Source organism: Flectobacillus roseus, assembly GCF_030056595.1.
GTDB lineage: Bacteria > Bacteroidota > Bacteroidia > Cytophagales > Spirosomataceae > Flectobacillus > Flectobacillus roseus.
Genome location: NZ_JASHIF010000004.1, coordinates 1 through 230,686 on the forward strand (window position 1 = coordinate 1; position 230,686 = coordinate 230,686).

167 protein-coding genes, 5 tRNA genes and 1 rRNA gene (1 of these 173 cut by a window edge) are annotated in these 230,686 nt (G+C 37.5%); 80 read left to right on the plus strand and 93 right to left on the minus strand.

Annotation, left to right across the window (positions count from 1 at the left end):
* The first annotated feature begins 2 nt into the window (after positions 1-2).
* Positions 3-114, plus strand: a 5S ribosomal RNA gene (gene rrf / locus QM524_RS04845).
* A 361-nt stretch (positions 115-475) separates the two neighbouring features.
* Here rrf and QM524_RS04850 read toward each other — a convergent pair.
* A complete protein-coding gene (locus tag QM524_RS04850) occupies positions 476-1,486 on the minus strand; it encodes a helix-turn-helix transcriptional regulator (protein WP_283343724.1) in 1,011 nt (336 codons plus the stop codon).
* A 129-nt stretch (positions 1,487-1,615) separates the two neighbouring features.
* Here QM524_RS04850 and QM524_RS04855 point away from each other — a divergent pair, with 129 nt between their 5' ends.
* The 3 genes from QM524_RS04855 to QM524_RS04865 all read left to right on the plus strand — a co-directional run bounded on the left by QM524_RS04855 (position 1,616) and on the right by QM524_RS04865 (position 5,991).
* The gene (locus QM524_RS04855) at positions 1,616-3,136 is read left to right on the plus strand and encodes a TROVE domain-containing protein (protein WP_283343725.1); all 1,521 of its coding nucleotides are present in this window, start codon (positions 1,616-1,618) and stop codon (positions 3,134-3,136) included.
* 452 nt (positions 3,137-3,588) lie between these two features.
* Positions 3,589-5,118 (plus strand): RtcB family protein, encoded by a 1,530-nt coding sequence (locus QM524_RS04860; protein WP_283343726.1) that lies wholly within the window; start codon positions 3,589-3,591, stop codon positions 5,116-5,118.
* Positions 5,119-5,223: 105 nt separating this feature from the next.
* Positions 5,224-5,991 (plus strand): Eco47II family restriction endonuclease, encoded by a 768-nt coding sequence (locus QM524_RS04865; protein WP_283343727.1) that lies wholly within the window; start codon positions 5,224-5,226, stop codon positions 5,989-5,991.
* On the opposite strand, the gene dcm is transcribed toward QM524_RS04865, so the two are convergent.
* Positions 5,967-7,202, minus strand: a complete 1,236-nt coding sequence (gene dcm / locus QM524_RS04870) for a DNA (cytosine-5-)-methyltransferase (protein WP_388045223.1) — start codon at positions 7,200-7,202, stop codon at positions 5,967-5,969. The genes QM524_RS04865 and dcm overlap by 25 nt on opposite strands.
* Before the next feature lie 121 nt (positions 7,203-7,323).
* Here dcm and QM524_RS04880 point away from each other — a divergent pair, with 121 nt between their 5' ends.
* On the plus strand, positions 7,324-8,598 hold the full coding sequence (locus QM524_RS04880; protein ID WP_283343728.1) for a replication-associated recombination protein A: 1,275 nt from the start codon (positions 7,324-7,326) through the stop codon (positions 8,596-8,598).
* A 121-nt stretch (positions 8,599-8,719) separates the two neighbouring features.
* On the opposite strand, the gene QM524_RS04885 is transcribed toward QM524_RS04880, so the two are convergent.
* Positions 8,720-9,946, minus strand: coding sequence for an S-adenosylmethionine:tRNA ribosyltransferase-isomerase (locus QM524_RS04885; RefSeq protein ID WP_283343729.1), 1,227 nt, complete (start codon positions 9,944-9,946; stop codon positions 8,720-8,722).
* A 68-nt stretch (positions 9,947-10,014) separates the two neighbouring features.
* On the minus strand, positions 10,015-10,527 hold the full coding sequence (locus QM524_RS04890; protein ID WP_283343730.1) for an SdpI family protein: 513 nt from the start codon (positions 10,525-10,527) through the stop codon (positions 10,015-10,017).
* A 414-nt stretch (positions 10,528-10,941) separates the two neighbouring features.
* On the opposite strand from QM524_RS04890, the gene QM524_RS04895 reads away from it, so the two are divergent.
* Positions 10,942-11,490 (plus strand): cob(I)yrinic acid a,c-diamide adenosyltransferase, encoded by a 549-nt coding sequence (locus QM524_RS04895; RefSeq protein ID WP_095167950.1) that lies wholly within the window; start codon positions 10,942-10,944, stop codon positions 11,488-11,490.
* 29 nt (positions 11,491-11,519) lie between these two features.
* Complete coding sequence (locus QM524_RS04900) at positions 11,520-12,584, plus strand: branched-chain amino acid aminotransferase (RefSeq protein WP_283343731.1); 1,065 nt, start codon at positions 11,520-11,522, stop codon at positions 12,582-12,584.
* A gap of 78 nt (positions 12,585-12,662) precedes the next feature.
* Here QM524_RS04900 and QM524_RS04905 read toward each other — a convergent pair whose 3' ends face one another.
* Positions 12,663-13,244: a hypothetical protein gene (locus QM524_RS04905; protein ID WP_283343732.1), complete on the minus strand. Its 582-nt coding sequence runs from the start codon at positions 13,242-13,244 to the stop codon at positions 12,663-12,665.
* A 370-nt stretch (positions 13,245-13,614) separates the two neighbouring features.
* Here QM524_RS04905 and QM524_RS04910 point away from each other — a divergent pair, with 370 nt between their 5' ends.
* Together QM524_RS04910 and QM524_RS04915 are read left to right on the plus strand one after the other, a co-directional pair.
* Positions 13,615-14,265, plus strand: coding sequence for a response regulator (locus QM524_RS04910; RefSeq protein WP_095167977.1), 651 nt, complete (start codon positions 13,615-13,617; stop codon positions 14,263-14,265).
* Between the two features lie 218 nt (positions 14,266-14,483).
* On the plus strand, positions 14,484-14,954 hold the full coding sequence (locus QM524_RS04915; protein ID WP_095167956.1) for a LytR/AlgR family response regulator transcription factor: 471 nt from the start codon (positions 14,484-14,486) through the stop codon (positions 14,952-14,954).
* A 521-nt stretch (positions 14,955-15,475) separates the two neighbouring features.
* Here the strand turns inward: QM524_RS04915 and QM524_RS04920 are convergent.
* A complete protein-coding gene (locus QM524_RS04920) occupies positions 15,476-16,858 on the minus strand; it encodes a BamA/TamA family outer membrane protein (protein ID WP_283343733.1) in 1,383 nt (460 codons plus the stop codon).
* Positions 16,859-16,988: 130 nt separating this feature from the next.
* On the opposite strand from QM524_RS04920, the gene QM524_RS04925 reads away from it, so the two are divergent.
* Positions 16,989-18,323 carry an MFS transporter gene (locus QM524_RS04925; protein ID WP_283343734.1) on the plus strand — a complete coding sequence of 445 codons (1,335 nt, stop codon included), beginning with the start codon at positions 16,989-16,991 and terminating at the stop codon, positions 18,321-18,323.
* Between the two features lie 87 nt (positions 18,324-18,410).
* On the opposite strand, the gene QM524_RS04930 is transcribed toward QM524_RS04925, so the two are convergent.
* Both QM524_RS04930 and QM524_RS04935 read right to left on the minus strand, forming a co-directional pair.
* Positions 18,411-20,072: an AMP-binding protein gene (locus QM524_RS04930; protein WP_166577937.1), complete on the minus strand. Its 1,662-nt coding sequence runs from the start codon at positions 20,070-20,072 to the stop codon at positions 18,411-18,413.
* A 288-nt stretch (positions 20,073-20,360) separates the two neighbouring features.
* A complete protein-coding gene (locus tag QM524_RS04935; protein ID WP_095167963.1) occupies positions 20,361-21,134 on the minus strand; it encodes a biotin--[acetyl-CoA-carboxylase] ligase in 774 nt (257 codons plus the stop codon).
* 125 nt (positions 21,135-21,259) lie between these two features.
* On the opposite strand from QM524_RS04935, the gene rsfS reads away from it, so the two are divergent.
* The 4 genes from rsfS to QM524_RS04955 all read left to right on the plus strand — a co-directional run bounded on the left by rsfS (position 21,260) and on the right by QM524_RS04955 (position 26,699).
* A complete protein-coding gene (gene rsfS, locus QM524_RS04940; protein ID WP_095167965.1) occupies positions 21,260-21,646 on the plus strand; it encodes a ribosome silencing factor in 387 nt (128 codons plus the stop codon).
* A gap of 210 nt (positions 21,647-21,856) precedes the next feature.
* Positions 21,857-23,953, plus strand: a complete 2,097-nt coding sequence (ftsH, locus tag QM524_RS04945) for an ATP-dependent zinc metalloprotease FtsH (RefSeq protein ID WP_095167967.1) — start codon at positions 21,857-21,859, stop codon at positions 23,951-23,953.
* 137 nt (positions 23,954-24,090) lie between these two features.
* On the plus strand, positions 24,091-24,897 hold the full coding sequence (locus QM524_RS04950; RefSeq protein ID WP_095167969.1) for a UDP-2,3-diacylglucosamine diphosphatase: 807 nt from the start codon (positions 24,091-24,093) through the stop codon (positions 24,895-24,897).
* Positions 24,898-25,154: 257 nt separating this feature from the next.
* Positions 25,155-26,699 (plus strand): glycoside hydrolase family 32 protein, encoded by a 1,545-nt coding sequence (locus QM524_RS04955; RefSeq protein ID WP_283343735.1) that lies wholly within the window; start codon positions 25,155-25,157, stop codon positions 26,697-26,699.
* Between the two features lie 195 nt (positions 26,700-26,894).
* On the opposite strand, the gene QM524_RS04960 is transcribed toward QM524_RS04955, so the two are convergent.
* Together QM524_RS04960 and QM524_RS04965 are read right to left on the minus strand one after the other, a co-directional pair.
* Positions 26,895-26,969 (minus strand) — tRNA-Val (locus QM524_RS04960).
* Positions 26,970-26,985: 16 nt separating this feature from the next.
* Positions 26,986-27,063 (minus strand) — tRNA-Val (locus QM524_RS04965).
* Between the two features lie 482 nt (positions 27,064-27,545).
* Here QM524_RS04965 and QM524_RS04970 point away from each other — a divergent pair.
* On the plus strand, positions 27,546-28,379 hold the full coding sequence (locus tag QM524_RS04970; RefSeq protein WP_388045227.1) for a TerC family protein: 834 nt from the start codon (positions 27,546-27,548) through the stop codon (positions 28,377-28,379).
* Positions 28,380-28,680: 301 nt separating this feature from the next.
* On the opposite strand, the gene QM524_RS04975 is transcribed toward QM524_RS04970, so the two are convergent.
* Positions 28,681-29,130 (minus strand): thioredoxin family protein, encoded by a 450-nt coding sequence (locus QM524_RS04975; protein WP_095162007.1) that lies wholly within the window; start codon positions 29,128-29,130, stop codon positions 28,681-28,683.
* A gap of 274 nt (positions 29,131-29,404) precedes the next feature.
* Here QM524_RS04975 and QM524_RS04980 point away from each other — a divergent pair, with 274 nt between their 5' ends.
* Complete coding sequence (locus tag QM524_RS04980) at positions 29,405-29,866, plus strand: (2Fe-2S)-binding protein (protein WP_095162005.1); 462 nt, start codon at positions 29,405-29,407, stop codon at positions 29,864-29,866.
* 6 nt (positions 29,867-29,872) lie between these two features.
* The gene (locus QM524_RS04985) at positions 29,873-32,032 is read left to right on the plus strand and encodes a xanthine dehydrogenase family protein molybdopterin-binding subunit (protein WP_283343737.1); all 2,160 of its coding nucleotides are present in this window, start codon (positions 29,873-29,875) and stop codon (positions 32,030-32,032) included.
* Positions 32,033-32,286: 254 nt separating this feature from the next.
* Here QM524_RS04985 and dnaN read toward each other — a convergent pair whose 3' ends face one another.
* From dnaN to QM524_RS05000, 3 genes are all read right to left on the minus strand, one after another.
* Positions 32,287-33,411, minus strand: a complete 1,125-nt coding sequence (gene dnaN / locus QM524_RS04990) for a DNA polymerase III subunit beta (protein WP_095162001.1) — start codon at positions 33,409-33,411, stop codon at positions 32,287-32,289.
* Positions 33,412-33,536: 125 nt separating this feature from the next.
* Positions 33,537-35,198 carry a gliding motility-associated ABC transporter substrate-binding protein GldG gene (gldG, locus tag QM524_RS04995; RefSeq protein ID WP_283343738.1) on the minus strand — a complete coding sequence of 554 codons (1,662 nt, stop codon included), beginning with the start codon at positions 35,196-35,198 and terminating at the stop codon, positions 33,537-33,539.
* Positions 35,199-35,303: 105 nt separating this feature from the next.
* The gene (locus QM524_RS05000; protein ID WP_283343739.1) at positions 35,304-37,418 is read right to left on the minus strand and encodes a peptidylprolyl isomerase; all 2,115 of its coding nucleotides are present in this window, start codon (positions 37,416-37,418) and stop codon (positions 35,304-35,306) included.
* Between the two features lie 557 nt (positions 37,419-37,975).
* Between QM524_RS05000 and QM524_RS05005 the strand changes: the two genes are divergently transcribed.
* On the plus strand, positions 37,976-38,233 hold the full coding sequence (locus QM524_RS05005) for a hypothetical protein (protein WP_166577945.1): 258 nt from the start codon (positions 37,976-37,978) through the stop codon (positions 38,231-38,233).
* A gap of 31 nt (positions 38,234-38,264) precedes the next feature.
* On the opposite strand, the gene QM524_RS05010 is transcribed toward QM524_RS05005, so the two are convergent.
* From QM524_RS05010 to QM524_RS05030, 5 genes are all read right to left on the minus strand, one after another.
* Positions 38,265-39,386 (minus strand): aspartate aminotransferase family protein, encoded by a 1,122-nt coding sequence (locus QM524_RS05010; RefSeq protein WP_283343740.1) that lies wholly within the window; start codon positions 39,384-39,386, stop codon positions 38,265-38,267.
* Between the two features lie 72 nt (positions 39,387-39,458).
* Positions 39,459-40,304 carry a hypothetical protein gene (locus tag QM524_RS05015; protein ID WP_166550441.1) on the minus strand — a complete coding sequence of 282 codons (846 nt, stop codon included), beginning with the start codon at positions 40,302-40,304 and terminating at the stop codon, positions 39,459-39,461.
* A 175-nt stretch (positions 40,305-40,479) separates the two neighbouring features.
* A complete protein-coding gene (gene argC, locus QM524_RS05020; protein WP_283343741.1) occupies positions 40,480-41,439 on the minus strand; it encodes an N-acetyl-gamma-glutamyl-phosphate reductase in 960 nt (319 codons plus the stop codon).
* Between the two features lie 90 nt (positions 41,440-41,529).
* Positions 41,530-42,732: an argininosuccinate synthase gene (argG, locus tag QM524_RS05025; protein WP_283343742.1), complete on the minus strand. Its 1,203-nt coding sequence runs from the start codon at positions 42,730-42,732 to the stop codon at positions 41,530-41,532.
* 97 nt (positions 42,733-42,829) lie between these two features.
* Positions 42,830-43,549 (minus strand): GNAT family N-acetyltransferase, encoded by a 720-nt coding sequence (locus tag QM524_RS05030; protein WP_283343743.1) that lies wholly within the window; start codon positions 43,547-43,549, stop codon positions 42,830-42,832.
* Positions 43,550-44,161: 612 nt separating this feature from the next.
* Here QM524_RS05030 and aat point away from each other — a divergent pair.
* The 3 genes from aat to QM524_RS05045 all read left to right on the plus strand — a co-directional run bounded on the left by aat (position 44,162) and on the right by QM524_RS05045 (position 47,482).
* Entirely contained in the window at positions 44,162-44,797 is a 636-nt protein-coding gene (gene aat, locus QM524_RS05035; protein ID WP_283343744.1) for a leucyl/phenylalanyl-tRNA--protein transferase, read from the plus strand.
* A gap of 132 nt (positions 44,798-44,929) precedes the next feature.
* The gene (gene proB / locus QM524_RS05040) at positions 44,930-45,964 is read left to right on the plus strand and encodes a glutamate 5-kinase (RefSeq protein WP_283343745.1); all 1,035 of its coding nucleotides are present in this window, start codon (positions 44,930-44,932) and stop codon (positions 45,962-45,964) included.
* Positions 45,965-46,012: 48 nt separating this feature from the next.
* Entirely contained in the window at positions 46,013-47,482 is a 1,470-nt protein-coding gene (locus tag QM524_RS05045) for a hypothetical protein (protein ID WP_283343746.1), read from the plus strand.
* Here QM524_RS05045 and QM524_RS05050 read toward each other — a convergent pair whose 3' ends face one another.
* From QM524_RS05050 to secA, 5 genes are all read right to left on the minus strand, one after another.
* Positions 47,483-48,244: a class I SAM-dependent methyltransferase gene (locus tag QM524_RS05050; protein ID WP_283343747.1), complete on the minus strand. Its 762-nt coding sequence runs from the start codon at positions 48,242-48,244 to the stop codon at positions 47,483-47,485.
* On the minus strand, positions 48,234-49,139 hold the full coding sequence (locus QM524_RS05055) for a glycosyltransferase family 2 protein (protein ID WP_283343748.1): 906 nt from the start codon (positions 49,137-49,139) through the stop codon (positions 48,234-48,236). The genes QM524_RS05050 and QM524_RS05055 overlap by 11 nt, the downstream gene beginning before the upstream one ends.
* Positions 49,140-49,191: 52 nt before the next feature.
* Positions 49,192-50,286, minus strand: coding sequence for a DegT/DnrJ/EryC1/StrS family aminotransferase (locus QM524_RS05060; RefSeq protein ID WP_310586442.1), 1,095 nt, complete (start codon positions 50,284-50,286; stop codon positions 49,192-49,194).
* A complete protein-coding gene (locus QM524_RS05065) occupies positions 50,283-50,669 on the minus strand; it encodes a sugar 3,4-ketoisomerase (RefSeq protein ID WP_095161972.1) in 387 nt (128 codons plus the stop codon). Before QM524_RS05065 ends, QM524_RS05060 begins: the two co-directional genes overlap by 4 nt.
* Before the next feature lie 399 nt (positions 50,670-51,068).
* On the minus strand, positions 51,069-54,443 hold the full coding sequence (gene secA, locus QM524_RS05070; RefSeq protein WP_283343749.1) for a preprotein translocase subunit SecA: 3,375 nt from the start codon (positions 54,441-54,443) through the stop codon (positions 51,069-51,071).
* Between the two features lie 243 nt (positions 54,444-54,686).
* Between secA and QM524_RS05075 the strand changes: the two genes are divergently transcribed.
* Positions 54,687-55,175, plus strand: coding sequence for a hypothetical protein (locus tag QM524_RS05075; RefSeq protein ID WP_283343750.1), 489 nt, complete (start codon positions 54,687-54,689; stop codon positions 55,173-55,175).
* A 141-nt stretch (positions 55,176-55,316) separates the two neighbouring features.
* Positions 55,317-56,198 carry an energy transducer TonB gene (locus tag QM524_RS05080; protein WP_283343751.1) on the plus strand — a complete coding sequence of 294 codons (882 nt, stop codon included), beginning with the start codon at positions 55,317-55,319 and terminating at the stop codon, positions 56,196-56,198.
* Between the two features lie 241 nt (positions 56,199-56,439).
* Here the strand turns inward: QM524_RS05080 and QM524_RS05085 are convergent, their stop codons facing one another.
* Both QM524_RS05085 and QM524_RS05090 read right to left on the minus strand, forming a co-directional pair.
* Positions 56,440-57,072 (minus strand): NUDIX hydrolase N-terminal domain-containing protein, encoded by a 633-nt coding sequence (locus QM524_RS05085; RefSeq protein WP_283343752.1) that lies wholly within the window; start codon positions 57,070-57,072, stop codon positions 56,440-56,442.
* 167 nt (positions 57,073-57,239) lie between these two features.
* Positions 57,240-59,201 (minus strand): M1 family metallopeptidase, encoded by a 1,962-nt coding sequence (locus tag QM524_RS05090; RefSeq protein ID WP_388045209.1) that lies wholly within the window; start codon positions 59,199-59,201, stop codon positions 57,240-57,242.
* Positions 59,202-59,377: 176 nt separating this feature from the next.
* Here QM524_RS05090 and QM524_RS05095 point away from each other — a divergent pair, with 176 nt between their 5' ends.
* Positions 59,378-59,728 carry a DUF6984 family protein gene (locus QM524_RS05095; protein ID WP_283343753.1) on the plus strand — a complete coding sequence of 117 codons (351 nt, stop codon included), beginning with the start codon at positions 59,378-59,380 and terminating at the stop codon, positions 59,726-59,728.
* A gap of 250 nt (positions 59,729-59,978) precedes the next feature.
* On the opposite strand, the gene QM524_RS05100 is transcribed toward QM524_RS05095, so the two are convergent.
* Positions 59,979-62,924: an FAD-binding and (Fe-S)-binding domain-containing protein gene (locus QM524_RS05100; RefSeq protein ID WP_283343754.1), complete on the minus strand. Its 2,946-nt coding sequence runs from the start codon at positions 62,922-62,924 to the stop codon at positions 59,979-59,981.
* A gap of 1,082 nt (positions 62,925-64,006) precedes the next feature.
* On the opposite strand from QM524_RS05100, the gene QM524_RS05105 reads away from it, so the two are divergent.
* From QM524_RS05105 to QM524_RS05150, 10 genes are all read left to right on the plus strand, one after another.
* Entirely contained in the window at positions 64,007-67,045 is a 3,039-nt protein-coding gene (locus tag QM524_RS05105; RefSeq protein WP_166577963.1) for a SusC/RagA family TonB-linked outer membrane protein, read from the plus strand.
* Positions 67,046-67,115: 70 nt separating this feature from the next.
* A complete protein-coding gene (locus QM524_RS05110) occupies positions 67,116-68,651 on the plus strand; it encodes a RagB/SusD family nutrient uptake outer membrane protein (RefSeq protein ID WP_283343755.1) in 1,536 nt (511 codons plus the stop codon).
* A gap of 218 nt (positions 68,652-68,869) precedes the next feature.
* Positions 68,870-69,433, plus strand: coding sequence for a hypothetical protein (locus tag QM524_RS05115; protein ID WP_283343756.1), 564 nt, complete (start codon positions 68,870-68,872; stop codon positions 69,431-69,433).
* A gap of 29 nt (positions 69,434-69,462) precedes the next feature.
* The gene (locus QM524_RS05120; RefSeq protein WP_283343757.1) at positions 69,463-71,943 is read left to right on the plus strand and encodes a TonB-dependent receptor; all 2,481 of its coding nucleotides are present in this window, start codon (positions 69,463-69,465) and stop codon (positions 71,941-71,943) included.
* 29 nt (positions 71,944-71,972) lie between these two features.
* Positions 71,973-73,115, plus strand: a complete 1,143-nt coding sequence (locus tag QM524_RS05125; RefSeq protein ID WP_283343758.1) for a DUF4249 domain-containing protein — start codon at positions 71,973-71,975, stop codon at positions 73,113-73,115.
* Between the two features lie 18 nt (positions 73,116-73,133).
* Positions 73,134-76,385: a VCBS repeat-containing protein gene (locus QM524_RS05130; protein ID WP_283343759.1), complete on the plus strand. Its 3,252-nt coding sequence runs from the start codon at positions 73,134-73,136 to the stop codon at positions 76,383-76,385.
* A gap of 224 nt (positions 76,386-76,609) precedes the next feature.
* Positions 76,610-78,673, plus strand: a complete 2,064-nt coding sequence (locus QM524_RS05135; protein WP_283343760.1) for a glycoside hydrolase family 97 protein — start codon at positions 76,610-76,612, stop codon at positions 78,671-78,673.
* 75 nt (positions 78,674-78,748) lie between these two features.
* Positions 78,749-82,063 (plus strand): VCBS repeat-containing protein, encoded by a 3,315-nt coding sequence (locus QM524_RS05140; protein WP_283343761.1) that lies wholly within the window; start codon positions 78,749-78,751, stop codon positions 82,061-82,063.
* Between the two features lie 74 nt (positions 82,064-82,137).
* A complete protein-coding gene (locus QM524_RS05145; protein WP_283343762.1) occupies positions 82,138-85,455 on the plus strand; it encodes a VCBS repeat-containing protein in 3,318 nt (1,105 codons plus the stop codon).
* 239 nt (positions 85,456-85,694) lie between these two features.
* A complete protein-coding gene (locus tag QM524_RS05150) occupies positions 85,695-88,997 on the plus strand; it encodes a VCBS repeat-containing protein (protein ID WP_283343763.1) in 3,303 nt (1,100 codons plus the stop codon).
* A 352-nt stretch (positions 88,998-89,349) separates the two neighbouring features.
* Here the strand turns inward: QM524_RS05150 and porT are convergent, their stop codons facing one another.
* Positions 89,350-90,102: a type IX secretion/gliding motility protein PorT/SprT gene (gene porT / locus QM524_RS05155; RefSeq protein WP_283343764.1), complete on the minus strand. Its 753-nt coding sequence runs from the start codon at positions 90,100-90,102 to the stop codon at positions 89,350-89,352.
* The gene (ubiE, locus tag QM524_RS05160; RefSeq protein ID WP_095161934.1) at positions 90,051-90,773 is read right to left on the minus strand and encodes a bifunctional demethylmenaquinone methyltransferase/2-methoxy-6-polyprenyl-1,4-benzoquinol methylase UbiE; all 723 of its coding nucleotides are present in this window, start codon (positions 90,771-90,773) and stop codon (positions 90,051-90,053) included. Before ubiE ends, porT begins: the two co-directional genes overlap by 52 nt.
* Before the next feature lie 319 nt (positions 90,774-91,092).
* Here ubiE and QM524_RS05165 point away from each other — a divergent pair, with 319 nt between their 5' ends.
* Positions 91,093-91,428, plus strand: coding sequence for a DoxX family protein (locus QM524_RS05165; protein WP_283343765.1), 336 nt, complete (start codon positions 91,093-91,095; stop codon positions 91,426-91,428).
* Positions 91,429-91,607: 179 nt separating this feature from the next.
* Positions 91,608-94,403 (plus strand): kinetochore Spc7 family protein, encoded by a 2,796-nt coding sequence (locus tag QM524_RS05170; protein ID WP_283343766.1) that lies wholly within the window; start codon positions 91,608-91,610, stop codon positions 94,401-94,403.
* A gap of 258 nt (positions 94,404-94,661) precedes the next feature.
* Here the strand turns inward: QM524_RS05170 and QM524_RS05175 are convergent, their stop codons facing one another.
* The 7 genes from QM524_RS05175 to QM524_RS05205 form a co-directional block, all read right to left on the minus strand.
* On the minus strand, positions 94,662-95,969 hold the full coding sequence (locus tag QM524_RS05175; protein ID WP_283343767.1) for a TlpA family protein disulfide reductase: 1,308 nt from the start codon (positions 95,967-95,969) through the stop codon (positions 94,662-94,664).
* A 97-nt stretch (positions 95,970-96,066) separates the two neighbouring features.
* A complete protein-coding gene (locus QM524_RS05180) occupies positions 96,067-96,513 on the minus strand; it encodes a hypothetical protein (RefSeq protein ID WP_283343768.1) in 447 nt (148 codons plus the stop codon).
* A 12-nt stretch (positions 96,514-96,525) separates the two neighbouring features.
* Positions 96,526-97,992, minus strand: a complete 1,467-nt coding sequence (locus QM524_RS05185) for a TlpA family protein disulfide reductase (RefSeq protein WP_283343769.1) — start codon at positions 97,990-97,992, stop codon at positions 96,526-96,528.
* A 154-nt stretch (positions 97,993-98,146) separates the two neighbouring features.
* A complete protein-coding gene (locus QM524_RS05190) occupies positions 98,147-99,571 on the minus strand; it encodes a TlpA family protein disulfide reductase (protein ID WP_283343770.1) in 1,425 nt (474 codons plus the stop codon).
* A 95-nt stretch (positions 99,572-99,666) separates the two neighbouring features.
* Positions 99,667-101,256, minus strand: coding sequence for a redoxin family protein (locus QM524_RS05195; protein ID WP_283343771.1), 1,590 nt, complete (start codon positions 101,254-101,256; stop codon positions 99,667-99,669).
* Positions 101,257-101,419: 163 nt separating this feature from the next.
* A complete protein-coding gene (locus QM524_RS05200) occupies positions 101,420-102,562 on the minus strand; it encodes a TlpA family protein disulfide reductase (protein WP_283343772.1) in 1,143 nt (380 codons plus the stop codon).
* Positions 102,563-102,862: 300 nt separating this feature from the next.
* Positions 102,863-103,138, minus strand: a complete 276-nt coding sequence (locus QM524_RS05205) for a hypothetical protein (protein WP_283343773.1) — start codon at positions 103,136-103,138, stop codon at positions 102,863-102,865.
* Positions 103,139-103,419: 281 nt separating this feature from the next.
* Between QM524_RS05205 and QM524_RS05210 the strand changes: the two genes are divergently transcribed.
* Positions 103,420-105,228 (plus strand): acyl-CoA dehydrogenase, encoded by a 1,809-nt coding sequence (locus tag QM524_RS05210; RefSeq protein WP_283343774.1) that lies wholly within the window; start codon positions 103,420-103,422, stop codon positions 105,226-105,228.
* Positions 105,229-105,321: 93 nt separating this feature from the next.
* Here the strand turns inward: QM524_RS05210 and QM524_RS05215 are convergent, their stop codons facing one another.
* On the minus strand, positions 105,322-105,927 hold the full coding sequence (locus QM524_RS05215) for a DUF1684 domain-containing protein (RefSeq protein ID WP_166579748.1): 606 nt from the start codon (positions 105,925-105,927) through the stop codon (positions 105,322-105,324).
* A 181-nt stretch (positions 105,928-106,108) separates the two neighbouring features.
* On the opposite strand from QM524_RS05215, the gene QM524_RS05220 reads away from it, so the two are divergent.
* Positions 106,109-106,696 carry a riboflavin synthase gene (locus tag QM524_RS05220; protein ID WP_283343775.1) on the plus strand — a complete coding sequence of 196 codons (588 nt, stop codon included), beginning with the start codon at positions 106,109-106,111 and terminating at the stop codon, positions 106,694-106,696.
* A gap of 343 nt (positions 106,697-107,039) precedes the next feature.
* Positions 107,040-108,926 (plus strand): beta-N-acetylhexosaminidase, encoded by a 1,887-nt coding sequence (locus QM524_RS05225; RefSeq protein WP_283343776.1) that lies wholly within the window; start codon positions 107,040-107,042, stop codon positions 108,924-108,926.
* Between the two features lie 83 nt (positions 108,927-109,009).
* Here QM524_RS05225 and QM524_RS05230 read toward each other — a convergent pair whose 3' ends face one another.
* The gene (locus QM524_RS05230; protein WP_283343777.1) at positions 109,010-109,978 is read right to left on the minus strand and encodes a YpdA family putative bacillithiol disulfide reductase; all 969 of its coding nucleotides are present in this window, start codon (positions 109,976-109,978) and stop codon (positions 109,010-109,012) included.
* Positions 109,975-111,027, minus strand: a complete 1,053-nt coding sequence (locus QM524_RS05235) for a transglutaminase domain-containing protein (RefSeq protein ID WP_166579744.1) — start codon at positions 111,025-111,027, stop codon at positions 109,975-109,977. Before QM524_RS05235 ends, QM524_RS05230 begins: the two co-directional genes overlap by 4 nt.
* A gap of 356 nt (positions 111,028-111,383) precedes the next feature.
* Between QM524_RS05235 and QM524_RS05240 the strand changes: the two genes are divergently transcribed.
* Entirely contained in the window at positions 111,384-111,848 is a 465-nt protein-coding gene (locus tag QM524_RS05240; protein ID WP_283343778.1) for a VOC family protein, read from the plus strand.
* A 306-nt stretch (positions 111,849-112,154) separates the two neighbouring features.
* On the opposite strand, the gene QM524_RS05245 is transcribed toward QM524_RS05240, so the two are convergent.
* The 5 genes from QM524_RS05245 to QM524_RS05265 all read right to left on the minus strand — a co-directional run bounded on the left by QM524_RS05245 (position 112,155) and on the right by QM524_RS05265 (position 119,584).
* The gene (locus QM524_RS05245) at positions 112,155-112,865 is read right to left on the minus strand and encodes a head GIN domain-containing protein (RefSeq protein ID WP_283343779.1); all 711 of its coding nucleotides are present in this window, start codon (positions 112,863-112,865) and stop codon (positions 112,155-112,157) included.
* A gap of 132 nt (positions 112,866-112,997) precedes the next feature.
* Entirely contained in the window at positions 112,998-115,427 is a 2,430-nt protein-coding gene (locus tag QM524_RS05250) for a PspC domain-containing protein (RefSeq protein WP_283343780.1), read from the minus strand.
* A gap of 51 nt (positions 115,428-115,478) precedes the next feature.
* On the minus strand, positions 115,479-115,856 hold the full coding sequence (locus QM524_RS05255) for a PadR family transcriptional regulator (RefSeq protein WP_283343781.1): 378 nt from the start codon (positions 115,854-115,856) through the stop codon (positions 115,479-115,481).
* A 351-nt stretch (positions 115,857-116,207) separates the two neighbouring features.
* Complete coding sequence (locus tag QM524_RS05260; RefSeq protein ID WP_283343782.1) at positions 116,208-117,131, minus strand: GNAT family N-acetyltransferase; 924 nt, start codon at positions 117,129-117,131, stop codon at positions 116,208-116,210.
* A 107-nt stretch (positions 117,132-117,238) separates the two neighbouring features.
* Complete coding sequence (locus QM524_RS05265; protein ID WP_283343783.1) at positions 117,239-119,584, minus strand: PAS domain-containing sensor histidine kinase; 2,346 nt, start codon at positions 119,582-119,584, stop codon at positions 117,239-117,241.
* 258 nt (positions 119,585-119,842) lie between these two features.
* Between QM524_RS05265 and porU2 the strand changes: the two genes are divergently transcribed.
* From porU2 to QM524_RS05280, 3 genes are all read left to right on the plus strand, one after another.
* The gene (porU2, locus tag QM524_RS05270; protein ID WP_283343784.1) at positions 119,843-124,423 is read left to right on the plus strand and encodes a putative type IX secretion system sortase PorU2; all 4,581 of its coding nucleotides are present in this window, start codon (positions 119,843-119,845) and stop codon (positions 124,421-124,423) included.
* A gap of 82 nt (positions 124,424-124,505) precedes the next feature.
* Complete coding sequence (locus QM524_RS05275) at positions 124,506-125,705, plus strand: sensor histidine kinase (protein ID WP_095162023.1); 1,200 nt, start codon at positions 124,506-124,508, stop codon at positions 125,703-125,705.
* Between the two features lie 175 nt (positions 125,706-125,880).
* Entirely contained in the window at positions 125,881-126,534 is a 654-nt protein-coding gene (locus tag QM524_RS05280; RefSeq protein WP_166579737.1) for a MarR family winged helix-turn-helix transcriptional regulator, read from the plus strand.
* A 68-nt stretch (positions 126,535-126,602) separates the two neighbouring features.
* Here the strand turns inward: QM524_RS05280 and QM524_RS05285 are convergent, their stop codons facing one another.
* The 6 genes from QM524_RS05285 to QM524_RS05310 all read right to left on the minus strand — a co-directional run bounded on the left by QM524_RS05285 (position 126,603) and on the right by QM524_RS05310 (position 134,485).
* Entirely contained in the window at positions 126,603-128,231 is a 1,629-nt protein-coding gene (locus QM524_RS05285; protein ID WP_283343785.1) for a hypothetical protein, read from the minus strand.
* Positions 128,232-128,270: 39 nt separating this feature from the next.
* Positions 128,271-128,978 (minus strand): hypothetical protein, encoded by a 708-nt coding sequence (locus QM524_RS05290; RefSeq protein WP_283343786.1) that lies wholly within the window; start codon positions 128,976-128,978, stop codon positions 128,271-128,273.
* A 319-nt stretch (positions 128,979-129,297) separates the two neighbouring features.
* Complete coding sequence (guaA, locus tag QM524_RS05295; RefSeq protein WP_095161867.1) at positions 129,298-130,824, minus strand: glutamine-hydrolyzing GMP synthase; 1,527 nt, start codon at positions 130,822-130,824, stop codon at positions 129,298-129,300.
* A 252-nt stretch (positions 130,825-131,076) separates the two neighbouring features.
* A complete protein-coding gene (locus QM524_RS05300) occupies positions 131,077-132,552 on the minus strand; it encodes an MBOAT family O-acyltransferase (protein ID WP_283343787.1) in 1,476 nt (491 codons plus the stop codon).
* Positions 132,553-132,581: 29 nt separating this feature from the next.
* On the minus strand, positions 132,582-133,514 hold the full coding sequence (locus QM524_RS05305; protein WP_283343788.1) for an Rpn family recombination-promoting nuclease/putative transposase: 933 nt from the start codon (positions 133,512-133,514) through the stop codon (positions 132,582-132,584).
* Between the two features lie 92 nt (positions 133,515-133,606).
* Positions 133,607-134,485 (minus strand): hypothetical protein, encoded by an 879-nt coding sequence (locus tag QM524_RS05310; RefSeq protein ID WP_283343789.1) that lies wholly within the window; start codon positions 134,483-134,485, stop codon positions 133,607-133,609.
* Between the two features lie 416 nt (positions 134,486-134,901).
* Here QM524_RS05310 and QM524_RS05315 point away from each other — a divergent pair, with 416 nt between their 5' ends.
* Entirely contained in the window at positions 134,902-136,125 is a 1,224-nt protein-coding gene (locus QM524_RS05315) for an ABC transporter permease (protein WP_283343790.1), read from the plus strand.
* Positions 136,126-136,221: 96 nt separating this feature from the next.
* Positions 136,222-136,932, plus strand: coding sequence for a porin family protein (locus QM524_RS05320; protein WP_166579034.1), 711 nt, complete (start codon positions 136,222-136,224; stop codon positions 136,930-136,932).
* A gap of 39 nt (positions 136,933-136,971) precedes the next feature.
* Here the strand turns inward: QM524_RS05320 and QM524_RS05325 are convergent, their stop codons facing one another.
* The 6 genes from QM524_RS05325 to QM524_RS05350 form a co-directional block, all read right to left on the minus strand.
* A complete protein-coding gene (locus QM524_RS05325; RefSeq protein WP_283343791.1) occupies positions 136,972-137,628 on the minus strand; it encodes a pirin family protein in 657 nt (218 codons plus the stop codon).
* A gap of 2 nt (positions 137,629-137,630) precedes the next feature.
* Complete coding sequence (locus tag QM524_RS05330; protein ID WP_283343792.1) at positions 137,631-138,143, minus strand: hypothetical protein; 513 nt, start codon at positions 138,141-138,143, stop codon at positions 137,631-137,633.
* Between the two features lie 190 nt (positions 138,144-138,333).
* A complete protein-coding gene (locus tag QM524_RS05335; protein ID WP_283343793.1) occupies positions 138,334-139,062 on the minus strand; it encodes a dioxygenase family protein in 729 nt (242 codons plus the stop codon).
* A gap of 178 nt (positions 139,063-139,240) precedes the next feature.
* Positions 139,241-139,957, minus strand: coding sequence for a LytR/AlgR family response regulator transcription factor (locus QM524_RS05340; RefSeq protein WP_166579030.1), 717 nt, complete (start codon positions 139,955-139,957; stop codon positions 139,241-139,243).
* Positions 139,958-140,127: 170 nt separating this feature from the next.
* Positions 140,128-141,213: a sensor histidine kinase gene (locus QM524_RS05345; RefSeq protein ID WP_283343794.1), complete on the minus strand. Its 1,086-nt coding sequence runs from the start codon at positions 141,211-141,213 to the stop codon at positions 140,128-140,130.
* Positions 141,214-141,252: 39 nt separating this feature from the next.
* Entirely contained in the window at positions 141,253-142,482 is a 1,230-nt protein-coding gene (locus QM524_RS05350) for an alkaline phosphatase family protein (RefSeq protein ID WP_283343795.1), read from the minus strand.
* A 444-nt stretch (positions 142,483-142,926) separates the two neighbouring features.
* On the opposite strand from QM524_RS05350, the gene upp reads away from it, so the two are divergent.
* Positions 142,927-143,571: a uracil phosphoribosyltransferase gene (gene upp / locus QM524_RS05355; RefSeq protein ID WP_095161848.1), complete on the plus strand. Its 645-nt coding sequence runs from the start codon at positions 142,927-142,929 to the stop codon at positions 143,569-143,571.
* A gap of 98 nt (positions 143,572-143,669) precedes the next feature.
* On the opposite strand, the gene QM524_RS05360 is transcribed toward upp, so the two are convergent.
* The gene (locus QM524_RS05360; RefSeq protein WP_283343796.1) at positions 143,670-144,269 is read right to left on the minus strand and encodes a 3-keto-disaccharide hydrolase; all 600 of its coding nucleotides are present in this window, start codon (positions 144,267-144,269) and stop codon (positions 143,670-143,672) included.
* A 199-nt stretch (positions 144,270-144,468) separates the two neighbouring features.
* Entirely contained in the window at positions 144,469-145,761 is a 1,293-nt protein-coding gene (locus QM524_RS05365; RefSeq protein ID WP_283343797.1) for a M20/M25/M40 family metallo-hydrolase, read from the minus strand.
* A 256-nt stretch (positions 145,762-146,017) separates the two neighbouring features.
* Between QM524_RS05365 and QM524_RS05370 the strand changes: the two genes are divergently transcribed.
* The 4 genes from QM524_RS05370 to QM524_RS05385 all read left to right on the plus strand — a co-directional run bounded on the left by QM524_RS05370 (position 146,018) and on the right by QM524_RS05385 (position 150,800).
* Positions 146,018-146,698: a response regulator gene (locus QM524_RS05370; protein ID WP_166579024.1), complete on the plus strand. Its 681-nt coding sequence runs from the start codon at positions 146,018-146,020 to the stop codon at positions 146,696-146,698.
* A 24-nt stretch (positions 146,699-146,722) separates the two neighbouring features.
* Positions 146,723-148,120 carry a HAMP domain-containing sensor histidine kinase gene (locus QM524_RS05375; RefSeq protein WP_283343798.1) on the plus strand — a complete coding sequence of 466 codons (1,398 nt, stop codon included), beginning with the start codon at positions 146,723-146,725 and terminating at the stop codon, positions 148,118-148,120.
* A 441-nt stretch (positions 148,121-148,561) separates the two neighbouring features.
* On the plus strand, positions 148,562-149,503 hold the full coding sequence (locus tag QM524_RS05380; RefSeq protein WP_166579022.1) for a hypothetical protein: 942 nt from the start codon (positions 148,562-148,564) through the stop codon (positions 149,501-149,503).
* A 112-nt stretch (positions 149,504-149,615) separates the two neighbouring features.
* The gene (locus tag QM524_RS05385) at positions 149,616-150,800 is read left to right on the plus strand and encodes an endonuclease/exonuclease/phosphatase family protein (RefSeq protein WP_283343799.1); all 1,185 of its coding nucleotides are present in this window, start codon (positions 149,616-149,618) and stop codon (positions 150,798-150,800) included.
* Positions 150,801-150,977: 177 nt separating this feature from the next.
* Here the strand turns inward: QM524_RS05385 and QM524_RS05390 are convergent, their stop codons facing one another.
* Both QM524_RS05390 and dinB read right to left on the minus strand, forming a co-directional pair.
* The gene (locus tag QM524_RS05390) at positions 150,978-151,328 is read right to left on the minus strand and encodes a LytR/AlgR family response regulator transcription factor (protein ID WP_095161840.1); all 351 of its coding nucleotides are present in this window, start codon (positions 151,326-151,328) and stop codon (positions 150,978-150,980) included.
* A gap of 553 nt (positions 151,329-151,881) precedes the next feature.
* Complete coding sequence (gene dinB / locus QM524_RS05395; RefSeq protein WP_283343800.1) at positions 151,882-152,952, minus strand: DNA polymerase IV; 1,071 nt, start codon at positions 152,950-152,952, stop codon at positions 151,882-151,884.
* 349 nt (positions 152,953-153,301) lie between these two features.
* Between dinB and arfB the strand changes: the two genes are divergently transcribed.
* The 6 genes from arfB (at position 153,302) to QM524_RS05425 (ending at position 161,235) form a co-directional block, all read left to right on the plus strand.
* Positions 153,302-153,709, plus strand: a complete 408-nt coding sequence (arfB, locus tag QM524_RS05400; RefSeq protein WP_283343801.1) for an alternative ribosome rescue aminoacyl-tRNA hydrolase ArfB — start codon at positions 153,302-153,304, stop codon at positions 153,707-153,709.
* 162 nt (positions 153,710-153,871) lie between these two features.
* Positions 153,872-154,909 carry an agmatine deiminase family protein gene (locus tag QM524_RS05405; protein WP_283343802.1) on the plus strand — a complete coding sequence of 346 codons (1,038 nt, stop codon included), beginning with the start codon at positions 153,872-153,874 and terminating at the stop codon, positions 154,907-154,909.
* Positions 154,910-155,121: 212 nt separating this feature from the next.
* On the plus strand, positions 155,122-155,874 hold the full coding sequence (locus QM524_RS05410; protein ID WP_283343803.1) for a hypothetical protein: 753 nt from the start codon (positions 155,122-155,124) through the stop codon (positions 155,872-155,874).
* A 139-nt stretch (positions 155,875-156,013) separates the two neighbouring features.
* Positions 156,014-158,284, plus strand: coding sequence for a peptidylprolyl isomerase (locus tag QM524_RS05415; RefSeq protein ID WP_283343804.1), 2,271 nt, complete (start codon positions 156,014-156,016; stop codon positions 158,282-158,284).
* A gap of 278 nt (positions 158,285-158,562) precedes the next feature.
* Entirely contained in the window at positions 158,563-159,909 is a 1,347-nt protein-coding gene (locus QM524_RS05420; RefSeq protein ID WP_166579017.1) for a peptidylprolyl isomerase, read from the plus strand.
* Between the two features lie 360 nt (positions 159,910-160,269).
* The gene (locus tag QM524_RS05425) at positions 160,270-161,235 is read left to right on the plus strand and encodes an AAA family ATPase (protein ID WP_095161826.1); all 966 of its coding nucleotides are present in this window, start codon (positions 160,270-160,272) and stop codon (positions 161,233-161,235) included.
* Positions 161,236-161,803: 568 nt separating this feature from the next.
* On the opposite strand, the gene QM524_RS05430 is transcribed toward QM524_RS05425, so the two are convergent.
* From QM524_RS05430 to QM524_RS05455, 6 genes are all read right to left on the minus strand, one after another.
* Positions 161,804-162,550 (minus strand): ABC transporter ATP-binding protein, encoded by a 747-nt coding sequence (locus tag QM524_RS05430; RefSeq protein ID WP_095162019.1) that lies wholly within the window; start codon positions 162,548-162,550, stop codon positions 161,804-161,806.
* Between the two features lie 82 nt (positions 162,551-162,632).
* Complete coding sequence (locus tag QM524_RS05435; RefSeq protein WP_283343805.1) at positions 162,633-164,165, minus strand: cryptochrome/photolyase family protein; 1,533 nt, start codon at positions 164,163-164,165, stop codon at positions 162,633-162,635.
* 390 nt (positions 164,166-164,555) lie between these two features.
* Positions 164,556-165,311, minus strand: a complete 756-nt coding sequence (locus tag QM524_RS05440) for a succinate dehydrogenase/fumarate reductase iron-sulfur subunit (RefSeq protein ID WP_205749659.1) — start codon at positions 165,309-165,311, stop codon at positions 164,556-164,558.
* A 59-nt stretch (positions 165,312-165,370) separates the two neighbouring features.
* Positions 165,371-165,730, minus strand: coding sequence for a four helix bundle protein (locus QM524_RS05445; RefSeq protein WP_166550536.1), 360 nt, complete (start codon positions 165,728-165,730; stop codon positions 165,371-165,373).
* A gap of 84 nt (positions 165,731-165,814) precedes the next feature.
* Positions 165,815-167,803 carry a fumarate reductase/succinate dehydrogenase flavoprotein subunit gene (locus QM524_RS05450; RefSeq protein ID WP_166579013.1) on the minus strand — a complete coding sequence of 663 codons (1,989 nt, stop codon included), beginning with the start codon at positions 167,801-167,803 and terminating at the stop codon, positions 165,815-165,817.
* A gap of 69 nt (positions 167,804-167,872) precedes the next feature.
* A complete protein-coding gene (locus tag QM524_RS05455; protein WP_283343806.1) occupies positions 167,873-168,541 on the minus strand; it encodes a succinate dehydrogenase cytochrome b subunit in 669 nt (222 codons plus the stop codon).
* A 546-nt stretch (positions 168,542-169,087) separates the two neighbouring features.
* On the opposite strand from QM524_RS05455, the gene QM524_RS05460 reads away from it, so the two are divergent.
* The 12 genes from QM524_RS05460 (at position 169,088) to QM524_RS05515 (ending at position 181,839) form a co-directional block, all read left to right on the plus strand.
* Positions 169,088-171,850, plus strand: a complete 2,763-nt coding sequence (locus QM524_RS05460) for a T9SS type B sorting domain-containing protein (RefSeq protein ID WP_283343807.1) — start codon at positions 169,088-169,090, stop codon at positions 171,848-171,850.
* An 86-nt stretch (positions 171,851-171,936) separates the two neighbouring features.
* Positions 171,937-172,359: a thiol-disulfide oxidoreductase DCC family protein gene (locus QM524_RS05465; protein WP_283343808.1), complete on the plus strand. Its 423-nt coding sequence runs from the start codon at positions 171,937-171,939 to the stop codon at positions 172,357-172,359.
* Between the two features lie 215 nt (positions 172,360-172,574).
* Positions 172,575-173,453 carry an ACP S-malonyltransferase gene (fabD, locus tag QM524_RS05470; RefSeq protein WP_283343809.1) on the plus strand — a complete coding sequence of 293 codons (879 nt, stop codon included), beginning with the start codon at positions 172,575-172,577 and terminating at the stop codon, positions 173,451-173,453.
* Positions 173,454-173,614: 161 nt separating this feature from the next.
* Positions 173,615-173,685: transfer RNA gene (locus tag QM524_RS05475), tRNA-Gln, on the plus strand.
* 71 nt (positions 173,686-173,756) lie between these two features.
* Positions 173,757-173,827, plus strand: a tRNA-Gln gene (locus QM524_RS05480).
* A 73-nt stretch (positions 173,828-173,900) separates the two neighbouring features.
* Positions 173,901-173,971: transfer RNA gene (locus QM524_RS05485), tRNA-Gln, on the plus strand.
* Positions 173,972-174,257: 286 nt separating this feature from the next.
* Complete coding sequence (glmM, locus tag QM524_RS05490) at positions 174,258-175,652, plus strand: phosphoglucosamine mutase (RefSeq protein WP_095161808.1); 1,395 nt, start codon at positions 174,258-174,260, stop codon at positions 175,650-175,652.
* A gap of 251 nt (positions 175,653-175,903) precedes the next feature.
* The gene (locus QM524_RS05495; protein WP_095161806.1) at positions 175,904-177,052 is read left to right on the plus strand and encodes a cysteine desulfurase family protein; all 1,149 of its coding nucleotides are present in this window, start codon (positions 175,904-175,906) and stop codon (positions 177,050-177,052) included.
* 145 nt (positions 177,053-177,197) lie between these two features.
* Positions 177,198-178,520 (plus strand): ethanolamine permease, encoded by a 1,323-nt coding sequence (gene eat / locus QM524_RS05500; RefSeq protein WP_283343810.1) that lies wholly within the window; start codon positions 177,198-177,200, stop codon positions 178,518-178,520.
* Between the two features lie 271 nt (positions 178,521-178,791).
* Positions 178,792-179,880, plus strand: coding sequence for a hypothetical protein (locus tag QM524_RS05505; RefSeq protein ID WP_283343811.1), 1,089 nt, complete (start codon positions 178,792-178,794; stop codon positions 179,878-179,880).
* 9 nt (positions 179,881-179,889) lie between these two features.
* Complete coding sequence (locus QM524_RS05510) at positions 179,890-181,287, plus strand: hypothetical protein (RefSeq protein WP_283343812.1); 1,398 nt, start codon at positions 179,890-179,892, stop codon at positions 181,285-181,287.
* A 177-nt stretch (positions 181,288-181,464) separates the two neighbouring features.
* On the plus strand, positions 181,465-181,839 hold the full coding sequence (locus QM524_RS05515) for a PH domain-containing protein (RefSeq protein ID WP_166550546.1): 375 nt from the start codon (positions 181,465-181,467) through the stop codon (positions 181,837-181,839).
* 89 nt (positions 181,840-181,928) lie between these two features.
* On the opposite strand, the gene QM524_RS05520 is transcribed toward QM524_RS05515, so the two are convergent.
* The 10 genes from QM524_RS05520 to dusB form a co-directional block, all read right to left on the minus strand.
* Entirely contained in the window at positions 181,929-182,858 is a 930-nt protein-coding gene (locus QM524_RS05520; RefSeq protein WP_283343813.1) for a carboxypeptidase-like regulatory domain-containing protein, read from the minus strand.
* A gap of 215 nt (positions 182,859-183,073) precedes the next feature.
* Entirely contained in the window at positions 183,074-183,787 is a 714-nt protein-coding gene (locus tag QM524_RS05525) for a GntR family transcriptional regulator (protein ID WP_283343814.1), read from the minus strand.
* 313 nt (positions 183,788-184,100) lie between these two features.
* Entirely contained in the window at positions 184,101-187,691 is a 3,591-nt protein-coding gene (locus QM524_RS05530; protein ID WP_283343815.1) for a M1 family aminopeptidase, read from the minus strand.
* Between the two features lie 12 nt (positions 187,692-187,703).
* Entirely contained in the window at positions 187,704-188,576 is an 873-nt protein-coding gene (locus QM524_RS05535; protein ID WP_283343816.1) for an ABC transporter ATP-binding protein, read from the minus strand.
* 308 nt (positions 188,577-188,884) lie between these two features.
* On the minus strand, positions 188,885-189,445 hold the full coding sequence (frr, locus tag QM524_RS05540; protein ID WP_095161748.1) for a ribosome recycling factor: 561 nt from the start codon (positions 189,443-189,445) through the stop codon (positions 188,885-188,887).
* Between the two features lie 114 nt (positions 189,446-189,559).
* The gene (pyrH, locus tag QM524_RS05545; RefSeq protein WP_095162017.1) at positions 189,560-190,270 is read right to left on the minus strand and encodes a UMP kinase; all 711 of its coding nucleotides are present in this window, start codon (positions 190,268-190,270) and stop codon (positions 189,560-189,562) included.
* Positions 190,271-190,625: 355 nt separating this feature from the next.
* Complete coding sequence (locus QM524_RS05550; RefSeq protein WP_283343817.1) at positions 190,626-191,123, minus strand: acetyl-CoA carboxylase biotin carboxyl carrier protein subunit; 498 nt, start codon at positions 191,121-191,123, stop codon at positions 190,626-190,628.
* A 21-nt stretch (positions 191,124-191,144) separates the two neighbouring features.
* Complete coding sequence (locus QM524_RS05555) at positions 191,145-192,032, minus strand: DMT family transporter (protein ID WP_283343818.1); 888 nt, start codon at positions 192,030-192,032, stop codon at positions 191,145-191,147.
* 186 nt (positions 192,033-192,218) lie between these two features.
* Positions 192,219-192,776: a hypothetical protein gene (locus tag QM524_RS05560; RefSeq protein WP_283343819.1), complete on the minus strand. Its 558-nt coding sequence runs from the start codon at positions 192,774-192,776 to the stop codon at positions 192,219-192,221.
* A 100-nt stretch (positions 192,777-192,876) separates the two neighbouring features.
* Positions 192,877-193,875, minus strand: a complete 999-nt coding sequence (gene dusB / locus QM524_RS05565; RefSeq protein ID WP_283343820.1) for a tRNA dihydrouridine synthase DusB — start codon at positions 193,873-193,875, stop codon at positions 192,877-192,879.
* A gap of 102 nt (positions 193,876-193,977) precedes the next feature.
* On the opposite strand from dusB, the gene QM524_RS05570 reads away from it, so the two are divergent.
* The 4 genes from QM524_RS05570 (at position 193,978) to QM524_RS05585 (ending at position 197,221) form a co-directional block, all read left to right on the plus strand.
* The gene (locus tag QM524_RS05570) at positions 193,978-194,907 is read left to right on the plus strand and encodes a CPBP family intramembrane glutamic endopeptidase (RefSeq protein WP_283343821.1); all 930 of its coding nucleotides are present in this window, start codon (positions 193,978-193,980) and stop codon (positions 194,905-194,907) included.
* Positions 194,908-194,935: 28 nt separating this feature from the next.
* The gene (locus QM524_RS05575) at positions 194,936-195,157 is read left to right on the plus strand and encodes a DUF2007 domain-containing protein (protein ID WP_141234719.1); all 222 of its coding nucleotides are present in this window, start codon (positions 194,936-194,938) and stop codon (positions 195,155-195,157) included.
* 161 nt (positions 195,158-195,318) lie between these two features.
* Positions 195,319-196,155 (plus strand): phosphatidate cytidylyltransferase, encoded by an 837-nt coding sequence (locus QM524_RS05580; RefSeq protein ID WP_095161738.1) that lies wholly within the window; start codon positions 195,319-195,321, stop codon positions 196,153-196,155.
* 334 nt (positions 196,156-196,489) lie between these two features.
* Complete coding sequence (locus QM524_RS05585; protein WP_095161736.1) at positions 196,490-197,221, plus strand: carboxypeptidase-like regulatory domain-containing protein; 732 nt, start codon at positions 196,490-196,492, stop codon at positions 197,219-197,221.
* Positions 197,222-197,599: 378 nt separating this feature from the next.
* On the opposite strand, the gene QM524_RS05590 is transcribed toward QM524_RS05585, so the two are convergent.
* The 3 genes from QM524_RS05590 to QM524_RS05600 form a co-directional block, all read right to left on the minus strand.
* The gene (locus tag QM524_RS05590; RefSeq protein ID WP_283343822.1) at positions 197,600-199,525 is read right to left on the minus strand and encodes an OmpA family protein; all 1,926 of its coding nucleotides are present in this window, start codon (positions 199,523-199,525) and stop codon (positions 197,600-197,602) included.
* Between the two features lie 79 nt (positions 199,526-199,604).
* Positions 199,605-200,234, minus strand: a complete 630-nt coding sequence (locus QM524_RS05595; protein ID WP_283343823.1) for a 7-carboxy-7-deazaguanine synthase QueE — start codon at positions 200,232-200,234, stop codon at positions 199,605-199,607.
* A 62-nt stretch (positions 200,235-200,296) separates the two neighbouring features.
* On the minus strand, positions 200,297-201,316 hold the full coding sequence (locus tag QM524_RS05600) for a glycosyltransferase family 2 protein (protein ID WP_283343824.1): 1,020 nt from the start codon (positions 201,314-201,316) through the stop codon (positions 200,297-200,299).
* Between the two features lie 693 nt (positions 201,317-202,009).
* Between QM524_RS05600 and QM524_RS05605 the strand changes: the two genes are divergently transcribed.
* From QM524_RS05605 to QM524_RS05615, 3 genes are all read left to right on the plus strand, one after another.
* Positions 202,010-204,283: an NADP-dependent malic enzyme gene (locus QM524_RS05605; protein WP_283343825.1), complete on the plus strand. Its 2,274-nt coding sequence runs from the start codon at positions 202,010-202,012 to the stop codon at positions 204,281-204,283.
* 262 nt (positions 204,284-204,545) lie between these two features.
* Positions 204,546-204,905, plus strand: a complete 360-nt coding sequence (locus tag QM524_RS05610; protein WP_283343826.1) for an Hpt domain-containing protein — start codon at positions 204,546-204,548, stop codon at positions 204,903-204,905.
* Between the two features lie 149 nt (positions 204,906-205,054).
* Positions 205,055-206,266: a glycosyltransferase family 2 protein gene (locus QM524_RS05615; protein ID WP_166580317.1), complete on the plus strand. Its 1,212-nt coding sequence runs from the start codon at positions 205,055-205,057 to the stop codon at positions 206,264-206,266.
* A gap of 202 nt (positions 206,267-206,468) precedes the next feature.
* Here the strand turns inward: QM524_RS05615 and QM524_RS05620 are convergent, their stop codons facing one another.
* The 11 genes from QM524_RS05620 to QM524_RS05670 all read right to left on the minus strand — a co-directional run bounded on the left by QM524_RS05620 (position 206,469) and on the right by QM524_RS05670 (position 220,694).
* Positions 206,469-207,365 (minus strand): glycosyltransferase family 8 protein, encoded by an 897-nt coding sequence (locus QM524_RS05620; RefSeq protein ID WP_283343827.1) that lies wholly within the window; start codon positions 207,363-207,365, stop codon positions 206,469-206,471.
* 95 nt (positions 207,366-207,460) lie between these two features.
* A complete protein-coding gene (locus QM524_RS05625) occupies positions 207,461-208,624 on the minus strand; it encodes a glycosyltransferase (protein ID WP_095161718.1) in 1,164 nt (387 codons plus the stop codon).
* A gap of 63 nt (positions 208,625-208,687) precedes the next feature.
* A complete protein-coding gene (locus tag QM524_RS05630) occupies positions 208,688-209,581 on the minus strand; it encodes a glycosyltransferase family 2 protein (protein WP_283343828.1) in 894 nt (297 codons plus the stop codon).
* A 385-nt stretch (positions 209,582-209,966) separates the two neighbouring features.
* Entirely contained in the window at positions 209,967-211,181 is a 1,215-nt protein-coding gene (locus tag QM524_RS05635) for a glycosyltransferase (protein ID WP_283343829.1), read from the minus strand.
* Positions 211,182-211,210: 29 nt separating this feature from the next.
* Positions 211,211-213,841, minus strand: coding sequence for a GumC family protein (locus QM524_RS05640; protein WP_283343830.1), 2,631 nt, complete (start codon positions 213,839-213,841; stop codon positions 211,211-211,213).
* A 5-nt stretch (positions 213,842-213,846) separates the two neighbouring features.
* A complete protein-coding gene (locus tag QM524_RS05645) occupies positions 213,847-214,608 on the minus strand; it encodes a TolC family protein (protein ID WP_283343831.1) in 762 nt (253 codons plus the stop codon).
* Positions 214,601-215,734: a sugar transferase gene (locus QM524_RS05650; RefSeq protein WP_283343832.1), complete on the minus strand. Its 1,134-nt coding sequence runs from the start codon at positions 215,732-215,734 to the stop codon at positions 214,601-214,603. Before QM524_RS05650 ends, QM524_RS05645 begins: the two co-directional genes overlap by 8 nt.
* 113 nt (positions 215,735-215,847) lie before the next feature.
* Positions 215,848-216,234 (minus strand): response regulator transcription factor, encoded by a 387-nt coding sequence (locus QM524_RS05655; RefSeq protein WP_283343833.1) that lies wholly within the window; start codon positions 216,232-216,234, stop codon positions 215,848-215,850.
* Entirely contained in the window at positions 216,203-217,549 is a 1,347-nt protein-coding gene (locus QM524_RS05660) for an O-antigen ligase domain-containing protein (RefSeq protein ID WP_283343834.1), read from the minus strand. The genes QM524_RS05655 and QM524_RS05660 overlap by 32 nt, the downstream gene beginning before the upstream one ends.
* 89 nt (positions 217,550-217,638) lie before the next feature.
* The gene (locus tag QM524_RS05665) at positions 217,639-218,607 is read right to left on the minus strand and encodes a hypothetical protein (RefSeq protein ID WP_166578887.1); all 969 of its coding nucleotides are present in this window, start codon (positions 218,605-218,607) and stop codon (positions 217,639-217,641) included.
* 803 nt (positions 218,608-219,410) lie between these two features.
* Complete coding sequence (locus tag QM524_RS05670) at positions 219,411-220,694, minus strand: cation:dicarboxylate symporter family transporter (RefSeq protein ID WP_283343835.1); 1,284 nt, start codon at positions 220,692-220,694, stop codon at positions 219,411-219,413.
* Between the two features lie 669 nt (positions 220,695-221,363).
* Here QM524_RS05670 and trxB point away from each other — a divergent pair.
* The 4 genes from trxB (at position 221,364) to bshB1 (ending at position 225,740) form a co-directional block, all read left to right on the plus strand.
* Positions 221,364-222,302 (plus strand): thioredoxin-disulfide reductase, encoded by a 939-nt coding sequence (gene trxB, locus QM524_RS05675; protein WP_095161698.1) that lies wholly within the window; start codon positions 221,364-221,366, stop codon positions 222,300-222,302.
* A gap of 85 nt (positions 222,303-222,387) precedes the next feature.
* Positions 222,388-223,506 carry a peptidoglycan DD-metalloendopeptidase family protein gene (locus tag QM524_RS05680; RefSeq protein ID WP_095161696.1) on the plus strand — a complete coding sequence of 373 codons (1,119 nt, stop codon included), beginning with the start codon at positions 222,388-222,390 and terminating at the stop codon, positions 223,504-223,506.
* Between the two features lie 261 nt (positions 223,507-223,767).
* The gene (locus tag QM524_RS05685) at positions 223,768-224,877 is read left to right on the plus strand and encodes a M23 family metallopeptidase (RefSeq protein ID WP_283343836.1); all 1,110 of its coding nucleotides are present in this window, start codon (positions 223,768-223,770) and stop codon (positions 224,875-224,877) included.
* Positions 224,878-225,020: 143 nt separating this feature from the next.
* Positions 225,021-225,740: a bacillithiol biosynthesis deacetylase BshB1 gene (gene bshB1 / locus QM524_RS05690; protein WP_283343837.1), complete on the plus strand. Its 720-nt coding sequence runs from the start codon at positions 225,021-225,023 to the stop codon at positions 225,738-225,740.
* 255 nt (positions 225,741-225,995) lie between these two features.
* On the opposite strand, the gene fabV is transcribed toward bshB1, so the two are convergent.
* From fabV to pdxH, 3 genes are all read right to left on the minus strand, one after another.
* Positions 225,996-227,189, minus strand: coding sequence for an enoyl-ACP reductase FabV (fabV, locus tag QM524_RS05695; protein ID WP_283343838.1), 1,194 nt, complete (start codon positions 227,187-227,189; stop codon positions 225,996-225,998).
* Positions 227,190-227,398: 209 nt separating this feature from the next.
* Entirely contained in the window at positions 227,399-228,253 is an 855-nt protein-coding gene (locus tag QM524_RS05700) for a glycosyltransferase family 2 protein (protein ID WP_283343839.1), read from the minus strand.
* Between the two features lie 522 nt (positions 228,254-228,775).
* Positions 228,776-229,423 carry a pyridoxamine 5'-phosphate oxidase gene (gene pdxH / locus QM524_RS05705; protein WP_283343840.1) on the minus strand — a complete coding sequence of 216 codons (648 nt, stop codon included), beginning with the start codon at positions 229,421-229,423 and terminating at the stop codon, positions 228,776-228,778.
* A gap of 420 nt (positions 229,424-229,843) precedes the next feature.
* On the opposite strand from pdxH, the gene QM524_RS05710 reads away from it, so the two are divergent.
* On the plus strand, positions 229,844-230,686 hold the beginning of the coding sequence (locus QM524_RS05710; RefSeq protein WP_283343841.1) for an amidohydrolase family protein. It continues 2,637 nt past the right edge of the window; 843 of the gene's 3,480 nt are visible here — the first part of the coding sequence; its start codon is at positions 229,844-229,846; its stop codon lies beyond the right edge, outside the window.

The following is a 230,686-nucleotide window of genomic DNA, read 5'->3' on the forward strand; positions in this document are numbered from 1 at the left end:
TTTATGGAGCCGATAGGACTGGTGTTCACCTCTTCCCATCTCGAACAGAGCAGTTAAGCCCAGTACCGTTGATGATACTGCAATCAAATGCGGGAAAGTAAAAAAGCTCCAAAATATTATAACAAACACAAGCCACTCCGAAAGAGTGGCTTTTTTGTTTTTCAAGGCTCAGTCCCGTTGATGATATTGCAGGCTGCGCGCCCCGATCAATGCGGGAAAGTAAAAAAGCTCCAAAATATTACAAAGACAGAAGCCACTCCAAAAGAGTGGCTTTTTTGTTTTACAAGGCTCAGTCCCGTTGAAGATATTGCAGGCTGCGCGCCCCGATCAATACTGAAAAGTAAAAAAGCTCCAAAATATTAACAAATACATAAGCCACTCCGAAAGAGTGGCTTATGTATTTTGCTAGAAATCAGCAGATTATATATTCTTATGCTCTAACAGGTTGGAATAAGGCTAGAAATCATGTTGTTCTTTATGATTGATAATACTTTAAAGCACGATTTAATCTACCTTGAATTACCTTTCTTAGCTTTAGAGGAGCTAAAACTTCAACTCCATCACCGAATCCTAAAATTTCTTTTTCTAACTCAAAATTGATTTGTAATGCTAATTCAATGGTGAGTCCTCTTTCATTTTCCTCGATAACTTTTTGTGAATGATGTAAAGGTTTCGTAATTACATAAGGGGCATGCAAAGGGGTAAACGTTAATACTATTTGTTGTGGACGAAGATTATTTACCGTAACTCCAATGGTATTTTTATAGAATTCTTCTTGAACAATGACATCATTTGGTAGGTAAGGAATGTCTTCAGAGACGTGAACTTCTTGTATTCTGTCCAAAGCAAGGTGTAAAACGCTTTCCTGTTCCTTCCTTTTTCCTACTAGAAACCAACGGTTTTTAAATTCTTTTAACCACCATCCGTGGAATACAAAAACTCCTTCTTGCCGTGCTTTGAATGATTTGTAAGTTATGATAAGTGCTTTTTTGGCTAAAATAGCATGATAAAGATAGTCTAAATAAGAAAGTCCCTTCAGGTTTTCATTTTTTTCAAAATCAATAATTGAACTTCGCTTTTCTTGTGCACTATAAACATGTTCTTCTAACTTATTGACTACCTCGCTCAATTGATCAAAATGCGAAAAACCTTTGAATTGCTTTAATAATGATAACGCCTCATTCATTTGAATAAGGTCTGTTTGGGTAATTGGTGATTTTGTAATACTAAAATTGGGGTCAGCATAGGTATAATATTTTTTATCAACAACGATTATCGGTGCTTCATATCCTAATTTGTCACTGCGCATGACTTGAATATCTGCTTGAATAGTACGCAAGCTGATTCCTTTATCTATTCCTTCATACTCATAGAGTGCATCAGATACCTTTTCTATTAAATCTTCTAAAGTCCATTTTCGCTGACGATTCTGTAAACAAGCATCGATTGTTTTGTAGCGAATGAGAGCATTTCTATTAGTTGGCATATTTAAAGCACACTTTTTATGAGTTTTTGAAATATTTTTTACAAAAAAGTAAAAATAAATAGAACTACGCAAAAAGACTGCGTAGATACACTGCAATTTTGTATTAGAAATTTAAAACAACCTAATGTCATGAAATTCAATTTCTTAAAGAAGCCCAATACTATTCTCAAAAATTATGAAGGAGCACCTTCGTATCAGTTGAGTCCAGAAATGGAATTATATAGTGCTACGGTGACAAGCCTGCTTCATGACAGTTTCTATGAAAAAGCAGAAGAAAGATTAATACGCCTACAGCAATTGATTGAAAAAGTGTCACCAGAATATTGTGCTAAACTGGCAGTGTATGCTCGTCGCTCGATGAACTTGCGTTCTGTGCCAATTGTGCTTTCGGTAGAGTTAGCCAAAAAAGCGGATGCAGGAGCTTGGGTTGGAAAAGCTATTGAGCAAATAGTTTTGCGACCAGATGAGATCACTGAGACTCTGGCTTATTATCAGCAAACCAACAAAAGGACAGGAACAAAGCGACTCAATCGACTTTCAAAACAGATTCAAAAAGGTTTGGCAAAAGCATTTAATCGTTTTGATGAATACCAGTTTGCCAAGTATAATCAAAATACGGAGGTAAAATTAAGAGATGCCTTGTTTTTGGTGCATCCGAAACCTAAGGACTTAGCTCAACAAGTTGTTTTTGATAAAATCACTCAGAATACCTTGTCTACAGCATATACTTGGGAGACAGAACTTTCTGCACTTGGACAGCTTCATTTTGGAAGTGAAAAGGCAAAAAATAAAGCCTTCAGAGCTAAATGGGAAGAGCTGATTCTGAGCAAGAAAGTAGGGTATATGGCTTTGCTGAGAAATCTTAGAAATATGCTGGAAAGTAATATTTCGGATGAATGTTTGGATATGGTTTTATCTTATTTATCTGAAGAAAATGCCGTCAGAACTGCCAAACAGCTACCTTTTCGATATTGGTCTGCCTATCGAGAATTGAGTAATATAACCGATGGTAGAGTGACTAGGGTTATTGATGCTTTAGAAAAAGCGATGCTATTAAGCGCTCAAAACATCAAGGGTTTTGATAACGATACCAAAGTTGTTTTGGCTTGTGATGTGTCAGGCTCGATGCAACAAAAATTATCTGCAAAAAGTAGTCTGATGTATTATGATATAGGTTTGTTATTGGCAATGCTCTTGCAAAACCGTTGTAAAAATGTAGTTATGGGGATGTTTGGAGATACTTGGAAAGTGATTCAAATGCCGAGTAAAAGTATTTTATCGAATGTCGCAGCATTTCATCAACGTGAAGGAGAGGTGGGATATTCAACAAATGCACATTTGGTGATTGAAGATTTGTTAAAGCGTGAATATCAAGCTGATAAAGTGATGATTTTTACGGATACACAGTTATGGAATAGCCAAAATAGAGATGCGAACAGCATTAAAACGGCTTGGCAAAACTATAAAAGGAAATTTCCGAAAGCAAAGTTATATCTTTTTGATTTAGCTGGTTATGGTCAAAGTCCCATGAGAGTAGAATCAGGAGATGTGTATTTGTTGGCGGGCTGGTCAGATAAAATTTTTGAAGTACTCGATGCCCTAGAAAATGGACAAGGTATTGTAGATTTTATTCAAGGAATAGATTTGTAAAGTACCTATGTATTAAGTTCTAAGAATAAGGATATCATACTGAAGATTTTGTAAAATGCCGTAAGGTTGAGATACTTCGCTCCAATATAGGGGAGGAATGGTGTGATTGAGTAATACAATGAGGTCATCTGGTTCGACTCCAGCTTGCAATGCCCCGTTCTCGACCTGCCTATTGCTTTTACAAAAAAAACCAGAGTGCCGTAAAAGAGCGATACTTCGAATGTAATCGACTCCTTTTATCATCGTTCTTTGCTCATTGCCTCTGGTTTTTTAAGATTTTAAAGAGTGTCGTAAAAAAGCGTTACTTCGTTGGCAGTGTGCTGAGGTTCGAATCCTTCATTTCAATAACTTATGTTGAATGATAGCACAAATCGCTTTTTGCTTGTTACCTCTTTATTTCCCTTTAAATAGTTCTACATCTCTTACAAAACAATTATACAAATTCTAAAAAAATGGAAACAGTAATCATTACCCAAGAAGACTTACAACAATTGGGTGTACATCATGAAGAAGCCTACCCAAAATTCTTGAGGGTAGCCAATGGTTTGTTAAATAATGGGGTTTATCCCAAATCTCATATATTGTTATTGTTTGCTCAAATGATAGATTCGCCAAAGAAGTTTAGTTTTTCTAAAAACAAACTGACCAATTTGGCGCTCTACACCAAGCATTTGAAAGAAATAGGTCAAGAGCTTGTTTTATCAGAATACGGACAATCCTTGTTGGAGGCAGAAAAAAACAAACCTAAATATGAATTACCTAAAACGGGTCGTCAGTCAGAAAACTATTTTGACCTAAGAGAAGAAGCATTATCCTACCGAATTTACGGAGGAAATTACATAGAGCAAGGCGCCTTGGACCAAATGCAAACAGCGATGAAATTACCAATTTCAATAGCTGGAGCACTGATGCCCGATGCACATCAAGGATATGGATTGCCTATTGGCGGAGTTTTGGCAACGACAGCAAATACCGTGATTCCGTATGCTGTAGGGGTGGATATTGCCTGCCGTATGTGTATGAGCGTATTTGATTTACCTGTGTCGATGATTCAACGAGAAGATAAATTGTTGAAAAAAATGCTTGAATACCATAGCTTCTTTGGGATGGGTTCAGAGTCGAAGCAAAAATATGATGATACACTTTTTGACCGCTCGGAATGGACTGCAACAAAGTTAATTCGAGACTTAAAAGATAAAGCTTATCGACAATTAGGAACTTCAGGAACGGGTAATCATTTTGTTGAATGGGGTGTTTTAGAGGTTTTAGAGCAAGACGAATTAATGGATTTGCCTGTAGGAAAATACCTTACCTTATTGTCACATTCGGGGTCAAGAGGATTTGGTGGTGCTATTGCCAATCATTATTCAAAAATAGCGATGGAAAAAACTAGACTTCCTAAGGAGGCTAAACATTTGGCATGGTTAGATATGAATAGCGAAGAAGGGCAAGAATATTGGTTATCTATGAATTTAGCGGGAGATTATGCCTCAGCCAATCACCATGAGATTCATCATAAAATTGCTGCTGCCCTCAATCAAAACCCACTGAAGCGAATCGAGAACCACCATAATTTTGCATGGGAAGAGCGTCTTGCTGATGGAACTCCAGTAATTGTGCACCGAAAAGGAGCTACGCCCGCTGGTAGCCAAGATTTAGGGATTATTCCTGCCTCGATGACTCAGCCTGGCTATGTGATTCGAGGAAAAGGTACATCAGAGGGATTAAATTCTGCTTCGCATGGCGCAGGTCGTAAAATGTCAAGAACCAAAGCATTGGGTATGCTGACAAAAGATGATTTGCAGGCAGAATTAAAAAAAGCACAAGTCCAGCTCATTGGTGCCGACTTAGATGAAGCTCCACAAGCGTATAAGGATATTCGAAAAGTAATGGATGCTCAAACTGATTTAGTACAAGTACTAGCGCAGTTTAGTCCCAAAATTGTACGAATGGCCGACGGTCGTGAAAAGGCAGAAGATTAGTATCTTTTGAACAATAAGCCTTCTATTCTCAGGAGTTTTTCTGAAAATAGGAGGCTTTGTTATGAATAAATTCTATTTTTGACCGAAAATTTTAACATAATATCTATGGCAAATACCTATTTATCATTTATTAGCGACGAGCACTTATTGAATTGTGTTGCTAATCTTTATCAATCCTATCAAAAGGCAAAAAATGATATTAATAAAAAGAAATTCTACAGTAATAAAATTGATGCCTTTAAAATGGTTTTTGATGTGAAATTCAATAATATGGATGAGGAAGCATTAATTCAGGCTGAGATTTTACGTCAAGTAGACAAATCAATTAATAATTCAATTGGAACCTTTCATGAGGAAATATTAGGAGGAATAGTAGGCTATGAAAAAGGCAATTTGAGTGGTTTTGATATTAAAGCTATAGACAATACACTATTTGCAGATATTAAAAATAAGCACAATACGATGAATAGTAGTGCTGCTGAAAGTCTATTTCAAAAGTTGAAACGATATGCTGATGACAATAAACAAGCCAAGTGTTATTGGGTACAAATACTAGCTACACAAAGTTTTTGTGAAAAGTGGGTTAGTATCATTAATGGTAAAGAATATAGTCATAGTAGGGTTTATAAAATATCAGGAGACCAATTTTATCGACTACTTACTGGAGTTGATAATGCACTATTTCAATTGTATAGCGTTTTACCAAAAGTGATAGAGGATTATCTGAAAAGTATTCGGGTTGAAGAGTCAGAGAAAAAGCAAAACTCTGCATTAAATGAAATTAAGGATGGTTCAGACAAATCTGGTCGAACCATCCTTAATGAAATTACTTATGAAAATTACCAGTATTATTTAGGTTTTGATAAACTGTAATACTGATTTAAAAACTTCACAATTGAATACCCTACCTCTCGACCAAGATTGACAGGTACAGCGTTACCTATTTGCTTGTACTGTTGAGAGGTAGAACCTGCAAATTTCCAGTCGTCTGGAAATGTCTGGATTCTAGCATATTCACGTACGGTGAATGGACGAGTTTCTTCTGGATGACAGCGCTCTGTTTGTTTTTGAGCAGGAGAGCAAGTCAGTGTGAGACTAGGTTCGTCCCAGCCAATTCTACGAGCCATTCCTGTTTTACCACCACCCAAATAAAAACTTTTACCCATATAACTCTTTTGAACATCCAAAGGCAAATCACGCCAATAGCCTTTAGGAGGCACAAGGTCTAAGACAACTTTTTTAGATTTTGGATATTTTGCACCATCTGATTCAGGTACATCAGTGTCAAAAAGCTCACCCTTTTTTAAAGCATCTGAAAGGTTGTATATTTTTTTATAAGGTTTGGGATATTCAAATGGAATATCTATATCCTTTCTGATTCCAACTAATATAAGTCGCTCACGTTTTTGAGGAACTTTATAATTGACAGCTTTTAATACTTGGATAGGAACGACATTGTAGCCAATTTCATTCAAAATGGAAATCATGCCTTGAAGCGTTTTTCCATTCTCATGGCTTAGCAACCCTCGTACATTTTCACCTACACAAATCAATGGATTGATTTCTTGTACAGCTCTGGCAAACTCGTAGAACAATGTTCCTCTGGCATCATCAAGACCCAGTTTCTTGCCTGCATAACTGAAAGCTTGACAGGGAAATCCTCCTGTGACCAAATCGACTTGGTTGTGATATTCTGAAAAATTAAAGCTTTTTATATCTCCTTCTAGCACGTTCCAGTGCGGTCTGTTACGTCTTAATGTTTCACAAGCCCATTTATCAATTTCATTCAAAGCAGTACACTCTATACCAGCCTGTTCGAGGCCAATAGCTAATCCACCTGCACCCGCAAAAAGCTCTATTACAGAATAGGGATATAAAGGTTTTTCGTAGTTGGAAATTTCTTTATCTTCTTTTGATTTGATAAAATCATTAAAAATATTTAATTGCTCTCGAGAATACACACGATAGTTGCTCATTGGTTCGCGTACGGCTTGAAGTTTACCTTCTCTATCCCATCTTCTCAAAGTTTCTTTACTTTTGCCTAATATTTCAGCCGCCTCATTTAGTGTTAAAAAATCATCCATAACCACCTTGTTTAACCTTATACAATGGTTACAAAATTAGGCTATTTTTTTTGATAAACAATTTGTTTTGGATTTATTTTGAAGCTGAGAATGTTTTATTTGAATAAAAAAGATAGAAATCATGCAACCATTAGCCGAAAGGATGCGTCCGCAGACGCTTGATGATTATGTGGGTCAAGACCATTTGGTTGGAGAAAAAGCTGTTTTGCGCAGAGCTGTTGAGGCTGGTCGTATTCCTTCCTTTATTTTGTGGGGACCTCCTGGGGTTGGCAAAACTACTTTGGCTAGTATCATTGCCAAAACGTTGAAACGCCCTTTTCATACACTTTCTGCCATTAGTGCGGGGGTAAAGGATATTCGCGAAACTATAGATTCTGCCAAAAAACAGAAGTTTTTTGATACGCCTTCGCCAATTTTATTTATCGATGAGATTCACCGTTTTTCAAAATCACAGCAGGATTCCTTACTGGGGGCAGTTGAGCAAGGAGTGGTAACGCTGATTGGTGCTACCACCGAAAATCCATCTTTTGAGGTAATTTCGGCTTTGTTATCTCGTTGTCAGGTATATGTACTAAAATCTTTGGAAAAAGATGATTTGATTTTGATGTTAAATCAGGCTTTGTTGAAAGATAGTTTTTTGAAAAATAGAGATATAGAAATCGTAGAGTATGATGCTATCTTGCAGTTTTCAGGAGGCGATGGTCGAAAGTTATATAATATCCTTGAATTGGTGACAAATTTCCAGCAGGCTGGAGAATCGCTGAAGATTACCAATGAAATGGTAGTAGATAAGTTGCAACAAAACATTGCGATGTATGACAAAGATGGCGAGCAACATTATGATATTATCTCGGCATTTATTAAGTCTATTCGTGGGTCAGACCCTAATGCGGCTGTGTATTGGTTGGCTCGCATGTTGGAGGGAGGCGAAGATATAGAATTCATAGCAAGACGCTTGGTTATTTTGGCTGCTGAAGATATTGGATTAGCTAACCCCAATGCTCTTCTGATGGCTAACACATGCTTTCAGGCGATTCGCGTGGTTGGTATGCCCGAATCTAGGATTATCTTGTCGGAGGCGGTCATTTATTTGGCAACCTCTCCTAAAAGTAATTCGGCTTATTTGGCTATTGGTGAGGCTCAAGAATTGGTTAGACAAACGGGTAATCTTCCGGTACCACTGCATTTGCGAAATGCTCCAACAAAACTCATGAAGTCACTAGATTATGGAAAAGGATACAAATATGCCCATGACTATAAAGGGAATTTTGCTGAGCAAGAGTTTTTTCCTAAAGAAATAGAAAAAACAAAGCTTTTTGAACCTCAGCAGAATTCAGCAGAAGAAAAAATCCGTCAAAAACTGCGGAATGATTGGGGAGAGTGGTATCAGTATTAAAAGGGCTTTGGGATTTCGGCTATCAGCTTTGGGCAAATGAAAAATCTTGTTTCGTTTGCCCAAAGCTGATAGCCGACTGGTAAGCAGTTAGTATAAGATACTATTATTTACAACTTACTATTTACGGCAACAACAGCGATGAGTCGCCGTAACTTAAAAAGCGATAGTCTTTATCCATAGCTTCTTGATATACTTTACGCCAATCTTCGCCGATAAGGGCAGCGATAAGTAATACCAAAGTACTTTCAGGTTGATGATAATTGGTAACAATTCCTCTACAAACCTTGAAATGATAACCAGGGAAAATAAATATTTCGGTTTCTCCTGTAAGCTCTTCAATATCATTGCTTTCCATAAAATTGAGGATTGTGGCAAATGATTCTTGTCGACTAGGAAGTGTTTTAGTATGATGATATGGATAGAGTTTTTCTATCAAAAAATCAGAGTCACCTTTCCCTAATTTTACCCCAAACCAATACAAACTTTCGAGCGCACGCATCGAAGTGGTACCTACTGGAATAATCGGTCCTTCATGTTGGAGTAAATTCTGAAGATTTTTTCTAGAAAAAACAATCTGCTCATTATGCATGCGGTGCTCTACAATATTTTCGACTTTGATAGGTTGGAAAGTTCCCGCACCAACGTGAAGTGTCAAAAAATCTTGTTTAAAACCAGCTTGCTGAAGTTTTTGTAAAACTTGTTCTGTAAAATGCAATCCTGCGGTTGGTGCAGCTACAGCTCCTTTTTTCTCGCTATAAACAGTCTGATAAGTTTCATAATCAGATGATTCTGTTTCGCGATTCAAGTAAGGAGGCAAAGGGATTTCACCCAATGATTGAATCAAATCTACGAATAGAATAGGAGTATCATTACTCAAATTTTGCCAAGAGAGCTCGACATGATTTTGCTCCTCATCGGCTAATTTGGCTGATACAACTACTTCATTACCATTGACTTGTAGAGTACGCTGAAGAATATCGTTTTTCTTAAAACGTTTTTTGTTACCAATCATACATTCCCAAATACAGCTATCACTTACCTCCATTGCCAAGTTAATAACCGCAGTAGGGGCAATGGGATGTAATAAGAAAATTTGAATGGTAGCTCCCGTAGGTTTCTGAAAGTGTATTCTTGCTGGAATAACTTTGGTATTATTAAAAACCAACAGACTACCTTCTGGAAGATAGTCTGCGATTTGATAAAACTGAGTATGCGTGATTTCACCTTGATTATATACCTGTAGCTTAGACTGGTCTCTTTCAGACAAGGGAAATTTAGCAATTCTTTCATCAGGAAGCTCATAAGTATAATCAGATAATTTAATATCTGTTATAGAAAGCTCGTTCATGGTATTGTTAATTAAGTATTTGTACCGATACTTTTAATGTCGGAATTTGAGCGATTAGCTTTGTCAAATTAATCTTCTTCTATTACACTTGGATTGGTATATAACAATTTGATAGGCAAATAAAATAACCAAGCTAATGTAAGTGCTACGCCAACCACTAGCAAATAAGTATAACTAGTATTAAAACTGCGATCGTCGTTGAGAGTCAAAATAGCACGGAGTACTAAAATCAAAAAAGTATTGATAAAAGCAGGTAGAAAGTTCAACCAGTTGCCAATGGCAGCATTCAAGTCTTTACGATTGGCTAACCATTTTTTATTAGGAATCCAAGAAAAAGAAGTATCTGGTAATTTAAGGATCATTTTTGCCAAGGTAATAGGCAAAATATTGACAACCAGTGAAATGGCTAAGAAGAGATAGAAGATTTCGTCTTTGGGTAAGAAGCCATCACCTCTACCATTTGGCCCGAAGTGAACTGCTGTATAATCTGGCAGGCCACGATAGGTAAACAACAATATTAGCGCAAAGGCTAACATAGAGGCATAACGCCACGTTCTCGAGATAAATAATTCTATACTCATTTTTTCAGACTGTCTCTTATCGTTGGTAGGGTTGTGATTTAGTCAGATTTACGTTTTATGAACCAATGACATGAGACTGAGCGACCAAATCCCCATTTTTCAGACCGCAAAATTACTTCAGAAAGCTTAGGTTTTCTAATTTTGTGAAAACAATTCTCGATTGACTTTTTTCAGTTCTTGACTAATCACATTAGGATGTTTGGTGACGAATAGGAATAGGGTAGAGTTTGAAGGATTTATGCCAAATAAAATTTTGTTGTTATAACAATTATTTTTTGCAATTTTATAAGCAAAAATCCTCAAAAAAAACATAGCTTTGTATTATTAAGCATTTGGGCTAATTGATTGGCTATGAATTAGCTTCGAGAGGTAAAAATTTAGGTTAGTTGTAAAACTTTGACGGTTAAGTTCTTCATGAAAATTTATACAAAAAGTGGTGACCGAGGGACAACTTCGTTGGTAGGAGGCACAAGAATTTCGAAAGCTGAATTACGAATAGAAGCTTACGGAACAGTTGATGAACTGAATGCTTACATTGGGTTATTGGGCGATTTTGAAGTAAATACCGACAAAAAAGCTCTTTTAAAGGAAATCCAAGATAGATTATTTACCATTGGTTCGATATTGGCTTCAGAACCAGAGCAAACAAAGAAACAAATTCCTGATTTGCACGAGAGTGATATCGAAGCTTTGGAAAAAGCAATGGATGTCATGAATGAAGACTTAGAACCTATGCGATTCTTTATTTTGCCAGGTGGGCATCAACATGTATCGTTTGGGCATGTTGCCAGAACCGTATGCCGAAGAGCCGAACGTCAAGTAGTACGATTAGCAGAAGAAAACGATACCGATTACTTGGTTATCCGATATTTGAATAGGCTATCCGATTATTTATTTATACTTTGCCGTTTTATGGCCAAACAACTCGGTGTGGCAGAAGTGGCTTGGAAAGCCAGAGTTTAGTTGAGAAAATAGCATAACGCAATATTAATATGACAGATACAGTGCAAATCGAAATTCATCAGATTGAGAAATCGAGAATTGATGCGGTTGATTTCGACAACCTAGTTTTTGGACGCTCGTTTGCTGACCACATGTTGGTGGTTGATTACAAAGATGGTGCTTGGCAAACGCCTCAGATTGTACCTTATGGTCCTATTTCTTATACGCCAGCGATGATGTCGCTACATTATGGTCAAGCAATTTTTGAAGGTATGAAAGCCTACAAAAATGCTGAAGGTGAAATCCTCGTGTTTAGACCGCACGATAACTGGGCTCGTTTGAACAAGTCAGCTGTACGTATGTGCATGCCAGAAATTCCAGAGGATATCTTCATGGAAGGTCTTTCTGCATTGTTGAAACTAGATTCTGCATGGATCCCTGCTAAGCCTGGATGTTCAATGTATATTCGTCCATTTATGTTCTCGACAGACGAATACGTAGGCGTTACTCCTTCAAAAACGTATAAGTTTATGATTTTCAATTGTCCAGTAGGGGCTTATTACAGCAAGCCTTTGCGTGTGAAAGTTGAAACGCAATATATTCGTTCTGCTCACGGTGGTGTTGGTTTCTCGAAAAATGCAGGTAACTACGGTGGCTCATTGTACCCAACTCAGTTGGCAGCACAAGAAGGCTATGACCAAATCATTTGGACCGATGCAGCTACACACCAATATGTAGAAGAAGCAGGAACAATGAATTTATTGTTTGTGATTGATAACAAATTAGTTACAGCACCAACAGGCGATACTATTTTGGACGGTGTTACTCGTAAATCTGTCTTACAAATCGCTCGTGACTGGGGTATGGAAGTTGAAGAACGCCAATTGTCAGTTGCTGAGTTAGTAGAAGGAATTAAAGCAGGTAAGGTACAAGAAGCATTTGGTGCTGGTACAGCAGCTGTTATTGCTCCAATTTCAACGATTGGTTTTGAAGGACAAGACTACGAATTACCTGAGCGCCCAGCAGATGCATTCTCGAAAAGAGTTTATGAAGAAATTAACTCAATTCGTTTGGGCGTGAAAGAAGATTCAAGAGGTTGGGTATATAAAGTGTAATGATTGGAAAATCATTTTCTGACCAAACAAAAAGGAGTCCTGTGAAATTTCACAGGACTCCTTTTTGTTTGTTATGACTTATTGAACTTCTTTGTCCGATTTATTAGCAAATACAATTTTAAAGCCTGGGTCTTTTTGCGTACTTACATTTTGAAGTACTAGCATTTGCTTTCCGTTGGCAATTTCCCAAGAGGTAGCTTTGGGTTTGTCTGTTCCTGCACCATACTTCTTATTAAAGTACGATTTGAATTCCTGAAAAAGACTGTCTACCGTAGGTTGTTTTTCTATGTAAACATCAATCGCAATTTCACTTACTTTGTTGGCATTATCTTTACTGTATAGGATATCCGCAAAATTAAGATCAGTATTATCAAAATACTCTGTATAGCTACGACCATTGTCTGGTTGCGTTTCAGAAGGAAGCGTACTTTCTTTGATACCATCAAAAGTATCACCTAGCGATACCCCTCTAGCCATTCCAGCATCTGATTTTAGAATTGACTGAAAAATAGGAGAGTAGTTATTCAAATCAGCGCCTTTGTTATTGGTAGTAGCATCGAGACTATTGACTTGAATTTGGTCGTTACTTTTCTTTTCTTGGCAAGCTTGTAATCCACCTAAAAGAAAAATAGAACAGAAGAGAAGTATTTGTTTTTTCACAATAAATGAATGATTGAGTAACACTATGTATGGTTAACAAATATGCAGTAAAAGTATTGTGACAAAGGTAAGAAAACTTTCTGAGTCGTTTGTTAGGTTTCTATTAATACTCCACAAATGAGAGTCTTGCCGAATGAATCTGTGATTAATCGTATTAATAACAGAAAAAAAATAGCTTATGAGCTTTTGTGCTCATGGCAAATATACACATATCACATGATGATGTGGCGTTAACTCATTTTATCCTCTGATTGAAGGCTATCTCTAGCTTTTCTTTGTATATTTATGACGCTTATCACGGGTTTTATTCGCCATTGAAAGCAAAAACATCTATTACTACTTGGAATTAATCAATAAAGGAAAATTAAACATGGATACAGCACCCATCAAAATAGTAGTGTATGAAGATAATCCAGACCTTCGAGAGAGCCTTTCGGTACTCTTGAGAGGCTCTATGGGTTTTGAATTAGTCGGAGCTTTTGTGAATTGCGAAAATGTAGAGTCACAAGTAAACTTATACAAACCCGACGTGGTATTGATGGATATTGACATGCCCGTTGCCAATGGTATAAATGGTCTGAAGACGATCAAAAGAATAGCACCACAGGTTAACGTATTGATGTTCACGGTATTTGACGATAACGAAAATATTTTTGAGGCCATTTGTTCAGGAGCGGTTGGGTATATGCTCAAGCGAACTCCTCCGACCAAATTGCTTGAAGCAATCATTGATGCGCATCACGGTGGAGCACCTATGACCTCTAGTATAGCTAGAAAAGTGCTACAAATGTTACCTCAACAGCAACCTCGTGTAGCAGATAACGTATCATATAAGCTTACCGAACGCGAAACCGAAATCCTTAATTTATTGGTCAAAGGGAATAGCTACAAGATGATTGCTGACAAATGTGGTATAACCATGGACACTGTACGTTCGCACATCAAAAAGATTTACGATAAGTTACATGTTCACTCGCAAACAGAGGCCGTAGCAAAGGCAATTCATGAAAGAATTGTTTAGAAATTGGAAACCATAGATAGTGTTAAATACTGAAAGTAGTATTTTACGAAGAGAAAATATATTGATTTAGTGATTGTTAGAGGCGTTGGGGGATAGGTATCACATCATGATGTGATTGACAGGTACCATAAAAATGAAGAATTTTGTGATACCAATTTACCTAACCATGACATAGTCCTTTAAAATTATATATTTTCCGAACGTAACTTATAACTATCATGGTAACATCAAGAATTTCTAACTTGCCCTCTATTGCTGTATCTGTACCATCAACAGAATACAATGCCTACTCACTGGAGACACTTCGTCTACCAAAAATTTCTGACGTTGTAAAACGTGAGAATATCAAAGAAGGTTTTATTTCTTTGCCCGTTTGCTGCAAAAAAAGCATTTCTGTGGCTTGGAAAGACATCACTCATCTCGAAGCAACGAGCAATTATACTAAGTTTTACTTCAGTAATGGAAAAAACTTACTAGTTTCTCGTACAATGAAAGATTTTTTGAGTAAATTAGATGCCGAAATGTTTGTGAGAGTTCACAAGTCATTTGCGGTTAACCTGAACTACATTGTTCAATACGACGTAAAAGAGGATATGTTTGTGGAGTTGAAAAGTGGAGCAAAGATTAGCGTATCTCGTCGTAAGAAAAAAGACTTCTTGGAAAAAAGACGTCAATATTTTGAAAACTAATTCATAGTAAAAAATATTAGTGGTTAGGTATTTAGGAAACAAGGGCGACCCTTGTCGCCCCATGTTTTTAATAATAGCTAATCCAGCTAGAAAATATTTAAGATAATAGGTGTAGAACTATTAATTTGCACAGGGAGATGTTCTTAACGTCTCCTTTTGTCTTTTATATGGGTCAAGAATATTGAATGAATATGCTGAGTTAGTAGTGTACGAAGGAATTCTAACAATTGCGGATTTTGGATTTCTGATTTCGGAAATAAAGAAAAATACCTGTATTTTTTACAAAATATAGAAGTTTACACTTCCGAAATCCACCATCCGATATCCGAAATAAATGGTTTTATTATCCTTCGTACGTACCTAATGCGGAGTTGTGAATTATTTTTTATGATTGTAGAGAAGTAATACTTGCGTCTTCCCAAGTATTTAAAGTAGCCTGTAAAATATTTGTCAAAAAGGAGTAGATAATACCTAATACGATTTTTTCTGCTGCCCACTGCCCACTGCCCACTGCCTTTTCACTAGAATTCTCGAGTAATATTGAAAATAATTCCAGATTTTCCTTCTCTATTGATAGCCCAATGCAATTTTACAACAAGATTGTAATAGGTTACGGCATCCACTCCCAAGCCTGTGGAATATAATGGTCTATTGGCTAATGAACTAAGGTTCTTGTTTGTATATTCGTTTTGTACATATCCCCAGTCAACAAAGTAATTTGGATAGACTTGGATAGGAATTCGATTAAACTGAGAGGACTTAATCCATCTAATTGTTAGGGTTTTATCCAAAAGTTTGGTTCTTAAATTCATTCTTGCCCAAGCATACTTCTGCCCATCAATCACATATAGCTCATAACCTCGAACTAAGTCTGTGCCATAACCCAATCCTCTCGTGTTGAAGAAGGGTTGTCTATTGGGAAAAGATATTTTGCCCTCAGCTCCAACATTCAAAAATAGATTATTGGCTAATGCCCAGTATTTATTGGCGGTAAGTGTAAAATCTAGTTGATTAATATTATCGGAAGGTAATAGTCCGAGCTTGTTGAGATATAGCTCAAGTCGGTAGCCTCGTAAAGGAAAAACGACATTGTCTCTAAAATCGTAATTGAAATAATAGCTCAATTGAAGATAGCGTTGGGTATTAGCTCCTTCCAAAAAGTAATTAGGATTAGCTTTTCTGATAGTATCAGCTACCCAGTTTTGATTATACCGAAGTTCAAGGGTGTGATTGTCGTAAAAATGATAGCGTTTTTTGAGTTGAGCAAAAGCATAAATTCTCTGGCGTAGGCTATTTTCTGACTTGATATAGCTCAAGGTGTCGTGCAAAGTGCCAAAGGCCACATTTTTATTGGTAGAATAAGAAATGCCTAATCCTAAACCTGTTTTTTGAGCTTTGTCGATATAGGGAATTCGATAAAAAAGCTCTAGTTTTTGTGTGAAGCCTACTTCTGCATTCAAGATTAACTTTTCGGCACGACCTCTAAAATTGGCGTGTGTAACATTTGCCCCAAATATTAATCGATCTAGTCTGCCACCACGACTCCACCATTCATTATAGTTTCGGTCAGCAATTTGGATATTTGGATAACCCAAGATATACCACTGTTCTTGAACTTTAATCAACATGTCCAAATCCTGAGAGAGGCTATCCTTTTTATATTTAATTTCAACAAAATTGAATAGGCTTGTGTTGAAGATCTTTCTTCTATTTAATTCAACTCTTTTTGCTAAATCATTTAGATGAATTGTATCGCCTTCATGAAAGTCTAGCTCTCGTCGAATGATATATGCCTTGGTACGTTGATTTCCTTGTAGAGAAATATGACGAATAACAAGGGTTGAATCACTTTCGACAGGCTGTAAAAAATGAAGAAGATTGCAAAATAGAGTTACTAAAAACATATTATTAAAAGTAAGCGATCGAGCAAATTTGGGGCTTAGGTTTAGTAAACTTAAATAATTAAAAAAGTTTCTTAAATAAAGCTAATTTATTCTTATTATTGTTTTCTATTTCCACAAATTAGCCATTTTTATGAAATCCTTAAAATCTTCACTTACCTTCTCACAAATCATTAATATGAATGTGGGATTTTTTGGCATACAATATAGTTTCGGACTCCAACAAAGTGCCGTAAATCCTATCTATGACTTTTTGGGGGCAAGTCCCGACGAAATACCACTTTTGAATCTAGCAGGTCCAGTGACAGGTTTATTAATTCAACCACTTATTGGGGCTTTGAGTGATAAGACTTGGCATCCTCGTTGGGGGCGTCGCAAGCCTTTCTTTTTTATCGGAGCACTCCTTTGTAGTTTGACACTCTTTATCTATCCTTTTAGTAGTTCATTGTGGATGGCAGCAGGCTTGTTATGGGTATTGGATGCAGGAAATAATACCGCTATGGAGCCATATCGTGCATTTATTGCGGATATTTTACCAGAAGAACAACAAGCAACAGGTTTCTTGACACAAAGTTTCTTTACGGGTTTAGGTATTACTTTAGCAAACGTATCTCTTTTTGTTTTCCAAAAAAATATTACAGGCTCTTACGGGCAAATTCCATATTGGGTATTTGGTTCATTCTTTTTAGGTTCTTTATGCTCGATAGGTTCGGTACTGTGGTCGATGTCAAAAACGGAAGAAATACCCCCAAGCGATGAAGAATTAGCTAAAATACGAGCGCACAAAGGTGGTTTATTAGAACCTATTATTGAGATTTTAGCAGCAATTAAAGATATGCCGAAAGTAATGTGGCAATTGGCTTTGGTGTATTTGTTCCAATGGTATGCCCTGTTTTGTTATTGGCAAAATGCTTCCAAAAGTATCGCACTATCAGTTTGGAAAACAACTCCAAAAGAAAACCCAGATTTGTATCAAGAGGCTGTAGGTTGGACTGGTTTGGTAAATGGTTGGTATAATGTTGCCACGTTTATGTCGGCTTTTGGTTTGGTGTGGTTGGCCAAAAAAAGTAGTCCAAAACTCGTTCATGTATTATGTTTGATTATGGCAGGAGTAGGTCTATTGATTTTTCCACATATTGAGAATAAATATATGCTATTTGCTCCTATGACAGGTTTTGGTATAGCTTGGGCAAGTATGATGGGAATACCTTATTTGATGGTTGTATCCGAAATTCCAAAGGAGCGCTATGGTGTATATATGGGAATTATTAACATGATGATTGTAATTCCGATGATTATCCAAAACTTAACTTTTGGGTATGTTCTTGAACATTTTTTAGATAATGATTCTGGGAAAGCGGTAACTTTTGCAGGAATATTTTTGCTGATAGCAGCAGCAGCTACAATGTTGATTAAATCCAAAAAAATGGATGCAGGTCAAGTTGTGAGTATGAGCTCAGGGCATTAAGATTGGACAATCAGGTGTCGGCTTTCAGCTTTGAGAAATTAACATTTATATTTTTCAAAACTGAAAGCCGATCTCTGATGACTATAATTATTTTTCGAAAATAACTTCCTCTGGACTTTCAAACCACTTTTCTAATTGTCCATTATACTGTTTTTCAATGACATTACGCTTGATTTTAAGAGTTGGAGTAAGCATATTATTTTCGACTGACCACGGCTCTTTCACAATGACTATTTTTCGCAAATGTTCATAGTTTTTGAAATGAGGATTAACTCTCTTGATCATTTCTTGAAAAACTTCCCGTAGTTGTCCCTCTTCCGTATTTTTTCCAATCTCAGATAAAACTACCAATGCAATAGGCTGAGGCAAGCCTGTACCCACCACGCAAACTTGCTCGATAATTGGGTTTACGGCCAACATTCCTTCGATGGGGGTAGGTACAATATATTCACCTTTTGCGGATTTGAACATATCTTTTACTCTCCCAATAATAGAAATATAACCTTCTTCGTCGATAGAAGCCATATCTCCTGTAGCCAGCCAACCATCCTTAAATAGCTCTTGGGTCATAATGGGTTCTTTGTAATACCCAACAGTATTCCATTGAGCCTTCATCAGTAGCTCTTGAGTATTGGGGTCTATTTTGATGGTAACGCCATTATGTGGTTTGCCAACGGTTCCTTTTTTATATTTGGTTGGCATAATCGTAGCTACGCCCATATTTTCTGTCATGCCATAGGCTTCTCGGATTTGAATATCTAGCTTATGAAACCACTCGAGCAAGCTACTTGGCATAGGTGCGGCGCCAGTCAAAATTAATTCTGCCTTAGCTAGCCCTAATCCCTTTTTTACTTTATTTCGGATAAGCCCTTTTACGATGGGTACTTTGAGTAAAAGGTCAAGTTTACTTTGTGGTAATTTTGATAAAATACCCAACTGAAACTTTGTCCAAATGCGAGGCACAGCCAAGAAATGAGTAGGATTAGCTGTCTGAAGATTGGACGCAAAAGTGTCTAAACTTTCTGCAAAATAGATTGTTCCCCCAGAGGCTATCCCTGCTGATTCCACAAGAGTGCGCTCTGCGATATGACAAAGTGGCAAATACGAAAAAAAGCGAGCGTTCGAGATGTCCAGTAGTCCCACTTCTCTGGTGTGTTCTAATGCCGAAATCAGTCCTTGATGTGTGAGCATAACACCTTTGGGTACACCTGTTGTGCCCGAAGTATATACAATTGAGCTTACCTCTTCATAACTTGCCAAAGCGAATGAAGCCAAAGAAGGGGTTGTTTGTGTGATGGATTCCCAATTTTCGAATTCACTCGGAGCACCTTCGTAATAACTCGGAAAAGAGACACAATGAATACTTGTCGGAATACCATTTTTCATTGATTCCCAAGAATCCAACTTTCCAACAAACAAAATCTGACAGTCTGAGTGAACCAGTACCTGTCGAAGTTGCTCGTCGGTAAGAGTAGGATAAAATGGAACAGACACATGGCCAGCCATACTAATGGCCAAATCTGTCATAATCCAATGGGCGCAGTTTTTGGACAAAATTCCGATGTTACTTCGAGGAGGTAAGTTTTGTAACAGAAGCCATTGGGCTATTTTTCGAATTTGTTGACCCGCTTCATGATAGCTAAAATCCCTAAATTCACTTCCATGTGGTTGTTTTAGGAAAATGCTGTGTGGCGTATGAGTTTCCCAATGGCAGAAATTTTCAACCATTGACTTAAATTGTCTTTTCATATCAAATCAGCTATTGTGGCTAAACAGATATTATTGATTCATTTTTTCAACAATATCTGTTTCACAGTTTCTTTAGAAATATTGAAGACAATTTAAGAATAAAATTGAATTTTGATTATATTTGTTTGAATTTTTTGGTGAGAGTGGTGGCATAATACAAACTAGTATCTAACCCCAATGTCATGAATAGGCAGGCTATCGTAAGAGTTCTTTTGATGTGTTTTCTAACGATGTTGTTAGGATATATCTTTTTCCAGAGTTTTGCGTCGTTTATACCACGACATTAACTTAAGGGTTAATGACAAATTGTACTTCTTTGAAGTCAAAATACAACAATTCTTCCTCTTCAGTTTCAATCGCTAATTTACCAGTTTGGTCAATTCCGATAATTTGTCCTAAAAAAAGTTCGTCATTTTTTCTGAAGTAATGCCATTCTTGGTATCGGTACATTACTCTGAGGTATTGTATTTTGAGGGATTCATAATATCCCTGTTTTATTTGTAAATAATATTTTTCAATTTTTTCTGCTAATTGACCAAGCATCGTATTTAAGTCATAGCTTTGTGTTGCATTTGCAGCTAAGCTCAACGACGAGGCTGTAGCAACGCCAAACTGAGTTTGGTTAATATTGAGTCCGATTCCAATAACAGAGTAACCAATATTATATCCTTGGAGCGTATTTTCGATTAAGATACCACCTAGTTTTTTGTCATAATGATAAATATCATTTGACCATTTTATCGTTAAACCCTCTGGCAGGTATTGACTCAAAAATTCATGAACACCCAAAGACACCGCTACATTGAGCTGAAATTGGTCTGAAGCACGAAGAAATGTAGGCTTGAGGATCAACGACAAAGTAAGATTCTGGCCTATTGCAGCTTCCCACGAATTTCCTCGTTGTCCACGACCCGTAGTTTGGTGGTCTGTAATAATAATCGTTCCTTCAAAAACCTCTTGCGATTGAATCATTTCAGCCGCAATGTCGTTAGTAGAATGACAAGTTGGCAGATATTTAATAATTTTGCCAGTAAATAAGGTGTTGGGTTGAATTTTGTACAAGGTTATTTCGTAATTTTAGGTTTCTAAATACAAGAAAAACAGGGCAAACATAGCCATATTTCAGAATTATTTGTACAAATATACTAGCCCTACTCCACAAGAGAATAACACATAAAGAATTTAGCATGGTAGATATCACAGCAGAAAAAGAAACAAGTTCAGAAGAACTTTGCAATTTAGTAGTAAAAGGAATGCAAGAAAAGAAAGCATTGGACATCGTAGTGATGGATTTGAGAGGGGTAAAAAATGCCTTTGCTGATTTTTTTGTAGTGTGTGCAGGTACGTCAGATACTCAAATTGATGCTATAGCCGATTCAGTTGATAAAGAAGTATGGGAAGCTACTCGTACAAACCCTAAAAGTATCGAAGGAAAGTCAAATCGTGAGTGGATTTTATTGGATTATTACGATGTAATTGTTCACGTATTCAAGAAAGACAAAAGAGAGTTTTATAAACTTGAAGAACTTTGGGGAGACGCTCAGTTTACCTATATCGACGACGAAGCCGCTTAATCAGCAGTTGTAACCTCTCATAAATGTATTTTACCACTTCTCACGATTCAGCAGCTTAAGAAACAATCTACTTCAACTAGACGTTGATATGTGTAGAGTGGTAAAATTTCAGGATTATGACTATTGCCTAACCTTGTAAAATCAGGGCTACATCTTTTGGGTCATTATCCTAAACCAGAATTATGAATTTAAAGTGTAATTAAAAAAACAATGGCAGAAAATAATAGCGGAGATAACAGACAATCAGACTTCCCAAAAAATTCTCGTCGTCCCAATGTTCCAAGTGGAGGATTTCAGGGTTGGTTAGTAGTAGCTTTAATTATTGCTTTGGTGAGTATTTACTTCCTAAGTAAGACACGTGTGTTAAAAACCATCGAGCCGCTACAATTTGAACAAATGGTATTGCATAAAGAAATTGCAAAATTGACCATTATCAAAAATAAAGACATCGCAGAGATTACGCTTAAAAAAGAGGCTTTACCAAAATATAAATCTGAATTAGGTGACCAACAAGGAAATGGAGTAATGAGCCAGAATTCTGGACCTCACTTTGAATTACCAATCAACTCCGCTTTCTCATTCGAAACTGAACTCAACGATTTACAAAAAGACATTCCTCGCGAGCAACGTATCCACGCTACTTCTGAAGAAAGAACAGGAATTTTTGAATTCTTGATGGGACCAGGATTGCTAATCTTGATGTTTGTCGGAATTTATTTTATGTTCTTCCGTATGGGAGGAGCAGGTGGTCCTGGTGGACAAATCTTCAACATTGGTCGCTCTCGTGCAACATTGTTTGATGGTGAGGCTAAAGTGAAGATCACGTTCAACGATGTGGCTGGTTTGGATGAAGCAAAAGAGGAAATTCAAGAAATTGTAGAGTTCTTGAAAAACCCTAAGAAATTTACTGACCTAGGGGGTAAGATTCCTAAAGGTGCATTGCTTGTAGGCCCTCCAGGAACTGGTAAAACTTTATTAGCAAAAGCAGTAGCTGGTGAAGCAGGTGTTCCATTTTTCTCACTTTCGGGTTCTGACTTTGTCGAGATGTTTGTGGGGGTAGGTGCAGCACGAGTACGTGACTTATTTAAGCAAGCAAAAGAAAAAGCACCTTGTATCATCTTTATCGATGAGATTGATGCTGTAGGTCGTTCTCGTGGTCGTGGTGCAATGCCAGGAGCTAATGACGAGCGTGAAAATACCTTGAACTCTTTGTTGGTTGAAATGGATGGTTTTGCAACTGACTCAGGTATTATCATCATGGCGGCTACCAACCGTCCCGATGTACTCGACTCAGCTCTGTTACGTCCAGGTCGTTTTGACCGTCAAATTTCGGTTGATAAGCCAGACATCGTAGGTCGTGAAGCTATCTTCAAAGTACACTTAAAGCCTTTGAAATTAGCTGCTGATGTAGATCCTAAAGAGCTTTCAGCACAAACGCCAGGTTTTGCTGGTGCCGAAATTGCGAACGTTTGTAATGAGGCTGCTCTTATCGCTGCTCGTCGTAACAAGACCGCGGTAGATATGAAAGATTTCCAAGAAGCAATGGACCGTGTGATTGGTGGTTTGGAGAAAAAGAATAAATTGATTTCTCCTGAAGAAAAGAAAATCGTTGCTTATCATGAGGCTGGGCACGCTATTGCAGGATGGTTCCTAGAACATGCTAACCCATTAGTAAAAGTAACTATTGTACCTCGTGGTATTGCTGCATTGGGTTATGCTCAATATTTGCCAAAAGAACAATTTTTGTATCGTACTGAGCAGTTAATCGACGAAATGTGTGTTACCTTGGGCGGTCGTGCTGCAGAGGACATTATCTTCGGTAAAATCTCAACTGGCGCACAAAATGACCTTGAGCGTATTACCAAGTTAGCCTACAGTATGGTGACTATCTATGGTATGAATGACAAGTTGGGTAATATTTCTTACTACGATTCTAAAGGTTCTGAGTACAACTTCAATAAGCCTTACTCTGAAACAACTGCTCGCGAAATCGATGTGGAAGTTCGCCAGATTATTCAGGCAGCTTATCAACGTACGGTTGATTTGTTGACAGAAAAGCGAGAGAAGTTAGAGATTTTGGCTCAAGAGTTATTGAAAAAAGAAGTTCTTTTCCAAAGCGATCTGGAAAGACTAGTAGGTTCTCGTCCTTTCGAACAGTTAACAACTTACCAAGAGTTTATTAAAGGTGAGGAAGAAAAAGAGAAAGCCCTAGAGCGTCAAAAAGAACAAGACACGGCGCAGGAGCAGCCTTCAGCATCAGAAACAACAAATGTTGATTCTACAGATACAGAAGACACACTTGCTTAAGAAATATTGTACAAAAAGCCCTTCGCCATCGGTGAAGGGCTTTTTGTATTTTTAGGCTTTCTACTTAAATCATCTTTGGTTACAATTACTTTCTTTATCTTCGCACAAAGAAAACTCCGTATTTGATATTTATAAGCATGATTTCTATCCAACTTCATTCCAATAAAAAAATATATTTCGCTTCAGATTTTCACCTCGGTTATCCTACTCCAGAAGAAAGCCTTGCTCGTGAGAGAAAAATAGTTCGTTGGCTTGATCAAATCAGTGCTGATGCGCAAGTGATTTTTTTGGTAGGAGATATTTTTGACTTTTGGTTTGAATACAAAAATGCCATTCCTAAAGGATTCATTCGTTTGCAAGGAAAATTAGCCGAATTATCTGATCGTGGTATCGAACTAATACTTTTTACAGGAAATCATGATATTTGGATATTCGATTATTTTACGAAAGAGATGGGTATCAAAGTGTATCGTGACCCTCAGCAATATAGCATACAAACATCTGGACAAATAAATCCAATGAAGCTTTATATCGCTCATGGAGATGGTTTGGGACCTGGCGACAATGGATACAAAGTGCTAAAGCGTGTTTTTGAAAATAAGGTTTGTCAATGGGCATTTAGTTGGTTACATCCTCATGTAGGTATATCGTTAGCGCATTGGTGGTCAGGTAGCCGCAAAGACCCTGAACGTATCAAAAAGGAGCTAGTTTTTAAAGGGAAAGATGAGTGGTTGTTAAACCATGCACTTGAAATAGAGCAACAACAGCATTTTGATTACTATATTTTTGGACATCGTCACCTACTGCTTGATTTAGCGGTCGGCGAAACGGGTGCTAGATATATCAATCTTGGTGAATGGTGCTATGATTCAGCCGAAACGAGTTATCATTATGCGGTTTGGGATGGTTCAACGATGAAAATAGAATCGGCACTAAACGTATAACTTAAACTGAATCTCCCAAGTGGTGACATTTTTGCCTCACTTGGGATTTTTTATTTAAACAAAAGAGAATCTCTTGAATGTAGATTTTAATACGAAGTTCGCTACTCTTAAATAAAAAATCCGTTATTGATAATCAGTAAATAATTACCTATTTTGCCTTTTTTTGAAACAATTGGACCGATAGAATACCTTCGGTCTAGTTTATTGTTTTACAATTTTCTATAATATCTACAATTTATCCCATCCCCAGTTTATCTATGAAAAACTTTTTGAAAAATGTATTGCTATGTTCTATTGGCAGTTTACCACTGCTAAGTTTTGGGCAAAAGAAAGAACAAGAAACCAACCATTTACGACCTTTCATTCATTTTACACCTCAAAAAAATTGGATGAATGACCCCAATGGTTTGCTGTTTTACCAAGGGAAATATCACCTTTATTTCCAGCATAATCCTTTTGGTAATCAATGGGGGCACATGAGTTGGGGGCATGCCACAAGCTCTGATTTGTTGCATTGGACCGAACATCCTGTGGCTATTCCAGAAGATACTACGATGATATTTTCGGGAAGTTTAGTGCATGATAAACATAATACTTCTGGCTTTTCGACTTCCCCTGAAGGTAGTTTAGTGGCGATTTACACAGCACATATTGATAACAAAAAGCAATCACAGTACATCGCCTACTCCAATGATGGTGGTATGACCTTTACTAAATATGCCAAGAATCCAGTAATTGATTTGGGAAAAAAGGACTTTCGTGATCCCAATGTATTTTGGCACGATGGTTCTGCTCAATGGGTCATGACGGTGGTTTTACCGCTCGAATACAAAGTGCTATTTTATGGCTCGAAAAATCTTAAAGATTGGTCTTTATTGAGCGAATTTGCCAATCAAGGCGATAAACGTAAGCCTTGGGAGTGTCCATCGCTTACAGAATTGCCCGTAGAAGGCTCAAATACCTCTAAATGGGTTCTTATGTTATCCTCAAATGGTTCGACCGAAGGATATACAGGAATGCAATATTTTGTGGGTGATTTTGATGGGAAAAACTTCACAAACCTTAATGCACCCGAACAAGCTTTGTATGTGGACTATGGAAAAGATGTATATGCGGGGATTCCGTATAATGGATTACCCAAAGAGCAAGCAACCTTGGTGGCATGGATGACTAACCTAAATTATACGGGAGATAACCCTACGTTTCCGTGGCGAGGGCAAATGACGATTCCAAGAAAGTTGTCATTGAAAAATACTTCAAATGGTTTGAGACTAGTTCAAGCACCAGCGATTTCTTCAGATTTTTTGGAAAAGAAGGATTCTTTCGAAAAAGAAAATTTCAAGATTAAAAATTCAATAGAATTGAGTGGAGGAACCTTATTTGCAGACAACGCTTATTTGATTGAGGCTGAAATAGAAGTAAAGTCTGCGAATAAAGTAGGATTTAAAATTGCTCAAGAAGCAGACTCATTGAACAATAAAAATAATAAGTTTGAGACAAAGGTATATTACGATACCAAAAAGAAGAGCCTGATTCTAGACAGACTCAAATCTTCTGTAAAAAACCACGCTCAGTTTCCAAGTATCGAAGAAGCTAATTATGAATTGAAAGACGGAATTTTGAAATTACAAATATTGGTAGATAGAATGTCTGTTGAGGTATTTGCGAATGATGGGTTGACAACAATTACCGATTTGATTTTTCCATCAGAGAAGGCAAAAACACTTTCGATTTTTACTGAAAATGGTAAATCTAAAGTGCGAAAATTAAAGATTTGGAATTTGAAAGACAAGTCGAAGTAAGTTAGAGGTTAGGCATTATGCCGTAAGCTAAAAGTTTAAAAATGTTTTATTGAAAATATGAATACGCTTTATTTAAGCAAAAAATGAGTGAAATCAATAGGAGTGAAGGCACAAAGTAATAAAGGCAGAAATGCCTTTACTTCTTTTGATAAAGACAATAAAAAAGCCCTCAAACTTTCGTAAGAGGGCTTTTTGTGGTCCCACTAGGATTCGAACCTAGGACCCCCTGCTTGTAAGGCAGGTGCTCTGAACCAGCTGAGCTATGAAACCTAAAATGAAAATAAAGTGGTGGTCCCACTAGGATTCGAACCTAGGACCCCCTGCTTGTAAGGCAGGTGCTCTGAACCAGCTGAGCTATGAAACCATTTTATTTTGTTGTTGTCGTTGCGTTTAACGTGGTGCAAAATTACGCGGTTGAAATGTATTATGCAAGTCCTTTTCTGAAAAAAAATCATATTTTTTTGAAAGTTTTTAGTAACGTTTTTGTTATCAGATAGTTAAATGATGAAAAATTTTTGCATTTTTTTTAAAAAAACTGCTCGACTTTTCTGAAATTCACCATTTTTAAAGAAAATTCGTATTTATTCCTCTTTTTTAACACTCAAATAGGAGAAAGAAAAATGAAAAATTTCCCAAAAAAACTTCCGAATCCATTTAACAAACGATTTTTACCAATAAACCAATAAAATGAAAGGCTTGTAAGCAAAACTTTCCTTCTATAGAAAAGAAGATTTTTTTAATTCATAAAACCTGATAGATTTGTAACTACAAGAACAGACAATCACTCCTTGTTTTGTTCGAGGAGAATTTAAAACAATAATTTCTTAAACCAACTTTTTAAAAATGATACAACAACTATTAAGTCCAGATGCTATCATCAGTTTAATTACACTTACATTTCTTGAAATTGTATTAGGGATCGACAACATTATCTTTATTTCGATTGCGGCTAACAAATTAGCAGTAAAAGATCAGCCTAAAGCTCGTAATATTGGTTTGTTATTAGCCATGATTTTCCGTGTGGTATTATTGTTTGGCTTGTCGATTATTATTTCCCTACAAGAACCTTTTGTTCACATCGATTGGGGTTGGTTTAAAGCAGGTATTTCAGGTCAAAGTTTGATTCTATTTGTGGGTGGTTTGTTTTTGCTTTACAAAGCTACCTCTGAGATTCACCACAAATTGGAAGGTGATCCTTCTGAAGATCATGTAGACCGTCCGAAAGGAAGTGCAGCAGATAAGTTGACGGCTGTAGTTTTACAAATTGCCTTAATCAATATCGTGTTCTCTATCGACTCGATTTTGACAGCTATCGGTTTGACTCACAACTTACCTGTTATGATTCTTTCAGTTGTGCTATCTATCTTGATTATGATGGGCTTCTCTGGTCCTGTAGGCAAATTTGTTAATGATCACCCATCAATTCAAATGCTAGGGTTAGCCTTTTTGATTATGATTGGCTTTATGTTAATTGCAGAAAGTGCTCATGGCTCGCATGTGTCAATTTTTGCATCAGAAATTGGTACAGTACCGAAAGGATATTTATACTTTGCAATTGCCTTCTCATTGTTAGTAGAATTCTTGAATATGAAGACTCAAAAAGCAAAACCTGTACAGTTGCATGATTACAAAGTGCAAGCTAAAAAAGAAGGTTTGTTGGAAGATGAAGATGAGAAATAAGTCGAAAATAAGGTAGATTGGTCAATTACGACTTGAAACTTTTCAACGAAGCTGTTTAAACTAGGGAAAGAATGCTTGAGTTAAAGTCAATAATATGACTTGTTCTTGATCAATAATTTCACTTAGCAGGTGGATAAATCCACCTGCTAAGTGAACGTTTAAACAGCTTCAATCTCAACAAAAAAGCGAATAGAATACTCTATTCGCTTTTTTGTTGTATAAATACTTAAAGATGGTTCCTAAAAAACAAAAGCCAGCGCTTTTGGGAAGGCTGACTTTTGACAATTGTTATTGGATAATATTATTTTACTTTTTGAGCTGTTTGAAGGATTTCTTTTGCTCCTCCTTGTGGCACACCAAGTAATGTTTTCTTTACTTTTCCGTTGCTATCCATAAAGAATAAAGTTGGGTAGCCTTCTACTGGATACATTTGCGCTACAGCTTCGCCCTCTGCACTTTCATAATCAACTGCTACACTGATGAATTTGCTATTCATAAAATCACCAAGCGCTTTGTCTGTAAAAACTTTAGTCTTCAAATATTTACAAGGACCGCACCAAGTAGTGTAGCAGTCAACAAGTACTAATTTCTTTTCTTGTTTCGCTTTAGCTAAAGCTTGCTTAAAAGTACCGCTGAAAAATTGAATACCAGTAGTACCTTCAGACTTTGATTTAGAAGTAGGGTTATTTTCGGCAAAAGAGTGGATTGTAAATAAAGTAAGTACAATCGCGAAAAATCTTGATTTGAGCATCGTAATGAAATTTAAAGCGTTTGTTAATCTAACGTGAAAATCGACCTTTTTAGTTTCTGATGCAAGAATTTTATCTCAAGTACCTAAAAAAAGCTACAAACGAACCTTATTTGAATATTCTTGGCAAAAATTTGTACAAAACATGGGCTTGTCAAACTTCTGAGCACTGAAATTGTTTAACTTGTAGATGTGTTATTGACTGATTAATTAGGCTAAAATGTGCATAATTGTTCGTCACTTGCTATTCTTTTTTTAAACAATCAACAATCTTACGATGCTTCTGAAATTTGACTTAAATGGTAAAACCCAAAGTGTGGATGTTCCAGAGGATATGCCATTGCTTTGGGTACTGCGAGATACTCTTCAACAAAAGGGAACTAAGTTTGGGTGTGGAAAAGGCTTGTGTGGCGCCTGCACAGTCCATCTCGATGGCAATGCTATTCGCTCGTGCTCAGTACCTGTTTCTCAAGTTCAAAATAAACAAATAACAACTATCGAAGGACTTGGTAAAGGGCAATTACATGCTGTACAGCAAGCATGGATAGAAGAAGGTGTGCCCCAATGCGGCTATTGTCAACCAGGATTTATGATGGCTACGGCAGAGTTGCTTCAAAGAATTCCAAATCCAACAGATACCGATATCGACGATAATATCACTAACATTTGTCGTTGTGGTACATATTATCGTATGCGAAAGGCTATTCATAAAGCTGCTCAATTAAATCAAAAAAGCTAAGAGACCATGTGGAAAGCAACGAGAAGAAATTTTTTGATAAAAACAGGAGCAGGTCTAGGACTTGCCTTAGGTTTGGGTTGGGTAGGTAAAAAAGCTATTCGAGGTTTTTTTGTAGAACAGGCAGATAAGGGCGCTTTAGTGCAATTTAGTACCGATACCGAGCCTCAATATTGGTTTGAGGTACAAAAAGATAATACCATTTTGTTTCATTCTCCTAAAATCGAAATGGGACAAGGAGTGTTTTCGGCCTTGGCACAGATTGTAGCTGAGGAGTTGGAAGTTTCTATAAATCAAATCAAGGTGGTTCATAGTGCAACTTCACATGGCCCTATAGACCCCAATACGACGGGCGGGAGCGACTCTATTTCGAGTACCTTTTCACAATTGTCGATGCTTGCTGCTTCGATGCGCGAAATGCTGCGCGAGCGTGCGGTTACTTTATTGGGAATATCGCTCTCGAACCTTAGTGCTCAGAATGGCTACGTAATAGGTCAAGGCAAAAAGCTGTCTTATGCGCAGATCGTTGCGCAAACTTCAGAATGGTCATTGCCAGATACAGAGCCTACACTGAAAAAGCCTGAAAAGTACCAAGTAATCGGGAAGGCATTGCCAAGAGTAGATTTGGTAGCAAAGGTAAAAGCGGAACCTATTTTTGGGATAGATGCTACTTTTCACGGTATGGTATATGCTGCTGTGGTACGTTCTCCCTATTTTGGTGCTGTTAGAGGTGTCGTAAATGCTCAGGAAGCCTCAAAATCATTAGGAGTAATCAGAGTGGTTGAGCAACCTGAGTTTGTGGCTGTATTGGCAAAAAGCCGATACGAGGCATTAATGGCAAAAGAGAAACTCCAAATTGCTTGGACTAGTCCTACGCCCTTGCTTCAACAAAAAGAAGTAAATGAGATTGTCCAAATCGGTAAAGGCGATCTTACCATTGTACAGGAAAATGGTGATGTGACGGGTCTTGAGGAAGGCAAAGATAATATAAAATTAGAATTCCATACGCCTTTGGGAGCGCATGCCCAGATGGAACCTAATGGCGTGGCAGCGTATTATAAAGATGGAAAAGTAGTGGTCAAAATGAGCACACAGTCTGTCAAAAATACTAGAAATGAAATTGCAGAGGCTACGGGTATTCGAGCAGAAGATATTGACATTCAGCCAACCTTTATGGGAGGAGGATTTGGTCGTAGGCTTTACACCCCACATGCTTATGAAGCGGTAGTTTTATCACAAGAAATAGGGTTGCCTGTTCATGTATTGTTCGAACGAGAGCAAGAGTTTCAGAATGGATATTTGCGTCCACCAACGCATCATAAATTGAGTGCTAAGCTTAATAATGGCAAAATAGAAGCCATAGAGCATCAAATTGCTAGTGGAGATGTTGCCTTTGGTTCGAGCTTAGTGCCAAGTTTTGCACCAACGGTTTTAGGAGCTGATTTTGGTGCGTGGCGAGGAGGCTTATTTCATTATGAGAATATTGCTAATTCAAGTGTCAAATATTGGCGTTGTCAGTTGCCTTTTTTTACAAGCTGGTGGCGTGGCTTGGGACTAATGGCCAATTCTTTTGCGATTGAATCATTTGTGGATGAACTAGCTAAAAAGGCAAAGCAAGATCCTATTAGTTTTAGAATTGCACATATCAAACCAGATGAACGTGGTCAGCGACTTATTGGTGTTTTAAAAGAAGTACAGAAAATTAGTGGCTTTGGTCAAAAAGTACTTCCTGAAGGTCACGCAATGGGTGTAGCTTGTGCAACAGATGTAAATACACCCGTAGCTCAAGTGGCAGAAGTAAGACTTGAAAACGGAGCTATTAAAGTCCTCAAAGTCTATTGTGTCATAGACCCAGGCTTGGTCATCAATCCAGATGGGGTAAAAGCCCAATGTGAGGGAGCCATTTCGATGGGGCTTAGTGCTAGTATGTTTGAGGAACTAAATATTGAAGATGGTAAAGTAACACCGAATCAATATTTACAATATCAGATGGCTCAAATACGAGATATTCCTGACATTGAAGTGTCAATTTTGTCTACTGGTGATGCACCACGAGGAGTAGGAGAGCCTCCTATGGGACCAATAGCCCCTGCTATTGCCAATGCCGTAGCGACTCTTACTGGAACTCGAATGACTAAGATGCCCTTTAAGCAATATCAGTTTAGTTAGGTGTAATATTGAGTGAATGGTGATTGAGAGAATGAGTGATTGTTTTTAATATGAATTTTACTAGTAGAGACGCAATGCTTTGCGTCTAAAGTATAGTATCAAAAAAGGCGTTCGAAACTAGTTTTCGAACACCTTTTAAGTGACTGTCAATATATTTCCTTTATTATTGAATAATGCTATTATGCAATATGTAAAGTGATTGAGATTCAATTAAAAATAATCACTCATTCACTAAATCACAATTCACTAAATAACTATGCGTAGCTATTCAACATTACTGGCATAACTAGCATCAAAATATTTTCATTTTCCTTCGTTTCGGCAGGAATGATAAGACCTGCACGATTAGGAGCTGACATTTCAATTGAAATCATGTTTGAACTCAAGTTGTTCAACATTTCGATTAAGAATTTTGCATTGAAACCGATTTCCATTGGTTCTCCTTCATAATCGCACATCAACTTTTCGTTTGCTTCATTTGAATAATCTAAATCTTCAGCCGAAATCACTAAGTCATTATGACCTAATTTCAAGCGAATTTGATGTGTAGTCTTATTTGAGTAAATAGAAATACGTTTCAAAGAACCCAACAACTCCTGACGATTGATGGTCAATACATTTGGATTGTTTTGAGGAATCGCATTTTCATAATCAGGAAAACGTTCGTCAATCAAACGACAAATCATTTTGATATTATTGAAACTAAAAAATGCATTCGACGAGCTAAAATCAGCTGTTACAACAGTATCATCAGAAGGCAATGATGATTTTAACAAGTTCAAAGCCTTGCGAGGAATAATCATGCTTGATTCTTGCTCAGACTGAATATCGCTACGACGATAACGAATCAAACGGTGACCGTCTGTTGCTACGAAATTGGTGTATTGTGAGTTCAATTGCACATATACCCCTGTCATAGCTGGACGTAAATCATCGCTAGAAACGGCAAAAATGGTGTTTGCAATAGCCGAACCCAATGTATCAGCTCCAATTTCTACAGATAAGCTTTTGCTTACTTGCGGAACCTTAGGGAAGTCAATAGGGTTTTCGCCTGAAAGTTTGTAACGACCATTTTCGGTAATAATTTCAGTTCCAAAAGTCTCAGTATCTACTTTGAAAGTGATAGGCTGGTCTGGTAAGCCTCTCAAGGTATCGAGTAACAAGCGTGCAGGAACAGCGATTGCACCAGTATCTTGAGATTCTACTTCTAGCGTAGTAATCATCACTGTTTGCAAATCTGAAGCTGTTACAGTTAGCTGACTGTGTTCGAGTTGGAATAAAAAGTTCTCTAAAATTGGTACAATTGGGTTGTTTGTAATAACGCCATTTACCGTAGAGAGTTGCTTTAATAGAACTGATGAAGATACGACGAATTTCATTAGTGCTGATTGATTTATTTGGAGTCTTTAGGTAAAAAACATTCAAAAGAATGTGTATTTACAAGGTCAAAAGACATGTTTAGTTATGCTACAAAAGTACGAATAAGCCTTGAAATAAACTTGGATTAGGCGAATTTTCTCTTACGGGTATAGTTACGGAGAAGTCCTATCAAAACCAAGATTATCATTGGAACAACCAAGTTAACGACTTGCCAATACTGGCGTTCATTTTGAAGAGCTGACTTGTCGAGCGGACGAAGTGTAATTACTTTATTTCGAGCCGAAATAACACCGTTATCATCCAATAAATAGTCGAAGGTATTCAATACAAAATCTCTATTGGCAAAGGTATTTCCAGAAAAACGATCGAAGCCCAAAGGCAGTGGAGCGTTGTTCTTTTGGTCAAAATCATTTACAGGAATATCTCCATCAGAGCATACAACAATTTTGGTGGCAGCACTATTAGCTTTAAAAGTAGCAGCACGTGGGTCACTTGGTAAAATACGATTTTTGTACAGTGACTCAAATTTGCCTTCCAATAGCATTCCAACGGTCTGAACGCCTCCTTTGTACTGAGTCGCGTCTAAATCTTTACTAGCAAAATTATAAGTTAAAATTGCTGGTGCACTCAATAACTGAGTGTACTGTGAAGTCATAAGTAGAGGTGTCTTGTTGATACCATCTGCACGAACTGTATCTAGGCTACCAACATACTTGGTATAAACGGCATCAAGATTTTTAACAATAGGCGATTTTCCAAAAGTATTAATCAATGGAAAGTATTGCCAAGGCACCAACTGAATATTAGATTTATCTCCAAAATTACCAATGTCCATCGGGATAGCTGCACACATCTGAGCATCTTTGATCAGATTGTGATTGAGACGAATCCCATACTTGAAAAGTAAATCGTCGAGGTTAAGATTATTAATGGTGGATAAGTTACCTTCTCGCGCTGCAGAATCTACTTTTACTGCATCTACAAAGAAAACAGCCTTTCCTCCATTCATGATAAATTGGTCAATCTTGTATTTATCTTCTTCGTTAAAAGCTTGGTCTGGTTTCAAGACGCAGATTGCATCAAGTCCATCCAAGGTTGGAGAATTACGTAGGTCGACAGGGTAGAGGTCGTAAAACTTCTTTAATGCTCCAATCATGCTCAATTGGTTGACCGCAGGCAAAGATGTGTAGTTGGTAAAGAAACCAATTTTTTTCTTTTCCTGTAAAGTCAAAGCCTTAATAGCAGAAGCTAATTGATATTCAACACCTTCATAAGACTGATTGAGAATCTCCTGAGGAGAGGACATTTTGTTCCCCTTCAACAAAAGTGTTGCTATTTCTTTGTCTTGATAAGTAATAATAGCACCTGGCAAAAGTAATGTTTGAGTACGTTTTCCATCTTCAGAATTGACAACGTTGGTTGGAGGAATCCCTTTCTGGGCAAGTTCCAGAATTTTCTGGTTACGCAATTTGGTATCCTTTATTTCAGCATTTAGGTCAACAAAGCGATAGTTGATATGTGTCTCTCCATAAATTTTAAATTCATCTAGGGTTTCTTTTACAGCACTTTCCAAACGCTTAAATCCCGCAGGAATATCATTGCCAGTGAGATATACTTTGATATTAATATCTCCATCAAGATTTTCGAGTAAATTTCTTGTGGCAGGTGCAATGGTATATCGTCCTTCCTCTGTAAGGTCGAGTCGAAAGAAATAATAGTTAGCTAGTATGTTGAGGCCGATAATGAAGCCTAATGCGAGTGCAAATTGAATGATTTTGTTTTTCATATTTTCCTTAACGATGCCAAGGCGATTTTCTTGCAAAGCTACTAATAAAACAAGAAAAGCACCTCGTTTGAGGTGCTTTTCAGAATATTTTCAAAAGAAAAAATCCTAATAGAATCTTGCTCTGTTATCTACAACTTTAGCATTTTCTTTGATTGCCTCGTTGATATAGAAAGAAGCTCTTTGAGTAGCCATCATGCGAGCAGAGTTTTTGTACATAGTCAAGTCAGCGATTGCTGGTGCAGGAGTTGATTTAACCGCTTGAACGATAAATACACCTTGTTCACCTTTGAATGGCTTTGATTTTTGACCAACTTTCAAACCGAATGCTTTACCTAATGCAGTTGGATCTGCACCAGCGCTTGACAATACGCCTTGAGCCAATGTAATATCAGTAGCAGTTTCAACTAAAGCACCAGCACCATATTTTTGTGCTACTTGCTCCAAGCTTCCTGAAATACCACCCAATTTGTTGATAATTTGTTCAGCTTTCAATTCAGCTCTAACACGTGCTGTTAATTCGTCACGGTAGTCCGCAACTTTCACTTCGTCTTTTGAAGTTTTACCTGTCAAAATAGCAACAATATATTGGTTGTCGTTTTGGAATACATCCGAAACTGTTCCAACTTTAGTATCATCATTAAATGCCCAACGAACAATGTCACGAGCATTAGTCAAGTTGTTTACATTGCTAGAACCTTCCAACATTCTTTCAGCACGAAGCATCAAAATGTTTTTATCTTTCTTCACAGCTGCGTCAAATGCTTCAGCACTTGTGTTTGCTGCCGCAAAGTTATCTGCCTTACGTAAAACTTCGTCCATTGTTGCTTGGCTAGGAGCGATAGTGCGATTGATAGCAGCTAATTTGTAACGAGTGTTAGACTTTGGTTCAGTTACTTTTACGATATGATAACCGAAATCTGTTTCAATCAAACCAGGAATCAAACCAGCACCGCTAAATCCAAATACAGCTTTTTCAAATGGTTTTACCATTGAGCCGTTGTTTTTGAAGAAACCTAAGTCACCACCTTGCTGAGCAGTACCATCCATACCATTCAAACGAGCAAGTGCTTCAAAGTTGGCACCACCTTTGATTTGCGCCATGATACCTTCTGCACGTTTACGAGCTGCTGCTTTTGACGAGTCGCTTGTGTTTTCTGGGCGAATCAAGATATGGCTAGCACGTACTGTAAACAAAGAATCTTTTTGGATACCACCATATTTGTAGATAGAGTAAACGTTATTTTCTTTGAATGGACCGTAGATACCACCTGCAATCATTGAACCTAACTGTGTTTTTACTGCTGCAGGAACTTCTGCTAATGAAACCAAATATGGAGTCTTAACATCTGAGTTCATCATAGCAAAAGCAGAGTCATTTTTAGCCACTGCCAAATCCTTCGCCAAACGCTTGATATCGTTGTAGAAAGAAGCAGTATCTTGTTTTGAAGGAATCACAGGGAACGTTACATATTGAATAGAACGAGTGTTTTCTCCTTTGAACAAGTCTTTGTGTTTTGCTAAGTATTCTTCCAATTGGCTATCTGTCACTTTTACAGTAGAGTCAGCGATAGAATAGAAAGGAACGTACAAGTACTGAACATCAGCTTTAGCTGTTTGAGCTTGGTAATCTTTTTGAGCTTCGATGTTTGTTGTGTAAGTCGATAATCTCAATAAGCTTTCATACTTTGATCTCAAACGGTCTTGACTCAATGATTTCTCAAAGTTAGCCCATGCTTGTTGCTGAGCAGCTGGCATAGACTTCAAGTTTTTAAGAAACTGAATAACGTAGTTTTTGTCAAACTGACCAGTTTGTGGGTTAGTAAACTGTTGTCTAACTGAAGGGTGGATGTTGTTTCCTTGAACCATATCAACTAGTTCTTCAGGAGAAACTGAAAGTCCAAGCGCTTCATATTCTTTACCGTAAGCAAAATCCAAAAGGTATTGGTTCCATACTTGCTCACGCATCATCGCTAATTCTTGCTCGCTTGGTCCACGACCTGTTTGAGCTGAATAGGCTTGAGATGCCTCTTCTACTTTTTTCTGAAAATCTTGAAATTTGATAGACTCTCCAGCGATTTCCCCTACCTCGTCGCTACTCCCACCGAAGAAGCGAGACTTGCCTTGGAAAATGTCGCTCCCTAATAGGAATAGAATTAAACTCACGGCAATGGCTGCCGCTGCAATTCCCGATTTTTCTCTGATTTTGGTAATTAATGCCATATTTAGTACTTTAAAACGTTATGCTTTAATGGGTGAAACGAGACTCGTAGGCTGGTGGTAAAAAGGGACAGTTGTTCTTCACCAATTACGAGATACAATATTCTGCACAAAAGAACCGCAAAATAATCATAATACTTTGTAATATCAAAATAGCTGTATGGCATCTTAAATAAGATAGAAGAGTTTTTCTTTTTTTTGTTCAATTTTCCTACCTAAACTATTTGAAAAATACTTAGCTTTACTTGAATAATACGCAAAACTTAATCGTTTGATTGTCAAAGTTTTGTTTGATAGATTGATTAAATATAGCACATCTGGGGTTTTATGCTGATTTATGTCAGATTAACTAAAGAATAATAAAATAATTATGAATTAATTTTAGTTTATAATGTTACTTCTGAACTGTTTTTCAGTCTTTTATAATGAAACGTGTAGTCGCCATCTACACAGGTATCATTATTATATAGAACTTATTTATTAAACTCCTTAAGATAGCTAGTTGTAAAAGTTAGTAATTTCTCTCTGTCTAATTTTTGGCTTCGACTATCCCGCACTACATGTTAAGAGTCAAATATATACTTTTAGTCAAACACTTTGAAGGTCGAGCCTCCAAAGATGAAGAACAAGAAATAGAACTCTGGCGGAATGAAAATATAATTAATAATCTGACGTATTTACGACTCAAGCGCGTTTGGGAAGAAAGTTCAAAACGTGAATTACTGGTGAATAAATCACAAAAAGAGGAGAAAATGTGGAAGAATATTATCGATAAGATTATTTCCGAAGAAGAGCCTGTTCAAACAGGAAGCAAGTAGCTTATACTACTCACTTCCAGTAACTGTATATCTATTTTAGAACGCTTTGAAGTGCTTCTAAAAATCTATCACACTCGGTTTGTCCCAAAGCTAAGCTTGGTAATAAACGTAAAGTGTGTTTTCCTGCATAGCCACAGAATATGTGGTGTTTAAATAAAAGCGTATCCCTGATTTCATCTACAGGTTGCTCAAACTCAATACCAATCATGAGTCCTCTACCTCTAAGCTCCTTGATACCTTGAATTTGTTGGAGATTACTCATTAAATAATCGCCCATCTTTGACGCATTTTCAATTAGATTTTCTTGTTTCATAACGTCCAAAACAGCAACTCCTGCCGCACAAGCCAGATGGTTGCCGCCGAAGGTTGTACCCAACATCCCAAATTTTGCTTGAAACTTCGGAGAAATCAATACGCCACCAATAGGAAATCCATTACCCATTCCTTTTGCTGTAGTGATAAGGTCAGGGTGCACATCAGCATATTGATGTGAGAAAAATTTACCTGAGCGACCGTAGCCACATTGTACCGAATCAAGAATTAAAGCAGCGCCAGTCTTATCACAAATCGCTCTAGCAGCTTTTAAAAAAGCCTCTGATGCTACTTGAATACCTCCGACTCCTTGAATACCTTCAACGATAACTGCACAAGTTTCTTCTGTTACACTTTGCTCTAACGCTTCAATGTCATTAAATGGTAAGAAAGTCACATGCTCAGAATAATTAACTGGAGCGACAATTGCTTTGTTGTCTGTTACAGCTACAGCACCAGCAGTACGTCCGTGGAATGCTTTGGTAAATGCAACTACTTTTTTACGACCATTAAAAAAAGAAGCCGTTTTCAGCGCATTCTCATTAGCCTCAGCACCTGAGTTACATAAGAATAGTGCATAATCTTCGTAACCAGATAGTTCACCTAATTTAGTCGCTAATTCTTCTTGAATAGGAATTTTTACAGAATTAGAGTAAAAACCGATATTATTCAATTGAGTTGTAAGTTTCTCAACATAGTACGGGTGCGAGTGACCAATAGAAATCACGGCGTGACCTCCGTACAAATCAAGATATTCTTGACCATTTTTATCCCATAAATAACTGCCTTTTGCTTTTACAGGCTCGATATCATATAGTGGATAAACATTGAATAGATTCATTTCTTTGTGAGTTTTGAGATAGTGAAAATGGCTCCCAAAAGTAAAGAAGAGAATAGACTGGGTCTATTTTTACTACTTCTTCATTTTGCCAATAGTGAAGCCTAAAACAAAATAATCTTCTAAATACCAAATGCTTTGCTTAGCGTAATCGCCGTCACGACCTGTGGTTCTAATATCGTTTAGACGAGAAAAACCTCCTTTGATATCGTTGCGTAAGAAAACGTGTTTGGTGATATCAAATTGTAAGCCTGCTTTTAATGCAAATCCATAACCAGCAACATTCCAGTAATTGTTTTTGCCTACTGTAAATAAGCGAACGTCACTTCTTGGAACAAAGGCTCCTACACTACCACCTACAATCCAGTCTAGCCCTTGAACGCCATTTTTTGCCTTCCATAGTCTGTCATAACGGTCTAAGTCAACACTGGCAAAGTTGAAGCCATCGGTATGCTCAAAGGTTAAAAAATCTTTTGAGTTAACTGTGATAGGCTTATGATCAAAAGTACCTACATAAGCAGGATTTACCGTAATGGCTGGATTAGATACCTGTGCCGAAATAGTTCCCGTAATGGTGCTCTGTTGGTCGTTGACCATCACATATTTCATGTGGTCCCAACCGATAGATACTGCCCAGTGGTCGCTAAAGAAATATCCCCCACGAATATTGAATTGAGGAATTGAGAAAAGCGCTGGGTCATAATATTCGCGACCAAGTGGTGAAGGCGCATCTTTTGCGACTACATCATGTAAAGTAAAGTTGTATCCTTGACCAATAAACGTAATGTCAGATTTGGTATAAGTGGAGCGATTGTATCCCCAATAAACAAATCCTTGTCCTTTGCGACTGTATGGTTGTTTTTCTTGAGCGATGCTCAGGGTTGGTAAAATCAGTCCTAATAATAGTACTAGCTTTTTCATTTTTGAGAGAGTGATTGTTTAAATTGTTGGTAAAGAGAATGTGACTCAATCGTTGAAATTTTTGATGAGTCACCTCCAAATTCAAAATTAAGCATTCACTCGACTTGGAAAGATGATATAAATCAGTCTGAATATAACCTACACCATAATTTCTGAGTCAGAGCAAAGCATATTCTTAGAATCCAACACTTTTTAACGCCAAACCAGTTCGTTCTGGTAACCCAAAAATTAGATTCATATTTTGTACTGCCTGACCTGATGCTCCTTTTGTAAGATTGTCGATGATACTAGAGATTAATAAATTGCCATTGTGTAATTCTAAGTGAATCAGACATTTATTGGTATTTACCACTTGTTTTACATCTATTGCCGCATCGCTTACTGTGGTGAAAGGATGATTGGCGTAGTAGTTTTTATACAATTCTTTCGCTTCAGCTAAAGTACCCTCAAACTTTGTATAAACGTTTGCCATGATACCTCTAGTAAAGTTGCCACGGTACGGAATAAAATTAATAGGCTGATCAAAATCAGCTTGAAGTTCATTGAGCGTCATGCCAATTTCAGTCAAGTGCTGATGGGTGAAAGCCTTGTAAATAGAAATATTGTTGTTACGCCAAGAAAAATGGCTTGTTGCCGACAACGACTGTCCTGCACCTGTAGAGCCAGTTACTGCTGAGATATGAATGGCATCTTGAATTAATCCTGCTGAAGCCAATGGCAATAACGCTAATTCAATAGAAGTCGCAAAGCATCCTGGGTTGGCGATATGCTTGGCGCCTTTAATTTTGTCTCTTTGTAATTCTGCCAAACCATAAACAAATCCCTCTGATTGGTCACGGTAGTCTGTGCTTAGGTCTATAATACTGATTTCCTTAAAAGCAGGATTAGCTTCTAAAAACTTTTTCGATTCGCCGTGCCCTGAGCAAAGAAATGCTACATCGATATTAGTATGCAATTCGTCTGTAAATACCAATTCGGTATCGCCCAACAAATCTGTATGCGTAGCATAAACAGGTTTTCCAGCTTGTGACTTTGAGTTCACAAAGGTAATTTCTACTTCTGGGTGATTGATTAAAATTCTGAGTAACTCTCCACCTGTATATCCTGCACCACCGATAATTCCTACTTTAATCATGTTTTTTATATGATAAAAAAATGCGACAAATTTTCGTGCGTAGCCCAAGCTAAACACGAAAATTTGTCGCATGAAGTAAAACAAATATTCTTATTGCTGTTGGGCTAAGTCTGTAACTTTACGGTGAATCATCGTTTGATTCGACACAATTTTAGAGAATCCTCGGACATCATCTCCCGACCAAGCATTGTTCATTTCACCATAAGAACCAAATACAGATGACATAAGGTCATACTGTGATTCGATACCTACTACAAAATAGCGGTATGGCGCCAAATGAATTTCTACAATACCCGATACATTCTCTTGGGTATCTGCCAAGAAAGTTTCGAAGTTACGCATTACTGGTTCCAAGAATTGTCCTTCGTGTAGCATAGTGCCATACATTTCAGCAATGTTTTGTTTCCAGTAAAGTTGTTGTTTCGTTAATGTATGTTTTTCAAGCAAGTGGTGAGCCTTGATAATCAACAATGGTGCTGCTGCCTCAAAACCTACACGACCCTTAATACCAATGATTGTATCTCCCACGTGGATATCACGACCAATACCATAAGGTGCTGCGATTTCATTAAGCTTAACTATGGCGTCAACTGGTGATAAAGCTTCACCATTAAGACCTGCTAATTCACCTTTTTCGAAATGTAATTTTACTGTTTCTTCGCCTGACTTAGTCACTTGTGTTGGCCAAGCTTCTTCTGGCAAATATCCATTAGAAGTAAGTGTTTCTTTCCCTCCAACTGATGTTCCCCACAATCCTTTGTTGATTGAGTAAGCCGCTTTATGCCATTCTCTTACCACGCCTTTTTCTTTAAGGTATTCGATTTCGGCTTCGCGCGACAATTTAAGATCACGAATAGGAGTGATGATTTCTACCTCTGGAGATAAAATTCTGAATACAACGTCAAAACGTACTTGGTCGTTGCCTGCTCCTGTGCTTCCGTGAGCAATGGCTTTAGCACCAATTTGGTTAGCATACTCTGCCACGGCAGTAGCTTGGAAAACACGTTCGGCAGATACTGATAATGGATAGGTATTGTTTTTCAATACATTACCAAATACCATATAGCGAATACAATCGTTGTAGTATTTTTCAACTACATCCAATGTTACGTGTGATACCACGCCCAATCCGTAGGCTTTTTCTTCAATGTCTTTCAATTCTTCTGCCGAAAAACCTCCTGTGTTTACCAAGGCAGAATGTACTTCATAGCCACGGTCTTCTGAAAGATATTTCACGCAAAAAGAGGTATCAAGGCCTCCTGAAAATGCTAATAATACTTTTGGTTTACTCATTTTTTTATTTCGAAAGAATGGCTTAACAGTACCTTACTTTCTGGTTGTTTATATGATCAAGATACACTTCAATTAATGCTTGATTTTGGCTTTTTACTTATGCAATACCTCTTCTCAACTTACGTTCTTTGCTTCTTTCGGCCATTTTCAAGAACATTTTTTCTTTAATAGAAAGTAAACGTTCTAGTACTTTTACATCTTTCAAGAAATCCCAATTGCCACGTGCAGGTTCGGATTCACTTGTAACAAGGGCTTCGGCTTCACGTTGTTTGGCTTTTTTCTCCCACTCTGGGTCAAAAATCATCCCTGTACACAAGCAGTGCTTGCGGTCGGTACGTGAAAGTACATCGTAGTTGACACATGACTGACAACCTTTCCAGAAGGCATCGTCAACAGGTAGTTCGCTGAAAGTGGTAGGCTCATAACCCAATTCTGAGTTAATCTTCATCACTGCCAATGAAGTAGTAATACCAATGATTTTGGCATCAGGATATTTGCTACGAGACAATTCAAATGCTTTGGCTTTTACAGCCTTTGCAACACCGTATTTACGCCATTCGGGCTTTACAATCAAACCTGAGTTAGCCACGAATTTACCGTGTTCCCAAGTTTCGATATAGCAAAAGCCAACAAAAGCACCGTTATCATCGATAGCGATGATAGCCTTTCCTTCGTTGATTTTATCACGTAAATATTGTGGAGAACGCTTAGCGATTCCTGTTCCGCGTGCTTTAGCGGATTCTTCCATTTCAAGGCAAATAGCCTCAGCCAGATGTAAGTGTTCAGCGGATGCGACCTGAACTTTATATTGATTCATTGAATGATAGCGATAGCGTTAACCTGCTACGGTTCAAGGAGTTAATTCGATAAAAACAGAAAATAAATTAGATAATGAGATAACCTGCCACATAGGCAAGCAAAGGAAGAGTTAGGGTCAAACCCTAAAAAAGAATGGTCGCCTGCGTGGTAACGCAGTAGGCTCAACGATGATATGTAAAAAAAGGTTTTTCACTATGGTATTGTAAGGTTGTGTGAAAATTGCTTGAAAGCTCAAGTGTTTTTTTACTTAATTTAAGACGACCTGTTGTTTTTTGTAAGTATTAAAACTAAAAATCGTGCAAAGTTTACCAAAACAAAATGTAAGATGCAAGGTTTTTTTTTAATAGTTTGAAAATTTAACATCATATATCGCTATAATGTTTCATTTATTGGACTTATTAAATGTTTTTTGGGAGTATTTATACTTAAACATGCCCAATAATAGCTTAATGAGGCTGCGTTTGGAAATTTGCTAATAATTCCCTAAAATTGATTTGAGAGGCACCAATAAACTGGAAGCATTTGAGTGACAGAGCTGAAGAATTTTAGATATTTAGACATTTTTTTAGCCCTAATAAAACGTAGAATTGCCAATTGATAGATATTAAAAATGGATGAATTAACAGCGGAAGATTTGATGTATGGATACATGAATGGTATATTCCCAATGGCCGATACCGATGGCTCTTTGTATTGGTATTCGCCAGACCCACGTGCCATTATTCCTATCGACACCTATAAACCCGCAAAGTCTTTACGACCAATATTGAATAAAAATTTGTTTGATATTCATATCAACCGAGATTTTGAAGCGGTGATGCGACATTGTGCATTGCCCCGAAATGGCGAGCCTGAAACATGGATTTCGGAGGAAATAATACAAGCCTATTGTGATTTGCATCAAATGGGCATGGCTCATTCTGTAGAGGCTTATGTAGGTGACAGACTTGTGGGAGGACTCTACGGTGTGGCAATAGGAGGGGTATATTTTGGCGAATCTATGTTTTATTTAGAACCCAATTCTTCGAAAGTGGCTTTTCATTATTTAATCGAAAATCTGCGAAAACAGCAATATGAGTTACTCGATACACAGTTTATTAATGACAATGTGAAAAGATATGGTGCTATCGAAATTCCTCGTGAAGATTATTTAATCTTATTACGTAAAGCAATTCAGCAGCCTAGAAGTTTTGTCCCTAATACTCCTAGTATTTATTTTGATCCTAATCAAACAGAGGGATTGTGAGTTGATTGATATGAAAATCAATGCTTATCATTCTTTTGTTTTTTCATTCCTCTATCTTTGTGGTATAACTTTCAACAGTTATTGTAAGAACACATTGTTCTGTTAACCCCAGTATGATAGAATTTATATAAAATGTCAAAACCAGTTTTAGTTATCAAATTTGGAACGGCCTCAATTACGCATAAAAGTGGAGAATTGAACGAGGCTGTTTTGCAAGAAATTGCTCGACAAGTAGCAATTCTGCATCAGGATTATCATGTCGTATTGGTATCGTCGGGTGCAGTAGGAGCGGGAAAAGGCTTTATCAAAGAATACAAAGGAACAATCACCGAGCGTAAAGCTGCGGCAGCGATCGGTAACCCTTTATTGTTGGCCAAATACACCAATTATTTTTCTCAATATGACATTGCCATTGCTCAAAGCCTCTGCGAGCGACAACACTTTGCTAATCGCAATCAGTTTTTGCAACTGAAAGAAACCTACCAAGAGTTGTGGGATAACGGCATTATTCCGATTGCCAATGAAAATGACGTAGTAAGTAATTTAGAGTTGAAGTTTTCGGATAATGATGAATTGGCTACGCTAATTGCTACGGGGTTTGGAGCATCAGCCTTGTTGCTTTGTACATCTGTAGGAGGCTTGCTCGATGACCAAAAACAGATTATTCCTTTTGTTGAACAAATTGATGAGAAAATCTTAGGGTTTGTAGATACCGATAAATCAGCTTTAGGATTGGGCGGCATGGTTTCCAAACTGAATTATACACGCTTGGCTACCCGAATGGGAATTAAAGTGGTAATTTTTGGCATGAACAAGCCTGATGGCATTATCGAGGCAGTTGCCGAAAAGATAGGAACAGTGTTTGCGCCTCAGGAAGCCAGCTTAACTGCTCGTCAGAAATGGCTCGGTAGCGGAAGTATTATTGCTGGTAATGTTGTGGTAGACGCTGGCGCAGTGGAGGCGCTCAACAAACGAAAAAGTTTACTAGCGGTTGGAATTACCGCAGTTGATGGAGAATTTGAAAGAGGAGAGGTTTTTGAAATTCTAGACCAATCAACTCACGTGATAGCAATAGCAAGAGCCAGAGAATCTTCTGTAGTGATAGCGCAAAATCTCAAAACCCAAAATTTTGAGGTAGCCAACGCCGACGAAATAGTATTATTATAAAGTTGAAAGGGCCAAAAAGGCCCTTTTCTTTGCCTCATTTACCTGATTATGAACTTGATTCGAACCTTAAAGTACGCTTCTCTTATTTATCTTCTTATTCCATCTATCTTGTTTTTACTAACGTGGGTCAACCTTGCTGTGGGGCTGAGTGCCAGTATCTTGATAATTGCGTACTTCATTTGGTATGCAAAAAGAGATGCGGCTAACAGCGTTCGGGAAGTGTCTTCTCAATATCGTGGTTGGGTACATATTTTTGGAATGCTAGCCTTGGCAATAGGCGTGAATGTACTTTTGGGAATAGGTGAATTTAAAAGACAAGAATCAGACTTTATTGCGAATAATTTCAAGTATCATGACTTGATTCAGCATGACTGGCCTTTGTACTATACTCACTACAAAGTACACATGTGCTATTACCTAGGATATTATCTGCCTGTGGCGCAACTCGCAAAATGGTTTTCTTTGGAGAGTGCCCGTTATTTTGCGTTAGGATGGAGTGTCATAGGTTTATTTTTTGTGTTATTGTGGATCAGCACCTTCGTGAAAAAAAATGGAGGCTTATTGGTTATACTGGTCATTATATTTCCTAACGCTTGGATTATATATGCGCTGATTGATTTTATTGGCTGGCATCGAGAGGTTTTTCCACATTATTTTATTCTTATCAATGACTTTTATCTTGTACTGTCCAAATTTGAAGATAATTGGGCTTGGGCACCTCAACATACTTTGCCAGCGGTATTGGGTGCTTGTTTCGTTCTGGAGGCGTTTGTAAGCAAAAAAGTTAATCGACTAGAACTTTTGTTAATGCTACTGTCAACTATGTATTGGAGTCCTTTAGCGAGTATTGGTCTATTCCCTTTTGTATTGATATTGTTCTTAAAAGACTTTCCAACACTTTTCCAGCAAGAAAAACTTCCTGAATTATTGGGGATGACGAGCTTAGTGATGGCTTTCCTACCTCTTATGATTTACTTTATCAGCACCGAGGGGGTCAATAGTGGCAATACTGGATTTATTTGGCAGACTGGAACTTCTTTGTGGGGGGGATATTACGCCATATATGTGCTGGCAAACGTTGGTATTTGGTATTGTTTTATCCAAACAGAGTTATTTGAGTGGAGTCCATTGATTTATGGAAGTATGTGCTTTATTATAATCTTGGGGATTTATAGGATTGGGCTGTATAATGACCTCAATGTAAGAGGAGTAATTCCTGCCTACACCATTATGTCCACAGGTATATGCATTTGGGTGATGAAGGGGTGGAAAAAACGCCGTGTCGGAGCGTATATACTGTCATGTTATTTGTTGTTAGGTGGACTACAGTCTGTCCGAAGCTTTGTGGTACAAGGAATGTCATCGAATACTCCGCAAACTACGATTGAAAAACCTTTTATTGGACACTATAACTCAATGCTTTCCTTTCAAGAAAATGCTTATGGTGACTCTACGGCAATTAAAGAGTATTGTCTAAAAAAGGACGGATTTTTTGATAAATACCTTTTGAAAAAATAGTTACTTCTTGATAGTCAGGAAAACGGAGCTACCAAATGGCGTTGAACTAAATAGCTTTCGCTCTATCCTCGAACACTGATAAAAAAATTGATTGATGCCTGCATTGGGAAGAGATACATCCGAAACAATTTGTGTTTTATCAATCAAATTTAATTTAAGTTGTAGTTGTTGTAACTGACGTACCGCCAAAATAAGAGGAGATAAGAAAAAAGGCCAATAAGTATGCTTTTCTATAGTCAACGTAGTTGGCAAATACTGCGCATAAGTCGATTTGGTAAAACGATGTTTGCCACCTACTGCAATATCATGAGTGCCAAAAAACATATTAAAGGCGTTGTTATTGGTTAAAAAAACACCTTTAGAGCGAAGTAACTTTGCAATACCAGCTAGAGTGCTTTTAATAGCCTCTGATTCAAGGCAATATACAACATCATTACAAATGATCACATCAAAAAAATCACTTGGAAAATGATTGCCTATTTCGGCTGCATTCATTTTCTGAACTTTTAATCCACGCTGTTGACAAAAACTCAGCGACGATTCAGAATAGTCTATACCTTGAATATTAGTATATCCTTGTCGTTGAAGAAAAGTTAATAAACCTCCTGTACCAGCACCAACATCCAATATTTGAATTTCTTTATTTTGCCCAAAATTCTCAACAATACCTTCCAAAACCCTTTGATGTAGCGTTTGATACCACCATAGTTTTTCTTCTACCTCAAACATCATTTTATATTCTTCGTGGCTACTATTCAGCATGGTTGATATGTTTTGATTTGATGACAAATTGTGGATGATTATTTTGGGTCAAAAAGTCTTTGGCAACGTATTCTCCAATGATTCCTAGTCCAATTACCTGAATACTTCCTAAGATACAAATGGCATAAAAAGTAGCACTAAAGTCTACAAAACCAAGAAGTTGTATTAAAAGAAATACGAAGCTAATACCCAATGAAATAAGTCCAGTACTTAGGATGATTCTAACAGGTAGAAGTGAATATCCAAAAAGAATGGAAAGGAACAAAGCAATCAATTTTTGAACAGTATAGCTGGATTGACCTTCGGTTCGTGCGTGGTGTTCGACCAAAACACGACCAACGTTTTTGGTTACTCGAAAAATTAAGGCATCGATGTAAGGGTAAGGGCCAGTGTATTTGCAGATTTCGGTTACAACTTCCTTTTTGATGAGTTTAAAACTAGACAAGTACAAATCTTTGGGTTTGCCGAAAAGGTATGTTGTCATTTGATTAACGAGCCAGCTTCCAACATTGCGAACATAATGGTGTTTTTTGTCTTCGTAATAACTATAAACTACATCTAAATTATCAGATTGAGCTTTGTTCAAAAGCTTTAGTATTTCACTGGGAGGATTCTGAAAATCATCATCGATGATTACCGTAAAATGTCCTTTCGTATGATTAAGGCCGCAGATTACAGCATTGAATTCTCCAAAATTTCTACGTAAAGAGATAAAGCTTACTCGTGGATAACGGAGTGCCAATGCAGCGCAAACTTCCTCGGAATTGTCAGGACTTCCATCGTTTACAAGAACAATTTCGAAAGAAATACCTTGTAAGGTTTCATGTAATTTACTCACCAATGAACCAATAGATTGCGCTCCTTTATAGACAGGAATTACAACTGATAATAGCATATCTCAAATGAAAGGATGTTAACTTTTGAAAAAGATTTCCAAAGAAGATTCTCTAACCGTTAAAATAATTGATTTTTTCGATAATATACTCAACTTCTAATTCTTGCAAAGTGGGGTTTAATGGAATACTGAGTACTTCTTGATGAATCTTTTCTGTAATCGGAAAACTCAGATGGTTGAATTCCGAAAGCGCTTTTTGTTTGTGTGGAGGAATGGGATAATGAATGTCTGTTCCGATACCATTCTCTGCTAAATAGGAACGTAATTTATCTCTATTATCGGTTCTAATCACAAATAAATGCCACGCATCTTCATCGATTGTATTGGATGGAGGAAGAATGATGGAAGGATTTTGAATTTGCTCCAAATAGCTTCTAGCAATTTTTTGACGATACTGATTTTCTACATCCAAATATTCTAGTTTTAGAGATAAAAAAGCAGCCTGTATCTCATCTAAACGACTATTGAGGCCAACTTCATCAAAGACATATTTTTGAGATGAACCATAATTTCGAAGTTGTCGATACGCTTGAGCAAGCGATTCACTATTGCAAGTAATAGCACCACCATCACCCAATGCTCCAAGGTTTTTGGAAGGATAAAAGCTAAAACCTGCTGCATCACCTAAATTGCCTGCTTTTACGCCTAAATAGGTCGCTCCATGAGCTTGCGCTGCATCTTCAAAGATGTGTAATTGATATTTTTCTGCAATAGCTTGAATAGCTGTCATCTCACAACATTTTCCATACAAATGCGTAAGCATGATAGCCCTAGTATTGGTTGTAATAGCTAGTTCTATTTGATTGGGGGCAATCAGATAAGTCTCTTGTGATGGTTCTACTAATACAGGCTTTAGACCAGCATTGATTACAGCCAAAATCGTAGCAATGTAAGTATTAGCAGGTACAATTATTTCGGATTGTGGAGGATATTTACAGGCTTTGAGGATAATGGTAAGAGCATCTAAACCATTGGCTACCCCTAAGCAGAAATTAGTTTCACAGTAGCTAGCAAAGCGATTCTCAAATGTGACTAACTCTTGCCCTAAGATAAACCAACCTTTTTCAAGTGTTTCGGTAAAAATTCTTTTTAAATCATCATGATAAGGCTTATTGGTATTTTGAAGGCTCAAAAAGGGGATAATCATACGGTTGTAATAGTCGATTGAGGGTAAGGTTCATAAATGTAGTCTTCTTTATCATAAAACTGATTGGCCAAGACCAATAGAATAGCATCACTAGAAAACTGGTCCATTACGTGCCAATCCTCTGGTGCTAAGACTAAACATTTTTGAGGCGTATCTAGTATGAATTCTTCCTGTTTGAAGCCATTATCATTGAGAACACGACAACTTCCAGAAATACATACTAAGGCCTGCCAAGTTTCTTTGTGACGATGCCCACCTCGAACCGAATCCTCTTTTCCCTGAATATAAAACACACGTCTTATATGCCCGGGGAGTATTTTTTCAAATACTGTTAAATCGCCCGCATCCGAACTGAAAGTATCCAATAATAACAATTGACTCACTAGTATTAACGAAGGTTTAAAAAGCCCTGTGGTTGTATAAAGTATATTAGCTGGCTTTTCACTCTATTATAAAAATAAAGCCTTAGCTATGTAATGATTAATGTAATTGATTGGAAGAGATATATGCCTATATGTATAATAGACTTCAAAAATAATAAAATTAATTTAATACTTCGGAGAAGTAGTGTTATAAATTATAGAAAGGCGTTATTGTGTAGATAAAAGAGTAATATCATTCGAAAAGCTATATTATGATTGAATCGTTTAGAGAAAAAATATACCTTTGTAAAATATTTGTGACTTCAAAACCCCAATGACGGGAAATTTAGATATAGAACTTAATATAAAAATGGTTAATTTACAAAAAAACGCCCGTTTTGCGGGCGTTTTTTGTTTTTGTTATGCAATCACTACTGCTATGCCTTTCTCTACATCTTGCTCAACAGTTTTGTATTTTACATTTTCCTTGATAGAACCATCTTGATACTGAACAGTTACTCTTTGGTTACGATCAGCAATTTTGATGGCTTGTCTTGGAGCAACTTTCTCAGTATGCTGACCTGCGCTTGGGTCGATATAATCAAGACCTGAATCTAATGTACCAGCCAAACCACCTACCAAAGATGAAATAGCTTCATCTTTTTGTGTTTGTAGTTTTGGTTGTGGTGCAGGTGCTTGTTGTACAACTGGTTGTTCTACTGCTTGCTGAAAATCAGGCATATCTGCCTTCATCAAGAAGCTAACAGTATCTACGTTGATACGGCTCAAGAAACGTTCGAACAATTTAACAGCTTCGAATTTGTAAATCAACAATGGATCTTTTTGTTCAAATACTGCATTCTGTACCGATTGTTTCAAGTCATCCATATCACGAAGGTGCTCTTTCCACTCCTGATCAATAAGGCTCAATGCAATGAATTTCTCCATTTCAGAAATTACCTTTTTGCCATTTGTTGCAAGCGTTTCGTTGGCATCTGCAAATACGCCTGTTACTAATACGCCATTAGTAATAGGTACTTGGATACCTTGATAACCTTGAGATAAAGCTTCTTGTGCAAAGTCAATTACTTTTTCTGCCAAAGCCTTATTCTTAGCGCTATAGTGTTTCTCAGCAGCATCGTACAAGCGATTTGTACGTTGTTGTGTATTTAATTTGGCAAATTCCTCACGGTCAAATGGAGGCTCCATGCCCAAGATATCAATAACACGAAGCTCTACCTCTTCATAAGAAACATTGTTTTGGATAATATCCGAACAAACATCAAATGTGGTGTTGGCAATATCCAATGATAAACGTTCTCCAAACAAAGCATTCTGACGACGTTTGTAGATGGCATTACGTTGGTAGTTCATTACGTCATCATATTCCAACAAACGCTTACGAATACCAAAGTTATTTTCTTCTACTTTTTTCTGAGCACGTTCTACCGACGAAGTAATCATAGAGTGTTGGATTACTTCACCTTCTTCCATACCCATACGGTCCATAACTTTTGCGATACGGTCTGAACCGAATTTACGCATTAAGTCATCGTCCAACGATAAGAAGAATTGAGATGAACCTACGTCGCCCTGACGACCCGCACGACCTCTCAACTGACGGTCGACACGGCGAGACTCGTGGCGTTCTGTACCAATGATAGCCAAACCTCCAGAAGTCTTAGCTTCTGGCGATAACTTAATGTCTGTACCACGACCAGCCATGTTGGTTGCAATTGTAACTTTACCTGCTTGACCAGCTTCTGCTACAATGTCCGCTTCACGTGCGTGGTGTTTCGCGTTGAGTACGTTGTGCTGAATCTTACGGATTGTAAGCATACGGCTCAATAACTCAGAGTTTTCGACAGAAGTAGTACCCACAAGTACAGGGCGACCAGCTTCTACCATTTCTTGAATTTCTTGAGCTACTGCATTGTATTTCTCTCGAACAGTTTTGTAAACTTTATCTTCGTGGTCATTACGAGAGATTTTTCTGTTCGTAGGAATTGTTACAACGTCCAATTTATAGATTGTCCAAAACTCACCTGCTTCAGTTTCGGCAGTACCCGTCATACCACAAAGTTTGTGATACATACGGAAGTAGTTTTGAAGGGTAATAGTAGCATAAGTTTGCGTAGCATCTTCGATGTTTACATTTTCCTTAGCTTCAATAGCTTGGTGTAAACCGTCAGAATAACGACGACCATCCATGATACGACCTGTTTGCTCATCTACGATTTTTACTTTACCTTCATCGATGATATATTCAGCATCTTTTTCGAATAAAGTATAAGCTTTGAGCAATTGGTTTACGGTGTGAATACGTTGCGTTTTGGCTGAATAATCACGAATCAAAGCCTCTTTCTTCACCAAGCGATCGTGTTCGTTCAATTCTGCATCTTTTTCGATGGTATTCAAATCAACCGACAAATCAGGAATAACGAAGAAATTGGCATCGTCAATCAATCTTGCCATGAATTCAAGACCTTTTTCCGTAAGTTCTACCTGATTGTTTTTCTCTTCTATGGTAAACATCAAAGGAGCATCTGCTTCAGGCATTAACTTTTGATTTTCGGCAAGGTAGATAGATTCTGTTTCTTGCATGATTTGCTTCACACCAACCTCTCCCAAGAATTTAATCAATGGACGGCTTTTTGGCAAACCACGGAAAGCACGGAATAATGACAAACCACCTTCTTTTTTCTTTCCTGCTGCAATTAACTTTTTAGATTCTACTAAAAGCTCCTGAACGATACGTTTTTGTTGATCTACCAAACGAGCTACTAGCGGATTGAAAATTTCGAAATCTTGTTCATCTCCACGAGCCATTGGTCCACTGATAATTAATGGAGTACGAGCATCATCAATCAAAACGGAGTCAACCTCATCGACCATGGCATAGTGGTGCTTGCGTTGAACTTGTTCTTCTGGGCTACGAGCCATGTTGTCACGTAGATAGTCAAAACCAAATTCATTGTTTGTACCATATGTAATATCTGCCAAATAGGCTTTACGACGAGCGTCTGTGTTTGGTTCGTGCTTGTCAATACAGTCAACCGTAATTTGATGGAATTCAAATAATGGCGCATTCCACTCAGAGTCACGTTTAGCAAGGTAGTCGTTAACGGTTACAAGGTGTACGCCACGTCCAGCCAAAGCATTCAAGAATGAAGGTAGGGTAGAAACCAACGTTTTACCTTCCCCAGTTGCCATTTCTGCAATTTTACCTTGGTGCAATACGATACCACCGATCAACTGTACATCGTAGTGAATCATATTCCACTCGATTTCGTTACCAGCTGCCATCCATTTGTTATGCCAAATGGCGGTGTCTCCAACAATCTCAACGTTTTTCTTTCGGCTAGCCATCTCAATATCATAAGGAGTTGCTGTAACCTCAAGTTTTTTGTTTTCCGTATATCTTCTAGCCGTTTCTTTTACAATCGCAAATGCCTGAGGAAGAATTTCCATCAAAACTACTTCTAACGATTTGTTACGATCAACTTCCAACTTGTCAATTTGATTAAAGATATTTTCTTTAACATCAACCGACATTTCAGGATTACCTTCAATTTCCAATTTGAAATCAGAAATTTCAGCATCATATTTGGCTAAGCGCTCTTGAATAAGAGCTTTAAGGTCAACTGTTTTTTGACGAAGTTGATTGTCTGTCAAGCTAGAAAGTTTGGCGAATTCAACTTTGACGTTTTCTACAATTGGCATTAATTCTTTGATGTCACGCTCTGACTTAGTACCAAAGAATTTTGTAACTGCCTTGGTTAAATAATTTATCATTTTGTTCGTATTCGTTAATCTTTAGAGATTATTAAATGAGGTTTTAAAATAGGGTATTTTTTCAAACACAAAGCCTGTAAATTCCTATTGGTATTCCTACAGAAAATTAATTACTTACAAATTTAGTTCATTAGAACCTTTTAAAAACAATTTCGTTATAATTAATATTGCATAATAAAACGATTTGTCATATTTTAGAAATCACTTAAAACGCCTTTTTGATTAGGTAAGTTATTGAATATCATGGAACAAACTCCTCAACGCCGTCGTCCACCTCGTCAAAAGTTAAAAATGCCTTTCTTTGGAGATTTGATGGGCGGATCAGGCAATAGTTCGGCTGGTCAAGAGAAAAATCCTCTAAATGGCAAAATCACACCTTTGATTTTTCTAGTTGTGCTGGTGGTTTATGGCATTGATTATTTAACAAGCAGTGGCAAAAATAGGCCTGTTACAGGAGCTGGCGATATTAAACAGATGGCTTGGAATGGTAAAATTACCAAAAAATGGGCCAACGTAATTGATTCGGCACGAATCCATTATTTACTCGAAATAACCGAAGTAGTTAATGATAGCACCAAGGAAAAAAAGGTAATAGATTTGTTTGAAGAGAAAGGTGACTTTTGGGATAAAGTGAGTCCCAAAAATACCCTAATCAAAAAAGAAGGAAGCTTAGATGTTACGATACAACGCTATTTTAAAAAGGATACAGTGATAAAATTACAATATCCTTGATAATGAGTTAAGTAAAGATTTGAGTACGATTTAAGGGTGAAGCTTGCTTCACCTTTTTTATTTCATAAACCTTATAGTCGAATGGCATAAAATTTGTACGTATAGATGTATTACCCACACGTTAAGACTATTTATTAAAAAATGAAAAGAAAGTATCTCTTAGTCCTAAGTATTTTAAGCATTTATACCGCCAATACATTTGCTCAATCCTCAAAGAAAAACAGTAGTAAGTTTACATTGAAGCTACCCGCCAATCAAGCTTTTGTGTTACCTGCCAATCCTTATACGAGTATAAGTGATGTACCTGTTTTATTATCAGTTTCTTCTTTGTTATCATCTTTTGCTTTAGTCGAATCGGTAAAAACCGAAGCTCCAGATTTGAAGCTTAGCTCCTCTAATCGTGATTACATCATTACAAATGTATCGTACGATGATGAAAATGATGAGGATGACGAGGCTGCATTACGTTCGATTATGGACAAAAAAGCAAAGGTCAAAGAAACAATTGTGCTGCAAAAGCCTGCTCCAAAAGTCGAAGAATCAAAATCTGCGGCAGTAGGCGGCGCTAAATCCGAAGGTGGATTGTACGAATATGTCGTAAAAGAGGCTGTTCCTGAGGTAACATTAACGGAGGAAGAGAAAAAACAATATAATTCAAGAGGAATGCGAGTGCTCTCTTTGCTTGAAGAAGAAGCTTACAGTGATTCAGTATTTTCCAAACCAGATCAAGTAGCTGTATTTCCTGGAGGGTCAAAGTCATTATTAAAATACTTAGACAAGACACTGAAAACCTCTAAAAAGTTGTCTGATGCAGAAAAGCAGGATAAGGTGATAGTGCAGTTTGTTGTGCGTAAAGATGGACGTACCGAGCGCTTCAAGCTCATGAAAGCCTCTGACATCAATTCTACAGGATTAGTATTGGACGCTTTGAGCAAGATGCCTAATTGGGAGCCAGCCATCACGAAGGGAGCTACAGTTAGTTCATTAGTACAGGTAGAAGTTCCTGTTATTAGTCCTAAATAACAGCATAAATATAAAGATTAGTCATCCCTAATTTTAGGGTTGGAACTATTCTCCAAGTTTTTATCAAAAAGCGGTTGAAAATATTTTTTCGACCGCTTTTTTGATGCTACTATGCTATATATGATTTGGCTTAAGACGTAAATATTGTGTCTCTACTGTTAAAATGCAGATTTAAGGAATAATCACCCATTCTCTTAATCTCAATTTACTCAATAAGGAAATATATACATTTTCTAAACCATTAATCACAGTAAATAGGTAACCCTGGATTGTCGTAGTATTCAAACATTTTAGTGATTTGACTTTCAACTATGCGATCCACCGAAAGAGGAGGAATATTATCTCTATCAAAAAAGTCTACTGCTGATGTTTCCTGAGTATGTGCGTTTAATTCTCCACCAATGATGTCACATAAAATAAAAAGCTTGTACACATACCAAGCCTGCGGAGGATGGGCATGATTTCGTTTGTCAAAAACTCCTAATAGCTTCACGGCTTTTACCTTAAGACCTGTTTCTTCCCAAGCTTCTTTCTCAGCTACTTCAAATGGAGTATATCCTACATCGCCCCAGCCGCCGGGCAAAGACCATTTACCGTCTACTGTTTCTTTGGCCATCAAGATTTGCCCCTTTTCATTAAAAACGACAGCCCGAATATCTACTTTTGGAGTTTGATAACCATCTCGTTCGCTTGCAAATAGGTTAATGATTTTTTCAACAGGTTCATCCGTTAGTTTCTCTAGGATTTTTACGCTTAAATCAGAAATTTCTTGGTATCGTTCAAGGTCATATGGCTTGTCGGCCGCATAGAAAATACCCGCTTGGGCAATTGATTGAAGTTTCTGAGCTATTGATAGCCAATCTAGGTTATTCATTTGAAAAGGAGGTAAATGATTAGATTCTGAATCGTTGAAATTAAAGAAAATAGCAATACTTTTTGTACAAATGCCTTAAAAATGAGAAAAGGGTATCCATAAAAAAGGGGAAACAACATGGTGTTGCTCCCCCTTTTTTATGGATAGATAGGATGATTATGTATTTCCTAATTTGGTTTTTGAGCCTTTACGTTCAAAGGTCTCCAAACGTTATTTTTAGAGTTGAAATCAGGAAGAGCATGGTCTGGATCAATACTCACAGACTTCAAAGGCAAGGTGGTGGAAGTTTTGAAAGTCCAAGAGTTTCCTCTTTGCCAGATTTCAACAGGAAGTTTGATACGTTCTTTAGTGCCACCAACCATTTCCAGCTCAACCTCGACAGGCATGGCTAGCTTTTCAAGATTTTCAATGGTAATAACGGCTCCATTTTTAGGGTCTTGTTCGATATACTGAACATCTTTGACAGCTTGATCAAGTTTCCAAGTTTCGTAAAACCAACCTCTCCAAAACCAGCTCAAATCTTCACCTGAGGCATCTTCTATCGTTTTGAAAAAGTCATAAGGTGTTGGATGTTTAAACGCCCAACGTTTGATATACTCCTTGAAGGCATAATCAAATCTATCTTTTCCTAAAACTTGTTCTCTCAAAATCTTTAAGCCAATTGCGGGTTTGTAATAGGCTTCATAGCCCAAATTGCTCGATTGTAATACATCGGGAATATTCATGATAGGCTCTGCACTTTCACGGAATAGCTGTTTCGCCATTTGGTGCATATCCATCTTATAACCTTTGTACTCGCCATTATTAAAATCGTCGGTCGAGTAAAAGTTGATGAAAGTATTAAAACCTTCGTCCATCCATGCAAATTTGCGTTCGTTTGAACCTACAATCATTGGGAACCAGTTATGTCCAAATTCGTGGTCTGTTACGCCCCAAAGACCTTGTGTTGTGCTTGTACTACCACAAAAAACAATTCCGGGATATTCCATACCGCTGATTGAACCTGCCACATTGGTAGCCACAGGATAGGTGTATTCATACAACCATTTTGAATAAAACTCCAAGCATGATTTTACATACTCGGTAGAGCGGCCCCAGCCTTTTTCTCCACCTGATTCTGCGGGATAGGCAGACATAGCCAATGATTTTTTACCACTTGGTAAATTAATTCTAGCAGCATCAATAACAAATGCTTTCGAAGAAGCAAAGGCTACATCGCGTGCGGTACTACATTTAAACTTCCACGTAATTTTGCCTTCAGATTTAGGTCTTGAATTAGCTTCTATAACCTCTGCCGCACTTCTGATCATGACAGTCTTATCGCTATTGCTCGCTTGTGCTAATCTTTTAAGTTGTTCACTTGTCCAGCATTCAGATGGATTGGTAAGTTCGCCCGAACCTACAATGATATGAGATGCAGGAGCGGTGATGGCATATTCAAAATTACCGTATTCGAGGTAAAATTCGCCTGCACCCAGATAAGGCAGAACGTTCCAGCCCTCAACATCATCATATACGCACATACGAGGATACCACTGAGCAATTTCATAAACGGTTCCTTGTTGTGCTTCGTGCATTCCCACTCGGTCTGAGCCATATTTAGGAATCTGGAAAGAATATACAATTTTGATTTTCGCTGAGCCGATTTTCTCAGCCATTGGACTTGCCAAACGAATTTGCATACGAGTATCTTCTACCACAAATTCCGCAGGCTTACCATCGACTGTCACAGACTTGATGGTATATCCTCCGTTGAAATTCACATTGCCAAAGCGTCCGCCAGAAATAGGCGTAGTGGCTGAGCCACGAGATGTGTTACTAAATTGGTTTTGATCAAGTTGTAACCAAAGAAAATTAAGCTTGTCGGGCGAGGCATTTTTGTAGGTAATTTCTACGTCGCCATCCAAAACATTTTTTTGATCATCGAGTGAGACATTGATTTTATAATCTGCTTGGTTTTGCCAATATGTAGCTCCAGGGGATCCTGTTCCACTGCGAGTAGGCGTTGACAAAGTGTAATTAAAAAGTGGGTTAAAAAGGTCGTATTGACTGTAATTAGATTTTTGTTGTGCCTGACTGCTCCAATGCAAGGCAAGCAATGAACCTAAGGCAATTAATTTTTTCATCATCTGTTGTTGAATGTTTAAAAGTAGATTTGGCAGAGACTATAAAACTGAATCCAATGCAATTTAGATGTTTTCCTACAAAGACAATGTTTTATCTTTGTAGCTTTGAGCCAACGGGTATCATTTATAGTTAAAATAAAAGTATTCTGAAACGATAAACGATTGAAAGAACAACAATAATGAGTCAAGATACAAGAAAAATTAGACCGCAAGAGCGAGCATTGGTAGAGCATCTTTTAGGATTGATTGGCTTTACTACTGCACAATATCCCATTCGTGAAGATGTTGTAGAATATGAAGGGGGTAAAATGGGAAGTATAAGTATGGGTGACGACCCTAATCTTTATGATGGTGATTTGGTGCAGGTAGAGTATGTAGATTCTGATGGAACACCTGTGGTGATTACGCTCACAAAAGATTCAAATGGCAAGTTGTTGGATTTAGATTTTTGGAAAGTAGACTTTTCTAAATTAATCACCTATCCTCAACCTCATCAGGTGAGTGTTAGACCATTGGATGCAGGAGTTTAAAATTAAAAAATACATGAGTCATCCCAAATTGAGCGATTGAGTGATTTAGCGAATGAGCGATTATTTTTAGTATAAATATTACTGGTAGAGACAGAATGATTGCGTCTAAAGCCGAGTCATATCTAGCATGGTAGTATCAAAAAAGGCGGTCGAAAAACAATTTCCGACCGCTTTTTTGATGAAACTTGGAGAATAATCCTAATCTTAAAATTCGGGATGACTCATGTTTATATGAAAAAATACACTTGCCTTATTTCAAGGCAGCGTACAAAATCTCAACTGCATGCAAAGCTGTACGACCAGTACCATCATGGATTTGGTGACGGCAACTTGTACCCGAAGCTGCAATGATTACCTCATCTGGTTGCTGGCGAATTGTTGGGAACAACACTAATTCACCTACTTGATTAGAAAGCTCGAAGTGTTCTTTTTCGTAGCCAAACGAACCAGCCATGCCACAACAACCACTTGGAATCAATTGAACTTCATAGTTGCTCGGTAATGAAAGCGCTTTTTTAGCAGGAACTAAGCTAGAAAGTGATTTTTGTTGACAGTGACCGTGTAATTTTATCAAACGTTTTTCACTTGTAAACAAAGACTTATCAATACGTTTAGCATCAATTTCTTTCGCCAAAAACTCTTCTACCATAAAGGTGTTTTTCGCTAATTTTCTAGCATCTTCTAGGAGATTATCATCAACCAAATCAGGATATTCATCACGGAAAGTTAGAATTGCTGATGGTTCAATACCTACTAAAGGCGTATTTTCTGAAATAACATCTTTTAGTAAGGTTACGTTTTTCGTTGCCAATGCTTTTGCATCGTCCAACAAACCTTTTGATAGCTGCGGACGTCCAGATTCTACATGGTTTGGAATAACGACTTCATATCCCAGTTTTTCTAATAACTCAACTGCTTTTTTACCGATTTCTACGTCGTTGTAATTCGTAAATTCATCAGCAAATAGATATACTTTTTTCCTTAATCCCGTCGATTTTGAACGCTTTTTATTCCAATTTAAGAAAGTTTCTTTTGCCAAAAGAGGCATAGTACGCTCTGGGTGAAATCCGACGATATTATTAGCAATTTTACGAAGTGCAGGCGTGTCAAATACCAAATTATAAGCCCAAGGCACATAAGAAGCAACTTTTGAAAGCTTAGAGAAATTGGCAATCATTTTACTACGAAGAGGTACTCCATTATCCTTGTAATATTGGTGCAAGAATTCCATCTTCAATTTTGCCATATCTACGTTCGATGGACAATCAGATTTACAGCCTTTACATGCCAAGCATAAATCCATCACTTCCTTGATTTCCTCATGATCAAAACGATTGGCTTTGTCCGAACGAGTCAAAAACTCTCTTAATATGTTGGCACGAGCACGAGTAGTTTCTTTCTCGTTGCGAGTAGCCATATAAGAAGGGCACATAGTTCCGCCAGACAAATGCGTTTTGCGACAGTCGCCCGAACCGTTACATTGTTCGGCATGTTGCAAGATATCTTGGTCGTAAAAACGGAAAGTAGTTTTGAATTCTGGGGTAGTTTGTCCCGGCGTATAGCGTAGGAACGTATCCATTGGAGGAGTATCTACAATTTTATTTGGATTGAAGATATTCTTAGGATCCCATACCTTTTTGATTTCTTTCATCAATTGATAGTTGTGGTCACCAACCATCTGTTTGATAAATTCACCTCTCAAACGACCATCACCATGTTCTCCAGAAAGAGAACCTTTGAATTTTTTTACCAAAGTAGCAATCTCTTCTGCAATCAATCTAAATTGTTTATTGCCTTCCTCTGTCTTTAAATTGATGATAGGGCGGAGGTGAAGTTCGCCAGAGCCTGCGTGTGCATAATGCACGCAATACATATTATTGGCTGCAAGAATTTCATTAAATTCTTTGATAAACTCAGGGAGGTCATTGACATCCACAGCGGTGTCTTCGATAACAGCTACTGCTTTTTCGTCACCCGGAAGGTTTGATAGTAGTCCTAAACCAGCCTTGCGCAAATCCCAAACACGCTTGGTATCAGCACCATAAACACGAGGGAAATGATAGCCAAAGCCTGCAGCACGCATTTCAGCCTCAATGGCAGCAGCTTGCTTTTCAATTTCTGAAACATCATTATCACGTAACTCAACTACCAAAAGAGCACCAGGGTCGCCTTCTACAAAGAAACGATTTTGACGATGTTCAGGATTAGCTTTTGTACATTCTAAGATATAGTGATCCATCAGTTCCGAAGCAGATGGCTTGTATTTCATCGCAATAAGATTGGCTCTAAGAGCTTCGTCTATAGTATTGAAATGAACACATAATAAACCAATTTCTTTTGGAGGTAAATCGTTTACATGGATTTTGATTTCGGTGATGAAACAAAGTGTACCCTCTGATCCAGCAATCAGTTCACACATATTAAACGGTTTTCCATTCGGTGTAAATGGCTCACAGTTCAAAAGCATATCTAATGCATATCCTGTATTTCTACGTTCGATGGTAGGCTTAGGAAATTCTGCACGGATTTCATCTTGATTTTTTGAATCGCTGAGTATATCGTTAGTTTTGAGATAAATCTTGTCTAACAGGGTTGCAGAGCCATTTTTTTGCTGTGCTGTAGCTACCAAAGAGCTAAAGTTAGCTTTGTCAGTTGACTTAAAAACTGTTTCTGAACCATCTGCTAAAATAGCGTGCACTTCCAATAGGTGGTCTCTGGTAGACCCATAAACTACTGAATTGGAGCCACATGAGTTGTTTCCGACCATCCCGCCAATCATAGCACGGTTGGCAGTAGAGGTTTCAGGTCCGAAGAATAAGCCATGTTTTTTGAGCTCCATGTTGAGCACATCGCGTACCACCCCTGGTTGTACTCTCACCCAGTGTTCTTCTTTATTAATTTCGAGGATTTTCGTAAAGTTTTTAGAAACATCCACCACAATACCGTCACCAACAACCTGTCCAGCAAGCGATGTTCCAGCGGTACGAGGAATAATGGAGGAACCATTATTGGCAGCAAAAGCAATAAGTTTTTTGATGTCTTCTACCGATTTTGGGATAGCAACAGCGGTAGGCATTTCACGATAGGCCGAAGCGTCGGTCGCATACAAGGTACGCATTACGGTATCGTAATGGAAATCACCTTCAAGCGTACCAGCAAGTTGTGCTAAGAGCTGATTACTTACTTTTTGACTCATTTTTGATAAGGGATTAATCTATCAATAGTATGATTGCTATTCAGATTAATGCAAAATTAGTACGAATTATGAAAGAGTTTTTGGGTTTATCAATACAGAATTGAATGCTCAAAGATACGAAATTAAAGGCATAACAGCCTAAGTAAAATTGCGGTAATAAAAGATTAGAAAGAATGAAGTAGAATAACCAATAGTATCACATTTCAATACAACAGAAGAGTGATGGGAAAGTGTAGATAACTCGGCTATATGGAGCGATAAATAGCAAGGAAATTAGTTATCTAGTTAAAAGCAAATTCGTGCAAAAATATACTTATCTGTCTCATGAAAATGTATAGCAAAAGCCAAAAATAGAGAAGTTGTCAATTCATAATGTGCAGATTATTTAGGATATATAGAGCAATGATTATGCTGAAATATTTTGCAAACGATTGCAAATATTATGCAAACTTATTCAAACTATTGCATTGGGATACCCATGAGACAAACGGTGAAATTAAGGGATTTTGGAATAGGTATTTAATAATGTTTGTATGAAGTAAAATACCAAAACGATTTTAAATAAAGTCAAATAAATAATTGTACTTTTTTGTGATGATAGGCTTAAATGTAGAAATTTTCCTGTTTTAATGTATTAATAAAAGAATGTTAGACTGTTCTAAAGAGTACAAAATTCATTATTTTATTTATTGGAAAAGTACAATGTTTTTTTATTGTGTTATTGAAGACGTTTTTAACATTTATTAACAAAAAACGTGAATACGCAAAGTTTTACAAAGTTTTGCAAATCTGTCCTACACTGTGCTAAGTTTGCAAGGTATCGTTTTAGTGCAATTTTGGTAAAAATAAGTATTTTTTTGAAATAAAATTTTTTCCAAAAAAAATTGAATTATAGAAACTTTATCGCCTACTTTGTTGTGTGAAATCACAGCAAATTCATACTTTTTAGTAAGAAAATTCCATAACTAGACTAACTACTAATTCCCAAAACAATCTTTCTAGTATGATGGTTTTTACTCAAAAATGCTGTGAAGAGCGTTCTCAAATTTCATTAACCATTTTTCCCAATCTTAATATTACCTATGAAAAATCATTTTTACCGATGGTTTGGTCGCCCAATGCGACAAGGTGCAGTATCAACGGGACTTCTTAAGTTCGCGGCGATAGCTGTAGCTATGCTTTTGTCTATTGGGGCTTATGCTCAAGACAAAACTGTTACCGGAAAAGTTACTGACAGTGGCGATGGCTCTGGACTACCAGGTGTATCTGTAAGTGTAAAAGGAACAAACAAAGGTACACAAACAGATGCTACGGGTTCATTCAAATTGAGCAATGTATCAGACAATGCTGTTTTGGTTTTCTCATTTGTAGGTTATGCAAAACAAGAAGTTTCAGTAGGTGGTCGTTCGCAAGTGAACGTATCATTGGCATCTGAAACGAAAGCATTGGAAGAAGTTGTAGTAGTAGGTTATGGTACTACAACGAAGAAAGATGCAACAGGTGGTGTTGTAGCGTTGACTGCTAAGGATTTTAACAAAGGTGTGATTGCTTCTCCAGAACAATTATTACAAGGTCGTGCGGCGGGTGTTCAAATGACTCCTAACTCTGGTGAGCCAGGTGCAGGTATCAACATCCGTATTCGTGGTACCACTTCAATTCGTTCAGGTAATGGTCCGTTGTATGTTGTAGATGGTATTCCTTTGGATGGTGGTAACACTTCTGACGGTACAGATGGTAGCGCTGGGGTTGGTACAACAGCTGCAAGAAACCCATTGAACTTCTTGAACCCAAGTGATATCGAAAATATCTCTGTATTGAAAGATGCTTCTGCTGCTGCAATTTACGGTTCTCGTGGTGCAAATGGTGTTGTATTAATCACTACTAAAAAAGGTAAATCAGGTCAAAGTAACTTGAACTTCTCAGCAAACACTGCGATTTCAAACAACTACAAAAATTATGATGTATTGTCTACTGCAGATTTCTTGAAACAAGCTACTGCTGCTGGTTTGGATGCAAGTAACAAATTGATTAACGCTGGTTCTAGTACAAACTGGCAAGACCAAGTATACCGTACTGCGGTTGCTCAAAACTATAACTTGAGCTACGGTGGTGGTAACGATAACACAAACTACTTCTTCTCTTTGGGTTACAACGACCAACAAGGTACTATCAAAAACTCAGGAATGAAGAAAGTTACAGCTCGTGTAAATGCTACTCACAAATTGTTTGACAACAAAGTTGTATTAGCAGTAGCAATGACTACTTCTAAAGTAACTGACCAATTGTCTGCAACAGGTGGTGACATCGGTTTTGAAGGTAACGTTATCTCAACAGCCATCAAAACTAACCCTACTTACCCAGTTTATGCTGCTGACGGTTCTTATTTTACAAGTGGTACTCCATCTTTCCGTAACCCAGTATCTTTATTGAACCAATACAAAGGTGGTGCTGTAACGAACAGAACATTGATGAACATCAGTGGTACTTGGAATATCCTTCCAAACTTGTCTTACAAAGCTAACTTTGGTTATGACAATTCTGATGGTGTAACAAGAACAAGTGTAGATCCTAACACTCCTGGTTTTGCAACAAACATTCCTGGTAACCAAGGTTATGCTCGTATTGCAAACCGTTACTTGACTACAACAACTTTGGAACACACGTTGAACTACAAGTTGGATTTGGGTAAAAACAAAATCGACGCATTGGCTGGTTTCTCTTACCAAAAGTTCGAAAACCAAGGAAATTATATCCAAGCTAACTACTTTGTATCGCCTGCAGGATTTGATTTGGCAAACAATATCAACTTTGTGGACAATTCAGGAACAAACAAAGCTTACTCTGGTGGTTCTAGCAAAGGTGTTAGTGAATTGCAATCATATTTTGGTCGTGTAAACTATAACTATTCAGACAAGTACTTATTAACAGCTACTTTGCGTGTGGATGGTTCATCAAAATTTGGTGCTAACAACAAATATGGTTACTTCCCATCATTTGCGGGTGCATGGAGATTATCTAACGAGACTTTCGTTCCAAAAGAAGTATTTACTGATTTGAAATTGAGAGCTGGTTGGGGTGTTACAGGTAACCAAGAGTTCCCTACAAATACTTCTTTGGCTACTTATGCTCCTAACTCTGCATCAGGTGGTTTGCAAAAAGAAAACGTACCTAACCCTGACATTAAATGGGAAACTACAACTGCTTCTAACATCGGTTTAGACTTCTCATTGTTGAAAGGAAGATTGTCAGGTACTGTTGACTACTTCAACAAATCTACTAACAACTTGTTGTTCCCATTTGCTGCACCACAACCAGACGTAGCTACTACAAGATGGAGCAACATTCCTGCTGACATTAGAAACAAAGGGGTTGAAGTTTCTTTAACTTACCAAGTATTAGCAGGTAAAAAATTGGATTGGGAAGTTTCTGGTAACGCAACATTCTTGAAAAACGAAGTAGCTCGTTTAGATGTAGCAACTATCCAAACTGGTAACTTGTACGGTCAAGGTTTGTCAGGTGCATTTATCCAACCAATCACTCAAGGCTATCCATTATATGGTTTCTTCTTGTCTGATTTCTTAGGATATGACTCAAATGGTAATACTAAATTGTCTGCTGATAAATCATACAAAGGTAGTCCATTCCCTACAATGACTTGGGGTTTGAACAACAGTTTCTCATTGGGTAACTGGAACGCTAGTTTGTTTATCAATGGCCAACAAGGTGGATACGTTTACAACAACACTGCTAACGCTGTATTGAACAGAGCATCGGTGAAACAAGGTAACAACGTTACTTATTACACAATCTCTAGTACTACAGGTCAAGCATTCGGTGACGCTCCAGTACCGTCATCATTCTACCTTGAGAAATCTGATTTCATTCGTGTATCTAACTTCTCATTGGGTTATACATTCAAGTTACCTGCTAACAGTTTTGCTAAGTCTCTTAACATCTCTTTGACAGGTCAGAACTTATTGTTGATCTCTAATTACTCAGGTCTAGATCCAGAAGTGACTAACACTGCTGCTACTAGAAATGGTGTTCCTTCATTAGGTATTGATTACATCTCATATCCTAAAGCTAGAACATTCTCATTGGGTATCAACGCTAACTTCTAACAACTTGTATAGTTCAGTTTTGACATAGCTTAAGACTTTACTTTAATCCACATTATCCGAAATAAAAGAAATGAAAAATTTTAAAAATATATTGTATCCTTCGTTGTTAACATTAGCAATGGGAGGCGCGATCGGATGTACGAATTTGGATGATGCTGTGCTAGATCGTTTGACGAACGCCTCATCTATTTCGCCTGATTTAACATTGAAGTCTGCATATCAAAGTTTGGGTACTTTTACTGATCAAGCTGCTATCTATGCTTTGACAGAACACCCTTCTGATGAGATGCAAGGCCCAACTCGTGGTGCTGACTGGGATGATAATGGTCGTTGGAGAAACCTTCACACGCACACATGGACAAACCAAAGTGACGATGTATTGGCAGCTTGGAATAACCTAAACCGCGGTCATGCACTCGCTAATGAGGTTATTAACAACGCAAAATCAACAGCAAAGCAAAAAGCTGAAGCTACTTACCTTCGCGCATTCTACATGTTTTATACAACTGACTTATTTGGTCAGGTAGCATTTAGAGATCCAGCGAATCCGGGTGCATTGCCAAAAGCTTTGAGTCGTAAAGATGCTGCTGCTCAAATCATCTCCGATTTGAATGCTATTATTCCTTCTTTGGATAATGCTACTGGTGCTAATGCTGGTACTGCTACGAAAGAGGCTGCTCGTTTCTTGTTGGCAAAAGTTTATTTGAACAAAGCTGTTTACGATCAAGATCCAGCTAGTCCAGCAGGTCCGTTTACTTTTGCAAAAGCTGATATGGATCAAGTAGTATCTTTAGCAGATGCTATTACTGGTTCAGGTAAATTCAGTTTGACTGCAAGTTATTTCGATAACTTCCACTTCGAAAACTCATCTCGTTCAAAAGAATTAATTTTTGTAATTCAGAACGAAAAAGGTGCTAGTAACAACAATGGTTCTTCTGTAAGAAACCGTTACTATATGACAACGCACTACAACCAAGTTCCAAGTGGTTGGAATGGTTTTACTACTTTGTCTGATTTCTACAATAGCTTTGAGAAAACTGATAGCCGTTTGGGAGCAGCTGTTCCAGGATTGACAGACAAGTCAGGTTTGCGTGCAGGTTTCTTGGCAGGACAACAGTTAGATCAAAACGGTGCAGCATTGAATGACCGTTCTGGTAAACCACTTAGCTTTACTGCAAAGTATGACTTCAAAGTGGCAAGTGAAGCAGATGGTATCCGTGTTATCAAATACATTCCAGATTTGTCAGACATCGATTCTCCTGCAAATGACTATGTATTCTTCCGTTATGCTGACGTATTGTTGATGAAAGCTGAGGCTTTATTCAGAGGTGGTAACACAGCTGGTGCTTTAACAATCATCAATGACTTGAGAAAAACTCGTGGTGTAGCTGCTTTGGCTGCATTAACAGCAAACGATATCTTGGCTGAACGTGGTCGTGAATTGTACTGGGAAGGTTGGAGAAGAAATGACCAAATTCGTTTTGGTACTTTCGCAAACCCTGTTGATAACAGAACAACAGCGTCTCCTGCTTACCGCGTTGTATTCCCAATCCCTCAAAGAGAATTGGAAATCAACTCAAACTTGAAACAAAACGTTGGATACTAATCATCTGATAGTTTTATAATACCGGAAAATGCTCGATTTATCGAGCATTTTCCTTTTAAGGATGTTGTTATATGCCTTTTTCAGCAATCGGCTTTCGGCAACAATAATCCCAATAAATTCAAACAAGCTTTTTGGCTTATAGCCTAATGCGTAATAATGCAATTTTATTTTACATTATTACTTAATTACTACATAAACATTAATAAGCTCTCAAAATAATGGTACGTCAATTCTTTTTTATTATTGGAATTTTATTGTTGGTTTCGGGTTGTACAATTTCAGATAAATTCAAGGCTGATGAAATTTATAATCAGCTGAAAGACGACCAAGCAAAAATTATTCTACATGTCAAAGGTAGCAACTTCTATAAGGAGGAAAGTATCTTTCATGGTCACCTCGAAATCGTAGAAAAATCTTTTACTATTAACTATTTCGATCAGTTCGATAGCAATGTAATGATTCATTTTGGCGCTGATAAATGGTATGAAGAAAAACCTATTAAAGCTCCTATCCGAATGTTTAATTCATATACATCTACAGTGATGTTTGGCAAAATCAAGGACAAAGCCAAAAGAAGAGGTGAAGGGTACTTGATGAGTCAGGGTCTTCTTACCTTCAAATCTCTCAATAAAGATAAAATTGTTATTGAGGTTGTGGGCAAAGCAAAAAAATACCCAAATGTTGGCGAAACAGACCCAGCTTTTGAAGTAGAAGGTATTATTGTGTGTAAAAAACCAAAAATTGCTTTTCTGGATGTAAATGAGGCCAATACGCTTTACTAAACAACTGAATCGTTTGAACCTATGAATAAATGAAAAACAATAAACCTATTAATAGCCTTATGCTTCCTCTATTCAGCCTTTTGTTGGGTGTTTTGGGAGCTAATTATTTTTCTGAAGCACAAACGCAGAGGAGTTCAAATACTTTACTTGCTAGGTTGAATACCTCAGTTGAGGGTGATAAAGCCTTTTTACGAACCTTTGCGCTAGTTGGCAATGTGGTTGATGTAGAAAGTCAAAAGCCTATCCCCAATGCTAGTGTTTCGATTGACTATGTGAAGTCTGGTGTGATTACAGATTCTACAGGTAATTTTTATATGAGATTGACCCAAGGTGAATATATTTTGAAAATCTCAGCCGTAGGATATAAGATCTTTAGAAAGTATATCAAATTAGATAAAGATACAAAAATGAAGATAGAGCTTCAATCTGTATCTAATATGCTAGAAGAGGTGATTGTGTCGAGTGTGGCAACTCGTAAGGATATTCAAACGCCTTCATTAGGAGTTTCTTTGTTGAGCCTAAAAGGCATTAAAAAGATTCCTGCCATGATGGGAGAGGTGGATATTCTGAGAAGTTTGCAGACACTTCCCGGTGTAAGTTCTGTGGGCGAGGGCAGCAATGGTATCAATGTACGTGGTGGTGCGGTCGATCAAAATTTGATTTATGTTGACGATACGCCCATTTTTAATCCAACGCATTTGTTTGGTTTATTTTCCATTTTTCCATCTGATGCGATTCGGGAAGTTGAACTATACAAAGGTGGTGTTCCTGCTCGTTTTGGAGGACGAACTGCTTCTGTTTTGGATATTAAAATGAGCGAGCCTAGTCTCGAAAAAGGAAGTGTACAGGGTGGAATCGGCGCAATTTCAAATCGTTTGACTTTTGAAACGCCTTTAATCAAAGAAAAACTTTCGTTAATGACTTCTGCGAGAGTATCCTTTAATGATTTTTGGTTTAAATGGTTTGGTACTCCTGAGGTAAAAAATACTAGAGCTAACTTTTACGATTTGGCATCCAAAGTGTTTTTTAAGCCAGACAAGAAAAATACGATTTCACTGACTGCCTATATTAATCATGATTTTTATCGAGTAGATTCCTTATTTAGCCTCGAAAATGTGGTGGCAAATCAAACGGATTTTACCTATGGACATCAAAATTTGGCATTACGTTGGAATCACTTTTTTTCAAGTAAAAGTAGTTTAGAAATTTCAGCTATTTCTAGTTTATACAAAAGCCAGACGGTAGCCCCAGACACAGCCAATAAAATCGACCTTCGTAATTCGATTCGTTATTATAATTTCAAAGCTCAATTTTCCTATTATCCTAACGATAAGCATAAAATCAATGCGGGTATATCGGGTATTCGATATGAGTTAGAGCCTGGCGTTTTGAATAAAGATATTGTGTCAAATATTGCAAAAGTTATTTTAGATAAAGAGCAGGGGTATGAACTAGCAACTTATGTTGATGATGAATATAAACTAAGTGAAAAACTAAAAGTGCAATTGGGTCTGCGTTATGTGCAATACTTAAGTATGGGGCCAGCTCCCAAACGAGTATATATATCTGGTGAGCCTCTTTCGGGCGAAACGCTTATACAAAATACTTGGACATCAGGCCTGATCGTGAATTATGGCGGTTTAGAACCTCGCTTAACTGCACTCTATACCATCGACGCAAACTCTTCTTTGAAACTTGGTTATAACCGAATGCACCAGTTTTTGCAATTGGTTTCCAATAATACGACGCCTTTGCCAACGGCTAGATGGAAATTGTCAGACAATAATATCAAGCCTCAAAGCAGTGACTTAGTGTCATTGGGATATTTCAAAAATTTGAAAGAAAGTATTTGGGAATTGTCTGTTGAGACATACTATCGTAGAACCCAAGATATGATTGATTATATTTCGGGGGCAAACTTACAGCTAAACCCTACGATAGAAACACAATTATTGAATGGAAAAGGCTTGGCTTATGGCGCGGAGTTGATGCTTACCAAGAAAAAGGGAGAGGTTACAGGCTCTATTGGATATACTTTCGCACGTTCGTTTTCAAAAGTTGATGGTCAATATCCAGAACAGCGTATTAATAATGGCAACTGGTATCCGACCAATTATGATAAGCCTCATACGCTCAACTTGATGTTCAATGCTCAGCCAGATAAACACAATAGCTTTTCTTTCAATTTTGTTTATAGCACAGGGCGCCCGCTGACTGCGCCTGTAGGAACTTATACGCTTGATGACCAAAAAATTTTGGTATATACTAGTCGAAATAATGACCGCATTCCTGACTACTACCGACTAGACTTTTCTTGGATTATCTCTAATCCGAGTATGAAAACCAAGCGTTGGGAAGGAAGTTGGGCATTTACGGTATATAATCTTTTGGGGCGCTCAAATGCCTATTCGGTATTTTTCAAAACACAAAACGATGTAATTAGAGCCTACCGATTGAGTGTTTTTGCCTCCCCGATTGTTTCCTTAGGTTATAATTTTAAGTTCAAATAAGTTTTACCGACCTTTAGCATTCATAGCGTATGAAAACCTATTTAAAATTTTTAACTCTGAGCTTGATACTGGGATTAAGTTCTTGTATCGACGAGCTTAGAGATTATACCCAAGTAACAGGAGAACGATATTTGTCGGTAGAAGCCTCCCTTTCTGACTTGAAAGGACCTCATAGAGTATACCTTTCTTTTTCTTCTCCCAACATCAATATCAATACCGAAAGTACACCCATCACTGGTGCGACGGTATTTTTTGAGGATGATTTAGGAAAACAGGAAAGACTCTCTGAGCTTTCAGGAGGAGTTTATGAGTCTTCAGCCACTTTTCAAGGCGTTGTAGGTAGAAGTTATACTTTAAATATTACCTTGCAAAACGGTAAAAAATATAAATCAACCCCTGAGCAAATAATGGCTTCGCCAGCCATTGATAGTGTTTATACACAATTTAAAATCGATACGGATTACCCGACCAACGATGCTCGTAGATATGCTTTTCAGGTATTTGCTGATTTTAAAGACCCTGCAAGTCCACAACAATATTATGAATGGAAATGGACACATTATGAGCGTACCCTTTACTGTGCAAGCTGTGAACGTGGTTATGATTATATTCAAAATAAATGTAGTCTTGAGAATAATTTCCCGCTAGGACAAACGGTGCCAGAGCTGATAAATTACAAATGTTCGGAGACTTGTTTTGATATAGAATATTCAACTTTAATTAATATTCTTTCTGATAATTTGTTGAATGGACAAACCATTAGAGGTATAAAGGTAGCGAGTGTTCCTTACACGGATAAATCTTTGTATTATTTGAAGATTGAACAAAGAGCTATTCCAACTAAACTTTATCAGTATTTGAGAACAATCAAAAATGTATCTCAAAGTTCAGGAACGTTATTTGACGTACCTGCCGAAACACAGTTTAGCCCCAATATTATCTCTGTGGATTTTCCTGAGGAAAAAATTTTAGGGGTATTTGAAGTATTCGGTGCCAAACAAAAAATAGTATATATCGACCGCTCGATTGGCTCTGATGGATATACTGCTATTCCAAAAGTATATCAAGGTAGAAGCATTCCACCGCCACCAGGGGCAATAAGTGGTCCCTTAGCCCCTTGTATTGAAGCTAAATTTCGAACTAAAAAAGAACCTGAAGCTTGGCGTGAATAAGCAATAAGGAATAAAAGCATGACAAAGCATTTGATAGTGATAAAACATATTTTTAAAAATATATGCTACCTAGGATTTTTGGGTGTGGTGAGTATTTCTTGTAAAAATCAAGATACACTTTTTACACTCAAAACATCAGAAGAAACGGGTATTCAGTTTGCTAATATCGTGACAGAATCTGAACAAGAAAATATTCTTAATTATGAATATTTCTATAATGGTGGAGGTGTGGCTGCTGCCGATTTCAACAACGATGGTTTAACTGATTTGTATTTTACAGGCAATCAAGTGCTTAATGCTTTGTACCTGAACAAAGGCGAAATGCAATTTGAAGATATAACCTCCAAAGCAGGTGTGGCTGGTCGACAGGGTGCTTGGAAAACAGGTGTTTCGGTGGTCGATATTAATGCCGATGGGTGGTTGGATATTTATGTTTGTTATTCGGGTTTAAGATCAGAAGATTTACGTAAGAACCAGCTTTTTATCAATAATCATAATCTGACATTCACCGAAAAAGCCAAAGAATATGGACTGGATGATTCAGGGTATTCTACACAAGCTAGCTTTGTTGATTATGACCTCGATGGTGATTTAGATTGCTTTTTGATTAACCACAACCTAGCTGGATATCAACGCAAAGAGGCCGCCGTTATGCGCGCCGCACGTGACTATAATGCAGGAGATAAGCTATTTAGAAATGATAATGGGCATTTTACCGAGGTATCCGAACAAGCTGGTATCAAAGGTAATCCATTGGGTTTTGGCTTAGGAGTGATGGTTTCGGATGTCAATCAGGATGGTTTTCCCGACATTTATGTAACCAACGACTACGTGGAGGATGACTATTTGTACATCAACCAGAAAAATGGAACTTTCAAAGATGAACTTCGTGAGCGTATTGGACATACCTCTTACTCGTCGATGGGAGTTGATATTGCGGATATCAATAACGATGATTTACCCGATATTTTTACGCTCGATATGTTGCCGGAGGATAATGCTCGTCAAAAATTGTTGCTTTGGCCAGACAACTGGAATACTTATCAGGCACAGTTGCAAAATGGTTTTTGGCATGCCAATATGCGCAATATGTTGCAGGTAAATCAAGGAAATGGACAGTTCGCAGAGATAGGGCAATTGGCTGGTGTATCTAATACCGATTGGAGTTGGGGAACACTCATGGCAGATTTTGACTTGGATGGTTACAAAGATATTTTTGTGAGTAATGGATTAGGAAAAGACTATACCAATGCCGACTTTATCAAATATTACAATGACGAGGAGGCTTATGGTTCTAAAAAGCCATTGTTGGAGCATTTGAAGCAAATGCCGACGAGTCAAACCAAGAATTATATTTTTAGAAATAACCACCAGTTAGGTTTTGTCAACGAGCAAGTAAATTGGGGCTTTGACCGCGCTACCGTGGCAAGTGGTGCAGTGTATGCCGACTTGGATAATGATGGAGATATTGAGATTATTACGAACAACCTAAATGATAAGGCTCATGTGTATGAAAATCAAAGTCAAAAAATCCAGCCAGATTATCATGCGGTAAAAGTAAAACTGACGGGTTCTTCTCAAAACCCTTTTGCCATTGGTGCTAAAGTGCAGGTTCGTGTACAAGGAAAAGATTCCGCAATGACTTTAACCCAAGAAATAGCCAATAGTCGTGGTTTCCAATCGAGTAGCCTTGAGCCTTTGACTTTTGGAATTGGGAATGGAAAAGTTATTTCTGTAAAAGTATTTTGGCCTGATGCGCAAGGTTCTATTACAGAATTGTGTCAACCTAAAGCTGATAATAAATACGATATCATTTATCAGAAAACACCAACTTGTAATGCCCTACAAGCGGAGCAAAAAGTAAATCCTATTTTCACCAAAACAATCATTCCTTCGGCGGCTTCTGAGATAGCTCTTACCAATAACTTTGACCGTCAGGTAATGTTGCCGATGCACTATTCTTACACAGGTCCGAAAATGTTGGCGGGTGATTTTAATAAAGATGGACAAATGGATGTTTGGGTATGTGGAAATGCTTCATCATCGCCAGTAATCTATCTGGCAAAAGGAGAAAGTTTTACGCAACAAAAACTTTCAGCACCGCCTGTTTTTCAACAAGACGCTGTAGTTGGCGACTTTAATGGTGACCAATGGCCAGATGTATATGTGACAGTTGGAAATTATGCTAATGCACAATTGAGCGAACAGCAAGATCAGCTATGGTTGAACGATGGAAAGGGAAATTTAAAACTTGCTCAAGCTATCGAAGACGGTTTGAATACCCAAACTGTAAAAGCCTCAGATTTTGATAAAGACGGCGATTTGGATGTTTTTATAGGTGGACATATTCAACCTAATCGTTTTCCAGTAGCAGAAAAGAGTGCTATCTTATGGAATGATGGTAAAGGGCATTTTACCAAACAAGAATTAGATGCGTTTGGCTTGGTGACAGACGCAGCGATTGATGATTTTGACCAAAATGGAAGCCCTGATATATTTATAGTAGGAGAGTGGATGAGTCCGATGATTCTAAAAAATAAAGGTAATAAAAAGTTCGAAACGCAACCTACAGATATTCCTTCGGGTTGGTACACAAGCCTTGCTCAAACTGATTTGGACGGAGATAAAGACCTTGATATTGTATTGGGGAATTTGGGTTTAAACACCCAAATTCGTGCTTCAAAAGCTGAGCCTGCTAGTTTAGTTTTTGACGATTTTGATATGAACGGAACTGTTGACTTTTTCCTCAACTACTACATTCAAGGAAAATCTTATCCAGCTTGTACCAGAGACGAAATGGCAGAGCAAATGCCAATTTTGAAAAAGAAATTTCCAGATTATGCCACTTTTGCCAAGGCAACGATAGAGGATGTTTTTGACCAAGCAGCTTTAGAAAAGGCACATCGAATGGAAATTACCAATTTGAAGACTTTGGTATTAGAAAACCAAAAAGGAAAATTTGTGACACATCAGTTACCTATGCAAGCCCAATACGCCCCTGTATATGCGATAGCTTTGCAAGATTTTGACAAGGATGGAAAGACCGATATTTTGTTGGCAGGGAATAATAGTAAATTGCGTTTAAGAATTGGCAAGGTTGACGCCAATTATGGTATTTTGTTGAAAAATAAAGGAAAGTTTGCCTTCAAAAGTTTGTCTGTCGCTCAAACAGGTCTATTTTTCAAAGGAGATATAAAATCAGTCCTAGCTCTACCAAAACATCTATTCGTTGGAAAAAATAACGAAGGAGTGGAAGGGTATGTGTGGTGAAGAGGGGAGGCGCAATAGTGAACAGGCACAAAGGCACAGAGGCACAGAGTGTTTTTAGGGGATAGGGGACAGGCAAAGAGGAGTTGTGTTTTAGTGGGCTATTAAAATTTTACATTAATCACTCACAACTCATCATTCAAAATTCTCCCTTTGTGCCTTTGTTACTTATGTCTTATCCCTCAAAAAAAAGAACCATTTTTATTTAAACAATATTATATCAATCTATGAAATTCACTGGCTTATTATTGGGGCTTTTGCTGTTGTCAGCAGAGGTTTTTTCTCAAAAGGCATACCATCTTGCCTCTCCGAATGCACGTGTTAATTTGACTGTCAATGTCAGTAAGGAAGGTAAACTTCTATATGCCTTGAATTTGGCTCAAACTTCGGTTGTAAAGCCTTCTTCTTTAGGTTTTAAACTTCAAAAACCTGCTATTTCTCTCACAAATTTCACCCTGATTTCTGCTGATTCTAGTGAGTTTTCTGAAACTTGGAATCCTGTTTGGGGAGAGGTAAAAAGTATCGAAAACCATTACAAGCAACTCAAGCTTCGTCTGAAAGCTATTCCTGCGAATGTATTGGTAGATGTTGTTTTTAGGGTTTTTAACGATGGTATTGGATTTCGCTATGAGTTTCCCGAACAAGAAGGATTTAAGCATTTTATTGTTGCTGATGAGCTAACACAATTTAATCTAGCGACTAATAACAAAACTTTCTGGATTCCTGGGGATTATGATACAAATGAATATCTGTACAATACAACCTTGTTCTCAGAAATTCACGCTTTAGCCGCTGCTAAAAAGGAAAAAGATATAGCCCTACAATCCTTGATTGCAGATAATGCCATTCAAACGCCTTTGATGATGAAAACGCCCCAAGGAATATATTTGAATATCCATGAGGCGGCTTTGGTCAATTATCCTGTTATGCATTTGATGGCAAATACCAAGACTTTTGGTATAACTTCACATCTTACGCCTGATGCAGTTGGTAATAAAGCCTATTTGCAAACGCCTTTTAATACTCCTTGGAGAACTATCGTTTTGAGTAATAAAGCTGAAGATATTTTGGCATCTAAACTCATTCTTAATCTCAACGAACCATCTAAAATTGAAAAGACCGATTGGATAAAACCACAAAAATTTATCGGTATGTGGTGGGAAATGCACGTGGGTAAAGCTACTTGGGAAAAAGTAGGAGGAAAACACGGCGCTAATACCGAAAATGTTAAGAAATATATAGACTTCGCCTCAGAACATGGCTTCGATGGCGTACTGGTAGAAGGCTGGAACGAAGGTTGGGAAGATTGGTTTGGTAACTGGAAAGAGGAAGTTTTCGATTTTGTTACTCCATATTCAGACTATGATGTAGATGCTTTACTAGCTTATGCCAAAAAGAAAAATGTCAAATTGATTATGCACCACGAAACCTCGGGTTCGGTGACCAACTACGAGCGTCGTATGGATAAGGCATTTCAATTTATGAAAAATAAAGGTTTTGAAACTGCCAAAACGGGTTATGTGGGTCGTATTATTCCTCGTGGCGAGCATCATGATAGTCAATGGATGGTAAATCACTTCAATCGTGTGGCGGCAAAAGCAGCAGAATATAACATCATGATTGAAGCGCATGAGTCATCTCGTCCAACGGGATTGCATCGTACGTATCCAAACTGGTTAGCCAACGAAGCGGCGCGTGGAAATGAGTTCAACAACGCTCCAACGTTGGGATTGGTACCAGAGCATGAAACCATCTTGCCATTCACTCGCTTGATGGGTGGTCCGATGGATTATACGCCAGGTTTCTTCAAAATGCATCTCAATCAGTTTATTCCATCTCGCACTACTCGTGTACGCACGACCTTGGCAAAACAATTGGCGTTATATGTGACCATGTACAGTCCTTTGCAGATGGTGGGCGATTTGCCAGAAAATCTAAAGGTTTACCCCGATGCTTTGCAATTTATTAAAGATGTTCCTGTAGATTGGGACGATACTAAAATCCTTTCTGCCGAGCCAGGAGAATTTATCATGATTGCACGTAAGCAAAAAGGACAAAATCAGTGGTTTGTGGGCGCTGTTAGTGATGAAAACTCAAGAGAGCTTTTGGTGAATTTTGATTTTCTGCCTGCTGGTAAAACTTATACAGCCACCATTTACCAAGATGCAAGCAATGCAGATTGGGAGAAAAATCCAGAGGCATATCAAATCCAAAAGGTTTCGGTAGATTCCCAAACCAAACGTACCATCAAAATCGCTAAAGGTGGTGGATTTGCCATCAGCATAAAATAGGATAATGAATGTTGGGTTGAAAAATGGAAAACATCGTTTTTTAACAACCATAACTAACCTTATATAAACAAAAGAATGAAAGTATTACAAAAATTGTCGCTAATAGCCCTGATGGGAATTGGATTGGGATGTTCGAGTAAAAGCGACACCGTGTTTGAGCTTATGGATAGCAAGGATACGGGGATTGATTTTGTGAATAAAGTCGAAAACTCAAAAGACTTCAACATATTCAATTACCGCAATTTCTACAATGGCGGAGGTGTTGCCATTGGTGATATTAATAACGACGGTTTGCCCGATATTTTCTTGACTTCCAACATGGGCGCCAATAAATTATATCTTAACAAAGGCGACTGGAAATTTGAAGATATTTCTAAAAAAGCTGGCGTCGAAGAGATTGGTAAATGGAATACAGGTGTGGTCATGGTCGATATTAACCACGATGGTTTGTTGGATATTTATGTTTGCAACGCAGGGATCAATAAGTTTACTCAAAAACAAAAAAATGCTCTTTTTATCAACAATGGTAACTCAACTTTTACCGAATCAGCTGCCAAATATGGCTTAGATGAAGGAGGTTATACTACTCATGCGGCATTTTTTGATTATGATTTAGATGGCGATTTGGATTGTTATATTCTCAACAACAGCTTTATCCCTGTCAATACGCTCAACTATGCCAACAACCGTGAATTACGTGCTGAAGATTGGCCAGTGAAGGATTTCTTGAAAGGCGGAGGCGACAAATTGATGCGCAACGATAACGGCTTTTTCCATGATGTATCCAAAGATGCAGGTATTTACAGCTCATTGATTGGTTTTGGCTTGGGTGTAACCATTGGCGATGCCAACAACGATAACTATCCAGACATCTACGTTTCTAATGACTTTTACGAAAAAGACTATCTCTATATCAACCAAAAAGATGGGACTTTCAAAGAAGAAATCGAGCAACGTATGAAGCATATCAGCCTTGCCTCAATGGGAGCAGACATGGCGGATATTAACAATGATGGTTATCAGGAAATTATTACAACAGATATGCTTCCACGAGATGAATATCGTTTGAAGACTACTTCTTCTTTCGACAATCATTATGTTTTTAAACTGAAAAAAGAACGTGGTTTTTATAACCAATTCCAGCAAAATAGCCTTCAGTTAAATAACCAAGATGGTACTTTTTCGGAAATCGGTAATTATGCTGGCGTAGCAGCGAGTGACTGGAGTTGGGGTGCTTTGATGTTTGATGCTGATAACGACGGATACAATGATATTTATGTTTGTAATGGTATTTACAACGACGTAATCGACCAAGATTTTATTGACTTTTTTGCCAATGAACTGGTGCAGGATATGCGTATGACGGGTGTAAAACAGGATTTTAATAAAATCATTGAAAAAATGCCTTCAACGCCAATTCCTAACAACTTTTTCCATAATACTAAATCATTGAAGTTCGAAGAAAAGGCTAAGGATTTTGGTTTTGATGCGCCGTCGTTCTCGAATGGCGCTATGTATGCTGATTTGGATAACGATGGAGATGAAGATTTGGTGGTAAACAATGTGAATGCTCAGTGTTTTGTATATCGCAACAATTCTGACAAACAGGCCGAAAAGCCTCATTTCTTAAAAGTAAAACTTCAAGGCGAAGGTCAGAATACCTATGCAGTAGGAGCCAAAGTAGATGTTTTTACAGGAAAAGAAACACAAACTCGTTCACTGATTCCTTCTCGTGGATTTCAGTCGAGTGCGGAGTATGTTTTGAATTTTGGTTTAGGGAAAAATACCAAAATAGATTCCCTCATAATTACTTGGCCTGACCAACGTATTAGTATTTACAAAAATCCTAAAATTGATGGCTTGGTTTCGTACCAAATGAAGGATGGTAAAAAAATGTCTTATCCAAAGGCAAAGCTAGTAGATGGATATTTTCAATGGGTAAATCAGCCGTTTGAAAAACACCAAGAAGATCCTTATGAGGATTTTTACCAAGAAAAAAACCTGCCTGCTATGCTTTCGAAAGAAGGGCCAAAGGCTGCTGTTGGCGATGTCAATGGCGATGGGTTAGAGGATATTTATATTGCAGGTGCCAAAGATCAAGCGGGTATGTTGTATTTGCAAACAGCCGCTGGGTTCAAATTATCCAAACAAGAATCATTTGAAAGAACAGCCTTTTTTGAAGATACTGCGGTGCTATTTTTCGATGCTGATAAAGATGGCGATTTGGATTTGTTCGTAGGTAGCGGAGGTAACGAGGTTTCGGAAGGTACGAACGACTTGTTGGATCGATTGTACCTAAACGACGGTAAAGGCAAATTTACGTATTCGTCAGGCGCTATTCCGATGAATACCTTGAACACCTCAGTGGTTTTGCCACTCGATTATGATGCGGATGGCGATATAGATTTGTTTGTGGGAAGTCGTAGTGTACCGATGCAATACGGTTTGAATCCGAATAGCTTTATTTACCAAAATGATGGAAAAGGAGCTTTCAAAGATGTGACGGCTAGTGTTGCGCCACAGTTAAAAGAGCTCGGTATGGTGCGTGATGCCTCTTTGTCGGATGTTAACAAAGATGGTACGAAGGATTTGGTCATCGTGGGCGACTGGATGGCACCTGTTACTTTGTTGGCTAAAGGCGCCAAATTCGAAAAAGCAGATAATGGACTGGAAGAATATACAGGTTTCTGGGGAGCAATCAAGGTATTGGATGTTGACGGCGATGGAGATAACGACATGGTATTGGGCAATATGGGCGAAAACTTTACGCTACATACCCAGTTGGATGCGCCACTGAAGATATGGGTAAAAGATTTTGACAAAAATGGAAGTATCGATAAAATCTTGACCAAGACGATTAATGAAAAGGATTCTCCTGTTTTCCTAAAAAGAGAAATGGCAGAGCAATTCCCAGCCTTGAAAAAGCAGATTCTTCAGCATGCTGAGTATGCTAAAAAGTCATTGCAAGATTTGTTTCCGTCGGATGTGTTAGAAGGAGGTTTGACCAAAACGGTGGGGTACTGCAAATCTATCGTGGCGATCAACGACGGTAAGGGTAAATTTACAGTTGCAGCCCTACCTGAAGTGGCACAATTATCCTGTATCAATGCTATCGAACAAGCTGACGTAAACCACGACGGCAAACCAGATTTGATTATTGGGGGCAACTACACAGGCTTTATTCCGCAGTTGGCGATGATTGATGCAAGTCGTGGAAATGTATTGATTAATAAGGGGAAAGGACAGTTTGAAGTACTTACCAATCAAGAAAGTGGTTTTGTACTGAATGGTGAAATCAAGCAAATTTTGCCTGTTAAAGTAAAAACCCAAACCGAATATTTGGCACTCATTAATAACGAAGTGCCAAGGTTATTTGCGCTCAAAAAATAGTTTTGTTTCCCCTTATGTTGGTAAATCCTTCATAAGGGGAATTTTTCGATATACACATCATTCAAGCTGATTCGATGAAAAGATTTTCATTTCTTATATACCTCCCTGTTGCCCTATTCCTTCTTTTTACACAAAGCTGTCAGAAGAAAACACCTCCTGCCTTTGAGTTGTTAGATGGCGAAACTACAGGTATTGATTTTTCGAACGACCTCAATCCAACCAAAGATTTTAATATTTTTCGTTATATGTATTTCTACAATGGTGGAGGTATTGGCGCAGGAGATTTAAACAATGATGGTTGGGTAGATTTGGTCTTTACTGCCAACATGAGCGACAACAAAATCTTTTTGAACAAGGGTAATATGAAGTTTGAAAATGTTACAGAAAAATCAAACTTCAAAGGAGGAAAAGGTTGGTCAAACGGCGTATCGATTGTCGATATAAATCAAGATGGCTTATTGGATATTTATGTCAATCAAGTTGGTGATTTTGAGGTGTTAAAAGGGCATAATTTATTATTTGTTTGCCAGAAAATAGGCGCTGATGGCGTACCTGTGTATGAGGAGCAATCTCAAAAATATGGACTTGATTTGATTGGATTTGGTACACAAGCTGCCTTTTTTGATTATGATTTAGACGGTGATTTGGATATGTTCCAGCTCAATCACTCGGTGCATCAAAACGGAACTTTCGGTTCAAGAGATAATTTTAAAGGAACTATTCACCCTTTGGCTGGCGATAGATTTTACGTAAATAATAATGGCAAATTTGAAGAAATAACGCAGCAGGCAGGTATTGCTGCCGATGCTTTGGGCTATGGATTAGGTATTGGTTTGGGCGATTTCAATTTTGATGGATACCCAGATATGTATATTGGCAATGATTTCCATGAAAATGATTATTTGTACATCAATCAAAAAAATGGAAGTTTTGCTGATCAACTTACAAGTCAAATTGGTCATACCAGCCAGTTTTCGATGGGAGTCGATGTCGCTGATTTGAACAATGATTTTTTGGATGATATTGTGTCAATGGATATGCTTCCTTATGACCGTGAAATCCTCAAACGATCGGAAGGAGAAGATTCCTATTCTACCTTTTTCTACAAAATTCAAGCAGGTTATGGGTATCAGTTTTCACGCAATAACTTACAGCTCAACCGCGGCGATAATACTTTTAGCGAAATAGGTTTATATGCCAATATGTTTGCCACAGACTGGTCGTGGTCGCCATTGATTTTTGATTTTGATAATGACGGTCGAAAAGATTTATTTGTATCCAACGGTATCCCGAAACGAGTAAATGATATGGATTATATCAATTTTATTTCTTCGGAAGAAGTACAAAATAAGCTCGACCAAAAGCAAATGGATGAAAAAGATATTTCTTTGGATGGAAAACTTCCTGAAATCAAAATTCCGAATCAGTTCTTTAAGAATAATCCTAATTTAGCCTTTGAGGAAATCGCTTCGCAAATCGCCAATAATCAAAATTCCTATTCCAATGGCGCTATTTATGCCGATTTGGACAATGATGGCGATTTGGATATTGTGACCAATAATATCAATGAAAAAGCTTATGTCTACAAAAACTTAGCAGATGCTTACGTACCAGAGCAAGGACATACAAGATTGTATTTAAAAGGCAAAGCCCAAAATCTTAATGCAATAGGAGCGAAGGTGTTGATTTTTAAGAAAAATGAAACCCTTTATTTTGAAAAATTCCCTGTAAGAGCATTCCAAGCGAGTATGGAGATTCCGATGGTGATGGGATTAGGCAATCGTGCCGAGGTGGATTCTGCGTATTTGATTTGGCCAGACCGAACTTTTCAGAAAATTAGAAAAGAGGACTTAAAAGATTCGTTAACGATTTCTTACAAGGCTAATCTTCCTGTATTTGATTTTGAAGGTTTCAAAAATAAATATCGTCCGAAAACATATTTCAAAGACGTTTCAGAAATTCTCGGAGTAACAGTAAAACATGAAGAAAATCTTTTCCATGAGTTCGAAAGAGAAGCGTTAATTCCTCATAAAATGTCCTCGGAAGGACCAGCGCTAGCGGTTGCTGACATCAATCATGATGGTTTGGAAGATTTCTTTATTGGTTCATCGCAAACTAGTTTGGCAAAAGTGTATCTTCAGCAAAGTAATGGGAAGTTTAAAGAAATCGCTCAACCCGATTTGCAAAAAGATCTGAATTATGAGGAGGTAGATGCGCAATGGGTAGACATCAATGGCGATTCACATGTAGATTTGCTAGTGGCAGAAGGTGGAAATCAATATGCTGTCGGCTCCGAATATATCCAGCCTCGTTTGTATCTCAATGATGGGAAAGGCCTTTTAAAAGCTCTAGGAGGTGCTTTTCCAGCAGTTGCAATGACCGAAGCTTGTATCAAAGCACAAGATATAGATGGCGATGGTCGTCCAGAAGTTTTTGTGGGTGGGCGCTCGGTTCCTTTTGCTTATGGTAAAATTCCTCATTCGTATTTGTTCAAATACAATGGAAAACAATTTGTGGATATTACAGCCAAAACAGCTCCAGAATTATCCGAAGTAGGTTTGGTCAAAAATGCTGAAAGTGTAGATTTAGATAAAGATGGCGACATGGATTTACTGTTGTCTTTGGAATGGGATGGACTTTGTTTATTCGAAAATCAAAAAGGAAAGTTGGTGAAAAAAATGCTAACTCAAGAAAGAGGTTGGTGGAATTTTACCTACACTACTGACATTGATGCTGACGGTGATTTGGATATTGTGGCAGGGAACTTAGGCTTAAATAGTCGATTAAAAGCCTCTCCTGAGCAACCTGTGCGTTTGTATGTGAATGATTTTGATAAAAATGGCTCAACCGATGGCTTATTGACCTATTATTTAGGTGGACAAGAAATTCTATTTGCCAATAAGACTGAGACGCAAAAGCAGTTTCCTTTTATGAAAAAGAAATTTTTGTTAGCCAAGGATTTTGCTAAAGCCGAAATCAAAGACTTGGTAGGAAGCACTGAACTAGAAGCAGCCAAAACCTTAGAAGCCAACTATTTTTCAAATGCTGTGCTTCTGAATGATGGAAAAGGAAACTTTAGTATCAAAGCCTTGCCATATCAGGCGCAATTTGCCCCATACTTTGCAGCACAAGCCATCAATGCCAATAGCGATAATCTGCCTGATTTTCTCCTTATGGGTAATTTTTATGATTGTAATGTTCAAATGGGACGCTACGATGCCGATTATGGAACCTTGTTGGTCAACAAAGGAAAAGGAGATTTTGAGGTGAAGCCTTTAGGTATTTCTATCAAAGGACAAGTCAAACGATTGAAAGCAATCAAAATACAAGGAAAGACCTATATTTTGGTCGTAAGAAACAATGATACACTGGTGGTATTGTCGCAAGTCTAATACTTTTTCCAAATGGTCGAATAAATGCTAAAATACAAACCTCACTATGCGTAAAAGCGTGGTGAGGTTTGTATTTTTGTAAGGAAAAGTTGTAGATAGAGGGAACAGGGGCAAAGGTGCAGATGCACAAAGTGAAAATCGGAGTAGCCTAATGCGTTTGTCTCTTTTTAACCCAATATACCCATACAAAAAATGACCTTGAAAATGCCTAAAGCTTTGGCTCATAGCATTCTGTTTATATGAAAAAAATAGTTGGATTACTAGTATCAATATTATGTTTCTGGAGTTGTTCTACATCGCCCAAGGATACGCTTTTTGAAGAGCTATCTGCTAGCCACACTGGTGTAGATTTTACCAATCATATCCTCGATCGACCAGATTTTAACATTTTTAACTACCGCAATTTTTATAATGGCGGCGGTGTAGCCCTTGGCGACCTCAATAACGATGGTTTGCCTGACCTTTTTTTGACTTCTAATTTTGAACAAAACCGTTTGTATCTCAACAAAGGCAATTTACAGTTTGAGGATATTACCGAAAAAGCAGGGATTTCTGGGAAAAAGTTTTGGAGTACAGGCGTAACCATGGCAGATGTCAATGGCGATGGTTTGCTGGATATTTATGTTTGTAATTCAGGAAATAAAGATAACCGTGGGAATCAGCTCTACATAAATCAAGGAATAAAAGCTGGAATGCCGTCTTTCAAAGAACAAGCTCAAGAGTATGGCTTGACCAATGGTGGTTTTACGACTCATGCCGCATTTTTTGATTATGACCGCGATGGCGACCTCGATATGTATTGTCTCAACAACAGCTTCACGCCAATGGATAGGCTGGGATATGCCAATCTCAGAGCAAAAAGAGATGCGTTAGGAGGCGATAAACTCTATCGTAATGATAATAACCATTTTGTGGATGTCAGCGAACAGGTAGGTATTTATGGTAGTTTGATTGGTTTTGGATTGGGAGTAACCATCGGTGACGTTAACAACGACAACTGGCCTGATATTTATGTTTCTAATGATTTTTATGAAAGAGATTACCTCTATATCAATCAGCGAAATGGTACTTTCAAAGAATCTATTGAAGAACAAATAGGTCATACACCTTTATCCTCAATGGGATCCGATATTGCCGATTTGAATAACGACGGTTGGCAGGATATTATCGTAACCGAAATGTTCCCCGAAAGTGAGGAGCGTGTCAAGCGTACTGCCACGTATGAGAGTTATGATTTCTTCCAATTCAAGCTCAAGCAGGACTACTATTACCAATATATGCGCAATATGGTGCATATCAACAATGGCGATGGGACTTTTTCGGAAATGGGTCAGCAATTGGGATTGCACGCCACCGACTGGAGTTGGGGTGGTTTGATGTTTGATATGGATAACGATGGTTTAAAAGACTTTTTTGTGGCAACTGGTATCATGAAAGACCTCACCGACCAAGATTATATTGCCTTCTTGGGCGACGAAAATACCATGCAACAAATGTTGAATGGTAAGAAATTTGATTATCATGAGTTTGTCGATAAAATGACCTCTACGCCAGTCCCCAATTATGCTTTCAAGAATTTGGGGAGTCTTAAATTCGAAAACCACGCAGAAGATTTTGGACTTGAAGGACCAGGGTTTTCGAATGGCGCTGCTTATGCTGATTTAGACAACGATGGTGATTTGGATTTAGTGGTAAATAACAATGACTCTCCTGTTTCGATTTATAAAAATAAAACAAACGAAAAACTTCAAGCTAATTATCTGAAAGTTCGTTTGAAAGGATATGAGAAAAATGCTTTTGGAGTAGGAGCAAAGGTTTCAATTTTTCAAAAGGGAGAACAACAGGTTTTACAACAACTACCAAATCGAGGCTTTCAGTCGTCGATGGATTTGTCTTTAAATTTTGGTTTAGGAAAAAGCACAAAAATTGATTCCTTGGTAATTGTATGGAGCGATGATGCCAAACAGACCTTGCGAAACGTCAAAGCGAATCAAACCCTTACGCTAGACCACGCCCAAGCCCCAGAGAAATTTGTGTATAAAGCGCCAATTAATCCTAAACCATTGTTAGTTAACCATACCGAACAGTCAGGTTGGAAATATACCCATGTCGAAAATGACTTTGTAGATTATAACCGAGATGGTTTGCTCAAACAAAAATATTCTACCCAAGGACCAGCTTTGGCGGTAGGCGACATCAATGGCGATGGTATCGAAGATGTGTTTATTGGAGGCTCGGCTACACAACCCAAACAAATATATCTTCAAACAGCTTCTGGACAGTTATCCTTGAAAAATATGCCTTCTTTTGAACCATATAAGGGTTTTGAGGTGGTAGATGCCCTATTTTTTGATGCCGATGGTGATAAAGATTTGGACTTATATTGGGTAACAGGAAGTAACGAATTTTTACCCAATGACCCACAATTGGCGGATTGTCTTTTCTTGAATGATGGCAAAGGAAACTTTACCTATAGTCCAGCGCTACCTACTAATCGCACGAGTGGTGCTTGTGTCAAAGCCTTAGATTATGACCTAGATGGCGATTTGGATTTGTTTGTGGGCACTCGTATGACCCCCGCACGCTATGGACAGAATCCAAATAGTTTTATCCTTCAAAATGATGGTAAAGGAAGTTTCAAAGATGTTTCAAGCCAGCTTCTCGGAAATAGTCAAGCCTTGGGAATGATTACCGATGTGACTATTCAAGATTTGAATGGCGACCGTTACCCCGAAATTATTGCTGTGGGCGACTGGATGCCTGTGGTTATTTTACAAAATAATAAAGGGAAAAACTTTACAAAAACAGATCTCGGAAATCAAGCATTGAACGGTTGGTGGAATGCCATCCAAGCTGCAGATTTGGATAATGATGGCGATTTAGATTTTGTGTTGGGTAATTTAGGCAATAACCATCACTTCAAAGTATCTGCCACCGAGCCAGCAGAATTATATGTAAATGATTTTGATAAAAATGGTTCTTATGAGCAAATCATGACCTGCTATCGACAAGGAAAGCCTTGGCCAATGGTTTTGAAAGCCGATTTGCAAAAGCAGTTACCAGAAATAAAACAAAAGTTTTTGAAGTTCTCGGATTATGCTTCAGCACAAATGGGAGATCTTTTTGAAGATAGTCAATTGGAATCTGCCTCGGTGCAAAAGGTGGATAATAGCGAGTCTGGTGTTTTATGGAATTTGGGTAAAGGACAATTTAAGTTTACGCCATTTCCTATGATGGCGCAAACCTCGCCTATAACCAGTATTCAGTGTATTGACCTGAATAAAGATGGCGTCTTGGAAATTATCATGAATGGCAACTTCTTTGATGTTTTACCAGAAATCGGCAGATTTGATGCCAACTACGGCGTAATTCTTCAAAATGATGGGAAAGGTAATTTTAGAAAAATGACCTCTTTAGAAACAGGGTTTTTAGTAAAAGGACAAGTGCGCAAAACAAGAATTCTCAAAAAAGCCAATGGCAAAAAAGCCCTACTCATCGCCAAAAATAATGATATAGCAGAGGTTTGGGATATAGTGAAGTAGTATGAGTTGTGAGTTTTGAATGATGACTTTTGAGCTAAAATAGGTTGCTTTTTAGATTTAGCGTATTGCTTAAAAAAGCTCCTACAGAGCTGAGGTAAATGCTTGAAACGTTCCTTCCAATTTTCCTAATAAACCGAAGGATTTCAGACTATTGCAGATTTGGGATTTCTGATTTCGGAAATAAAGTAAAATACCTATGTTTTTTACAAAATATAGAAGGTTATACTTCTGAAATCCAACATCCGATATCCGAAATAGACACATGGTAGCATCAAAAAAGCGGTCGAAAAGTGCTTTTCAACCGCTTTTTTGATGAATTATCCAATAACGAATAACTATTAACAAGTAACCTTTACTCAAACATCAAATACAAAGTAACTGAGTGAGAGTTCAGTTTTTGTATAGCGTTAGAATATGAAAATGGATTAGTCGGTGCTACGTACATATTGACTAAGCCATGTGAGAATCGTAGTTCTGGGGTGAATTTGAAGTATTTGAAAAACTGTTCAAATCCAATACCATATTCAATTGAAAAATCTCCAGTTTTGGTATTCAATCGAGTAGTTGTTGCCGCATTTTTACGAACATTTGCTTCAAGACCAAGCTTAAATCCTGCATCGACAAACATCCTCGAATTACCTCGTCTTTGAGATTTTAGCTTTAATAGCACAGGTATTTCAAGCCACGTTGACTCTCGCAATTCGGGTGGATAATTGGGAGAGTTGTTGAAACGATAATCAATTTCACGACCATAAAGCGCAATATTAATGCCCGTTTTGAGATCAAAGTGCTTGCTTAGCGTAAAATTGGCAATACCTCCAACAAGGAAGGCAAAATTGCCTGGCGAAACAATCGACCTTGATGTATCAGAGGTAGACGCTACTTGAGGTCCATGATACAAGTTGAATCGAGCATCTCCAAAACCAAAAAGAAACCCAAAATGCACAAGTTTTTCATCATAAAACTCGTCATAAATTCTTTTGTATTTGTAGCGTTGAGCCTGAGATTTTTGCGAAAACCCTAGCACCAATATGCCTGTAACAGCAGCAAAAATTATTTTTTGCCAATGTAAATCGTACTTATTCCGAACGTAAGTGGTAAGCATTGCGTCTGAGTAAAACCTGCTTTGTGATATACCTTCAAAAAGTCTTCACCATCAGGAAATGCTTGTACAGACTCTGGAAGATATGTATAAGCCGATGAATCTTTTGAAACCATATTACCAATAGTAGGCAAAATGTATTTGAAATAGAAATTATAAATCTGTTTGAAAGGGAATGATTTTGGCTTTGAAAACTCCAAAACAATACATGTACCTCCTGGCTTCATTACACGACACATATCGGTAAGCCCTTTCTCCAAATTTTCGAAGTTTCTTACGCCAAAACTAACGATGACAGCATCAAAAGTATTGTCTTCGAAAAGTAATCTTTCCGAATCGCCCAATTGCATTTCGATGATATTATCAACACCTAATTTCTTGATTTTCTCTTTTCCCACATTCAACATTCCTTCCGAAATATCCACTCCGACAATTTTTTCAGGCTTTAGAGCCAATGCCTCAATAGCAAAATCACCCGTTCCTGTAGCAATATCCAAAATATTTTTTGGCTGGGCAGCTTTCAATAGTTTGATGGCTTTTTTACGCCATAAAATATCAATACCACCGCTCAAAAGGTGATTCAAAAAGTCGTATTTATGTGAAATATTATTAAACATTTGAGCTACTTGCTCCTTTTTGCTAGCCTCTTGCTCTTTGTATGGAAGTACTGTCATTGTACAAAATATTTTGATGAAAAAAATGCCTTGGAAGTCTAACCGCTCTTCTGTAATTTGTAGAATCCAAAACAGACCACAAAGTTACACTTCCTATTTGAGATAACAGCCTGTAAAATAAGAATGTTTTAGGATACCTAAATTATCCCTACCTTAGTGTATCTGGAGTGTGGAGCTATCAGAAGGATTTGGGATTTTAGATTTCGGGTTTCAGATTCGTAAATATCTAATGGTTTTAACTTAAAAACCTACCAGAATTCCAAATCCACAATCAAAAATCTCTTATCCCAAATATTCCTAACCTTTCAAATCCGTAGCTATGATGTACTTATTGAGTTTACTAATGATATTGGCTGGTATTTTGCACTTTGTGAAGCCCAAGTTTTTTCTAGCAATCATGCCGCCATATATTCCTGCTCATCAATTAATGGTGGCATTGAGTGGTGTTGCTGAAGTTATTTTTGGGACAGGACTCTTATTTGACAATACTCGTTCGTGGGCTGCGTGGGGATTAATCGTACTTTTTGTGGCGGTTTTTCCAGCCAATATTTACATGGCGACTTCCGATAAATTTAAACAATTTCCTAAATGGATTTTGTATGCTCGTTTGCCACTTCAATTTGCCCTCATGGCATGGGCACATAGCTATGTGTGATGGCTGTCGGCTGTCGGCTTTCAGCTATCGGCGGTTTGTGGCTATTGGTTTTCGGCTTTCAGTAGTTAGTGACTATCGGCTATTGAAAGGGTATACTTCCAATAGCCGATAGCCGACAGCTGACCGCCGATAGCCAACATCTGACCACCATCCACTCTTTCTAACTCATAAAATAATCTATGAAAACACGTTTACTATTAGTGGGAATATGCTTGTTTTGGGGCTTTTCCTCATTTTCTCAAAATGCTTATTATGATGCGCTCACCTTGCGTGTGTACAAGGATTCTTTGGACAAAATTTATCCAAATGCAAGCCGAGGTGGTGCCAAGCGGACTTTCTTTGGCTATTTGGATACCAAGAGAGTCATGAATGCTAAAGATTATGAGGCGATTAAAAGTTTTGTAAAAAAGCCTTTTTCTAAAGTCAATAATGAGCTGAATACGATTAATCAGTTGCCTAATGCCTTTAAATTGTTTCATGAATTTGATGGCGCGCAAGCGGTGATTAACGACAAAGCTCGTGTAACAGCTAAGGCAATAGATACGCTTATGAGCAAACTCAAACTACGTATTGATTCGCTCAATACACGCTATAAAGTCAATGTGGTATATAAAACGACCAACTTTGCGGGTTCTGAACGTTTGCCTATTTCGAGCCGTAATTTGTATGTAAAGTTTGAGCCAATGCCTGATTCTGTCCGACAAAAATATCAAGAGTCGATTCAAATAACTCAGTTTAAGGTGGGTGAAATAGCGTCTGATTTGGATTCGACCTTAAGCGAAATGGCGGGCGCTCGCATAGCGATTATGGATTCGGTTATTAACAAAAATCTTATCAAGAAAAAAGAAAAAGAGATTCTCGAAACGCAATCTTTTGTGACTACAGATGCCCTTAACAATACGCGTAAACCTCAGTTGCAAAGTACTTCAACCTCTGGTTCGGGCTTGTCGCTCGACATGACTACTCGCATGGTGGACGCCACCGCCAGATGGTTGGTAAAACGTACTAAACAAGAATTGACTTTAGCTTTTTTTGATAAACTCCGAAATCGTCTCGATACGATTCCTGAGCTGAGGGCTTTCTTTCCTGCTACTTACTTGATGTTACAAAACGATGAAAATATCTATCGTTTGCCTTCTCTTGGAAATACTTGGTTGGCGGCTTTTCATTCGGATGTAACCAAAATTCCACAGAATTTTGAAAGTTATATTCAACAATATCATCCAGAAATGTTGAAAGAAGATAGTTTCAAAATCTTCTTGATGACTTATCATTCTTTTGATTTATTGGAAAAAGGTACCAATCCAGCAACGCTTTTAGATTTTCTGAAAACACGTTATGCCACCGATGCCGACATTCGAACTTCGGAAGTGAGTCGCACGATACGTTTGTTGGCTTTGTTGTCAGACAACCTTATTGATTTGACTAACGACCCTGCCAATAAGATGTGGATTCGTCCTTCGGAGGCACTGAAGCAGTTTTCGGATCCTTTGGTTGGTCGCTATTTTTTGGGCTTGTTGTACCAAAAAGACACCTTGCTTTTCAATAATTTGAAAATAGGTGCGGATGGACAAAGCCTTGGGAATTGGCTCGGTGAGTCCAATAATCGTTTGGAATATTTTAATCAGACAGTTAGCCAGTTTTTACTCATGCTAGATGATATTCAAAAGCAAATTTTGTATAATTCTACTTCGGATAATCTGCCTTTGCGAGATGTGAAGCCATTTTTACACTACACCCAATCGATTTTTGACATGGTGAATGTAGGTTTTCAAATCAAGTATTTACTAAAAAGTGGTGAGCCAGATACAAGTTTTTACAAAAGTGCTTACAATCAAAAATGGAAACCCATCGCCACCGATGCCATCGAAGCAATTAAGGCATTTTACACCAAAAGTTACGGTTCAGGCTTATTGCATACTATTGCAGCGATGAAGCCTATTTGGACAGAGGTTAGTCCCAAAGATGTGCGTTTGGGGCTTTTGAATAATGGTTTGGCGATTTTACAAAAAACACATATTACTCAGGTAGAAAAAGATTTGGTGGTAAATAAAGGCTTGATCGCAACAAAAGAAAAAGAAGCGAATGTGCTCTTAAAGCAACTAAAAGACAACATGGACAAAGATTCTTTGAGAATTTTGACCATCAAAAAACTACAAGAAACCAAAACACAATTGGAGTTGCTACAAAAGCAAGTAGAAGATTTGACAAGTCAGAAAAGGACTTTTGAAAGTATTCAGAAAAGCTTATCAGAAGTAAAAAATATTGATGAATTGATGGCTCAAAATAATACCAAGGTTCAGGAAAAACAGAAGGAACGTCTTAAAGCAAAATTTGACCAAATTACGTTTTATGCTAATTTTATGACTGATGTAATTACCTCTGATTCGACCACGGATTTGCAAGAGATTATTGATAAATATGCAGCTCCCGTTGGCTCGTATAGTCTCAAACGCAAAAATGCTTTTAGTCTCGATATCAATGCTTACCCAGGGTTATATGCAGGCGTTGAGCAACCCATTGCCTCAAGTAGAGGCGTATCGCAAAGTGCCTTTGCGACAGGTATTACCGCTCCGATTGGTGTGGCTTTTAGTTGGGGCAAAAAACGTAAAGTATTGGGCGGTTACGAAAGAGATAGTCGAGGAGGACATTCGCTGAGTTTATTTGTGCCAATTGTAGATATTGGGGCGGCATTTAGTTATCGTTGGTCGCAAGGAGATGAGATTAATGGTTTTCCGAAAATCAAGTTTTCTCAAATCTTTGCGCCTGGTTGTTATTTGGTTTGGGGTGTCAAAAATGCGCCAATTGCCTTGAAAGTAGGAGCACAAATTACACCACAATTAAGAGATGTCAACGTAACCAGTTCCTCAGGCGGTTTGACTAATACCGTTTCAGAAGTAAGCATGTTGCGTTATGGCATGACGTTGAGTGTAGATATACCAGTTTTTCATCTTTTTGAAAAAAGAATGAGATAGGGTGTGAATGTTTTTGAATGAGTGGTTATTATTTACAAGTAGAGACGCAATGCTTTACTTCTAGCGATATGTCATTCCTCTTAGCGGGCGACTTAAGTCGCCTGCTAAGAGGAAACCATTTTGAGGTATCGGCTTTCAGTTTAGGGCTTTGAAAAAAAGTATGTCTTTGGTTATTATAAATATTTTTGAACTCCTTGCCTTGTGCCTATTGCCTAAAAAACTCAAATCTAATTTTGCTCACTTTCTCAAGTGTCTCCTTTACAAAAGCTCTTTTAACAACTCCTTAAGTTTGGGGTCGGATGGGCGAGGAGCGTTGGTGTTGATAAATTTGCCATTTTTGTCAATAATCATATAGCGAGGAATGGATTTAATCTTATATTTTTTGGCAAGCTCCGAGCCGAAATCTTTGGACAAAAGATAATTAGCTGAAAGAGAAAGATCTTCTGCTTTTAAAGCCTTTTGCCAAGCTACTTTGTTTTCATCCATCGAGATGGTAATTACTTGCAATCCTTTGGCTTGATAGGAGGCAATAAGCTTTTTAGAATCAGGAATCTCTTGTCTACACGGTGCACACCAACTTGCCCAAAAGTCAAGGTAAATGACTTTTCCTTTGTGTTGTTTTAAGATTTCATCCATAGAAATACTCTCATTTTTTTCAGATAGTAGATTTCCATTTTTGACTTTTGGACCACTTAGATATTTCTCTTTGAGATACTCGACATATTCTTTGTTTTGCGAAGTATTGAGATAATTTTGGAGTGCAGTATCAAACTTAGCATCTTGTTTTTGAGGATGACAAAGAAATGCGAACAGCAAAAAATCTTTGATTTTTCCTCTAAAATTACTTGAAATAGATTGTTCGATACCACCAAAATCGGTAGTTGATACCATCGCCTTTTTTAGCAAGGCTTTTTCATAATTGATCAATGCCGTACGAAATTGAGCATCCTTCAGAAAGTTTTCATTTTGATAGGCGGCTTTTTCTTTTTCGAGTAGTGCCCACGCCGAGCCCGACGTGTTTTTCCCTTCAGGATATAAGTAGTTTGAGGCAATCATTGCCAGATAATTGCTGTAGACATGATTTTTTAGTATTTCTATATAGCTTGGTGCTACGACATTTTTGGTATTTGCAGCATCAATTTTTTGCCAAATAGAGCGGTAGTCTAGCGATTTGCCAAAAGCAAAAAAATCTTGATTACTGGCAATAATAGGTACTAAAAAAGCCAATTCGTTAGTGCGGTTTTTATCGTCAGATACCAATCTTGTGATTTTTTCAGCATCCTTGATAACATACAGTTTCTCCGAATTGGTAATGGGAAACGTCATTTGTTTCTCAGTATCCTTAAGAATTAGCAAATCCCTAAAAGCGACTTTGATTTTTTTAGTTTGATTAAATTCAATTGGCGTCGGGAATTCTTGAAATTGATTGTAGTAATACAGATAGGCTTTTTCGCCTGGTTTAAGCTTACTAATGATTTCGACAGTGTCGGTAGAACTGTCATTTTGTGCAGATCCTGCAAAGGCAAAAAAGAGTAAAAGTACGAATAGAGATAGTGTGTATTTCACGGTAAAATTTGGTTGTTATGGTGAGAAAATTAAAAATTGCTGTTTTATCATTTTAAAATAATACATACCTCTCAGTGAAAATGCCTTAAAAGCCGAACTAAGGAAACTGAACCGAAAAGTATGTTTTATATCTCAATCGTTTACCGTCTTGTAAAGCAGGAAACCACGGTGCGGAGGCAAATAACGCTTCTTTTACATGCCCTTCTAGACCTTTATCGGTATTGTTGGTAGGTAGAATATGAACTCCAGAGATGCAACCATTTTTTTCGATAATGATTGAACACAAAACCATGACCTTATCTTGAATAGAGCTTTTAAAGTGTTTTTGTATATATTGTTTTACAAAACGATTCAGCACCATATTTCCTTCGGGGGAAGTTGCAGGATGTTGTGTTGCCATATATACCATCGTATCAGATCTAATTTCTCGGTAAGAACTCATAAAAGATTCAATATCAAATACCCTGATTGTCTCTTGCTTTTGCGCATGACTTGTATATGCCATTGTACCAATAAGAAGGAGATTGATGAGAATGAGTTTCATAGGGGTATAGCATTACTTTTTTAGTAGCTCATCAAAAACCTTTATCAGTCTAGGGTCGGAAGGACGTGGGGCATTTTGATTAATAACTACCCCTTTAGCATCAATAATCATATACCTAGGAATAGAGATAACCTTATATTTTTGAATAAGAGTATTGTTTTTAGGATTGGTTATTAAGAAGTTTTTCTTCAAAGGTAAAGCAAGTTGATTTATTGCTGTTTTCCATTGAGTAGCATTTTGATCAATGGAAAGGTATATGAAGTTTATATCCTTTTCATACTTTTCTTGTAACTTTTTAGAATGCGGTACTTCGACTCGACAAGGTCCACACCAAGATGCCCAGAAGTCAACATAGGTAAGTTTATTTTCCTTTAGTAATTCACTCAATGACTGCTTTTGATTTTGTACAGATAACACTTCATCACGGTTATTGATTGGAGTAAAAAAGAAAGCATATTTATCACGGACTATATTTTTAGCTGTACTATCTTGAGTATTGTTAAGAAAGGAATCATAGTATTTTTTACTGATATTTCTCGAAAAAGACTTGAAAATCCTGTCTAATTCTCGCATTAAAAGAAAGTTTTTATGTCTGGTTAGAAATAGGTCACTCTGGTTTATTTTATCATATATTTCAGCGTAGTCTCTATTAGTAAGATCATTAAATGGAATTTCTTTGGCTTTTTCTACAATAAATTTATCGGTAATACATTCAGCTAATTTGTAATGGTATTTGTCGGGGTAAAGAAGCGTATTAGGGTAGGAGTTTAGTAATATTCTGGCAGAATCAAAGTTTATTTTAGATTCTAAGATATTTAGTGAAAGCAAAAAAGTCCTAAATTTCATTTTATTAAAACTAGCCGTATTGGTGGAAATTAGGGCATTTTGCTCTAAAGAATCTACTATTTGAGTAGCCGATTTTATACAAGCGGCAATTTCCTCAAATGCTTGTTTTTTTACGAGATTCTTTTTTTTAGGAGTCTTCAATGCCTCCTCAATAGACATAAAATGTAGTGGATTGTAGTATTTTTTGACTAAAATTAATGGGTTTTTATCTCTGTGATATAATATATCATCTACCTTAAATTCTAAAGGCTGAGTTGTTCTGTTGGTTACCTTTATCGCTATTTGCTCATTATTTAAAGATAGAATAACCTTATCTCCATTTTTAACAACTACTTCAACTTCACTTTGTAAGGTTTTGCAATTGAGTATGTAGAAATCATCTTCTGTAGAGAATAATAAGGTTGTGATGGTATCTTTTAATGACTGTTTGTTGAGTATTTCAATCCCATTGGGATGACGACTATCATACACAGTTACATAGGGGAATAAATACCAAAAATTATTGTACTTATCAATATTCCGTTTTGTTTGTTTATCCATTGTCACGACTATAGAATCTGGTTTTTGAGTCTGTGAAATAGATGAAAAACAAATGGGTATGAAAAGCAATAAGAAGATGAGATTGACTTTCATTCTGGATTGTTTTTGAGGTTTAGACTATATTGATTGTTGGATAATACGTGTTAACTGGTAAACTGAGAACTGATAAATGTTGCGATTTTTCAAAGAGAGAACTTCACTCACAGAAATTCATTCAATTCCACACAAGTGTATCGCTATTCGTTCATTACTTTTCTTTGAGTAATTCATCAAAAACTGTCTTAAGTTTAGCATCCGAAGGACGTGGGGCGTCAGCATTTATCACTTTGCCATATTGATCAATAAGCATATATCTGGGAATGCTTGTGATATTAAACTGCGATAATATGGCAGAGTTTTTGGACGTGCCTATCAAATAATGGCTTTCCTTTGACATATTTCGGGCAAGTATGGAGTTTTCCCAATGTTTGTAGTTTTCATCTTGGGAGAGATAAACAAAGTTAATGTTGGGATATTTTTTCTGAACCTCATGCGAATATTTCATTTCTTCAATACATGGTTTACACCAGCTTGCCCAAAAATCTAAATAGGTGATTTTTTCAGCATTTTTTTCCAATAACTGCTTCCAAGTAAGTGTTTTTTTGTCTGAAAAATGAATAACAGTCGAACTATCTAATGATTTATTCCCACTCGAATTTAAAGTATTCGCCATGAATTGATATTGCTCTTTTAGATTGTTTTTCAACATAATATTTTCAGCATCTTTTTGGAAATAAGTATAAAGTGTAGAGATATTTTTAGAAGAATTGATAATACAAAAATCAACGAATCTATATAAAACGATGTCTCGTGTTTTTCCTGAATATTTGGTTTTGAGGTTTTGATAGAAGTCTATTTCAGATTTTCCTGCTTGTAACAAAGATTCTAATAAAAGGACAGAATACCCATAAATTGGAATTTCGCTGGCACTATCATCAATTTTAAAATCAGCAAGGAAACGGGCTACTTGAGCATCCTGAATGATAGCTTTATTTTTTAGGAGATTTTCTTGGTAAAGAGCCAAGAAATCATAATACTGTTTGTAGTAAAATTCCTTTCTGATGAAATTCTTAAAAGCTGAGTTTGAATGGTTGACTTGAAAGAATTGGTTAGCAAATGCTATATGATTTTGATAGGTATCTTTTATTTTTTGAAATCTTTTCTCTGGTTTATCATCACGGAAAGGTATTGGCACAGACCAACCTTCATAATTCCCAAATTGCTCTCTGAACAGAGGGAAAAAAGAAAGCTCTTTATTTCTTTGGTCAGATTTGGTAGAAATGTTGGTGATTGATTGTGGCTTTTCTAGAAATACGGTATCGTTTGGATATAACAAAAAAGTATTCTGCACAATTTTACTATTACCCATCATATCAGAACTGATGAGTCTAACAGGAATATTACTTTTTATAAGAATCGTATCGTGGGCTGCTGTAGCGTCATAAGGTTGAGTAGCGGCATCAAGCAATGAAGACCAATCAAAAAAGATTTGCTTCTTCAAGGGATTATTGATGATAATGGTAATGTTTTGTGGCGTCGTAGGCAGTTCTTTACTCGACTGATTATCGCCTTGTCTATCGCTTTTACATGAATGGAAAATAATACAGAGTAGAGCTATAATAACAGGTTTCATAGTTGTAGGGTTTGTGTTTGTATAAGAGATTATTTGATACATTTTTCAGAATGTATCAAAAGAAAAAGATTCTCAATTATGCAGATTAAAATGAGCTATTGTTGTAATAATTTATCTAATACAGTTTGTAAGCTAGGGTCGGATGGGCGAGGAGCATTATTATTGATTATTTGTCCATCTTTGCCAACTATCATATACCTAGGAATTGATTTGAATTTATGTTGTTGGTTAAACTTGGAGTTTCCGAAATTCAGTATTTTAAAATTGTTAGCGTATTGGTCAAGAGCTAAACGTTCGCTTGCTTTGGCCCATTTTTGAAAGCTGTCATCTGTTGAAAAAAATACAACCTCAAGATTACGGTCTTTATAGGTTTGAGAAAGTTGCTTTGAATATTTCATTTCTTCGATGCATGGTCCGCACCAACTTGCCCAAAAGTCAATAAAAAGAATCTTACCTTTTTTGCTTCTTAGTATATCTTCTATAGAAGTTTGTTGTTTAGTGAGTGATTCTAAATGTAAATTTGAGGACTTATTATTAGCAATAATATCTTGTTGATATTTTTCTTGTGCCTTTTCTATAAGGCTTTTATTCTTGGCAAATGCGGTAAATAAACGTAAGTATTTATCAGTTTCAGTACGAAAAAAGTAGTCAACATTACTTAAACCTAGTAATAGCATTTGCTCTTTTACCTCATGGCTCAACAACGATGAATTCATGACTAACCTAAAACTTTCTCTAGGGTCTCTGAAATTAAACGGATTAACTACTTCCCATTTCACTTTTGAGGCAAAATATCTTCTTTCATAATTTTGAACACAGGCATTCAAATAATAATCATTGAAATGAGTTTTGGTAAACCCTTCATTAAGTTTCTTCACTGATGAAAGAGAGTCCATTTTTCCAGACATTAACTGTATTTTGAAAAGTAAATTGGCATATTTCTCTTGGTAAAAAGCGTACACTTCCTTAGAGATAAGCCTTTGTCTATTCAAAGAGTCTAAAAACTCTTGGGCTTTGTTATTAATGAGATTCATTGGCGTAATCAAGTCTGTCGCCATTTGATTTTCCAGTGTTTCAATATAAATCGCTTTTTCGCGAGCAGTTCGTGTACTGTGTGTCTTAATTATTTTTGGGTCATCATAGAAATATTTCATTGCTGCCATTCGGATATCGTCAGATTTACCCGTTATCAAATAGGCATCGGCTTCCTTTTGATGGAAATGTTTTTCGACAGAAAAGTCCAAAGGGGTATAATTGAAATTTGAGTATTTTACCGTGATGGGTTTTGATTGGTCAAAGTCAATCAAAAGAGAGTCTCCTTTATGGGCTAAGAAATCTTGAAACTCAAATGCACTCAAATATCTACGAACCATAACCCAATCAGATGCAGTGAAAAAACTTGCTTCTTTTTTTTGAGCTATTTCATTGAAAAAAATCCCCTCAACTTCTGAATCAGCACTGAAAACTAGATATTGGAGTCTCCCTGAATCACGGGTTTTCGTTTTCAAAACACTGTTAAAAACTGGCTTGCCCGTAAACTGTACATGAATTATCCCATTAGCTGATTTTTGGGAAGAAGAATCTTCGATAGATGGCTTCGAGAAGTTGCGGTCAATTGGAGTTGAGGCATAGTTTTGAATGAATGAAAAGCATGAAATGAGGAAAGAGAGTGTAAAATGTTTCATAAGTGAGTGAGGTTATTGATGGGTGAGTTTATCAAGTTAATTTTAAAAACTGTTTATTTTTATAAACAGTTTTTAAAATTAGATATTGTATAAGGTGTTGATTTATAGATTTTTGGTAGTAATGTTGTTTGAAAAGTGTAGAACCAATGTATTTGCCTTCTATTTACTTGGAAGAAATATAGTAATGTTCAAAATCCTGTTTAGAAGGTTTTAAATCAATCCCATATTTGTTTTTTAAAGTCTCAGTTAGCTCAATAATTGACTCGACAGGAACTTCAAAATCATATTTTTGACTTGAGTCAATAACTGTAGAAAACTTAAACGGGGTAAACGAACTTAAATGCATGGAGAGCGCTTTTAGTGTAAGCCCAATTCCTACAAAATATTGCTTGCCACCAATGGTAGCATAGCCAGCAGAAGATCCTTTCTGTGCGTTGTTGCTTACCGCTTTTGCATTGAGAATAGTGGCATTAGCTTCAAGTTTTGACGGTTTGTCTATCTCAAGCAGGAAAATATCTTTGGTTAGAGGTTTTTGCACAATGTTGAGATTGAAATAACTTTCAAGTCCCTTAATAATTATCTCTCTTGACTCTGGATAAGTCATGGTATTACTTTTGAAAATAAGACCAATCCTTTTAAGTAATGTAGAGTCAGGAACTGAAAACGTTATGCCTGTTAAATTAACATTGGTGACATATAAAAGAGCATTCTTAAGATAGCAATCTCTTAGTCTAAAAAATACTTTTTTATCAACAACCCTCAATTCGGAAATACCTTGATATAAGGTATCTTTATCATAAAGGTTGAATACAAATTGTGCATTTTTATCTATTGATGGGGCAGGTTCTTTAGCAACTAGGGCTTTTTTACTAACAGTTGGAATTGTCTCAGGAGTTTTGGTAGATAATTCTCCATTTAGAAATTTATTGATGAGTTTCTCATCGAGATTACTAGAATGCCCTCTCCAAACTACTTCGCCAGCAGGATTAATCATTAGGACTTCAGGAATGCCTTTCACATCGAAGTGTTTGAAAGTACTGCCGAGACTATCAAGCACAAAGTTTTGATTGAACGACCTTCGAGAGAGGAACTCTTTGACAGGTTTTATCTCTTCCTCAGATATCGCCAAAAAAAGTATTTTATCTTTATAGCTTTTGGCTATTTCATTGGTTTCAATGAGTCCTTTAATACAAGGGCCACACCATGTTGCCCAAAAGTCGAGAATGACATACTTCCCCTTAATTGATTGTTTGGATGAGTTCATCCAAGTGGAAATATGAACATTATCAATATCCTTTTGTGCCATACTAGGTAAGGTGTAAAAGATAAAATAGGTACATAGGCAAAATAATGAAAGTCGTTTAGTTAAAGTGAGTTGCATGGAGGGTGGAGTTTTGGTGTATCAAAATTATTCAAAAATCTGAGAGCCTAAATGGGCTTTGTCATTGCATCTAAAATACAGGAATTCATGGTGTTTTTAAAGGCAGTCTATCGAAAAATGCTCGATTTACCCTATTTATTAACTTTGGATAAGAATAGGTTTTGAAATTTTTGTAAGAAAAACCACAGGTTTAATTCTTGGGGGTAAAGAAGAAGATGTTGTATCTTATTTCTTCAAATACTCATCCAAAAAACTTCTTATATTTTGGTTTGTCGGTCTGGGTGCATTATCGCTGATTATGGTACCATCGCGTCCTACGAGCATATAACGAGGAATAGAACTTATTTTATAGTAGAATTTGAAAGGCTTGTCTTTTGATGCTCGAATGTCTAATATCGTGGAGTCAGTGGTACGAATATTTTCAGCATATAGCATAGCGCTATGACTTTTAAATAGAATGCAAATCCAGAAAAAGGAGAGAAGGAAATAGGTTTTGTACATGATTTTTGGAGGTTTAGATATAGGAGTAAAAGTTTGATTTGAAAAAGTCTACTAAGCTTTTAGTTATAGCAAATTTTAGAAAACTTATTTAGATTTCCAAATCAAAAAAAGATAAAAATCACCTTTCTGAGCTGTAGGAGCGAGTCATGATAAAAATCAGACAAATTCTTACAGCTCAATAATTTTTATCATAAATAGTATGCTTGCATAATATTTTTATTTGTATTATTTTTACTTAAAATAGAATATAACTTTTAAAGAAATAAAATCCTATTTAATATATGGCACAACAATATTCTCGTCGAAATCTCGACTTTATGCTCAAGGAGGTACTCAAAGTGGGAGAACTTACGCAGTATCCTCATTTTCAGGATTACACTCCTGATATGTTTGATATGGTATTGGATACGGCTGAGGAAATTGCCGATAAAATCATGCGTCCTGCCTACGTGGAATCTGACCGTAAACAACCTGAGCTTATCAATGGTCAGGTAAAAGTGCATCCTGCCGTAAAGGATTACATGAAAGCGATGGGGGATTCTGGCATGATTAGCGCCACTTTCCACTATGAGCATGGTGGACAGCAATTGCCTTTGTTGGTCAATGCCGCCAATGAGTTTATTCGTGGCGCTGCGCACAATTCATTTGTGATGTTTACGGGCTTGACTGCTGGTTCGGCACATTTGATTTATTCTTTTGGCTCAAAAGAATTGCAAGAAAAATTTGCTGACCGTATGATTACCGCTGAGTGGACAGGCACGATGTGTTTGACTGAGCCTCAGGCAGGAAGTTCTTTGTCGGATGTCGTGACTACGGCCTCGCCTCAGGCAGATGGAACCTATAAAATCAAAGGACAAAAGGTATTTATCTCTGCGGGTGATCATGATATTGCCGATAATATTATTCATTTGGTATTGGCAAGAATCGAAGGCGCTCCGCTGGGTACCAAAGGTATTTCATTGTTTGTGGTACCGAAGTTTAGAGCCGACGACGCTGGCAATTATACGATAGACAATGACGTGGTTTCGACGGGTATTTATCATAAAATGGGTCAAAAAGCTACGCCAGCGATGCACTTGACTTTTGGTGATAAGGATAATTCTGTGGGGTATTTGGTAGGAGAGGCCAATCGTGGTTTGCAATATATGTTCCAAATGATGAACGAAGCTCGTTTGGGTGTGGGTATGGGTGGTACTTATATTGCTTCGGCTGCCTATTATGCGGCTTTGGAGTATGCCCAAGAGCGTCCACAAGGTCGAAGATTAACGAATAAGAATCTCGTTGACTCACAGACGTTCATTATCAATCACCCTGATGTGCGTCGTATGCTGACGTTCCAAAAGGCGATTGTCGAGGGTTGTATTGGTTTGTTGTTCCAATGTTATTGGTGGCAAGATATGATTCATGGCTTGGGTAGCGACAGCGAGGAGGCAAAAGCTTATCAAACGATGCTAGATTTGATGACGACGGTTGCCAAAACATATCCAGCCGAATATGGTATCAAAGCGGTAAATGAAGGTTTGCAAGTATTTGGAGGGTATGGATATACCGAAGATTTTCCCTTGGAGCAAATGGCACGCGATGTAAGAATTATGTCGATTTATGAAGGTACTACAGGAATTCATTCGTTGAATTTACTGGGTAGAGGTGTTACCGCTAACGGTGGCAAAGCGCCTCAACTTCTTTTCGCTGAAGTGATGAAAACCGTTGCAGAAGCCAAAACACATGAAGTATTGTTACCGTATGCCGAAAAGCTAGAAAAGGAATTAGGTCGTTTACAGAAAGTGACTATGCACTTGCTTGGCTTGGCCGCTCAAGGAAACAATGAGGTCTTTTTGGCAGATGCGACCTTGTATATGGAGTTGTTTGGTGTTATCACCGTGGCTTGGCAATGGTTGAAACAAGGAATTGTAGCACAAAATGCGATAGAGCAACAAGCGCCGACTGGCGATGAACTGGCGTTCTATCAAGATAAAATTCATACGATGAAATTCTATTTCCATTATGAATTAATCAAGACTTTGAGCCTTGCCGCCAGATTGTTGGATACTGAAGTACTGACGGTGTTACAAGAGGAGGTAGAAGCCTAAATGCTATCTATATCGGATTTGGGATTTTTGATTTTGGGAAGGAAGGCATGTTCATTTACTTCTGAAATCAAAAATCCCAAATCTCCAATCAAATTAAAGTTTTTCACCTGCTGTTACTGCCATTGGAATCAAGTTTTCGGCTGGCGGTAGCGGACAAGTAAAGGTATGGTTATAAGCACAAAAAGGATGATAGGCTAAATTAAAATCAATCTCAATTTGTGAATCCTTTTCATTCTTTGGGTCAAGGTCGATATATCTTCCTGCGCCGTAAGTTTCTTTACCTGAAGTCAAATCTTTGAAAGGTAAAAACAACATCCCCTCACTATTGATAAATATTTTCAACGAAACCTTTTTTCCCTCTTTTTCAAAACTGATATTTCCGTAAGGTTCATACGTTTCTGTTTCGCCTCCCGTCATTTGAATTTCGAATTTCTGACCACTTTTGACTTTATCTATTTTTCCCAAAACCTTCCAAGTAGGGTCTATCTCAAAATACGGTAATCCTTTGAAAGTAGCTTTATCTTCGATAGGAGAGTCTTTTCCTGTTTTGAAAAATTCATCCTTTTCTTTTCGAGCATTTTGGAGTTGTTGCGTGTAAGCAGCGTTATCTTGCTTCGGTGCCGATTCGCTTCCGTTGAATATGGTATAGCCAACAATGACTAAAATCACTAAACCGATAATCCATTTTAAATTTTTCATTTGCTTCTGAAATTCGCCTTTTGTTATGTCTTTGTTTGCAAAGATAACAATAGAGGCAATCATTTGTTGGAGCTTGTTGTTAAAGAATACAAAGACGCAAAGTTTTGAAGTGAAAGCGATTCCAATAAATCCTTAACTTTGCGCCTGCTAATGCAAATTTTCATTTTAATCTTTTACAACTATGTTTACAGGAATTGTTGAGGCTATCGGCGAGGTGGTGGATATTCATAAAGAAGGTACAAATATTACATTTACGCTCACTTGTCCGTTTACCAATGAGTTAAAAATCGACCAAAGTTTATCTCATAATGGGGTTTGTCTTACGGTGATTGCTATTGAGGGGAATCTATATTCAGTAACGGCGATTGATGAGACTTTGAAGAAAACCAATCTTGGAAAATTAGAGGTTGGCTCAAAAGTAAACCTTGAACGTTGTATGCCTGCTAATGGTCGTTTTGATGGGCATATTGTGCAAGGGCACGTCGACCAGATTGGTCGTGTCACTGCGATTACTCCACAAGATGGTTCGTGGTTATATGATTTTGAATATGAACCAGAAGGACAAAATATTACGGTAGAAAAAGGCTCTATTTGTATTAATGGAACCAGTTTGACCGTTTTTAATTCAGGTACTAATACTTTCCGTGTGGCGATTATTCCTTACACGTATGAACATACAGTTTTTCATACCTTAGAAGTAGGCGATATGGTTAATTTGGAATTTGATATTGTAGGAAAGTACATTCGTAAAATGATGAATTTAGGATAGGGTTACATTTGTGGTCGGTGTCCCACTGACCAACTGGCGACAGCAAAAAGTCACTTACTTATATAGCGCTAAAGTATCATATAGATAGAAAAATAGTACGCTATGCTGTCGCGAGTTGTCGAGTGGGACACTCGCCACGGATAGAAAAAACCATTTATTTCGGATATCGGATGTTGGATTTCGGAAGTAAGTGTAAACTACTATACTTTGTAAAAAATAAAGGTATTTTATTTCCGAAATCAGAAATCCCCAATCCGCAATAGTTAGAATTTCTTCTTACAGTTCTGATTCACAATTCGCAATTCATCATTCAATACTCATACTATAAAGCCTCTTGTTAATAATGAAATTAGTAAAGTTCCTAGCCTTGGTATTGTGGAGTAGTCCTCTTGTTTTTTCCCAACAAATTATCCCAGAACCTGTAGCCCAACAAAAAGCGCTTGGCGAGTTTGTCCTCACGGCTGATACGCGCATTCATATACCCAAAGGAAATCCAGAAGTACGTAAGATTGCTGAGTTTTTAGCCATGACTTTAGCTATTCCGACTGGTGTAAAACTGCCAGTACTAGAGACGCCCAAAATAGGGAAACATATCAATTTTAGGTTGGAAAGTACACCCTTCAAAGTTGTTGGGCAGGAGGAGGGATATTCTTTAGATATTACGCCTAAACATATCGATATCAAAGCGCAAACACCTGCGGGCTTGTTTTATGGTGTTCAATCGTTGATTCAGCTTTTTCCTAGACAAATTGAAGGTAAAAAGTACCAAAGAATGGTTTGGAAAATCCCTGCGAGTAGTGTCATCGATTACCCTCGTTATGCGTGGCGTGGCATTATGTTGGACGTAAGTCGCCATTTTTTCCCGAAGGAATATATTAAAAGCTTTATCGACCAACTGGCACGTTATAAATTCAATACCTTTCATTGGCATTTGACCGACGATCAAGGCTGGCGTATTGAGATAAAATCGTATCCTAAACTCACCAGCGTAGGTGCTTGGCGAGTACCACGTGTGGGAAATTGGTGGGAAAGAGAATTGCCTCAAGAAGGAGAAAAACCTACTTATGGAGGATTTTATACCCAAGAAGATATTAAGGAAATTGTGGCGTATGCACAATCGAAATATATCCAGATTTTGCCCGAAATCGATGTGCCTGGACATAGTTTGGCGATTTTGACGGCTTATCCAGAATTGTCTTGTGCGGGAGGCAATAAGTTTCAGATAAATGCAGGATGGAAGTTTTACCGAGATGTAGAAAACTCACTTTGCCCATCCAATGAAAAGGTATATGAGTTTTTGGATAAAGTTTTTGGAGAAGTAGCGGAGCTTTTTCCACACCCATACATCCACATTGGTGGCGACGAATGTTATAAAGGATACTGGGAAAAAAGTGCCGAATGTCAAGCTTTAATGAAAAGAGAAGGCCTGAAAAATACGGCTGAATTACAAAGCTATTTTGTCAAAAGAGTCGAAAAAATTCTGTCGAGCAAAGGTAAAAAACTCATTGGCTGGGACGAAATTTTGGAGGGAGGTTTAGCTCCAGAAGCTACGGTAATGTCGTGGCGAGGCGATAAAGGTGGGATAGAGGCTGCCAAACAAAATCATGCGGTAGTGATGACGCCCAATACTTTTGCCTATCTGGATTTGTACCAAGGTGAGCCCACAGCAGAACCGATGACGTATGATTTGTTACGATTAAAAAGAGTTTACAGTTTTGAGCCAACACCTGCAGGAGTGAGTTCTTCTTTGATTTTGGGTGGACAAGGAAACCTTTGGACGGAGTCTATTCCTAATTCTCGCCATGTTGAATATATGATGTATCCACGAGCGTGGGCTTTGTCGGAGGTATTATGGAGTAAGAAAGAAAAGCGAAATTGGGATTATTTTATTACTAAAATGGAAAACCAATTTTTGAGAATGGACGAAGCTTCAATCAACTATTCACGAAGTGTGTATGACCCTTTGGTTAGAACGATGAAGGAAGGTGTAAATCTCAAAATCGAGATGTTATCGGAAATCAAAGGATTGGATTTGTATTATACTTTTGATGGAACAAATCCTGATGCTTTTTCACCCAAATACCAAAGTAAATTGGATATTCCTAAAAATGCTTCTTTCTTGAAAATTCAAAGTTATAGAAGTGGCAAACCGATCGGACAACGATTGAGTATCCCTGTAAAGTCTTTATACGACCGTTCTGGGCGATATAGTAGCGATTTTGGATTTTAATAAAGGATTGGAATCATTTGCTAAAAAAGGTGCTGGATTCCTATCCAGCACCTTTTTTAGCATTTAACCAGTGTTAGGTTTATCTACAATAAACGCTTTTTCAGAGTATCCATAATATGCGTGGCATGCACACGAGAGTTTTCGATAAACAAAGAGTGGGTATTCATACCGCCACAAATAACCCCAGCTAAGAATACGTTTGGCAAGTTGGTTTCTTGCGTTTTGTCATCATAAAACGGTTTACGAATCTCATCCTGAGAAAGCTCAATGCCCATTTTCTCCAAGAAAGTTAGATTAGGCTGATAGCCTGTCATGGCAATTACATAATCATTGGGAATCCTAACGATACCTTCAGGCGTTTTGATATCTACCTCATGCTGACGGATGGCAGCGACTTCAGAATTGAAAAATGCTTGAATAGAACCCTCTTTAATACGATTTTCAATATCTGGTTTTGCCCAATATTTTACTCTTTCACCAATTCCTTCGCTTCTGACAACCATGGTGACATTAGCACCTTTACGCCATGTTTCTAAGGCGGCATCTACAGCGGAGTTGTTGGCGCCTACCACGAGTACATTTTGCATAGAATAAAAATGCGGTTCTTCGTAATAGTGCGTTACTTTAGGCAAATCTTCGCCCTCAACCTCCATCAAATAAGGAATATCATAAAATCCTGTAGCAATGACGATGCTTTTGCACTGGTATTGAGATTTACTAGTATTAATCTGATAAAAGTTTTCGTGTGAGGTAACAGATTCAACTGTTTCGAACAAATTGATGGCTAGTTTACGGTGTACCGCTACACGACGATAATACTCTAACGCTTCTGAGCGAGTTGGTTTTGCATTGTTTGATACAAAAGGAATATCGCCAATTTCGAGCCTTTCTGAAGTACTAAAAAAAGTCATATTGGCTGGGTAATTATAGAGCGAGTTTACCAAGCATCCTTTTTCCAAAATCAAGTAGCTGAGTCCAGCATTTTGGGCTTCTAGTCCACAAGCTAAACCAATTGGGCCTGCGCCAATAATAATAACATCGTAGTTGTTCATCGTTTGTTTCGTCCAAGAATTGCGAAATATCGGTTCATCATTTCTTTGTCCTTGCGAATCGCCTCTAAGTTATTGTAAATAGCATTTTTATTATCTACAACACCTTTTATCTGAGCTGAAGGACCTATATGATTATAATAATCCAAGGACTTGTTTAGTTCCAATTCGGCCTTATTGAGTAGCTCAAACATTTTGTTTTTGTACTGTAACGCTAATTGCTGTTGCTCTTTGGGATTTTTCTGTTCTCGTACTGCCCTCGAAACTGCGGTATATTCCTCCAAAGTTTTGGTAGAACGAGTGGCATAAAAATATCCTAGCATATTGTAAGCATTATCGTTCTTGGGGTCAAAAGCAATGATTCTTTCTTGTGTATCTAATACTTGCGTTGTGGAATCCAATTGCTCATATTTTTCCAGAAGTTTATCATAATCCAGTCTTTTGGTTTTCAAAAAAGGACTTCCTTTGATAAATTCTTGATAGGAAATGACTCTTTTCTGAAGTTGCCACATCGGGTCACTTGGAAAATGGGTCAACAAAAATACGGCAGGAGGAGTCATAAAAAACTCCCAATTGCGACGTTGTTGGTAGGAGTTATTAATCATGGCTCCTGAACTCCACGTAAGGTCCAATAAATACCATTTTTCATTGAGTTTGACGGCATTCCAAGCGTGGCTTTCGATTCTAAATGTAGAATCTGCTGGGTTTGATGAATTGCGAATTTTACCCAAGCCCTCGATGACTTGGGCCTTTACACCTGCATATTTACACAAATCATAAAACAGATTTGAGTAGCCACCACAAATAGCTTTTCGGCTAGAAAGCACTACCGAACTTGATTGAGAGTTCCCTAAATCAAGCGTAGGAAGCCTTTGCTGAAAAGTTTCAAGGTCGTAATGTATGGAGCCAGTAATCCACTCAAAAATAGCGACTACTTTTAAGGAATCGTTAGGAGCTGATTGGGTAAGTTGTAAGGATAATTGCTTTACGGAGTTTTGGGCAAAAGAATTTACCGAAATACTCAGTAAGATTAAATATGTTATGTATTTCATTAAAAATCAGTCTAAAAAATGGTCTAGTCACAATACACATTATCAAGTTTCACGCAAACCATATTAGCGAAAATCGCTCTATGTTTCTACTAGAAGATTGCTTTAGGCTACGAGCGTTAAGCATTAGGCATACAAATAGTAAATTCATTCTGGACATATAGCAATCTTATCGGCTATTTGTCCACGATTATGAGGACGTAAAGTTTACTAGTATAAAAATATAAAGTTCAGGGCAAGATTTTCAAATAAAATGGAGTCATTTATAATAAAAAGTTGAAAATAACTTTGACACTGTGCTAAATATTCACTTTACCTTTATTTAATTTTTTGATAATCAACTAAATATCCCAATAACTATGAAATTGTCATATTTGCCTTTATTGGCGTTAGCTTTTGCTGGAATCGGTACAGAAAGTGCATTTGCACAAGATACACCTAAGGGAATTACCATTTTGTCGTATAACCATGTTGGACTAGCCGTAAAAGACCTGAAAGTTAGTGCAGCTTTTTATAGAGAAATCATCGGCTTGTCGCCCGTGACAGTTCCAGACAACTTAATTTCTATACGTAGATGGTTTCAGGTAGCGCCAGGGCAGGAGTTACACCTATTGCTCGGTCGAAAAGACCCTGTTAGTAATAATGACAAAAATGGCGCTCACTTTTCGCTCACCATTCCAAGCAATTCTGCTGATGGTATTGAGGCATTTTTGAAATCGAAAGAAGTTCCTTACCACCGTCAACAGCGTTTTGACGGTGCCTACCAAATTTACGTAACCGACCCAGATGGTTATGTGATTGAATTAAATGAACCGAAGAGATAATTTGGTAATTTGAAGATTTGAAAATTTGGTGATTTGAAAATGGTGGAACCATACTAGTTCAAGACTTAGTCTTGGACTTATTTTTCAATTCAGTTTAGAAACTGAGCAAACTATGAGTCCGAGACTAAGTCTCGAACTAGTCGAATGTAGAGACGTAATGCTTACGTCTTTCAACCAAGTTTAGAATTTGAAAATATTTTTCCACAATATCCTATTTCAAACAAGAAGTCCCATCTGGATTTTATTCTAAATGGGACTTCTTGTTTGAAAGCACTTATCAAAAAATATTTAAAGAGGTTTAACAGCTTATTCGCTTCTTACTGAAGAGGCACCAGATGCATCGCTACGCACTGAAGGAGTACCTCTATAACGAACAGATGAAGCACCACTAGCTTCTACGTTCAACGTTTTTGAAGCATTTACACGTACACTTGTAGCACCCGAAACATCCAAATCAGCATCTTTTGCCACAAACTCAAGCGCATTGAATTTACTAGCTCCTGAAGCATCTAATTTCATGATACTTCCATTTCCTTTAAGTGTTACGTTTGATGCACCAGAGATATCAAATAGAAGTTTGTCAACATTTACATTGATTTCCGAGGTAGATGCACCCGAGAATTGTACTTTCAAATATTCTAAGTCATTGAAACCAGAAATTTTTGATTTTGTTGCGCCTGAGAAATCTAATGCTTTGATGTCTGGTACAACGATGCTGAAATGTACACGTTTACGGTTTTTGTTCCATCCCCAGCTACCTTTGTCTTTGTAGCGAGCAATCAGGCGTTTGCCTGATACTTTTACTTCCAAATCTTCTATATCTTCACTTCTTTCAGCCTCTACATGAATTTTGAAGGTATTGCCATGCGTTACATCTACCACAAATGCGCTAGACATTTCGATTTCGTTGAATCCTGTATAGTTAAAATCTTTTTGGCTTTGAGCTTGAGCCAAGTTTGTTCCTAAGAATAAAGCACCAGCCATAAGAGCTTGGCGAAAGTAGGTTTGAAGTTTCATAACGTTGATTGATTAAGATTTGTCGATAAGATGCAAAGACTGAAAGTAAGGTTGCATGAGTTTTGAAAAAAATCAAAAGTATTTCAAAAATAGAGGCATAACGTGTTTGACATTATGCCTCTGTAGGTTGATCTAATCTCTCTCGGGTTTGATTACACCACTATCTTTTATCGTTTTTTGAAGGTTCGGACTTCCCTTGTAACGAATTTGCGCAACGCCAGAAGCCTTAGCCTCGAGGTTTTGATTTACATCAACTTCCACATGTGCATTTTCAGTAGCATTGATTTTAGCATTTTCGATATTTAGTTCAAAAGCTTCCAAGTTAGTTAATCCAGCAAGCTCGGCAGTAAGATTACCCAGATGACCCGTAGCACGAATTTTATATTGTCCTTTGGTATCTAATTGGAAGTTATCAGCCTGAATATCTTTTATTCTAACATTGCCAAAGCCTTTATCAAGATTCAAATAAGAAAGGTTGGGTAATGTAATATGTACCGTCAAGAAGCCCGCTTGTTTACTTGGATTCTTTTGCGAAATGCTTAATTTTCTTTCTTTTACCTCTGCAACGATGTTTTCCACATCTTTTTGGTCTCCGCCAACTTCTACTTTATAATTTTCTCCAAAATGAATATATACTTCAGAAGGAGTTTCTATAGCTGATTGGACTTTGTCGAAGTCTTTGAGCGGGAATTTTTGTACAAAGTCATTAGGTGCGAAATCAGTCTCATCATCAGAAGAGTTGCTATCGTTATCATAATTGTTTTCTACAGGGAAACGGTTTAAACATACAAGTTCGCCTTCACGAGTAAATTGCCACAAAGAGCCTTTGAATAAATCTTTTTCACCATCGAAGTAGCCCCCAGAAATTCTATTCTCGATGAACGAAGCAAATTCTCTGGTCATACTAAATGGTTTCTCGTATGGAATATACAATCTCAAACGAACACGCTGAGCACGGAAACGAGCATTTTCAGTAAACTCATATTCTTCGTCGAAGGACAATACAGAATCTATCTTCGAGTAGGTATAAAGAATTTCTGAAGCATTTCTTTCTGCATCTTTTTTATCAATACCCTTTGCATAATATTCTTTTTCAAGTTTGTAGGCGTCTCCCTCATAGCCTATAATTTCGAGTGATGGAACAAACTCTACGTGATCAGAAATGTGCTTGATTGTGAATAAAGGCGTTTTTTTGCCAAAATCAAGATTAGACGATTGTTGAATATTTGCACTTCTTGAAAAGTTTTTAGCATAGCTGATTCCTGTATACATGGCACCAAATAAGCCCACAATAAAAATCCCTAACAGACTTTGCCAAACTATCGAGGTAAAGATATTACGACGAATAATTAAGGAAATCCCTGCAATACCAACTGCAATAGCAGGAGCAATAGCCGCTAAAAAACCTGCTATAAACATAAAAGGTGAAGCGTCACGAGCCAAAAAACCTAGAGGTAGGTTGTCACCAATATAGACATTGGCTGTTTCGAGTGCCGTAAACCCAACGAACAATGAGAAAAATAAAGCTACTATTATTACTAAAGAGGTGAAAATCATCATACCACCAGCAAAGAATCTAAATGAGATAATCGCAAAGTTCGCTATCGGTCCGAGTGCTTTAAATACCTGCGACATCATTCTGAAAGGCAATAGTAGTACCTTCGTAAGAGTATCTTCGGGCTTGTTTTCAGTATTTAAAGTACGCTTGATATTACTCTCGATATTCTCCAAAGTGATGGGTTCGCCAGTCATCTGCATTTTATCGGTAATGGTTTTAGCTTCAGGAGCTATTGCCCATAAAATCAAATAAATAACAATACCCGAACCAAAGGCAAAAATCAGTAAGACAAATACAAAGCGTAACATTCCTAAGTCAAAACCTGTGTAAGAGGCTACTCCGCTTACCACACCCCCCAAGACTTTACCGTCAGGATTACGATAAAATTTCTTTACGGTGTCATCTTCTTCCAAGAAAGCATTTGCAGGAAAGGCAATCCATGAGGCGATATACAACACAAAGATTACACCGCTTAGTGGAGATTCTGTCAATGGACTTAATCCTAAGAAAGTGATTAAGAAAATCAAACGTACCCAAAGTGCGTCAATGCCTAAATAGTGAGCAAAGCCTGCACAAACACCACCCAAAAGTTTACGCTGTGTATCGCGATAAAGCTTTTTCGCCGTCTCAAATCTTGGATACTCATATTGTTCAGAAGTAGTAGATTTTTGTTCAGATTGTGTTGATTGGGTAGTTTGTTGCGCTTTTTCTTCTGTCACTAAATCTTCTTCTTCTTGAATTGCTTCAAAATCAGAAACTGTTCCCATTGAAGCTATAAGAGAATCCACATCTTCTAAAGTGATTGCTTGTTTGGCATCACGTTTTTGTTTATCCCAAAATTTTTCTGCAATACGAGATTCAATATCTTCGATAATTTCTTTTGAACCTTCATAAGAAGCAAAGTGCGATTGGATAGCCTTGAGATAAAGCCCCAATTTTTCGTATCCATCTTCCTCTATGTGGAAAATAATACCTGCTATATTGATAGAAATGGTCTTTTTCATCGGAAAATTCAATTTTTGCTCACGCTGTGTGATGATTGGTTTAAGGTTAAATTAGGCTTGTTCCTCCGTGTTTTTTTCGACTGCTGCCTGCTTTTTATGATAGCTATCCTGAATAATTTGAGCAACGGATTCTTGTAGCTCTTTCCAAGTGGTTTCTAGTTGTTCTAAGAAAGATTTGCCATTCTCAGTTAACACGTAATATTTGCGAGGCGGTCCAGAAGAAGACTCTACCCATTTATAATCTAATAAGCCAGAGTTTTTAAGGCGAGTCAACAAAGGATAAAGTGTTCCTTCTACGACCATAATCTTGGCGGAGGTTAGTTCTTCGAGCATATCTGAGGCATATACTTCTCCTCTCGATATGATTTGCAGAATGCAGAATTCCAAAATTCCCTTCCGCATCTGCACTTTGGCATTTTCTAAATCCATAGTTCTTCAATATTTGTTAGCCTAGACTGTTAGCAAAAAGCAGTAAATTTCTGTCGGTTTGTCCTATCAGTCTACTGCCGTGATTAGTCGATTTACCTGGACAATACCCACTACTGGGTAATCCTTAGTTCAAAGATATAAAAAGGTACTATGTAATGCAAAGTACTATAAGAAATTTTTTTATTTATGCTGGATAAATGGTCAGAAATATGGTTGAATGGTAAAATATAAACCTGTAGTTGCGTCAGGAGCAAGGCTTAAACATTTGGAGATGGTACAAAGCTGCTGATACATCAATAATCAAGATGCAAAGGGGAATGAATAAGGAGAAAGTTTCTCAAATGGATAATCCTATATTTTGGCATGAACTATTTGTTTGGTCGTAGCAATAGCACCTAGATTTTTCTTAAATCGGAATAAATTTTCATTCAAAATGCCATTTACTGATGAAATTCCTAGGTCCAAAATCTGAAATTTATGTACTTGGGCGTATTCATACAAATATTTGATAAGTAAAATACTGGGACTAAATGCATTATAGTTGGGGTCGCTTGCAGGAAAAAAGTAGTATAAAATTTGATGAGGAACAACCACTATAGCTGTACATGTTGCAATAATTTGATGGTTATGGTATAATGTAAAAGGGATAAAGCTTTCAGGAAAGTTTTCAAAAAGGGATAAAAAACCTGTTTGAGTAATGGTCAGGGGAATTTTTTTATCGAATCTTACGCTTTGAATGAAGGCATATTGCTCATAAAGATTGTTTGTACTATTGTCGAGGACAAAATCCTCTTTTTCACACTTGCTTAAACGTCGTTTAGCAGCTGGATTGATGATACTAGAAAAAGTAGTATCAGAAATAATCAAATGTTGGTTGGTCTCTGAAATAGTGTTAACGCCAAAAGAAGCTAATATAGCTTGTAGCCTCGAATAATGAGTTTGATAACAAATAGGAGCTTGTACAAATCGTATTGTATGAATTTGTTGCGTTTTCAACCAACAAAATACCGCTTCAACGAAGGCAAAAAGCTGTTTGTCTGAAAGTTTATTATCAAAATCAAAGCCTCCAAAACTAGCTGCTTTGGGACTACTTGCTTGGTGGTTTTCTATCCAGAAATACGCTAAAGCTTGATAGATAGCTTGGTCATTATTGTACCATGCAAACCCTATCGCTTGTTTGCTGGATTGCCAATGTAGGTGTTCAGGTCGAAAAAATAAGGATAGTGTAAACGAGCACTCCTCTTGAGTGGCATAGTGATTTAATAAGTGTAGCATGGGAAAGTTTTGAGTGATGAGTTGTGAGTGATGAGTTATAAGGTTAAGTTGTTGGTAATTAATAGTTTATGTTTTATTCACAACTCAAAACTCATCACTCAAAAGGCTTACATGATAGCAAACTTACTCAGAACACTTTTGAGTTGTACTGGAGTAAAAGGTTTACTTAGATAATCAGACATACCACATTCCAGCGCCTTGTCTTTTTGGGTTACTAATGCACTGGCAGTGAGCGCCACAATTGGCGTATTCTTATTAGGATTTTCGGTATTGGTGATTTTGATAGTTGCCTCATATCCATCCATAATAGGCATTTGGATATCCATTAAAATCAAATCATATTTTTTGTCGAGGGCTTTCTGACAAGCTTCAGCACCGTCAAAAGCCATGTCATACTCTATTTTCCATTTTTTAAGTAAGGTCGTGGCGTATTTACGATTCAGTTCGTTGTCTTCTACCAATAGTATTTTAAAACCTTCTAGTACAGAGCTAGGCTCAGAGGCTTTTTTCGTTTGGGTCAAAGCCAAAGGTTCTTCGATGGCTAGTCCGTTAGATGCAACCGCCTTTGGTAAACGAAGTGTAAAGAAAAACTTAGTACCTTTTCCTTCAATACTTTCTACCCAGATTGTTCCACCTAAAAACTCTACAATTTGTTTACAAATAGATAACCCTAAGCCAGTGCCAGGCGTTTTGATTTTATTTTTGTCATGAATCTGAGTAAACTTATTAAAAATCAAATCAATTTTATCGGCAGGAATTCCCATACCTGTGTCAAATACTTGGAACTCAAAAAGGGTATCTTCCTCGCTTCTTTCTAGGATTTTTACTTTTAGTCCAATTTTACCTTTTTCCGTAAACTTATCGGCATTACCTAGCAAATTGAAAAGTACTTGGTAGATAAGCGTTTCGTCGCCATGATAAAATTGGTCCATACGCATATCTGCCATAAAGTCTACATCCAATCCCTTTGGTGTAACCTTCATTTGGAAAGTTTGCTGAATGGTTTTTAATAAGCCTTTTAAGTCAAAATCCTTTGGATGTGCCGTAATTTTTCCAGCATCCATTTTCGCAAAATCCAATAAATCGGTAATCAAGTTGAGCAAAAACTGCGATGAGTTTTTCAAGATGTCAAAATACTCAACTTGCTGTGTGTTCGGATGTGTATCATACAACAAGTGTGTGATACCGATGATAGCATTCAGAGGTGTACGGATTTCATGACTCATCGTTGAAAGAAACTGCTTTTCGGCATTGCGAGCTTCTTCGAGCGCCTGTTCTGCCAATTTACGATGCGTGATATCTCGGATAATATCTCTGGAGCCTTTAAATTCTCCGTTTTCGATAATCGCCGTTGAGTTGACCTCCAAGTATCTAATTTCGCCGTCTCCACGAACAACCCTTCCTACATAATTTTTATAAAAGCCCTCTGTCAATAACTTTTTGAGATAGCTATTAGAATGATCTCTATCTTCAGGGTGTACCAAACGTCCTAAGTCGAAAGATGTCATTTCCTCTCGTTGAATACCTAGGATTTGTAAAAACGTATCATTGGCTTCTTTTACTACGCCTTTTTCTGACAAAATAGCCACACCATCATTCATGTTCATAAAAAGATCTTGATAGCGCTCTTTTGACTCAAGAATTTGCTGTTTGTATTCAGCAAAACGCAGTAACAAGGCTTTGGTTTGATAGCCCAAAGCATCTGGATTGTCGAAGTTGAGTGCTTCGGTACTTACACCCATTTCATTACAAAGTACTTCTAAAATATCTTTTTGATTGCGAATGGCACGTTTTAGCTGTACGTTTTGCTCTTTGGTTTGATTCAATAAGAGTCTATTTTGAGCAAACTTTTCTAATTGTAATTTATAAATAATATCGCCAGCAAAGTATAGAGTTACACTCAGTCCAACCGCCACCAACATAGTGTCCAAAAGGATATGTTCTTTAGGGAAAATGGTTAGATAACTCAAGAAGAAAAATGCCAAACAGATAATATTGTAGTAAAGCCTTTCTTTAGCATTGAGCATAAACGAAAGGTTGAAATACGAAATTGCCAAGGCTATCATCGACAGTTCTGCTCCATAATGTTTTGCCATAAAGGCTGTAACATATTGCATAACAGTCAATGTAAGAACGGCCAAGGTAATCCATGCCTTTAGGCTACTGATTTTTTGCGGTTGAGAAATTAACCTGGAAATCTGAGAATGCGCAAGAATAAAAAGTAATTCGATAGACAAGAGTCCTGCCAAATAGCCTGTCCAGCCATTCGGACTAAGAATATCTTTGAGGGCGATAATATCACTGATGGTCAATAATGGCATCATGATAATACCGATTTTTAAAGCAAAAACAATCGCTCTCGTTTGGAATGACAAACGGTCTGCTTCAAACTCCTCTAAATCAGAAGGGCTCAAGGTATTAAATTGCCAGTTGGTATATTTTTCTAAAAACACTTTAGTTTAAGGTTTTAAATAATCGAATCTATCGACAAAGATAATGAGTTACAAATGATTCGAAATTGTAATCAAAGAATCATTTAAGCGTTTATAAACTTAAAATAACTATAACAGAAAATCAAATAGAATCTACTTGAAGCTTAATAATTACGAGGTAATGCTTGTGAATATTTTTATTTTGTTGAGAACTATTGAGTTTTTTTGTAAATTTCTTTGAAAAAGTTTCTATACTAATTTCTAGTTTACACCTACAACATGAAAAAAATCATTTTTCTTAGTTTGCTCCTTGTGAGCAAGATAGGGATCTGTGTTGCTCAAACAACAACTTATTACCCATCGCTTAGTGTATCTGTTGCGCAAACTGCGGTGCACAGAATTCACTATGAAACGCTTCAGAGTTTTTGGCCTTACTTAATCGAGAACCAATATATCCATCTCTATCGTCAAGGAAAAGAGGTTGCATTAGAAATTCACAGCAAAAATGATTCCTATTTCACATCGGGTGACTATCTATTGTTTTGGGGAAAATCTAATGATGGCACTACCGACTCTTCATTGTACGAATCAGCCCAAGCGCAAGCCAATCCTTCCTACAGTCTTTTTTCTTATACTGCAACTTATGTGTTGACATACGAGCCTTCACAAAAATCGGTATTTAGAATACGAACTGAAAGGCAAAATTTGGAAGACAACTATCGATTGTGTTTGACAGCACGAAAGGAACAAATTCAAGTATTCTCTGATAATTATTTCGCTGGTTTAGTATTAACGCCTTTTGATAACGAGAAAATTTGGGACTCAAACTATCAAAAAGCAGAAGGCTGGATGAGTAAAAGTTTTACAGAAAACTCACCCGCACGGTTGATTTTCAGTGCCTTAGATACGGAAGGAGATACGCTCAAATTCAATATACGACTAGTAAGTCAGAAGCGTACGACTCAAGTGCTTGAAATAATACAAGGTTCACAAGTTATCTCAACGATTGAATTGCAACCTGCCGAATGTAAAGATATAAGTGGTAACATATTGCTCAGTAAAGGAAAAGAATTAGAAATAAAAGGTAAAGCATCATTATTTGCCATAGCGAGTGTCAAATACGATTATGCTTGTACGTTAGAGCCGAAAGAAGGACAATATTTTTGGAAGGAGCCCTTGCCCAAAAAAATCCCAATGAACTCCCAATCGCTAAAAGTTTGGAATATTTCGAATGAGTTTTTTCCTAAAAATATACCTCAATTCAGAGATACACTTTTTACTACTGGTACACAAATGGTGTTTTGGGAAAAACCTGTAGAGATAACCAGTCTATCCCCAATTCGAGATTGGCAACCTGATACCTTAGCGAATTTTTTGATTGTCACTCACGAAAATTTGAGGGAAAGTGCCCAACAATATGCCACTTATCGAAGCTCTCAAGCTGGTGGAGCCTATCGTTGTGAGGTAGTAACTAGCAGAATGTTATACGACTATTTTAATCACGGTGACAAATCAACGCTGGCATTTCAGCGGTATTTTTCTATTTCTAAAAACCAGAAAAATCCTATTGCTATTTTGCTTATTGGCACGGGTGCATATCCACAAATAGCAAGAAAAAGTGTATCTGCTTACGCTAGAGATTTGGTGCCAACCAATGGCTATCCTTGTTCAGACACACCGTTTGCCATGGGCATCAATAGGTCGATTGGTCGGATACCTGCCGAAACCAATGCTGAAGTGGAGGCTTATCTCAAAAAAGTAATAGCTTTTGAAAAAGTGGAGAATACCTATATAGGACGTAAACAGCTTTTGCATTTGAGTGGTGGTAGATATGGAATAGAGCAAACTTTATTTCGAAATTATTTAGATTCCTTGGCCAATATCCCACAAGAAAAAGGTTTGGTGGTTCGGACTATTGGCAAACAGACCGATGCCTATGTGGAAGTCCGTAATGTTGCGGAAGAAGTGAATCAAGGCATTGGTATGATTACGTTGTTTGGCCATTCGGCTATTGGACAACTCGACCTTGATATTGGCTTTGCCAGCAATCCTGATTTGGGGTATCAAAATCAAGAAAAATATCCGTTTGTATTGGTCAATGGTTGTGACGCAGGTGATTTTTTTACAGAAAAAAAGGCCTTAAGTACCGATTGGTTATTGTCTCACGACCGTGGAGCTATTGCTTTTATGGCTCATACTCATTTGGCCTATCCGAACTCATTGTATGCTTTTTCCAAAAGCTTTTATCAGCAGTTATTTCAAGGGGAATTATCTCAAACATTAGGTGAAGCTCATGCGCAGGTACTCAAACATGAGGCTACTGACCCTTATCTCAAAACAACTTTGCAACAATTTACCCTGCAAGGTGATCCTGCCATTCGGCTGTTCAAAGCAATAGCGTTGCCAGATATCGCTTTTGTAAAAAATAGCCTAAGTATAGATTTTCAACAGGACTCACTCAGGATCAATGTTTCAATCGTTAATTATGGAAAAGCAAACCAAGTTCCATTTTCGATTCATTTGTTTGTCAATCAACAAGATATTTTTCAACAGTTATATGAAAAAACTTTGGTTAACACCGACGTTATTTCTTTGAAAATTCCATTAAATTCTGCTTGGCAAAACGACACCCTAAATCTTCGATTATCGCTTGACGATGAAGGTGTTTTAAAAGAAGTAAATACGAAGAATAATGATATCGAACTTCGAGATATCCACCTGAAAAAATCTTTAGCATTGTATTATCCCAGCAATTGGGCGATAGTGTCAAGTCCCGAGATTTGGTTGGAAGGAAATAAGACTCTGCTTGCTCCTGTGCAATTACAGCTTGCTGATAACTCAGATTTTAAGTCTATTATTTTTCAAAAAACGATTACTAAACAAGGTGTTTTTCGCTATTTGTTTAAAAGTATTGCCAAGGATACAACTACCTATTATTGGCGGATGATTACTTCAGACAGCGTACTGTTGAACGGAACATTTACCTATATTCCCAATAGCCCTTTAGGCTGGATTCAGCGAACATCAGCGCATTTTCAGACCATAAAAACATCTGGGATGATTTGGGATAAAAGTACTTGGAAACTACAGCCTGATACGCTAAAAATAGCATTGTACGTACCTGGGGCGGATATTTCTCAAAGTAATTATTTGGGGTGGGTCAAGGTCAATGAACAACAATGGATGGGTAATGGCTTATGCTATCCTTGGAGTAGCCTCAACGCCATAACGCTCGACGCGCAATTGAAGCCCTATCTTATTTTGCCCCAACTGAGCTGTGGAAATTCCCCATATTGGATTCAAAATTTGAATGAAAACCTATTGGTAGGTGAAAATCCTTTGTTGACTTATTTACAGCAACTGAAAGTTGGTGATTGGCTTATTCTTTGGCCACATGGGCGCGTAAGTACTCAAAACTGGTCTGGGGAGATATGGACATCTTTACAAAATTTAGGCTTTTCAATCGCTAAAATCAAAGCCTTACCTCTAGGAACACCTTTTTTGTTAGCAGTACAAAAAGGTAAGCAAAATGTCATCGAAAAGTTCGGCAAAAGTGCTATTTCCGCCATTAGTGATACGCTGTATTTATTGCCTGAAACTCAAAATTGGGAAATGACACCACCGCAAATGGGCGCTTTGGAGGATGCCAAGCAAGTTTTCACAGATTTTCAATCTTTAGAAAAACCTAGCAACTATGAGTTGAATATCAATGATGCAAGCTATACATTACAAGAAAACCTAACTTTTCAACCCCTTTCTACACAAAGGTTATTGACTCCTATTCAAGTAAAATTTAGAGGAAAACAAGTTAAACAAGCCAGCCAACTGCGTCGTTGGGGAGTGTTGGGTAAACCGTATGCAGATTTAGCCATAGAGGCATCGACAGATACCCACGAAGTAGAGATTGGACAAACGTTAAATATCAGGCGATACATTTATAATTCCTCCGATTCACCTTTGAGCGATACCACTAGTTTGCATTGGCAAATTATTCAGAATGGAGAAATTTTGGAGAGTCAACAGGAGCCTCTTTCGTCTTTTGTGGCGCATGATTCAATAGCACTACCTGTTTTTTCAAAAGCATTTGAGCAGGCTGGCGACTATGTTTTACGTTTTGTGGTAAATCCATCTCGTAAACATGAAGCCAATTTTAGTAATAATTCAACCCAAGTTTTGGTAAACGTCAAACAAGACAATATTGCACCTACCATGCTTGTGCAAGTGAATGGGAGAATAGCCCAAAACTTCGAGCATTTTAGTCCCAATCCAACATTGGAAATACAGTTATGGGATAATAATCGCTTTGTTTTTTTGAGAAAAGAAAATGTAGAAATTTTGATAAAGCATTGCCAAGCTTGTGCTTGGGTTGCTGGAAATAATTCTAACATTACCGCTATAACAGAAGAAAAAGGAAAGCTTTCATTAACCTATCAGGCTACAGATTGGCTTAAAGACACCGTTTGGATAGCCATTAATGCTAGCGATAGAGTAGGAGCAAAGGTGTCGACTAAAGCATATCAAATGCAGGTGGTAATTGATGAGAAAGCTACTCCTGTTCAATTAAAGGTCTTACCAAACCCTTTGCATACGTGGACAAGATGGAGTATTGAAAATTTACCAGAACATGATTACTGGGCAAGTTGTCAGATTTTTGATGTCTCAGGGAAAAAGGTTTATGAGGTTCAACAGATAGTGAATGCGACCGAAAAAGAAATATTTTGGGATGGACGAAATCAAGAAGGTAATTTTTTGCCCAATGCGCTGTATTTTTACAAACTAACATTACAAAATAAAGAATCAAAGGATTCGTTGTCGATAGCAGATACCTTTACTGGCAAAATCGTATTGGAGAGAAAGTAAAAATGATTTTCTTATTCCTCTTCAAATACTTTTGTCAAAATCACTAAATCACCCATTCGCTAATTCGCTCAATAATTATTCTATGTTAACAGTCGATATTTATAGTAAAAACACATGGTGGAAAATCGCTTTTCTATTCGTTTGCGTTATTATCGGGGCATTTTCCTTGTACTTCACTGACCGAATTGTTTCGAAATTGGAAGAACGAGAGAAAGATCAAATTCAACTTTATGCTGAGTCGTTTAAGTTTATGATGACCAATGATTTGGATAAAGATGTGAATTTTTTTTTCGAAAAAATCAAGAAATCCAACGAGAATATTACGATTCCTGTCATCTTGAAAGACGGTTCAGGATATTTGACCGCTTCAGAAAGTATCCAGATTCCACCGGGATTGAATTCAAAAGAGCAACAAGCTTTTTTGCGTGATAAATTGAATGAAATCATGCGCGATGATAACCCACCGATTGAGCTTGATATGGATTTTCATAAGGAATATGTATATTATGGAAATTCTCATTTGCTAAATATGCTTAGGTATTATCCTGTATTTCAGTTGATTGTAGTGTTGATTTTTGGCTTGGCAGCGTATCTGTTTTTTGATGCTTCACGCCGTTCTGAGCAAAATAGAGTTTGGGTAGGTTTGGCTAAAGAAACAGCACACCAGTTGGGCACGCCACTATCTTCATTAACAGCTTGGGTGGAGTTTTTTAAATCAGATCCTACTTTTGACCAGGAAATTGTAAAGGAATTAGAGAAGGATGTTCAGCGACTCGATGTAATCACGACACGTTTTTCTAACATAGGTTCGATACCTGTGCTCAAAGAAGAAAATGTAGCAGAGACCGTTGAGGTATTTTTGAGCTATCTCAAACGAAGAATTTCATCTAAAGTATCATTGACGATTGAAAATCATTTGACACATCCAACGGTCAAGATTAATAAGTATTTGTTTGAATGGGTTATTGAAAATATTTGTAAAAATGCAGTAGACGCCATGACGGGTGTGGGAGCGTTGAAAGTGACGATGGAAAATGGCAAACACAATCAAATTATCATTGATATTTCGGATACAGGGAAAGGCATCAGTAAACAGAATTTGAGTAAGGTTTTTAATGCAGGTTTCAGTACCAAAAAGCGAGGATGGGGCTTAGGTTTGACACTTGCCAAAAGGATTATCGAAAATTATCATAGTGGTAAGCTTTTCGTTAAATATTCAGAAGTGGGCAAAGGCACTACATTCAGAATCATTATTGCAGGTGTGAATGATGAGGAAGTTTAGAGAGAAAGGCTTGGGAGATATCTCAAGCCTTTTGTTTTCGAAACAAAACTACATTAGCATTGTTACTAAAGAGTAGTATTAGTAAAGCTATTACTACTCTTTTATATTTGTGGTAAAGTCGAAATGAAGTACTCCCCCAAACTAAGAAATATTTAGAAATAGCGTTGATGAATATATGAAGAAGGCAATTAATCCAGTCGTTGAATTAGTAAAGGCTTGGGAAGTGTTTGAGAACGAGAATCCAACAGGGAACTTGGAAGAATTTTGTCAGGATTACTTACAAAAACAACAATTAGCAAGATTTAAGCAAGTCGATGAAGAATATATACATCATACAGGAGGTAGAGTAGTGAAGCCATCCAACGGCCTAGGTAAAGCACTTGTTCGAGTTCAGAAGTACCTTCATTTTTATGTAAAAAAAACAATGCAAAATCTACCAGTCGATAATATTGAAGATTTCGCGTACTTGTCAGATTTACATTTCATGGGTGCTATGCGAAAAAGCGAATTAATTCATCGAAATATTTCTGAGTTTACCTCAGGCACCAATGTAATCAACCGTCTTATAAAGAATAACCTTGTAGAAGAATTCAATGATCCAGACGACGCGCGCTCAAAGCAAGTAAAAATAACATCATCGGGTGTGAGTTGGATAATGAGTTGTTTGCCCGAGATGATCAAGGTAGATGCAGTACTATTCCAAGTGCTTAAATCAGATGAAAGGGAGTTACTTTTTCATGTTCTGGCCAAACTCGATCGTTTCCATACTAGTGTTTATTCTGAAATGCGAGCGTTAGAAATTGAAGATATTTTGAAAAAGGTGATATAGTTAAAAAAGGGAGTATTTCTACAACAGAAATACTCCCTTTTTTAACTATATCATCAAATTATCAAACCTTATTTACACAGAACATCTGGCATAGAGCTATTGATAGAGTGAACGCTACCCGAGGTTACAGTTTGATTATCGTAGTAAAACAGAATACCACCCACATCAAACATAAAGTCATATACACCTCCTCTTTTCAAAATAGTAGAAGTGGCAGTAATGATATTTGAAGCATTTCGCGTCGCTTTACCAACGTAGAAATATCCATCACCTGGTTTTTTCGCATACATATGAATATTGTCAGCATTTGACGTTTTGTTTGCGTCTTTACACTTTAAGTTAGCTTGTAACTCGATAAAGTTTGGTGGTGCTGGCATATTGATTGTTGCTGACTGACCACTTGGATATGGGTTATTGACAGTTGTGATTACTTCACCTAATGAGTTTTTGACCACAATTTTAGTAATGGCATTTGGCGTAATGATAGAGTTATTTAATCTATCAGTCGTTTCAAATACAACTGCACCGTCGTTTACATCTACAGTAAATGTTTCGCTAGCGTATTGTCCAACTGAACCCCCAAATGCCAATGTATAAGTTTTAATAGCATTAATCATAGCTGCAGTTACATTGTCACCGAAAGCTGCTTTCGCGGCTGCAATATCCGCTGGACTATTTGAGTTTCCTGAAACAGTGATACCATTGAATGACGCAAAAAATACAGAAGTTAAGTGGTTGATAGTTCCTTTTGCCTCTAATTTGCCATTAGCATTTGTTACTAACTTTACACTCCCTTCATACTTAAAGACTTTTGTATCTTCGTCATAAGATGCAATCGCAATCAAATCGCCAGCTACTAAAGGCTTGCCTGTAGTTGGGTCAGTAGCTCCAGTGGGAAATTCCGTTTGAACATCAATTTGTCCTGAGAATGATTTTACTTTTTGGTTTTTATCATTCGAAATCTCAATGTCCATACCTACCACTGGTTTAAAAGTAAACGAAGGGATAGGTTGGTTATTTTTATCCAAAACCTTACTCACATCACCTAGGTCAATGTTAACAGGTGTCTTAGTGGCATCGGTTTTAGTAACTACCACATTAACGCTACCACCCACAGTTTGACCATCGCCATCTTTCATCGTAACACCCGATGGGATATTTACAGTTGCCTTTTCTTGTACAGTTGAAGTAGTCGAAGTAGCTGCTGTAATAGGAGTTGAAGTTGTTCCTGATGCAGGAACGGTAGCTGGTTGTTGAACCACAGATACACCTGCAGGAGGCGCTGCAATTTTGGTTAATTTAACAACTAAGTTCTGGTCTTTTGTACTAGTAATTTCTACAGGAGTAATGCTACGCAAGTATCCGTCAGCCTCTGCTATGATAAAAAATTTGATTGGAGCGTTTGCGCTAGGAACACTGTTTGATTTGGCAGCCAGGGTCAAAACATTTTGTTTTACTGCTAATGTTTTTCCTCCAACACTATTTACAACCTTGGCTGTATCAGCACCACCAAGTGAGATTTTGATATTGCTAGGTAAGTCGCCCGCGCTAACATTGTCTGGTTGGAATTGAATAACAACATTTGAATTGGCAAGTGCCACAGGAAGTTTAAGCGTTACACCGTCGAGAGGGGGCGTACAGGCATACCAAGCACCAGCTAGCATAAAAGCACCTAAAATATATATAAGCTTTTTCATAAGTATTCGTTTTTGATTAAATTTTACCTTGTAGTTTAATTATTTATTCAGCTTGTAGGTAATGCTGAAAGTGATGTTTGGTACAAATGAGTAGTTTTTGATGTTTTTCTCAATATCAGAGATATTCTGGTCTGTCAAAATCGACTCAATCATGCCTGTACGAGGTACTGCTAGTTTAGGAGAGCCAGTGTAATATGTTCCCAAGTCAACCGAAAAACCTAGCTTATGCTTAGGAATAGCTCTACCAAAACCAAGTCCTAGATAAGGACGTACTTTGTTACCTGAAACAATCAAACGAGCCGTGCCAAATTCTTCCGCATCCAACTCTACATCTTTTGCCAATTTAAAACGCCCTGTTTTCTGAGCTGGCTCTACATCTACATAGAAGTCTCCACTACCGTAAGATACTCCACCAACTAACTTAAAAGAACTTTTCTTGAATACATGCCAATCTACCTTTGCTCCTAAAAGCATAGAAGTAACTGTTGGATTAATCAAAACATCGGATGCACCATCGCCAAGATTTACCTTAATAGGATTCTTGACAAAATTTTTGCTGTCTAAGAATTCAGCTGAGATACGTAAATTAAACTTGCCAGGTTTTAGTTGTCTTGCTAAACCTGCTCCAAAACCAAAACTACCAAATTGGATATTAATAGAGTTGCCTAGTGTAGGCTTGCTACTCTGTGCCGTTGCGGCATTGCCCACTAAAAGAGCAGAGAGGATTAAAAGGTAAAACTTTTTCATACATGAGAATTTTTAAAATGAGACTTATTAAAGCACGCTCAAATATCATTCTAAAAATTCTATGAATAGTACTTAATGGACGCAAAACTGAATAGAAATTTATTTTTCGGAGGATAAAAATCAAATAGGTCAAAAAAATATCTTTTTAGTTATATTTTCTAAAAATCAGACTTTAGATAAAAGAAATTGATATTATTGCATTGATAATGAGGTTGTTATGATTTTCAAAAGGCTTTTCTACTCAATACTGAGTAGAAGATTACTAAAAAGGATATGAATAAAAAAGTCCAGCCTTTCGACTGGACTTTCCTTTTTATGTTTATTCCCACTCAATGGTAGCTGGTGGTTTTGAAGAAATATCGTATACAACACGGTTAACACCTTTTACCTTGTTAATAATGTCGTTAGATACCTCTGCTAAAAATTCATAAGGTAAGTGACACCAGTCAGCAGTCATACCATCTACAGATGTTACAGCACGAAGCGCAACTACCTTTTCGTATGTACGTTCATCGCCCATTACACCTACCGATTGAATTGGTAGTAAAATTGCACCCGCTTGCCATACTTGGTCGTATAGTCCTTTTTCCTTTAGTTTACCAATGAAAATAGCATCTACGTTTTGAAGAACATCTACTTTTTCTGGTGTAATATCTCCGAGAATACGAATAGCCAAACCTGGACCTGGAAATGGGTGACGACCCAAAATATTTGGATCAATTCCTAAAGTTTTACCTACTAAACGAACTTCATCTTTGAACAAAGTATTAAGTGGCTCAACAACCTTCAACTTCATGTAGTCAGGTAAGCCACCTACGTTATGGTGAGATTTGATGGTAGCAGAAGGACCTTTTACCGAAACAGACTCAATTACGTCTGGATAAATAGTACCTTGACCTAGCCATTTTACATCCTCAATCAAATGAGCTTCTTGGTCAAAAACATCAATAAATGTTTTACCAATAGCTTTTCTTTTTGCTTCAGGATCTGACAAGCCTGCTAACGCTGTATAGAATTGTTCTTTTGCATCAACACCTTTTACGTTCAATCCTAAGTTTTTGTAAGATTCAAGTACCTCTTCAAATTCGTTTTTACGAAGTAATCCGTTATCTACAAAAATACAATATAAGTTTTTGCCAATAGCTTTATGAATCAATACAGCAGCTACCGAACTATCAACGCCTCCAGAAAGTCCTAAAACAACTTTATCATTACCTAATTTTTCTTTCAAATTAGCAACAGTCGAGTCTACAAATGAGTCCGAAGTCCAGTCTTGGCTACAACCACAAATGCCAACTACGAAGTTTTTCAACATATCTTTTCCTTCCAAAGAGTGAGTTACCTCTGGGTGGAACTGAATGCCGTAAGTAGATTCGTCTTTGATTTTAAAAGCTGCTACTTTCACTGAATCTGTAGAACCAATGATTTCGAAGTTTTCAGGAACAGACATGATTGTATCACCGTGTGACATCCATACTTGAGAGTCTTCCGAAACGCCTTCCCAAAGTTCAGATGATTGAACTTTCGTCATTTTAGCACGACCATACTCACGGTGTCCTGAGTTAAAAACCTCACCACCAGCAGTATGAGCTAGCAATTGTGCCCCATAGCAAATACCTAATAAAGGTAATTTTCCTCTGAAAAGAGACATATCCACACGTGGAGAATCCTCTTCACGTACAGAACAAGGACTACCTGAGAAGATAACCCCTTTTACATCGTCACCAATTTCAGGGATATGATTGAATGGATGAATTTCGCAATAGACGCTTAGCTCGCGCACACGACGTGCAATCAATTGCGTTACTTGAGAACCAAAATCGAGGATTAATATTTTTTCGGTCATGATACTTTGGAATTAGGATATTGATAATTAGGTGTTTAGCCTCTTAGCAAGTCCTACGTGTCTAAAAAGAAGGTGCAAATTTCGGAAAAAAATACATAGCTTATTCAAAAATGCTATAAAATATCTTCCTAAAAATGAAGGAAAAGTGTCGTATGTCTCTAAAGTATGATGAATTGTACAAGGTTTTTCATTTTTAATGTATTTAGAAATTAAAAACGGCATAAAGAATATTTTGTCTTTATGCCGTTTTACTTAAAACTGAAAGTAAATAAATTGCGCAGGTGCCTGATACATACCCATGAATAAGGTAGCAAAGATAATTCCGTAATATAGTAGCCAACGAAACCAAAGTGGTTTTTGGCTAAGTCTTTCTCTAATATGAACTCCTCTTTGTGCCCAATGAACGCTTTCCATCATAATAAGTGCCAAGATGACCATTACAAAATTGAGTTCGCCTTTGTTGAGCATTACATTTTTGGCAAAAAACTCACCATTACTCAATTGGTTTATTTGATGTGGTAAATCAGTAAATAAGTGACTCACAATGTAAGATGCCGTTTGGAAGTCTTTGGCACGGAAAAAAATCCAAGCAAAACTTGTTAGTCCAAAAATCGTCAATACCTGAAGAATATTGTAGAAAATAGGCCAAGTGTTTAAGCCAATAGAACTCATAATTTTATTTCGAATACCCTTGGTTTGATTGGCGAAAATCAGATAAAAACCATGAATAGCTCCCCAAATAACAAAGTTCCAACTTGCACCATGCCAGATGCCACTTACTAGAAAAACGATAAATAAATTAAATTCTCGACGCCATTTTGAGACCCTGTTTCCACCTAGAGAGATGTACAAATAGTCCCTAAACCAAGTAGATAGTGAGATATGCCAGCGACGCCAAAATTCTGAAATAGTTTTTGAGAAATAAGGACGGTCAAAATTCTTCATCAATTCAAATCCCATCACCTGTGCTGAGCCTAAAGCAATATCTGAGTAACCCGAGAAATCACAGAATATTTGAATTGAAAACAAGCAAGTCGCAATAATTAATGGCAAACCTGTATATCCTTGCGGATGGTCATATACTTGTCCAACCATAGCAGCTAATCTATCGGCAATGACTACTTTCTTAAACATCCCCCAAGCCATTAGCTTGAGTCCATTGGTTACATTTTTATAGTCAAAATAATGTTCCTCATGAAATTGATGCAGTACATTTTGTGGACGCTCTATGGGGCCAGCTACCAGTTGTGGATAAAACATCACATAGAGTGAGTAAATCCCAAAATGTCTTTCTGCTTTTTGATTGCCTCGGTAAACCTCTATGGTGTAGCTCATTGCCTGAAAAGTATGAAATGACAAACCAATTGGTAGAAGTATTTCTAAATAAGGAATAGGATTTTGAAGCGCAAAACCTTTTAATAACCAAGTGATATTTTCGTTAATAAAATTATAATATTTAAAAACGGCTAAAACCCCAATATTGGCAATCAGACTCATTACCAGAAACCATTTTTGCCGACTACCCTCGCTTTGTTCTATCAATATACCCGCGTAGTAGTCAACGATGATGGTGAAGCCTAGAATAACCATGTAAATTGGTACAAATGCCATATAAAAATAGCAAGATGCTACTAAAAGCCACAACCATCTGAATTTGTGCGGTAACAAGAAATAGCCAATCGTCACGATTGGGAAAAACACTAAAAATTCTATTGAGTTAAAAAGCATAATGTAAAAAATACCTGTAGGGAAGTCCCCTACAGGTTGTTGATTTCTTCTTCTGAGAGTCCAGTGAGCATTTTGATATTTTCAATGCCTAAACCCATAATCTTTGCTTGACGAGCTATGTGCCTTTGTTCTTCTTTTTTTCCTTCTAAAATACCTTCTTGGATGCCTTTTTCCATTCCCTCTTTTAAACCCTCTTTCAAACCTTCCTGCATACCTTTTAAGAGTCCTTCCTCATGGGCTGTTTCGACAGCATAATCGTAGGTGGCTTTATTGTCTCTAAATACTTTAAGACTGTATTCGTATCGTTCCCAATCTTCCCTATCCATTTTGGCTAGTTCAGCGACTTGAAAAGCGTGAGTAAATACTTCATCTTTAAACAACTCTGGAATGTTCTGAAAGTCTTCGAGGTTTTTGATAAAATACAACCATTTATCTAGTCTTGTAGACAACTCATGTTCTTCTTTTTTGAAATTAGGCATTTCCAGATAGATATAAGTCAATTTATCATAAAAGACCTTTCCATGCTGATTTTTGAGATTGATGGTATGAACGACTTCTGATTTTTCAGGTTCAGATTCGTAATCATCAAAGGTGAAATCTAGTACTCCGATGCAGTACACCGCTTTTAGATTGTAGTTCCAAATACCTTTTTCTGCTTGTTCTCGAATCGGGAATGTGGAATAGTAAATGGTTCTTTCTCTGAAATAATTCTGTTTGGCTTTTTGCAACTCAACGATAAACTTTTCACCATTTTGATTTTCACAATAGATATCATAAATGGCTTTTCGGTCGTAGGGGGTAAAGCCTAATTGCTCATTGTTTTTGAAGGTGAGTTCTACGATTTGGTCTCTTTCGGGCAAAAGGGAGTTTAGGAAGTCAATAAGTTGTGGCTTACTGGCTTCTTCACCAAAGATTTTCTTGAAACCGAAGTCCGTAAATGGATTAAGATATTTTGCTTTCATGTTTGTAAAGGAGTAGTTCTAAAATTCAAAGTTAGACAATTTTTATGATTTACTCTTTATAAAGATAGAAGCTTGATTTTCATGGATTTGACCTAAAAGTCAAAACTGTCCAATAATTCTACAATCCGGTAGGTCCAAATCTTTCGTCCTTCTGCATTGGGGTGATTTTGAGAATCAAAATATAAAGCATCGTCCATGACACCCGTCAGACTATTTCCGATAATAGGACAAAATAAGGTGTTATTCAATACGCTTTCATACTGCTGAATAGCCTTCTGATTTTGTTCAAAATACCCTTGCGAGCAACTGCCTATTACCCAAAATAGTTTTGCTTGTTTTTGGGTGGCGTATCTATTAAAGCTATTTACTTCTTCGATTTGTTGATTTAGGGTACTATCTACTACTAATGCTGGTAACGAATTCTTGAAATAGGGGGGCTGGCCCAAATGCGAAACTAAATCACCTTTTGAGTCAAAGCCTCGACTGGTATACACATTACTAAAAGAAGATTCTTTAGAAAAATGAGCCATATCCCATAGGCTTAAAAAAAAAGACCTTGAAATGTACCAATAATAGGCTAGATGCCCACTCAAACGTTCTGAAAGGGTAAATGAGGAACGCCAATCACGAGCCTCTGACAGATAGTCTCCCGTAATTAATTGTGGAAGAAGGTTTCCTTTTTGAGAAGTCTGATAATCGACGACCAATAATACAATATCGTTTGGTTGAAGATGACCTTCGAGCTGTTTTAGCATAAAACTACTACCCAAATCAGAGTCAAGTGCCATGTTTACCACAGGCAAATTAAAGTCATTATGTAAAATAGTGCTATTGATGCCAAAAGCAGCGGATGAGCTACCTGTAATGATGATTCGAGGCGAAGGCGTTTCTTCTAAAAGCTTCTGCTTTTGAAGAATTGCGGCATGATAACAGTTTTTTGAAGAAGGTATTACGTTGAGATAAGTAAACACAATTAACCATAGAAACACTAAAGCTCCTACTAGGTACTTTAAGATTTTTAAGATGCTTGGGTACAGGTTATATGCGTACTCTAAATACTTCACAGAGTCGATGTGTCAGAAAATACAATGCGTTGATTTGACAAAAATAGCATAATATCACAGATGCCAACCTATTTCTTTTCAAAATAAAACAGAATGCTATTGGATGCTTAATTTATATTAAATGAGTGGATGTTTGAGGATACGGAACATTTGTTTTTTATTTGTAGATTGAAAAGTAAACGTAATAAGTTTTAACCTTCGTTATGATTTCATAATCTGCCAACAAACTTTGTTTGTAGATTTGAATGTACCATTAATGTTTTTTAGAAAATCTCAAAAAACATCCCTACGATAAAAGCTTTAACGCTTGAAATATTTGAATTATGACTAATTTTCCTAGATATATCTCCAATCGTATTCAGAATACAGCATCTCAATCTTTTTCGGCTACAGTTACCAAAATCGGCATTGGCAGCATCGCTCTAGGATTGATGGTTATGATTATTGCTTTTGGAATATTGTTTGGCTTCAAGGATGCCATCCGACAAAAGCTTTTTAGCATTACCCCTCACATTCGTGTAGCTAAATTTTCAGCCAATGAATCTTATGAGGAATATCCTATTACGAAACAAACTGACTTGTATCGTCATTATAAAAATATTCCCGACATCAAACATTTACAGGTTTCGGCTCAGAAAGCAGGTATTTTGAAGACTCCTGAAGAAATGCTAGGCGTAGTAATGAAAGGAATCAGTCGTGATTTTGATACTACCAACTTTCACTCGGTGATGATTGCAGGAAAGCCGATTCAGTTCAATGATACGACTTATTCAAAAGATATTTTGATTAGTAAAATCATTGCCGATAAACTCAAATTGAATGTAGGTGACAATGCGATTATTTACTTTTTGAATGCACCAGATCGTCCTAGAAAATTGAATGTTTCTGGAATCTATGAAACAGGCTTAGAAGAATTTGATAAAACCCTGATTATTGGCGATTTGGGATTGATTCAAAAAATAAATGGCTGGGGAGCAGATTCTGTTGGAGCTTATGAGATTTATTTGAAAGATTTTGATGCCATACAAGCTTCCTCAAAAGTAGTTCAGGATAAGATGCAGCCTGATATGAAGCTTGAAAAAGTGACAGATAAGTTTATGGGTTTGTTTGATTGGTTAGGAATGTTGGATCGCAATATGGTGATTTTTCTTACCTTAATCTTATTTGTGGCTTGCTTCAACATGATTTCAATATTGTTGGTACTCATGATGGAACGTACTCCAATGATCGGACTTTTTAAAGCACTTGGTAGTTCCAACTGGCAAATTCGTAAGATATTTCTTTGGAGTGGCTTTTTGATGATTTTTAAAGGAATGGTTTATGGAAATATTATTGGTATCGGCTTTTGTCTTATTCAACAACATTTTAAACTAATTCCCCTTGATCCTGCCAACTACTACATGAACACCGTCCCAATAACCATGAATTGGGGTGTCATTATGCTTCTTAATCTTGCAACGGTTTCTTTAGTGTTGTTTGTTTTATTGATTCCTACCTTTGTAATAACAAGGATTCAACCAATCAAAGCTATAATTTTTAAGAAGTAAAAAAGATTGATTGTGACTTTTTCATGAGTAATCGTCTGATAAAATAGAAGGTACATATTCCTTCCTGCTATTATTGATCACTTAAACAGTATCCTCATGAAAAAGTTCTCTTTGGCTGTATTGGCTATTTTTATAGCCAACTGTTTTCCTATTTCCTCTATTTCACAAGCACAAACTTTACCTTGGAGTATTGGTGTAAAGACTGGATTTGGTTCTATTATCGGCGACGGACAAGCATTTACAGGTAGTTTGACCTATGGTATGTTTATCGAAAAAAGAATGACAGAAAAGTTTTCGCTAAATGCTAGTTTTGATTTCGGTTCGATTGCGACTAATGCTTATTCTGGCTATACATATACAGGCAAAACAAGCTTTTTCCAGACCGCAGTTTTAGCCAAATACCAATTGGGAAAAGGAGAGGGGAAAAAGCCAACATTTTCTCCATTTGTTGGTTTGGGAGTGATTGCTTACAATCCAAAGGTTAGCCAAAATGGTACAGTCATTCGCTATGCTGATGGTACAGCAAGCAGTCCTGAAGGGGTAAATGACTTGATAATTCCATTTGGATTTGAGGTAGGTTTTAAACTTTCAGAAAAAGCAAAACTTTCGTTTGTAGCACAATCAGGATTTGCCTTTACCGATCGCTTGAATGGCACAGTAGGGGTAAGTAATCCTTCTGCTAGCATGCCAGATGGGCATAAGTTTGTAGGTAAAATTAGTGATGTTTCAGGGGCTTCAAGTAATGACTTTACAAGTTTTTTAGGTCTTAAATTAGGATTTTCTATTGGTGATAAAACTGATAAATAATTGATGTAGGATTACGTATAAGGGGATAGGGTGCTTACTTTATCCCCTTTTTGTATGTAATACTAATTCAAAAAAGAGTAAAATAGCTTCATTGGAAAGCGCTTCAAAGTCCACCATATCGACTGAATTTAGCAATAGCGCATCTTCTGCGTGCAATAGTCTATCTTGAACCTCGAAAGCTCCATCAACCACATATACTAAGACATCTTTATGGTTATTGCTTAACGATAATTCACCTTTTTGTCTTCCATCAAACTGTCCTATCCACGATGAAGTTGAAATTGGCATCAATTGATTTTTACTCGCCTGAATCGAAATGTCGTTGAGTTCTTCAGCTAACACGGTTGAATATTTTGCAATAAAAAACGTAACTATTTCATCCTGATAAGGATTAAGTATCTCCGAATAAATATCTGCTTGTAATGTAAATGATTGGTTTTCTTCAATACTTTTTTGCCCCACTCGGGTGTTTTCTACAAGTAGGTCACCTATGTAGGGAATAATCAAAATAGAATGAGTGGAGGAAACAGGTAAGCTTAAAGTACTATTTGGTAAAAGCAATACTTTTTCTACGTATTCTAAAACATAATCTTGGGTATCACTCTTGTCCCAAATATGTGTCTTGTGAAAAGTTGGGGTTTGCGTATGTGGTTGCATCTCAGATAATATGATGCGGCCTTCAGTCTGTGTAATCATAGCTAGTTAGGTATTGGAGTAGCTTTAAACGAACTAATATTAAGCAATGGCTGCAATGCAATCAAGTCGGTTTCGTGTTCTTCTTGAAGATCGGTCGAATGACTTACCAAGAGCTGGTTAGCAATGGTATCTATCCACAAAAGTGGTTTGCTGTAAAAATAGATAGCTATTTTGTGTTGCTGTTTGTCGCTGATATGGGATTGAATAATTTCAAACCTGAAATTTTCAAATGATAAACAAAGCTTCCCGAACGCATTAGTGATTTCAGGAACAATACCATTAAGCTGTTGAATGTACCCAACTGCAGCGGTACTAACCAAAAATTGAAGCTTTTCTGCTTGCGGATTTTTCTCAAGAATTTCGTGATATGTTTTAAGTTTTCCTTCTTGATGATATAATTGCGCTTGCATAAAAAACTCTTGATGGGTATCCTCAAATACATACTTGTCCCAAAGCTTGGTAGAGTTGGCGTCTATGATTTTACGATAACATAGTTGAATGATTCCTTTGGACATGGTTGGATTTTTATTAGTGAAAAGGGATAAGGCACTGAGGCACAAAGTGTTTTTTAGGGGTTTGTGTATAGTTGTTAGTTTGGCAAAAAGTAGAAAAAAATGTTTAACACCGAGTAGATAGGGTGTGTAGCAATTTTTTCTACTTGCCTCTTGCCTCTTGCCTCTTGCCTCTTGCCTCTTGCCTCTTGCCTTATGCTGAAACTACAATATTATGTGTTAAGACATAGCCGTCGGTGGTATTACCTGTAACGGTTGACATTTCATAAGTTACACCATCACCAAAGACGTTATCTTTTGCGTTGGTAGTATCAGCTTGTCCGTGACTAGCATATACACCTTGAGCATATACAATTTTAGAAATATCCTCTGGAAATGCAATTTGGGTAACTAACAATGACGTTCCCGAACTATTGTATACATGCACGTGGATGTGTGGCGCTCTACTAGAATACCAGCCTGGGTAAATACTGGTAAAAGTAACCAAACCCGTACTGTCTGTAACTTGGCGACCTCTTAGAAAGTGTACTGTCGTATAATTCGTAGCTTGCATACCAGTGCCACCATATTCTGAATAATTACCAGCAGCATCACAGTGCCAAATATCTACAATAGCATTTGCTAAACCAGCACAACTTGCATTCTTGTTTTGGATGTTAATCTTAATCGTAAGTTTGGTTCCTGTACGGTCTGAGGTAATATTACTTTGTACCAAAGATGAAGGAGTTTTTGTAGGAAATGGTCCTTCTGTTTCAGATGGAGTACTAGTACAGCTTGTATTGGTGGAGCCGCTGGTTGTGGTTGACGATGAGCTAGAGCTACTAGAGCTTGAGGTAGGATCCACACTGTCGGTTTTGCATGCTACGATTTGTGCTGTTACTAAACCCAAACCTGCTCTTTTCAAAAAATCAATTCTTTTCATAACACAGTTGTTTATTAGATTCGATACCTATTTTCGAGATATGTCTTGTTGTTTACTTTCATGACCTAATTTATTCATGAAGCGTTACGAAAGGGCATATTTTTGAGGTAAACACTAACAATGTGTCGGTGAAAGATATGTTTTGAAAAAAAATAAACGGATTCCTACAAGAGTACTTTTAGTCTAACCCTTTTAACCTTGCCAATAAAACCTTTTCATATGTGGGTCCCAGTGGAATTTCGAAATTGGGTAAATACACCACTTTATTCCGCAAGGCTTTAATTTTATGGAAAGAAATAATATAGGATTTATGAACTCTGACAAACAGTTTTTCAGGCAATTTGAGTTGTAAGTTTTTCAACGTCATACGAGCAACAATGGGTTTGCCTGTTGTACAATGAATTTTGACATAATCATCGAGGGCTTCTACCAAAATAATATCTTCAAAAGCAATTTGATGTAAACTATAGTCGGCTCTGATTTGGAGGTATTCAGGTATATTTTCTTCTTCTTGGGTGCTCAATATTTTTTCATAATATAATAGTGCTTTTTGACAAGCTTGCTCAAAACGTTCGGGCGTGATGGGTTTTAGTAAATAATCAATCGCTTGGAGGTTGAAGCCTTCCAAGGCAAATTCACTAAAAGCTGTTGTAAAAATGAGCATTACAGGTTGTGAAATTGAAATACTTTTGAAAAAATCAATGCCAGAAATTGTGGGCATATTGATGTCTAGAAAAAGTAAATCAACAGGGTTGTTTTGTAAAAAAGCAGTGGCTTCGGAAGGCTTGGTAAAAGTTTGTACAAGATTGATATTAGGATTCTGCTTGCACAAGCTACCTATTACCTTCAAAGCTGGTGGTTCGTCGTCGAGGGCTATGGCTTTTAATGTTGGCATTTAAAAAGGGTTTAGTAGCAGTATTGGGCATTAATCTTGTTGGAAAGGTTTCAGACTATCCATGTCGGATGGGTAACCTACTTTTTTATATGAAAAACAAAGGCATTCGATTACATTTCCAAAATCTTCAATAGTTTGAAATCCTTCGTGCAACACTAATTTTGAGTCAATTATTTATTCAACTCCAACGATAAGGATACCGAAAAAAGATGACTATTATTATTGATGATCAAACAATTTTTGTTGGGGTAATTCAACTCCAATCGTTGCTGTGTGTTCTGTAAACCTAGTCCAGTGCTTTCTTTGGGTAAAATGTTGGGGTGGATTTTATTTTCTACTAAAAGAGTTAAATGCTGTTCTTGGATACTCAGATGTATCTTAATTGGAGAATCATCTTCTGGAGAAATTCCATATTTAAAAGCATTTTCAATAATCGAAATCAGCAACAATGGAGCAATTTTTAAGGATTGGCTATTTCCTTCTATCTTAAAATCAATTTGAGCGGTATCTCCCAATCTTAATTCTTGAAGAGCAACATAGTTTTTGATATAGTTAATCTCTTTTTCCAAATCAACCAAATCTGCATGGGCATCCGAAATCACATAGCGCATCATATTGGATAACTGCAAAACTGCTTTGCCTGATTGTGGAGCCTCTTCTTCAATACACATGGCATAAACACTATTGAGAGAATTGAATAGAAAATGTGGGTGAATTTGTGCTTTGAGATACTTGAGTTCAGCATCGGTTTTGGCTTGCGTCAGCGCATACTGAAACTGTCGAGTACGGAACAAGGTTGTGAAAAGAATACCCAGCAGATATAAAATTACAGATTTTCCAAAATCAAAAATAATACCTGGGGGATTCATAGGATTATGTCCACCCATCGGAGGGCGATGCGGTCCTTGAGACAGTAAATGCGGGGGAGGAGGCAATAGGTTATTTTGCGATTCGCCAAGAATAATAGGCCAATTGATTTGGTTTGAAATAACATAAATAAAACCAAATAGAAATAGTAAGATACCTAAAAATGAAAGATATTTCTCGGTCAGATATAGGCGAGGTGTAAACCAATAATAGTTGGCATAAAAGCAACCAAACATAAGGGTGTACGAAAAGAGATTACTCAATTCGTGTGGATTACGTTTGAGCATTTCCCAAGCTAAAAGGTCTTCGGGAGTAAATATATAAATCAGTCCAATAAACGAAAGGACTGGAATACTTTGCAATAGAATGGTCGAAAGTCGCTGTTTCATATTGCAAAGTATTGATAATTTCTTAGATGCTCAAAACTCCTATTTTACAATCCAACGATTGAGGGTATTGTGTGGACTTTCTAGTACAATTTTGTAGAAACTTGAAGCAGGAATATCTTTGATAATCAAATGCTCCTGAGTCAAATCTGTCGTTCCGATTAATTGGTATTGATCTTCGCCACCTTCTTCAAAATGGTTGGTTGTACTTAACCAGACTTTCATTTTACCTTGTTTTTCTAGAGCTTTCCAAGATACTTCCAATTGCTTATCAAGAAGTTTTACTTCTGGCAAAATAGCTGAAACAGGTTTGTTAAGAGCCACGCCATCTATTTCAAAAGCTTGTTTTTCGGGAAACTTAATATTCATAAAATGCGCAATACTTGGCATAATATCAACGACTGCTGGCTGGTAATCCTTAAAATAAGTATTAAGATTTTGGGCATTGGTCGTCATCCAAGTGGTGCGTTCACGTTCTGATTGTCCTCCGTGATTACGACCTGTTTGTGCATCGCGTCCGTGGTCAGTTGTGATAAAGATTAACCATTTTTCTTTATGCTTTTTCTCTCTTTCTTGAATCGCCGACCACACTTTTCCTACTTGTTGATCTACATATTCGATGGCCTTTTGCATTTGTGGGCTATCACCATATTTGTGCCCCATATCATCTGAGTATTCCATGTATAGCCAAGTCATATCTGGAGCATTTTCAAGAATACCTTTTTGTGCATCATCGCTCACTTTTTCATCAATCTGATGAATATACCAACGCTCTTTGTCATGCTTATAAGTCGCAGTATCTAACTCATGACCATCAGAATGGTAGTCAACTTTGAGTTGCTTGGTTTGTGCCAAACCATCGCCGACGAGCTTGGTACGATTGTCAAGCCAAGTAGAATATACCGCAATTTTTTTCTGAGGATACTGTTCTTTGAAGAATCTAAAAATAGTCCAATAATTATAATTAGGAGCTTTGATATCGTTGTCCCATACGTTGTGTTTGTTGACCCATGTACCTGTCAAAAGACTATTGTATCCAACCGCAGAAATCGTTGGAGTCTGAGAATAAGTTCCTTTTTGACCACCCACATAGGCACGTTTAAATCCGCCAACCTTAGCAATTGCCGAAAGGTTTGGAGTTTGTGCTTTTTCAATCACATCGGCAGGAATCCCATCTACAATGATAAATACCGCTTTCGGTGTTAATTTTTGAGCAAAAGAAAAAAGAGTATTTAAGAGAAAAAATGGAATGAGTAAACTGTATTTTTTCATAAAGGTAGTATCGTTATGGTAAGAAAATTGAGTAATGAAAAGTTTAAGCTACAAAATTGAGAAAGGAATGAGGTAATTTTCAAAAGGTTTGAATTAAGCTTAGATTAATTTAGCAATGTACTCATCTACAAAGAGTTTTTTATCTAATAGATAAAGCCTAAATTTGGCTGATATAACGAATAACCTATCATTTAATCTTAGAGTTTTTATTATATAATCTATTGGAAATGAAATATTTGTATTCATTTTTCTGAAATCCTATTGTTTGAGCCGCAGGCGAGTTTAGGATTTCTTGACTTTCTTTTGTTACTTTTCTCGTGTCAAGACAAGAAAAGTAAAGAGTGTCAAATAGAAATTTTGTTTGTTTCAACAAATGCCCAATGAAATTTTAAACATATCTCTTTCCTGCTTATATCATCAAAATACTAAAAATTCCATAGCCTCATGTTTATACTCAATGCCCAAAATTCGATAGCGAATCAATTTTTAGCAGAAATGCGAGACATCACTGTTCAAAACGACTCTATGCGATTCCGTAAGAATATGGAGCGTTTGGGTGAAATTTTGGCATATGAAATCTCAAAAACCTTAGACTATCAGCCAGCTACCGTACAAACGCCATTGGCAGAAGCATCAACAGCGTTATTGACTGAACAGCCTGTTTTGGTAGCAATTCTTCGAGCTAGTTTGCCTTTCTATCAAGGCTTTTTAAATCTATTTGACCAATCCGAAAATGCCTTCATTGGTGCCTATCGTGGCAAACACCGTGCCGACGAGACGTTTGATATTCAGATGGATTATCTGGCTTGTCCGTCCTTGGAGGGGAAAACCGTCATGCTCATTGACCCAATGCTTGCTACAGGTAAATCTTTGGTAAAATCTTACCAAGCATTATTACAATATGGAAAACCTGCCAAATTGATTATCGCAGCGGCCATAGCAGCACCTGAAGGATTGGCATATATTCAAGAACAAATCCCAGAAGCTTCGTTATTTGTCGGAGCTAAAGACGAACGCCTCAACGAAAAATTTTATATCATTCCTGGCCTTGGCGACGCTGGTGATTTGGCATACGGTGGGAAACTGTAAAGCCCAAAAACTGGGTGAAAGATAGAAAATTCCATCGGCAAGTACTCGTAGTTTGCTTGCTGATGGAATTTCAAAATTCTATTTCTCTATTGAAGCTTTTATAATTCTACTATATTAATTTTTCTCCATTTTACCCTGATTCCACCGCCAGAATGAATTTGTAAAGCAATAGAGCCTGAGCGAGAACCAATTTTTTCATCGTCAAGCGTAATCATTTCCACACCGTTGAGCCATGTGGTTACTTTATTGCCCACTACTTTGATTTTCATGGTATTCCATTCGCCCATTTTCAAGGCTTTGTCTTTTTCTTCAGCAGGTTTAATCAACCATCCTCTACCATACGATTCATAAATCCCTCCAGTTGAATGCCCCGGAGGAGCTACCTCTGCTTGCCAACCACTAATTTTGGTTCCTTCGATACTCGAATGAAAAAATACCCCACTATTACCATCGGCTTCTTGCAAAAATTGAAGGGTCAATTCAAAATCTTTGAAGGTTTTCTCTGTTGCCAGATAACCATATTCCTTGTCGGGTCCACTTTCGCAGATGAGTAATCCTTTCTCTACATACCATTTTTCGGTACCATAGATTTTCCAACCGCTAAGGTCTTTTTTGTTGAACAACGATTGCTTTTTTTGTGCCATACCAAAGCTGGCGCACGCTACCCACAGGAGTAGGAGGAGAGATACTTTTTTCATAGTTAAAATTGGGTATAAATTGAGTAAAAGAGATAAGTGACCAAGGAATGAAGCGCTGAAAATGTTCAATCGCTTTCAAACAAAGTGTCGCTTACTTGAAAGGAAAATTAAAAGATAGAACGTTATAGAATATCCTTTTCTGTGGTAGTATAAAAAAAGGCAAAGAGGAATATATCACATCTTTGCCTTTTCTTCAAAATTATCTTGTCAATCTATAAATCAAGATGGCAGTGCGCTTTATTAAGGCAGGGAGTTCCTTGATATTGAGGGTTTCGCCAGGAGCGTGAGCACCTTTGCCCGAAGCTCCCAATCCGTCTAAACAAGCTACATATTCTGCCACATACGAAATATCACCTGCACCTCTCGAACCCGGATCGCCAGCTTTTACTTCGCCATAGCCCAAATCTTTACTTACTTGATTGAGTTGTGCTAAAATTTGTTCATTGGCTGCCGTTGGCTCCATGGCAGGAATACCGTCTGAGAAACTAATCTCAGCTTTTGTCTCGGTAAGATTTTTGGCAACAATAGCCTTCATCACTTCACGAGCCTTATTTTTTTGGGTTTCTGTCAAAAAGCGTAAATCGCCATTTACGACAGTTTCGGGCGAAATAATATTGGTTTTTCCTACAGCTGAACCATTGGCTTTTCCTTCATGATAGTTGATTTCGGCACCACCCAAAATCATGCCAGGGTTAAAAGTGAGATATTTTTCGGAACTTAGTTGTTCTCTAAATTCATTCAAAATACGGGCAGCTTCGTAAATAGCCCCATAGCCTATTTCGGGACTAAATACTCTTGATGAATGTCCTGTTTTTCCGTAGGTTTTTAATGACCAACCACTCGCGCCACGACGAGCCGTAGCAACGGTGTGTAAGCCAACAGCCGTTTCGAACGCCAATGCTACATCATGTGTTTTGGCACGGTCAATAAAATCTTTACGACTCACAGAGGTTGGCTTGCCAGCACTTTCTTCATCGCCGGTAAAATACGCAGTGATGGTAGCATTATCTAATAATTTTTGAGCTTGTAGTGCTTGAAGTGCTGCTATGACCACGACATCACCACCTTTCATGTCATTGACCCCTTGTCCTGTTATGGTGGAGTCATTGATATAGGTATAGGGAGAAAACGTCATTTCCTTTTCAAAAACGGTATCTAAGTGTCCAATCAAGAAAAGCTTTTTACCTGCTTTCCCTTTTTTCTCAGCTACTAAATGCCCTGCTCTTTTGAGCGAATCAGGTAGGTTGACCCAAGTGGTGGCAAACCCAATTTTTTCAAATTCTTTTTTAAAAATATCACCTACTTGTTTTACCCCAGCAGTGTTGAGCGTGCCACTATTGATATTTACAGCATCTTTCAACAGTTGCTCAGTTTGAGCAAAATGGGCATCGATGTATTGAGCAATTTTTTGTTCGGTAGGGTTTAGTTTTTGTGCTTGTGCGCCAAAATTCAAGCCCAAAGCAAGGAGAGAGGGAAGTACGATTTTTTTCATCTAATTTAGAAAAGCGTTTGTTGGTTAAGAATTCAAATATCTAATATAGCTTATAATGGCTTTTTTGACAATAAAATAGGTTTTTTCAGCACTTACTTTAGTACATATTTTATTAGAAATTGATTATAAAATGTGTTAAATTAACTCTGAGTAAGTACTTTCGTCCTCTTTTTACGTTTTCTAGCTCCAACGCGTAATGATTGTTTCGTATCTGGACTTGAATTTCCTCCCCACTCACTGACTTAACTCAAGGCTTATGAGAATTTTATTAATAGAAGATGAGGTAAAAACGGTTAGAATTATCCAACAGGGTCTCGAAGAGCAACAATATGAAGTAGATGTTGCCTACGATGGTCCGATGGGTTTTCAGTTAGCCTCACGCCATCCTTACAGTTTGATTATTACTGATATTATTTTGCCAGGTTTTAATGGACTCGAACTTTGTAAAAAAATTCGGGAGGCCAAAATCGCCACACCTGTCTTGATGTTGACGGCATTAGGCACTACCGATGACAAAATTGTGGGTCTCGATGCTGGTGCCGACGATTATCTTGCAAAACCCTTTGAATTTCGAGAGTTGGTTGCACGTATTCGAGCACTTACACGTCGTGGTAGTGCGCCTTTGCAAACGACCAACGTACTCAAAATTGCTGACCTCGAAATGGATTTGGATATGAAGTCTGTAACAAGAGGAGGTAAAACGATTCCTTTGACAGCCAAGGAATTTGGTTTGCTAGAATATTTTATCCGCCATCAAGGACGTGTGATTTCGAAGGTAGAACTCGCCGAGAAAATTTGGGATGTAACCTTCGACACAGGTACTAATGTGATAGAAGTGTATGTGAATTTTTTACGTAAAAAAATCGATAAAGATTTTACTGTAAAACTCCTTCATACGCATATAGGCATGGGATACGTACTCAAGGTGATAAATTAGGGAAATCCTTCAGCAATCCAATTTATGAATATCCGTCTCAGACTCACATTTCAGTTTATCGCCCTTGTGACCGCCATTATGATTTTGTTTTCGGTTGGGGTATATTTTTTTAGTAAACTCTATTTAGAAAAACGTTTTTACAAACGTCTTCAAAATAGCGCTGTTACGACTGCCACCTTACTGTTTGAGATTCAGGCGGCAGATACCACGGTACTAAAACTGGTTAATATTTCTGATAAAGAAATACTGCACGATGAATCGGTTTCGGTCTATAGTCAGACTGACAATAAGTTTATTTTTTCAACTGAAAAAGGTAATGAGAAGATTCATGCGCAGGTGCTTCCTCGCGTAATAAGCACACAAGCGAGCAGTTATCTGATGGTAGATGATTATCAGGTTTTTGGGATGTCTATCCAATACAAAGGAAATAATCATTGGATTATAGTAAGTGCTGTTGATGAAGCAGGGAAAGAAGCATTGTCTGACTTGAGGAAGATTTTAATGATTATGACCTTGGTGGCTATTCTATTGGTGGGCTTGAGTGGATGGATTTTTGCTGATAAAGCGCTAGCGCCTATGTCGGCTATTACTAGGCAGGTTAACTCTATTTTTCCGAAAAATATTGGAAAAAGAGTTGAGCATCCCGACCGAGAAGATGAAATTGGGTTGTTGGTAGATACCTTCAACCGTTTGCTTGATCGGGTAGAACAAACCCTTTTGACGCAAAAAATATTCATTGCAAACGTTTCGCATGAGCTCAAAAATCCCTTAACTAAAATCTATTCACAGCTCGAAATTACTCTGCTACAGCCACGTTCGGTGGAGGTTTATCAAAAACTTTTGTCGTCTTTGAAAGATGATACCCGTACCCTAACACAGCTTACAAATACTTTACTGGATTTGGCAAATACTGTGGTAGATTCAAAAGCCATTGCCAAGACCTCAGTGCGAATGGATGAGCTACTTTGGGATGCCAAAAGTCAGGTTCAAAAATGGCATGAGGATTATCAAATTAATATTTCTTTCAATGATTTTCCTGAAGAAGAAGATACGCTGGTCATCAATGGTAACGAAGCTGCTCTGAAAGTGGTATTAATGAATTTGATGGATAATGCTTGTAAATTTTCAGAAAACAAGACCGTCAAAGTAGACTTTTCGACAAATGATTATTGGATAAAATTATCATTCTTTAACGACGGTCCAGCGATTCCTGCCAAAGACCTTCCCAATATTTTTGAACCGTTTTATAGGAGTAATGCCACTGCACAATCCGTGAAAGGACATGGCGTTGGGTTAACAATTGTACATCGAATTACTCAACTGCATAATGGACAAATAGATGTAGAATCGTCCTCAGAGGGAACTACTTTCCGTGTAAGTTTTCCAAGTATATTAATGCCAGTCCCATTGAGTGATTTGTGATTGAGTGTGTGAGAGATTGTTTTAAAAATGGTAAAGACATTATACTTTAGGTCTAATAACCGATTAAAATCAAAAAGTGGTTAGGGAATCAATTTCTGACCACTTTTTGATTTTAATCGGTTAAAGGACACATTCTGATAAAGTTTTGAAAGGTATTTTGGAATAATTTCGTCAACTATAGGAAACCTGAAATAGATACTATGTTATAGACAATGAAGATGTTTTTTGGAGTTCCGAAATCAAAAATCTCCAATCCACAATTTTTAAGGTCGATTTAAGGTTGATTTAACTCCTCTTTAAAAGCGTTACAGTTATTTTGCTCATGTAAAACGAACGAAAACAGGAACTTATAAATGATTGTGGTAACTAATTTTTTCCTTACTTTTTATAATTTATTCTTAAAACAATCCCAACCATTCATTTTAAAGCAAATTAATAACTATGGAGAATAATAATAATCAGACCTTCTTTAAGGTAGCATTAGGAGTTACAGTAGGTGTTATCGCTTTGTTGAGTTATTTGTTCATTGGCGCTCGTAACGAAACATTTGAGTTACAAAAAGCACTTACAACAAAAGTAGAACAGTTATCGAGTACACAAATCAAATTAGATTCTATCTCAAAATCGTTAGATGAGAAAATCAAAGAGGTTGAGATGTTGGGCGGTAATGTTGCTGAACTAGAAAAAGTAAAAGCTCAATTAGAATCGGATAAGAAAAAATTGAAGTCAGATTTGAGTTTTTCTATCCAAAAATACGAAGCTAAAATCAAGGAATACGAAACATTTTTGGCTACCAAAGATGAGGAATTGACTAAGCTAAGAGAAGAAAATGGAGACTTGATGGCTCGTAACAAAAACTTAGAGTCTGAAAAAGAAGCAGCTTTGAACGAAAATGCTGGTTTGAAATCAGACAAAGACAATTTGAGCAAAACAGTTGCTGATTATACTTCTCAAAATGAAGAGTTGAAGCGTAAAGTAACGATCGCTTCGGCCATGAAAGCAACTAATGTGGAGGTATATGCCTTAGCTTCTAACGGTAAAGTGCGCGATGGTGGACGTTATAAAGCTTCAAAAATTGATCGTTTGAAAATATCTTTTGGTTTAGCTTCTAATCCAGTAGCAGAGAGAAATAACAAAGATATCTATATCCGTATCATGGATGCTACTGGTGCTGTAATAAGTGCAGATGGTTCGTCAGGAACGATGCAATACGATGGCAAAGAGTTGGGCTTTACTGTGAAACAAAACGTATTGTTCGAAAACAACGATCAAAAAGTAGACGTAGTGTATGCTAAAGGTTCTGCTTACAAATCAGGAAAGTATTCAATCGAACTCTATTCTGAAGGATTCAAAATAGGTACAGGTACTTTCGAAGTAAAATAGTTTTTGCCCTTTATTTACTGAGTATATCTAGAACGGTGTAGGCATGCTTACATCGTTCTTTTGTTAAACCACTAATTGATCTCTTGAGGTCAATTTCTTAAACACAACACACATGAAGACGCTACACATCACATTTCCGAGGCATATTGCCATTCTCTATTGGATGATTCGAACTAGCGAAGCATTCGAGACTATGCAAGAATTCATTAGCTTGTTGTGGACAGCCCTTCGTCGCTATCCTTTCTCGTTTGTGGGTTTGAGTTATATGTTTTTGAGTATGGCATTTTGTTACTGGCCTATCTCAGGACATTGGTTCGCAGGATTTATGATGATGTCTTTACCCGTAGCGTTGATTTGGGGTGGTTTAGCATCTATTTTTTTATTGGTAAAAAAACAAAGAGTTGTTGCAACGGTAGGTTTAGTGTGGTGTTTGTTGGCGACACCTTTAGCTCGTAGATTTATGGGTGTTGGTACCGAAAAACCAATGACTGCGTTGCAAAATGCCAATTCGCTTAAAGTATTGAGTTTTAATAGCGCCAAGTTTGCTGATTTTCCAAGTGATTTTGCCCAATGGAATGAGCTTGATGCCGATATTGCTTGTTTTCAGGAATATTCGCCTAACGCAACTGTTGAGAAAAATTATGCCGAAAAAGCAGTACTACTGGCAGACGATTTGACTGAGGAGGTTGGCTTGGGGCTTTTGTCTAAGTACCCTATTGTAAAAAAATATGGTCGTATCTGGAATCGTGAAGGTCAGCCTAATATCAATGGTTATATCGTTGCTGATATTGCCTATAAAGGAGATACCGTAAGAGTTGTAAATGTACATTTTTGGTCGATGGGAATTCGTATCAACCAAGCTTTTGACGCACTGCAAGAAGGTAAAATCGCAAGCTTTTTTAGAGAACTAGGCGATAGTTTTGGAAGATTAAAGTTTGGATTTGATTCGCGCTACCAGCAAATTGACGAGGTGCAAGAATATGTGGCTGGAAGTCGTTATCCTGTAATTCTTTGTGGTGATTTTAATGAAACGCCGTTTGGTTACGCATACGGAAAAATGAGTTTATTGTACAAAAATGCTTTCGAGGAAGTTGGTAAAGGCATGGGTTTTACCCTAAATCGTCAGCCATATTTTGTTAGAATAGACCAACAATTTTATAGCCATCAGTGGGAAATACAAAGCTGCGAAACTGTTTCTTCGGTTGGCTTTTCAGATCATTTTCCATTGATGGCTCACTATACACTCAATAAGCCTGTGGATTTAAACCCACAAGTACTTGTTGCCAAAGTTGACTAAACAGACAAACTCTATATTAATACGCTCTAGGCTATAAGCCGTAGGCATTAGGCAAAGAAGTTTCTATTATATCATGAGAAACACTCTTAACTCTTAGCCTAGAGCTTAAAGCTGGCAAAATTAATTTTACCAGCTTACTTAAATTAAAAGGGATTAGGCATAATTGCCTAATCCCTTTTAATTTAGTACCGATAGTTGTCTCTTTAATTGATACTTGCGACGTCTCGATAAGTTGGCTTTTAGGTTATTACTTAAAACCAATGATTCTGTTTTTGAATCATAACCAAGTAAATGGTCACAGTTGATAATGAATGTTTTATGGATACGCTCAAAACTGTAATCTTTGAGCATATCCTCAAATAGTTTGATTGTTCGAGCGAATATAAATCGTTTGCCATCACTCAAATATACATGAGTGTAGTTGCTATCTGCTTGAAGCATAACAATGTCTTCGATAGCGATTTTAATTTTTTGGAATTTAAAGTCAAGGTTGCCTTGAGAAACGATGCAAAAATTTTCAAAACTCATAGCGAAATAATTTTAAGTGTGTTACAATAAGGACAGACGGTAGACAATACGAGGTTTTTCTTATTAAAGTTCAATTGACGTTTTGGGTTATGGGGTTAAAAATCATATAGTTATAAATATATGATTGGTGAGAAATAAAAGAAAAGTACAGTAACAAAGATATAAGACTGTATATTAATAAAATGTAAAATTGTGTGAATGTCGGTTTTTAGTATGTGAAAACCGCTTTAAAGTATGTCAAACTGCTTATTTGAGAGATTTGAAAAATAAGGTTCGAAATACTATGAATGGTAGTAGATATTTAAGATTATAAAGATTGGCTAAAGCCTTGAATAACGTGATTGTACAGCAAAATGTAGCGATAGATGCGGTTAAATAAAGTCATTATTATAGAAGATAACATGACTATCAAATCATAATGTGTATGAATAAAACTGACAAAACCAGATGTTTTGGGGCGGTTGAGGTTTTGTTAAAATAAGTTAGGTATTTAATTTCAGAAAAACAAGTTTTTTGCTGCTTAATAAACTGAAAGTAAGTGAATTAGTTTGGGTCAAAACTCTAGTGTAAGCTGCTTTCCTTCCATATCTTGTTCATTACTGAGGTTTGAGAGTGTAATTCCCAATAGCCGAATTCCCTTGCTGGGAGGCATTATTTGATCTAATAGCTCATAGGCAATTCTTTCAAATAAAGATAAATCAAAAATAGGGGAGAGTGTCGTCCGACTACGAGTTACTATTTGAAAGTCGTTGTATTTTACTTTGAGAGATACCGTTCTACCAAATATCTCATGCTTGGTGCAATATCGCCATACATCTTCAATTAAGGGTTCGAGCCCAAGCTGAATTTCGGCACGTGCTTCTAGGTCTTGCATAAAGGTATTTTCGGAACCTACCGACTTACGAATGCGTTCAGGATTTACGATTCTGGTATCAATACCTCTGGCAATTTGGTAGTAATAGCGTCCAATTTTCCCAAAGTGTTTTACCAGGAAAGCCTCATCATAATCTCGTAGGTCTTTTCCTGTAAAAATACCCATCTTGTGCATTTTTTGAGCTGTTACTTTACCTATGCCATGAAAACGATCAATTTCTAAGGTTTCTACGAACAAAGGACCTTGTTTGGGCTTTATGATGTATAAACCATCTGGTTTGTTGAAATCAGAGGCTATCTTGGCTAAAAATTTGTTGTACGAAACACCCGCAGAAGCAGTAAGCTGTGTGCGTATTTTGATTTTTTCTTTTATCTCAATCGCAATTTGGGTGGCACTTTCAATTCCTTTGAGGTTATTGGTGACGTCCAAATAGGCTTCGTCGAGGGAAAGTGGCTCGATTAAAGGTGTGTATTCTGCAAAAATTTCTCTAATTTGATGCGAAACAGCTCGGTAACTCTCAAAGCGCGGTTTAACAAAAATTAAATGAGGGCATTTTTGAGCAGCTATCTTGGACGACATAGCCGAACGTACTCCATATTCGCGTGCTTCATAACTTGCAGCTGCCACAACGCCACGCTCGCTCGAACCGCCCACAGCCACAGGCTTGCCTTTCAGCGAAGGGTTATCCCGTTGCTCGACCGAGGCAAAAAAGGCATCCATATCAATATGTATGATTTTTCGAGTTTCCACGTTTAAAGTAATAGCTGCTAAATCAGTTTTGTAGTCTATAAGTGTGAGTTAGTGCTTAAGCGATTTCAGATTTCGGAAATTTTTGAGAATAAGATAAAGATTAAATGAATAAGTAATCGTGCAAAAGAAGATTTAAGATGTCTAGGCATTAGGCAAAGAGTTAATAACCAGAGCCCACCGCCGAAAGCCGATACCTAAACGCCTAAAGTACAAAAAGACCACTAACTCAATAAATCATTGGTATCCTTCTGATGAGTACGTCTTTAAATAACAGATACACCGTTAACATATAACATCTTCTAACCAGTTTGAAAATACAGGATTAATTAAAATTCCGAAAAACGACTTTATGAATATTTTAGAAATAGATTTTTTACCCGAACTACAATTCCAAGCCTCGCGCAGTAGCGGTGCTGGTGGACAAAATGTAAACAAAGTTTCTTCAAAAGTAGAACTACGTTTTAATGTAGTAAATTCCCAATTACTCGATGAATCTCAGAAAGCCTTGATTTTACAAAAGTTAAAAAATCAAATTAACGGAGAGGGTGAGTTGATTGTGGTATCTCAGGAAGATAGGAGTCAACTTAAGAATAGAACACTTGTCATCAAGAAATTCAAAGCACTATTGGTAAAGGCTTTGACCGTTGCTCCTAAAAGAAAACCCACAAAGCCTACAGCTGCTATGATTGCAGAGCGCCTGAAAGATAAGAAGAAGAAATCAGAAAGAAAGACCCAACGAGGCAAAGTAGTGTATTGATCGGAATGTTTACAAAATTAACATCTTATTAAAAATTTACCCGTAAGTGTTTGTTAATTAGCTATTTGATTATTTAAGTTTAATGCCTCAAGATATGGCGCACAGAAAACTCAGGTTACAAGGCAAGGTTTTTGTAACTTTGCGGTTTAAAATGAAGTAGACATGACTCCGAAGCAACAAGGATTTTTTTTCCCGCCTGAATGGCATCCACACGTAGCTACTTGGCTGACGTTCCCACATAATGAAGCATCTTGGCAAGGCAACAAACGCCACCTCATGTATTCACAATATTTTGGTCTTATCAAAGCTATCTCTAATGGGGAGAAAGTAGGCTTGAATGTTAATGATGAGACCTTGAAAAATTTCATTTTAGGCGAGTTACCAAAATATGAAATTGACCTTAACCAAATCGAAATTTTAGTAAACCCTACTAACGACGCTTGGTGTCGTGACCACGGTCCTGCTTTCTTGATTAATCCTGAAACCAAGGAACGTATGATTGTCAATTGGGGCTATAATGCTTGGGGTGGAAAGTATCCTCCATTCGACGACGACAATAATTTGCCTACAGCTATTGCCAAACATAGAGGTTTGAATTATGTAACGCCAGGTATTATTATGGAAGGCGGTTCGGTAGAATTTAATGGCGCTGGGACGATTCTTACCAGTCGCGAATGTTTGTTGAATGAAAATCGTAATCCTCACTTAACACAAGGGCAAATCGAACAGTATTTGTATGATTACTATGGTGCCGAACAAGTACTTTGGGTAAATGACGGAATCGTTGGGGATGATACTGACGGACATATTGATGATACAGTTCGTTTTGTTAATGAAGACACCGTTATCACAATGGTAGAACCTAATAAGGCCGACGATAATCACGAGATTTTGGAAGAAAACCTACAGTTACTCAAGCAAATGCGTTTGTTGAATGGCAAACAGTTGAATATTGTAGAAATTCCAATGCCATCGCCAGTGGTAGTTGATGACTTCAGAACGCCTGCTTCTTATGCTAATTTCTTAATTTGCAATGCAGGAGTATTGGTACCTACTTTCGATTGTAAAAATGATGACGTGGCTTTAGATATTCTTTCTCAGGTATTTACTGACCGTCCAGTAATTGGATTACCATCTAATAAAATCATTTGGGGACAAGGAAGTTTTCACTGTCTCACACAGCAAGAACCTGCAGTGTAATTTCATATGGTATCTCTATTTTAGGATTCGTGCAGAATTATATTTAAGTTTTGTGTTTTAGGCACAAGGCAAGGAGTGTTAAATTGTTTTTAGTAACGATTGATATGTTTTTGCCGAATGCCTATAGCTGAAAGCCAAGAGCTAAAAAATAAATTTGATTTTGCGTACTTACTTTCGTAAAAATAGAGATACCTATAATTTTTTTGCACACCATGAAAAAACAATTAGTGTATTTCGCTTCATTTGGACTTGTATGGGCGTTGGGTGCGTGCAAAACCGCCAAACCTGTTACTCAATCTACTTCGCAACAAAACACGCCAGTTGTCGAAACGATTGTGAAAACCGACTACCAAACTCGTATGCAAGTAAAACAGCTGAAAGCTTTAGATTTGGAAGAAGATTTATCCTTTGCTGATGAAATAGTATTAAATTACACGCTCACAGCTGTTGACGACCAAGGAAAAATCGCTCAGGTAGTTACTGGGTCGTTTGGGGTAGAGTCTGTCAAAGCAGGGCAAATTCTCACTTCAGAGCGTTTCAAGCCAATCGAATTGGTCGTTCCAGAAAATGGAAGATTATTGGTTTCTGTGGTATTAAATGAAATCGATGATTATACAAAAGCGCAAGAGTTAGTCAAAAAAATCAATGAGTTTGGAGGCATAGCCAAAATTCCTGCCGTTATGGTAAGTATTGCAGAGTATCAAACACCATTAGCCATCGTGTTTGGTAGTTTGCAAGCCGCAGGTTTAGGGCTCAAAGCTGCCGAACGTTTTGATAAAGACGACCTTTTAGGGCAAAATACTTTTCAATTGTCAGCTCAGGAGCTCAAATCAGGTAAGACACTTTATACCGTACCGTTGGTATTTAAAGGAGAACACCTCAAAAACTCCTTCCAGTATGAGCTAACGTATGACCTACAACTCAAACTAATCAAGACTAGCATTCAGAAATCATCTTCCAACTAAGTGGAGTATGATAAGTCACAGCCGTGACTTAATCTCAATTTTATTGTTATTTTTGTTTTTTTTGTACAATATTCCACTGTGCTTGCCAGTTAAAATGAACAAGTCAGGAAAGTTTTTCTGATTTAGTATGAATGAAAGAATGAACAAGTTATTTAAAATATACACGGTCATAGCTGCCTCTTTTGGATTGGCGACTCATGAGCAAACGGCTCTGGCGCAAAGCGAAGTGCCTGCTATTACTATAGGATCAAAAATCATCAGTTCAAGAGACTTTGAACTAACTTACAAAAAGCTTGTCCAGAGTGACAGCGTCAAAAAAGAGAACTCCAAAGCATTTTTACAAGATTTTATTAATTATAAACTTAGTGTATTTGCGGCTGAAAAAGCGGGTTTGGATACTTCCAGAGCATTTGTTGACGAGCTTGATACCTATCGTAAAGAGCTAGCTATCCCTTATCTCACCGATAAAGCGATGCTTGAAAAGTTGATTCAAGAAGCTTATGAACGTATGAAAGAGGAGGTGAGAGTGGCTCAAATCTTTATTCCGATAAGCTCACATGCCACTCCTGCAGATACATTAGCAGTGTATGATGAAATCAAAAATCTTCGTGTTCGAATTTTAAGAGGGGAAGCTTTTGAACAAATTGCTAAAGACTATTCCAAAGACCTTAAATCTGCTCCTCGTGGAGGCGATTTGGGTTATTTGGCGGTGTTAGACAACAATTATATTTTTGAATCTGCTGCCTATAACACGCCCAAAGGTGAGGTCTCTATGCCTTTTCGTACCGAAAAGGGATATCATATTATCAAGGTTTTAGATCGTCGTTCGTTTAGAGGAAAGGTACGTTTGGCGCATATTTTGGTTTCGGTGTCAGCGAGTATGTCGGAGGCTGAAAAAGCTGCTGCCAAAAAGCGTATTGATGACGCCTATGCTTATCTCAAAAAAAATGAGCCATTTGAAGGTGTATGTCGTACATTCTCAGACGATGCTAGTACCAAATCAAGAGGAGGAGTACTCGGAAGATGGTACGAGGCAGGTACTTTGATTGATGAAAAAATTACAGATTTAGTATTTTCCCTTAAAGAAAAAGGCGATTATACAACACCAATTCAGACTTCTTTAGGTTGGCATATTTTTAGATTGGTGGAGAAAAAGAGTTTGTTGAAATTTGAAGAAATCGCTCCTTACATTCGCCAAAAAATCAATGCAGATGCTTCGAGAGGTGCACTGGCAAGAGGTACTTTGGTCAAAAAACTTGTGAGAGATAATAATTTCTTAGAATATATTTCGGTCAAACAAGACGCTTTTGATAAATTCTATAAAGATCGTACAGGACAAGAAGATTATTTAGGAAAGACCTTATTTTCGATTAACTCAAAGCCTTACAAGACGAAGGACTTTTATGATTTTGTGTTAAAACAACAGCGCCAAATGTTGAAAGTGGGCGTTGTAGAAGACAAATCTGTAGATACTTGGTACAAACAATTTGTAGAACAGGCTAATATTGCTTTTGAAGAAGCCAATCTTGAAGTGAGATATCCTGAGTTTCGTTCAGTTGTGCAGGAGTACCGTGAAGGAATTTTGCAAAAGGAAATGTTCGAAAAGTATGTTTTGACACCTTCTTTGGATTCTTTGGGTCAAGTAAGATTTTTTCAACAAAATCCAGATCGCTATCAATATACCAACCGTGTTTTGGCGAAATTGATTACTACAGATAGAAAAGAAACATTGGAACAGGCAAAGCAGGTATTGCAGAAGGGACCTTATCCTATGAACCGTCGTTTCCCTGAAATTTATTTTGAAAAAGATAAAGCTGACTTTACGCCTGATGCTCAGAAAATGCTCTACGAATTGGCAGTTATCATGATTAAGAATCGTGATTACACGGTAGAAATTACAGGAAATTCTGATGCAGATGAGCCCGAAAATATTTCAGCAGAACGTGCTAGGAATATCGTAAATAGCTTAATCAATAAAGGTATTTCGGCTACTAGAGTTATTGAGAAAGATGATGGTAAATTTAAACCAGCCTCAAAAAATGACCATAGTAAAAATATGCGCGTGTCTATCAAGTTTTTCTCGACGTCGATGGATGATGTGGTAAAAAGATTTAATACTTTAAAACCGAATAGTCTTACTGCAGAAGAACGCTATTTCAAACGTGGTGAAAACGAATTTGTAGATGTAGCAAATTGGGCCGTGGGCGAACAGACATTTGAGTCAAAAGGTCGTCAGGTTTGGATAGATATCAATAAAGTGGAATTGCCTAGAGCCAAGACTTTCCAAGAAGCGCGTGGGCAAATTATCAAAGATTATCAAAAGCAGTTATACGATAACTGGATTTCGAAATTGAAAGAACGTTACCCTGTTTCAATCAACGAAAACGAAGTACGTCGTATCATTGAGTAGAATACAAGTCTCAAAATAGTGAAATTGTCAGAGGAATTTCTGTGGCAGTTTCACTATTTTTTTGATTTTCTATTCAATAAATGTTGCCAAAAAGGTCAATTAACATTTTTTAACGGCGCTATCCACAGGTTTAGAGGATAAAAACGCTTAAATTTGTTAATTGAGAACCTAGAATTATTCTCTTTTTAGAATGAATGATGGTTTTTGAAAGCGAATGAGGTTTGTGCCATGCGATTAAACCTAATTACAATAAGCATTACATAAGAAATCATATAACAATGAAGAAACCCTTTTATTTACTCTCATTGATGGGTCTGTTACTGGTGATGAGCTTTTCGATGCAAGCTCAATCTTTGGTAATTGATAAAATCATTGCAAAAGTTGACAATCACTATATTCTTAAGTCTGAACTTGAAGCACAGTATCAGCAATATTTGCAAAGCGGACAGGGAAATACGCCTACGCGTTGCCAATTGCTTGAGAGTTTGATTATTGGTAAAGTGATGTTAGCAAAAGCCGAAATTGACTCAGTCCTGATCGATGACAAGAAAGTGGAAATGGAGTTAAGCTCTCGTATGGATCAAATGGAGCAACAATTTGGCTCACAAAAGAACATTGTTGAAGCTTATGGCAAAACAATTGCATCTTTGAAAGACGAGCTTCGTTCGGCCATTAAAGAACAGCTTACTACTCGTAAAATGCAGGAAAAAATTACGGGCGATGTAAAAGTTACTCCAAAAGAAGTACGCAAGTTTTTTGAATCTATCCCAAGAGACTCTTTGCCGTATTTGCCTTCAGAAGTAGAAGTAGGGCATATTGTTCGCTTAGCTAAAGTGACCAAAAATCAAAAAGATGAGCTTATCAAGAAATTGCTAGACTATAAGCGTAGAGTAGAAAATGGCGAAGACTTTGCAGAACTGGCTAAATTATATTCTGAAGATTTAGGTTCAGGAAAACGTGGAGGAGATTTAGGTTTTGCTAAACGTGGTCAAATGGTAGCGCCTTTTGAGTCTGCTGCCCTAAAGTTGAAACCTAATCAATTGTCGGACGTTGTTGAATCAGAGTTTGGTTATCACTTAATTCAATTATTGGAGATTCGTGGTCAAGAATACCATGCACGTCATATTTTGTTGCGTCCTGATTACCAGAAAATGGACTTAACAGAGCCAACTAGCTACTTGGATAGTATTAGAGTATTGGTACAACGTGACTCATTAAAGTTTGAAAAAGCTGCTCAATTACACTCTGAAGATAAAGGTACTCAAGATGCTGGTGGTATGTTGATTGACCCTAGTACACGTTCTATTAAAATGCCATTAGATGGTAGTATGGAATCTGGTTTGTACTTTACCTTGGACTCAATGACCGTAGGTACGCTTACCAAGCCTATTCAATATCGTACAGAGGATGGTCGTACAGCTGTAAGAGTATTATATTATAAAGCAAAACACCCACCTCACTTTGCTAACTTAGAAGATGACTTCCAGAAATTAGCAACAATTACTTTGAACAGAAAACGTAACAATGCTATCGAAGAGTGGTTTGCTAAAGCCAAAGGTGAAGTATTTATCTATATTTCGGACGAATACAAGGATTGTAACGTCATGAAAGGCACAGGACAATAAATGTAGTGTTGAAAGAGTTGAAAATTTAACACTGCCAAGCAATATTGAGAACGGTCAGCTTTATGCTGACCGTTTTTGTTTTCCAAAAACTTAATGAATGACTCAATAACTTTGACGTTAAAGACGTTAGCAGAATGTTTGGTCGAAAGTTTTGAATAAACCCCACCAAATCACTACAAATTGGCAGGTTATTTGATTAACTTTACGGTACACGCTATTCAATCATACTCTTGTAACACCAATGATTTATTTGAAGCAATACGTCTAAGAATTACCTCTGTATTCAGAAAATACCTATTTTTAGGATAATATCATGGAGTAAAAGAGTTCAAAAATCTAAACATAGTTAATATCACAAGCATGGCGCAATACAAGTCGGATGTGGAAGCGGTAAACGCTTTGAAAGAATCTTATCAAAAACTTACTTCAGAAATCGGTAAAGTTATTATTGGTCAGGAAGACACTGTTAGACTCTTACTTACAGCTATTTTTTGTCAAGGACACTGTTTATTAGTTGGAGTTCCGGGATTGGCAAAAACGTTGCTGATTCAAACAATTGCTGAAGCTCTAGACCTCGATTTTAATCGTATCCAGTTTACCCCAGACTTGATGCCGTCAGATATTGTAGGTTCTGAAACCCTCGATAACGAACGTAATTTTAAGTTTGTAAAAGGTCCAATTTTTGCAAACATCATTTTGGCGGATGAAATCAACCGTACTCCTCCCAAAACCCAATCAGCACTTTTGGAAGCGATGCAAGAATATGCAGTGACGGTATCTGGTAAAAAATATCCTTTGAGTCGTCCATTTTTTGTATTGGCTACTCAAAACCCTATCGAACAAGAAGGTACTTATCCGTTGCCAGAGGCACAGCTTGACCGTTTTATGTTTATGGTTAATTTGGATTATCCATCATATCGTGCTGAGGTCGAAATTGTAAAGAATACAACTACTTCCACCAAATACAAAGTACAAAAACAGGTTTCAGGAGAAGAAATCCTAGCTTTTCAAGAGCTAGTTCGTAAAGTTCCTGTGGCTGATAATGTAGTAGAATACGCCGTAAAATTGGTTCACAAAACGCGTCCTAAATCAGAATTGAGCGATGCTGTGACTAACCAATATTTGGAGTGGGGTGCTGGTCCGCGTGCTTCTCAAAACTTAATTTTGGCCGCAAAATGCAATGCGTTAATTAATGGAAAATATTCACCAGACATCGAAGATGTACAAGCAGTAGCATTACCGATTTTACGCCATCGTATCGTACGTAATTTCAAGGCTGAGGCTGAAGGCGTTTCTGTAGAAGATATTATCAAGAAATTAGTGTAGTCTTAGCATTTATTGAGTGAATTTTTGATGGAGTGAATGAGTGATTGTTCTCAACATCCATTTCAGTAGTAGAGACTCAATGCTTTGCTTCGAAAGATGTGTCATTGAGCATTGTAGTAATATCAAATCATTCCGAATTTTAGAATTGGGATTATTCTCTAAATTTTCATCAAAAAAGCGGTTGGAAAACAATTTCCAACCGCTTTTTTGATACTACTATGTTATGTCTGATTCGGCTTAAGACGCAAAGCATTGCGTCTCTACAGCTAGAATATCACTCAATCTCAATTCACTAAATTTAGAATGATTCTGTTTATTTGAAACAAGAGTATGTTTAAATTGCATAAGTCATTGAAAATGAAAAAGTATGTATTTGTTTTTCTGAAATCCTATTGTTTGAGCCGCAGGCGAGGTGGGTCGCCACTCCGATTAGGATTTCTTGACTTTCTTTTGTTACTTTTCTTGTGTCAAGACAAGAAAAGTAAGGTGTGGCGAAAGGAAATTTTGTTTCTTCAACAAATACCAAATAAAATTTTTAAATATACTCTAAATTTTCAAATCATTAACACTATTTTCTCAAATCCTGTAAAAGTTTACTTGAGAATAAGAATTCGTTTAATTCTGGAACAGTATTTTGAAGAATATTAGAGTTGTCGCCTTCCCACAATTTTTTGCCTTTATACAAAAACATAATACTTTCCCCAATTCCCATTACCGAACTCATATCATGGGTAATAACTACGGTGGTGATTCCAAACTCATCGGTAATTTCTTTGATCAGCTCATCAATCCTGACTGAGGTTAAAGGATCGAGACCAGAGTTAGGCTCATCACAAAATAGATATTTAGGATTCATTACGATAGCGCGAGCAATACCCACGCGCTTTTTCATACCACCCGAAATTTCAGAAGGAGTACGTTGTCCCGCATTTTCCAAACCTACCCTTTGAAGACAGAATTCTGCACGATCGATTTTTTCCTTTTCCGACATATTTGTCAACATATCCAATGGAAACTTGACATTTTCTAAAACAGTTTTAGAGTCAAAAAGTGCTCCACCTTGAAATAGTACACCCATTTCACGACGGATATCCTTCTGTATTTCTTCTGAAGAATTATGGAAATCACGACCATCATACAAAATATGTCCCGACTCGGGTTTGATAATCCCAATCATACATTTGAGTAGTACACTTTTTCCTGTACCACTACCGCCAATAATCAAGGAGGTATCACCTGGCTTGAATTGTCCACTGATTCCTAGCAATATATCTCGGCCATTGAAGGCTTTACAAACGTCTTTTATCTCTATCATACCCAAATTTAGTAGGCATTCAGAACTCGGCAATATAGTTTTTAAGTTTTTTTTGGAATAGTGATAAACCTTGATAGTCGGTTTACAATTTTTCAATATGCTCTAAATAAAAATCTGCTTGTTTTAGTAGCTCTTGTCTTTGATTTTGGGCCATCTTGTTGAGCGTTACGTAAGACATTCCTATTCTTGGATTCTTTTCTAAAAGGTTACGATTTCTTTCAAAAAAATGCCAATAGAGACTGTTAAAAGGACATGCTTTGTCACCAGTTTTTTTGTTTCTGTCATAAAAACAGTTGCCACAATAATGGCTCATTTTGTCGATATAATTGGCAGACCCCACATAAGGTTTTGAGCCAATGATTCCACCGTCGGCGTACTGGCTCATTCCTCGTGTATTGGTAATCTCGACCCACTCAATGGCATCAATATAAATCCCCAGATACCATGCGTCGGCTTCATCAGGATGAATACCTGCCAATAGCATAAAATTTCCTGTCAACATCAATCTTTGGATATGGTGGGCGTAGGCATAATCCAAACTTTGAGTTATAGCATGACGTAAACAAGCCATTTTTGTTTGACCATTCCAGAACCATGAGGGAAGTTTTCTGTCATGTCCGAAGAAATTCATTTGGGCAAATTCAGGCATTTTTGCCCAGTAAATTCCTCGCATGTATTCTCGCCAGCCAAGAATTTGTCTGACAAACCCCTCAATCTGAGCAATCGTAATTGTATCTTGATGTTGTTCCCAATATTCTACACTTTTCTGAATGACTTCTAATGGATGTAGTAATTTCAGATTGAGCGAAAAGGATAGTCGAGAATGATAAATCGACCAATAGGAGGAATGCATGGCATCTTCATAGGTGCCAAATTGTGGCAGACAATTTTCTAAGAAAAACGCTAATAAAGCCAAACTCTCTTGTCGAGTGGTAGGCCACAAGAAATTTTTAGCATCGATGTTTCCAATGAATGATACGCCAGATTGAGAAAGCAGTTTAACGATATCATCTACATTTTTTGAAAAAACTAAAGGTTCTACTGGACGATGATCTTTAGGTAGTTTTTTGCGATTGTCAGCATCAAAATTCCATTGTCCAGAAGTAGGTTCATTGCCATCCATCAATACATTATACTTTTTCCGCATCATGCGATAAAAGTTTTCCATGAGAAAGGTTTTCTTTCCTTTGAAAAAAGTAGCTAGCTCATCTCGCTGACTCAAAAAGTGTTCAGAATCAAATGCCTTTGAGGGTATTGCAAGATTCTGGCAAAAGTTTTTAAGTTGTAAATCAAGGCGATATTCGTCGGGTAGTAGGTATTCAAATTGTTCAATATCTAATTCTTGAATAAGCCAAAGAAGATTTTGAGGAAGCGATTGGGTATTTATCTCGTCGTCTAGGGTGATATACGCTACCTGATGCCCCTTCTGTTTTAGTTCTTCTGCAAACTGGCGCATAGCCATAAAAAAGCCTACAATTTTCTGGATATGGTGCGTAACATAGTCAGTTTCCTGACGCATTTCCATCATTACGTAAGTGATATCTTGATTGACCGTGTCAAACCATGAATGCTGGCTATTGAGTTGATCTCCAAGAAAAAGTCGAAGTGTTTTCATGTAAACAAAACCGCCTAATAGGATGTATTGTTTGTGCTGATGTGATGTAATTTGTTGACTTATATTTATTATCAGTATAATTATGAGTCATCCCAAACTTAGCGATGGAGTGATTGAGCGAACGAGTGATTATTTAACAGAGAAAATTTCCTAGTAGAAACGTTATGCTTTACGTTTGAAAAAGTGTCATTTTGAAATATAGTATCAAAAAAGGCGGTCGAAAAACTAATTTCGACCGCCTTTTCGATAAGCACCTTGAAAATAACCTAGAAGTTAAAATCCTCAATGACATATTTTAAGTATGAAGTCTTGTGGCTTTATCTGTAAAAGGAGATTTAAGGAACAATCACTCAGTCACTCAATCTCAATTCACTCAATTTTGCCCCCAAACTATTCGTGTTCTTTTGATGATAATACAGCACCAAAGTATTCACGGTTCATACGAGCAATGTTTTCTAATGAAATACCTTTTGGACATTCTGCTTCACAAGCACCTGTGTTTGTACAAGCACCGAAACCTTCGATATCCATCTGAGCAACCATTTTCTCAGCACGCATTTCACGTTCAGCTTGACCTTGTGGTAACAACGCCAATTGAGAAATTTTTGCTGAAGTAAACAACATAGCTGAGGCATTTTTACAAGCTGCTACACAAGCACCACAACCAATACAAGCTGCTGCTGCAAATGCTTCGTCAGCCTTTTCTTTCGCGATTGGCAATGCGTTAGCATCTTGAGCGTTACCAGTGTTTACTGAAACGAACCCACCCGCAGAGATAATACGGTCGAAAGACGAACGGTTTACAGTTAAGTCTTTGATTACTGGGAATGCTGCTGCTCTCCAAGGCTCAACAGTGATAGTATCACCAGACTTAAACGAACGCATGTGTAATTGACAAGTAGTTACACCACGGTTTGGACCGTGCGGGCTACCATTAATGTACATAGAACACATACCGCAGATACCTTCACGACAGTCGTGATCAAAAGCGATAGGTTCTTTACCATCGTTGATTAATCTTTCGTTAAGAACGTCAAACATTTCGAGGAAAGACATATCCTCTGAAATTCCTTGAACGTCATAATTTTCGAAGTTTCCTTCTGTATTGGTATTTTTTTGACGCCATACCTTCAACGTCAAGTTCATATTTCCTTCCATTTTGATACAATTTGAAGATTTGAAAATTTGAAGATTTGAAAATAGACTCACTTAGAATCTACTTTGGAACTACTAATAATCTTCGAAATAATTCGGATTATTTGAGTTAATTCTTCAATGATAACTTTTTGGGGTTGTGGGTAAGTCTCGGATAGTTCACAAAGTTTTAACCAATAGCTAGTTTCATCAGCTTCTTTGGCTGCAATTTTCATTTTATGAATGAAATCTACCTTACTTTCTGCATTTTGAGCTTCCCAAACATTAGCTCCAATAGATGTGCCTGACCTCAACAATTGTTTGGCTATGACATATTTTTTTTGGAGTTCTAATTGCTCACTGAATTTGATGATTTCAATTGAAAATGAAAGCGTTTTTTCAACGATGAGATTCGCTTTTTGATTCTGCATATTACTTGTAGGTGAGAATTAATAGTTTCAAACCTACAAGTAATCTTTTTCATTTTCAAATTTTCAAATCATCAAATTTTCAAATTATTTATAGCTACGTTGTGCAATTTTGATGTTTTCGTACACTAGCTCTTCTTTGTGTAATTCGTAGTCAGAATCGCCTTTGTACTCCCATGCAGCTACGTAAGCGTAGTTTTCGTCATCACGTTTTGCTTCGCCTTCTTCAGTTTGATATTCTTCACGGAAGTGACCACCACAAGATTCGTTACGGTTCAAGGCATCGATACACATCAATTCACCTAGTTCAAGGAAGTCAGCCACGCGACCAGCTTTCTCTAATTCAGGGTTGAATTCGTTTGCATCACCAGGAATACGAACGTTTGACCAGAACTCTTTACGAAGTGCTTTGATTTCTTCGATAGCTTCTTTCAAACCAACCTCGTTACGAGCCATACCGCACTTATCCCACATGATTAAACCTAATTTTTTGTGGTAATAGTCAACCGATTTTGTTCCTTGAATAGACATCAATTGGTCGATGGTATCTTGAACAGCTTTCTCTGCAGCCACAAACTCAGGAGCATCTGTTGGGATCGCTTTTGTACGAATATCTCCAGACAAATAAGCACCAATTGTGTATGGAATTACGAAATAACCATCAGCCAAACCTTGCATCAAAGCAGAAGCACCCAGACGGTTTGCACCGTGATCTGAGAAGTTTGCTTCACCTAATGCATAAAGCCCTGGTACTGTAGTCATCAAGTTGTAGTCTACCCAAAGGCCACCCATTGTATAGTGAACCGCTGGATAAATACGCATTGGAACTTCATAAGGGTCTTCTCCAGTAATTTGTTTGTACATGTCAAACAAGTTACCGTATTTCTCTTTCACTACCTCTTTACCCATTACTTGTAGCTCTTCGTTAGATGCATTGTGCATACCTCTTTTCGTAGCTTCAACACGACCATAACGTAAGATAGCTGCAGCATAGTCAAGGTAAACCGCTTTTTTAGAAGCACCTACACCATAACCTGCATCGCAACGCTCCTTAGCAGCACGTGAAGCAATATCACGAGGTACCAAGTTACCAAACGCAGGGTAACGACGCTCTAAGTAATAGTCGCGTTCATCTTCTGGAATTTGGTTAGCTGGACGTGTATCGTTTGGTTTTTTAGGAACCCAAATACGACCATCGTTACGTAAAGACTCTGACATCAAAGTCAATTTAGATTGGTGGTCGCCAGACACTGGGATACATGTCGGGTGAATTTGCGTGTAACATGGGTTGCCAAAGAAAGCACCTTTTTTGTGAGCCTTCCAAGCAGCTGTTACATTCGATCCCATTGCGTTGGTTGACAAGTAGAATACGTTTCCGTAACCACCTGTACACAACAATACTGCGTGACCGAAGTGACGCTCTAATTTACCAGAGATCAAATCACGAGCAATGATACCACGAGCTTTACCGTCTACCATTACTACGTCCATCATTTCGTGGCGAGTATACATGGTTACGTTGCCCAAACCAACTTGACGTTGTAGTGCAGAATAAGCACCTAACAACAATTGTTGACCAGTTTGACCTGCTGCGTAGAACGTACGTTGTACTTGAGTACCACCAAACGAACGGTTTGATAACAAACCACCGTATTCACGGGCAAATGGTACACCTTGAGCCACACATTGGTCAATAATATTACCAGATACCTCTGACAAACGGTGAACGTTAGCCTCTCTTGCACGGTAGTCACCACCTTTGATCGTATCGTAGAAAAGACGATATACAGAGTCACCGTCGTTCTGATAGTTTTTAGCAGCGTTGACACCACCCTGTGCTGCAATTGAGTGAGCACGGCGAGGAGAATCTTGGAAACAGAAAGCTTTTACTTTATATCCCATTTCGGCCAAAGAAGCCGCTGCCGAAGCACCCGCCAAACCTGTACCTACTACGATGATTTCGATATTCCGCTTGTTTGCGGGGTTTACTAATGGTACTGTCGAACGGAATTTTGTCCATTTTTCAGACAGCTGACCATCAGGGATTTTAGCATCTAATCTTGGTGAAGTTGCCATAACTTAAGAATTATGTAATGATAAAAATTTTAGATATAGTGTTGTCAAAAAATAACAAACAGCTATGAACTATTTAATAAGTCCTAAATGCATTGCGATTGGCATTGCTGCAAACACAACTGGAATGATAATAGCAAACCAACTTCCGAAAGCCTTTACAAACGGAGTGTACTTAGGGTGGTTCCATCCAAGTGATTGGAATGCACTTTGAACACCATGTAATAAGTGGTATGCCAAAGAAATACAACCAACTACATACACAATTACAGGTATTGGACTAGCAAAAACTTCCTGCATTTCTTGGAAAAGTGTTTTTTGACCGCCAGTAATCACATCTGTAAAACGGCTTACTACCCAAAAATGCTTTAAGTGCATCACTAAGAAAAGTAATAATAATGTACCCAATAAACCCATTGAGCGAGAGTACCATGTGCTATTCTCTTTTGATACAACAGCATATTGTACTGGGCGTTTTTTCTTATTAGCCGACCACAACATTAAACCGTCTACAATGTGAAGGATTAAACCCGCAAATAGTCCGATTTCAGCAGCACGGATGAAAAAGTTTTTAGCCATAAATTCTGCGGCCTCATTGAAGGTTTCACCTCCGTCATTCAAAAAAATGCACGCATTGATACCACAATGGACGAGAAGGAAGGCTACCAACGATAAGCCTGTTACCGCCATGATGAGCTTTCGGCCCAACGAACTTGATAATGTTTTTGTTACCCAAGACATTTTTTTATAAGTTATTGGTTGTTAATTAGTTAACAATTAATAGGGCTGGTTCTTAATCTATACAAAGAAAAGCCTGTATGGATTAATTGCTATTAACTATTAATTAGTTGAAAAATTGAACCCAAAACTACAATTGAATCACCTGTCAATCAAATAATCTATAAGATTTTAGCAATTATTTATAATCTTTCTACGTTTTTGTACTGTATTATTGGATTTAGCCAACGATTTAGGAATTATACCAACCAATCGGTTTTGCTATAATTAACGATACTTTGGAGGGTCTTTCATAGGATTTGTGTTTTTGATTCACTTTTCCAACTTTGTGTTTGATTTTTTTGTTTTGTTAGTTGTAAAAAAAATTATTCTCTAAATTGTGCCAGTAAAGTGTGTAGGTCAGTTATCATTACCTTATACCAAGGCTTTTTGAAGAGGCTGTCCTCAAAACTTTTTATTCACTAACGTATGAGACCAAACTTTATCTACATTCTCATTTTTACCTTTTTTGTAGGCCTTTTTTCATTTCATTCCGCAAGGGCAACCCACATGAAAGGGGGCGAAATTACCGTGCGTCGAGTATCGAGTACGGCTCTTACTTACGAATTTACCCTCACGATATATTGTGAAAATAACGTGGCTTGGCAGCAACAACGCGAAGTCCTTTTTTGCTTTGGAGATGGATTGGGCTCTCAGTGGGCTCCTCGTTCTAATGGCAATGGCTTGGGCGAAGACATTGGTAATGGGACAATGAAGGGTATTTATAAAGTCACTTACACCTACGCAGCGCCAAGTATCTACAAGGTAAACGTAGGTATCGAAAACCGTAATGCCAACGTTCGAAATATCCCTAATTCGGATATGGTGGGCTTTTATGTCGAGACCGTATTTAAAATAGACCCAGGGCTAGGGCTTAACTCAACGCCTCTGCTCATGAACCCTGCGGTAGACCTTACTGCCGTGGTTGGACAAAGGTTTATTCACAACCCCAACGCAGTAGATATTGAAGGTGATAGCTTGGCTTATCGCCTTATCGACTGTCGTACGGGCTTACAAACTACCTGTACTGGACGTGGTAATGCTATAGCTGGTTTTCGTCAACCTAACTTAGTAGCGGCAACGGCTTCTAGTTTTACCATCAATAGTCGTACGGGTGATTTGATCTGGAATGTACCGCAAGAAACGGGTCTTTATAACTGTGCTTTTATTATTGAAGAATGGCGAAATGGGGTGAAAATATCCGAGACGGTTCGTGATATGCAAATTGAGGTAAAGGATGCCGATAACAAAGCTCCTATTATCAAAGTACCAGACGATATCTGTGTGGAAGCTGGAACCTTTATTCAACAAAATGTTACTGCTGATGATACTCCTTCTAGTACAGGACGTAAAGATCAACTGAATTTATTTTCAACTGGCTCTGTCTATAGACCTACCGACGGAACGGCTTATTTTGCTCAACCATATGCGACATTTACGGCTACCAATCCTTCAAATCCTATTGCTACAGGTGTATTTAGGTGGCAAACAAGTTGTGCACATATACGGGAGCAAACCTATGATATTCTCTTCAAGGTAGAGGACGTTCCGCCATCGAGGGTAGGAAGTACTATCCCTAAATTGGTAGATAGTAAAATTTGGAAGGTAAAAATTGTTGCACCAAGAGTTAAAAACCTAAAAGCTACTGGCGATGCAGGCAACAAGGCTATCACTTTGACTTGGGATGCGTATTCTTGCCAAAATGCAGGAGCAGAGTTAATCATTTATCGTAAACAAGGTTGTGATAATTTTGTGCCAGATGTATGCCAAACGGGTATTCCTGCGGGATTGGGCTATGTCGAAATAGGTAGAGTTCCTGTCAATGCTACTACTTATGTGGATAACAACGGATTGAAACGCGATACTGATTATAGCTACCGAGTAGTAGCATCTTTTGCAGCGCCTTCGGGAGGTAAAAGTGTATCGTCAGATCAAATCTGTCTAAAACTAGAAGCACAAGTACCTGTAATTACCAATGTGACAGTGGATAGAACATCTGCAACTCAAGGAGAAATCACAGTAAAATGGACTCGTCCAATTGATTTCAAACCAGCTCAATTCAAAGGACCGTATCAATATCGTTTGTTCCGTGCTACTGGCCTGACGGGTACGTCTTTTGCACAAGTAGGGGCGAATATCAATACAGATTTATCTGGAACAGTAGCCGATACGGTATTTGTTGATAAAAATCTCAACACACAAGATAATGCGTATCGTTATCGCTTGCTGTTCTATTACACAAGTGCTACAGGACTTACATTATTGGATAGTACAGAAGCTGCTTCGAGTGTGCGTTTGACCACAACTGCTGATGTTCGAAAAGTAGTACTAACTTGGCAAGCAAATACTCCTTGGTCTAACGATAATCAAACGCATCGTGTGTATCGTGAAACTCGTCCAGGTTCCGGAGTATTTACACGTATTGCCGATGTAACGGTACAAGGCGCATCTACTTATACCTTTACAGATGATGGACAAGACAAGATTGCCTCAGATGGCAGTTTCCCAGTGAAAATGTCACCAGATTCATCGTATTGCTACAAGGTAGAAACTGTAGGTTCATATAATTCTGCTAGAATCAAACCTAGTTTGTTGAATAACTTCTCTCAGATTAGTTGCGCAACGCCAAAAAGTGATTTGATTCCTTGTCCACCAGTACTCAATATTGATCTTTTGGATTGTGATGCTTATACAAAAGACAATAGTAACTGTAATCAAACAACTTTTGAGAATAAGCTTACATGGACAGACGCAACAGGAGCTAATTGTGATAAGGATATTGTAAAATATACTTTGTATTACGCTTCTGGACCTGATGGGGCATTTACAAAAATTGCAGATATTACTACGCCAAATCCTCCTGCACACAACTATACACATACCAAAACAGATTCGTATATGGGATGTTATTATGTAACCGCCACAAATAAGTATGGTACCGAAAGTGCACGTAGTAATGTCGTTTGTAAAGATAATTGTCCTAGTTTCTCATTGCCAAATGTCTTTACGCCAAATGGAGATGGTAAAAATGATATTTTCCAAGCTTTAAAATGTCCACGTTTTGTGCAGGAAGTGACTATTTCTATTTATAATAGAAACGGACAAAAAGTGTATGATTACACAGGTCCAAAACTAGAGTGGGATGGTCGAGATAATTCTGGTAATGAGTCTCCTTCGGGAACCTATTTCTATAATTGCTCAGTAAAATTCTTGACATTAGATACAGCTAAGAATAGTTTAACATTAAAAGGCTATATCGAGCTAATAAAATAATAATCAAATAAATACCAATAAAAGGCGAGCTTATGGAATATATAGGCTCGTCTTTTTTGTTATGATTATATAACGGTTTTAAACTAATGAAAGAAGAAGCCCTAAAACAATATTCTTATGACCTTATCTTGTTTGATGGGGTGTGTAATTTTTGTAATTCCTCAATCAATTTTGTCATTGATCACGATTCACAAAAACGATTCAAATTTGCATCCTTGCAATCAGAGGTGGGACAACAATATTTGGCTCAGTTTTCTCGAAATAAAAAAGATTTTGATTCTGTTTTGTTAGTAAAAAATGGACGAGTATTTGAGAAATCTGATGCTGCACTTCATATAGCGAGGCATTTGGATGGAGCTTGGAAGTCGTTGTATTTTTTGAGATGGGTTCCACGAGTTGTTAGAGATATGATTTATGACTTGGTTGCGAAGAATAGATACCGAATTTTTGGGAAATCAGATGCATGTCGTTTGCCAAATCCTGAGCTACGTGAAAGGTTTTTGGCCTAGAATTGGGAGATGTAGAACTTGAAGTAGTATTTTTGCGGACTTCTTTGAAAACACCTTCGTTAAGAGGAGCGGTTCAAAGGCAATTATTTGAGAATTAGCTTAAGCCCTTTTTCTCAGACAATTGTGGAGATGATACATAAAACTTGCTTTAATTTATTAAACAGAGTCTCTTGTTTCCACTAGTACTAAATCATATATCACAAAAATTCCTAAGAATGAAAGCATACGTTTTCCCAGGTCAAGGTTCTCAATTTATTGGTATGGGCAAAGACCTTTACGAAAAATCAGAATCAGCAAAGGCATTATTTGAAAAAGCTAACGAAATTTTAGGTTTTAGCATTACTGATGTTATGTTCAATGGAACTGACGAAGAGTTAAAACAAACGAAAGTAACGCAACCTGCTATTTTTCTTCACTCTGTAATTTTAGCCAAAGAAACAGCGGATTTCCAACCTGATATGGTGGCAGGTCACTCACTAGGCGAATTTTCAGCTTTGGTTGCTGCTGGAGCATTGAGCTTTGAAGATGGCTTAGTTTTAGTGTCAAAGCGTGCATTGGCTATGCAAAAAGCATGTGAAGCGAACCCTTCAACTATGGCAGCTGTTTTGAACTTAGCAGATAATGTAATCGAAGATATTTGTGCTTCAGTTGACGATGTAGTAGTTGCTGCTAATTATAACTGCCCAGGGCAAGTAGTAATTTCGGGAACCAACGAAGGCGTTGCTTTGGCTGGTGAAAAATTAAAAGAAGCAGGTGCAAAGCGTGTATTGCTTCTTCCTGTAGGTGGAGCATTCCACTCACCATTGATGGAACCTGCTCGTGAAGAATTAGCTGCTGCTATCGAAGCTACCAATTTCAACGCGCCAGTTTGTCCAATTTACCAAAACGTAAATGCACAGCCTTCAACGGATGTTGCTACGATCAAAGCGAACTTGATTGCTCAATTGACGGGTGCTGTCAAATGGACTCAATCTGTGCAAAATATGGTAGCTGATGGCGCAACTAGTTTTGTAGAGTGTGGCCCAGGTAAAGTATTACAAGGCTTAGTGAAAAAAATAGCACCTACTGCTGAAACTAGTGGTGTAGTGTTGTAAAAGAGATACCAGCACAAAAAAAAATCATTTTTTTTGTGCTGGTAAGCTTCAAATAGTCAGTGACTTAAAGTGGGTGTTATAAATTTTGTTTATTTTTTTTTGAAAAAGGACTTGACAAACAAAATAAAACGCCCTAATTTTGCACCACAATTCAGTTGTACTGACCGATGGTGTAACGGTAACACTACGGTTTTTGGTACCGTCATTCATGGTTCGAATCCATGTCGGTTAACAAAACCTCTCTTTTTAATCCATTTAATTGGAGAGGTTTTATTTTCAAGTCAGCACAACAATGAATTAGATTGACCGATGGTGTAACGGTAACACTACGGTTTTTGGTACCGTCATTCATGGTTCGAATCCATGTCGGTTAACATTAAATTAGGAAATCATTCGTGATTCTTTGTTCAGCTAAAAGCTAACAGTTATTAATTTTAAAGTGTGTATTGACCCATGGTGTAAGGGTAGCACATCAGATTTTGGTTCTGCTAGTCTAGGTTCGAATCCTAGTGGGTTAACAAAAGCCTCTCAAGTTCGCTTGAGAGGCTTTTTCATTTTATAGGATTTCTATCCATTTCATTGAGTAAAATCTGTTGTTTTTGGAACGAGTTTTGTGATAAAATCTGTTCAACAAAATAAGTACGACCGAATACTATCTTTTCTGTAGAATCCGTTTTAACTTGGTTGTATTAAGGCAAAATTTCTTCAAATTATATTAGATTTGCACAGAATTTGCTCATGAATTAATAATTTTCTAACACACTCGACGTGTTTTAATAATCCATTAAACCTCCCATCGCTAACGTGACATTAATTAAATCTATATCAGGAATTAGAGGAACTATCGGAGGAAAGGCAGGGGATGCCCTTACACCCTTAGATGTAGTGAAGTTTACGGCCGCTTATGGTACTTGGCTTAAACGTAAAAACCCTAGCAATAAAAAAATTGTCTTGGGGCGTGATGCACGTTTGTCTGGCGATATGGTATCTAAGTTGGTGGTTGGTACTTTACAAGGACTTGGACTAGATGTCCTAGATTTAGGTCTTTCTACTACTCCGACAGTTGAAGTAGCAGTGCCCGTAGAAAATGCGGCAGGAGGTATTATCCTTACAGCAAGTCATAATCCGATTCAATGGAACGCCTTGAAACTATTGAATGAAGTCGGAGAATTTATTTCAGGAGCTGATGGTGAAGCGCTATTAGCTATCGCAGAGGCTGAAGATTTTGATTTTGTAGATGTGAAAAAATTAGGTTCTTATGCTCAAGATGACACTTGGATTAAGAAACACATCGACATGATTTTGGCTTTACCTTTAGTGGATAAAGAAGCCATCAAAGAACGAAACTTTAAAGTAATTGTAGATGCAGTAAACTCTACAGGTGGTATTGCAGTTCCGATGTTGCTCGAAGCACTCGGTGTAACCCAAATTACAAAATTACATTGTGAGCCTACTGGTAATTTTGCTCACAACCCTGAGCCACTTCCAGAAAACTTAACTGATATTACTAAGGCCATCGAAAAAACGAAATATGACCTTGGTATTGTCGTAGATCCAGACGTTGACCGTTTGTGTTTTTTCTGTGAAGATGCCTCTCCTTTTGGTGAAGAATATACACTTGTTGCAGTGGCTGATTATATTCTCCAGCATACAAAAGGAAATACTGTTTCCAATTTATCATCAACTCGTGCTTTACGTGATGTGACGGAAAAACACGGCAATAAATATTACGCTTCGGCAGTAGGAGAAGTTAATGTTGTAACGTTGATGAAATCTTCGAAGGCTATCATTGGTGGCGAAGGTAACGGCGGTATTATTTATCCAGAGTTACACTATGGACGTGATGCTTTGGTTGGTATTGCGCTATTCTTAACGCATTTGGCTAAATCTGGCAAAAAGATTTCGGTTATGCGTAAAGGATATCCAGAGTATTATATCTCAAAAAACAAAATCGAGCTTACTGCTGATATTAATGTTGATGAGGTACTTGAAGCTGTGAAAAAGAAATATGCTAAAAATCCTATAAATGCAATTGATGGTGTTCGAATAGATTTTGATAAAGAATGGGTACATTTGCGTAAGTCAAATACAGAACCAATTATTCGTATTTACTCAGAGTCAGATTCTATGACGAAAGCCGAAAATTTAGCAAAAAAACTCATCAGCGATATCAAAGAGGTAGTGGCTGCTACGATGTAGTCATTTTGGGGTTCTTTACCGGTATAAATACAAAATGTCAGAAGTAGCCCTTCTGACATTTTGTATTTATACCTTTTCCAAGTAAGCATAGAGAAATGGTAGAGTTTTTAGCGTTATGTAGTGTTTGAAATTCTTCGTACAACCCTAATCCAATATCCGAAATTTTAATAAGCCCTATTTATCAACAAATATTTTCAACCCTTTTATAAGAGTCATTTATTTGACTCACACATTTCCCCAACCAAATTAATATGATACAACAACGTGTTTATTTGGACAATGCCGCTACCACACCGCTCGACAGAGCAGTAATTGAGGCAATGTTACCAATGATGGAAAAAAACTTCGGTAATCCGTCATCGATTCATGCACATGGACGTGAGGTACGTAATGCGATTGAACGTGCGCGTAAAACTGTTGCTGGTCTTTTGAATACTTCTCCTGCAGAGATTTTCTTTACTTCTGGTGGTACAGAAGCTGATAATACAGCGATCGCTTGCTCGATTGAAGAGTATGGTATCAAACATGCCGTAACGTCGTCGCTTGAGCACCATGCCGTGTTGCATACCTTGGAGCATTTGCAAAAGATTGGTAAAATTAAGTTGAGCTTAGTCAATGTGGATGAAAAAGGTCACATCGACTTGAATCACCTTGAGGAGTTATTGAAGACAAATCCTAATACCTTGGTGTCGTTGATGCATGGCAATAACGAAATTGGTAATTTGTTAGATATGGAGAAGGTAGGGGAGTTGTGTAAAGAGTATGGAGCTACTTTCCATTCTGATACAGTACAAACAATGGGGCACTACAAACATGATTTGCAGAAGCTCAATATCGATTTTATTGTTGGGGCAGGCCATAAATTCCATGGACCCAAAGGAGCTGGTTTCCTCTATATTAATGCTGATAAAAAGATTCATCCATTTATTCATGGTGGTTCGCAAGAGCGTAATATGCGTGGAGGTACCGAAAATGTATATGGTATTATTGGTTTGGCAAAAGCTTTGGAAATTGCCTATAACGATATGGATGCTCACCGCAAGCATATCGAATCAGTAAAATCCTATATGATTGAAAAACTGAAGACATCTTTTGATGATATTCAATTTAATGGCGATTCTGATAATTTGGAAAAAAGCTTGTACACTGTACTTAATGTAAGTTTCCCACCTTCAGAAGAAGCAGATATGTTCTTATTCAATTTGGATATTAACAAAATTTCTGCCTCTGGTGGTAGTGCTTGCACGAGTGGTTCAAATATTGGTTCTCATGTGCTTGGTGGTATTGGTGCTGATCCAAATCGTCCATCAGTGAGATTCTCTTTTTCTAAGTATAATACAATTGAAGAAATTGATTATGTGATTGAAAAATTAAATCAGATTTTGAAAGTAGAAGCATAATTCATCCAAGTAAGGTCTTTTTTCTCATCTGAAAGATTAATTCTTTGTAAAACCCTAGAGTTCAGGTTTGAATTCTAGGGTTTTTTTTGTAATTTTTGTTTAATGCCCTTTTTGAAACAACTTGGTATTTTTATAAAATTTATTCATGATGGAAGAAACAACAGCAAGTCAAACCTCGCAACCTACACTTAAAAAAGCAATCAATGCTATTCAACTTTGGAGTATCGCCGTTGGATTGGTTATTTCGGGTGAATACTTTGGCTGGAATTATGGTTGGCAAACTTCAGGAACGATAGGTTTCTTGGTATCAACATTGTTGGTGACCGTCATGTATATCACATTTATATTTTCCTATACCGAGTTGACTACCTCTATTCCTCATGCAGGCGGAGCCTTCGCCTATGCGCGACGAGCTATGGGACCTTGGGGCGGATTTATTGCAGGTTATGCCACCTTGGTAGATTTTTTGTTGGCACCTCCTGCCATTGCTTATGCATTAGGCAGTTATACCCATTTCTTAAACCCTGCTATTCCTGTTGTGCCAACGGCATTGGGTATGTATGTCATTTTTATCGCTATCAACTGGTTTGGCATAAAAGAATCTGCTCAGTTTTCATTGATTGTTACCATTCTTTCGGTGCTAGAATTAGTCGTGTTTATGGCAGTGGTAACGCCTTATTTCAAATATGAAAATTTTGTTGCCCATAATCCTGAACATATTACTGCCGATGGGATATTTGCTGGTATTCCCTTTGCCTTATGGTTTTTTGTGGCAATTGAAGGAGTCGCTATGGTAGCAGAGGAGGTCAAAAATCCACATAAAACTATTCCAATTGGCTATATTACTAGTATTGTGACTTTGGTTGTATTAGCACTTGGCGTGATGATTTTGAGTGCTGGTGTAGGCGACTGGCGTAGGTTGATTAGTCTCGATCACCCTATTCCAGAGGCTTTGTCAATGGCTTTGGGCGAAAAAAATGCTTTGTCCAAAATCTTTGCTAGTCTTGGCTTATTTGGTCTAATCGCGTCTTTTCACTGTAATACGATTAGCTATTCTCGCCAGATCTATGCGCTTGCTCGTGAAGGGTATTTGCCTGAATTTTTATCTGCTGTCAATAAGAAATACCAGACCCCGCACTGGGCGCTAATCGCTGGCGGTTTGATTGGCTTTTTAGCGATTTTTACAGGAACTACCGACAAGATTATCATCATGTCAGGACTTGGGGCGGTGGTAATGTATGCTGTAAGTATGGTTAGCTTGCTGGTATTACGTATGCGTGAACCTGCGCTCGAAAAACCTTTCAAAGCTCCTTTATATCCTTGGTTTCCGATTATAGCTTTGGTGCTTTCGGTGGTATGTATGATTGCCATCATTTACTACAATCCTGAAATTACCTTTTTGTTTGTAGGTATCTTTTTGCTCTTACTTCCTATTTTTCTTTGGCAAAAGAAGAGAAAGAAATGGTAATGTTCAATTTGAAGATTAGGTTTAATTTGAAGATGTGGTGATTTGAAGATTTGAAAATGAGGTTTAATTTGAAGAATGGTTGATTTGAGGATTTGACAGTTTGAAAATATGGCTTTGGGTTAAATGAGTGGGGAGCTATATGATACTTATTCTTATCAATAAACTATTCGCAGATGAGCATCTTATCGCTCCGCTCTTCCTTTTTTGTTGGGTAAAAAGGTTTTTTTTTATCATATTCGAATTGTTTTGATTTTTATAGAAAGGGTGAAGTATGTCGATTTTTGATAAAATAAAAAATGTTTTTGTAAAACAACATAAAGAGGAGATAGTAGAGCAAAGTGAGCAAATTGCTGAAGTACAGTCTTTTGAAGCTTCTCCTGTAGTGGAGGTAATCCCTGTGGCCTCGTCAGAAAAAATAAAAGTATCATCAATTAACCAACCTGACTGGTTGATTAATGAGGATATTCTTCGTGACGAAGGGGTGATTTTTGGACTTTCTGGCTCAAATCCTGAAGAAAAAATTTCTATTATTCGAAGTTATTTTCATCAACAAACTGCCGATACCGAAAAGCTGATTGAACACCGTGAGGAGAAAATCGGAGAATTGAATTACTGGATCAATGAAAAAGAAGGTCTGGTAAAAGAATTAGAACGTAAAATAGAGCTTCTCAAAGAAAAAGAATTTACCGAACAACATCATTTACCTAGAACCATTACAGGACTTTCATTGGCGATTGGAATTGCTGTAGGCAATTATTTTTTGATAGAAGAAGCACTTCGTGGACACTTTGAACAAAATAAATTGATTGCTTTGGGCGTATTTATGGCAGGGATGTTCAATTTGTTTGGTCGAATCTCATTTTTACACGACGATGCCCAACAAAGTAATTGGCGTAAAATCCTTGAGGAAATAGGTATGCCTTTGGCTTCTGCATTTTTTGTATTTGCTCAAATTTATGCCTCTCAACCCGCATTGAATGCTTGGGCATTGTTTGCTTTTATCTTTTTCTTATTTATGTTTTCGGGTAAACTTCTGTTAGGTAATTTGGCGGTATTAAAGGATGATTTAACCATTTTCCAAAAACGAAATCAATTACAACAAGATAAGGTAAAAAAAGTAGCTGAATGGGAAAAAGAGATTGAACTTCATAAAGTTGAAATCAAGGAATATCGTGTCGAGAAACAATCGATTTTGCCCGAATTGAGTCGATATATTGCCGAACGTACACGTATTAATGCGCATAGAGATATGCTTATTAAGGTTTTTGAAAGTGAATATCACTTAGCTTTAAATTATCGAAGTCGTATCTCTCAGAAAGATATTCAGACGATGTTAGGAGAGGAGGAAGAGGAATTTTAATAGGGAAAAATGATGGAAGAAAATAAATCTCATGCCGAAAAATATGATTTCCAACATGGTTATACCAGTGGATTGGAATCGGTAGATAAAAATAACTATGAAGGATATTTATCTAGTCAAGTCAATTTTGAATGGCTTGATAAACAGCTTCAGGAACAAAAACAGGAGTTAAATAAGCTTGAGGAAAAAATTGCTCATGCAAAGTCAGCTTACAAATCAGCTTTTGATGCGCTTCAGGATAGAGTATTGAAAGTGGGTTTGGCAGGTAAAAACAAAGAACGCCTAGAGTCGGAGCTTTTTGAAATAGATGAAAAAAAGCACCAACTCGAAAAGCGCCGTCTAACAGCTGTTCATAAATATTCACTTTTTGCAGGTATTATTTACTTTATCGCGGGTGTTTCTTTCGTCGCTGGCGATTTGATTATCTCTCACGAAATTGTGGCTTATGCGCTTAATATCCACAATACGGTAGAGGCTTGGTCTTTTGCAGTTGGTTTGGCAATGGTTTCTATTTTACTCAAACCTGCCTACGAACGCTTGATTGAATCGCCATATTCGGATGGGGAAAGTGCAAAAGCTAAAAAGACTTATGCATGGTTTAAAGGTGTAACGGTGGTTTTTGCCGTGATTACGCTCTTTGTGTTGGGATGGTTTAGATACGAAGCTTACAAAACCGACAAAATGAAAGAGGGTATTAATAAGGCAATAAAAAATCTTAATAACCAAGTTTTTGACCCGCTCAATCCAACTGCCCCACCACCGCCTGCGGTTCAGGCGCAGATAGAGGCGAAAATGCGTAGCTTTGACGCCCTTAATCAGGACTTGGTGAATAGTCCTTGGGCTTTAGCTTCATTTGTTTTGTCAGGCGTATTATTTGCCTTGGCTGGCGCTATTTGTTTGGGTATCGCTTTTCCTGTGTTGCAGTGTTATTGGTATCGTTGGCTACAAATCGACCCACAACTTAAGCGTCTGAATAAACAACGAAATAGTCTTCTCCCTCAAATTAAGGCAGAAGATGAAGCGCTGGCGGAGCATTTAATTCAGAAAAATATTCTCGAAAATGATTTACAACTCGTAGATGATTTTCAAGCATTGGAGAAAGAAAGAGCTAATCTTTTACAAGAAATTAAAGAAATCTACGAAGGAATGAGATTATCGGAGACTGATGCTCGAATTGCTTCATACAACGATGGTTTTGGCAAAGGTTCGATGGTGCGCGATGCGATTAATGATGAAGAATTGTCGCAATTTGTTCGAGAAAGCTATTTCACTACCTCGAATCTAGCGAGCAAAGCGAAGTCTTCGTCACCAGAAAAGGCATTGTTTAGTCGTAAACCACAATTACGTCCACATCAGCAATTACGTAAATTGATTTCCGAGGATTTTGATTCATCGGAGGAATTGTGAGAGGTGAATGATGAATTGTGAGTGATGAATTGTGAATTGTAGGTGTAAGTTGTTGGTAATCATAGCATTGTTTTTTTGTAAGTGAAAATAATATAATCATTAATACATTTTTATCTAATTCCTACGGCATAAAGCCTAGAGCCTCAATATTTATTCACTCTAAAAACTAAGAAAATTATGGGATTATTTGATGCATTGATGGGAAACGCCTCGGAGGTTTCCTCGCATAAAGTTGCCGAAGAGTTTGCACCAATTTTGATTCATGGGGAAGAAGTTGTAAAGTCATTTCGACTGATTCGAGATATGTTTGTATTTACCAACAAAAGGTTGATTTTGGTAGATAAACAAGGTTTGACAGGTTCGAAAGTAGATTTTCATACTATCCCATACAAAAGCATTAATCATTTTTCGAAAAGAAGTAATGGTTTGCTAGATTTGGATGCAGAGCTAATTATTTGGGTAAAAGGAAGCGATGCGCCACTCATTAAAGAATTTAGAAAAGGCGAAAATATCAACGATGTTTATAAGGTTTTATCTACTTATGTTTTGTAAGAGATAGCTTTATACTTCGATAGATTAAGAAAGGATAAATATGCGCTTACTTTTAGGGGGCGACTTTAGTCGCACCCTAAAAGTAAAATCTATTCAAAAGCTGTAACGGTAACTCCGAATTTATACATAAGACCTTTTTGAAATACAGACCCATCGGTGATACAAACCCACTTCCATTTGCCGCTGTGAAAAGTCCAGTAATAACTTTTGCCTGAATCTTTTTCATAATCTATCCTTGTGCTAGGAATATAGGGACAATTCGATTTCTCTTGTGATACATTATTTTTGTCCAATCGCCACTCCGAATGACAAAATATTTCAAGTCCCACAAAAACGCCTTCCTTTGAAAATGGAATTTGATATTTACTAATATCTATTTCTAGATTATTTGAAAATCTAGAGAAATTGATCATCAGATTTTCAGTGAGTAGGTCTATTGAAGGAAGACCTGTAATGGGATCAACTTTCTGGACTCTAATTCGAGCTTTCGGTCTCTCAGTAAGGTTCCTAAACCCATCAATATCATACTGTACATTTTTTAAGAAACCATCGATTCCCTCGTTATTGGGTATATGCACCACGTACATTTCTAACTTTGACATGCCACCTGGTCTCCATTTTGAATGTCCATGTGGTTTGGTATGGTAATAGCCTAATTCTACATCATGTCCTTTCTTGGCCTTTTTTGCTTTAAAGGTTATTTCACCCAACTCGATATTGAGTTCTTCCAGAAAAATAAGATTAGTAGTGTCCTTTTTGAAGTTTTTAGAAGAAAGGATTTTTGTTTTATAACCTACACAAGACACCGCCACCGAGTCATTTTGTTTCTGAATAGACCAATAAAAGAGCCCTTCTTCATCGGTGTGAATGCCTACATTGGTGTTTGGATTGTAGACATTGGCAAAAGAAATACCAAGGTTGGTTTTAGAATCAACGACTTTCCCTTTTATAACTTGTGCATGAATAGGATAACTTAAAAGGGTAAGTGTAATAAGGAGTAAATGACGTTTTGAAAACATGGAGTTAGTATAACAGGTAAAACATAGAAACTAAAATAATTACTAAAAACAGGTATTTTGATTTTATAAATGGGATTTCTGATTTCGGAAATAAAGTAAAATACCTCTATTTTTTGCAAAAAATAAAAGCTTACACTTCCGAAATCCAACATCCGATATCCGAAATAGACAGTAAAGTTCTAATCCTCAATTCTTAACTCTGCACTCACAATTGCTTACACTATCAAACTACTCAACGAATACTGCTGTGTATTGCAGAAAGAAACGCTGTAGAAATAATATCCAATGCGGTTGGTGGTGTATCGGCGCCATACATATACGAGTGGGCTACCCACACTGACTTTCAAGAATTGTGCCTCTTGTGCTTTTGCCAATACACAGGATACTTCTTGCTCGACACCTGAGGCTTCCACGTGATAATTCACACGCAATGATTCCATAATAGAATCATTGACAAAGGGTGTCATGATAAAACCTGGTAAATTGATATTGGGCAAATAATAGTACTCAAACATCACGGGTGTAGTTTGCGAATGGTGTAGGTTCATCGCAACGATACAGCCTGCTTGTCGTTCTGCTTCTGAAATCGGAAAGAAAAAAGCGGGATCCCACGCTTGAATGGACGGTCTACCGATGATTTTAGATTGTAGGGCTACTTCTTCGTTGGTATTGAGTTGCTTGGGGTCTCTAAAAGCCAATAATCCCACCGTTTTGCGTCGAAGATTCACAAAACTTCCTTTTCCCTTTTGCTTGCGGATATAGCCATCCTTCACAAGCTCGTTGAGGGCTTGTCGAACAGTCATACGAGTGATTTGATGCAAATCGGCTAACTGATTTTCGGATGGTAACAAATCATCTTGCTGATAAATACCCGAAATAATCTGATGTCGAAGGCTCTCGTATAGTTGTCGATATTGTGGAATTTGCATACGCTTTGAGGAATTAGGGTGCAAAAATACAATTCTTCAGCAAGACTTCTGCACTCTTCAGAAAAGGTTTCTCTAATTTGATGATATTGTGTTTTGTAATGTGTTGATAGATAGGTTTTTGTAAAAATGTTTATGATAAAAATTAGTATTCAATAGTTGATTACTGGACAAAATGGGCGTTCCTAGTTCAAGACTTTGTCTTGGACTTAGTCCTTTAACCAGTTTTAAACTGATTAAAGGACTAAGCAGTCTAAATCCGCTTACCAAACTTACCCGTTTTGTCCAGTAATAAAACTACAGACTAATCATCTCCTTACTCAATCGAAACCTTTTTGACATTATCGATGATATGCTTATCGATTAGCTTATGAATAGGGTCTATACCAGCCTTGAGAGGCTCTTCTTTGACTGTAAGTTTGAGCGTTTGCTCCTTTTTATTGAAACGATGTTTTTTCAGGTATATTAATTTATCATTTCCTGCTGCATCTTTTCCATAAACGCCCACATCAATCCAGTCATTCATGCTAATTACTTTCTGATTTCCAGACTTATCTGCACGGCTTTTTTCTGTAGAGATTTTTAAAGTAATCTCGTAAGTGTTATTCTTGAGCTTTTTAGCGGTGGCAATGTCTGTTTTGTTTTCGTATAAAGTGATTGTTTCAAAAAGGTCAGTAATCAGATATTTCAAGGAATCTGGTGTTGCCTTTTTGAGATACGATAACAAATCTAAGGTTGTTGGATAGCGCTTTTTGGGATTATCTGGGCCCGCATATTTCCAGTCTTTGGCATATTCCGACAAGGCTTGATTTACCTTCTCTTCACCGATATAATCTTGTAAAGCATACAAGCACACAGAGCCTTTGTTGTAATGGATATATTGTTGATTTTCACATAAATACAATGGTTGTTCCTTCTTGCGCTCGGTGGCACGACCGTAAAGGTATTCATCCAAATTATACTTCATGAACTTTTGCATTACCTCGGTTGATACGTGATTTTTGAGTACCATCAAGGCTGAGTATTCCGACAAAGATTCTGAAAGCATACCATTACCTTTTACATTGGCTTCGATTACCTGATGCCCCCACCATTGATGTCCTAGTTCGTGAGCGGTTACATAAAACGGAATATCTGGGTCGTCTTTTTGTATATCCATCACAAATCCCATACTTTCAGAAAACGGAACCGTATTGGCAAAAGACTGCGCAAAGGATGCATATCTCGGAAACTCCATGATGCGCATTTGTTTGTATTGAAATGGGCTGAAGTTTTTTGAATAATATCCCAATGCCTTTTTCATGCCATTCATGATTCTATCAAGATTTCTATCGTGTCCTTTGTGATAGTAAATCTCCAGATTGATACCATTCCATTTTTCACGTTTAACCTCATATCTGGCCGAAACTATCGAGTAAAAATTGGCCATAGGTTGATCCATGCTATAACTAAAATAGCGACGGTTGTTAGCATTCCACGATTTTTGGAGGTAGCCTGGCGCAATGGCAATTTGGTCAGATTCTGTACCAATGGTCATCGCAAACCTAATTAGATCAGCATCATCGCCGAATAGATTGCTCGATAAACCATGTGGGTCATTCTGATTGGGTAAGCGGTCTTCCTTGGGCTTTAGACCATTATCTTCACGGTCGTCCTTATCGCTGAGTTCGGCATCTTCAATGTATCCAAGCTGAGGGAAATAGGAGCTATTGTTGAAAAAAGTACCATTATACACAATATTCGTACCCGTAACACTTGATAAAAAACTTTTGGCACCAACAGCCAATTTAAAGTCCATCTTAACAGAATCTTGTGGGGCAAGGGCTTTTTGCAAATGATAAATCGTAAACTGAAAATCTTTCCATTCTTTTTGCTTTGTAAAAGGTTGGTTGAATGTCAGTTTTTCAACATTTACGTCGGCTGTAAACGAAATATAGATATCCTGAATAGGTTTTTGGGTTTTATTCTTCAAATAGTAAAAACCTTCAGTTTCCATTTTTCTTTTCGAAGGATATAATTCTACTTTGAGGTTTGACTCTACGATTTTGGGCTGTGGCGCATTCTCATATTTTTTTAAGGTTTTCTCAAAATCTGCTCGTAGTTTTTTCTCATTTTTTGAAGAACGATAGGTTTCCAAGAAATTGGTATTATAAAAAATATACCCACCAGCGCCCACCAAAACTATCGTGGTAAGAATTGCAACCATAAGCAAAGGCCTACTAAAACGATGATTGCTAGCGGCCATACGAGTTGCGAGCAATTCGTCGGCACCTCGTACTGAGAGAATCGTTGCACCAATAAATAGAATCATAACAAAGGCAAGCCAGTAAGAACTCATCCATGAAAATGGTGTTACAAAATGCCCGTAAATATTCATATCAGAGTATTGCCCCAAACTTTGTCCTCCAAATTGTAAAAGAGGATGTTCGACTCCCATCAGAGAAAGTACTGCCGTAAGGACCAGAAAACCTACTGAGATAGCAATACCCAAAAATTTATCATTGACTATTACCTGAATAAAAAAGAAGAAAAGTAAAAATTCAATAATGGTGACAAGGGTAGAAGAAAACAATGTTCCGAAATAAACAGATAACTGAAAATCATAGTAACCTTGTACTGCCTGTGCTAGTACACTCAGCCCAATAAAAAAGATAAATAGCGTACAGAATACCAACACCAGCGATAAAAATTTGCTGAAAATCCCGATAAAATCAGGGATGGGCATCGAATCAAAAATCAGGTTGAATTTGACAGTACGCTCTTTCCATACCAGCTCGCCAGCATACGTAACCGCAATAGCCAAATAGAAAAACTCTAGAATACCTAAAGCTCCAAGCATATTGGCAGTGGTAGGTAGGGTACCAACACCAAACCAACTCTGGGTATTACCGACTGTTGCAATGAACAAGGCAAAACCCGAAATGATGATAGTCAAAAATGGGACTTCCTTAAAAATTGTTCGGTAATAAAAGGTTGTCAAGCTCCCAAACTGACGTAAATAGGTATTGTTATTAAGTAATTGTTGAACTTGTGGAATAACAACATTTTCTGGTTTGATGCGTACTTCTTCCTGCTTCTTGGACTTTTTAGGTTTAAAGAGCGAACTCTTTACCACATTGAAACTAAAACTCCAGTAAGTGATAGCTAAAATAATCAGCCCTAAGCCTGTAACAATGAGTCGATTGTAAAGGAATGTCCCCGAAAGTGGAATCATCCACATATTACGTTCGGCAGGTGACCAATAGCGAATGGTGGTATTGAGACTTGTAATCCCAAAAGGGTCGATATAACTAGCTAATTCACGGTTGTCTATTTTAAAGAGTAATTGTTGGGCAATATTATATACCACAAACAAAATAATCCCCTGTGTGTAAATCATCACAGATTTGCGAGTGAGTGCCCCTGCTGCAAAAAATAATGCTCCTGTGAAAAGTAAATTAGGTATTACCAGAATAAAAAATGGCTGAATGAAATGCAGTAAATTAAAGGGAAGCAGGTTTTCAGCTTTGCGGTTTGGTAAAAAATCCCCAATAGCTAAGCCTATCCAAAAACCAGAAAAAATAAAGAGTAATACCAAAAATGAGCCAATAAAACGCCCAATCAGATAGTCAAACTTTTTGATGGGGTTGCTAAACATCAATGCCTCGGTATTGTACTCAAAATCTCTCAAAACTGCTACGCCCATGACTGCGGAGGTAATCATGCAGAAAAAATAGGAGACAATTCCTTGTAAAAAAGCGATGATGAAGGGTGCATTTTCTTTGATTTGCTCACTTCGGGTTACAATGTCTTTTAGCTCTGTAGTAACAAACAAAATAGCAGTCACAAAGAGTAATAAAAAGTATATCCAAGTCGCAGGTCTTCGCTTACGATAGTTAATTTCGAATCTAATAAATTCTAAAAGCATAGTTTGAATGAGTTAGGCGTTGGCAAATATTTTTCCGAAATATACGTCTTCCAAATCTGGATTTACCGCTACAAAACCAGCTTCTGGCTGAGTATCTGCCAGCACATTGATAACAGGAGTACCAGCAATTAAACGATCAGAAATGACCGTAAAATGCTCTTTATAAGTACTTAACTCGGCTTTTGTAATACGTTTTTGCCATACTTTGCCCTCCAATTGTGCCATGGCATCAAAGGGATTTCCTTTATACAAAACTTGTCCGCGGTTGATAATCGCCATATCAGAACATAATTCTTTGACATCCTCAACAATGTGGGTTGATAAAATGACAATGGTATTTTCGCCTAATTCAGATAGTAAATTCAAAAAACGGTTGCGTTCGGCAGGGTCAAGACCAGCCGTTGGTTCGTCTACAATAATAAGTTTAGGGCTTGCAATAAGGGCTTGAGCTATACCGAAACGCTGTTTCATCCCTCCTGAATAGCCTCCTAGATTTTTTGTACGGGCTTCCCAAAGGTTAGTTTTTTGTAATAGGGATTCTACTAATTCTTTACGTTCGGACTTGTTGGTGATACCTTTCAATACCGCAAGATGGTCGAGTAAAGTGAGCGCGTCGATTTTGGGATAAACACCAAATTCTTGAGGCAAGTATCCTAAAGTTTTACGCACCTCATCTTTTTGGGTAAGAACATTAATATCTCCCAACATGATACTGCCAGCATCGGCTTCTTGTAAGGTGGCAATGGTTCGCATGAGGGAAGATTTGCCAGCGCCATTAGGACCTAGCAAACCAAACATACCCTGATTGATGGTTAGATTAACATTATTTATGGCATGTACACCATTCGAGTAGGTTTTGTTGAGATTAGAGATAGTTAATTGCATAGAGTTCAATTTTTGAAAAAAAGATTTAAGGTAAGATAATAAAAATGTATAAGAATGTCATGAGAAAAAACATGATCGGTTGAAAGGCAAGAACAGATCTTCAATAGAATTTCAAGGTTAAGGGGTAGGAGCTACTGTAGAAAAGAGTTTACGTTGTTACAAATTACCCATAAAAAAACCTCCTGTTTTTTATATGCCTAGACATACAAAATAACGAGGAGGTTTTTAGTGTTCGAACATTCTAACGATGTGCAAACGGTCTTATAATCACGGATAGGATACCTTGAAAAAGTTTCAAAACATCACTATTATACCGACATAATATCTTTTTCTTTTTCTACAAAAACAGCTTCCACTTTAGTGATATAGTTGTCTGTCAGCTTTTGTACACGTTCTTCACCAGCTTTGATAGCATCCTCAGAGACCCCATCATTTTTCAATTTACGGATAGAATCGTTCGCGTCTTGACGAACTTTTCTTACGTTAACTTTAGCTGTTTCGATTTCAGTTTTTGCCTTTTTTACCAATTCTTTACGTCTTTCCTCAGTCATTGGTGGCAAGTTTAAGCGAATAACTTCGCCATCGTTCATAGGAGAAAGACCAATATTTGAGTTACGGATAGCCTTTTCAATTTCTGCAATCATTTTTTTCTCAAAAGGCTTCACTACGATTGTACGAGCGTCAGGCGTTGCAATTGAGGCAGCACCCGTTAGCGGTGTCATCATACCATAGTATTCCACCTGAATCCCGTCGAGCATAGCGGGAGTTGCCTTTCCTGCACGAATCTTGGCTAGCTCAATAGTTAGGTGCTTCATAGCGCCATCCATTGTTTCTTTGGCAGCATCAAGATAAAATTCTATTTCTTCCATTTGTTGTAATGAGTGGGTTGTGAAATTCAAATAGTTCGCTAGAGACTTTCAAAAAAAATCGGACAGCCCCAAGGTAAAACTACTTTGGACTATCCGATGTTTGAAGGTTATTTATTAGCTAATAAAAGTTCCTACATCTTCACCTTGAACAAGCCTAGTAAGGTTGTCTGGTTTGTTCATATCGAATACGATAATAGGGAGTTTATTTTCTTGGCAAAGCGTAAACGCTGTTGCGTCCATAATTTTTAGACCTTTACCTAAAGCCTCAGCAAATGAAAGCTGTGAATAACGTGTAGCTGTAGGGTCTTTTTCTGGATCAGCAGTATATACACCATCTACACGTGTTCCTTTTAGTACAACATCAGCTTCGATTTCGATAGCACGGAGTGCTGCCGCAGAGTCAGTTGTAAAATAAGGGTTACCAGTTCCGGCACTGAGAATAATAATTCTTCCTTTTTCTAGGTGACGAATAGCACGACGACGAATCATAGGTTCGCAAACAGCTTCGATTTTGACAGCAGTCATCAAACGGGTAAACATGCCATGCTTCTCCAAAGAAGCCTGAATAGCCATACCGTTGATTACTGTAGCCAACATACCCATGTAATCACCTTGTACACGGTCGATACCCACTTTGGCAGCACTTGCGCCACGGAAGATATTACCGCCACCGATTACAATGGCAACTTCGACACCTAAATCGTGTATTTTCTTGATTTCTTGGGCATATTGCTCCAAAATTGAAGGTTCGAGAACTTCGCCATCTGAACTGAGGGCTTCACCTGAGAGCTTAAGAAGAATTCTTTTGTACTTGGGTTTGTCCATGAGAATTTTTTTTTTCGGTCGCAAAGATAAACAAAGTTTTTTAGTTTGGAATAGCCCTGATTTGAAGTTAGGTGATTTTTATCTTCCTCCTACACCATAATCGGTAACAGGAAAGTGCAAATTAACCGTATATCTGTGGTATACTATGATGGTATCTTTATGATTATGAATGCCATCCAATAACTGATATACTAATAACTCCTTTTTATGTATGGTCTATTATCTGATAGCTTAGCGATTTGCGATCTCGCATGCACACAAAAATAGCCCAATTACGCAAAATATGTAATTGGGCTATTGAGTATTTATCAAAAGTGTTAGTAAATGGTTGAATCTAGGTTTTTTACGGATGATTTTATTCAAATTCAATCATTACTTGATTTTTCTCTACATTTTCACGTGCGGCTACTTTGATGGCTTTTACCTTGCCATCGCCTGTAGCTTTTAGGACATTTTCCATTTTCATGGCTTCCAAAATAAGTAGGGTATCTCCTTTTTTTACAGTATCCCCAACCGAAACTTTAACATCAACAACCAAGCCTGGCATTGGTGCTTTGAGGTCATTTACTTTTGAAGAGGCTGCATTGCTCATACCCAATTGATCAAGCAAAATATCAAAACGGTCTTTTACGCCAACCGTATAAACCGAGTTATTAATTTTTAAGACAAAACTCTTACTAGCGTAATCTGCCTCGATTACCTCGGCATTGAACGAACGGTTATTGTACAAAATACTGAAATTTCCGTCCTGTGTCTTGGCAAAATCCCAGCCAAAAGGTTCTCCATTAAGGATAGTTTCTGTAGCATTTTGTTGAATATCGTAAGTCTTATTATTTACACTTGCTTTTAACATGGCTCCTTTAATTTTGTTTTGTTACGAACTTTTATTGACCAAATATACACCAACTAAAATAATTGACATACCTAAATAGTGCTCAATAAGTATAGCTTCGTGGTCGAGTGCGCCCCATATCATCGCAACAATTGGAATGAGATAGGTAACTGAACTCGCCAAAACGGCTGAAGTCATCTGAATCAGTCTATTAAACAACACCATTGCAATGGCAGAACCCATTACCCCAAGCAAGACTCCATAACCCAAAGCTGGCAATGCACCCTCCATAGAGAGCCTTTCTACAAAGTCTGAACTAAATAAAACTACACCCGATACTGGTCCAATGGTCATAAAAATGCAACTCGTAATTACCAAAGAGTCAAGACCGATATTGGTAAGATATTTTTTGGTAAACTGTAGGTTGATGCCATACAAAAGAGTTGCCAGAATAACCAATAACGCATACAGGTTGATGGAGATTTTTTCTTTTCCTGCCAAAACCAACATTAAAGCACCCACAAAACCAAGAAGAATACCGTAGAATTGTCGTTTGCTAATACGATTTTTGAAAAATAATCCACCAATCACCAAGGTAAAAAGAGGTGTTGTTGAGTTCAAAGCTCCCGAAATAGCGCTATCTAGTTTTGTCCCTGCCAAAGAGAAAAGAAAAGCAGGAAAGAGATTTCCTAAACATCCTACAATCAGAAATTTATACCAATCCTTGAAGGGGATTTTTTTGAGATTATACAAAAAAATAGGGACAAAAAAGCAAAATGCTGCGAAGATGCGAAGTGAACCTACTTGTGACGCTTGGAATACATGAAGACTTTTTTTGACAAGAATAAAAGAGCTTCCCCAAACTAAGGCTAATAATATTAATAAAAACCAAGCAATGACAGAAGTGGATTTGGTAGTAGTGTTGCTCATAAGAAATAATGTTGAATGAAGCTTTGACCATACATCGTACAGCAAAACAATTAGCAATAACAAGTTAATGCTTTTTTAACAACTAAAAATTGAATTAGAGTTTCCGAAATTTGAAAAAGAAAGAAATACAAGGAATGAAATCAAAAATATAGAAGCTGTGTGTACCTAAAAGTAAGTACTACTGCATTAGAATCTAGGGCAATCTGTGCCTTTTCGAGTGCGAGTGGGAAGTTTTATACCGCTTTTAAAACAACTCGTAATACCCATTTGAAAGATTGTTCCACTATTGTGTGAAGAAGAAGACGTGCCAATTTCGAAGTGAACTCCCACAAATGAACGTACCATTACTCTGATACCCAAAAGAATACCAACAGTAGGAGCAAATTGTTTTTGATAATAATCGCCACCTAACATTGCTCCAAAATATGGATCAATATTGGCCTCATCAGAATTGGTTAGTTCTCCAAAATGCTGGTAGCCTCTGAAACTAAATTGCTTAAAATCGGTAAATTCTGAGGTAAATTGAACATACTGAACACCTAATCCATAGTACGGACTTTTGGTTATACGCTTTTCGAGTCCGATACAAAAGAGTTGCGGACTATTTTCGAGAATGCGAGTAGATTTATCCCTGTTTAGATCGGAGCCATGGGCAAAATAAAGATAAATCGGGTGTAGTTTTTGTGCCTCAATTATATGGCTCAGCCCTATAAGAATAAGGGTTGATAGTATTAGCCTTTTCACAGCTTAAAATTTCTACTTAGGATGGATTCTGGGTTACAGAGCGTATGAGCCTTGAGTTCATACGCCCTAAAGTAACATTGTAGTCAAAAACTATACCGAATTACTCAGCAACAAGCTCTCCTTGATTATAAAATGCTTGTACATTGGCTAATATTTCTAAGATTTCGTCATAACTAAAAGCAGTTACAAGACGCATTCTAAATTCTTTGAAATGTGGTATACCTTTAAAGTAATTGGCATAATGACGCCGCATCTCAACAATACCGACATGGTTGCCTTTCCAGCGGATACTGAAATCAAGGTGGTGTTTACAGACATCTATGCGGTCTTGAATAGTTGGTGGCGCTAGATGCTCGCCTGTTTTTAAGAAATGCTTGACTTCGTTGAAAATCCAAGGATATCCAATAGAGGCACGGCCTATCATGATGCCGTCGACACCGTAACGATTTTTATATTCTAAGGCTTTTTCGGGAGAATCAATATCCCCATTTCCAAAGATTGGAATCTTGATACGAGGATTCTCTTTGATTTTTCCGATCAAAGTCCAATCTGCCTCTCCTTTGTACATTTGTACACGTGTACGCCCATGAATTGTCAAGGCTTCTATACCAATATCTTGTAGTCTTTCGGCTACTTCTTGAATATTCTTGGTTGACTCATCCCAGCCCAAACGTGTTTTTACGGTTACAGGAAGGTGCGTTGACTCTACCACAGCCTTGGTCATTGCTACCATTTTAGGAATATCTTGAAGCAATGCAGCACCAGCACCTTTACAAGCCACTTGTTTTACAGGACATCCGTAGTTAATGTCAATCAAATCGGGACCTGCTTTGGTCGCAATTTCACCACAAGCCCTCATGGTTTCAATATCCGAGCCAAAAAGTTGAATCCCGATTGGGCGTTCGTACTCAAAAATATCCAATTTTTGTACTGACTTTGCAGCATCACGAATCAAGCCCTCTGAGGAAATAAATTCAGTGTACATTAGGTCGGCTCCGTTGGCTTTGCAAACCGCTCTGAAGGGAGGGTCGGATACGTCTTCCATCGGGGCAAGCAAAAGTGGAAACTCGCCTAAATCTATATTTCTTATCTTTGCCATATTCAATTCTTGTCTGTATGTGCTAGGTTTTGGTAAATTCCTATAACAAACAGTCTTTTAGAATTATCAAACTCACAATTTTGCTGTAAATTTACAACCAATATGGCACAATTTGATACTTTTTCGTCACAAACTGACAGACCCCTTTTCGCTAAAGTTTTGATTTTGTTTGGATTAACCCTTGTTTTTCTGGCGGTTGGTTCGGCAATTGGGCTAGCTGTTTTCTCCAATATGACTGGTGTGCCGATGGCGCAATTCGCTACTTTTCAGGCAAATCCAGATCGTTATCCAGATGCATGGTATGCTATGATGCTCCTACAAGCACTTAGTACGCCTATTCCATTCATTCTTTCTGCCTTGGTTTTTTGGAAATACGTCGAAAATAAGGAAATCAATCAGTGGAGCCTTCGCCAGCCTACGGCGTTGGTCTGGGTTTTGGTGCTCATATTAGTTATAGGTTTTATGCCATTCGACTCGTTGTTTATAGAGTGGAATAAGTCAATTCAGTTGCCTAGCGCTCTGAAAGGATTAGAGCAGTGGATGCAGGAAAGCGAGGAGGCTGCCAAGAAAATTACTTTGTATTTTACTGACTTTAAGTCGTTTCCTCAGTTTGTAGTAGCCCTTGTGGTAGTGGCAGGAACGGCCGCTATTAGTGAAGAGTTACTGTTTAGAGGAGTTTTACAAAATATCTTATTGAAAAAGTGGAATAACCCTCATTTGGCTATTTGTGTAGCTGCATTTTGGTTTAGTTTTATCCATTTTCAGTTTTACGGATTAATCCCTCGCATGCTACTTGGTGCTATGTTCGGATATTTGTACTATTGGTCAGGAAGTTTGAGCTTGCCTATTTGGGCACATTTTGTGAACAACGGTTTTACAATTCTAATGAGCTATTTGTATAAAATTGGCGTTTTGGAAGTAAATATAGTAGAAACAGATTCTGTACCTTTGACGATAGCCTTGCCTTCGGCCTTGTTATCGGTGGTAATTTTTAGAATAATTTATCAAGATACCGCACTGAAAATTGAATAGTGAGTCCATAAATCAGAAATTTGAAATAATGAACGATTGGCAGAAGATATATGTGTCTGATAGTCCTTTTAAAACAGATTTGGCAAAAGCCTATTTAGTCGAAGAACATCAGATAGAAGCAGTTGTGATTAACAAAAGAGATAGTTCGTATCTATTGGGTGTATGTGAACTGTATGTGCCAGCTAGTCGTGCTACCTTGGCGAGGTTTTTATTAGAAAATGAAGGCGGTTTTCAGGATTCGCTGCAATAAAAAGTTTAATTCATATAATTATTTGAGTATTCATGCAAAATTAAATTGGAGAAAAAAGGTGTTTGTAATCAACAAACTACATCCATAATTCATCACTCACAATTCAGCACTAATACTTAAAGGCTATTCTAAATGAAATTTTTAAATTTATTAAAAAAAGGATGAAGGAAAAATTACAGGGTATGTCCAATCTTCAGCAACGTGTGATTGCTGCGGTTATTGCAATTCCATTTTTATTGTTTTGTATCATTTATAGCGATTGGACTTTCTATGTCTTATTTGCTTTGATTTCGGTATTGGCACAATTAGAATTTTATAAATTGCTTGGTTTGGATGGCAACGAGCCATTAACGTATTATGGTACTTTTTGTGGGTTTATTTTAGTCACAGTTACGTTTTTGATTGAGAAGGGCATTATTCCTTACGAAGATTATTATGTGTTGTCTCCACTTATGGCTTTGATATTTTTTATAAAGCTTTACAAGTCAGAAGATGAAAAGCCATTTAAGAATATCGCTTACACATTTTTAGGGGTAATTTATGTGGCTTTGCCGTTTGCTCTGATTATCATTTTGGCGTTCTTAACACCCGATTTCAGATTTAGCTGGCAACGTCCTTTAGGCTGTTTGTTCTTGCTTTGGGCTAGTGATACAGGGGCGTATTTTGCAGGTACAAAATTTGGTAAAACAAAATTGTTCGAAAGAGTTTCACCTAAAAAATCATGGGAGGGAAGTATCGGTGGTTTTGTTGCCGCTATGTTGGTTTCCTTTGTTCTAACTCAATATTTCGATGATTTAGAGGATTGGCAATGGTATGTATGCGGTGCTATTATTGTGGTGGCTGGTACGTATGGCGACTTGGTAGAATCGCTTTTCAAAAGAAGTATTAAAATCAAAGATTCAGCTTCAACCATTCCAGGTCATGGAGGATTTTTGGATAGATTTGACGGTTTGTTATTGTCAGTACCATTTATCATTACCTTTTTGAAAATGTTTTAATTGCTAAAAACAATATAAAAAGCGCCAATGTTCTTCTTTATGAAACATTGGCGCTTTTACTTTTATAGGGGTGAGTCATAATGATTTCTTGGTATTTGTGATAAAAGAGGATTTATGTAAAAGATTGAATCCTATTGAGATTAGATTGAACTTAGATCTAAACATTGGTCTTTACTTTTGTCACTTAATCTGTTATTTTAGTGTTATCAAGCAAACAGAGTTTTGCTAAAACGTTAAAAACTGTTAAACCAATACAGTACTACAAGGTCTAATCCTTTAAATTGTATAAGTTTGCGTATTCAATCCGTTGAAATTTCAAATTAAATATTATACCATGCGATTAGCATTTAGATATATTACCATACTAACACTCTTCTTGACAGGATTTTCTGTTAAGACTTTTGCTCAGGGGCAAGATAAGAGTGTCATATTTTCGGGAAGAGTAGTGGCAGACCGTAGTTCTGAATTTTTACCAAGTGCCTATGTTTTTAACCCAAATTCAGGAAGAGGTACATTGACAGATAACTTAGGTAATTTTGCCTTGTATGTATATCCTGGCGATACAATTCAGTTTTCGTATGTGGGTTATAAAAAGCGCTATTATGTCATTCCTAGAGACATTGAGCAAACACACCAAGCTTATGTGCGTATGGCTGAAGAAACGAGAATGCTCGCCGAGGTGAGGGTATATCCATATAGCACAGAGGAAGATTTTAAAAAGGCATTTTTAGAAATGCAGTTGGATAATCAGGCAGGACGTAAGGCATTAGCGAAGAATTTGGAGCAATCAAAATTGAATGTATTGGCGCTAAAAGCTGGTTTGAGTGGAGCAGGTAATTTTAGAAACTTCTCTGACCAAATGACTTACAGTATGGCCAATCGTAACTTTATTTCGAGCCCTTTGATGACCCTAACCAATCCATTTGCATGGGCACAGTTTATTCAGTCAATCAAACGTGGAGATTTGAAAAAAGATGATTATAAAAAGGCCTACGAAGATGCGCCAAGTGAGGGTGTAAGTCGTCAGAAAATTATGAAGGAAATTAAGTCTGGTGGAGGCCAGTAATATTGAGTGAATTGTGATTGATTGAATGAGTGATTATTTTAAGAAGAAATTTCACCAATATAAAGAAATGTTGCTTGGGGATGAGTTTAACACGCATTCAACGTTTTAATAAACAATACGATTCTTGACCATGATTTCATTTAGCGGGTAAATTTATTAATCCGTCATAAAATGTTTAAATAGTTTCATTATCAAAAAAGCGGTTGGAAAAACAATTTCCAACCGCTTTTTTGATATGCTATATCTGACTCAGCTTAAGATGCAATCATTGCGTCTCTACTGGTGAATTTCTTCTTAAAATAATCACTCATTCACTCAATCTCAATTCACTCAATTAGGGATGAATCATGTTTGATGTATAGTTGGAGAATGTCTACATTACAAAAACTTAACCTCAATCCTTCTATTGAGTTTTCTGTTTTCGTCGGATGTATTGGGTACAAATGGTTTGGTTTCGCCGTATCCTTCAGCTTTGATTTTATTACTTGGAATGCCTTTATTGATCAGATAATTCATCACTTCTTTGGCTCGTTTTTGAGATAAAATAAGATTGTCTGCATCTTTACCTACATCATCAGTATGTCCCGAAATTTCGACCGAAAGCGTAGGGTTACTTTTTAGCAAAACCACTAGTTTGTCGAGCTCAGTAGTAGATTGAGGTTGTAAGTCCCACTGGTTTGTTGCAAAGAAGATATTATTTAAAATTTCTTTAGCATCTTTTTGAATAGGTTCAAGGCTGATATTTAATACTTTGTCTAACGCATGAGTTTGGCTAAAATCAAAATGAAGGCTTTTGAAAAAATATCCTTGTTTATTCACAAACAAGGCATATTCGCCCGAAGTATTTAATACCGAAATATACTGACCTGTTTGAGCATCGGAGAGAAATTTCCCTACAGGTTGAGAAGAATTTAAGGCGACTAGCTCCAATTCTGCGGAGAGCTTTTGTTGTGTTTTAGCATCGGTTACAATACCTTTTAGGTACGTCGTAGCTTGTATTTTGGCCTGTAATGAGCCGGGTAAAGTGATTTCTACGAGCTTAGATTTTTTATATCGTTCACCTGTATCTTGTTCTAATGAGTAATATCCTTTTTGTCCGTCGGCAGTAATAAATAAGGCTACTTGGTCGTCTTGGGTATTGATAGGATAGCCTAAGTTTTGAGGTACAGACCAGTTAATACCTTGCTTTTGAGACATAAATAAATCCAAGCCACCCATCCCTGCATGTCCTTCAGAACTAAAAAATAGGGTTTGTCCATTGGCATGAATAAAAGGCGACAAATCGTCTTCAGTGGTGTTGATGATATTTCCTACATTTTGAGCCTTTTGCCATTGTCCTGTGGAGTCTTGTTTACTCACCCAAATATCCCTTTTCCCGATACTACCTCTTCTGTCTGATACAAAGTACAAAGTTCGTCCATCTGCCGAAAGAGAGGGTTGAGAATCCCATTCGCCTGAGTTGACGGCCTGCCCCATATTTACGGGTTTGCTCCAGTCATTCCCTTCTCGATAACTTACAAACAAATCACAACTTCCCAAGCTATTACGACCTCCACAGGCGGTAAATACCAAAGTTCGACCGTCGGCAGCAACACTGGCGGTTCCTTCATTTTGTGAAGTATTGATTAGTTCTGAGAGGCTTTGAGCTTGTTGCCACTGTTGATCTTTCCACTTCGAAACGTATAAGTTTTCGTCTCGATTGCTATAGTTTTGTGCTGTGAATATCAACGTTTCTCTGTCAGCGGTGAGTGTGGGGAAATACTGTGTATCGAAAGCATTGATGGTATTAGGTAAGGCAATGGGCTTTATATCAAGCGGTTGCTCTACAGCTCTTAAAGCAAACTCAGCATTAGCTATACTTCTTTTGATGCGTTGAATCGTCAGGTTATTTGCGGCTGGGATTCTTGGAAGTAATAATTCAAGATAAGCTTTGGCTTTTTGATATTCCCCTTTACGCATATACAAATTCCCTAAGAATTGTAAGGCACTGTTGGCGACACCAGCCTCTTGGTTGGAATTATAGCTTTTTTCATAATTTAGAATAGCATTGCCAAACTGTCTATTTTGTTCGTACAAACGACCTAACTGATAATAAGCCTCGGCAAAAAGGTTGTCTCGCTCAACGGCCTCCTCAAACTGTTGAAAAGCTTCATCTATTTTTCTTTCTTGCAAAGCCTGAAGCCCATCCTGATAGGCATTGATGGCCTTTTTATTAGTTGTAGAAAGATTTTGCTGAGCAAATACTTCGCTCGTTATGAAGCCTAAAAAGCAACCCAAAAGTGTCCAAAATCTAAACGTATTCATAGTTTTTGCAAGTAATAGGACAATGTTACAGTAAAAGAGCCTGTCAGATGATTCATCCAACAGGCTCTTCTCTTTGACCTTACGGAATGTTCATAAATTTATGAACTTGTAACGAAATTCTCCACTTTGGATTGTCTTTTATGTATTCTATAATCAAGGGAAGAATTGTTTCCGATTTGCTCCATTCAGGTTGGAGATATAACAGACACTCGGGTGACATTTTTGCCGCATATCCTTCGGCCCATTCAAAATCACTAGGATGATAAATGACAACTTTTAGTTCGTGGGCTTTTTCGAAAATATCTGGATTAGGAGCTTTGAATTTTTTAGGTGAAAAGCAAATCCAATCCCAGTAACCTGTCACAGCCTCGCACACCCCAGATGTTTCGATATTGGTTTGAATACCTGCATTATGAAGGGCATTAGTTAGTTCGTCCAGATGGTGCATCAACGGTTCGCCCCCTGTGATTACTGCCAATTTGCCTGGATGCTTGGCTGCTTCAGCTACAATTTCATCGAGTGTTAGTTGTGGATGCGCATTTACATCCCAAGACTCTTTTACATCACACCAGTGACAACCGACGTCACAGCCACCCAATCGAATAAAGTAGGCTGCTTTTCCCTGATAATATCCTTCTCCTTGAAGCGTATAGAACGCTTCCATTACGGGAAGGGTAGTTTGCTTTATATTTTCATCAATAATTATCATATCTTTTATGCTCAGTAGTTTATTAATTAGTTTGCTATTAAATGTAAAATAAACACTCAAAATTACTCAACAATATCCCCAATCAACGCTTGTAGGATGCCTATTTGACTAGAGCCTACGTGGCCATATTTGTGATAATTCCCTTTACAATAATTGAGTATTGCAGGTATAAAACGCGTGTAACGTGGTCTGAAAGGTAATTTTGCTCTTAAGTTATAATGTTCAAATGCTCTTGTAAGGGGCACTAGTTCATCAATTTTATGAGTAGTATTCTCAAGAATATAATCTATGATCTTCTTATAAAAAACCGCTTTTTCCAAGAAGGGTTCAACTTTTTCAGTTTTAGGACGCGTAAAGCGATTTTTTAAAGTAACCTTTTCTCTGTGTGTAAATTCATCATTTTTAGCTCCCACTTGTTGAGCAGAGTGCTGACGATACCAAATTAAATCTTCGTTGATAAAGTCTATTGAATTGGTAATTGATGCCAGCATGGCAATCCAACCGTCATGAATAAAATCCTTGTCAATTTGAGTAGGGAATGGAACAATCTCACTAACAAAGCTTCTACGAAAACACATAGTGCAGCCAGTCACTCTGTTACCAGCCATTAAAATTTCTGTTGAATGACCATTTCTCCAACGCTGTAATGTATGTTCCTCCAAATTGACGGTTTCCCACATTTTTTTACCCAAGCTGTTTAAATTTTCATCAACTAATAAAGCGTTTGAAAACAAAACATTTGTTTTAGGATGTTCCAGCATGTATTTACCCATCACCTCCAGTTTAGTCGGAACCCAAAAGTCGTCTTGGTCACATAGCATAATCAAATCACCAGTACACAATGAAACGGCTCTCTCAAAGTTTTTGACAGTGCGCAAGGCAGGCTTGTTTTCGTAAATACGAATTGGAAAAGGAGCATTTATCGAGCGAATAATTTCAAGCGTATTATCCGACGAATTATCATCACAAATTACAATTTCACTGGGTTTTAATGTTTGATTAATTAAACTTTCTATTTGGGTTTTGATATACTTGCTACCATTATAAGTACAAAGTGCTATCGAAATGGTGGGTACGTTCATTTTAATAAAGTCTTTCTACTAAAATAATATTAGTGTCAGTCTGTTTACAGGTTATTAGTGGGAAAGAAATATAGTCTATCGCAATCAATTATTTAGCAAGAATTATATTTTAAAAAATTGTGCTTTACAGTCGTCAATCCAGAATCGCAAATTTACGGATAACTTCCGATTTTATCATGCGGATTTTGTAATTAGCCGAGTCATTAACTAAAATGGATACATCTAAAATAAAATACTTTATCATCCTCACAGATTGTCCTACATATTTTCTATTTTGTAGTCTTAAGGTACATATATATCAAATTGCAGGGTATTTAGTGTTAAAATCCTTTAAGATTATATTTTTTCTAAAAAACTTTTCTTAATTCTTTAGTTGAGTTGCTATCGTTTTTTGCTAAAGTTTAAGGATTTTCTTTTGTTTTAGCTTTTAACTAAATGTATTTATTCTGAAAAAAGTAAAAACTCTTTCAAAATATGTGCTTTTTCAGTCTGCTATGATTTGGTCACTTAGTATATTTTTATAGACTTTTCAAAATCTATGCGCTAATTTCGCCACTCTTTTATTCATCTAAAACTAATAAACTGGCCTAAAACGTGAGGTGCTCCAAACGTAAGGCCTAACGTTCGATACTTTACAAGATCGAGCACTTTTTTAACTTAAGGTGATCCTCACAGGATTGTCGCCCAATCAACATGAAACAAAAATCTATTCGCAAGCAAGATGCCTTGGATTACCACTCCAAAGGCAGGCCAGGAAAAATTGCAGTTGTTCCGACCAAAGAAACAGAAACACAGCGTGACCTTTCACTGGCCTATTCACCAGGTGTTGCAGAACCCTGTATCGAAATTGCCAATAACGTAGAAAATGTTTACAAGTATACCGCCAAAGGAAACTTAGTAGCGGTAATTTCGAATGGTACTGCTGTGCTAGGACTTGGGAATATTGGCCCTGAAGCAAGTAAGCCTGTGATGGAAGGTAAAGGCTTATTGTTTAAAATCTTTGCCGATATTGATGTGTTTGATATTGAGCTAAACACTCAAGACCCAGAAGAGTTGATTCGTACAGTTAAAGTATTAGAACCAACATTTGGAGGGGTAAACTTGGAAGATATTAAATCTCCAGAGTGTTTTGAGATTGAAGAGAGATTAAGAAAAGACCTCAAAATTCCTATTATGCATGATGACCAGCACGGAACAGCGATTATTTCGGGTGCTGCGCTTATCAATGCCTTGGAATTAGTAAATAAGAAAATTGATGAATGTCGTTTCGTGATTTCTGGTGCAGGTGCAGCAGCTTTGTCTTGTGCGAAGTTGTATTTGTTATTAGGTGCCAAAATCGAGAATATTTTGATGTTTGATAAGGATGGTTTGGTTCACAAACGCCGTACTGACCTCAATAAATATGTTGCACCATTTGCTACTAGCACTGAAGGTATCGAAACTTTAGCCGATGCCATGAAAGGCGCTGATGTGTTCTTGGGCTTGTCGGTGGGCAATATTGTTTCACAAGACATGATTCGTTCGATGGCTAGCGACGCTATCGTATTTGCGATGGCCAATCCAACACCAGAGATTTCGTATGAAGATGCAGTGGCTGCTCGTCCAGATATTATCATGGCAACAGGTCGTTCAGATTATCCTAACCAAGTAAATAACGTATTAGGTTTTCCGTACATATTCAGAGGAGCACTCGATGTTCGTGCTACTGAAATTGACGAGAATATGAAGATGGCCGCTGCAAAAGCCCTTGCAGAATTGGCCAAAAAACCTGTTCCAGATATTGTAAACTTGGCATATAATGAGAAAAACCTGTCTTTTGGGCGTAACTATATTATTCCAAAGCCAGTTGACCCTCGTTTGATTACCACGGTTTCTATTGCGGTTGCCAAAGCTGCTATGGAATCGGGTATTGCTCAAAATCCTATTACCAACTGGGAAGCTTATGAGCAGGAGTTAGCAAAACGTTTAGGATTAGACAACCAGTTGATGCGCTATATCATCAACCGTGCTAAAAGAACACCAAAACGTGTGGTTTTTGCTGATGCTGAAAATTTGAAGGTATTAAAAGCTGTTCAGCAAGCCAAAGACGAAGGTATTTGTATTCCTATCTTATTAGGTAATGTACAAAAAATCCAACGTATCATTGAGGAACATAATTTGGAATTAGGTGATGTGAAAATCATTGATACTCGTGATGCTCAGAATGCAGACCAGTTAAAACGTTATGGCGATATTTTCTTCGAAAAACGTAAACGTCGTGGTTACAATCAGTATGAAGCGCATAAACAAATGCAGGTGCGTAACTACTTTGCAGCAATGATGGTAGAAACGGGCGATGCAGATTGCGTAATTTCTGGTTTGACGCGTAACTATCCTAATGCTATCCGTCCAGCCTTACAAGTAATTGGTCGCGATGAAGGTGTGAAGAAAGTATCGGGTATGTATATCTTGTTGACGAAAAAAGGGCCATTGTTCTTCTCTGATACGACGGTAAACTTTAACCCAAGTGTGGAGGAAATTGTGGAAATTACCGAGTTGACTGCCAAAGCCGTTGAGCAGTTTAATATCCGTCCAAGAATTGCCATGTTGACATATTCAAACTTTGGTACTGCCGATGGTGAAGATGCTGTTAAAATGCGTGAAGCTACGGCAATTTTACAAAGAAAGCACCCAGATATGATTGTAGAAGGGGAGATGCAAGCACACATGGCGTTTGATACTGATTTAGTTCGTGAAAATTATCCATTCTCGAAACTAGCAGACGAAGGAGCAAACGTATTAATTTTCCCGAATCTTTCGGCAGCAAATATTTCGTATAACTTGTTGAAAGAAACAGGTGATATTGAATATATCGGACCAATTTTACTTGGTTTGCGCAAACCTGTACACGTATTGCAATTAGGTTCATCGGTTCGTGAAATTGTGAACATGGTAGCAATTGCTGTAGTAGAAGCACAATCAAAATAGGTCTCTATTTTTGAGCTATTAGCTATTTTAAAAGGGAGTTTCGAAGTTTTTTCGAAATTCCCTTTTTCTATTTTCAGAAATACTGAAAAACAATTAGTTGTGTTTAAATATATTTTTCCTCACTTAACTGTATTAATTTTAGTTATATCCTAGGATGTTTTTAAAACAAAAAGATAATGAAAACTGATTTTTTAGTATCTTTGAAAACAGACTCCCTTTATCCGTTCTAACGAAAACTACCTAATCAAGACAATTTATAAAGATGTATTCATTCAGACGAAATATAGACCATACTTACTTAGATGAGGTGTATGGAGGCGAACGTGACATAATAACCATGATGATGGGAGTATTTTTGTCAGATTCTGTGCCTTCATGGGAAAGTGTAGCTACATCATTGGCTAACAACGATTATGTTACGGCTGGTCAGGTCGTACATCGTATCAAGCCCTCTTTTACGATGATTGGTCTTCAAGATTTTCATGAGCCTGTTCAAGCCTTGGAACACGCCCTGAAGCATGGAGCAGCAAAATCTGTTGTACAAGATTTACACAAGCTGATTGATGAGGAGCTAGCACTCATCATTCCACAAATAGAGGTTTATCTATCTGAGGAATCATAAAATAGTTTGTTGTGAAGTATCGAGGTGAACTTGATGGTAATTGGGTAGATATTTTCTGATTATTGCTTAAGTGGAATGGTGTTTGTTGGATTCGATACCAATAAAGTTTACTAAATCCTTTCTGCTAATTCTATCAAATATTCTAGGGTATGAAACAATTTATTGAAATTCTCCTCGTGCTTGCGCTGTTTTTGGTTTTTTATACTTACGTAGGCTATGGAATTGTAGCTTGGGTTTTGGTAAAAATTCGAACTTCCTTAGGAAAAACCTTCAAAGCTGAGTTTGACCCCGAATATCTTCCTGAAGTAACTTTAGTGGTTCCTGCGTATAATGAGATGAGCTGTATCGAAAGTAAGCTTTTCAACTCCCTAGATTTAGATTATCCAACCAAAAAAATCGAATTTCTTTTTGTCACAGAAGGCTCAACCGATGGCACTAGCGAGTATATCGAGTCGATATGCGCTCAGTATCCACACGTGCGGATGATTGGTGGAACGGCACGACGTGGCAAAATTGAGGCAATGAATATGGCCGTACCAACAATCAAATCTCCGATTGTGATATTTACAGATGCTAATACAACCTTAAACAATCAAGCCATTAAAGCGATAGTTCGCCATTTTAAAGATGAAAAAGTGGGAGCTGTAGCTGGCGAAAAGCGTATCCAAACCAATGATGCCGAAGCTGCTGCAGGGGCAGGCGAGGGCTTGTACTGGAAATATGAGTCGTTTTTGAAAAAACTTGATACCCAATTATATAGCGTCGTAGGGGCAGCAGGCGAACTTTTTGCCGTTCGAACTAATCTCTTTAACCCCGTTGAAAAAGATACTCTCCTCGACGATTTTGTAATTTCACTCCGTATTGCTGCTGATGGATATCGTGTTATTTATGAGCCAGAAGCCTATGCTATTGAGCGTCCATCGTTTTCTATTCAAGATGAAATGAAGCGTAAAATCCGTATTGCTGCAGGTGGTTTTCAAGCCATTGCCCGTTTAGGATTTTTATTGAATATTTTTAAATATGGCTTGTTATCTTTCCAGTATGTATCGCACCGTGCGATGCGCTGGGCTGTAGCGCCATTCTGCTTACCGATTATTTACTTCCTCAATTTGCTACTAGTTTTGCAGGCAGAACAAGGATTTTTGCCTCAGTCTTTTTACTTGCTTCTATTTCTTGCACAAACAGCATTTTATGTAATGGCTTTTGTGGGATATACCTTAGAAAATAAACAAATTCGTATCAAACTATTGTTCGTGCCATTCTATTTCTCGTTTATGAACTGGTGTGCTATTAAAGGCTACGCGCGTTATCGCAATGGTCTCACTTCAGGTATTTGGGAAAAAGTGAAAAGAGCGGAGTAGTTTTTTTTAGGGGATAGGGGTGAGGCATCAGGGGAGAGAGTTTTTTCTTTTTAAGTGAACAGGCACAAAGGAGCAAAGGCACAGAGTGTTTTTAGGGGATAGGGGTGAGGCATCAGGGTTTAGTTTTTTCGAAAAAAGTTGAAAACGTAGGTTAAATTGAGTAGATGGAGTGCAGGTTAGGGGTTAGAATAACCCCTAACCTCTACTTTTTAAAAAAGTCTGGAATTTTCTCAATGATATTCATAATCTTCTTCAAATAACGTTTGGTTTCTCCAACGGGCTTGTAGCCTTTCCAAGCAGTTTGATTCAGGTAAAAATCAAAACGTTCCTTGTATTTGGGCAGGCTATCGTAGGTTTGATACATAGGTTTGCGACCAATAAAGTGAATTAAGTATGGTGGCTCTGGATATTCGTCTGAGGCAAAGGCATTCCATAGCGGACTTAACTCTAGCCAGCGGTTTGCCATCACAATATTTAGTCCATATTGGTCTGGATAATTGGCATATTTTTCATTGTCTTTGATACACTGCACTACCTTTTCTGGACAATTTTCTGTTCTCCATTTCTCAATGTCTATTACCAGAATACCTGTGTTGAAATACTTGGTATCTGGCGAAAATCCTAACTCTTTATAATTGAGAATTCCTCCCCACGAATTACTGAAGACTAGCAATCGAGGGTCGATAACCGCTCCTAATAGGTTATTCCCTAAGTCGATATTCCAGAGTTCTGCAATGTCTTTTTCGACAATCATATCTACATCGAGGTAGATGATTTTGTCATATTTTTCTGGAATAAAATATGGGATAAAAATACGTGTATGGATATTTTTAGGATATGAACTGCGATCAAAAGGAATATGCAAATTGTCTGGAATCGCATCGTCGAGTGGTATCCAATGTAATAGCATTTTACTGACATCTAACGACTGTGTGAGCTTTTTACGGCTAGCCTTAGATACTTTGTCTTCTACAATAAATACTTCAATCAAATCAGAACCTTTATGATTGATTTCGATAGATTTTAAAAGTGCTGCCAACAATACCAAGTAGTGGTCATCGCAGGCTACAATAATGGCTATATTCGTATTTTTTTCCATGATTGGATCATTAAATTCTTGCTTAGAAATAAAAAAGGGTGTACTCGAAAAATGGTTATTGGGAAATATTTCTTCAAAAACCGTTTACCAATATCCTATGAGTCATGTGGTGTATGAAGGAATTTCTTCTTGGCTTCACCCATTTTTAAAATCGCACGAATAAAACGGAAAAATAAAGAAGGCAACAACATGATTTCTTTCCATGTAATCAGACGTTTAAGAAAATCAGGTGTTGAGATGTAAAAAGTAAATAAGAGCGTCACAAGCTGTCCCCATGCTAATACTTTGAAGTTGAAATCTCCAGAAAAAATAGACACAAAGGCAAAAAACATAAGCATACCCAATAAGATAATTCGAGGAGGTAATAGTGCCTGAAACACTTTATTGGCATAGTCAATATTGCCTTTAAACAAGTGAACCACGCCCGAAGCAAAGTTTTGTTTTAAGTATTTGAACTGTGCTGCAATCCAACGAGTACGTTGTTTTTCAAAAACCTCTGCATTTTGTACTTTTTCGTCATATACAAAAGCATCTTCGATATAGTCGAATACGATTCCTCGCTTGAGCAAACGCATTTCGAGTTCTTTATCAAAACCACCAATCGCATTAATTTCGGACATTACATCCACAAAAAGTGCATAATCAAAAGCCATGCCTGAGCCAATCAAGGCCGAGGACAAACCCAATGCTCGATGTCCTTTGCGGAGGATATGATTATTGATTTCTTCACTAATGGCGTCCAAAATAGCCGTTGGAGAGTTGGTGTTTTTGGCAGTACGGTGCCCCTGTACAACCTGATAACCTAAATCAAAAGTAGCATTGAGTTTGGTAATAAAATCAGTTGCCATGATATTGTCTGCGTCCAAAATAAGCGCTATATCATATTGCTCCGTTAATTGAGACATCGCATAATTTAAAGCTTTGGCTTTGGTCGAAGTTTCAAAAGTTACCTCATAAGTTGTGATAGGTAATTCTCTCAACTGAGCGACTGTTTCGGGCTTGAGAGAATCCGCAATGACGATTACATCAAAAAGTGCTTTAGGATAATCCTGAATCAAAGCCCTTTTGGCTGATTCCAAAATCACTTTATCTTCTTTATACGAAGGTAAAAATACCGCAAATTTTCTCTGAGTTTTTGGAGTACGAGTGGTAGTATTGGCACTAGTTACTTTACCAGCAATAGCAAATACCAGTAGATATAGGGTGAAAATGCCCAAAAGAATCAGGAAAAGAATAGCTAAGTTCAGAATGATACCCATCTGCTTATTGGTTTATAAATTTGAAAATTATCTATCAAAAATGATTAGGAAAATATGGTATTGTTAGCCTTTGAAACTTTGCAAATAACCATTTAAGAATGGCTTGAAATATTCGAACTGTCTATTTTTTAAAAAAACTAAAAGATTTTTCGGAATAGAAATAAACGTGAAAAAGCTAAAACTAATGAGCCATTGCCAAATCTTAAAGTTGCGTTTCATAAACCAAAGTCTGTTACGAGTCAGATAATACATCTTGAGCGGGCTATTTCGTCCTGTCGAAACAGATTCTTTATGTAAGACGGTTGACTCTGCAACATACCAAACCAAGAAACCGTCGTTTCTACAGCGTTTACACCAGTCTAATTCTTCATAATACAGAAAGTAGTCGTCGTGCATAGAACCTGTTTTTTCAAGTACTTTTTTTGAAACAATGACTGCCGCACCATGTATGTAGGAGGTTGGCCCACTTTTATCATATTGACCTTCGTCTTTTTGCTTTTTGCCATAAGGCTCGCCCCGCCCTGTAAGCACACTTATTTCAGGTGCACCAGCGTATTGAATCAGATTATCTTCGTAAAAATATTTGATTTTTGGACTGGCCATACCAATCTGTGGGTTACTTTGCATGACTTTTACCAATGGCTCCAAAAAGCCCTTGGGCACTTCCGTATCGTTGTTGAGTAATAGCAAATATTCGCCTTTAGCTTGTTGGATAGCCACGTTGTTGCCACCAGCAAAACCTAAGTTTTCTTTGCTGTAAATAAACTTTACCCATGGATAATCAGGCTCTAAGGGTTTTACATCGTGTTGTGGACTACCATTATCCACCACAAAAACTTCGTAATTGGGATAGGTGATTTGATGAAAGGAATCCAAAAATTCGCGAGTGACCTGCGGTTGATTATAATTCACCGTAATGACCGACACGAGGGGATATGTGGAAAAAGAACTATGCATATATGGCGGTATTAAGTATGAGTGCTGAATTGTGAGTGCTGAGTTTTGAGTACAATTTTATGATTACTAATATTGTACCCCATTAATCTATTAAACTTAATTTTACACGATTACTTAAGTAGTCATGCAGAATAATATTTAAGTTATATGTTTAGGGACAAGGCAACAGGCACAAGGCACAGAGTGTTAAAATGTTTTTAACGACCACAGACATGCATTTTTCTCAAAGCCCACCGCCGAAAGCCGTTACCTGAAAGCTTAAAGCACAATCTTAAATTTTATTTTGCCCACTAACTTAAGTAATCGCGCAAAATAAGATTTGATTAATTGGAAATGTAAGATGTTGATAATTAAAATTTTACATTCACAATTCACAATTCAATACTCACACTTGGCTAGTATATTTTTGGTAAAGTGTTTCTAGTAAATGGTTTAGCTGAACTCCTCGTTGTTGCCATGAGTTTTGTTTGGCAATTTCGACTCTTGCCAATTGCTTATGATCAGAATCTTTTTCCAACAAATCTTTCACTGCTTGGATAAAATCAGCCGTATTAGTTGATACGTGAATGGCCTCTCCAAATTCTGAAAGTGGGGCAAAATCCGTTGCAACGACACCCAACCCTGCGGCAAGATACTCATTGATTTTCATGGGATAAATCGCTGCGGTTTGCTCATTTTTGACAAATGGAATTATGCCAATATGAAATTCTTTGAGATATTCCATCAAAGCAGTTGGAGGCTTAGCTCCTTCAAATCTAATGTTGGGTATTGCCCTAAGTGGGTCTGTTTGTTCTTTTACCTCCGACATATCATCAAGCACGCGTCCTACTATGATGATTTCTGTATCTGGAAATTCGAGAGCCAATCGTTTTAAAATATTGTAATCAATACGTTGATCTACAGTACCAATGTAACCAATTTTTTTCTTAGCGTTTTTCTGAGAAAGGGGTACAAATGCCTTGTGAAAAAGCTCAAAATCAACGCCATTTTTAACGGTATCTATATGATTGTTAAAAGGCTTTTTGGAGTTTTGCAATCCCTCCGAAGATACAATCACATGATCGACCATCTTCATATATTGCGCTTCCAAACGAGGTCCATGGTCTTTTGCCCAATAGCTTGCTCCAATTTCATCATAACAATAATAGGTCTGTATATGTGGTTTGAAATTATCATATAAGCCTATTCCATAACTTGGATTAAAAGCATTGACTACTACGTAATTGTTGCTATTTAATTCTTTCAAAGCTTTTTGAATTGCTCTAGCTTGCCAAAAGGAATTGAAACGTAATAGCTTTTCAAACAAGGGTACTTTTTTGATAAAATTAATAGGCAGTACTGGTGGGGTCGAAAGTACATAAATCGTTGCCCCATTTTCCAATGTGATATTTCTTAATCGTTTTTTTAACCCTAAAATCCTTGAAACCGGAATGTGAAAAGGATTTTTGAAAATAGCTTGAACAACATCCTTCACTGTGTATTGATAATCGACGTACAGCACCCTTCTATGAGCCGCTAACTCACTCATCAATTGAATAGTACTTTTGACGTAATCGCCTTCCCACGAGGGAAAAGCTACGCAAACAACATCGAACTCCATATACTTTGAGTGGTTTTGTAAATACTATTTTATGGTTGAATTTCTTTCTGACGAATAAGCGTTTTGACCGAATCATGGCGTACCGAATCAGGAATGGAATCTAAATGTGATGGGTCAATAATAATCGAATCCAAGTTAGGAACCAGTCTGTTGCTTCGGACCTTCGCCAATGAGTCGACCTGATTGCCTACTACAAAGTCGGTGAATTTTTCGTATTGAGATTCTGGAGTGGTTTTCCAAAATAAATACAAGGAGCAAATACCCACAAATCCCATAGTACCTAAACCCGCAGCGATTTTTATCCAACGATAACGGCGTTTTTGTAATACGCGATAATAGCCCAAGCCTTTGCCTTTCTCGGCTTTGATTCTAGATTGTCTATTAACAGCATCAGGTATCTCGACACGTGTTTCTACAAAATCAGTCAGTCCATTTTCTGTAAACCAAGCACTTTCTTCTTCCTTCTTGAGCATTTCGTACTTCAATTTGACATTAGTACGTTTGCTTTGATGACGTTTGATGAGTAAATCCTTGAATTTTCTTCTAAACCAAGAGCGCACTTTTGGAATTTCTCCAATAATACCTTCCAAGAAATCATGTTTTACCTTATTGAGCAGTAAACCAATCGGGTTTTGGGTGTTTTCGGTATAGGTTTGAAATACATATTGATCGGCGCTATCCCACACACGGGTAGAGTCGGCCAAAATCAAGGTAAAGGCCGCTTGTTTGACTAAACTTACAGGAATTGGATGACTGATAAGCGGTGGTAATTCGAAAAAGATATACTCGCAATCGTCAAATGTCTCAGTAATATCCACATCGTTTAGAGATGTGGTACTTGCAAAATTACCTCTCAGACTGTAGGCGTATGCAAAATCTCCATCGGCATAATTATGAGGATTGAGCCAAACCGACTTGGCGCCACTTTCATTCAGTTTTGAACATAGTTTACTGATGAAGTAGCTTTTGCCTTCGCCTTTTCGAGTACTACAAAGAAGCACAAGTTTGGGTATTTTAATGTTGTCGCCATTGAGCCTTTTTAGTCTCGAAATACATTGATTGAGCGTGTAAGTTTCAATGACGTTAAAAAGAATATTATGTTTTTGTGGATCAACCAGTGGCAAAGCTCCTACAAATGGTACTCCAATTTCTTTTTCGGCCTTAACGGGATGTTTGAGGGAATTGTCCAAAAACTCACGACCTATAATCGAGGCAATCACAAAGATTAAGCCTGCCATAAATGCCGCCACAATCAAGGTTGAACGTTTGGATGGTTCGGCTTTGGTTGGGTAAATAGGAGGGTCTATCACTCGTAAGTTGATAGACATCATAAGGTTTTGTTCTCTAATTTTACTCAGATTCAAGCTTCCTAAGATGCTCAGATATTCTTTTTCAATAACACCAATTTCTCTTTCGTAACGACTAACAGTTGAACCTAGCGGTGCAAAACGGTCGTATTTTAAATCATATTCATGTTTTATGTCCTTTAATATCAAAAGTCTAGCTTGGCTTTTATCAATAGAAATAGAGGCATTAATCCATTCGGAGAAGTACATTTTTGCAGGAATACCTGTTTTGGTATTGCTTAGTTCATAATACTCGATGACATTGCTTTTAAACTTGTTTTCGAGCTGAGTGAGGCGTTCTCTTACTTGGGCAATTTCTTGTTCGCGAGGTTTACTTTCAAACTCCATCAAGGTCAATCTTGTCGTATAGAAATTGATAGAATCTCGTAGAGAAGCAAACTTTTTGCTTTTTGCTACAAGATCATCCTTGAATCCGATTTTGTTTTCTAAGTCTCTTAAAACAGCTCTATTTGATTCTATTTCAGAAATTAATGCCTGAATACGCTCCTCTAAATCACCATCTTTTACGGTTACCATTTTGGTTTGTTCGTAGTAGTTGATGATGCGATTTTGGCTTGAAAAATTAGTAAGCTTGTCTTCGGAGTTTTTGAGTTTGGCACTTACGTTTCGAAGTTGCTCCTCAAAATAAGCCACAACATTGCCCGTTTCATGAATTTTGATTTGTTTGTATTTACCAATGACTACATGCGTGATAAGTTCCAGAGTTTTCTTGACAACCGCAGGGTCGCTGGCCGAGTACGAAATTTGAACCATATCACTATTGTTTTGGCGATTGACGCTAAAACGCGATAAAATGCCTGGACCAGAGTAAATGCCTTTTTCGGCACCCATTAAGACTTTAGCTATTTTGCTCTCTGGCTTAACGATGTCGTCATAAACATTCTGTAGGGTTTTTTCGTACGTAGAATCAGCAAGGGCACGAATTTCTTTTTCAGAAAGTACCTCTCTGAGTTTACCAAAAGTATACTTGCTTGCCACTGCCGAGTCAGGCTTTGTGAGCATAATATGTTGTGCAAGTAGGCGCAATCCTACCTCTTCCATGGAGCTTTTGGACTTCATGGTATTGAATAGGTTATCGAAAGCGTTGCTTACAGTTACGTTGTCGATTTTGGTAGCACCACTAGATTCGATATTATAACCTGATGCCAAACCCGTGTACAAAAGAGAATTGGCTGTATATTCTCGTACTTCATTTTTCGTTAGTCGAAAAACCGTAGCCGCAAGTGTAATTGGTAGAAGAATTACCAACCACTTGAACTCAATTAACAACCGAACAAAGCGAATCAAACTCATAATTTTTAAAATAGTCTTTTACCTATCAATACCTCTAATAGCCTTACATTCATGATAAAAGTTTGTTTGGCATTTTCATAACCTACAGCTGCACTCGATGTCGACTCAAGGATTCTAGCCATATCTGCCACATTGATTTGTCCTTCAGAGAATTCACGTTCTGCCATTTTTTTGTTGACCAATGATGATGTTTTCATCTCAATTGCGATTTTGAGCGCTTCATGAGCACCTGCTACTGCATAGTATTTGGCTATTACATCGTTCTTGATTTGGTCAATGGTCAGTTGCTTTGATTCTATGGCAATTTGTTTATCAGCCTTGGCAATTTTGGTGATATTTTTCTGCGTAATAATCGTATTAATCGAAAAAGCTGCACCAAGCGACAGTCGATAACCGTTGTTATAATTGGAAAAAGCTTCCAAATTCCCTGTGGCTTGTTGTACCAAAAGCGATTGATTTCCTGCTGAATAACTCGTTCCTAAGCTAATACCACTTGTCCAAGATTTTTTCTGAACCATCAATTGTTGGTCGGCTTTGTTGATGATTTGCTCTTGCTGCCTTAAAGCAGGCGAATACTGAATAGCCAACTCTATTATCTCATCAAGTGGAGGCAATTGAAAATCTGTTTCAGGCGATTTAGGTGTTGAAGCTTGAGCAAATATATCCCTGTTGCTGAAAAATAGGAGACAGCACACACTCAGAGCAATTGACCAAGTTTTCAACAAAGTAAGTTTTACATTAATCATCATATATTCCAAGTCAGACATTCTCAGATTGTAATAGTGCAGGGAAGGTCTTCAGGATAATCATTAAGTCCATTTTGAAAGAAAAGTTTTTGGCATATTCTATATCCAATTGAATTCTTTCTTCTTCAGTCATATCCGTTTTGCCTTTTCCTCTTTTGGTTACTTGCCAAAGCCCCGTCAAACCACCTGGGCCTGCAAAGCGATAAATATAGTCATCTGTTGTCAACTTTTCGGCTTCGTACAAGGGTAGAGGTCTATTGCCCACCAATGAAATGTCACCTGTAAAGATGTTGAACAACTGCGGTAGTTCGTCGATACTCGTATTTCTCAAAAACTTACCCAAGCGAGTAATGCGAGGGTCATTTTGGAATTTCATAAAAGCCACTTTGCTATTTTTTTCTTGTAAATATTGCTTTTCGCAAATGCTTTTACCATCCAAATACATAGACTGCTCACATTTGACGCCTTTGATGCGACAAGCTTCACACAAGCCATCGCTCTTATTTTCGGAAGGCTTTTCTTTAGAATACATATTCAAGTCACCCATGTTTTTGATGAGCTGATCGGCATCGGTTCGCATGGTTCTGAATTTGTATAGATCAAAAATCCGATACCCTGCACCCACACGCTTAGACTTGTAAACAATAGGACCTTTCGAGTCTAATTTTATCAAAATAGCAACAATTATCAATAAAGGCGAAAGCAACAAAATAGCTGTTCCTGTAGAAATTACGTCAAAGGCACGTTTCCACCAAGGAATTTTTACGTCAAGTACATTGGATTTAGTTTGTTGCATAGCCACATAATGACGTCGGCGTACAAAATAATCTAAGCGCACCAAAAGGTCTCCTTTATCAAATGTACTGGTAAAAACATCATCTCCTTTTTTGGCGAGTACTTCCTTGATAAGACCTTGATTTAGGTCGGCTGAGGTGATGATGACTGGTAAAGCCTTCGTCCAAGCATTATCACGAACCTGTTCTAAAAACTTTAGTCCTCCTAGATATTTGCTAATAATAACGGCATCTGGAGCATAACTAGTTTTGAGCAAATCTAAGGCTTCGTCGGATGAGCCAAGTACTTGTACTTGAATGTCTTGTCCGAATTTTTTAAGGAAATTTACTACAACATTTGAATCATTTTCCACAAGAAAGATTTTTTTTTGTGGAGGGGTATATTCATAATTTTCCATATCAAATATAAAGTCGGTGGGTTGGCATAATGTGGTTTTTGGAAATATAATGCTGAAAGACTATGTTCTTACATAGGCTGCACGCGTCGCATGATTGCTCTAATTTTGGCTTGTACTTCCATGGGATTGAAAGGTTTGAGCATAAAATCGTCGGCTCCAATATTCAGACAGTCAATACGTTCCTTACTTTCGTCGGTACCCGAAAGGATGATGACAGGGATTTGCCCAAAAAGATTACTTGCCCTAAGAATTTTCAAAAATTCTTTTCCACTGAGGTTAGGCATGTTTAAATCGGCAATGATAAAGTCCACATCAAATCCTCCCTCAAGTAAGGAAAGTGCCTCCATTCCGTCACCCTTTACCACTACATTGAAGTCTTTCTTAAGAAAATGCTCCAATACAATGCGTGTGCTTTGTTCGTCATCAACGATTAGTAGTGTCAACTGCTTGCTCATAATATTCATCTTTAGTAAAAACATACAAAAACGAGATACTCAAATATATTGCCACATTGGTAGGCAGTTGCCCAAGGATTTGGTTGCCATAACAAGCTACCAAAATACCGAACATACCGCTGTATAGTGCCACCAATTTGTCTCGTAACAGACAGGGGGGGATTTTCCAGAGCTTTAATCCGAAATAAATCATAAAGGTGAGTAACATACCAATATGTACATAAAGCCCAACTACACCACATTCAGCCCAAATTTTGACATACCAGCTATCCAAGGCAGTTACCGCCAAAAATGTTCCAGGAGAAAAACGTGTTCCCCAAAAACCAGCTGAGCCAATACCTCCGCCAAGGGGTCTGGATGCCAGATAGCCTCTCAATTTTGCCTGATTAATCAAGCGTAACTGCAACGAAGGGTCATTTGGGTCAAGCCCTGTGCGCATTCGGTTGATTTGGTAATTACTCTGCCCAATTTTGGTAAACTTGAGCATCCCAAAAAACATTACGGCTGCGATTCCTCCAATTACTAGCATTTTGTAGTTTCTGGACATTCCCAAATATGCCATAAAGCCCCCCATAACCACAAATAGTGCCCCTCGTGTACCTGAAATGGACATTCCCCACAAGCAGAATAATCCTCCTATGAGGTAAAAAAGCTTGAAGTTTCGATTGCCAAAGGGAGAAAGACTTAACAAAATACAAATCAATCCTATATGTCCCATGGCTGCACCATATTGCCCCGCATCAGAGTAAAAAGAAAAAACTCTTAACTTCCCAAACAACATATGTGTGGTGGCATTGCCTGAGTCCATCCAAGCTTGTTCAAAGCGGTCAAGACCTACAAAAAGCTGTCGAGCGCCCCATAACGTTGCGATACAAGAAGCTATCATCCAGATTTTTAATACTCGGTCCAAATGCTTTTCTGTGCGCATAAGTACGATTCCTAAAACAACTATCAGAATTAGATACAAAATCACCGCACGCATCGCATAAAACCACGCCTCCTTACTTCTAGCTTCTGGGTTGAAAAACTCTAGCATACAATAGGCTCCCCAGACATAAATCGCAATCAGAATAGGGTTACGCTTCGTGTCTGGCCAAGGATCACCTTCAAATCCTTTAAAAAACTCTGCTAATAAGGCTATTACCAAAAAAACGTCAACAGAAAGCCCCAAAGGGCCTGCATTGGCGTATCTTCCTACGCCATTTACAAAAAATGAAAAAACTAATACTGTATAAACCCCCAAAACTGGATTACGAAAAATGGCAATCAAATATCCAATTACAAAGGGTAAAGCAATAATGGTTGCTGCTCCCATAATTTGGGTTTTAGCAACAAATATCCCAAGAATAATACCGCTAAAAATTATCCCTGATAAATATAAAATTTGTTTAGTTGTAACTCCCATTAAAGCGTAATAATTGATACTTGGTTGCCATAACTAATTCCTTGGGAATTAATGGCATATGCTCGAACATAATAAGCTGTTTTTGAGCTTAAGCCCGACAACGCACTGCTAAATGCTCCAGCAGAGCCTTGTTTAAATATAGTTCGAGGATTGGCAGTAGTAGGGTTGGGAGTAGTACTCCAACAATGCCCATATTCTGTTACTTCCGAACAACCAATATTAGCAATAGTCCCGTTGGCTATCGCGCCTTGTGCCGAAATATTATCAATGATATTAGATACGACTGTTGGTGCTGATTTACAAGACGTTATATAAGTTATTTCATTTCCGTAGGATACTCCTGTGGCATTTTTTGCATACGCTCGAATGACATACTTGGTATTGTTACTCAAGCCACGAAGTTGACTAGTAAAATTTCCTTGAGATAGGGTAGACGTAAGAATGGTACGCTGATTGTTTATGGTAGGTGTTGAAAGCCCCCAGCAATGTCCATATTCAGTAACAACAGAAGCGCCTTGTAGGTTGAGTGTCCCTTGAACATTTAAGGTCCCTATCCCTTCATCGGAGGCACTGCCTGTAGATACATTGGGTAATTGAATGGGTAATGTCTTGAGTGTTATTTGATTTGAGTAAGAAGTTTTTAGCCCAATTCTTGAAAATGCACGTACATAATATGTGGTAGCAGGCGATAAATTACTCAAGCTACTCGAAAATACTTCTATCAATGGTTGCCCCGAATAACTTATCAAGGAGTCACGTGTAGTGGGCTCTCCAGTCTTGTTCCAGCACATCCCATAGACATTAATGGACGCATTTCCTAAGCTGACAAATTCAGCTGTTATGGTGGCATTATAGTCGGTTACAATCCAATTGGGCCTTATCGTTAATTCAGGATAAACAAGTTGGTCTTCCAACTTACAAGCTCCTGTAATCAAAATAAGGAGGATTAACCATGAATTTTTTAGCATCTTAAACAAAGTATAGTTCAATAAATCATTGATTGACAAAAACCTTGCCAAGGCTCAATTACGTACAACACCGAAATTGTTTGAATATACAAAAAATTCAATATTCAGCACCAAAAAGTAGAAAATACTTGCAAGTTTAAGTGTGATTTTATGATCATTTGAAATACTGAATTGCTAGTGAACAAAGGCAGAAATAGTGATAAAATCCGCAATCAGAACACTGCTAAGACATACAAAATGGTAGTCGTATTTTTTCTCGTGTTTAAGCCAAGCGTTGACAGTTTTGATGAAAACGTATTTAAGGATTTGTATTGATACTACTTGGGCGAATGGAATATACTAAGCTAGGAATAAATTCAAGAAAAGTCCTTATCAGAACTCATAGATTAGAGGTAACATTAGTCATTTGTTTGAACTAAAATAATACATCCTAAGCTATTTTTTAATCTTTTCACTCAAAAACTTTAACTATGGCTACACATATTGCCATGTTGTCGCAGTGGAGCAACGTTTTCTATTTTGGGGATGTCTAAAAAGGTATAGAATCACTACAAACATACTTACCTATGGACCAATTGTTAATCATTATTCAGTTTTCACTATTGATTTTTTCAGTAATATTTGTGTTGAAACCTACACAAAATGCGGAAGAAAAACAGAGGACTATCAAGGATAGAAAGCCGATAGTAGGATTGAAAGCAAGGCATTATTTGACAATTATCAACCGAAATCATAGAGATTAAAAGACTCATACCCGAAGGCTTTTTGGGCTGAAAGTCTTTTAATCTCCGCATTATTTTTTGCTAAGACAAAATACCTTCTTGGTCGAAAGCTTTTTTCATTTTTTCGTGGTCAAATTCTCCTTCATTATTGGCCAAGAAAATCGTAGCAACTCCATTGCCTATAAAATTGGTAATGGCACGCGCCTCAGACATAAAGCGATCAACACCCAGCAGTAGAGCTAGTCCCTCTACTGGAATCACATGTACTGCTGTAAGTGTTGATGCCAATACGATAAATCCACTTCCGGTAACGCCCGCAGCGCCTTTGGAAGTTACCATCAAGATGCCAATAATAGTAAATATTTGCTCCAAACTCAGGTGAACATTGAAGACCTGAGCCAAAAAAATCGTTGCCATCGAAAGATAAATGGTTGTACCATCCAAGTTAAAAGAATATCCAGCAGGTACGACCAACCCGACTACCGATTTGCCACAGCCCATTCTTTCGAGTTTTTCCATTAATGAAGGTAATCCAGCTTCAGAAGATGATGTCCCTAACACGATAAGAAGCTCTTCTTTGATGTATTTCAAAAACTTCCAAAGATTTACTTTGTAATAACGAAGAATAAAAAACAGTACCACAAATACAAAAACGCCCATCGTGATATACACCGTAACCATGAGTTTGGCCAAAGGAATAAGGGTTTTCAATCCGTATTTCGCAATGGTAAATGCCATTCCTCCAAAGGCTCCAATTGGTGCTAATTTCATAACTGTGTGCAGACCTGCAAAGATGTATTTTGATACCTTCTGAAATACTTCAATAATTTTATCCTTTCCACTAACATAGTTTAATACTGAGCCAAGGATAATTGCTAACAACAAAACCTGCAAAGTACTATTATCCCAAAAGAATTTCATCCAACTAAATTCAGAAGCACCTTTGGTGTATTTGGAGATGTCTCCGCCTTTAATAGCGTCGGTCACTACACCATCACCTGGGCGAATTATATTGGCTACGATAATCCCAACTAGCAAAGCGATGGTGGTTACTATTTCAAAGTATAAAAGTGCTTTTCCTCCTAATTTTCCTACCTTTTTTAAATCACCCATACTAACGATTCCTAGAGTGATGGTCAAGAATATGATTGGGTTAATAAATTGCTTGACAATACTGATAAAGATCCCACTCAAAAATTCGCTAAAGGTATTTCCAATACTTACTTCATTGCCAAGAAGCTTGAATTTGATAGCATTTTCAAAAAGCTTATGTAATGCGATGTCTGGAGCAAAATGCCCTAACAAAATACCCGCTGCAATCGCAGTAAGCACCCAGAATGTTAAATTGGTCAGTAGTTTTTTCATAAAATTGGATAGTGATGATATATTTTTTGAAAATAGTCAGTTGTTTGCTTTTGTGCTATTTTTCGCTCTCTTCGTGCCCTCTATTTACAAATTTGATTAATTTTTGCACTTTTTTTGCATAGAACACTACAGATATACAAAAAAACTAGTCTTCAAGTTAGTGGGCAAAATAAAATTTAAGATTGTACTTTGGACTTTCGGCTATGGGCTTTCGGCAGTGGGCTTTGGGAAAAATGCATGTCTGTGGTCGTTAAAACCATTTAACCCTCTTTGCCTTGTGCCTGTTGCCTAGTGCCTAAACACATAACTTATAATCTTATTTTGCACGATTACTTAGTTAATAAATGATTGGTTGTTGGGAATTGGTTCTAAATATATTCGGTCGCCTAATTGATGAATCGGTGAATTTTTTGAAAAACGGATACTATTTTTTCCTAATCTGATACAGACCTCTGAAACTCCAAAGTTATTCTCATGGCTTTGATTCAAAAGAATTTGGCGTTTTGGCATTAATCTGCAATTTTTGTATTCTCAAATGTGTTTATTCTGTAGACATATATTTGGGGGTAGGCCTTGCTGGATGCCATTTCCCTAATGTATAAGTCAAAATCTTCTGATTTTTAGAGGTTTCTAATAAAAATCAATCCAGTAAATATCTTAAATATTACAATGGCAGAACATATTAAATGCCTTATTATAGGCTCAGGGCCAGCAGGTTATACTGCGGCAATTTACGCATCACGCGCAGGTTTAGCACCAGTAATGTACCAAGGTAGTCAACCTGGCGGTCAGCTAACAATCACTAATGACGTTGAAAACTTCCCTGGCTATCCAGATGGTATCCAAGGCCCACAAATGATGCAAGATTTAGAAAATCAGGCTCGTCGTTTTGGAACTGATATTCGTTTTGGTATGGCTACTTCTGTAGATTTCTCAGTTTCTCCTAAAAAAGTAGTAATTGACGAAAGCACTGAACTTACTGCTGATGCGGTTATTATCGCAACAGGTGCTTCAGCAAAATGGCTTGGTTTAGAATCAGAAAAAAAATATAACGGTTTAGGGGTATCGGCTTGTGCGGTTTGTGATGGTTTCTTCTACCGTAACCAAGTAGTGGCAATTGTAGGTGGTGGCGATACGGCTGCTGAAGAGGCTACTTATTTGGCCAATATCTGTTCAAAAGTACACATGATTGTTCGTCGTGAAGAACTACGTGCTTCTTTGATTATGCAAAAACGTGTATTGAACAATCCTAAAATTGAAGTTCACTGGAATTCAGAAACTGATGAGATTTTGGGTGATGCTTCAGGTGTAACTGGTGCTCGTTTGAAAAATGTGAAAACAGGTGAAACGACTGATTTGACACTTACAGGGTTCTTTGTAGCCATCGGTCACAAACCAAATACAGATATCTTCAAAGACTATTTGAATTTAGACGAAGCAGGATATATCCAGACAATTAAGGGCTCAACAAACACTAATATCGAAGGCGTTTTTGCTTGTGGAGACGCACAAGACAACATTTACCGTCAGGCAGTAACAGCCGCAGGTACAGGTTGTATGGCCGCTTTGGACGCTGAACGTTGGTTGGCTGCAAATGAATTACACTAGTTATGAAATTTTGGGTAGTAGATGCGAATCAGTTCAATAATTACGTTTACTACTCAAATTCCTCGATAACTATAAATACAATACAATGAATATAAGAAGTAATTTTCTTACTGCATTTTTTGTATGTACAGCTATGGTGGCTTGGTCGCAAGAGAAGGGTAGTTTTAAAAACAATCCTAAAATTAAAATCAAGGACAATACTGGACTTTACAAGGAAAAAGAAAAAAAGCAGGACGATTTGCTTGATGAAATGCCCAAACTTCAATTCAGAAATGAATTTGAAGTAGTAGAAAAACAAGCTACTACCACGGCGGGAAGTCAAAAATTTGAACCTGTGAGAGAAGTTAACGCTACTGTAAGTGCATTTGATACTACATCAATTGACGAAAGAGAGCCTTTAGTGATAGAGATAGAGGAGGAGATGAAACCTTCAGGAAGTGACGACTTTGTAACAGTTGCTTCTTATTTTTCTATTTGGGATACCAACACTATTGACCCTTATGGAATCGATGTCAAAGATTTTGATGATGTAGTTGACCTTGAGCTTTTTAATAAAGAGCAAGGGCGTTATTGGAGTGCCCCTACCAATGCACCAAAATTGACCTCTCAGTTTGGTCCTCGTTGGGGACGCTTACACGCAGGTGTAGACGTAGACCTCGAAACGGGAGACCCTGTGTATTCGGCATTTGATGGTATCGTAAGGGTATCTGGCTACGATGGTGGTGGTTACGGAAACTTCTTGGTAGTAAGACATTACAACGGTTTAGAAACACTCTATGGTCACCTTTCACGTAAAGGATATGAATCAGGAATGTTTGTAAAAGCAGGAGACGAAATCGGAAAAGGAGGTAATACAGGTCGTAGTACAGGTTCACACTTGCACTTCGAAACACGTTACGAAGGTAACCCTTTCAATCCTACATATGTGATGAACTTTGCAGGCGAAGGCACTCAGCCAGTGTCTGACCACTTGTTGGTTTCGGCACGTGTATTTGATACTTATGGCTTGGCTTTGGGTAACGAATATGGCGATGCTGGTAACAAAGTTGTTACTCGCCGTACTGCATGGACTGTAGCTCGCTCGGGTGATACGCTTTACTCTATTGCTAACCGTGCTGGTATTTCGGTAGAACGTTTAGCAAAAATGAATGGAATGAAGCTAAGCTCAAACTTGCGTGCAGGTCGCCGTTTGCGTATTCATTAGACAAAAAGATATTATTAATTTATAGTATAGAAGCGAGATTACCCATCGGGTAGTCTCGCTTTTTGTTTTCGGAGAATCTAGTATTTCTTTACTTCTACCTCTCGACCTTTTTTTATTAAGATTTCCTTAGACCAAATACTAAAACTCTTTTATTCTGGTTTTACTTGTATATCACTAATTGAAAACAAAGAATTGTTTATCAGAAAAAGCTTGCTGATTTGTGAGCAATTTATTGGAAATCAGACCCTAGAGTTAATTTTTATGAAAAAAGTAATAGTATTGTCTTTGGTATTGCTCGGTTTTTGTCAAGTCAAATCTTTGGCTCAAAATGAGAATGGACGTTACAAAAAACAGACAAAAATCAATAAACAGACTGTAACTGCACCCGTTAAAACTACCAAACAAGAAGAATTCCTTCCTCCTTTACAGCTCAAACCCGAATACGAAACCTCTGCTCAACAAAGTGTTACCGACGGCGGACGAAATCGGTATGAACCCATTCGTGCGATCAATTCTACGGTAAGTGCCTTTGACACAACATCGGTGGATGAAGGAGATATTCGTCCAGTCGAGGTAATCGAAACTGTCAAAATCAATGGCTCAGATGATGTGGCTATGATGGCAACGTATTATTCGATTTGGTCTTCCAAAAATATTGATCCTTATGGAATTAATGTCAAAAACTTTGAAGGGGTAGTTGACATCGAATTGTATAATGATGCGATGGGGTATCATTGGTCATCTCCTTTGAACTCTGGTGATATTACCTCCAATTTTGGTCCACGGTCACGACGTTTACACGCTGGTGTTGATTTGGATTTGACTACAGGAGACCCCGTATATTCTACTTTCGATGGGATTATACGAGTATCAGGATATGATAGTAAAGGATATGGTAAATATTTTGTCATAAGACATTATAATGGCATTGAAACCGTTTATGGTCACCTTTCTCAGAAAATACTAGAGTCAGGAACTTACGTCAAAGCTGGAGATATTATCGGAAAAGGGGGGAATACAGGAAGAAGTACTGGGTCGCACCTTCATTATGAAACCCGTTACGAAGGAAAGGCTTTTAACCCAACCTATGTGTTTTCATTTTCAGGAAAAAATACCAAGCCTGTTGATCAGCATGTCATGATTTCGGCAAGGGTGTTTGATACTTATGGGGAAATTTTACCCAACGAGTTTAATGAAAATGTAGAAAATGAAGAAGAATATCGCACCACAACATGGGTAACGATTCGAGAAGGAGATACTTTGGCGTCAATTGCCAACTTTGCTAATATTTCAGTACAACAGCTTACGAAGCTAAATGGGATGAGTTCATCAACAAAATTGAAGATTGGGCGAAGACTAAGAATCAATTAAAATGAAAAATTTTAATGGCAAGTGGATAATGGTCGAATTTTTGATTTATTTTATTTGTTCAAAAGAAATTGAGCTTTAAGTTAAACATTTGCTCAATTAGATTTTTCAAGTAATTCAAAATTGTTAGATAGATATTCCATTAAATGAAATTAGATATTTTGGTGATGGCTGCGCATCCAGATGACGCAGAGTTGAGTTGTGCAGGAACGATATGTTCTCATATTGCCCAAGGCAAAAAAGTGGGTATTGTTGATTTTACACGTGGAGAATTAGGTACTCGTGGAACGCCTGAAATCCGCCAAGCCGAATCAGATGCGGCATCAGCGATTATGGGAATTCATGCCCGTGAGAATTTGGGCTTTAGAGATGGTTTTTTTGTCAATGACGAAGAACACTTGATGAAGTTAATCCGCGTAATACGTCGTTATAAGCCTGAAACAGTATTGGCAAATGCTATTTTCGATCGTCACCCTGATCATATCAAAGGTGCGGAATTGGCGGCAGATGCTTGTTTTAAAGCAGGTTTACGCATGATTGAAACCTTTGAAGATGATGGAATTCCACAGACTGCTTGGCGCCCAAAAAATGTATATCATTATATTCAAGATCGCTATATTCAACCAGATTTTGTAGTAGATATTACGGCTTATTGGGATAAAAAAGAAGCTTCAATTCGAGCATTCAGAAGTCAATTTTTTGATCCTAGCTCGAAAGAACCAGAATCATATTTGTCTTCTCCAGAGTTTTTGAAATTTACAGAAGCACGTAATCGTGAGATGGGACATGCCATTGGCGTTACCTTTGGCGAAGGCTTTACGAGTTATAAAAGAATAGGAGTAAAAGACCTTTCAGCGTTAATTTAATTAGTGAGTTGTGTATTAGTGAATTGTGAATTAGTAGTGTACGAAGGATTACAAAAACAACAATTTCAGTTATTGCATCTTGGATTTGAGAGGTAAAATATCCTTTTTAGAATCCTTTTCTACAATATTTACGAAATCAGAAATCTTAAATCCGAAATTGTTTAAAAAATCTTAATATTACCCTAATTAGTGAGTTGTGAATTAGTGAATAATAATCTTCCAATTCACAATTCACTAATTCACAATTCACTAATTTTATACCTGTAAGCCTGGGATTTCTACTACTTCATTAGTATCCGCAGTGTAATCTACACCACCTACTTTGAAGCCAAACAAATTGTAGAAGTCATTACTATATCCTTCCAAATCCCCAATGCTTGGTAAGTTTTCAGTAGTTGCTTCTTCCCAAAGTGCTGCCACTTTAGCTTGTACATCTGCACGCATTTCCCAATCGTCGATACGGATACGACCTTTTTCATCAACAGGTACGTTTCCACCAGTGTAAAGACGCTCGCTATACAAACGTTGAATTTGCTCGATACAACCTTCGTGAATGCCTTCTGCTTTCATTACTTTGTACAATAACGAAATATACAAAGGAATAACAGGAATCGCCGAACTTGCTTGAGTTACCAAAGCTTTGTTTACTGAAACGTACGCATTACCACCAATATCGCTCAATTTATCTGCAATAGTGAAGGCCGTAGATTCTAAATGGTCTTTTGCACGACCAATAGTTCCTTTACGATATACTGGCTCTGTCAATTCTGGTCCGATATATGAATAAGCGATTGTTAAAGCATTTGGCGCTAACAAATTAGCCGTCTTCAAGCTGTCAATCCACATTTCCCAGTCTTCGCCACCCATTACTTTAATCGTATTTTGGATATCCTCTTCAGTACAAGGGTCAATTGAGATTTCAGTTACTTTTCCAGAGTGGAAATCAACCGTTTTGTTTTTGAAAGGAGCACCGATTGGTTTCAATACCGAACGGTGAGTAATACCTGTAGTAGGGTCGGTACGTACTGGCGAAGCCAAGCTATATACAACTAAGTCGATTTGACCTAAATCTTCTTTAATAAGGGCAAGCGTTTTTTCTTTTACTTCGTTAGAAAAAGCATCGCCATTGATACTTTTTGCATACAAACCAGCTTCTTGTGCTTGTTTTTCAAATGCAGCAGTATTGTACCAGCCTGGTGTAGCTAATTTGCCTGGTGATGATGGTTTTTCGAAGAAAATACCAATTGTTGACGCATCTGATCCAAAAGCACTGGTAATTCGTGATGCCAAACCAAAACCTGTCGAAGCTCCGATTACTAATACACGTTTAGGACCGTCGATTTTACCTTTTGATTTTACGTAGTTGATTTGGTTAATTACATTTTGTTCACAACCTACTGGGTGTGCTGTTAGGCAGATAAATCCGCGCATTCTTGGTTCGATAATCATTCCAAATATTGTTTTTGTGATTGATACAATGTTGTAATTACCTGACGCTGAAATTGAGTGTTTATAAAATAGTCAAGTACTTACCCTAAGTTTGTTTCTAATATTTTGTACAAAACCTTGAAGGGTTTTTATCCGATAAAAGTACAAAAGTTGTATCGAGCTGACAAATTTTAATCAATTTTCCGCCATTTATCAGCCTCACAAATTCATTAGGAGGTTTTGGTATCGTGTGGTTTGAGGGGACTCAAATAGCTAAAGATTCGTTTAACTTCTTTCACTATTCTACTACCCAACATATTAAAAAAGCTTCCGTCTTTGTCTAGCGTACGTGTGCCTGTCCACACTCTGATATTGCTACTTTTTACTTGAACCACTTTGCCAAACTGCATTAAATCAAAGGTCAAACGACCATCTTCGCCTCGTACATGACGCATGACATATCCTACCTTAAGTGCCTGTGCTGTTTTGTATCCCATTGTCATTCCCAAGGTATTGAGATAGGGGCGTTTAAACTGGCGAATTTCAGCCATGACATCTTTCATCATTTCATAAATAGCGAGCTTCCAACGTGGCGTTTGTTCATTGGCAATAAATGAATATCGGCCATAAACCACAGCCACATCGTCTGGACGAAGCGCATTAATCATTTGATCTATCCATTCAGGTTGATACATACAGTCTGCATCCGCAGATAGGATATATTTCCCTTTGGCTTGTTCCAAACCCATTTGACGTGCAGGTCCACAACCCTGAATCGTTTGAGTACAACTACGAATATAGAGCTTATCCAATACCTCCTGAGTGCGATCAGTAGAGTTATTATTGACCACTAATATCTCGAAAGGAATCTTTGTAGTAGAGTCTGCCAATGAGCCTATGGTGGGTAGCATATTTACTTCTTCATTCCAAGCTGCGATGACAATGCTTACCTCTGGTTTTTCAAAATCAACAAGTTTGTGGAGTTTTTGATTGATCTTAGCATATACCTCTTCAGGAATATCATCTACGGTAGCGTAAGGATAGACGTATTGCGTAAGCCAAGCAGGATTTTTAAAAAAGCTCATGTCTCTAGTCGGTTGGTATGGTATAAGAGCAATTTAATGACTATTCAAGAGAAATACAAATACCTTGCCAAGGGGCTAGAGAAGAAAAAAAAGGATGAAGAGAGGTTATTTAGTGATTGAATGAATGGGTGATTTAGAGTATGTTTGAGGATTTTATTTGGCATTTGTTTGAAAAAACAAAATTTCTATTCGCCACTGCTTACTTTTCTTGTCTTGACACAAGAAAAGTAACCGCGCGGCGGCCGCAAAAGAAAGTCAAGAAATCCTAAACTCGCCTACGGCTCAAACAGTAGGATTTCAGAAAATAAATATATGCCTTTTATTTTCAATGACTTATGAAGTTATTAATTTAGTGGGTAAAATTAAATCAATTTTACCCACATTAGACTTTATGCCGTAAGAAAAAAGAATCAAAGTATTTCTTCCAATATTATTAATATATTTTGCATTAATGCTTAAGTAAGTTTTTACATATTAAAATCACTCATTCACTCAATCACTCATTCACTCAATACCAAATCCCTACGGAGAAAGTCTTTCGATTTTCCAGCTACCTGATTCTTCGAGCGTGTAAGCAATACGGTCGTGTAGACGAGAAGGGCGACCTTGCCAAAATTCGATATAATTTGGTACTAATCTATATCCACCCCAATGTGCTGGACGTGGTACTTCTTGACCTTCAAATTTCTCAATAAAGGCTTTTTCCTTCTCAATCAATACCTCACGATTTTCCACCACTTCACTTTGGTTAGATACCCACGCACCAATCTGGCTACCTCTTGGTCGCACGGCAAAATAATTGTCAGAATCCTTAGCATCAACCTTCTCTATCGTTCCTTCAATACGTACCTGACGCTCTAATTCACCCCAGAAAAATGTCAAACAAGCGTTAGGATTCGCATCCATTTGGTGTCCTTTACGACTTTGATAATTAGTATAAAAAGTAAAACCAGTAGCATCTAAGGTTTTTAGAAGCACAATTCTTGCAGAAGGTTTGCCGTCGGGCGAAACCGTACAAAGATGCATAGCGTTAGGTTCAAGAATCTGGCTATCAACGGCTTGATTAAACCATTTATGAAACTCTTGAATAGGAGAGGGTAATACATCTGACACATCCAAACTCCCCTTGGTATAATTCTCTCGCAAGGCAGCAAGGTCAACTTTGTTCATGATTTGTTGGGTTTACTGTTTTCGAAAAACATAAAGCTATTTATTCAACCTAAAATAATAGCTTGTTGTTTCATGAGCGCAATATTACAGCCTTCTCCCAATTTTAACAATGATAAAATACTGATTTTAGTTGGCTTGTAAGATGATTGGAATTTGGAATCACTTTGAAAGTTCTCGAACACCTTGTATTTTAGACTTATTGTTAATGTACACAGGGTTATTAAAATCTATCATTGTGGATATTGGATGCTGGATTTCGGAATTATGATCTGCTTTATTGAATTCTAATTTGTTGAAAATAAAAGTATACTTCCTTATTTCCGCAATCAGAAATCCCCAATCTGCAATTGATTTGAGGTCCTAGGTACAGATAAATTAGTCTAAATCTCATCTCCATTCACTTTAACTTGTGATTTCATCATGAATCCTACCTTTATCAATCAAACTAAACTGAAAAACCTAGCCCTTGCTCTTGGATTGAGTGCCTTTGCGGCGGTCGGCATGACCGAAAGGCAACAGCGTCTTTCTCTAACCAAGGATACGGGCGACAGTGTCAAAAAAGACACGACCAAGTATGTTCGTTATAAAGATTTACCATTAAAAGCTTCTCGAAAATTCAAATACCAAACCGACGAAGGTACTTGGATGTCATTGGATATAAGTCCAGATGGAAAAAATCTGGTATTTGACCACATGGGCGACTTGTATTCGATTCCTGCCGCTGGTGGCAAGGCTCAGAATATTACCAAAGGTTTGGCTTTTGATACACATCCACGCTATAGTCCCGACGGGAAAAAACTTTTGTTTATCTCTGATAGAAGTGGTTCGGACAATGTTTGGATGATTGATTTTGAGAAAAAAGATACCGTTCAAGTAACCAAAGACCGTGACCAAAACTACGAAGCAGCAGATTGGACGCCAGACGGAAACTATATTGTATTTGCCAAAGGTCGTATGAATGTCCAACTATGGATGGTACATAAAGATGGGGGAGGCGGTGTGCAGTTGATCGATCAACCTGCTACCCTAAAAACCATCGACCCTGCTGTGAGTCCTGATGGAAGATATATCTATTTCTCGCAACGCAATGGTGCTTGGAATTACAATGCCATGTTTCCACAATACCAAATTGGGATGTATGACCGTGACAATGGCAAACGCACTACCATTACCTCTCGCTATGGTTCGGCATTTACCCCAACGATTTCGGGTGATGGCAAATGGCTAGTGTATGGTTCTCGTTTTGAGGATAAAACAGGTTTG

What these genes read in the sequence shown, in the direction of transcription:
- ubiE (WP_095161934.1), bottom strand. Translation starts at nt 90,773, where the DNA reads ATGACAGTACTTCCATACAAAGAGCAAGAGGCTAGCAAAAAGGAGCAA.
- QM524_RS05055 (WP_283343748.1), bottom strand. Translation starts at nt 49,139, where the DNA reads ATGCTATTATCAGTTGTAATTCCTGTCTATAAAGGAGCGCAATCTATT.
- QM524_RS05335 (WP_283343793.1), bottom strand. Translation starts at nt 139,062, where the DNA reads ATGAAAAGAATTGATTTTTTGAAAAGAGCAGGTTTGGGTTTAGTAACA.
- QM524_RS05150 (WP_283343763.1), top strand. Translation starts at nt 85,695, where the DNA reads ATGAAAAAAATAGTTGGATTACTAGTATCAATATTATGTTTCTGGAGT.
- QM524_RS05440 (WP_205749659.1), bottom strand. Translation starts at nt 165,311, where the DNA reads ATGAACTTGACGTTGAAGGTATGGCGTCAAAAAAATACCAATACAGAA.
- QM524_RS05085 (WP_283343752.1), bottom strand. Translation starts at nt 57,072, where the DNA reads ATGAATAACCTAGATTGGCTATCAATAGCTCAGAAACTTCAATCAATT.
- QM524_RS05145 (WP_283343762.1), top strand. Translation starts at nt 82,138, where the DNA reads ATGAAAAGATTTTCATTTCTTATATACCTCCCTGTTGCCCTATTCCTT.
- QM524_RS04860 (WP_283343726.1), top strand. Translation starts at nt 3,589, where the DNA reads ATGGAAACAGTAATCATTACCCAAGAAGACTTACAACAATTGGGTGTA.
- QM524_RS05640 (WP_283343830.1), bottom strand. Translation starts at nt 213,841, where the DNA reads ATGAGTTTGATTCGCTTTGTTCGGTTGTTAATTGAGTTCAAGTGGTTG.
- QM524_RS05575 (WP_141234719.1), top strand. Translation starts at nt 194,936, where the DNA reads ATGAACGATTGGCAGAAGATATATGTGTCTGATAGTCCTTTTAAAACA.
- QM524_RS05505 (WP_283343811.1), top strand. Translation starts at nt 178,792, where the DNA reads ATGTCGATTTTTGATAAAATAAAAAATGTTTTTGTAAAACAACATAAA.
- dnaN (WP_095162001.1), bottom strand. Translation starts at nt 33,411, where the DNA reads ATGAAATTCGTCGTATCTTCATCAGTTCTATTAAAGCAACTCTCTACG.
- QM524_RS05170 (WP_283343766.1), top strand. Translation starts at nt 91,608, where the DNA reads ATGAAAACACGTTTACTATTAGTGGGAATATGCTTGTTTTGGGGCTTT.
- QM524_RS05000 (WP_283343739.1), bottom strand. Translation starts at nt 37,418, where the DNA reads ATGGCATTAATTACCAAAATCAGAGAAAAATCGGGAATTGCAGCGGCA.
- QM524_RS05430 (WP_095162019.1), bottom strand. Translation starts at nt 162,550, where the DNA reads ATGATAGAGATAAAAGACGTTTGTAAAGCCTTCAATGGCCGAGATATA.
- QM524_RS05080 (WP_283343751.1), top strand. Translation starts at nt 55,317, where the DNA reads ATGAAAAGAAAGTATCTCTTAGTCCTAAGTATTTTAAGCATTTATACC.
- QM524_RS05235 (WP_166579744.1), bottom strand. Translation starts at nt 111,027, where the DNA reads ATGAAATACATAACATATTTAATCTTACTGAGTATTTCGGTAAATTCT.
- aat (WP_283343744.1), top strand. Translation starts at nt 44,162, where the DNA reads ATGGATGAATTAACAGCGGAAGATTTGATGTATGGATACATGAATGGT.
- QM524_RS05390 (WP_095161840.1), bottom strand. Translation starts at nt 151,328, where the DNA reads ATGAGTTTTGAAAATTTTTGCATCGTTTCTCAAGGCAACCTTGACTTT.
- QM524_RS04930 (WP_166577937.1), bottom strand. Translation starts at nt 20,072, where the DNA reads ATGAAAAGACAATTTAAGTCAATGGTTGAAAATTTCTGCCATTGGGAA.
- QM524_RS05530 (WP_283343815.1), bottom strand. Translation starts at nt 187,691, where the DNA reads ATGCTTTTAGAATTTATTAGATTCGAAATTAACTATCGTAAGCGAAGA.
- bshB1 (WP_283343837.1), top strand. Translation starts at nt 225,021, where the DNA reads ATGAAATTAGATATTTTGGTGATGGCTGCGCATCCAGATGACGCAGAG.
- argC (WP_283343741.1), bottom strand. Translation starts at nt 41,439, where the DNA reads ATGATTAAAGTAGGAATTATCGGTGGTGCAGGATATACAGGTGGAGAG.
- porT (WP_283343764.1), bottom strand. Translation starts at nt 90,102, where the DNA reads ATGCTTACCACTTACGTTCGGAATAAGTACGATTTACATTGGCAAAAA.
- QM524_RS05340 (WP_166579030.1), bottom strand. Translation starts at nt 139,957, where the DNA reads ATGCCAACATTAAAAGCCATAGCCCTCGACGACGAACCACCAGCTTTG.
- QM524_RS05345 (WP_283343794.1), bottom strand. Translation starts at nt 141,213, where the DNA reads ATGAAACAGCGACTTTCGACCATTCTATTGCAAAGTATTCCAGTCCTT.
- QM524_RS05060 (WP_310586442.1), bottom strand. Translation starts at nt 50,286, where the DNA reads ATGATTATCCCCTTTTTGAGCCTTCAAAATACCAATAAGCCTTATCAT.
- QM524_RS05045 (WP_283343746.1), top strand. Translation starts at nt 46,013, where the DNA reads ATGAACTTGATTCGAACCTTAAAGTACGCTTCTCTTATTTATCTTCTT.
- QM524_RS05285 (WP_283343785.1), bottom strand. Translation starts at nt 128,231, where the DNA reads ATGAAAAAGCTTATATATATTTTAGGTGCTTTTATGCTAGCTGGTGCT.
- QM524_RS05570 (WP_283343821.1), top strand. Translation starts at nt 193,978, where the DNA reads ATGGCACAATTTGATACTTTTTCGTCACAAACTGACAGACCCCTTTTC.
- pdxH (WP_283343840.1), bottom strand. Translation starts at nt 229,423, where the DNA reads ATGAACAAAGTTGACCTTGCTGCCTTGCGAGAGAATTATACCAAGGGG.
- QM524_RS05305 (WP_283343788.1), bottom strand. Translation starts at nt 133,514, where the DNA reads ATGAAAGCAAAATATCTTAATCCATTTACGGACTTCGGTTTCAAGAAA.
- QM524_RS05605 (WP_283343825.1), top strand. Translation starts at nt 202,010, where the DNA reads ATGAAACAAAAATCTATTCGCAAGCAAGATGCCTTGGATTACCACTCC.
- QM524_RS05195 (WP_283343771.1), bottom strand. Translation starts at nt 101,256, where the DNA reads ATGAAACATTTTACACTCTCTTTCCTCATTTCATGCTTTTCATTCATT.
- QM524_RS05185 (WP_283343769.1), bottom strand. Translation starts at nt 97,992, where the DNA reads ATGAAAGTCAATCTCATCTTCTTATTGCTTTTCATACCCATTTGTTTT.
- QM524_RS05415 (WP_283343804.1), top strand. Translation starts at nt 156,014, where the DNA reads ATGAACAAGTTATTTAAAATATACACGGTCATAGCTGCCTCTTTTGGA.
- QM524_RS05445 (WP_166550536.1), bottom strand. Translation starts at nt 165,730, where the DNA reads ATGCAGAATCAAAAAGCGAATCTCATCGTTGAAAAAACGCTTTCATTT.
- QM524_RS05520 (WP_283343813.1), bottom strand. Translation starts at nt 182,858, where the DNA reads ATGTTTTCAAAACGTCATTTACTCCTTATTACACTTACCCTTTTAAGT.
- trxB (WP_095161698.1), top strand. Translation starts at nt 221,364, where the DNA reads ATGGCAGAACATATTAAATGCCTTATTATAGGCTCAGGGCCAGCAGGT.
- QM524_RS05685 (WP_283343836.1), top strand. Translation starts at nt 223,768, where the DNA reads ATGAAAAAAGTAATAGTATTGTCTTTGGTATTGCTCGGTTTTTGTCAA.
- QM524_RS04890 (WP_283343730.1), bottom strand. Translation starts at nt 10,527, where the DNA reads ATGAGTATAGAATTATTTATCTCGAGAACGTGGCGTTATGCCTCTATG.
- QM524_RS05410 (WP_283343803.1), top strand. Translation starts at nt 155,122, where the DNA reads ATGAAAAAACAATTAGTGTATTTCGCTTCATTTGGACTTGTATGGGCG.
- QM524_RS05200 (WP_283343772.1), bottom strand. Translation starts at nt 102,562, where the DNA reads ATGGCACAAAAGGATATTGATAATGTTCATATTTCCACTTGGATGAAC.
- QM524_RS05450 (WP_166579013.1), bottom strand. Translation starts at nt 167,803, where the DNA reads ATGGCAACTTCACCAAGATTAGATGCTAAAATCCCTGATGGTCAGCTG.
- QM524_RS05595 (WP_283343823.1), bottom strand. Translation starts at nt 200,234, where the DNA reads ATGATAATTATTGATGAAAATATAAAGCAAACTACCCTTCCCGTAATG.
- QM524_RS05290 (WP_283343786.1), bottom strand. Translation starts at nt 128,978, where the DNA reads ATGAAAAAGTTTTACCTTTTAATCCTCTCTGCTCTTTTAGTGGGCAAT.
- QM524_RS05660 (WP_283343834.1), bottom strand. Translation starts at nt 217,549, where the DNA reads ATGGGAGCAGCAACCATTATTGCTTTACCCTTTGTAATTGGATATTTG.
- QM524_RS05075 (WP_283343750.1), top strand. Translation starts at nt 54,687, where the DNA reads ATGGAACAAACTCCTCAACGCCGTCGTCCACCTCGTCAAAAGTTAAAA.
- QM524_RS05090 (WP_388045209.1), bottom strand. Translation starts at nt 59,201, where the DNA reads ATGATGAAAAAATTAATTGCCTTAGGTTCATTGCTTGCCTTGCATTGG.
- QM524_RS05620 (WP_283343827.1), bottom strand. Translation starts at nt 207,365, where the DNA reads ATGGAAAAAAATACGAATATAGCCATTATTGTAGCCTGCGATGACCAC.
- guaA (WP_095161867.1), bottom strand. Translation starts at nt 130,824, where the DNA reads ATGACCGAAAAAATATTAATCCTCGATTTTGGTTCTCAAGTAACGCAA.
- arfB (WP_283343801.1), top strand. Translation starts at nt 153,302, where the DNA reads ATGAATATTTTAGAAATAGATTTTTTACCCGAACTACAATTCCAAGCC.
- QM524_RS05030 (WP_283343743.1), bottom strand. Translation starts at nt 43,549, where the DNA reads ATGAATCAATATAAAGTTCAGGTCGCATCCGCTGAACACTTACATCTG.
- QM524_RS05495 (WP_095161806.1), top strand. Translation starts at nt 175,904, where the DNA reads ATGATACAACAACGTGTTTATTTGGACAATGCCGCTACCACACCGCTC.
- QM524_RS05625 (WP_095161718.1), bottom strand. Translation starts at nt 208,624, where the DNA reads ATGGGTATCATTCTGAACTTAGCTATTCTTTTCCTGATTCTTTTGGGC.
- QM524_RS05250 (WP_283343780.1), bottom strand. Translation starts at nt 115,427, where the DNA reads ATGAAAAAGACCATTTCTATCAATATAGCAGGTATTATTTTCCACATA.
- dcm (WP_388045223.1), bottom strand. Translation starts at nt 7,202, where the DNA reads ATGGATGATTTTTTAACACTAAATGAGGCGGCTGAAATATTAGGCAAA.
- QM524_RS05015 (WP_166550441.1), bottom strand. Translation starts at nt 40,304, where the DNA reads ATGAAAAAGCTAGTACTATTATTAGGACTGATTTTACCAACCCTGAGC.
- QM524_RS05370 (WP_166579024.1), top strand. Translation starts at nt 146,018, where the DNA reads ATGAGAATTTTATTAATAGAAGATGAGGTAAAAACGGTTAGAATTATC.
- QM524_RS04985 (WP_283343737.1), top strand. Translation starts at nt 29,873, where the DNA reads ATGTGGAAAGCAACGAGAAGAAATTTTTTGATAAAAACAGGAGCAGGT.
- QM524_RS05105 (WP_166577963.1), top strand. Translation starts at nt 64,007, where the DNA reads ATGAAAAATCATTTTTACCGATGGTTTGGTCGCCCAATGCGACAAGGT.
- QM524_RS05180 (WP_283343768.1), bottom strand. Translation starts at nt 96,513, where the DNA reads ATGAAACTCATTCTCATCAATCTCCTTCTTATTGGTACAATGGCATAT.
- QM524_RS05655 (WP_283343833.1), bottom strand. Translation starts at nt 216,234, where the DNA reads ATGAGCAAGCAGTTGACACTACTAATCGTTGATGACGAACAAAGCACA.
- QM524_RS05275 (WP_095162023.1), top strand. Translation starts at nt 124,506, where the DNA reads ATGTTAACAGTCGATATTTATAGTAAAAACACATGGTGGAAAATCGCT.
- QM524_RS05115 (WP_283343756.1), top strand. Translation starts at nt 68,870, where the DNA reads ATGGTACGTCAATTCTTTTTTATTATTGGAATTTTATTGTTGGTTTCG.
- QM524_RS05380 (WP_166579022.1), top strand. Translation starts at nt 148,562, where the DNA reads ATGGAGAATAATAATAATCAGACCTTCTTTAAGGTAGCATTAGGAGTT.
- QM524_RS05190 (WP_283343770.1), bottom strand. Translation starts at nt 99,571, where the DNA reads ATGAAACCTGTTATTATAGCTCTACTCTGTATTATTTTCCATTCATGT.
- QM524_RS05455 (WP_283343806.1), bottom strand. Translation starts at nt 168,541, where the DNA reads ATGTCTTGGGTAACAAAAACATTATCAAGTTCGTTGGGCCGAAAGCTC.
- QM524_RS05585 (WP_095161736.1), top strand. Translation starts at nt 196,490, where the DNA reads ATGCGATTAGCATTTAGATATATTACCATACTAACACTCTTCTTGACA.
- QM524_RS04895 (WP_095167950.1), top strand. Translation starts at nt 10,942, where the DNA reads ATGAAAATTTATACAAAAAGTGGTGACCGAGGGACAACTTCGTTGGTA.
- QM524_RS05405 (WP_283343802.1), top strand. Translation starts at nt 153,872, where the DNA reads ATGACTCCGAAGCAACAAGGATTTTTTTTCCCGCCTGAATGGCATCCA.
- QM524_RS05245 (WP_283343779.1), bottom strand. Translation starts at nt 112,865, where the DNA reads ATGAAACTTCAAACCTACTTTCGCCAAGCTCTTATGGCTGGTGCTTTA.
- QM524_RS04885 (WP_283343729.1), bottom strand. Translation starts at nt 9,946, where the DNA reads ATGAACGAGCTTTCTATAACAGATATTAAATTATCTGATTATACTTAT.
- QM524_RS05100 (WP_283343754.1), bottom strand. Translation starts at nt 62,924, where the DNA reads ATGAGTCAAAAAGTAAGTAATCAGCTCTTAGCACAACTTGCTGGTACG.
- QM524_RS05140 (WP_283343761.1), top strand. Translation starts at nt 78,749, where the DNA reads ATGAAAGTATTACAAAAATTGTCGCTAATAGCCCTGATGGGAATTGGA.
- QM524_RS05610 (WP_283343826.1), top strand. Translation starts at nt 204,546, where the DNA reads ATGTATTCATTCAGACGAAATATAGACCATACTTACTTAGATGAGGTG.
- QM524_RS05135 (WP_283343760.1), top strand. Translation starts at nt 76,610, where the DNA reads ATGAAATTCACTGGCTTATTATTGGGGCTTTTGCTGTTGTCAGCAGAG.
- QM524_RS04955 (WP_283343735.1), top strand. Translation starts at nt 25,155, where the DNA reads ATGAAAAACTTTTTGAAAAATGTATTGCTATGTTCTATTGGCAGTTTA.
- QM524_RS05050 (WP_283343747.1), bottom strand. Translation starts at nt 48,244, where the DNA reads ATGCTGAATAGTAGCCACGAAGAATATAAAATGATGTTTGAGGTAGAA.
- QM524_RS05255 (WP_283343781.1), bottom strand. Translation starts at nt 115,856, where the DNA reads ATGGATTTAGAAAATGCCAAAGTGCAGATGCGGAAGGGAATTTTGGAA.
- upp (WP_095161848.1), top strand. Translation starts at nt 142,927, where the DNA reads ATGTTTATACTCAATGCCCAAAATTCGATAGCGAATCAATTTTTAGCA.
- proB (WP_283343745.1), top strand. Translation starts at nt 44,930, where the DNA reads ATGTCAAAACCAGTTTTAGTTATCAAATTTGGAACGGCCTCAATTACG.
- QM524_RS05280 (WP_166579737.1), top strand. Translation starts at nt 125,881, where the DNA reads ATGAAGAAGGCAATTAATCCAGTCGTTGAATTAGTAAAGGCTTGGGAA.
- QM524_RS05510 (WP_283343812.1), top strand. Translation starts at nt 179,890, where the DNA reads ATGATGGAAGAAAATAAATCTCATGCCGAAAAATATGATTTCCAACAT.
- QM524_RS05550 (WP_283343817.1), bottom strand. Translation starts at nt 191,123, where the DNA reads ATGTTAAAAGCAAGTGTAAATAATAAGACTTACGATATTCAACAAAAT.
- QM524_RS05205 (WP_283343773.1), bottom strand. Translation starts at nt 103,138, where the DNA reads ATGTACAAAACCTATTTCCTTCTCTCCTTTTTCTGGATTTGCATTCTA.
- QM524_RS05435 (WP_283343805.1), bottom strand. Translation starts at nt 164,165, where the DNA reads ATGAAAACACTTCGACTTTTTCTTGGAGATCAACTCAATAGCCAGCAT.
- QM524_RS05665 (WP_166578887.1), bottom strand. Translation starts at nt 218,607, where the DNA reads ATGCTAAAAAATTCATGGTTAATCCTCCTTATTTTGATTACAGGAGCT.
- QM524_RS05635 (WP_283343829.1), bottom strand. Translation starts at nt 211,181, where the DNA reads ATGGAGTTCGATGTTGTTTGCGTAGCTTTTCCCTCGTGGGAAGGCGAT.
- QM524_RS05330 (WP_283343792.1), bottom strand. Translation starts at nt 138,143, where the DNA reads ATGTCCAAAGGAATCATTCAACTATGTTATCGTAAAATCATAGACGCC.
- QM524_RS05700 (WP_283343839.1), bottom strand. Translation starts at nt 228,253, where the DNA reads ATGAGCTTTTTTAAAAATCCTGCTTGGCTTACGCAATACGTCTATCCT.
- QM524_RS05110 (WP_283343755.1), top strand. Translation starts at nt 67,116, where the DNA reads ATGAAAAATTTTAAAAATATATTGTATCCTTCGTTGTTAACATTAGCA.
- QM524_RS04900 (WP_283343731.1), top strand. Translation starts at nt 11,520, where the DNA reads ATGACAGATACAGTGCAAATCGAAATTCATCAGATTGAGAAATCGAGA.
- rsfS (WP_095167965.1), top strand. Translation starts at nt 21,260, where the DNA reads ATGGTAGATATCACAGCAGAAAAAGAAACAAGTTCAGAAGAACTTTGC.
- QM524_RS05680 (WP_095161696.1), top strand. Translation starts at nt 222,388, where the DNA reads ATGAATATAAGAAGTAATTTTCTTACTGCATTTTTTGTATGTACAGCT.
- gldG (WP_283343738.1), bottom strand. Translation starts at nt 35,198, where the DNA reads ATGAAAAACAAAATCATTCAATTTGCACTCGCATTAGGCTTCATTATC.
- QM524_RS04865 (WP_283343727.1), top strand. Translation starts at nt 5,224, where the DNA reads ATGGCAAATACCTATTTATCATTTATTAGCGACGAGCACTTATTGAAT.
- QM524_RS05165 (WP_283343765.1), top strand. Translation starts at nt 91,093, where the DNA reads ATGATGTACTTATTGAGTTTACTAATGATATTGGCTGGTATTTTGCAC.
- QM524_RS05375 (WP_283343798.1), top strand. Translation starts at nt 146,723, where the DNA reads ATGAATATCCGTCTCAGACTCACATTTCAGTTTATCGCCCTTGTGACC.
- QM524_RS04920 (WP_283343733.1), bottom strand. Translation starts at nt 16,858, where the DNA reads ATGTTTTTAGTAACTCTATTTTGCAATCTTCTTCATTTTTTACAGCCT.
- QM524_RS05365 (WP_283343797.1), bottom strand. Translation starts at nt 145,761, where the DNA reads ATGAAAAAAATCGTACTTCCCTCTCTCCTTGCTTTGGGCTTGAATTTT.
- ftsH (WP_095167967.1), top strand. Translation starts at nt 21,857, where the DNA reads ATGGCAGAAAATAATAGCGGAGATAACAGACAATCAGACTTCCCAAAA.
- QM524_RS05590 (WP_283343822.1), bottom strand. Translation starts at nt 199,525, where the DNA reads ATGAATACGTTTAGATTTTGGACACTTTTGGGTTGCTTTTTAGGCTTC.
- argG (WP_283343742.1), bottom strand. Translation starts at nt 42,732, where the DNA reads ATGAGTAAACCAAAAGTATTATTAGCATTTTCAGGAGGCCTTGATACC.
- QM524_RS05300 (WP_283343787.1), bottom strand. Translation starts at nt 132,552, where the DNA reads ATGCTTTTTAACTCAATAGAATTTTTAGTGTTTTTCCCAATCGTGACG.
- QM524_RS05360 (WP_283343796.1), bottom strand. Translation starts at nt 144,269, where the DNA reads ATGAAAAAAGTATCTCTCCTCCTACTCCTGTGGGTAGCGTGCGCCAGC.
- QM524_RS05600 (WP_283343824.1), bottom strand. Translation starts at nt 201,316, where the DNA reads ATGAACGTACCCACCATTTCGATAGCACTTTGTACTTATAATGGTAGC.
- QM524_RS05215 (WP_166579748.1), bottom strand. Translation starts at nt 105,927, where the DNA reads ATGAAAAATTTAAAATGGATTATCGGTTTAGTGATTTTAGTCATTGTT.
- QM524_RS05555 (WP_283343818.1), bottom strand. Translation starts at nt 192,032, where the DNA reads ATGAGCAACACTACTACCAAATCCACTTCTGTCATTGCTTGGTTTTTA.
- QM524_RS05125 (WP_283343758.1), top strand. Translation starts at nt 71,973, where the DNA reads ATGAAAACCTATTTAAAATTTTTAACTCTGAGCTTGATACTGGGATTA.
- QM524_RS05220 (WP_283343775.1), top strand. Translation starts at nt 106,109, where the DNA reads ATGTTTACAGGAATTGTTGAGGCTATCGGCGAGGTGGTGGATATTCAT.
- QM524_RS05005 (WP_166577945.1), top strand. Translation starts at nt 37,976, where the DNA reads ATGTTAAGAGTCAAATATATACTTTTAGTCAAACACTTTGAAGGTCGA.
- QM524_RS05350 (WP_283343795.1), bottom strand. Translation starts at nt 142,482, where the DNA reads ATGAAAAAATACAGTTTACTCATTCCATTTTTTCTCTTAAATACTCTT.
- QM524_RS05420 (WP_166579017.1), top strand. Translation starts at nt 158,563, where the DNA reads ATGAAGAAACCCTTTTATTTACTCTCATTGATGGGTCTGTTACTGGTG.
- QM524_RS05645 (WP_283343831.1), bottom strand. Translation starts at nt 214,608, where the DNA reads ATGTCTGACTTGGAATATATGATGATTAATGTAAAACTTACTTTGTTG.
- fabD (WP_283343809.1), top strand. Translation starts at nt 172,575, where the DNA reads ATGAAAGCATACGTTTTCCCAGGTCAAGGTTCTCAATTTATTGGTATG.
- QM524_RS05515 (WP_166550546.1), top strand. Translation starts at nt 181,465, where the DNA reads ATGGGATTATTTGATGCATTGATGGGAAACGCCTCGGAGGTTTCCTCG.
- QM524_RS05315 (WP_283343790.1), top strand. Translation starts at nt 134,902, where the DNA reads ATGACTAATTTTCCTAGATATATCTCCAATCGTATTCAGAATACAGCA.
- QM524_RS05460 (WP_283343807.1), top strand. Translation starts at nt 169,088, where the DNA reads ATGAAAGGGGGCGAAATTACCGTGCGTCGAGTATCGAGTACGGCTCTT.
- QM524_RS05385 (WP_283343799.1), top strand. Translation starts at nt 149,616, where the DNA reads ATGAAGACGCTACACATCACATTTCCGAGGCATATTGCCATTCTCTAT.
- QM524_RS05225 (WP_283343776.1), top strand. Translation starts at nt 107,040, where the DNA reads ATGAAATTAGTAAAGTTCCTAGCCTTGGTATTGTGGAGTAGTCCTCTT.
- QM524_RS05240 (WP_283343778.1), top strand. Translation starts at nt 111,384, where the DNA reads ATGAAATTGTCATATTTGCCTTTATTGGCGTTAGCTTTTGCTGGAATC.
- QM524_RS05095 (WP_283343753.1), top strand. Translation starts at nt 59,378, where the DNA reads ATGAGTCAAGATACAAGAAAAATTAGACCGCAAGAGCGAGCATTGGTA.
- QM524_RS05120 (WP_283343757.1), top strand. Translation starts at nt 69,463, where the DNA reads ATGAAAAACAATAAACCTATTAATAGCCTTATGCTTCCTCTATTCAGC.
- frr (WP_095161748.1), bottom strand. Translation starts at nt 189,445, where the DNA reads ATGGAAGAAATAGAATTTTATCTTGATGCTGCCAAAGAAACAATGGAT.
- eat (WP_283343810.1), top strand. Translation starts at nt 177,198, where the DNA reads ATGATGGAAGAAACAACAGCAAGTCAAACCTCGCAACCTACACTTAAA.
- fabV (WP_283343838.1), bottom strand. Translation starts at nt 227,189, where the DNA reads ATGATTATCGAACCAAGAATGCGCGGATTTATCTGCCTAACAGCACAC.
- QM524_RS05325 (WP_283343791.1), bottom strand. Translation starts at nt 137,628, where the DNA reads ATGATTACACAGACTGAAGGCCGCATCATATTATCTGAGATGCAACCA.
- QM524_RS05425 (WP_095161826.1), top strand. Translation starts at nt 160,270, where the DNA reads ATGGCGCAATACAAGTCGGATGTGGAAGCGGTAAACGCTTTGAAAGAA.
- porU2 (WP_283343784.1), top strand. Translation starts at nt 119,843, where the DNA reads ATGAAAAAAATCATTTTTCTTAGTTTGCTCCTTGTGAGCAAGATAGGG.
- QM524_RS04980 (WP_095162005.1), top strand. Translation starts at nt 29,405, where the DNA reads ATGCTTCTGAAATTTGACTTAAATGGTAAAACCCAAAGTGTGGATGTT.
- QM524_RS04950 (WP_095167969.1), top strand. Translation starts at nt 24,091, where the DNA reads ATGATTTCTATCCAACTTCATTCCAATAAAAAAATATATTTCGCTTCA.
- QM524_RS05130 (WP_283343759.1), top strand. Translation starts at nt 73,134, where the DNA reads ATGACAAAGCATTTGATAGTGATAAAACATATTTTTAAAAATATATGC.
- QM524_RS05630 (WP_283343828.1), bottom strand. Translation starts at nt 209,581, where the DNA reads ATGCATAGTTCTTTTTCCACATATCCCCTCGTGTCGGTCATTACGGTG.
- QM524_RS04850 (WP_283343724.1), bottom strand. Translation starts at nt 1,486, where the DNA reads ATGCCAACTAATAGAAATGCTCTCATTCGCTACAAAACAATCGATGCT.
- QM524_RS05230 (WP_283343777.1), bottom strand. Translation starts at nt 109,978, where the DNA reads ATGAACAACTACGATGTTATTATTATTGGCGCAGGCCCAATTGGTTTA.
- QM524_RS04880 (WP_283343728.1), top strand. Translation starts at nt 7,324, where the DNA reads ATGCAACCATTAGCCGAAAGGATGCGTCCGCAGACGCTTGATGATTAT.
- QM524_RS05465 (WP_283343808.1), top strand. Translation starts at nt 171,937, where the DNA reads ATGAAAGAAGAAGCCCTAAAACAATATTCTTATGACCTTATCTTGTTT.
- dusB (WP_283343820.1), bottom strand. Translation starts at nt 193,875, where the DNA reads ATGGCAAAGATAAGAAATATAGATTTAGGCGAGTTTCCACTTTTGCTT.
- QM524_RS05670 (WP_283343835.1), bottom strand. Translation starts at nt 220,694, where the DNA reads ATGAAAAAACTACTGACCAATTTAACATTCTGGGTGCTTACTGCGATT.
- QM524_RS04910 (WP_095167977.1), top strand. Translation starts at nt 13,615, where the DNA reads ATGGATACAGCACCCATCAAAATAGTAGTGTATGAAGATAATCCAGAC.
- QM524_RS05580 (WP_095161738.1), top strand. Translation starts at nt 195,319, where the DNA reads ATGAAGGAAAAATTACAGGGTATGTCCAATCTTCAGCAACGTGTGATT.
- QM524_RS04925 (WP_283343734.1), top strand. Translation starts at nt 16,989, where the DNA reads ATGAAATCCTTAAAATCTTCACTTACCTTCTCACAAATCATTAATATG.
- QM524_RS04975 (WP_095162007.1), bottom strand. Translation starts at nt 29,130, where the DNA reads ATGCTCAAATCAAGATTTTTCGCGATTGTACTTACTTTATTTACAATC.
- QM524_RS04855 (WP_283343725.1), top strand. Translation starts at nt 1,616, where the DNA reads ATGAAATTCAATTTCTTAAAGAAGCCCAATACTATTCTCAAAAATTAT.
- pyrH (WP_095162017.1), bottom strand. Translation starts at nt 190,270, where the DNA reads ATGGACAAACCCAAGTACAAAAGAATTCTTCTTAAGCTCTCAGGTGAA.
- QM524_RS05525 (WP_283343814.1), bottom strand. Translation starts at nt 183,787, where the DNA reads ATGCAAATTCCACAATATCGACAACTATACGAGAGCCTTCGACATCAG.
- QM524_RS05210 (WP_283343774.1), top strand. Translation starts at nt 103,420, where the DNA reads ATGGCACAACAATATTCTCGTCGAAATCTCGACTTTATGCTCAAGGAG.
- QM524_RS05260 (WP_283343782.1), bottom strand. Translation starts at nt 117,131, where the DNA reads ATGCTACACTTATTAAATCACTATGCCACTCAAGAGGAGTGCTCGTTT.
- QM524_RS04915 (WP_095167956.1), top strand. Translation starts at nt 14,484, where the DNA reads ATGGTAACATCAAGAATTTCTAACTTGCCCTCTATTGCTGTATCTGTA.
- QM524_RS05320 (WP_166579034.1), top strand. Translation starts at nt 136,222, where the DNA reads ATGAAAAAGTTCTCTTTGGCTGTATTGGCTATTTTTATAGCCAACTGT.
- QM524_RS05535 (WP_283343816.1), bottom strand. Translation starts at nt 188,576, where the DNA reads ATGCAATTAACTATCTCTAATCTCAACAAAACCTACTCGAATGGTGTA.
- secA (WP_283343749.1), bottom strand. Translation starts at nt 54,443, where the DNA reads ATGATAAATTATTTAACCAAGGCAGTTACAAAATTCTTTGGTACTAAG.
- QM524_RS05010 (WP_283343740.1), bottom strand. Translation starts at nt 39,386, where the DNA reads ATGAATCTATTCAATGTTTATCCACTATATGATATCGAGCCTGTAAAA.
- QM524_RS05615 (WP_166580317.1), top strand. Translation starts at nt 205,055, where the DNA reads ATGAAACAATTTATTGAAATTCTCCTCGTGCTTGCGCTGTTTTTGGTT.